The sequence below is a fragment of the Myxococcus guangdongensis genome (assembly GCF_024198255.1).
GTDB classification, from domain to species: domain Bacteria; phylum Myxococcota; class Myxococcia; order Myxococcales; family Myxococcaceae; genus Myxococcus; species Myxococcus guangdongensis.
In genome coordinates this window covers 1-226,749 of sequence record NZ_JAJVKW010000017.1, presented here as the reverse complement: position 1 = coordinate 226,749, position 226,749 = coordinate 1, and the positions used below count along the sequence as shown (strand labels likewise).

The following is a 226,749-nucleotide window of genomic DNA, read 5'->3' as shown; positions in this document are numbered from 1 at the left end:
CACGGAAGTTAAGCCCTCCAGAGCCGATGGTACTCCGCGGGAAACCGCGTGGGAGAGTAGGTCGCTGCCGGATTCTTTTTGAGAAGCCCTCGTCGCCTCGTGCGACGGGGGCTTTTCTTTTTTCCGCACTCCGCACTGCCTCGCGGACTTCACCGCGAGCCGAGGACCTCCGCAAGGCGGTTGAAGTCCTCCTCGTGTGCTTTCGCCACGAACCCGCGGACCTTGGGCGAACCTCGCGTTGAGCGCCTCTTGCCGCAACTCCACCCGCGGCCTCTCGTTCCGCTGCTCCACCCAGTCGGAGACGGAGTCTCGGCGTGCACGAAGAGCTCGGCAGCGCCTGGCTCATGGGCCTGCGTGTCCTCGTGGTTCGGCTGGGGCCGTCCTTCGCGGGAAGCCTCCACGCCACTGCTTGTCCCTGACCGGTGCCCCAAGAGCATCGCTGGAGCCGTTCGTCGTGGACAGAGCCGGGCGGGGCGGCGCGTTCTGGCCACGAGTTCGCGCCTGGCGCTGGGTGGGATCCAAGGGGCCGATGTGGGGCGTCGGCCGGAGATCATCCAGGTCCTGTCCGACAGACGACGCCGCGCCCGGTCTCCATGCAGCCTCCGAGCGGCCTCTGAACCCCTCAACCTTCTGAATTCCTTCGGCTTTTGGGGCTGCCGAGGTGTTTGACTCGGTATCTGTGCAGAACTAGAGTCCACTCCTCCGCCCGGTCTGCGCTCCGCCTGCCGCGGTGCTCACTCCGGCCTCGGACCGCTCCACGAGATGAAGAAGCCGACCCTTTTTGGGAAGTACCTGCTCCTCGAGCGCATCAACGTCGGCGGTATGGCCGAGGTGTTCATCGCGAAGGCCTTCGGCGTCGAGGGCTTCGAGCGCATCCTCGCCATCAAGAAGATCCTCCCCACGATGGCGGAGGACGAAGAGTTCATCACGATGTTCATCGATGAGGCGCGGATCAGCGTTCAGCTGAACCACGCCAACATCGTGCACATCCACGAGCTCGGGAAGCACGACGACACCTACTTCATCGCCATGGAGTACGTGGCGGGTCGCGACGTGCGGACCATCCTGGAGCGGTATCGCCGGCGCAAGGAGATCATGCCCACCGCCCAGGCGGTGTTCGTCGCCTCCAAGCTGTGTGACGGCCTGGACTACGCCCACCGCAAGAAGGACGCGCGGGGCCAGGACCTCCACATCATCCACCGCGACGTGTCGCCGCAGAACGTCCTCATCTCGTACGAGGGCGAGGTCAAGGTCATCGACTTCGGCATCGCCAAGGCGGCGAACCGCTCGCAGAAGACGCAGGCCGGCATCCTCAAGGGCAAGTTCGGCTACATGAGCCCGGAGCAGGTCCGGGGCATGCCCATCGACCGGCGCAGCGACATCTTCGCCGTCGGCGTGCTGCTGTACGAGATGCTCACCGGCGAGAAGCTCTTCGTCGGCGAGTCGGACTTCTCCACCCTGGAGAAGGTGCGCAACGCGGACATCCCGCTGCCGCGCGAGTTCAACCCCAACATCCCGCCGGGGCTCGAGAAGGTCGTCCTCAAGGCGCTCGCCCGCGAGCCGGAGGAGCGCTACCAGTGGGGCTCCGACCTCGCGGAGGACCTGATGCGCTTCCTCCTCGCGGGGGATGCCATCTACTCGTCGAAGCATCTGTCCTCCTACATGAAGGAGGCCTTCGCCGAGGACATGCTCCGCGAGGCGGAGAAGATGGAGCGGTTCGCGGGCATCGAGCGTCCGGATCAAATCGAGACCTCGGGCATCACCGTTCCGCCTCCCGCCCAGGTGCGCAGCACCAAGCAGCGCCCTCCGCCCGCGGTCGTGGTAACCGGCTCGCCCGCGGGGCGCGCCCCGACGGCACCGGGCCATCCGGCGCCGGGTTTCATCCCGCCTCCCTCCGCTGAGGAGCTGGAGGAGATGGGCGTCGGCGCGGGCGACAAGACGCAGATCGTCGACTCGACCCAGACCTTCATGTCGCCGGAGACGCGTGTCGCCGAGAGCAGCGTGCTCGTCGACGACAGCATCACGGGGCGGTCCGAGAACCCCACGCTCCAGGGCAGCGGCACCGCCGCGGCCTATCCGTCGCGTGAGCCCGAGCCCTCGATGCGAAAGGGCAAGAGCGGGCCCAAGGCCCAGGTCGTCATCGCCAGCGAGGACGGCGAGGCCTACTCCGGCGCGACGATGATTGGCCCGGCGCCGACCGCGCCTCCCTCTCGCTCGAGGCCGATGGAGGACGAGCCTCCCGAGGAGACGACGGGGAACATCACCGTCGCCCAGACGGGGCGTGGTGGCCGTGGCGGGCAGCGTGGCTCGCAGCAGCCCCACGACACCGGCGCCTTCGACGCGCCCCAGGACGAGGGCTACGACACCCACGACGGCTACGGCCAGCACGACGATGGTGCCTACGCCGACGACCAGCACGATCCGGATGAAGTCACCGGTTCCCAGGCGCCGGCGCCCGTGGCGAACAAGGCGGGCGGGAAGGGGAAGGCCAAGCCCGTCCAGCCCACGAAGGCCAAGCCCAAGGCGAAGGGCTCTGGCAAGGGGCAGCCGCCGCTCCTGCAGACGCTCGCGAACCTGCCCAAGCCAGTGCTCTTCGGCTCCGCGGCGGGCATCGTCATCGTGTTGATCATGCTCCTGGCGCTCATGATGAGCGGCTCGGGGGGAGAGCAGGTCATCTTCACCGTGACGCCCCAGGTGGGCGCGTCCGTCACCGTGAACAACCAGGCCGTCGAGCCCAACACCGTCCTGGCGCTTCCCGCCGGGGACTACGAGGTCATCGCCAGCGCTCCGGGACACAAGTCCGAGCGGAAGTTCGTGAAGGTGGTCGAGGGCACGCCGCTCGCCGAGTCCTTCAGCCTGGTGCCCGACGCCGCGCCGCCGGATGAGCCTCCGCCGTCCAAGCCTGTCGAAGTGGCCCAGGCCCCAACCCCTCCTCCGGACACCAAGCCAGACCCTGTCGCGGACCCAGGGCCTGTGGGCACGCCTCCGGCCCAGCCAGGGACCGACAGCCCGAGCGACGTGAAGCCGGGCACTGACACGCCGACGACGGTGAAGGTGGATCCCCCCACGACGCCCACGCCTCCCGTGGAGCCTCCGCCCGCGCCCAAGAAGCTCGCCGCGGTGTTCGAGGGCACCGAGGGCGCGGAGATCTCCGTGAACGGCAGCAAGGTGGGCCTCACGCCCGATGCGCGGATGGCCAACCTGGAGGTGGGGAAGACCTACCAGTTCACGGCGAAGCTCGCGGGCTACAAGCCCTACTCCGGCAAGTTCGTCGCCAAGGGCGACGGGGACGAGCTGACCGTTCCGTTCCAGCTCGTCAAGGACGAGCCGCCGCCCCCCAAGCCCACGGTCCAGAAGGATCCTTCTCCTCCCAGGGACCCGACTCCAAGGACTCCGACGCCGACGCCCAAGCCGCCGCCGTCGAAGGCCACGGGGACGCTGGCGTGCAGCACCAAGCCCGCAGGCGCGGAGATCTTCGTCGACGGAAAGAAGACTGGCCGACAGACGCCGGTGACGCTCGGCAGCCCCCTGGTCCTGCCGGTGGGCAAGCGAAAGATCACCTTCAAACTCAATGGCAAGACGAGCAAGCCATTCGTTGTCTCCATCGCGGAAGGCAAGATGGAGAAGCTCGTCAACGTCGCCATCGAGTGAGGAGTCGGGCAGGCTGCGCGTCGTCGAATTGTTGAATGAACCGGTGCCGGGCGCGGTATGACGCCCGGCCCGCGACGCTACACGCTGAGGGAATGCGCCATGACCACGACGCCCATCCGGGGCAAGACCGAGGCCGGTCCTGCTCAACAGCCTTTTTCCTATCCGCTCCGCCGAGAGTTCGTCGAACCCGACTGGAAGCGCATCCCCGGGTACAAGGACGTCACCCAGGCGGAGTGGGAGAGCTCCGTCTGGCAGCGCAAGAACACCGTCAAGAACCTGAAGGAGCTCAAGGCGACGCTCGGCGCGCTGCTCCCGGATGACCTGGCGGAGAGCCTGGAGCGCGACCAGCGCGAGCGCGCGACGATGTCCATCCTCGTGCCTCCGCAGATGCTCAACACGATGGACTTCCAGGACCTCTGGAAGGACCCCGTGCGGCGCTACATGCTGCCCGCCTTCGCGGACCGTCTGACGGACTGGCCCAACCACCCGAAGGCCAGCCGTGACAGCCTCCACGAGCAGGACATGTGGGTCGTCGAGGGGCTGACGCACCGCTATCCGACCAAGGTGCTCGCGGAGATGCTGCCCACGTGTCCCCAGTACTGTGGACACTGTACCCGCATGGACCTGGTGGGCAATGACGTGCCCCAGGTCAGCAAACACAAATTCTCGATAGGACCCAAAGATCGCTACGAGCAGATGCTCGAGTATCTGCGCCGCACGCCGACAGTGCGCGACGTGGTGGTGTCCGGCGGTGACATCGCGAACCTGCCCATCCAGCAGCTCGAGCCGTTCGTCAGCTCGCTGATGGACATCCCGAACATCCGGGACATCCGTCTGGCCAGCAAGGGCCTGATGGCCATTCCCCAGCACTTCCTGCAGGACTCGGTGCTGGCGGGGTTGGACCGGCTGGCGAAGAAGGCCGTGGAGCGGGGCGTGGACCTGGCGATGCACACGCACGTCAACAACGCCGCGCAGCTCACGCCCCTGGTGGGCAAGGCCGTGCGCAAGCTGCTGGACATGGGCTTCCGCGACGTGCGCAACCAGGGGGTGTTGCTGCGCGGGGTGAACGACAGCGCGCAGTCGCTGCTCGAGCTGTGTTTCACGCTGCTCGACCACGCGAAGATCCTGCCGTACTACTTCTACATGTGCGACATGATCCCCAACAGCGAGCACTGGCGGCTGTCGGTGGACCAGGCGCAGCGGCTTCAGCACGACATCATGGGCTACATGCCGGGCTTCGCCACGCCGCGCATCGTCTGTGACGTGCCCTTCGTGGGCAAGCGCTGGGTCCATCAGGTCGCCGAGTACGACCGCGAGCGAGGCATCTCGTACTGGACCAAGAACTACCGCACGGGCATCGAGGCGAACGACCCCGAGGCGCTCAACCGGAAGTACGAGTACTTCGACCCCATCGACTCGCTGCCCGAGGCGGGCCAGGCGTGGTGGCGGGAACAGACGAAGGCGGCGTGATGGATTCCCCCGCGTTGGTGGTGCCCCTGTCGCCGGAGCCTCGCTCCGAGCGGACCTCGTTGAGCGCCGAGGGGCGCCGTCGCCTGTTCCCCCAGGCCACCGACGCGGAGTGGGCCGATTGGCGTTGGCATCAGCGGCATGCGGTGCGCGGGCTGGAGCAGCTCGAGCGCTACGTGTCGCTGACCGCCGATGAGCGCGCGGGCGTCCAGGAGACGGCCTCGCTGTTCCGCATCGGCATCAGCCCGTACTACCTGTCGCTCATCGACCCGGAGCATCCGTTCTGCCCGGTGCGCATGCAGTCCATCCCCGTGCGCGCCGAGGCTCGCGTGCGTCCCGGCGAGCTGGAGGACCCGCTCGGCGAGGACAAGACGCGGCCGGAGGAGTGCATCGTCCACAAGTATCCGGACCGGGTGCTGTTCCTGGCGCTGGATACGTGCTCGGTCTACTGCCGTCACTGCACGCGCAGGCGCATCACCCAGGGCGGCGTGGCGGAGCTGTCCAAGGAGCAGATGCGGCGGGGCATCGACTACGTGCGCCGCCACCCCGAGGTGCGCGACGTCCTCATCTCCGGGGGAGATCCGTTCCTGCTCAGCGAGCAGCGGCTGGAGGAGCTGCTCGCACCGCTGAGCGAGATTCCCCACGTGGAGATGATTCGCATTGGCACCCGGGTTCCCGTGGTGCTGCCCATGCGCGTCACCGACTCCCTGGCGAGCCTGCTGCGCCGCTACGCGCCCGTCTTCGTCGTCACGCACTTCAATCATCCGAAGGAAGTGACGCCCGAAGCTCGCGAGGCCTGTGAGCGACTGGTGGACCATGGCGTGCCCGTGGAGAACCAGGCCGTGTTGATGCGGCAGCTCAACTCGGACGCGCGCATCATCAAGGAGTTGTCACACCTGCTGCTTCGCACGCGCGTGCGCCCGTACTACCTGCACCAGATGGATGTGGCGGAAGGCTGCGAGCATCTGCGCACGCCCATCGCGAAGGGACTGGAGATCATCCAGCAGCTGCGTGGCCACACCACGGGGCTCGCCGTGCCGCACCTCGCGGTGGACCTGCCGGGCGGCGGTGGCAAGGTGACGCTCCAGCCGGACTACGTCGTCGAGCGCAACGAGCGTGAGACGGTCTTCCGCAACTTCAAGGGCGAGCGCTACGCCTACCCGGAGCCCGAGGAGACCGACTGCGCTTGTCCGTACGACGAGACGTGGCGCGAGCGGGCCCAGCAGTTCGGCTACCACCGGAAGGGCTGAAGCCCGGGCATTGGCCCAGGCTCCGTGGGACGACGCTCAGTCGTCGCTCGCCTTCTTCTTCCGGACGAACTTCTTCTTCGCCTTGGACTCGGAGCTGGCGCGGCGCACGGCCTTCTTCGCGGGCTTCGCGTCGCCGTCGCCCATGACCTCCACCTGCACGGTGTCCTCGGCCGACGCGGCGGCATCGGCACCCACCGCGCCTCCACCCCCGCCCTCGGCGGTCTCCACGCCTTCGCCGTCCTCGCCTCCCGCCTCGTCCTCGACGGGGATGCCGATCTCGACCTCGGGGCCGCCGTCGCCGGACGACTCCAGCTCGACGGGGTTCTCGTTGTCGAAGCCCTTCTGGACGGTGACTTCCTTCTCCTCGCTGGCCTTCGCCGCGGCGGCCTGACGCGCGGCGGACGCCTTGGCCTGGTCCTCCAGCCGCTGGGATTCAGCCTTGGCGCGCTCGTTGCCCTCCTGGCCCATCTTCGCGGTGAAGCGCTCGTACTCCTTCGCGGTGACGCCGTGCTTCTCCATCACCCCCGCGGTGACGGCGGCCTGCTTGCGGCTGGCCTGTCCGCGCTCCTCGTTGCTCATCTCCGAGGGCTTGCGGTTGCCGAACTCCTCGTCCACCTGCTTCATCGCCGCCGCTTCGTCCCGGCGAATCTGCGCCACCTTCTCGGGAGTCATCTCGCCCCCTTCTTGCGCTCCTACACCGCTCGGAACGACGAGCAGGGCGGCGATGAGCATGGAGATGGGGCGGGACATGACGCGGCTCCTCGACGTTGGAAACGGGGGCATCTAAGCACGGCCATCCACCGGCGTGCACCGGTTGCGTTCCTGCTGGAGAACAGTGTGGCGACGGGGACGAATCCCGTGAACCCCGCTAACGGGGGCCGCCGGGCTCAGCCATTGCGGCAGCTCGTGCAGCCGTCCCGGGCGCTGGAGCACTGCTCCCGGCCCTCGGCGCAGCGCGGGGGCAGGTCGTCGCGGTCTGCGTGGCGGTCCACCAGGGCGCAGAGCTGCTCGGAGACCTCGCACGTCTGTGTCGCCGCGGCGCAGCGCTGCTCGCACGTCAGGTCGTCGCGCCCGGTCCGGACCCGCAGCTCCTCGAGCCGCGCGGCGGCGCCATCGATGGCCGCGTCGTCATCTCCCGCGACGCGGGTGTCCACGTTGCGCGCGCAGCCCGTCAGGAGAGACGTGAGGACGACGAAGGGCAGGGCGATGGAGAGGGCTCGCATGCGCATCCCTTACGCGCCGGGTCGTCCCGTCGTCCAGCACCCCCGCCTCCGAATGTCGGCCGATGACCGGCGCTTCGTGTGGGCGCTGGCTGCTGTTCGCGTGGAGGGAGGCTGTGCCTTGCGTCCCTTGCCACGAGGCACCTCGGACACTTCCCGGGGTTCGCCGGCGCTCGGAGGCTCAAGGTCGTCCTGAGTCTGGCGCGGTGGGCTGCTGTGGCGGCGTGCCGGGACGGCGAGGGGGCTCCTCGGGACGTGACAGGTACAGATAGGCCGTCAGCGCCAGGAGAGCGATGACGGCGAGCCTGCGCAGCCAGTCCTCACGACGCCGCTGGGGCGACGCCTGGTCCTCCTTCGTCGCGGCCTCGAGCCCCGTCGTCACGTCGCCACTCACCGCGCGCAGCCGGCGACACGTCTCCACCACGGGCACCAGTCCCATGGGCACCGGGGCGTCCTCGCGCTCCAGCGCCGCCGCGAGCATCCTCGCCCAGGCCGATTCCTCCTCGGCCGTCGCGGGCTCCCGGGCCTCGGGGACGACGTTCCGCGTCAGCGACACCGCCGCCCGCAGGAGCATCACCGACAGCGCCTCGTCCGTGATGCCATAGAAGCGCGCGCAGTCCCCCCGGGACACCCCTGTCACCAGTCGACGGGTGAGGACGGCCGCGGAGCGGGGCTCCATCTCTCGCAGGGCCCGGACGAAGGCCTGGGGGGGAAGTCGGGAAGGGGAGGACTCGGGAGGTGTCACGTGGGCACCATCCTCGCCCATCCTCCGGTCGTTTTCTTGAGGCACGTGGCCACCCTCCTACACTCCCAGGCCATGTTGCGACCTGTTGCACTCCTCCTGCTCCTGCTCGCCGCTCCACGCTCGTTCGCTGTGGAGACCCTGCGCATCGCCATCGAGGACACGGGGAGTGAGGTGCGCATCCGGGGACAGGGCCTCGGCTTCGGCACCGACAGCGAGGAGGCCACCTTCGTCTCCATCCCCTCGGACGTCGCCATCGTCCGACGCAAGGCGGGCAAGCTCGAGGTCAACGGCGCGCCCGTGCTCGGCGACTCGGTGCGCTTTCGCGCGGGCCTGAGCACGTCCGAGGATGCGGGGACGACTCCCGGGGAGCAGCCCATCAAGGCGGGCAACACCCAGGTGCGCGGCGACGTCGTCGTGCGCCCCCTGCGCGAGGGCCTGCAGCTCATCAACGTCATCCCCCTCGAGGACTACCTGGCCGCGGTGCTCGGCAGCGAGATGCCCGTGTCCTTCCCGCCCGAGGCCCTCAAGGCCCAGGCCGTGGCCGCTCGCACCTACGCGTTGCAGAAGAAACTGGATGCCTACAGCAACGCCTTTCATCTGGGCAGCAGCGTGCTCCACCAGGTGTACGGCGGCGTCAACCGCGAGGACCCGCGCACCCGCGTCGCCGTGGATGCCACCCGGGGGCAGGTGCTCACCTACGAGCTCGCGCCCATCGAGGCGTACTTCCACGCCTCCTGCGGCGGTCGCACCGAGTCTGGCCAGGACGCCCTCCATCGGGACTTGCCCTACCTGCAGCCCGTCGACTGCCCGTGTGGACGACTGCCCGCGAGTCGCTGGTCCGCCTCCATGTCGGACACCGAAATCAAGGCGGCGCTCAAGCGGCCCGCCCAGGGCATGAAGGTCACCGCCCGCACGTCCACCCGCCGCGTCACCCGCGTCACGATGGGAGACGGCAGCTCGGTGGACGGCGTGGAGCTCCGGCGGAGGCTCGGCTACACCCGGCTCAAGAGCCTCGATTTCGAGGTGGAGCGGACGGACCACGGCTACCAGTTCTCCGGACGCGGCTATGGCCATGGGGCCGGGCTCTGCCAGTGGGGCGCCAAGGCGCTCGCTGACAAGGGCAAGGGGTACCTGGAAATCCTTACCCACTACTATCCGGGCGCCGAGCTGCAGCAACTCTACTGAGGCCCCCGACGTCGGCGCGCTTTCCGAGGCGGCGTGGGGGCTGCTACAAGCGCCAACCCCGTGTCGTCCCGCCTCTCAGACTACGACTTCGAGCTCCCCGAGTCCCAGATTGCCCAGGCGCCGCTCGCCCAGCGCGACGCCTCGCGGCTGATGCACGTGCGCCGCTCATCGGGCGACGTCAGCCACCGCCAGTTCTCCGATGTGCTGGAGCTGCTCGGCCCTGGAGACCTGCTCGTCCTCAATGACGCCCGCGTCATCCCCGCGCGCCTGCTGGGCCAGAAGGCCGGCTCCGGAGGTCGCGTGGAGCTGCTGGTGGTGCGTCCGGCCGCCTCCACGCTCACCTCGGCCGCGCTCGGTGGTGCCCCCGAGTCCCTCGATTGGCTCTGCCTGGGCCAGGCCTCCAAGGGGCTCAAGCCCGGCCAGCGCCTCACGTTCGCCAGCGGCCTGGAGGCCGAGGTGCTCGAGGTCCTGGGAGGAGGGGAGTACCGCGTGCGCTTCCACGCGCCGCCAGGTGCCTCGCTGGCCTCGCTGCTCGACGCCGCTGGCCGCCTGCCGCTGCCGCCCTACATCACCCGCGAGCCCGATGCCGCGGATGCCGAGCGCTACCAGACGGTGTACGCCAAGGCCTCCGGCGCCGTGGCCGCGCCCACCGCCGGCCTCCACTTCACCCAGGACACCCTGGCCGCGCTCGAGGCCCGGGGCGTGCGCCGCGCCCTGGTGACGCTGGACGTGGGGCCGGGCACCTTCCTCCCCGTGCGTGAGGAGGAGCTGGACAAGCACCACATGCACCCCGAGCGCTACACCGTACCCGAGTCCACCGCGCGCGAGGTGAACGCGGCGAAGGCGGAAGGTCGGCGCGTGGTGGCCGTGGGGACCACCGTGGTGCGCACGTTGGAGTCCGCCACGGACGCTGCGACGGGACAGCTGCGCGAGGGCCCCGGCGAGACGACGCTCTTCATCCGCCCGGGCTTCACCTTCCGCCAGGTGGACGCGCTCTTGACGAACTTCCACCTGCCGCGCTCCACGTTGGTGGTGCTCGTCAGCGCCTTGTTGGGCCGGGAACGCACGCTCGCCGCGTATTCAGAGGCGGTGCGCGCGGGATATCGATTCTTCAGCTACGGCGACGCCATGCTGGTGTCGGAGTGAGTGTCATGGGTGAGCAGCACGAGCAGGACGCGGGCACGCCGCGCGAGGCGACGCGGGAGAAGGGCGACACGCGGGTGGCGCCGGGCATGGTGAAGTTCGAGCTGCTCCACGAGGACGCCTCCGGCACCAAGGCCCGCCGTGGACGGCTCGACACGCCCCACGGCCCCATCGAGACGCCCATCTTCATGCCTGTGGGCACCGTGGGCAGCGTCAAGGGCGTGGGCCCGGATGACCTGCTCGCCATCGACGCGCAGATCATCCTCGGCAACACGTACCACCTGATGCTGCGCCCCGGTGAGGCGCTGGTGGGCGAGATGGGCGGCCTGCACCAGTTCGTCTCGTGGAACCGGCCCATGCTCACCGACAGCGGCGGCTTCCAGGTCTTCAGCCTGTCGGAGAAGCGCAAAATCACCGAGGAGGGCGCCGCCTTCCAGTCCCACCTCGACGGCGCGCGGCACTTCCTCACGCCCGAGCGCTCCATCGACATCCAGGAGACGCTGGGCGCGGACGTCATCATGGCGTTCGACGAGTGCCCTCCCTCCACCGCCGAGCGCTCGTATCTGGAGAAGTCCCTGGCGCGCACCACCCGCTGGCTGCACCGGTGCGAGAAGGCGTGGACCCGGGGGCGCTCGTCGCTCTTCGGCATCGTCCAGGGCGGCCTGCACGAGGACTTGCGCAAGCGCCACGCCGAGGAGGTGTGCGCGGTGGACCTGCCCGGCTACGCGCTGGGCGGCTACTCGGTGGGCGAGGCCCCCGAGGCCATGCACGCGGGCGTGGCCTACTCGGCGCCGCTGCTCCCCCGGGACAAGCCCCGCTACCTCATGGGCGTGGGCACCCCCGTGGACCTGGTGACGTGCGTGGAGCACGGGGTGGACATGTTCGATTGCGTGCTCCCGACGCGTTGCGCACGCAACGGCCTGCTCTTCACCTCGGAGGGCAAGCTCACCATCCGGAACGCGGCGTTCGCCAAGGACCCCCGGCCGGTGGACCCTGAGTGCTCGTGCTACACCTGCCGCAACTTCAGCAGGGCCTACCTGCGGCACCTGTTCGCGGCGGGGGAGATCCTGGCCATGCGCCTGAACACCCTCCACAACCTCCATTACTTCCTGGGGTTGATGGCCCAGGTGCGCCGGGCCATCGCGGAGGACCGCTACGCCGCCTTCGCCCGGGACTTCCGTGAGAGGGCACGGGCCCAGGAGGTCGAGCGGACCCGTGGCCGCTGAGCGGGCGGTTGGGATGTCGGGGTTCCCGCGTTCACTTGCTCACATGGGGACCCCTTGCTAAGAGGGCCCCCTTTCAGGATGGGTTCCTCGAATTAGCGTGGGGGGTCCCCCATCCCAAGCCTTCCACAACCGACGAGGCAGTCTGTGGCTGAGAGCTTTTTGATGCTGGCGCAGGCCGGGGGCGGGACGAGCCCGCTGAACACCCTGGCCCTACTCGTGGGCTTGGTCGCGATCATGTACTTCGTGATGATCCGCCCACAGCAGAAGCAGATGAAGGAGCACCGCAACCTGCTCACTTCGCTCAAGAAGGGCGATGAGGTCGTCACCGCGGGCGGCATGCTCGGGAAGATCCACCAGGTGGACGAGCGGACCGTGACGGTGGAGGTCGCGAGCGGGGTTCGCGTCCGCATCCTGAAGACGTCCATCAGTGCCAAGGGCACGGTGGCCGAGGGCGCGCAGGCGGGGGCGCCGACCGAAGAGAAGAAGAAGGAGGAGAAGTAAAAATGGACCGCGGCTGGTGGTGGAAGTTTGGACTGATTGTCGCGGTGACGCTGGGGACCTTCTGGTTCCTGATTCCGACGTATTACACGCTGGTGGTCATGGATCGTGACCAGCGCAACAACCTGGCGCTTCTCGAGGAGAAGCTGCCGGCGTGGGCGCCTCCCGCGAAGTACCGGCTCAACCTGGGCCTGGACCTTCAGGGCGGCATCCACATGGTGATGCGCGTGGACACGAAGACGGCGCTCCAGAAGCGGACCGAGCGCCGAGGCCAGCAGATCGCCACGTACGTCGCCGACAAGAAGCTCGGCGAGGTCACGGCGGATACGGATCCGGAGAAGCTCCAGCTCACCTTGACGGCGAAGGACCCGGCGACGATGGACGCCATCGAGAAGGACGTCCTGGCGACCTTCGGGGACTTCAAGCGGGTCAACCGCAACGGCGCGACGCTCGTGCTGTCGCCCGACGACACGCAGGTGAATCGCTTCCGTGAGGAAGCGGTGGACCAGGCGATGCTCGTCATCCGCCGCCGCATCGACAAGTGGGGCGTGGCCGAAGTGGACGTGCGCAAGCTCGGCACCGACTCCATCCAGATTTCGCTGCCCGGTCGCAGCAACCCGGAGCAGGCCAAGGAGCTGGTGGGCACCACCGCGCAGCTCGAGTTCCGGATGGTGGACGACACCAACCCCCAGTTCTTCGCGCAGATGCTCCAGACGACGCCGCCCCCTGCGGGCAGCGACATCACCGTGACGGACGAGGGTGGCTTCGCCCAGCTGCAGAGCGCCTCGCGCGAGGCGCTGCTCGAGTACACGAAGGACAAGGTTCCGGAGAACCGCCAGGTCGTCACCGAGTGCATCGCGAACCCGATGAAGAAGAACGAGTGCTCCTCGTACCGCACGTACCTCCTGGACAAGAACGTCCCGCTCACGGGTGAGAGCCTGGCGGGCGCGGACGCGTCCGTGAACCAGATGAACGAGCCGGAGGTGAACATCGCGTTCGACCCGGCCGGCGCGCGCGAGTTCGAGAAGCTGACCGAGGCGGGCGTGGGCCGCCGGATGGCCATCGTGCTGGACGACAACGTCCACACCGCGCCGAACATCAACGAGAAGATCGGCGGCGGCCGCGCGCGCATCACCATGGGTCGCATGGGTGCTCGCACCCGCGACGAGTGGCTGGGCGAGGCGCAGACGCTGGCGCTGGTGCTCAAGGCGGGCGCGCTGCCCGCGCCGGTGACGGTGGGCGAGATTCGTCAGGTGGGCGCGAGCCTGGGTGACGAGCTCATCAAGAAGGGCGGCCTGGCCGTGCTGGTGGGCCTGGGCCTGGTGGTGCTCTTCATGGCGCTGTACTACCGCAAGTCGGGGCTCATCGCGGACGTGGCCCTGCTCCTCAACGGCCTGCTCATCCTGGCGGGGTTGGCGTTCTTCAACGCGACACTGACACTGCCAGGCATCGCGGGGTTCGTGCTGACGCTGGGCGTCGCGGTGGACGCCAACGTGCTCATCAACGAGCGCATCCGCGAGGAGCTCGCCCACGGGAAGACGGCGAAGGCGGCGGTGGACCAGGGGTACGATCGTGCCTTCTGGACCATCTTCGACGCGCACGTGACGGCGCTCATCGCCGGCTTCATCCTGTTCTTCACGGGAACGGGACCGGTGCGAGGCTTCGCCACCACGATGATCATCGGGCTTCTGGCCTCGCTGTTCACGTCCATCATGGTCACGCGCGTGCTGATGACCTACTTCGTCCACGGCCGTAATGCGCAGTCGGTGTCCGTCTGACCGGCGGGAGCCCGGGAAACTGCCATGCAGATCCTCAAGAACAAGACCAACATCGACTTCATCGGCAAGCGCAAGCCGGCGGTCTTCATCTCCACCATCGTCAACCTGGCCATCCTGGTGGGCATCGCGACGGTGGGGTTCAACTACGGCGTGGACTTCGCGGGCGGCACGGTGGTCGAGCTGAAGTTCGACCACCCCATCTCCGCGGCCGAGGTGCGTGAGCGCGCGCAGAAGGGTGATCTGCACGACGTGAGCGTGCAGAACATCGGCAGCGCGACCGAGAACGCGTTCCTCCTGCGCATGGGCGGCGTCACGCAGCTCAACGAGGAGAACGCGGAGAAGGTCAAGGCGGCCATCGAGAGCCTGGGCAGCGTGAAGAACGTCTACGCGGACCTGGCCAACGGCATCGTCAACTTCCGCTCCTCGGCGCCGCTGACGGCGGAGGCCATCAAGGCGGCGGTGGAGAAGTCCGGCACCGGCGTGCAGGAGGTCCGCGTCCTGGGCGAGAACCAGGGCGGCACGGGCGTCGACTACCAGGTCGTCGCCAGCGGCATGGCGGACAAGGTGTTCGGCGCGCTGAGCGCCGGCCTGGAGAAGCCCGACTTCGAGCAGCGCCGCGTGGACTACGTCGGTCCGCAGGTGGGCAAGCAGCTGCGCAACCGCGGCGTCATGGCGCTGCTGTACTCCATGGTGGCCATCCTCATCTACGTGGCGTTCCGGTTCGACTTCAAGTTCGGCCCCGGCGCGCTGCTGGCCATGCTCCACGACGTCATCATGGTGGCGGGCTACTACCTGGTGAGCCGCCGCGAGTTCAACCTCACGGCCATCGCCGCGCTGCTGACCATCGTCGGCTACTCGGTGAACGACACCATCGTCATCTACGACCGCATCCGCGAGGACATGGCCAAGTTCAAGGGCAAGCCTTTCGCGGAGGTCATCAACATCGCCATCAACGACACCCTGGGCCGCACCATCCTCACCTCCGGCACCACGGCGCTGTCGCTCATCGGTCTGCTCATCTTCGGCGTGGGCGAAATCTTCGACTTCGCCATGGCCATGCTGGTGGGCATCCTGGTGGGGACCTACTCGTCCGTGTACATCGCCAGCCCGCTGACCATCTGGCTGGATGAGCGCGCCGCGGCGAAGGAAGCCCGCGTCACCGCGCCGGCCTGAAGCACGAAGGCCGGGTGAGCCCCTTCGGGGGCACGTGACACGAAAGAGGGCCCTGTGCTTCCGGAGGTTCGGAAGTCAGGGCCCTCGGTGTTTCTGGCGGGACGTGCGCTAGAAGCGCGCGCCCAGCGTCACGGAGGCGTCGAAGAGGCCGCCGTCGGTGTCCTCCACCGCGCCGTTGGCGAAGCCCGCGTCGTCAATCAGCAGGCGGTAGGTGGCCCGGACACCGGCGGTGAGCGCGCCGCTGTTGAACTCCAGGCCCGCGGCGAGCGGCACCTCCTCCATGGTGTCGTTGTCGTAGAAGCCGCCGCCGGTGCCGCGCACGTCCACGTACGTCAGGCCGAAGCCCGCGCCGACGAAGGGCCGCACCGAGGTGAGCATGGGCGGCGAGAGCTTCACGAGCGCGCTGCCACCCTGGCGGACGATGGACGGGCCATCATCCAGGATGCGCACGTCGTTGATGCCGTTCTGGGAGCCCTCGTAGCCGAGCTCGAACCCGAGGAACGTGGTGGGCTGCACGTTGAGTGTCAGACCCCATGACGGACCGGTGCTCGTCAGATCTCCCAGGTTGCCCGTGTAGTCACCCAGGCCGCCTTTCAGGAACACGTTGACGTCTCCGCGCTTGCCCGCTTTGCGCTCCTGCGCGGAGGCCGTCCCCGCAGCGAGAATCGCGAGCGCGAGCGCTCCAACCTGGATACCCCTTGAAAACATGCGTCCTCCCTATCAGGTGGTGTGCACTCAAGCTGTGCACCGGGTGCACGCCGCGCTCCCCACTGGCAGGCAGCGGAGCAAGCGCATGCCTGAACGCGTGATCAGGAAGGGAAATGTCGTGCCCCAGGTTGGACTTTCCTCGTCAGACGTCTGAGGTACTGTCTCGCGTGTCAAGATTTCGTCCCGGCCACGGAGGAGTTGCGTGCGCCGAGGAGGGGAGCTCGCGAGTGCGGTGGTTGCTTCCAGACGTGGTCGAGGAGGAGGTCGGGTCGCTGGCTGGGGAGCTGTCGCTCCATCCGCTCGCGGCGAGGGTGCTCCTGCATCGGGGATACCGGACGCCGGAGTCGGCCTCGGCATTCCTGTCAGACAGGTTGGCGGACCTGCCGGACCCCTTCCGGATGAAGGGCATGGCGGCGGGCGTGGAGCGGCTGGTGCGCGCGCTGCACAAGCGCGAGAAGGTGACGCTGTACGGTGACTACGACGTGGACGGGGTGTGCTCCACGTCGCTGCTGTTCCTGTTCCTGCGCGAGCTGGGCATGTCGCAGCTCGCCACGTACATCCCCCACCGGCTGGACGAGGGCTATGGCCTGAACCTGGGCGCGGTGGAGCGCATCGCCGGGGATGGGACGCGGGTGCTGGTGACGCTGGACTGCGGAATCACGTCCGTGGCCGAAATCACCCGCGCGAAGGAGCTGGGGCTGGACGTGGTGGTGGTGGACCACCACACGGTGCCGCCCACGCTGCCCCCCGCGGTGGCGGTGCTCAACCCGCACCAGCCCGGCTGTGAGTACCCGACCAAGGCGCTGTGCGCGGCGGGCGTGGCCTTCAACTTCTGCATGGGGCTGCGCAAGCGGCTGCGCGACGACGGCTACTTCGCCACGCGCAAGGAGCCCAACCTCAAGGCGCTGATGGACCTGGTGGCGCTGGCCACGGTGGCGGACGTGGTGCCGCTCACCGGCGCCAACCGCATCCTCGTCACGCATGGGCTGCAGGAGCTCACCGCCGCGCGTCGTCCCGGTGTGCGCGCGCTGAAGGAGGTGGCGGGGATGGACCCGGACACCCCCATCACCGCGGGCCAGGTGGGTTTCCGACTGGGGCCCCGCATCAACGCCGCGGGTCGGTTGCATGACGCGTCGCTGGGCCTGCAACTGCTCTGCTCGGAGTCACTGGAGTCGGCGCGCGCGCTGGCGTCGGTGCTGGACCGGGCCAACGCGGAGCGCCAGGGCATCGAGAGCACCATCCTGACGCAGGCGCTGGCGCAGGCGGAGGAGCGCAGGGACGCGCGCGGCTTCGTCCTCTACGACGAGGGCTGGCACCCGGGCGTCATCGGCATCGTCGCCTCGCGCGTGGTGGAGCGCTACCACCGGCCCACCGTCATGGTGGGCGTGAAGGATGGGGTGGGGAAGGGCTCGGCGCGCAGCATCGAGGCGTTCCACCTCTTCGACGCGCTCAGCGGCTGCTCGGAGCTGCTCACCAAGTTCGGCGGCCACAAGCACGCCGCGGGCCTCACCATCGACGCGGACAAGCTGCCCGCGCTGCGCGAGGCCTTCGAGAAGATTGCCCTCCAGCGCCTGTCCCCCGAGGACCTCATCCCCCGCTGCCGCGTGGACGCGGTGGTGAGCCCCCGGGAGCTGGACGCCACGGCGGTGGAGGCGCTCCAGCGGTTGGGGCCCTTCGGTCAGGGCAACCCGGAGCCGGTGCTGGTGCTGCGCCACCAGGTGGCCCGTCCTCGCGTGCTGCCGGCCAAGTCCGCGGGCAGCCACGGGCATCTCAAGCTCGCCCTGATGGACGCGCCGGAGCTGGACGCCATCGGCTTCGGCATGGCGGACCGCGTGCGGCTGGTGGAGGGGCCGGTGGACCTGGCCTTCCAGGCCGGCTTCGACACCTTCCGGGGCCAGCGCAAGCTGTCACTGCGCCTCAAGGACGTGCGCGTCGCCGCGTAGTCCTGGGGCCGTAGGGCGGGCCCGCGCACCTGACGCGCGGGCCTGCCGGCGTCACCTCAGGCGAGTCCCCAGCGCACCCGGCCGGGCGTCATCAGCGCGCCCACGCGAGCCAGCTCGTTGAGACGGAAGCGCTCCGCCTGACGCTCGAAGGTGTGGCGACACCGCTCCGAGCAGAAGAAGTACCGGCGCTTCTTGTACTCCGAGGAGGGCTGGCCCTCCGGTGTCTCCAGTTGCTTGCCGCACACCGGATCCCAGTGCTTGCCCTGGCCCTGCGTCTGTCCCTGCACGCCTGTCATGCCTCGCCTCCCCGCGCCGCCCTGAGGGCCTCACGCCCACACCCGACGGTGGACACAAGCAGGGCATATGCCAACCCCCAACTCCCCGGAATGCCGAGGGACGGGGGAACGCACGGAGGCTTGGAGGTGGAAAAACTTCCACTCGGCCGCGCCCGCGGTGGAGCGAGCGCGGCCGGGAAGTGTTCTTTAGAAGGCGACGCCGGCGCTGCCGCCCAGGAAGAAGTCGTTGAGGTAGCCCCGGCGGAAGCCCAGGGCCTCCACGCGGAAGGACAGCCTCATGTTGCTGTCTCCGAACACGCGGGGACGGCCGCGCAGGCCCACGCCGTACTGGAAGACGGGCTTGATTCCGCTCACGTTCGTCTTGGCGCTGTCGATGTCGACGAAGGTGGACTGGTAGCCGATGCCGCCGCCCACCTGGCCGAAGACGCCGAAGTCCGACTTGCCGAACTTCAGCTCGTAGGCGGGGGCGATGGTGAAGTAGTGCTGGCTGAAGCCGGCCTTCAGGAAGTCGGTACCGTCGGTCTGTCGGGCGAACGTCCAGCGCAGGTCGGCCCAGAGGGCCTCGCGCAAGGGCTCGATGTCGAGGATGCGGCCGTACTCCCACGTGGCGCGGATGCCCATGCCGAACAGGGGCTCGGCGAAGCGGCCGCGTGAGGAGTCGAGCAGCAGGGCGCCGGCGATGAGCTCCGCGGCGAAGCCCTTGTTCGGGTCGTCGGTGCCGGCGAGCCGCTTGAAGTCGCCCTCTTCACCCTCCTGCTCGGCGATGTCGCGGAACTCCTGGACCTGGTCCGCGTTGCGGCGGCGGCGCTCGTAGGCCTCCTCCTCGTCGAGCTGCTCCTGGGTGGGGCCCGGCTCGTCCTCCGGGTAGGCGTAGGGGTCATCGTCGGTCTGCGCGTGGGCGGCGGGCGCGACGAGCAGGCCGCCCAACAGGCAGCGCTTCAGCCAGGTCTTCACGGTGGCGGTCTTCATCAGTCGTCGCTCAGGCGGGGGCAGGTGGTTCCGCCAGCGGCGCTGGGCGGGCAGAGGTTGGGGTTGGTGGTGCCCACGAGCAGATCCCGGGGAATCTGCAGGTGGTCCATCAGCTCGTTGCAGACGGCCTCCTTCAGGCGCAGGTCCGTGACGTGGGTGATGATGGCGCCGGCGGCCACCGCGAGCGTGAAGTTGGTCTGGTTGGAGAGGTACTGGCGGGTGAGCTGGAGCAGGCCGGGCGTGGCCAGCGACTCGTCGTTGTAGGCGGTGACGATGGAGCGCAGCAGGATGTCCATCTGCCCGGTGGACTGGCCGGCCTGGTACAGGGCGCTCGCGAAGATGGTGCCCACCCGGTACTCGTTGCCGCTGAACTGGTCCAGGCTGGCGCCGCGCAGGGAGTCGCGCAGGTTCTGGTCGATGCAGCGGTCCGCCTTGGCCAGGTCCCGGTCCTCGGGGATGCGGCCGAAGTCCGGGCCGTGGAAGGACGTGGTGAGGAAGCGCGTGTTGCAGCCGTTCTTGGAGCGGCAGGTGGCGCCGTAGGCGTGCAGGTCCGCCAGGCCCTCGTCGAAGGACTTGAGGATGTTGGCGCCGGGGCTCGGGCCGCCGGCGCTGGACCAGACGGAGAGCGCCTCCGGGAAGGGGTTGCCGCCGTAGGCCTTCAGGTTGAAGACGCGGTGCGCGTACTCGTGGGTGATGACGCCCGCGTTGATGGCGAGCGGCGCGCGCTGCAGCTTGTCGAACGGCAGCACGAGGAAGGACTCCATCGCGGAGAAGTAGAGCGCGTTGTCCTTGAGCGGATCATTGTCCACCGAGGTGATGACGAACTCGGGGAAGTAGTACGTCGCGACGGGCTTCTTGAAGTCCGCCACGGGGATGTTGGTGACCTCGCGGAAGTAATCGAACGAGCGCTCGAGGTTGTAATACGTCGTCACCATGTTCCAGGTGTGGAAGTCCGCTGGCCACAGCACGTCGTCCTGGGTGATGTAGCTGGCGGTGACGTCGCGGCCCTCGCCCTTGAGCAGGGCGTTGGCGAAGGCCTCGGGCGTGGTGGCGCGGTTGAGGTCCGGGTCGTTGGCGTCGAAGACGATGCGTGCGCCGCCGCGCAGGTCGGCCACGCTGCCGCTGAGGCCGACGATGTCGGAGACCGTCTTGAGCTCGACCTCCTCGGGGATGTACTGCCCGTTGCTGGAGAGCACCAGGGCGCGAATCTTGATGGGCGCGCTGGGGTCGGGCGCACAGCCGGCGGCCAGGCCGAGCACGGCGGTGGTGGCGATGACTGTTCGGAGCATGGGGCCGTTTTACTCCGGTCCGGGCGGAACGTGTATTCCCCTCCAGGCGTCCGCGGCGCGTGAGGGAGACGCGGGGTGTGGGCGCGCGTCCGGACAGGGCAGGGGGCCGAGCATCCCGGGCCTGGGGACGAGGACGTGGGGCCCGTGGGGTTCTGGAGGCATGGCGGCGACAGGCGGGCGCGGCGGGAGGCCCTCCGGGGCCGGTCAGGAACCCACGTCAGGCGGCGACCGTCTGGGAGCTGTCAGGCCGGCGCGGACTCCTTGACGCGTCGTTTCCACGCTCTTTATGGTGCCGCGCCTTTTCCCTCTACGCACAGCGCAGGCGGTCTTTATGGCAGTCCCGTTCATCTCCGAGGTCAAGCGTACCCACACCTGCGGCCAGCTCACGGCGCGCAATGTCGGCGAGGAGGTCGTCCTCTTCGGCTGGGTGCACAATCGACGCGACCATGGTGGCGCGGTCTTCATCGACCTGAGGGATCGCGACGGCTTGACGCAGGTGGTGTTCGAGCCGGACCACGCGGAGGCGCACGGCCTCGCGGGCAGCCTGCGGCTGGAGTACTGCATCGGCGTGCGCGGCAAGGTGGTGTCGCGCGGCAAGAACGTGAACCCGAAGATGAAGACGGGTGAAATCGAGGTCCAGGCGAGCGACCTCACCATCTTCAACCGCTCGGAGCCGACGCCGTTCCCGATTGAGGACGCCATCGACACGTCGGAGGAGAAGCGGCTGGCGCACCGCTATCTGGACCTGCGCCGCGCGCCGCTGCAGAAGTCGCTGCGCACGCGCTCGCAGATGAACGCGCTGACGCGCTCGTACATGGTGGAGCAGGGCTTCCTGGAGCTGGAGACGCCGTTCATGGGCAAGTACACGCCCGGCGGCGCGCGCAACTTCCTGGTGCCCAGCCGGATGAACGCGGGCAAGTTCTACGCGCTGGCGGAGAGCCCGCAGCTCTACAAGCAGCTCTTCATGGTGGCGGGCTTCGACCGGTACTTCCAGATCGTGAAGTGCTTCCGTGACGAGGACCTGCGCGTGGACCGGCAGCCGGAGTTCACGCAGATCGACGTGGAGATGAGCTTCGTCAGCCAGGACGACATCTTCACCATCATCGAGGGGCTCATCAAGAAGCTGTGGGGCGACGTGCTGGGCATCGACGTGCCCACGCCGTTCATGCGCATGGACTTCTACGAGTCCATGGCGAAGTACGGCAACGACAAGCCAGACCTGCGCTTCGGGTTGGAGCACACGGTGCTGACGGACCTGATTCGCGAGCACGGCGAGGCGGGCGGCGTGCCGATGATGTTCGAGGCGGTGCAGAACAAGGGCATCGTCAAGGCGATGGTCATCCCCGCGGACAAGGCGATGAGCCGCGCGGAGAGCGACAAGTTGGAGGAGTTCGCCAAGCAGGCGGGCGCCAAGGGCCTGGCGCGCGCGAAGGTGGGCGAGGGGGGCGAGTGGACGCAGTCGCCCCTGTCCAAGACGATTACGCCGGCGCTGCGCGCGGCCATCAACCAGGCGGTGGGCGCGAAGACGGGCGACCTGCTCCTGTTCCAGTTCGGCAAGGAGGCGCTGGTCCACACCGTGATGGCGAACCTGCGCGTGCACGTCGCCAAGAAGCTGGGGCTGATTCCGGAGTACGGCAGCGGCGGCCAGTGGAAGTTCCTGTGGGTGGTGAACCCGCCGCTGTTCGAGCACGACGAGGAGTCGAACACGTGGGTGGCGGCGCACCACGCCTTCACGCGGCCGCACGACGGTGACGTACAGTACCTGCTCACGGACCCGGGTCGGGTGAAGTGCCACCGCTACGACGTGGTGCTCAACGGCTTCGAGATTGGCGGCGGCTCCATCCGTCTGCATGACCCGAAGGTGCAGGCGGAGGTCTTCAAGGCGCTGGGCATCGGCGACGAGGAGGCGCAGGCGAAGTTCGGCTTCCTGCTGGACGCGCTCAAGTACGGCGCGCCGCCGCACGGTGGCATCGCGCTGGGCATGGACCGGCTCGCCTTCCTGCTCACCGGCTCCGAGTCGCTGCGCGACGTGATTCCGTTCCCGAAGACGAAGACGGGCACGGACCTGATGACGGGCGCGCCGGGCGACGTGGACGACAAGCAGCTGCGCGAGCTGCATGTCCGTCCGGTGCCGCCGCCGCAGAAGTAGTCGTCAGACGATGGAGGCGAGGGGTTCTGGTCCTCCCTCCAACGTGTCTTTCAGGCGCTGGAGGCCCTTCTCCAGCGCGGCGCGGGTGCGCGGTGCTCCCAGGCACACGCGCACCGCCGCCGGCGCGGTGGCGGGTCCCACGCTGAAGACCTCCGCGGGTGTCACGGAGACGCCGCGCCGCCGGGCCTGGGACGTGAATGGCTCCGCTCGGAAGCCGCCGGGCAGCTCGAGCCACAGGTGGTAGGTGACGTGGTTTGCGGGTGTTTTCCGCAGCCTGTCTCCGAGGACTTCCTTCGCCAGCTCCAGTCGCTCACGGGCCTCGCGTCGACGGCGGGTGACGAGCTCGTCCGCGGTGCCATCGCGTATCCAGCGCGCGGCGATGTCGGCCGTGAGCGCCGGTGTCATGCGTGAGGCGAGCGCTGCCTCTTCCGCGAGGCGCTCCGTGCCAGGGCCCTCGGGCGCCGCGAGGTAGCCGATGCGCAGCCCCGGGGCGAGCAGCTTGGAGACGCCCGCGATGAACCAGCCGGACTCGGGCAACAGTGCGCAGAGCGGTGGTGGGCGCTTGTCGAGGAGCAGTCCGTAGGCGTCGTCCTCGATGACGGAGAGCTCGTGCTTGCGGGCCACGGTGGCGATGCGGCGGCGGCGCTCCTCGGACATGATGGCGCCGGTGGGGTTCTGGAGATTGGGCAGACAGAAGAGGACCTTCGCGCCGCCTCGGCACGCGGCCTCCAGGGCTTCGGGCAGGAGCCCCTGCGCATCCATGGCCACGCCCTGCAAGCGCAGGTGGAGCCGGCTTGCGAGCACCTTGAGCCCTGGGTAGGTGAGGGCCTCGCAGAGCACCGTGTCGCCCGGGCGCGTGAGGACGTTGAGGGCCACCTCCATCGCGTGCTGGCCACCGGAGCACACCATGATGCGCGCGGGGGACACGTCGAGGCCAAAGCGGGACATCCACTCGGCGCCGGCCTCGCGGTGCGCGAGGTGGCCCAGGTGCGGGGCGTACTCGAGCAGCTCCGCGACACGGGGCGAGCGTTGCAATCCCTCCAGTGTCTTCAGGAACGCTGCGCCGGCCGCGTCGCCGGGTGGCGTGGCGGGCCAGTTGAGGCCGAGCTCCACCAGGCCGTCATCCCCTTCGTTGGGTGTGGGGGAGGGCAGGTGGCGGGGTGTGTCGCGGTGGCGGACGAAGGTGCCTCGGCCCACTTCACCGCCGATGAGGCCTCGCCGCTCCGCCTCGGAGTAGGCGCGGGTCACCGTGCCCACGGTCACGCCGACCTTCTCAGCGAGCTCCCGATGAGTAGGCAGGCGTGTTCCCGGCGCGAGGCGGCCCTCCTCGATGTCCGCGCCGAGCGCATCCGCGATGACCCGGTACAGCGGACCCTCCCGGTCGCGGAGGCTGGGCGTCCAGATTGTCATGGTGACAATTCATACGGTTGACGGGCGGCTTCGCGCAATGCATCGATTGTGTCGATTTTCGAAGTCGATTGTTTCGGTACAATCCACGGCCACCGAGCGAGGTGGCCAGCGGAGGAGCACACCATGCAGGTGAGCATTGTCGATGCCTTCACGCGGACGCCGGGAGCCGGCAACCGCGCGGGAGTGGTCCTGGATGCGGCGGGGCTGGGAGTGGACGCGATGCAGCGCATCGCCGCGGCGGTGGGGGCGTCGGAGACGGCCTTCGTGCTGACGGGGCCAGGGGCGGAGGGGGTGAAGCTGCGGTACTTCACGCCCACGGATGAGATTGAGTTCTGCGGGCATGCCACGGTGGCGACGTTCCACCTGCTGACCGAGCGAGCGCTGTTGCCGCGCTCGGGGACGACGCGGCTGGAGTGCGGAGCGGGCGTGCTCGACGTGGAACTCGAGGCCACGGAGGTGAGTGGGAGCCGGGCGTGGATTCAGACGCCCAAGCGTCCCTGGGCGGAGTCGCCGGTGTCGTTGGCACAGGCGCTGGCGCTCGTGGGCGGGACGGTGGACATGGTCGACACGTCGCTGCCGGTGCTCCGCAACGGACATCGACTGATGGTGCCAATGCGTCGACGGGAGGACGTGTGGGCGCTGGCCCCGCGCTCGGGCCCACTGGCCGAACTGCTCCGTCCCCATGGGATGACGGGTGTGTATGTCTTCACTCGCGACACGCGTGAGGCGGGGAGTGTGGCGCACTCGCGTTACTTCGCGCCGGGAGTCGGCATCGCGGAGGACCCGGTAACAGGGGCGGCGGGTGGGCCGCTCGGGATGTATCTGGCGATGCACGGCGTGCTGGAGCTGCCGGCCGCGGGAGGCACGGTCCGGGCCCGTATCGAGCAGGGAGATGCCATTGGCAAGCCCGGCCGCATCGAGGTCGAGGTCACCGGACGCGCGGGGCAGCCCGAGCAGGTGCGCATCGGTGGTGTCGCCGTGACGGTGCTCGAAGGCTCTTTGCGCATTTGATGTGGAAAGCGGAGGTGGGGTGGAGAACCCCTGGCGCGATGTTTATCTTTGAAGACACCGCTGTCTTCGGGAGCGCCCACCCCATGTCCCTTCTCGAATCGCCACGAGGTCGTCGTTCGTTCATGTTCAAGGCGAGCAAGGTGAAGGTGCTGGCGACGCGGGACTGTTTCGCACCCCATCGGCGGAACGGACTCCATCGCTACTATCTCGACTACATCCTCATGCCGACCATCGCTGGGCAGGAGCGTGTCCTGATGGCTTGTGGCTGCAACCCGTCGACAGCGACGCGGTTCGCCTCGGACAAGACGGTGTCGAAGTTGGTCAATGTCGCCCGGCAGTGGGGATTCACCCGGCTGCTCATGGCCAACGTCTTCTCCTATTGCGACAAGAATCCCGCCATGCTTCGAGGGCCAGGGCTCGTTCTGTGGGATCGCCACACGGACCGGTTCCTGAAGGCCATGGCCGCCAACGCGGATGCGTTCTTATGCTGCTGGGGCAAGCCCGCCGTGAGCCTCGACAAGGCTCGCTGCCAGGCTGTCGAGGCGATGCTCCGCGCCACCGGCAAGCCCGTCTTCTGTCTTGGCTACGTGAAGGGAACGACGATTCCCAAGCACCCTCGCTGCCTCAAGTATCCCGCCGTGCGAGTGCCTTGGCCGTAGCTGGGGGCAGTCCTGCCGATGCGATGAGAGAGGGGCGGGACATCGCACGGCCTTTGTATGGTGCGGCCTGTCCGTGAGCCCCACCCTGGTCCGTCCTCGGCGCATGCGATTCCTTGCCTACAGCTATGTGGGGTCCCGGGAGATACGGCAGCGCTCGCTCGGGACTCCTGGGACACCCGTGACGTCTTTGTCGGAGCTCTGCTCCTGGCTCTCCGTCCACCCCGAAGCCTTCGATGAAGGAGCGACCTACGTCGTCGACCTGCGCGGACGCCTGCGCCTGGCTCCGCGCCGCTCCGAACACGTCGCATGCGCGGATGGCGAGGAGGTGCTCGCGGCTGGAGAGATTCGTTTTCGGCTGAACGGAGGGCCGCCTGCTGTCGCCGAGGTCTCGAACCTGTCCACCGGTTACTGCCCGGATGTCACGTGCTGGGCCGCGGTGGCCCGGTCCCTGGCGCTCCTGGGGCTCCACTCGCCCTCGGGCTTCTCCGTGGCGATGGCCTTCCGGCGCTGCCTTGCGTGCGGTGAAGTCACCCTGGTGAAGGAGGGGTGGTTCGTCTGCGCCTTCTGCGACGCGGACCTGCCCTCCGACTGGAATGTGTCATCCGCCCGGGAGGTGGGCGTCGCCGAGGGGTGACGGCCTGGTCGTGCCTCAAACGGCCGGGGCCTGTGCGCTGCGTCAGCGGGGGGCGGGGTCGCGGGGACCTGGATGCCCCGGGGCGGGGTGCCGCGAAGTGGAGGTTGGCGCAACAACCGCGTAAACAGGGGCGTTACAGGGAGGGGTAGGTGCCGATGAAGACGTTCCTCGTGGTCAACCCGCGCAGCGCGAATGGTCAGACGGGAAAGCGCTGGGTGGAGATTGCCGCGCAGGTGGGAAGGGTGCTCGGCGACTTCGGGCATGGCTTCACCCAGGGCGGGATGGACGCCGCGCGCATCACCCGCGAGGCCCTCGACCAGGGCTACGAGTGCATCGTCGCCGTGGGCGGTGACGGCACGCTCAACGAAGTGACGAACGGCTTCTTCCGTGATGGCAAGGCCATCAACCCGAACGCCGCCCTCGGTCTCATCCCCCGTGGCACTGGCGGCGACTTCCGTCGCACCTTCGGCTGGGGCCTGGACCTCGAGTCCTCCCTGGAGCGCCTGCGCACCGACACCACGGAGCCGTTCGACGTGGGCCGGCTCGACTTCATCGACAACGACGGCAAGCCCGCGACGCGCTACTTCGCGAACATCGCCTCGTTCGGCGTCAGCGCGGTGGTGGCCCGCGAAGTGAACAGCGGCAGCAAGGCGCTCGGCGGCAACTTCAGCTTCGTCTGGGGCACGCTGAAGGGGCTGGTGAAGTACACCGAGCGCAAGGTGAAGGTGTCCACGGACGGCGGGCCCGCGGAGACGCTCGATGTCACCGCCGTGGCCGTGGCCAATGGCCGCTACTTCGGCAGCGGCATGTTCGTCGCGCCCGATGCCATCACCCACGATGGCGCCTTCGACATCACCATCTGGTCCGGCTACGGCCTGAGCGACTTCCTGCTCAAGTCGAAGGGCGTCTACAACGGCTCCCACGTCACCTGGAAGGGCACGCGTCGGCTGCGCTGCCAGTCGGTGCACGCCGAGCCCGTCGACGAGCAGGAGGTGTTCCTCGACGTCGATGGAGAGACGCCGGGCCGCCTGCCCGCGACGTTCACGCTCCTGCCCGCCGCCATCCGCATCAAGGTGTAGCCGGCGCCGTGGCGACGGTGGTGGCGCGGGCCTTGGGCGCGAACTTCTTCTGGTAGTATCGCTCCCACAGCTTGAGCCCGGTGACTCCCACCACCGTGGGCCCCAGGAACACCGCGAGCTGCATGCCGTCGATGCCCAGGTGACGGGCGTTGACCACGAGCACCGCCGTCAGCGTCGCGATGCCCGAGCCCACCATGGCGCCCATGTGTTGGAACCACCAGTGCATGCGCGTCTGGGGCGGGCGCAGCCAGTACCGCAGCGACGATGCCCCCAGGATGATTCCCACGAGCGAGAAGCCCCAGAGCAGCGGCATGCTCACCGCGAGCCCCCACGCCGCGGTGAACAGTCCGAGCCCGAGCGTCAGCGCCGACATCCCGAGGTCATAGGGATTGCGATTCGCTGTCGTCCTCGCGCGGGTGCGGAGCACGCGCACGCCCATGGACGCGGACGTGCCGCTCAGGACGCTGATGTAGATGAAGAACAGGGCCGCGGAGCGCACTTCTGGTCCCTGCAGGAACCGCCAGCCCGAGAGGAGGAAGCCCGTGATGGACACGACGGCCATCGCCGCCACGTAGACCCAGCCCACGCGTTTGTGGAGCGAGCCGCCCTTGCGAGCCACCAAGGGCAGCCACAGCGCGGCGAAGCCGATGACGCCGGCGGCGATGTGGAGCGTGCGAGCCAGGACATAGAAAGACATGCGGGCCTCCCGTGTGCTGCGAGACGAGGCCAAGGTACGGGAGCGCTCCGGGGCCCACATCTGCGGGAAGTCACACGGGCGCCCTGTGACTTCCGGCACATGTCCCCCCGGAAAGGGAGGCCCTATGCTGCCCCTCCATGGCTTCGAAGCACCACACGCGCAAGTCGGCATCGGTCCATCGGTTGTTGCTCGTGGCCGGGCTGCTCACGTGGGCCGTGGTCGGCTCCTCCTACTGCGAGGAGATTCTCCGGCGCCCCTCGGTGCTCGCCTCGCCGCGAGTGCTGACGTGGTTCCTCGGGTTCCTCGCGTTCGGCGTGGGGTACTGGCGAAGTGCTCGCTCTCGGGGGCAAGGCGGCCCGGTGCTGATGGCCGTGCAGACCGTGGCGGCGCTCGTCGTCATCGCCACGGGAGGTACGGGCGTGGAGGGCGCGTTGCTCGCCATCATCGCGGGACAGGCTCCCGAGATGATGTCCCAGCGGCGCGCGACGGTCTGGGTCCTCGTGCAGTCGGTGGCGATGCTGGGCGTCTTCCTCGTCATCTACCCGTTGGAGCGCGCGCTGCTCCAGACGCTCATCTTCGTCGGGTTCCAGGGATTCACGCTGGGCTCGGCTGTCGTCATGGTCCGCGAGGCGAAGGCCCGCGCCGAGCTGGCCCGGCTCAACGTGGAGCTCCAAGCCACGCAGGTGCTGCTCGCCGCGCGGGAGCGGGAAGGGGAACGACTGCGCATCGCGCGTGAGCTTCATGATTCTTTGGGGCATCACCTCACCGCGCTGTCGCTGAACCTGGAGGCCGCCGTGCACACGGTGAAGGACCCGGCCGCGGCCGAGCATCTGCGCCGTGCCCGAGAGGCCTCACGCACGTTGCTCTCGGAGGTGCGCCAGTCGGTGTCCGCGTTGAGGGAGTCGCCCGAGCCGTTGCTTGCAACGCTTCGAGAACTCGCGCGAAGCACTCCGGGGCTCACCGTGCATCTGGATGTGCCGGAGTCACTGGCGCTCGATTCACCGGAGGCGACGCACTCGCTCATCCGTTGTGTCCAGGAGGTCCTCACGAACACGCTGCGGCATGCTCGAGCGACGCAGCTCTGGGTGCGCATCGCGCCGGAAGCGGGCGGGGGTGTCCGCGTCACCACGCGGGATGACGGGCACGGCGCTCGTGCTCCAACGCCGGGCGCGGGGCTGACCGGGATGCGTGAGCGCTTCACCCGACTGGGAGGGCACGTGGAGTGGCGCGCAGAAGAGGGGCAGGGATGGGAGCTGAATGCCTGGCTGCCGGCGGTGCGCGGTGCGGAGCTCTCATGAGTCCCTTCCTCCCGAGTCGCGCGCATCCGATGAAGAGCCGTGACAGCGTCATGGGGAGGAAGAGCGAAGATGCAGCTGCAGCCTTGGTTGCCCGAGGCGCGCGGTGCGGAGCTGTCAGGAGTCCCGTCATCTTTCGGTGCGCGCATCCGAGCGGGAGTCGTGACTGCGTCGAGCGGAGGACGCGCGGATGATTCGTCTGGTCCTGGTGGATGACCATGCGCTGGTACGTCAGGGGCTGCGCAGCCTGCTGGAGCTCACGCCGGACCTCCGCGTCGTGGGCGAGGCGGTGGACGGCGAGGACGCGCTGGCCAAGGTCGCCGAGCTGAACCCGGACGTGGTGTTGATGGACGTGCGCATGCCGCGCATGACGGGACTCGAAGCCCTCAGGCGCCTGCGCCAGGAGCCGGTGAACCGCCGCGTGGTGCTGCTCACCACCTTCGATGAGGACGCCGCCATCGTCGAGGCACTGCGCGCGGGCGTGCAGGGCTTCCTCCTCAAGGACGTCTCGCTCGAGGAACTCGCGGACGCCATCCGCCGCGTCCACGCTGGTGAGACGCTGCTGCCTCCTGGCGTCGCGGAGCGCGTCGCGCGCGGACTCGTGGACCTGGGTCGGGACTTCCCCCACGCAGAGCTGCCCGAGGGACTCACTCGCCGCGAGGTCGAGGTGCTGCGCCTCATCGCCCGGGGACTGAGCAACCGCGAGATTGCCCAGGCGCTCGGAACGGCGGAGGGGACCGTCAAGAACCAGACCTCCAGCATCCTGTCGAAGCTGGGCGTGCGAGACAGGACGCGCGCGGTGCTCAGAGCCATGGAGCTCGGCTGCCTGTAGGACGGACATCCCCCTTGGGGAGTCCCCCTGTTCTGAGGCAACCTCCTGAATCCCGTGGAGTCCGGCGTTATGTGCGCTGGGCGTGCGGCCCGCCGTCACGGGTCCACGGGACGCAGGACGTAGGAGACGCCGATGGCCCCTCAGCGTGGACCTTCCCAGCTCGACCTCTTCACCGGCGCGCCCGCCGAGGCACCCTCGCGCGCGCGGAGTCGGAGCCAGCCGGTGGAGCCCGCGCCGGTGCAGGAGTCGCTCGCGTCCCTCGGCCAGCAGCTCCCCACCGGCGTCTTCCTGGGCACCTCGTCGTGGACCTTCCCCGGCTGGTCCGGCCTCGTCTACGACCATGAGGCCTCCGCGTCCCAGCTCGCGCGCGAAGGCCTGTCCGCGTACGCGCGCCACCCCGTACTGCGCACCGTGGGCATCGACCGGACCTTCTACGGGCCCATCTCCTCCGAGGCCTTCGCCGAGTACGCCGAGCAGGTGCCCGCCGACTTCCGCTTCCTCGTGAAGGCGCACGAGGTCTGCACCCTGGCCCGATTCCCCGTGCACGAGCGCTACGGCGCGCACCGCGGACAGCTCAACGAGCGCTTCCTCCACGCCGCCTACGCCGAGGAGCATGTGGTGCGTCCCTTCGTCGAGGGCCTGGGCGACAAGGGCGGCCCGCTCGTCTTCCAATTCCCACCCCAGGACCCACAGGGCCTCGGTGGCACCGCGCGCTTCGTGGAGCGACTCCACGCGTTCCTCTCCGCGCTCCCCAAGGGCCCGCTCTACGCGGTGGAGGTCCGCAACGAGGAGCTGATGACGGAGGGCTTCGCGCAGGCCCTGGCGGACGTGGGCGCCTGTCCCGTGCTCGCGGTCTGGGCCCACATGCCCTCCTTGGGCATCCAGGCCAGGCGCACCCGAGCGCTCGACGCCCGCGCGCTGGTGGTGCGGTGGATGCTGCCTCCGAACCTCGGCTACGAGGAGGCTCGCGCCCGCTACGCGCCCTTCAACCGGCTGGTGGATGAGGACGTCCCCACCCGCGACTTGCTCGCGCGCGCGTGTCTGGCGGCCCTGCGTCGCGAGCGTTCCGTCTTCGTCACCATCAACAACAAGGCCGAGGGAAGTGCGCCACTGTCCGCCATCAAACTGGCGGAACGTATCGTCACGGGGACGGCCAAGGAGGGGGACCAGCGAAGCGTCGCTTCATGAACGGGGCTTGCCACCGAGCACGCCTCTTGCTTACCTCATGGGGCATGAAGTCCGTCCTGCTCGCCGCACTGATGGTCCAGATGACGACAGCCGGTGGCGCTGGCGCGCGGGAGAAGCGCGCGGACGCACACCGCAGCGTGGCCGAGGACGAGGACGTTTCCAGACACCTCTCGGCCCTGAAGAACGAGCTGACCTCCGTATCCGAGCAGTTCAACGCCGCTCGCGAGAGGCGGCGGCTGGAAGCCCAGCAGAAGAAGCGCGAGTCAGGAGAGTGGACGAATGAGCCCGCGTCGCCTGCCCCCGCTGCCAGCAAACGAGCCCTCGCTCCCACCGGAGGGGCCGGAACCCCCGCCCCCTGATGACGAGGTCGTCGAGCTGCCCATCGACGGCACCCTCGACCTGCATTTCTTTCAGCCTCGCGAGGTGAAGCCCCTCGTCATCGAGTACCTCTGGGCCTGCCGCCAGAAGGGGCTGCTCGATGTGCGCATCATCCACGGCAAGGGCACCGGCGCGCTGCGTCGCACGGTGCACACCCTGCTACCGACGCTGGAGGAGGTGGAGTCGTTCCGCCCCGCCTCCGAGTTCGACGGGGGCTGGGGCGCGACGTGGGTGCGGCTCAAGCCGCCAGAGGCTCAGGACAGCCAGAAGTAGGCGGAGGCGATGAGCGCGCGCTTCTCCGCCACCTTCGCCTTCTGGGCGAGCTCGGCGAGCTGACGGTCCTTGGAGGCATAGCGCTTCTCCTCCTCGTTGCGCAGCGAGGACAGCTTGCGGCGGTACTCGCGCTCCATCCGATCCGAGTTCGCCCGGGCCTTGGCGCGCTCCGCGACGTCCTCCACCGTGGTGACCTGCTTGCGCGCGTCGATCCACTGCTGGCGCGCGGCCTCCACGCCTTCGCGGGACTCCATGAGGCAGTCCTCGACGTAGCGGTCCGCGCGCTCCTTGGCCTTGTCCAGCTCCAGCGCGTTGCGGCGCTCGGCGGCGCGGACGATCTCGTCCTTCGCGGCCACCAGCGCCTGCTCCTGCATCAGCTGCACGGACACGGGTGCGGGCTGGCGGCGCTTCTCGTCCTTGGCGGACAGCTTCACGAAGTGCGCGCCGTCCTGGAGGGGCAGGGCGCGGAAGTTGCCCTCGCGGTCCTTCACCAGCACCAGGTGGACCAGCTTCTCCTCGGGCTTGAGGCCCGTCGTCTCGAACTTGTACGCGAACCACCAGCCCTCGCTGCCAGCCAGCCGCGCCAGCCGCGACGGGAGCCCCGAGGCGTCGAGCTGCAGGTAGCTGACGGCGTCCTGCTTGCGCTCCTTGACGGCGTAGGCGGCCTTGGCGATCTCCAGCCGGCCCGAGGTGCGGCTGCCGAGCACGGAGCTGGTGAGCGCGCGCGCCTCCTGCTGCCGCTTCGCGAGGGCCTCCTTGGTCTGCTCGCCCTGGCCCCGCAGGCGGCGGCGGACGTCTCCGTCGAAGCGCTCCAGCACCACCGAGCGCATCTCCGTCATGCGCTTGCTGATGCGCGACTCCATCTCCGTGCGCAGCTTGTCGAAGGCGGCGTTGATGTCCTCCACCTTCCGGCAGCCCTGGTAGATGTCGAGGATGCGGCGCTCGAAGTCCACGCCGCTCTCCAGCGCGCCCAGGATTTCATCCGAGGCGCCGAAGACGCCGTCGAAGAGGTTCAGCTTCTTCTCCAACAGCTCGAACAGGCGCGCGTCCGCCGCGTTCATGCGGTTGAGGAAGTTGATGACCAGCACGTCCCGCTGCTGCCCGTACCGGTGGCAGCGGCCGATGCGCTGCTCCACCCGCTGCGGGTTCCAGGGCAGGTCGTAGTTCACCACCAGGTTGCAGAATTGGAGGTTGAGACCCTCCGCGCCGGCCTCGGTGCAGATGAGGATCTGCGACTTGTTGCGGAAGTCATCCACCAGCGCGCGCCGCTCTTCGGGCGTGCCGGCCATGTCCCCGGACAACAGCGAAATCTTGCCCCGGTAGCCGTTGTCCGACAGCAGATTGAAGAGGTACTGCTGCGTGCGCTTGGACTCGGTGAAGATGAGCGCCTTCTCCGGCCAGCTGTGCGCGCGCATCACCGCGAAGGTGCGATCCAGTCCCCGTTTGAGGGCCTCGCCCTTGGCGTTGACCTTGATGGAGTCCGCCAGGTCCGCGTACTGCCGCAGCTCCCAGACCTCCTGCTCCAGCACGCGGACGTTGGGCGCCTTGGCCGGATCATCCGACCACTCCTCGCCCTCCTCCACGAACTGCTTGGCCTCCTCCGGCTCGAACATCGCCAGGGCCTGCTGCCCCAGCTTCGCCGCGTGCAGGCGCTTCTCCAGGTTGTCCGACAGCCGCCGCAGCGTGGGCGCGATGGCGTACGTGGAGGACGCCAGGAGCTTGCGGTAGCACAGCGTCAGCAACGTCTTCTTGCCGGGTTCGATCGCCGCGGCCTCCGAGCGCTGCAGGTACTCGCTGACCTTCTCGTAGAGGTCGTGCTCCTCGGGCGAGGGCGTGAAGTCTTCCACGATGGAGCGGCGATTCGTGTAGCGGACGTACTCGCGCACCTGCCGGCGCAGCGTGCGCTGGACCACGGGGGCCAGCCGCTCCTTGAGCTCGCCCGCGGCGGCCTCGGACATGCCGCCGCCCTCGTCCACGCGGTAGCGGCTGCGGAAGGCGTGCTCGGGGCCGAGGATCTGCTCGTCCAGCAGCGACATCAGCCCGAACAGCTCCATCAGGTCGTTCTGGAGCGGGGTGGCGGTGAGCAGCAGCTTGGGCTTGCCCGCCAGGGACGCCTTGAGCGCCTGGCCCATCTTGTTGTTGGCGCGGTGGGCGTTGCGCAGGCGGTGGGCCTCGTCGATGACGATGAGGTCCCACTGGATTTCCGACGTCAGGTGCGCCTTGTTGGCCGCGAACGGGTGCGAGCAGATGACGGGGAAGGGCTGGTCGAAGCAGTTGCCGGTGGCCCGCACGGTGCGGCCGTCCACCAGCACACTGTCCAGGTCGAACTTCTCGCGCAGCTCGCTGTTCCACTGCGCGCGCAGCGTGGCCGGCGCGAGGATGAGGATGCGCGTCTTCCCCTCGGCCATCAGCTGGGCGATGACGAGCCCCGCCTCAATCGTCTTCCCCAGGCCCACTTCGTCGCCCAGCATGCAGCCGCCGCGCGACAGCGAGTCGAGCGCGAACATGGCGCCCTCGACCTGATGCGGGTTGAGGTCCACCTTCGCTTCGGACAACGCGCCCGCCAGGCGCTGCTGCGTGTCACCACTGCGCGCCAGCAGCTCCTCGGCCAGCAGACGCTCGTGGAAGTGGGTCAGCGACTGGACCGGCTCGGTGGTCCCCGCCCCGGCGGCGATGGCCGCCGCATCCGCCTCGACTTCCAACCTCAATCCCCTCGCGACCTCCGCCAAGACCGTCTCCATCCGTGCTGTTCCAGGGGGCCCGCCGACAGGGCGGGCGAGAGAGACGCGCCATTTTGTTGACGAAGGCCCTCATGTAAAGGGGGTCGTGTCCGAGGCCGAAAAATCGGCCTCCGCGCGATTGGCATGCTTCTTCGCGAGCGACGCGCGCGCGCACCGTATGTGCACGCCACACGAACTTTCCGCTGGACATATTCGCGAGGCCTACAACAGCCCGCGCGACTTGACGTCCAGGTACACGTTGAGCGCGGCGGCGCCGAAGCCCTGGGCTGGCGCGCGCACCACCAACGCCCCCGCGTCGCGCAGGGTGGTGGCGGTGCGGCGGAACTCGGATTCCAGCCGCGTGGCGGCCTGTCGCGCGTATGCGTCCTGGGCCTCGTCGGGCACGCGCGTGGCCGCGTCGCGCACGTCCTCGTCCAGCAGTGAGGCCACCACGGGCAGGTGCCGTGGACGCAAGGCGAGCGTGCGGGTGAGCAGGCCCGCGGAGGCGTCCGGGTCCACCAAATCCGTGAAGAGCACCACCAGCGTGCGGCGCGTCTGTCGGGCGAAGGCGAAGTCGTAGGCCCGGCCGTAGTCGCTCTCCTCGAGCGCGGCCTCGGCGCGGTAGAGCGACTCGGTGATGAGGCGCAGGTGCTCGTGGCCCTTGCGCGGGGGCAGGTACGTGAGCACGTCGCTGGCGAAGGACATCACGCCCACCACGTCCCCCGCGTCCAGGCCCACGCGCGCCAGCCGCAGCGCCGCGTCCACCGCGTGGTCCAGCTTGCGCCGGCCGCGAACCTTGCCGGCCATGTGTCGGCCGCAGTCGAGCAGCAGCAACATGGGCTGGTGACGCTCGGGTTGCCACGTGCGCACCAGGGTGTTGGCGTGCCGGGCGGAGGCCTTCCAGTCGATGTGCCGGTAGTCGTCGCCGGGGCGGTACTCGCGCAGCGACTCGAACTCGCGTCCCTCCGCGGCGCGGCGGCGCAGGGTGCGCTCGGAGGGGGCGTCCGAGGCGCGCGCCAGGCTCAGCGCCTCGCGTGAGAGCGCGGTGAGGTCCGGATAGATTTTCACCGCCTGCTCCGCGGGCACGCGGACCTGCCGCGCGCACAGGCCTAGCGGGCCGGGCAGCCGCACGTGCACATCACCGAAGCGCGCGTCTCCACGCGAGGGCGGGGTGACGAAGTACGTCATCCTCGGCACGGGCTCGCCGGGGGCGCCTCGGGGCGGCAGCACGACGGACTGGCGGTGGTCGTGGCTCGTGACGACGAGGGGCGGCTCATCGCGCACCTCCACGCGCAGGGGCGAGGTGCCCGTGTCGTGGCGCTCGAGGACCAGGTGCACGGGGTTGCGCGTGCCGGAGGAGAGGATGGGCTCCACGACGCGCGTGACGGTGACGTCGCCGTCGCGAGGCGCGCGCAGGAAGTCCACGATGCACAGCGCGAGCACCGCCACGTCGACGGCCAGCGCGAGCCAGCCGAACGTGGGGCTGGCCACCGAGAGGGCGGCGGGGACGAGCGCCACGGCGAGCAGCGCCACGGCGAGGCCCGTGGGGACCGGGCGGCCCAGGCTCACCGGGGGACCCGGACCCGCTCGAGTGTCTGCTTCAGCACGTCGTCGGAGGTGAGTCCCTCCACCTCGGCCTCGGCCTTGAGCAGCAGGCGGTGGTTGAGGACGCTGCCGGCCACGCCCTTGACGTCATCGGGGGTGACGAAGTCATTGCCCATCAGCGCCGCGCGGGCCTTGGACGCGGCGAGCAGCGCCTGCGCCGCGCGGGGGCTCGCGCCCAGGCGCACGCGGGGATTGGCGCGCGTGTCGCGCACCACGGCGACCACGTACTGGAGGATGGAGTCGTCGCAGGTGACGCGGGCCGCGCGGGCCTGCAGCTCCAGGAGGGTGGGCGCGTCCAGCACGCGCTCGACGGAGGGCACGCGTCCTTCACGCTGGTGGAAGGCGCGCAGCATGGTCGTCTCCGCGTCCGAGTCCGGGTAGCCCACGCGCACGCGCATGAGGAAGCGGTCCAGCTGTGCCTCGGGCAGGGGATAGGTGCCCTCGAGCTCCAGCGGGTTCTGCGTGGCGACGACGAAGAAGTGCGGCGGCAGCGGGTGGGTGACGCCGTCGATGGTGACCTGGCGCTCCTCCATGGCCTCCAGGAGCGCGGCCTGGGCCTTGGGCGGCGTGCGGTTGATTTCGTCCGCCACCAGCACCTCCGTGAAGATGGGGCCCTTCACCAGGCGGAAGGCGTTGTCCTGCGGCTGGAAGACGTTGGTGCCCAGGATGTCCGCGGGCATCAGGTCCGGGGTGAACTGGATGCGCGTGAAGAGCAGTCCCAGCGCGCCCGCCATGCTGCGCGCGGTGAGCGTCTTGGCCACGCCGGGCACACCCTCCAGCAGCACGTGGCCGCGCGCCAGGAAGGCCGTCACCAGGTCCGCGAGCACGCGGGGCTGACCGAAGACGGTGCCGGCGAGCGCGGCGGTGAGGCGGGACAGGGGCGTGGCGTCGGACATGGTGCGCGAGACGGTAGAACGGCCGCGCGCGGCACGGCACCACTTTCGTGGTGGGCGGGCCGCGCGGGCGGAAGGGGCGTCAGTCCTGGCGGCCCTTGAGGCCCAGGAACGCGCCGATGAGCGCGCCCACCGAGCCCAGGATGCCGATGAAGACGCCGAAGCTGGGGGACGAGTTCATCATCTCCGAGTTGCCCACCGGGCTGGGCACCAGCGCCGTGTCCGAGGACACCTTGATGAACACGATGCACCAGATGAGGCACAGGAACGTGGTCAAGAGCTGCGCCATCCACGGCACCACGGGGTTGAGCTTGGGGAAGGTGGCGCGCACTCGCACGCCGATGGCCCCCATCGTCAGCAGCGCGAGCAGGAAGGCGCCGAAGCCCAGGCTCATCAAGCCCAGCGCGTCACCGTCCGCCGCCGTCTCCTTCCACGGCACGAAGCACGACAGGACGACGAGCCCCGCGCTGTAGAAGGCAATCTTGTCGCCGGCGCTCATCGCGCCCAGCAGGTCCCTCGCGTCCTGGATGAGCTCGTCCGGGTCGGCGATGGCGCTGTTGTTCTCGTCGTCGTCGTCGCGCGCGGCGCCGCGGGCCCACGGGTCGGGCCCGGTGGCGGCGGGGGCCGGCGCGGGAGCGGGGGCCGGGGCACGACGCGGGGCCGTGCCGCCCGAGCGCGCGGGGGCGGGGCGGCTGGCTCGCTGCGAGGCGCTCCGGGCGATGTCGTCCACGCTGCGCACGTTGGTGTCGTCCCCACCGGCGGCGGCGGCGGGAGCGGGCCGGGCGCCGGACTTCGCGGGGCGGGGGCGCGCGGGGGCGGGCTTCCGCGCGGGAGGTGGACGGGGGGCTTCGCCGACGCCCGTGTCCTCATCGTTCTCCGCGGGGGGCTCGGCGGAGAGGAACGAGCCGTCGATGATGTAATCGCAGACGGGACAGATGGATGAGTTGGCGGCTACCTTCGAGCCGCAGCCAGGGCAGTTCAGGACCGGCGCTCCTGCTGAGAGATGCGAAGGCGCATCTTCCGGGGCCGGGGCGGACGTGTCAAACGGCACGCGGCCTAACCCCTGGATTTTCGCGGGGAATTGGCCTAGGCCCCAGCCCATGCGCCGCATGAGCCCCGTCCGACTTCCCCACGTCTGCCTGGCCCTCGTCGTCCTGCTCTCCGGTTGTCACCGCGGTGTCCGCGACTCTGATGAGGCGCCCCCGGACCCGGAGGTGATGGCGCGCATCCGGGATTGGGAGGACCGCCGCTCGCTCGGTGACGGGCAGCTCGCGGCGTTGGCCCACGATGCGCCGGACGCGCGAATCCGCGCGCGGGCCTATCGCGCGCTGGCGCGCATCCAGGACCTGGCCACGCTGGACGTGGTGGCGCGGGGGCTGAAGGATTCGGAGCCGCGCGTGCGCGGTGAGGCCGCCTTCGCGGTGGGCGAGCTGGCGTTGGCGTGGGAGGCGCCGACGGACGCCGAGCGCGCGCGCCTGGTGGCGCCGCTGCTCGCGGCCGAGGCGGTGGAGCAGGACGTGGACGCGCGCGACGCGCAGCTCGACTCCCTGGGCCGTGTGGGCACCCAGGACGCGCTGGCGCGGCTCGTCGAGCGCCTGCAGGGCAAGGAGGTCGCGACGGCGGGCAGGGCCGCGCTGGTGCTCGGCGTGGCGGCACGTCGGGGCGGCGCGGCGGTGGTGAAGGATGTCCCGCTCGCCCCCGCGCGGGCGTTGCTCGCGGCCGGGATGCCGGTGGAGGCGCGTTACGGCGCGGCCTATCTGCTCGCCACCGCGAAGCGCGCGGAGGAACTGCCGACGCTGCGCCGCTGCCTCGAGGACGAGGACGCGGACGTGCGCGGCCTGTGCGCGAAGGCCTTCGGCGACGTGGGGGGGCCGGAGGACGCGGTGGTGCTGGGGCGACTGCTGGATGACTCGGTGCCGCGCGTGGCGGCGGAGGCGACGCGCTCACTGGCGAAGCTCGCGGCCACGTGCGGCGGGCCCTGCCTGCCGCTGGACGTGCTGGAGGGACTGACGCCTCGGGCCAAGCGCGTGGCGCGAGGCATGGAGACGCCCGTGCCCACGAGCGCGACGCCTCGGGTGGAGACGCTGGCGCGCTCGGCGGATGGACACCCGTTGCTGGCGCTGGCGCAGCAGGGCCTGCCCGACTTCGGGGCGCCGGTGCTGGTGGCGCTGCGGCTCGCGCTGGCGGACGCGGAGCGGGGCGCGGCGTCGGACATCGCGCGCGCGGACCTGGGCTGGCTCGACTGTCGGCTGGCGGCGGCGTTGGACCGGCAGCGCGGCGTGGTGGCGGACGTGCGCACGTGCGGCTTCGACAAGGTGCCCGAGGACCGCCGGCTGGCCCTGGGCCTGCGCGAGGTGGCGCTCTCCTCGAAGAAGACGCCCGCGGACTTCGCGGTGGGTTACCTGCGCCACCCGGCCGCGCGCGTGCGGCTCACGGCGATGGAAGTCCTCGCCGAGCGTCCCGTGCCCCGGGCCGCGACGGCGGTGAGCGCGCTCCTCCAGGACGAGGACCTGGTGGTCGCCGGCGCCGCGGCCGCGACGCTGGGACTGCTCAAGCCCCCCGCGATGCCGCCGGAACTGGAGGCGCTGGCGGAGCGGGTGCCTTCACAGCCGGACCTCGCGGACCCGGTGGCCGGCGCGCTCGTGGCCCTGCAGGGGCCGGCCGCCGAACCCCGGTTCCGACAGTGGCTGTCGCTCCCTCACGCCAACGTGCGCCGCGTGGCCGCCGAGTCGCTGACGAAGCTCACCGGCCAGCCCGTGCGCTCCGAGCGCGTGGAGCTCCCCGCCTACGCCTTCCGCCCGGAGCCCGCGCCCAAGGGAGCGGGGCTGGTGCTGCGCACGGACAAGGGCGACATCACGGTGCGGCTCGACGCGGACGAGGCACCCCTCACGGCGGGCAACCTGTACGCGCTCGCGCGCAAGGGCTACTTCAACGGCGTCACCTTCCACCGCGTGGTGCCGGACTTCGTCGCGCAGGGCGGAGACCCGCGCGGGGACGGGGAGGGCGGGCCAGGGCACTCCATCCGCTGCGAGATGACCCGCCGGCCGTACACGCGCGGCACGCTGGGCATGGCCCTGTCCGGCAAGGACACGGGCGGCAGCCAGTTCTTCTTCACGCACGCGCCCCAGCCGCACCTGGACGGCCGCTACACGGCCTTCGGCGAGGTGGCCTCGGGGCTGGACGTGGTGGACGCGCTGCTCGAGGGCGACGTCATCCGCGAGGTCAGCCCGGTGACGCTGTCGCCCTGACGGCGGTGGTTCAGGCGCCGCTCGCGCGGGCGAGCGGTGCGGGGACACCCAGCGGGTGGCTGCGCCAGCGCAGGTTCTCCTCCTCCTCGAGCTGCTCCACCTGGTGGCGGATGCGCTGCCACTCCGTCTCGGGGATGCGCAGGAACGCATCCGCCAGGTTCGGGTCGAACTGGGTGCCCGAGCACCGGCGAATCTCGTCCCGCGCCACGCTCATGGGCCGCCCCTTGCGGTAGGGCCGGTCCGAGGTGATGGCGTCCACCGTGTCAGCGAGGCAGAAGATGCGCGCGCCGATGCTGATCTCCTCGCGGGACAGCCCCTGGGGATAGCCCTTGCCGTCCCAGCGCTCCTGGTGCTGCAGGACGATGAGCGCCGCCTCGTGCAGGTAGGGCATCTTCGCCATCATCCGGTAGCCGAACTCCGGGTGCTTGCGCATCTCCACCCATTCGTCCGGCGTCAGCGGCCCGGGCTTGAGCAGGATGGAGTCGCGCACGCCAATCTTGCCGATGTCGTGCAGGAGCGCTCCCTGCTCCACCACGTCCAGCGCGGCGCCCACCAGGCCCACCTCCTCCGCCAGCCGCCGCGAGTACAGCGCCACCCGACGCGAGTGCCACTGCGTCTCCGTGTCGCGGTAGTCCAGCGCGCTGATGAGCCCATCGAGCAGCCCCGTGGTGCGCTCCACCACCCGACGCTCCAGGTCCTGGTTGATGGCCACCAGCTCCGCGTTCTTCTCCGCCACCTCGCGCGTCAGCCGCTCGTTGGCCTCCACCAGCCGGTAGTGCTCCACGGCCTGCCGCACGCTGCTCGTCAGCTCGCTGAGCGACCACGGCTTGCCGAGCAGCCGGAACACCTCGCCGCGGTTGACCGCCTCGGAGGCGATTCGGAAGTCCGCCGCCGCCGTGAGCATCAGCCGCACCGCCTTGGGGTTCTTCTCCCTCAGCGCGCCCAACAGCTCGATGCCGTTGAGGTACGGCATCATGAAGTCCGTCAGCACCACGCAGAAGCCCACCTCGCGGGCGGCGAGCGCGGGGTCACTGTGCGTGACGACGTCATAGCCTTCCGTCTGGAGGATCCGGGAGAGCGCGGCGAGGATGAGCACGTCGTCATCCACCACGAGGATGCGGTCCATGTTGGAGGGTCTCCGGGGGATTTTGGGCCTGTCTTTCTTTATACAGCCTTGTCGCGCACCCAAACAGGGCCCCCCCGACGGTTTTGCGCGCGCAAGCCCCGGAAATCCTTGAAGGTTCTCGCATTGCGCAAGATGCGCGGAACCAAGTGATGCTTGCCTGCCCGCCAAGGTGTGATTTATGGTGCGCGGCAAGGCTGCGTTTCAACGCTAACCCCTTGGAATCCTGGAGCAATCTCCGATGGCTAGAGCCCCAGCAGGGCCGGTGCCGGTGGTCGTGATGGGGCTGGGATTCATCGGGCAGGAGATTGCCAAGGCATCCCTGTCCAGCCCGGAAGTGGAATTGATTGGGGCCGTGGATACCCATCCCTCCCTGGTCGGTCGCCCCTTGGGTGACGTGCTGGGAGGTCCGGCGCCGCGCGTGAAGGTGGTGGACTCGCTGGAGAAGGCGGTGGGCCGGCGCAAGGGCGTGGTGCTGCTGCACGCCACGGGCTCACGGCTGCCGCAGGTGATGGAGCAGCTGCTCGCGGCCATCAAGCTGGGCCTGCCCGTGGTCAGCACGTGCGAGGAGCTGGCCTTCCCCTATCTCAACTACCCGGAGCTGGCGGACAAGCTGGACGAGGCCGCGCAGCGCGCCGAGGTGGCGGTGCTGGGCGCGGGCGTCAACCCGGGCTTCATCATGGACCGGCTGGTGGCCACGGCCGGGCAGGTGTGTGGGCCCGTGCGGCGCGCCACCGTCACCCGGGTGGTGGACGCGCGCACCCGCCGTGAAGCGCTGCAGCGCAAGGTGGGCGCGGGGTTGAGCGAGGAGGAGTTCTTCGAGTTGGTGGATGGTGAGCAACTCGGCCACGTGGGGCTGGTGGAGTCGGCGGCACTCGCGGCATTGGGGCTGGGGTTGGATTGTGATGACTACGAGGAAGAGGTAGCCCCCGTCTTCGCCGAGGAGGACATCTCGGGCGGAGCGTTCGCGGTGAAGAAGGGACGGGTGGCGGGCATGTTCCAGTCGGTGGTGGGTTTGGAGGACGGGCAGGAGCGGGTGCGGCTGGAGCTGACCATCGCCGTGGGGGCAGAGGACCCGAAGGACCGCATCGAAATCGATGCGGACCCTCGATTGGTGCTGGAAATCCCGGGGGGAGTGGCGGGCGACCGGGCCACCGCGAACGCGCTGGTGAATGCCGCGCCACGCTTGACGGCCGCCGAAGCTGGGCTCCTCACGGTGCTCGAGCTTCCGGCCGGACGCTAGTCAGGAGAGGGATAATGCTGGACAAGAATGCGATCGGCCGTGCCTCGCCGCCGACGCTGAACGAAGTGGAGAAGGGGGCCATCCGCCGCTTCGCGGAGGCCATCGGCGACTACAACCCCATCTACTACGACGAGGAGTACTCTCGGGCCTCCGGTTACCCCACCATCATCGCGCCGCCCACCTTCCCCGCGTCCTTCCATTCGGCCGCGGACCTGAGGGAGCTGCTCGGGGTGGGCATCAAGAGCCTGCTCCACGCGGAGCAGGGCTTCGAGTACGAGCGCCCCATCTTCGCCGGAGACCGCATCTACGTCTCCACGCGCGTGGCGGACGTCTCCGAGCGTCAGGGCCCGTCGGGGAAGATGGACATCGCGGTCATCGAGGACGAAGGCCGCGACGAGGAAGGCAACCTGGTGTTCCGAGCCCGCCGGACGCTCGTGGTCCGCGCCACCAAGGAGACCCCGTGATGCCCGCGCGCAAGCTCTACTTCGAGTCCATCCGCGTCGGGGACGAGCTGCCGGCCCTGGCCAAGGCCCCCGTCGACCGCGTCCAGCTGTCCCGGTACGCGGGCGCCTCGGGGGACTACAACCCGGTCCACGTCGATGAGATCTACGCCAAGAGCGTGGGCATGCCGAGCGTCTACGCCCCCGGCATGCTCGTCATGGGCATGCTCGGCCAGCTCATCAGCGACTGGGCCCGCGGCGGCCAGATGCGCCGCTACAACGTGCGCTTCAACAAGATGGTCTGGCCGGGCGACACCGTCGTCTGCAAGGGCCGGGTGAGCAACCGCCACGGCACCGGCGGCCGCTACTACGTCGAAATCGACCTGTGGGCGGAGAACCAGCGCGGTGAGCTGGTGATGAAGGGCGGCGCGCACATCCAGCTCTTCTATTCGCTCGAGGACGAGAACCGTCAGCGCTCGGGTCAGAGCCCCATCGTCATCGAGGTGCCCCGCGAGAGCCTCGCGGCCCCCGTGCCCACCCCCAGCAGCGCCGGCGGGGTGAGCGAGGCGTCGGTCGCCTCCGAGGACGAGGAGGATGACGACGAGGACTCGGACGAGCGTCCGGCCGGTGCCTCCTCCAAGAAGACGGCCCCCCGGGAGAAGCCCGCCGCCAAGACGGCGACACTCCCCTCGGCCAAGAAGGTCAAGAAGTAGCGCTTTGCAGACCTGCGGTGAGGGGCAGACGGGTTGCCCCTCAACGCAGGGTGTCATTCAGGGTTGACTCAAAAATCAGTCGCCGCCACACTTCCTGTGTCTCAATTTCGCGCCGCTGACCCGAGGCCCTCCCTGGAGGGTGGGCAGCGAGCCGTCACGCAGGAGTGGCCATGTCCGCCGGCATCAACACCTACAAGACCGACCTCCGAGAGATCTTCTTCACGTTGTTCGAGCAGTTCGGCTTCGGCCAGGTGGCTGGTCAGGCGCCGTACGACGCCTGGGGCCCGGACGAGGCCAAGGCGGTGCTGACGGAGACGTACCGCTTCGCGCGCGAGGTGCTCGGGCCCCTCAACTCGGTGGGTGATCGCGAGGGCTGTCGGGTGGAGAACGGCTCGGTCTTCACGCCCACGGGCTTCAAGGACGCGTGGAAGAAACTCTACGAGCAGGGCTTCAAGACGGTGGCGGTCAGCCCCGAGCACGGCGGCCAGGGCGCGCCGATGATGCTGCAGGTGACGGTGGAGGAGCTGCTATCGGGCGCCAACACGGCCTTCAACATGTACCCGGGTCTGTCCTTCGGCGCGGCCGAGGTCATCGCGGAGTGCGGCACGAAGGAGCAGCAGCACCTGTTCGTGGAGCGCATGCTCAACGGCACGTGGGGCGGCACCATGTGCCTGACCGAGCCGCACGCCGGCTCCGACGTGGGCGCGGCCAAGTCCACCGCGCGCCGCAACGGTGACGGGACGTACAACATCAAGGGGACGAAGATCTTCATCTCCGGCGGCGACCACGACATGGCGGAGAACGTCATCCACCTGGTCCTCGCGCGCATCGACGGCGCGGCGCCCGGCACCAAGGGCCTGTCGCTGTTCATCGTCCCCAAGCTGCGCATCGGCAAGGACGGCAGCTCCGGCGCGTCCAACGACGTGTCGGTGGGCTCCATCGAGCACAAGATGGGCATCAACGGCTCGGCCACCTGTGTGCTGAACTTCGGTGAGAGCGACGGCTGTCTGGGCGAGCTCGTCGGCACCGTCGAGCACGTCGGCATGAGCCAGATGTTCAAGATGATGAACGGCGCGCGCATCGCCGTGGGCATCCAAGGCGTCGCGCTGGCGAGCGCCGCCTACTACAACGCGGTGGACTACGCGAAGGACCGCAAGCAGGGCTCCCACTTCACCAAGTGGAAGGACCCCACCGCGGCGCGCGCGGCCATCATCGAGCACCCGGACGTCCGCCGCATGCTGCTGGACATCAAGTCCCACGTGGAGGGCATCCGCGCGCTGGTCATCAAGCTGGCGCACCACCTGGACAAGGCGCGGCAGCTGGCGGGCAAGGACGACGAGGCGGCCACCTACCACAAGGGCCAGGTGGAGCTGCTCACCCCGCTGGTGAAGTCCTACGGCTCCGACCAGTCCTACCGCCTGTGCTCGCAGGCCATCCAGGTGTACGGCGGCGCCGGCTACATCCAGGACTACCCGGTGGAGCAGTACACGCGTGACTCGAAGATCTTCTCCATCTACGAGGGCACCAACCACATCCAGGCCATGGACCTGGTGGGCCGCAAGCTGGGTCAGGCCGGCGGCGCGCACTTCCAGCAGTTCATGGGCGACGTGGGCGCCTTCGTCGAGGCCAACCGCGAGCACGCCGTGTACGGCGAGGCCGTGAAGATCCTCGCGAGCGCCCAGGAGGCGCTGATGTCCAGCGCGATGACGGTGTTCGGCTGGTCGCAGGACGGCGGCAAGTTCCCGCTGATTCCCCTGTCCGCCAACCGCTTCCTCAACATGATGTCCGAGGTCGCCGTGGGCTGGCTGCTGCTGGACGCGGCGCTCATCGCGGAGAAGGCCAAGGCGGAGCTGTCCGCGGACCACCCGGACCGCGCCTTCTACGACGGCAAGAAGTACAGCGCGCTGTTCTACGCGCGCAACGTGCTGCCCAACGTCGAGCAGGCCGCGCGCCTCATCGCCCTCGAGGACACGTCCCCGATGGAGATCACCGACGCGGCCTTCGCGTCCGTCTGAGCGGCAGGCTCGCTCCTGAAGTCGAGGCGCCCCAGGTGAATGGGGCGCCCACCTGAAACACTCGAGGCCACCCTGGGGAGCCCAAGCTTCCCGAGGTGGCCTCGATGATTTTCAGCGGTGTGCCGTGGAACGGGGCGTCAGTCGCCCTCGCGCACGCCGATGGCGAGCTGTCCCAGGCCGGCCTTCTTCGCCAGCTCCATCACCTGGACGACGGTGCCGTGGGGCACGCCCTCGTCGGCCTGGACGATGACGACGGTGTCCGGGTCCTTCTGCTTGGCCTCGTCGAAGGACTTCTGCAGCTCCTCCTGGGTCACGACGTTGCCGGCCAGCACGAAGCGGCCGTCGGCGAGCACCGCCACCGACAGGTCCGTCGTCTTCGCGGTGACGTCCGCCGCGCCGCCCTTGGGCAGGTTCACCTTGAGGCCCGCCTTCGCGCCGCCTCCCGGGCCCTGCTGGACGATGACCGAGCTGGTCACCATGAAGATGATGAGCAGCACGAGGAAGATGTCGGTGAGCGGGGTGATGTTGATCTCCGCGAAGACGCCTTCATCGCCGTCGTCGGACCCCGGTGTCTTGCCCATGGCCATGGTGCGTTCCTTCCGGGCTTCAGGCCGGCTGCGAGTCGGCGCGGGGAGTGGCCGGGGCGTCGGGGCGGGGCGAGGGCTCCGGAGGAGGTCCCCCCGCGGCGCGCTCCTTGAGCAGCTCCGCGAACTCGTCGCCCATCAGCCGCAGCTCCACCAGCACGCGCGACAGCCGGGCTTGGAAGTAGTTGTAGAAGACCATGGCCTGCACGGCGACGAGGATGCCGACGGCGGTCGCCACGAGCGCTTCGGAGATGCCGGTCATCACCGCCGCGCTGCCGCCGGTGCCGCCCGCCTCCACGTCCAGGCCCAGGTCCTTGAACGAGCGCATGATGCCCGCCACGGTGCCGAACAGGCCCACGAAGGGGGTAATCGAGCCGATGGTGGCGAGGATCCACAGGTTGCGCCGCAGCTTGAGGCCCACCTGCGCGCGCTCGCGCTCCACGGCGGCCTCCACGCCCGCGCCGCCCGTGCCCCGGCTGCGCTCCCAGCGGTCGAAGCCCGCGAGGAAGATGTCGGCGGCCACGGAGTCGGAGCGCTCGGCGGCGGTGCGGGCCGCGGCCACGTCGCCGCGAAGCAGGTGCTTGCTGACCGCCTCGCCCAGCAGGCGCGAGCGCTCGCTCACCCCCCAGAGGGCGATGATGCGCTCCACGGCCACGACGAGCGCGGCGACGGAGGCCAACAGCAGCAGGGCCAGGGTGACTCCGCCCAGGCGGAGGTAATGCAGGATGTCGTTCAGGCTCATTGGTGGGTGACCCGGCAGGGCGCCATGGCCCAGACTAGGACATATGAACCGCGCAGCCGCCGCAATCTTCCTGGGAGTGCTCTGTTCGGGTTGCCCCAAGCGCATCGAGTTCGGCCCCGAGGGCCAGCTCACCGACGCGGATGTCGTCTACCAACGTGTCCGGGCGAACCAGGAGAACGTCGTGACCCTCGAGGGGGACGCGAAGCTGCGCGTCGAGTCCCCCCAGCAGAGCGGCACCATCGGCATGTTCCTCGCCGTCACCCGGCCGGCCCTCCTGCACCTGGAGACGTTCGACTTCTTCAACCGGCCCCTCGCCTCCCTGGTGGGGGACGGCTCGCGCTTCGGCCTGTATCAGGCCCAGACACATACCTGGTACCAGGGGCCGGCGAGTCCGCAGAACGTCTCGCGCTTCCTCCCCGTGGTCCTCCCGGGCGAGGAGCTGGTGGCCATCCTGCTGGGCCAGGTGCCCCTCATCCCGCCCGAGCGCAAGACGCTGGAGCTGGACGCGAAGGAGGGCGTCTATGTGCTCACGCTCCATCAAGGGGCGGCCACCCAGGTGCTACAGGTTCACCCCAAGTACTTGCGCGTGGTGCGCAGCCAGGTGCGGGGCGTGCCGGGGTACGACCTGGCGTTCGACGATTTCCTGGAGCGCGGCGGGCTCATCTTCCCGGGCAAGGTGGAGCTGGACGCGAAGCAGGCCCAGACGAAGCTCCAGGTGCGCTACCAGCAGATCAAGCTCAACGCCCGGCCGGACCTGACGCTCTACGAGCTGACCCCGCCGGAGGGGGCCAAGGTCGTCGAGGTGGATGACTCCGGGCGTGAGCAGTCCCTCGGTCCCCCCGAGTCGCCGGTACCCCCGGCGCCGGGTTCCTGACCGGCCAGGCACGGAAGAAGGAGCGCGACGGCTGGACTCGGGTAGAGTGGCCCCCACGACATGGCACAGATCAAGCTTGGAGAATTGCTGATCAAGGCGAATGTGCTCCAGGAGAGCCAGCTCAAGGCCGCGCTCGCCGAACAGGCGAAGTGGGGCGGCAAGCTCGGCGAAATCCTGGTGCGGATGAGCCTCGTCTCCGAGGACATCCTGGTGCGGGCGCTGTCCAAGCAGCTCGGGATGCCGGCCGTCAACCTGGACGCGGTGCAGGTGGTCGCGCCGCACGTGAAGGCGAAGATTCCGGCGCAGACGGCGCGCGACTTCTCGGTGCTGCCGCTGCAGCTGCGCGACGAGGGCAAGACGCTGGTGGTGGCGATGTCGGATCCGCTCAACGTGCGGATGCTCGACGAGCTGCGCGCCGTGACGAAGTGCCGCATCATCCCCAACGTCGCCGGCCGCACCTCCATCGCCCGGGCGTTTGCTCGCATGTACGAGCAGAACATGGAGCTGGAGGACGCGGACACCAACTTCAAGGTGGTGGACGCCCAGGGCCGCACGGTGGTGAAGAACCTCAAGGACATCGACCCGGCGGCGGCCGCTGTCGCCACGGCTCCGGCGCCCAAGCCCGCCCCCGCCGCGCGCCCGCCGCCTCCCGTGGCGGAGGCCCCTCGCGCGGCGTCGGGCGGTGGAACCCCGGCGGACCTCCTGCGCAGCGTGGAAGAGGTGCAGCGCAAGGAAGTGGCGGCCCTGAAGGCCATGGTGGAGCTGCTCATCGAGAAGAACGTCTTCTCCCGCGATGAGTACCTCGCGAAGGTCAAGCGGTAGCTCTGCCTTATGCGCAAGAAGATTGGCGAGCTGCTCGTCGAGTCAGGCGTGGTGACGGCGGAGCAGGTGAGGGTGGCGCTCGGGCAGAAGGGTGCTCCGGGGAACATGCGGCTGGGCGAGGTGCTGGTGGCGCAGGGAGCGTGCGCGCCCCTCCACGTCGCCCGGGCCCTGGCCGTGCAGCACGGGCTGCCCTTCATCGAGCTGCCGGATGAGATTGCGCCAGCGGTGTCGTCGCTGGTGTCGTTGGACTTCCAGGCCGAGCACCGGGTGCTCCTCTTCCGGATGGAGGTGGAGGGCCGCAGCGAGCGCGTCCACGTCGCCGTGGAGGACCCGGGGGATTTGACGTTGGTGGATGAGCTGCGCTTCCAGCTCCGCAAGCAGGTGCGGGTCTTCGTCGTCGCGTCGGACGACCTGGACACCGCGCTGGCTCGGGCGCGGGGAGAGCCGCTGGACATCGTCGAGGCGGAGCCGCTGTACGAGGAGGAGGGCGCAGGTCCTCTTCCCGTGGCCGCGGGAACGCCACTGGAGTGGGAGATGCCGGAGACGCCGAAGCCCCCCGCAGCGAGACCGCCCCCCGCCGCCCCCGCGGCCCGTCGTCCTGGGACGCCGCCGCCTCCGCCCGCCGAGGCCCTTGGCGGCCCGGGAGGTGATTCGCTGGATGACCTGCTCGGCGTGAAGCCGCCTCCGCCGCCCCGGCCTCCGCCGCCTCCCGTGCTCGAGGTGGAGGACGGCAAGCCGCGCGTCCCGGTGGTGATGTTCGGTGGCGCGGCGAAGGGCTCGCAGCCCGCGCTGGCGCTCACGCCCACGCCGGACTTCTCCGACGACGACCTGGCCATCCTGGATGACCTGGAGCGCATGTCGCGGGGCGACGAGGCGGTGCTGGACACGGAGAAGGTGAAGCCCGCGCGCATGGTGGCCAGCCTCATCCGCCTGCTCATCCGCAAGGGGCTCATCCAGGAGGTGGAGTTCCTGGAGGAGCTGGCGAAGAAGTGACCTCCGTCGCGTCGCCCTCGGCGGAGGGGCCCCTGCTGGATGTCCGGGGGCTCACCGTGGAGCTGTCGCGGGAGGACGGTCCGGTGCGCGCGGTGGACGGGGTGTCCTTCGCGCTGCCTCCTGGCGGCACGCTGGGCGTGGTGGGGGAGAGCGGCTGTGGCAAGAGCCTCACCGCGCTGTCCGTGCTGCGACTCGCGCCCCAGCCGCCCGTGCGGGTGGCGGGCGGCGAGGTGCTCTTCGAGGGACGCGACCTGCTGACGCTCCCCGAGGAGGAGCTGCGGCGCGTGCGTGGACGCCACGTGGCCATGGTGTTCCAGGAGCCGATGACGTCGCTCAACCCCGTCTTCACGGTGGGCGAGCAGATTTCGGAGGGCGTGAGGCTGCACCTGGGCGCCTCGCGCTCCCAGGCACGCGAGCGCGCGGTGGAGATGCTGCGGCAGGTGGGCATCCCCGCGCCCGGCGAGCGCGTGGACGCGTGGCCCCATCAGCTCTCCGGAGGCATGCGGCAGCGGGTGATGATTGCGATGGCGCTGGCGTGCGACCCGTCGCTGCTCATCGCGGACGAGCCCACCACCGCGCTGGACGTCACCATCCAGGCCCAGATTCTCGACCTGCTCAAGCGCCTGCAGGCCGAGCGCGGCATGGCGGTCATGCTCATCACCCACGACCTGGGCGTCGTCGCCGAGAGCTGTGACACGGTGGTGGTGATGTACGCGGGGAAGGTGGTGGAGCACGCGCCCGTGCGCGAGCTGTTCGCCCGTCCGGCGCATCCGTACACCGCGGGGCTGTTGCGCTCGCTGCCCGCGCTGGGCGGAGAAGTCGACGCAAGCGCTCGCGGCCCCAAGCGGCGGCTGAGGGCCATCCCCGGCATGGTGCCCGCGCTCGGACGACTTCCCACCGGCTGCGCCTTCCGCGAGCGGTGTGAGCGGGCCACCGAGGAGTGCTCGCGCGTGGCGCCGGTGCTCGAGCTCAAGCGGGGCTCGCAGCGCGCCGCCTGTCATCATCCGGTGCCCGCGCCATGAGCCCCGTCGAGCCGCTGCTCCAGGCGAGGGACGTCCAGGTGCATTTCCCCGTGCGCTCGGGGATGTTCCAGCGTGTGCGCGGCGCGGTGAAGGCGGTGGACGGCATCAGCCTGGACGTCTTCCGGGGCGAGACGCTGGGCCTGGTGGGGGAGAGTGGTTGCGGGAAGAGCACGTTGGGGCGAGCGCTCTTGCGACTGGTGGAGCCCACGGCGGGCTCCATCCGCTTCGATGGGCAGGAACTCACCGGCCTGTCCCAGCGGAAGCTCAGGCCGCTGCGCCGGCGGATGCAGCTCGTCTTCCAGGACCCGTACGCCTCGCTCAACCCGCGCATGACGGTGCGCGAGCTCTTGGGAGAGCCCTTCGACATCCACGGCCTGGCGCGCGGTCCGGGAGAGAAGGAGCGCGAAGTCCTCGCGCTGCTCGACGCGATGGGCCTGCCCCGCGAAGCGCTGGGGCGGCTTCCCCACGAGTTCTCCGGAGGGCAGCGACAGCGGCTGGGCATTGCCCGGGCCATCGCGCTGCGTCCAGACCTGGTGGTGGCCGACGAGCCCATCAGCGCGCTGGACGTCTCCATCCAGGCGCAAATCGTGAATCTGTTGGTGGACCTCCAGCGTGAGCGCGGGCTCACCTATGTGTTCATCGCGCACGACCTGAACATCGTCGAGCACGTGTCCACGCGCGTGGCGGTGATGTACCTGGGGCGCATCGTCGAGCTGGCCCCTTCGGACGTGTTGTATCGCCGACCGCGCCACCCCTACACGCAGGCGCTGCTCGCCGCGGTGCCGGTGCCGGACCCGTCGCGGACCCGGACGCGTCTGCTGGTCCCAGGGGAGCCGCCGTCACCGCTCGCGCCGCCCCCCGGCTGCACGTTCCATCCGCGATGTCCCCACGCCATCGAGCGGTGTCGACGCGAGTCGCCTCCCTTGTATCCGCTGGACTCGGGGCACTTCGCCGCGTGTTTCCTGGCGGAGGACGAGTCGCGGCGGGCTTCTCCCACTCCCCCCTCCGGAGGTAGCGACGGTGTTCTGGCTCAGTCACCATCACCCGGATGAGTACAACCGCACGTACCTCTTCGGCGGGTTGAGGCTCTGCGCCCGCTGCCTGGGGACCTACCCGGTGATGCTGGCCGCGCTGGTGGCGCTGTTCGTCGTGCGCGCCCCGCTCGGCTGGGACTGGGATGTGCCCGTCGTGCTGCTGCTCACGTTGCCCGCGTTGGTGGACTGGGCGGTGGGGCGCTTCCGGCCCGCGGCGGGCTCCAACGCGGTGCGCACCTCGACGGGCATCCTGCTGGGGCTGGCGCTCGCCCGCTCGCTGCACGTCCACCTCCAGCGGCCCCTGCCTGGCGTACTGCTGGCCCAGGCGGCGCTGGTGACAGGGGTCGCGCTCCCTGTCATTCTGGCCACTTACCGGAGACCACGACCGGATTAGACCCTCGCGCGCTGTCGTCCGTTATGACGGCACGGGTTGAGGGTGGGCCGGAAGTGAGCGTGGCTCCACGAGCGATGGGGGAGAGTTGGGACCGGAGACCTCAGACGAGCGCCTGATGCTCGCCTTCCAGGCGGGGGACGCTCGTGCGTTCGAGGCGTTGGTGCGAAGGCATCGGACACCGGTGTTCAACTTCATCCTGCGCTTCGTCGGGCAACGCGCGCGGGCGGAGGACGTGCTGCAGGAGACGTGGCTGAAGGTCGTACGCAGCGCCGGCGAGTATCAGGCGAAGGCCCGGTTCACCACCTGGGTCTACACCATCGCGAGGAACCTCTGTGTGGACAGCGCGCGCAAAGAAAGCTACCGCCAGGCCGCGTCCCTGGAGTCGCCAGTGAATGGTGCTGACGGCGAGGACGGGCGGGCGCTCGCGGATGCGCTGCCGGACGGTGGCGCCAGTCCCGAGCGTGGCGCGCACAACGCGCGGCTGCGGCCCCTGTTGGAGCGGGCCCTGGCGGCGCTGCCGGAAGAACAGCGCGAGGTGTTCATCCTGCGTGAGTACAGCGGCATCCCGTTCAAGGACATCGCCGACGTGACGGGCGTCTCGGAGAACACGGTGAAGAGCCGGATGCGCTACGCGCTGGACGGCTTGCGTCGCCGGTTGGCCGAGCTGGGCGTGGATGGCGACCTCGTCGAGGATGGAAGGACGGTGGTGGGATGAAGCCGCAGAACCTCCATGCTCACGAGGACCGGCTCCTCGACTTCGCCTATGGCGAGCTCTCCACGTCAGAAGCCCAGGTAGTGGAGTCGCACTTGCAGGGCTGTGCGCGCTGCACCCAGGCGCTGGACGACATCCGTGGCGTGCGCGTCACCATGTCGCAGCTCTCCGAGGAGCCGGCGCCGGACGCGGGCCTGGAGTCCCTGCTGGCCTACGCGCAGCAGTCCGCGCGCCGGGCCGCGGCCGGCCCCGAGCCCAAGCCCTCCCGCTGGCGCCGCTGGATGTTGCCCGTCGTGGGGCTCGCCTCGGTGGGCGCGCTGGGCATCGTCTCGTTCATGGCCGTCTCGCCCGACCTGACCCGCCCCAACCTGGCGCAGGTGGAGGCCCGGGTGGTGAAGGCGGAGCCGTCCTCGGTGGACGCCCCTCCGCCGCCGACCGCGGGCATGGCCCCGGCTCCGGCCGCGGCGGCGTACGCGGAATCGGCACAGTCCGCCGAGGCGGAGCGCGAGCAGGCGGATGCCCGGCTCATGCAGGAGACCCGGGAGCGCAACGCGTTCGGCGAACGGCAGAACCAGATGGCCCGCCGCGCGGAAGGATGGGACCAGGACGGCAGTGGAGGCGGAGTCGGCTCGGTGAGCCCCCGCGAGGCGTCCAGGTCCAAGTCGAAGGGCGCGCCCTCGCTGCCTGCGGCTTCGATTCCGGTGATGCCGAAGGCCGCGCCGAAGGACCTGGAGAAGCGCTCCGCTCAGAGCGACGAGCTGTCCCCCGTGATGGAGGCATCGCAAGGGAAGGTGGCTCGCCGGGAGTCGCTGCGGCTCGGGGGCTCGAGCTCGGCGAAGAAGGAGGCCAGCGCGGCCATGGACGACGCGTTGCCAGCGGGCGCCGCGTGGGAGGAGGCAGAGGGCGCCCCGGCGATGGAGTCCGCCGCGGAGCCGCTGCCCCAGGCCGTCGTCGCCCAGCCTCCGCCGGCACCGCCCAAGGACGATGCCAGCATCGAACGTTCGCTCGCCTCGAGGTCGGCGCCGGCGCCGGCGAAGTCGCAGGAGGCGCCCCTGGTGATGCGGCCCACGAGTCCCAAGGCGCCTGCGGCGGCCCCCGAGGCCGCGAAGGAGGACAAGGCCCAGCGTCCCTCCGTCCGCGAGCTGTCGCTCAAGGCCGAAGCCGCGTTCCGGGATGGCGACCGGGCCCGGGAGGCGGGTCTTTTGAACCTCGCCTTGAACGCAGGCGCCTCCGGGACGGAGCGTACGGGTTTGCTCAACCGGCTGTGCGATGCCGAGCTCGCGCTGGGACGCCGACGTGAGGGGTTGGCCGCGTGTCGACAGGTGATCCAGGAATCTCCGGGCTCCAGCGCCGCACAGGCGGCCCGGCGGCGCCTGAGTCGCGAGGCTGACTCGGTTGAAACACCTTCCGAGCCTTCCCAACCCACGCCGTAAGCCCGCGCGATTTTTCAATAAATGGGAGGCTGAAACCGTCCTGCGGTGTCCATTTGACCGATGCGTCCCGAGGGCGCTGATCGAGATAATGGCGCCATGGGAATGGAACAGGAAGAGCGGCCGCGAAAGGCGGCGGGCCGCCAATCCGGGCAGGCGGCGGTCGAAGCGGCGATGATCATGCCGCTCGCGGTCTTCATGACGCTGGGCATCATCCAGCTGACGCTGATTCAGCACGCGAAGCTGATGACCGAGTACGCCGCGTACCAGGCCGCGCGCGCCGGCATCGTGTGGAACGGCAACAACGAGCGCATGCATGACGCGGCCATCGTCGCGCTGCTGCCGACGTTGGGGCGCACCGACGACATCGGCAACCTGGCGAAGACCTTCGCCATCCATCAAATCTACGACTCCGCGATGCGCACGCTGAACTTCGGCGGCGGCGTGGTTCCTCGCACGGTGAACGGCTCGAACCTGTTCGGCCTCATCCGCGTGGACACCATCAACCCGGCGTACTTCACGCCCATCGACACCATCTGGAAGCTGCGCAGCGGCTACAACTGGCAGGAGCTGGACTTCGACGGCGCGGACAGCTTCCCGGAGGTCCCGTCGCTGGAGAACAACATCCGCAAGTTCTTCAACCTGCCGGAGCCGGACAACTCCGAGCTCGTCTACCGGAAGGCCACGCGGCTCACCATCCGCCTGCGCTACTTCTACGAGATGAAGGTCCCGTTCGCGAACTGGATCATCTTCACGTCCTGGTACGCGTCCAACGCCCAGGTGGCCCTGCGTGGCGCCATCGACCGCGCGACGCTCGCGCCCCGGGCCAACATGATGTCCGACGGCGGCAACCTCACGCCGCTGGCCGCCCTGGCCAAGGGCATCGACCACGAGCAGGGCTACAACTCGCTGTACCCCGCCGAGATGTGGGTGCTCTGGGGCCTGGCCACCGGCAGCATCCCGTTCGTCTCCAGCCTCGTCGGCAAGCGCTACTTCATTCCGCTGTCGGCCACCTACACCATGCGCATGCAGTCCAACTTCCACCGGAAGTGGATCATGCACCTCAACCCCGACTGGGGCCTGTAAGAGGACGCACGCACCATGTTCACTCGAATCCTCCGACAGAGCTTCCAGCGCCAGGAGGGCCAGGCCCTCATCCTGGCCGCCTTGATGGTGTTGGTGATGTCCATCGCCGTGCTGACCACGGTGAACATCGGCCACACCGTGCACGAGCGCGTGCGCCTGCAGAACACCGCGGACGCCGCCGCCTACTCGATGGCCGCCATGGAGGCGCGCGCGTTCAACTTCTACGCGTACGCCAACCGCACGCAGGTGTCGCACTACGTGTCGGCCATGATGTGGCACTCGCTCATCTCGGTCATCTACTCGGCCGAGGCGTTCTTCACGGACCTGTTCGGGTTCATGAAGACGCTCAACCCGTGCGCGGGCAAACGCAAGAAGCTGTGGATCGTCTTGTGTCCCATCATCGAAGTGATTCCGTACGTGGGACAGGTCATCAAGGCCGTGAACAAGATCATGACCTTGTACAAGACGGTCTTCCTGCAGCCGTTCCAGCGCATCCTCAAGGCCGCCAACCCCGACAAGTGGTTGGGCAAGTTCTTGATTCCAGCGCATCGGGTGCTCAATGGCGCCATGTACTTCATGTCCCAGGCGGTGATGATGTCCGCGTCGACACACGTGACGCAGACCACGCAGGGCGTGCTGGACGCGAACGACACCAAGCTCAACTCGCTGGCCAGCCAACTGGCGACGGGCATCTATAGCCAGTGCCTCTTCAGCCAGGCGCACAACTCGCACGCGGGCGGCAAGCCCCTGAACCCGGGCACGTGGAAGAACCCGTTCGGCGCGCTGGACGTGACGAAGTACAAGGCCAACGACGACATCGCCCGCGCCAAGCGCTCCATGGGTGGCATCACCAACGCCACGCGCTATGCGTGTGACCACGAGGGCGGCATCTGCCCCGAGCGCTTCACCACCTCGCGCGAGCTGGGCGACATCCTCCCGCTGCCGGACGCGCTCGGCTTCCTGCGCGACATGCTCAACAACGGCGTGAACGCTCCGGGCCTGATGGAGTTCAAGAAGATGGGGCAGACGCGCATGCTGTCCGCGACGTTCCCCACCGCGAAGACCATCATGGATTCGCGCAACTACATCCGCGACTGGAACGACAACCTGAGCCCGTGGGGCATGACGGCCCAGGGCGACAACATGGGCGCGGACGACCTGTACTGGCTCAAGCTGGGCCCCGCGGAGATCGACGTGGGCGTGGGCAAGGCGGACAACCCGCTGTCCTGCAACAACAAGGACCCGTACACGCGCTGCTTCGGCGACAACCGCAAGGGCCTCAACGACAAGGGCGGCATCAAGCTGCCGTACCGCCACACCATGAAGCCCAGCGTGTGGGCGCTCAACGACAAGGACACCGGCAGCGTGAAGGGCGGCGTCCACTGGCGCATCCACTACCCCCAGAACAGCGAGGGGTGGCGCAACCACCGCGCGCCCAGCGGCGCCGAGCGCGAGGTGGGCATCCACCGCGAGAAGGTCTGCGTCCTCCAGCTCGTGGTCTGCTGGTTCAAGGTGGACGTGTACACGGCGAACGTGCGCCCGGCCCAGGACGGCAACCACCCGTGGGGTGGCGTGACGCCGTTCATGCACTTCGAGCCCGGCCAGTACTCGGGTAGCACCTGCAACCCGATGGCGAACGCTGCGAACAACGCCCTTGCCGAGCGCAAGCTCGACTTCAACCAGCCGTCGGCCTGGGTGGCGCTGAACAAGTCGCCCGAGGACGTGGTGAACAAGGACAACGCGGACGGCACGGGCTCCAACGCGCCCGCGCTCCTCAACGACGAGGGCAAGGTGAAGTTCTCCTTCACCGCGGACTCGGAGGGGCTGGAGATGCTCAACAACCGCAAGAAGTTCCTCAGCCTCACCGAGGGCCTCAACGTCATCTCCCGCGGTCAGAGCTACTACCACCGCCCGGGCAACTGGACCGAGCAGCCCAACTTCTTCAACCCGTACTGGCGTCCGCGCCTGGCGTCCGTGTACCAGGGGCGCAACCAGCTCCCGGTCGTCGGCAGCATGCTGGACGCGCTGCCCGGCGCGCTCCAGGGCTTCGCCCCGAAGGTCATGACGCACTGAGGACCGCGATGAGAGCCCCCATGTCCCGCAAGAGTTTCCGGCGCGGTGCCGCCACGGTCGAGTTCGCGCTCTCCGTGCCGCTCCTCGTCATGATTCTGATGTTCAGCATGTACCTGACCGAGTTGGTCCGGGCGAAGCTGAAGCTCCAGGAGATGGCGCGCTACGCCGTCTGGGAGATGACCAGCTACGCCCTGTCCGACTTCGCCAAGGGCAACCACGACAACGCCTTTGAGGACGCACGTCAGGAGGCGCACACGGAGCTGGTCGAGCGCTTCAAGGACATGGACTCGGTCGAGCCCAACGCTCCGGTGGGCACGTTCATCGCGCGTTACGGCAGCGTGGAAGGCACCATCACCAACAAGGAGATTCCCTTCCTCGAGTCCGGGATGCTGGGTGGTCCCGGCAGCACGGGTGAGGGCGGCGGCCTGGCGAGCGGAGTGATTGGCATGCTCAACTCGGGCGCCGGCTCGGTGCTCAACATGTGGGGCTTCAACAACAAGGGATGGGTCGAGTCCGAAGTCACGATGAACTTCGACAACGTCATCATCCCGCGCCGCTACCTGGACGAGTCGGGGCAGGGTGGCTTCTTCAAGACGGACACGTTCGGCGGGAAGGACCTGGCGAGCATCCCCCTTCGCTCGCGCTACTCCATGTACGCCAACGGCTGGAACATGCCGGACGGCGGCGATGCGGTGGTGCGAGACCGGCGAGCGGGCAACCACCGCTCGGGCAGCGACCCGCACGGCATGCACGTGCAGGTGGGGCGCATGAAGTTCCTGGGCCTGACTCAGGCGCTGGATGGCAGCGTCGGCAGCGTGCTCAGCTTCCTGGGGAGCTTCCTGCCGAACTTCTTCGGCACCTATGTCGTCGCCCGCAACTACGGTATCGATCCCCAGCAGAAGGGGAACTGCAACGGCCTGACGGGGTACGACAGCGGGGCGAGCAGTGGTCTGCACGCGATGCGCGACCTGCTGGACAACGACCGGCCGGACTGCTTCGACACGGCGCCGTTCCGCGATGAGATGACGTACGGGGACAGCAACTACATCAAGCTGTTCCTGGCCCGGGGCCCGCACTTCATGGGCTGCAAGAGGGCCATGGCCGACGACCCGTCGGACCCGGACGCCAACCAAGAGGCGACGAAGAAGGATGAGCAGGACAACAAGATTCGCTGCGAGTAGGGCCGCGGCCCTCGGGCTGATGCTCGGCTGTGCGCTGGGGGCCTTCGGGCCGGCGCGCGCGGCCGAGCAGCAGGTGCCCGTGTATCCGGGCACCGTCCACACCCGCATCGGCAACGACCTGGTCATCGGCGGGGAGTACTACCGCCTGGCCTACTTCACGACGACCGACCCGATGAAGAAGGTGGTGGCGTACTTCGCGCAGAAGTGGCGCGACGAGGGCTACCCCACGGTGGTGGAGGGCGACCTGGAGGATGAAGCCGTCGTCTCCGCGCTCTTCACGCGCGAGGGCCTGCAGCGCGGGGTGGTCCTGCGCACGCACGCGGGCAAGACGGTGGGCTTCACGGCGCTGCGCGATTTGTGGTCGCGCCCGCCGAAGACGCCTCCGCAGGGCCTGGTGAAGCTGGAGGGCACGCTCTACAGCCAGGACCTGGCGACGCGGGATGACCCGGGCGGCTCGCAGAACCGCACGTCGCTGGTGACGGGCGACCTCAACGACGTGCAGCGCCGCGTGGACGCGGAGCTGGGGCGTCAGGGCTTCTCGCCGGTGCGCAGCACGGTGACGAAGCTGGGCGGCGGCACGCAGGTGACGATGGAGCACGCGCGCAAGGGCGAGCAGGTGATGACGACCATCTCCGAGGTGGACGAGGGCATGTCGACCGTCCTCCAGACGTGGGTGGGCTCGGACCGTCCGGACGCGGTGCCCAACGACGACGCGGTCCGCAAGAGCCGCGAGTCCTACGAGCAGGAGCAGAAGGCCAAGGCGAAGGGGGCGGGCAAATGAGGGCGACCTGGGCCGTCCTGGCGGTGGTGTTGATGGCGGCGTCGGCGCGCGCGGAGGAGAGCCCCGCGGCGCGCGAGGTGATGAACCACCTGACGCGCGGCGCGCGGAACACCCGCGTGGGTGACTGGGTGACGTACCGCTTCGACGGTGGCGCGGGTGGCCAGCGCGTCTACTACTGGCGCATGGCGGTGGTGGGGGAGGAGAAGGACAAGCAGGGCCGGGACGCGGTGTGGGTGGAGATGGAGGCGGGAACGCATCCGGCCATGAAGTCGCCCCTCATGCAGATGCGCATGCTGGTGGCGCGCGAGGGCGAGCAGATTCAGTACGACGCCATCTCCCGGCTCTACGTGGGTGGCCCCACGGACCGTCCCCAGGAGTACTCGCAGGAGGCCCTGGACCACGTCATGAAGAAGATGGGCCAGGAAGCCAAGGACGACAAGCTGCCGCACCCGGACGAGGACAAGGAGCCGCTGCCCGCGGGGCTCAAGCCCGTGCTACGCTCCACCAAGGAGAGCCGGGTGATGACGCTGGCGGGAACGGTGTCGGCCGTGCAGATCGAACTGGTCGTGAAGAAGACCGTCGTCAAGCGGATGTGGATTTCCCGTGAGATTCCGTTGATGCAACTGGCGAAGATGGAGATTCCGGGCATCGCCCATTCGATGGAGGTGGCGGAGTACGGTATCGACGCCAAGCCGCGAATGGTGCTGCCGCCTCCCTCCGCCCCCAAGGTCCGCCTGGAGTACGCGGACCGTGTGTTCCCCAACCTGCCCGACATGGACGCGCCGCAGGACGCGGCCCCGGAGGAAGCCTCCCCATGAGCACGATTCCCAAGACGCAGCGCCGGCGCGCCTCTCAGCGCGGCCAGGCCATGGTCGAATACTCCATCCTCAACTGGGTCCTGGTCGTCGCGCTCATCATCGGCGGGTCGGTCAAGGTCCGGTGGACGGATGACGTGCAGTCGAACGTCATCGACCTGTTCATGCGCTCGTACCAGATCTACTACGACTCGTTTTACTTCGTGCTGAACCTGCCGTTCCCGTGACGGACCGGAGCACGGTGGGGGCGCCGTCCCCCCTGGGACTGAGGCTGGTGCATGCCGCCGCCTTCCTCGCGATGGCGGGGGGCGTGCTGTACGTCTCTGCCTCGGAGTGGCGGCACGTCGTCGGCGTCCTCGGACACTCCTTCCATGTGGGGCCGCTGCCACGTTGGACGCTGCTGGCGGGCTCGGTGGTGGCGGTGCTCGCGGCGCTGCGCCTGGTCTGGGCCTTGGTGCGCGGACAGTCCGCGCCGCTCTGGGCTTCGGGCGCGGTGCTGGTGGCCGTGGTGGGCGCGGTGGCGGCGGGTGATGGACGGCCCCTGCGCGAGGCGCGCGCCGAGGAGACCGCCAACCTGTCCATCCTCCGCGTGGCGCGCCGGGTCCATCTGACGATGGTGCAGGAACTCCAGGCGCACGGAGAGGTCCCCACGGAGCGCCGCGATTGGGACACGGCGCTCGAGGTGGCGGGGCCGGTGAATGACCGGGTCCGCACGCGCGGGTTGAGCGCGGTGCCCATGCGGTTGGAGTGGCTGGACTCCGACGACTCACGTCCCGAGGCGCTCGTTCCCGGGGCGCTCTGGGTGAACGTCACGCCCGACGGAGTGGGCTTCAGCGTGCGGATGGTCGGTCTGCGGGAAGGCGAGCCCGCGATGCTTCAGGATGAACGGGGGCGGGAATTGATTCTGCGCGGCCTCTACAATCCGGACCTCCCTCCCATGCAGCAGCCCGCGGCGTCGCCCCTCGAATCGCCGCATCCTTCGCACACTGCTGGACACTGACGCGTTCCTTGCACGCCGGTGTTGCCGAGGACCCGGGACTCAGCGAGTCTCGGGATACCTCATGACGCAGTGGCTCGTGGCCGGAGGAGTCGCCTGCGCACAACGACGAGGACAAGGAGCGCGACATGGCGCATGCGGCCTGGAAGTGGATGGTCGTCGCGGTGGGTGTCGGGGTAGGGGTGCTGGCTTGCAGTGATGACGACGAGGGCGGCGGCGGTGGAGGAGGGGATGGCGGCCCCATCACCTTCGACGCGGGAGTGAACCGGGTGCGGCCCGGCTTCGGCGAGGACCCGGGCCAGCCCGTGGGCAAGACGTTCGTCTTCCCGCCGGGTGTGGAGCTCGCGGGGGTGCCGTATGGCGCCAGCGACGCCACGAAGGACTGCGGCAACGGCGTGGCGCCCATCGGAACGGGGCCTGCGGTGCTGGTCTGCGTGCCGCTGCGCAACACCACGGGGGGGCCCGTTCAGCTGACGTTCGAGCCGGGGCTGGTGGTGCTCAACACTGCGCCCAGCCGCATCCAGAACGGCATGCTCATCGACCGTGAGCCCATCACGGTTCCTCCCACGGGCATGGGCCCTGGAGGCGTCGACGCAGGCTCGGATGGCGGCAGCGAGGAAGAGGTCTTCCTGCTCCCACTCCACATGTACTGCCTCAACGAGGCACGTGGCCCCTCCGAGCAGGGTGGCACCTTCGAACTGGGCCCGGTGTCCTCGGATCCAGACATCCAGGAGCTCCTCCGGCTCATCGAGAACAAGCGCATCGAGAACGAGGACGATGCCGACGTCGTCCAGGACGCGCTTTACAGCATCACCGAATACAATGGGTTGACCGACGACGACCGCAAGGCCATCGCGGCGCTGAAGAACCGCTGACGCAACCCAGCGATTCGACAGGGTTGGCGCGGGATTCTGTGCTGTCGCGGGAGGTGGTTTTGACACCTGCTGTATCGCACGGCTAACATCCCGCGCCGTCGGCGCCGATGTGCGCCATTCTGGATTTTAACACCCCTCGAACGCCTTCGCCGCCGAACGGCGCCCCCCCGTTTTGGAGGTTCCTGAACCATGCTGAAGGGCAAGACTCCGCTCGTCGTCGCGCTCGTGCTCGGCCTTCTGGCCGGCGTCATCGCGTACTCCGCCATCAAGAAGAAGGAGGCGGATGTCCGCCGCGGTTGGAACCTGGTGCCAGTCGTCGTGGCGGCTCAGGATGTCCCCGAGGGTACGGTCATCACCTTCGAGATGATCTCCCAGCGCTCGGTCCCCGAGCAGTTCGTCACGTCGTCGGTGGTCCGTCCGGACTCCGCGTCGTACGTGGTGAACCAGAAGGTGCTGGTGGCCCTGCAGGCGGGTGACCCGCTGCTGTGGAGCCAGTTCGAGACGACCAAGGCCGCCGAGCGCCTGTCCTCGAAGGTGCAGAAGAAGATGCGCGCGATGACCATCGAAGCGAAGAACACCACCTCCGTCGGTGGCTGGATTCGCCCGAACGACCACGTGGACATCATCGGCACGTTCCGCGACCCGCAGACGGACGAGAACGTCGGCGTGACGCTGCTGCAGAACATCATCGTGGTGGCCACCGGCAAGATCACCGGCACCACCAACGTGAACCTCATCCCAGAAGGCCAGCGCGACTACAACAACGTGTCGCTGATGGTGCTGCCGGAAGAGGCGGAGATCCTCGTGCTCGCGGCGGAGCTCGGCGCGCTGACGCTGTCCCTGCGCAACGAGGACGACGTGGACCTCATCGAGGAGCGTGGCCGCGCGACCATCAGCACGCTGCTGTCGGGTGAGCGCACCCGCGTGCTGGAGGCCAAGCGCCGGGAGATCATCCAGATCATCAAGGGCAGTGGCGACAAGGCCGCCGCCGCGGGCGCCCAGTAGTCGGCGCCACGGCGCCCTCGACCTCAGGGAAGCACGCCCATGCTCGCAGGCATCGTCCTCCTCCTCGTCACCGGCTCGGTCTTCTTCTTCAGCCTGGTGATCTTCAGCGTCCTCTCGAAGGCGTACGAGCAGTACCAGGAGCGCTACGTCGCCAAGTCGATGAACGACTTGAGCGACATGTTCCTGTTCATCGATGCGCGGCAGATGTTGGTCCTCAACATCGCCAGCATGTGCTTGCTGGGCATCCTGTCGTACATCATCTTCAACCCCATCCTGGCGGTCATCGCCACGGTCTTCGGCTTCTTCCTGCCGATGATCATGGTCAAGCACTACCGCAAGCGGCGCATCAAGAAGTTCAACGTCCAGTTGGTGGACGCGCTGCAGGCGATGGCGAATGCGTTCAAGGCCGGCCTCACCTTCCCGCAGGCCATCGAGCACGTGGCGCGCGAGGCGATGCCTCCGCTGTCGCAGGAGTTCGGCCTGTTCGTGAAGGAAGTGAAGCTGGGCGTGCCGTTGGAGGAGGCGCTCATCAACATGGGCCGCCGGGTGGGCAGCGATGACCTGGAGCTGGTGGTGGTGTCCACCAACATCGCGCGCCAGCTGGGCGGCAACATGGCGGAGATGTTCGAGACCATCTCCATGGTGATTCGCGAGCGCTTCCGCCTGGAAGGCAAGATCGACGCGCTCACCTCGCAGGGCAAGCTGCAGGGGTGGATCGTCGCCGCCATGCCGGGAGTGCTCGGCATGGTGCTCAACTACATGCGGCCGGACCTGATGGAGCCCATGATGAACCACTACTTCGGGTGGATCCTCGTGGTGTTGATCGCCATCATGGAAGTGATGGGCATCCTCATCATCCGGCGCATCGTCAACATCGACATTTGAGGGGTGCCCGGTGGATATCCTGACGCAAGTGTTGGTCGGAAGCTCGGCGCTGCTCTTCGCAGGCGCGGTGGGTTTCCTCGGAATCGGTCTGTACCAGGTGCTCTTCGAGCGCTTCCTGTCGGAGGTGCGCGACGAGTCCCAGGGTGGCATGAAGGGCTTCGGCTCGGTGGCCATCCGCCGGCTGGGCGCCATGAACCGCCGGTTCATCTGGCCCAGCTACGAGGCGAAGGCGCGCCGCAACCTCATCAAGGCCGGTGAGCCCCAGGGCTACAAGCCCGAGGACATCATGGCGCTGCAGGAAGTCAGCGCCGTCGTCGGCCTGCTGATGGGCTTGTTCATGCTCAACGGCCTGGGCCAGAACCTGGTCTGGTCGCTGCTGTTCCTGCTCTTCGGCATGTACTACCCGATTCTGTGGCTGAACGATCAGGTGAAGAAGCGCCACCTGCTCATCAGCCGCGCGCTGCCCTATAACCTGGACCTCCTGACGCTGTCCGTGGAGGCCGGTCTGGACTTCACCGCCGCGCTGGCGAAGGTGGTGGAGAAGGGCAAGGCGGGTCCGCTGCGCGAGGAGCTTCAGCTGGTGCTCAAGCAGCTGAAGATGGGCAAGACGCGCGAAGAGGGCCTCAAGAGCATGATCATGCGCGTGGATCTGCCGTCGCTGACGACGTTCGTCACGGCGCTCATCCAGGCGGACAAGATGGGTACGAGCCTGGGCAAGGTGCTGCGCATCCAGTCCACGCAGATGCGCATCGACCGCACGCAGCGCGCGGAGAAGCTGGCCGGCGAGGCGCCGGTGAAGATGCTCTTCCCGCTCATCGCCTGCATCTTCCCGACCGTGTTCATGGTCCTCTTCGGACCCATCGTGTTCCAGTTCTTCTTCGGTGAGCTCGCGTAGGGGGAAGTCCTCTGCCGATTCTCCTCTCCATCACGAAGGGGCTCCAGGAAGGACGTGAGCTCGTCTTCGAGCAGGCCGAGGTCAAGATCGGCCGCACCTCGGAGAACGACGTGGTGTTGCATGACCACGGCGTCTCCCGACAGCACGCTCGCATCGTCCTCCGTGATGGGCAGTACTTCGCGGAGGACATCGGCAGCTCCAACGGCACGGCGCTCAACGGCAACCTGCTGAAGGGCGAGCAGCTGCTCCGCGACGGGGACCGCCTCGGCGTGGGCCCGGTGGAGTTCACGTTCCTGTGGGTTCCCCCGGATGGGGACGTGGATGCCACCCGCCCCATCCGCCGCGTGGCCCCGCAGCCTTCGGTGGTGCTGGAGCGGCCCGACCAGGAGTACCTGCCCACCGGCGAGCTGCCCGCCGTCGCTCCCGTGGCGCCGGCATCGTCGAACCCGCCCAGCGGGAAGCGTCCGCTCGTCGCGCCCGTGGCGCCGCTCCCCATCATTCCGTCCCTCGCGTCCCTGTCCGAGTCGGCGCCGCCCTCGACGAAGCGCCCCTCCGTGCCGCCGGTGCCCCAGGTGTTGGTGCCCCCACCGGCGCTGCCGCAGGAGGACCGCACCGCGCTGGACCTGGCGCCGGTGGTGGTGGTGCCGGTCCTGACCTCTCGGCCCCTGCCGCCCCCCGTGCTGCCGCTGGAGGATCACACCGAGGTCCTTCCTCCCGCCGGCGCCCACCTCGCCGGCCTGCCCCCGGCGCTCCCCGTGGAGGAGCGCACCGAGGTGCTGCTGAGCGTCTCGCCCGCCCTCATCGGCCTGCCCCTGTCGCCCCCCGTGGAAGAGCGCACCGATGTCCTGCTGACCCTCTCGCCCGCCCTCATCGGCCTGCCCCTGTCGCCTCCCGTGGAGGAGCGCACCGACGTGCTCCTGGCCACGGTGTCGCCTCCCATCGCCACCGCGATGCCGCCGGGATTGCTGGAGGAGTCCATCCCGGAGGAGCGCACGGAGCTGGCGCTGCCCACGCTCGCGGCGGTGGGTCTCCTGGACGGGCCCGTCGACGAGGACTCCACCCGTCCCATCGTCCGGCTCCCGAAGCCCGCCGGCGCGCTCGCCCCCGGGGTGGAGGATGCGCCGACGCTCGCGCCCCCACCAGTCGCCAAGGCCTCGCCCGCCCCTGGGGCCTCCGCCGCGGACCGTGCGCGTGAGCGACGCGAGCTGGCCCGGAGCCGGGGAGGGCAGTTGCTGCTCGGGTGGCGCGGGTTGTCACTGCCCCGCAAGCTGCTGACGGGCGCGGTGCTGCTCCTGGTGCTGGGGGGCGTGTCGGCCGGGCTCGCCGCCGTGTTCCTGCCCGGAGGGGCCGGTCTGGGGGGCTCTCGCGTGGAGCCCACGAGCCTGGGCCTGGAGGCCGTGGCGGACTCGTTCGGGCTGGGGGAGGGTGTGCGTTGGGCGCACCCGGACCAGAAGTCCTTCGAGTTCCAGTTCGTCGCGCCCACCCGCGCGGTGGCCCTGCTGCACTACCAGGCCAGCAGCGTGTCCAAGGAAGAGGTCGCCCTGGTGCTCAACGGGGTGAACCTGGGCTGGGTGCCACCGGATACCACCACCACCGCCGAGCGGGAGCTGGAGCACATCCTCCCCGCCAGCGCCCTCAAGCGCGGCGTCGTCAACACCTTCGCCTTCGACAACGTCCGCAACCCCCCGGGCAACGAGACGTGGCGGGTGTGGAACCTGCGGCTGGAAATCATCCCCGTGCCGGAGCTGCCGCCGGAGCAGCTTTTGGAGCAGGCGCGCGAATATGCCTCGACGGGCCGGCGTTTCTTCGACTCGAAGGGGGTGGGTGCGGAGAACCTGTTCCGGGCCTGGCAGCAGTTCCGCTTCGCTTGGATTACCCTGGAGGCACTGGACACGCGGCCGGAGCTGTACGAGGACGTCCGCTATCAGCTTTCCCAGGTCTCCTCCGAGCTGGACCACCAATGTGCCCAGCTCATGCTGGAATTCCAACGCAGTGTGCAGTTCCGCAGCGCGAAGAAGGCCCGGGCGGCTTTGCAGGAAGTCAGCAGGCGCTTCCCTACGACAGAGCATCGCTGCCACAATCTGGCCAAGGAAAAGGCGTTCGAGCACGAGCTGTAGCTCTCGTGCTCTTTCTCAGGAAGTCGGTGATTGGTCATGTCGAACGGTTCCCCTCCTGCTCGTCGCAGGCCTCCTTCCGGGACGCCCTCGGGCGGGACCGGAGCTCGCCCCGCCACCCGCAGGTCGTCTCCGGCCGCTGCTCGGCCCGCGCCCGTGGCGGCGTCTCCCCGGCTCATCTGCATCGCGGGACCCAAGTCGGGTGAGGAGTTCTCCCTGGAGGACGGCGAGTACGTCATCGGCCGCGCCACGGACAACCCCATCTGCATCCCGGACACCTCCGTGTCGCGCAAGCACGTCATGGTGCGCAAGTCGGGTGGTGGCTGGACGGTGAGTGATTTGGGGTCCGGCAACGGAACGCTCGTCAACGGCGAGGCCATCGGCGACGAGACGCCCCTGGCCACCGGGGACATCATCACCCTGGGCGACACGGAGCTGCGCTTCGAGGACGTGGCCAACTCCACCATGATGGTGGCCGCGCCGCCGTCGCGCAGCCGTCCCTCGGGCGCGGCGGGTCGTGGCGGAGCACCCGCGCGTCCGCCTCCGCGCGTGGAGGGAGGCCGGGTGCGCAGCGCGCGCTCATCGGCCATGGCGCCTCCGGACCCGGAGGTCCAGGCCAAGAAGAAGAAGATGATGCTCATCGGCGGCGGCGTGGTGGTGCTGCTGCTCGGTGGCCTCGTGGTCGCACGCGTCCAGGTGACGAAGCAGAACGAGGAGTTGCTCGCGCAGAAGGGCCAGCAGGAGGCCGTCCGCAAGGAGCTGAGCACCGTCTTCCAGGACGCGAAGAACCTGGTGCGCGAGGGCAAGTGGGTGGAGGCCAAGGCCAAGCTCGAGGAGCTGGCGGCCGCGGCGCCCGACTACCCCGGCGTGAAGGACTACCTCGACCACGCCCAGCGCGAGATTCCCATCCAGGAGCGGCTGACCGAGGCGCGCGCCGCCATCATCAAGAACGAGCTGGGAAACGCCGCCGCCGCGCTCTCGAAGGCGGGCGAGAGCCAGTTCCTCTACGAGCAGGTGAACGCCACCAAGCGCGAGCTGAAGGACCTGTCCGACAAGCGCTCGGTCGAGGCGCGCAAGGCGCTGGACACCAACCAGCTGGACCAGGCCAAGTTCATCACCGACGACGTGCTCAAGGCGTACCCGGAGCACCGCGACGCCAAGCTCATCAACGAGCAGGCGGTGCAGGCCATCGCCGTGCGTGACGCGCCCAAACCCGTCATCGTCGGACCCGCGCCCAAGCCGTGGGAGCCCGCGGTGCAGCGCTTCGTCGACGGCGACATGTCCGGCGCGGTGGCCATCCTCAACGCCTGCATGACGAAGGCGCCGCAGTGCAAGAAGCTGCTCGCGCAGATGTCGGAGTTCAGCAACCTGTACAAGCGGCTGGAGGACCTGGACGCCAAGGGGCTGACGAAGCTGATGTCGCTGGACAAGGACATCACCGACGGGCGCACGAGCAAGATGGCGCGCAACGCCGGCACCCGCGCGGCGACCATCTTCTACAAGAGCGCCACGGGCGCGAAGGCCGCCGGACAGTGGGCTCGCGCCATGGAGTACGCGCGCCGCGCGCTGCAGGCGGACCCGGGCCACGCGGGCGCGTCCAACATCATCAGCGAGCTGAAGGCGAAGGCGAAGGAGCTGTACTTCCTGGCCTACGCCATGAAGGACGGCAACCCCGAGGACGCGCTGCCGAAGTTCAAGGACGTGGTGGCGATGACGCCCCCGGACGACGAGTACCACGACAAGGCGAAGACCTGGGTCGAGAAGCTCTCGCGATGAAGAAACGCAAGGGCGCGGGCGGCGAGTCTCCGCCGCCCGCTGTGTCGGGATTCCAGGGGGACTTGTTCGGGACGCTCGCGCCGTTGGAGCCCACCGCCGTCGCCGTGCCCAAGGTGGTGGCGCTGCCTCGCAAGGCGCCACCGCCTCCGCCCCCGGTGGATGCCGACGGCACGGGGCTGTTGGGCCCGATGGAGGGCGCACCCGCGGCGCCTCCGAAGCCCGAGCGCTCGGTGCTCTCCGTGGGCGAGCTCACGCGGCAGCTCAAGCAGACGATCGAGTCACGCTTCGCGCGCGTCATCGTGCGTGGCGAGGTGACGGGCTTTCGCGGGGCGAACGCACGCGGGCACTGGTACTTCTCGCTGAAGGACACCGTCGCCTCCATCGACGCGAAGGTCTGGGCGTCGATGGCGGGGCGGATGCGCTTCGCGCTGCGCGACGGCATGGAGGTGCTGGCCGAGGGCAGCGTCGACCTGTATGAGCCGCAGGGCCGCTACAGCCTCATCGTCACGCGACTGGAGCCCGTGGGCGAGGGCGCGCTGGCGCTGGCCTTCGAGCAGCTCAAGGCTCGGCTCGCGGCGGAGGGGCTCATCGGCGACCGCCGCGTGCGCGCGCCCCGGCCCTTGCCCTTCCTTCCCCGGCGCATCGGCGTGGTGACGAGCCGCACGGGCGCGGCGCTGCAGGACTTCCTGCGCGTGCTCCACTCGCGCAACCCGCGGCTGAGCGTGCTGCTCGCGGACGCGCGCGTGCAGGGCGAGGGCTCGGCGCCCGAGGTCGCGCGGGCGATTGCGCGGCTGGGCCGCTCCGACGTGGACGTCATCGTGGTGACGCGCGGCGGAGGCTCCGTGGAGGACCTCTGGACGTTCAACGAGGAGGAGGTGGCGCGCGCCATCTTCGCCTCGCCCGTGCCGGTGGTGTCCGCCATCGGCCACGAGATCGACTTCACCATCTCCGACTTCGTGGCCGACTGGCGCGCGGCCACGCCCAGCGCGGCGGCGGAGCGGCTGGCGCCGGTGCTGGCGGACCTGGAGCTGTCGCTCGCGACGCAGGCCGGGCGGCTGCGACGGGCCACGGAGCGCCGGGTGCTCGAGCTTCGCGAGCGTCAGGGACAGCTCGCCTCGCGCCTGGAGGACCCTCGTCGGGCGCTCAACCACCAGCGGCTGCACCTGTCCGAGCAGGTGGAGGCGATGATGCGGGTGCTGCGGCCCGCGGTGCGCGAGCGGCGTGACTCGCTGCGCGCGCTGACGGAGCGACTGCAGCGCGCGCGTCCGCAGGCCCGGCTGGGCGAGCAGCGCGCGCACCTGTTGAAGCTGGCCATGCGACTGGCGGAGGCGGCGCGCGCGGGTGTGGCGACGCGGCAGGCCTCGCTGGCCTCGGCGCGGCTGGGGCTGGAGCGGGCCTCGCCCGTGGCGCTCGTCGCGAAGGAGCGTGCCCGTCTGGCCGCGCACCAGGCACGGCTGCGAGCGCTGCAGCAGGGGACGCTGGCGGATGCGCAGCGGCGTTTCCAGCGTCTGGAGGGACGACTGGACGCGATGAGTCCGTTGAAGGTGATGTCGCGCGGATATTCGGTGGTGTTCCGTCAGCGCGACGGCGGCGTGGTGCGCTCCGCCGCGGATGTCGAGGTGGGGGAGAGGCTGGGCATCAAGCTCGCGGCGAATGGCGCGAGGACACTCGGCGGATGTGAAGAAGTCGAAGCCACCGTGACATCGGTAAAAGGGCCGGTGGACTGCTAACGGGCCACCCTCTAGAGTCCCGCGCCCCGAACGGGGAGGTGGAAGGCTGTGGCGAAGGCGGACAAGGCGTCCAAGGCGGACAAGGCAGGTGAGGCCGAGGTTCCCGGTCAGTACGGGGACGTCGTGACCCGTCTCGAGGAGACGGTGGGCCGGCTGGAGAGCGGCAACCTGTCGCTGGAGGATTCGCTCAAGGCGTTCGAGGAAGGCATCCGGCTCGTACGCCGGGGTGAGAAGCTGCTCACCGAGGCGGAGCAGCGCATCGAGCAACTCCTCCAGGACGAGGACGGCAACGACGTGGTGGCTCCGCTGTCGGTGGCGGCCCGACCTCCGGCGCAGGCGGCGGCCCCCCGGGCGCCGGCACCACGACCTCCACCCGAGGATGACGTCCCGTTCTAGGTCGTGCGGGACGCGCGCTCGGGCATGTCGAAGCCGAAGATCACCATCGTCGACGATGACCGCGACACGCGGGAGTTGCTCGCGACGGCCCTGGAGGACGAGGGCTTCGAGGTGACGCTGGCGGCCAACGGGCTGCGGCTCATCGCGTCGCTGCAGCTGCACCGCCCGCAAGCCATCCTCCTGGACGTGAACATGTCCTGGATCGACGGCTTCGAGCTGTGCAAGGCGGTGAAGAAGAACGAGCACTTCCGGGACATCCCCATCATCTTCATCAGCGGGCGTGGGGACTCGGAGGACAAGAAGCGGGGGCGCGAGGTCGGCGCCGCGGACTATTTCGTCAAGCCGCTGGATACGGACAAACTCGTCCGACGCATTCGCGAGCTGGTGGCCCCGGCCGCGCCCTAGCGCTTCTCCAGCAGAGGAGTACCGATTCATGGCTCAGTTCGACCTGGATGCCTTCCTGCGGACCCAGCAGGCGCGGGTGGAGTCGCTGTTGCTCGAGCGCGCGGACCGGCTCTCCGCCTCAGGGGCTCCTCCCCGCCTGGTGGAGTCCATGCGCTACTCGCTGCTCGCGGGGGGCAAGCGGCTGCGGCCCGTGCTCTGCCTCACGTTCGCGGACACGGTGGCGCGTGCCTCGCTCATGTCGGCGCTGGCGGCGGACGCGGCGTGCGCGCTGGAGTTCGTCCACACGTATTCGCTGGTGCACGACGACCTGCCGGCCATGGATGACGATGACTTCCGTCGCGGCCGGCCGACGAACCACAAGGTCTACGGCGAGGCGATGGCCATCCTCGCGGGCGACAGCCTGCTGACGGATGCCTTCGGACTGCTCGCGGATGGGCCGGAGCCCGTGCGGGGCGCGCTGTGCCGTGAGCTGGCGGTGGCGTCCGGTGCCGCGGGCATGGTGGGCGGTCAGGTGCTGGACACCGCGGAGGACCGACCCGCGAACCTGGACTACCTGGTGCGGATGCACCGGCTCAAGACGGGCGCGCTCATCCGCGCGGCGTGCCGCATGGGGGTGCTCGCGGGCGGAGGTGACGCGGAGGCGCTCGTGCGTGCGCAGATGTACGGCGACGCGGTGGGCCTCGCGTTCCAGATCGCCGATGACGTGCTGGACGTGACGTCGACGCAGGAGCAGTTGGGCAAGCCCGCGGGCGCGGACGCCGATGCGGGACGCTTCACCTTCCCGGCCGTGGTGGGGCTGGAGGAGTCGCGCCGTCTGGCCGACGAGCAGGTGCGGCTGGCGGTGGAGGCGGTGCGCCCGCTCGAGGGCGAGGATGGCCCCCTGGCGGCGCTCGCGCGGTACGTGGTGGAGCGGAAGTTTTGACGGCGGAGGTCCTGACCCGCATCGCCTCGCCGACGGACCTGCGAGCGCTTCCCGAAGCCGAGCTGCCCCAGCTGTGCACGGAGCTTCGGGAGGAGATCATCTCCATCTGTGGCCGCGTCGGTGGCCACCTGGGCGCGTCGCTGGGCGCGGTGGAGCTCATCGTCGCGCTGCACCGGGTCTTCCACTCGCCCACGGACGCGATTCTGTTCGACGTGGGGCACCAGACGTACGCGCACAAGCTGCTCACCGGGCGCCGGGAGCAGATGCACACGCTGCGGCAGGCCGGCGGCGTGGCGCCCTTCCTGGACCCGCGCGAGAGCCCTCATGACGCGCTCCTGGCGGGACACTCCTGCACCGCGGTGTCGGCGGCGCTGGGGGTGCTCGAGGGGCGGAGGATGATGGGGCACCGAGGCCACGTGGTGGCGGTGCTCGGGGATGGTGGGCTCACCGGCGGTTTGACGTTCGAGGGGCTCAACAACGCGGGAGGCAGTCACCTGCCGCTCGTCGTGGTGCTCAACGACAACCAGATGTCCATCAGCGCGAACGTGGGGGCGATTCCCTCGCTCCTGCGCACGCGCGGCGCGCGAGACTTCTTCCAGGGGCTGGGCTTCACGTACCTGGGGCCCGTGGATGGACATGACCTGGGCGCGTTGACCCAGGCGCTGCGCGAGGCGCGCGCGTCCATGCGGCCCGTGGTGGTGCACGCGCTGACGCTCAAGGGGAAGGGTTTCCCTCCGGCCGAAGCGGATGCCCAGACACGTGGGCACGCGATGGGGCCCTACGAGTGGCGCGACGGCAAGCTGGTGCGCTCTCGGGGAGGCCATCGCACGTACAGCGAGGCCCTGGCCTCGGCGCTGGAGGACGCGATGGAGCGTGACTCCCGCGTCGTCGCGGTGACACCCGCGATGTTGGAGGGCTCGGCGCTCAACGCGCTCAAGGCCCGCTTCCCGGACCGCGTGCACGACGTGGGCATCGCCGAGCAGCACGCGGTGACGTTCTGCGCGGGGCTCGCGGCCGCGGGCGCGCGTCCCGTGTGCTGCATCTACTCCACGTTCCTCCAGCGCGCGTACGACCAGATCATCCACGACGTGTGTCTGCCGGGTCTGCCCGTCGTCTTCGCGGTGGACCGCGCGGGGCTCGTCGGCGCGGACGGGGCCACGCACCAGGGCACCTACGACGTGTCCTCGCTGCGCCCGCTGCCGGGGCTCCGGCTGTGGTCCCCCGTGGTGGGGGAGGACTTCGCGCCCATGCTGGAGACCGCGCTGTCCTCGCCGCTGCCCTCCGTCATCCGCTTCCCCCGCGGCACGCTGCCGGCGCTGCCTCCCGAGGTGCACGTGGGCGAATCGCCGGTCCAGGGCGCCCGGTGGCTCGTGCGCGCGAAGCAGCCGGAGCTGACCTTGGTGACGCTGGGGCCGTTGGCGCTGGCAGCGCTCGAGGCGGCGCGACATGAGCCGCGATGGAACGTGCTCGACGCGCGGGAGCTGTCGCCGCTGGACGAGGGCGCGCTCCTGGAGGCCGCGAGTCAGGGCCCGCTGGTGGTGGCGGAGGAGGGCACGGTGCGCGGTGGGTTGGGGAGCGCGGTGTTGGAGCTGCTCGCCGAGAGAGGCGTGTCCCAGCGTGTGCGGCTCGTGGGCATGCCGGATGTGTTCGTTCCCCATGGAGATGCGCGGGTGCAGCGCGCGGAGCTGGGGCTGGACGCGGAGGGCTTGCGGCGCGCGGGCCGGGCGCTCCTGGAGGGGACATGACGATGAAGCCTCGCAAGGAGCGAGTGGACGTGCTGGTGGTGGAGCGCGGGCTCGCGGAGTCGCGCACCAAGGCCCAGGCGCTCATCCTCGCGGGCCAGGTCGTCGTGGATGACCAGCGCGTGGACAAGCCCGGCTCCCTCATCCCCGTGGAGGCGGAGCTGCGCCTCAAGGGCGAGGTGCTGCCGTACGTGTCGCGCGGCGGGCTCAAGCTCAAGGGCGCCATCGACCACTTCGGCCTCGACGTGCGTGGGAAGGTCGGCGCGGACATCGGCGCGAGCACGGGCGGCTTCACCGACTGCCTGCTCCAGCACGGCGCGGTGCGGGTGCACGCCATCGACGTGGGCTACGGCCAGCTCCACGAGAAGCTCCGCAAGGACCCGCGCGTTCGCTCACGTGAGCGCGTCAACGCGCGCTACCTGACGGAGGAGGACCTGCCCGAGAAGGTGGGCGTCGTCGTCATCGACGTCAGCTTCATCTCGCTCACCCAGGTGCTCCCCTCGGTGCTGCCCTTCCTGGAGCCGGGCGGCGTCCTGGCCGCGCTGGTGAAGCCTCAGTTCGAGGTGGGCCCGGACCGCGTCGGCAAGGGAGGCGTGGTGCGCGACCCCGCAGCGCGGCAGGACGCCATCGACACGGTGACGGCCTTCGTGCGCGAGCAGGGGCTCACCGTGCGGGGAGTCATGGACTCACCCGTGCCCGGTCCCGCGGGCAACGTGGAGGCGCTGCTCGTCGCCGAGCGGCCTTGAGTCGGACCGAAGGGAAGGGCGGCTCGGACGGCTCGCCCTTCCCGGTGGCCAGCGATTACGGCCGGGCGCTGCGGTACTGCGACGTCGTCTGCAGCTCGAGCAGCTTCTGGTTGGTGCGCATCCAGAGCCGGTTGTTCTCGTCGAAGGCCGCGCCCATGGACACGGAGACCTGGTAGCGGAAGAGCTCACGGCCCTCGGCCGCGCTCCCCAGCGTCTGGTCCACGCCCACCAACTCCACCGGCAGCGTGGCCGTCGAACCCTGGGCCGCGGGGCCGTTCAGGAAGAACAGGTCCGAGGTCGGGTTCGCGGGCAGCAGGTACTTCACGTGGAGCGCGCCGTTGGCGTCCACCGAGCGGCCCTCGCGGTTGCGGACGACCCCGGTGGTGCCATCCAGCAGCCACACGCGCTGCGTGGTCGCCGCGGCGACGCGGCTTCCATTTGCGTACGTGGCGATCTGCTTCACCGACCCGGTGAGCACACCCGTGACCCACTTCGACGCGCTGCCCTGGCACCCCCGCACGTTCGCGACGCAGGCGATGACCTGGGACTTGTCCTCCGGGAGCGCGAAGCCGAGGTAGAGGAGGCTCCCGTCCGAGCTGAAGGTGCCCACCGGGAGCGGCGTGGAGGTGGTCGGTGAGAGGATCTCCCGGATGATGATGGGCTCGCCGCCCTCGAGGTTGCCGTTGCTCGCGTCCAGCTCCTCGACGATGACGTTGGCGCGGTTCTCGCTCGTGGCGACGTGGCTCGCGACGAGCACGCGGCCATCGCTGCGCACCAGGAGGGGACCGATGGGACCACCGATGGCGATCTGCCGCGTGTACTTCCACTTCGTGACGCCGATGCCCAGGCCGTCCTGCGTGTCATGGCTGATGCGGTAGATGGGGCCGGGGACGGAGCGGATCAACGCATCGCCGTCAGTGTTGACGGTCAGGTCCTCGACCGCGAGGTCCACCGGGGTGCGCGAGGTGATCTTGAAGTCGCGGTCGATGGCGAACGCGCCGTATCCGGGGGTGTAGACCCAGCGCTTGCCCGTCGTCGCGTGGCGGGGCGTGATGACCGTGGACGCGTTGCAGAGGGTGGGCACCTGCAGGGTTCCGGCGGCGCCACCCGAGGCGTTGTGCCGGTACATGGTCTCGATGCCGCCCGGGGTCGTCTTGAGGCAGCTGAGGAAGGTCGCCGTGGAGCCCGAGCCGTCGACGGCGAGCGGGAAGGCGTAGACCTGGAGGCCCTGCGGATCATCCGAGGCGCGGGACACGGGGAAGAACGTGGCCGGCTGGGGCAGGGACGTGTTCTTCCGGCCGTCGTCGCAGACCACCTCCGCGGTGAGCGACAGGCTGGCGGCGAGCCCCACCAGGGGGTTGGAGTACGGGATGTCCGACGCCAGCAGCTCGAAGTTGGTGGTGCCACCGCCCGAGGGGAACGCCTTGAGGAAGGTGGTCCGGTCGTAGATGTTGAGCGTGTTGACCTTCTCGCAGCCGGAGATGGTCGCGATGAGCTTGAGGCTGAGGCCCGCGACGGTGCCCTCGGGGACGGTCAGGGCCACCTGCGGAGGATCCGGCGTGGGCGGCGGCGGGTCGTCGCCACAGCTGATGGTCAGACCGGAGACGAATACGAGGGCGGTGCGCCATGCACGCCGAGTCACGGGAGGGTGGAGCATGGCACCGCACTCTACCTCGCTCGCACCATTCCCGGCATCCTCCCCCCATCCGCAAAACCGCCGGGCCCCCGAGCCCTCGAAGATTGCGACCCTCCCGGGCCCCGTGACGTGATAGCCCGGCGATTCCCGTGGGTGGGGACCTCGCGTCTCCCACCTCTCCAGGGCGAACGGGAACGGGTGGGAGCTCGCGATGACGGGTGGTTGGCTGCTCGAAGGGACGGAGTCCGGCCGGACGAGCGGCGCCAGGTCAGGGCGGGCGTGGGAAGGATTCGCGCCATGCGATGTTGGCGCGCGCCCGTTGGGCCCCCGGAGTGGGGGACATGGGGTGGAAGTGCTCCAGGGAGCCGGGTGTGGGAAGCCACGATGGGCGTGGCGCCCGGGCATCTCCACTCACAGTCCTGGTCGCCACCGGATGTGCGCCGCTCTGGCCCACGGACGTGAACGGCGGCAAGATTCGGAAACCGAACCATGAACCCTTCCGCATTCAACGGGTTTTTGCAGCCTCCCCAGTGGCGCCCGAGCAGGGCCGCCGCGGCGCGAGGTTCACTGTGAGAGTCGAGATGCAGGCGGATCAGCGGGGACGCGTGCTGGTGGTGGCCGGGAAGGAGTCCGGCGACGCCTTGATGGAGCGGCTGACCGCCAGCGGCTATCACTGCGCGGCGGCCGAGAAGGACTCCGGGCTGGCGGAGCTGGCGGACTCGCTGCAACCCGAGGTCGTGCTGCTGTCGGTGACGGCCAAGCGGGCCGCGGAGCTGCTGGAGTCCCTGCGTCGGGTGGAGCGGCTCCAGCGGTTGCCGGTGGTGGTGGACCTGGGCAAGTCGCGCTCGGCGGAGGCCTTCAAGCGCCTGGCGGTGGATGACTGGATTCGCGGCGCGGACGAGGTGGTACCCCGGCTGGAGGCCGCGCTCAGGGCGGGCCGGCTGAAGGATCGCGAGGAGCGCGTCCGGCTGCGGATGGGGATGCTGCTGGAGATCACCCAGGCGGCGACGAGCTCGCTGGAGCTGGAGGAGATCCTCCGCATCGCGGTGGACAAGGTGGGGCGCGTCACCGGGACGGACCGCTGCTCGGTGGTGCTGGTGGAGGGCAGCCACGCGCGCACGGGCAAGGTGGTGGCGACGCAGGAGGACCCCAGCCTGGTGCAGCTCGACATCGAGGTGGCGCGCTATCCGGAGCTGCGCCGCGCGCTGGAGACGCGCGAGCCGGTGCTCATCGAGGAGGCGCAGCGGGATCCGCTCATGGCGGAGGTGCGCACGTCCCTCGTGCCCCTGGGCGTGAAGTCCATCCTGGTGCAGCCGCTCATCTGCCAGGACGACCTGTTGGGCGCGCTGTTCCTGCGCGTGTCGCGCATGGACGCGTCCTTCGGCCGCGACGAGCAGGAGTTCACCCAGGCCGTGGCCGGCGTGCTGGCCAACTCCATCCGCAACGCGCGGCTGCACACCGCGGTGAAGAAGAAGCGCGAGGACCTGGAGCTGGCGTACGTCGAGCGCTACCACGAGCTGCTCGAGGCGAACCGCCGTCTCAAGGAGCTCAACCGCCTGAAGGATGAGATCATCGCGGTGGTGAGCCATGACCTGCGCGCGCCGCTCCAGGTGCTGCTGGGCCATGGCCGCCTGCTGCTGGAAGGGCCGCTGGAGTCGCAGCAGAAGCAGTCCGCGGAGGCGATGATCCGCCAGGGCAAGAAGATCCTCGGCCTGGTCGAGTCGCTGCTGGAGAAGGGCAAGGGCGAGGCGGCGCGGCTGTCCATCGAGCCGCGCGTGCTGGACGTGGCGCAGCTGTGCCGCGACGCCGTCAACGAGCTGGAGATCCTGGCGGCTGAGCGGGGCGTGGCCCTGCGCGCGGACTGCCCCGACAGCCTGATGCTCATCGGCGACGAGGTGAAGCTGCACGAGGTGCTGCAGAACCTCATCACCAACGCCATCCACCACGCGCGCGACGCGGGCGAGGTCGTCGTGTCCACGCGGCGGCTGGGCCGTCCGGACGGTGACGCGGCGAAGGTGTGTGTGCAGGACGACGGCGTGGGCATCCCCCAGGACGAGCTGCACCTGGTGTTCGACCGGTATCGTCACGGAGGCAAGGGGACGGGGCTGGGGCTCGCCATCTGCAAGGAGTTCGTGGAACTGCACGGCGGCGAAATCTGGGCGGAGAGCCCGCCGGAGCACGGGTGCCTCTTCGTCTTCACGCTGCCGCTCGCGCAGGAGGCGCCGCGCAATCCTCGGCCCGTGGTCGCCGCGTCGTCGGTGTCGGAGCAGCCGCGCGTGCTGGTGGTGGAGGACGAGCCCGAAATCGCCGCGGTGCTTTCGGAGGTCCTGCGCTCGAAGTACCGCGTGGAGGTGGCGCGCGACGGAGCGGAGGGCCTGGCCCGGGCGCGCGCGCAGCGGCCGGACCTGGTGGTCATGGACGTGTTCCTGCCCAAGCTGGACGGCCTGGACGCGGCCATGGCGCTCAAGTCGTCGTCCGACACGGCGCACATCCCGGTCATCCTGCTGTCCGCGCACCAGGGTGTCGCGGAGAAGGTCCGCTCGCTCAACCTGGGCGCGGTGGACTACATGAGCAAGCCGTTCAACGCGGTGGAACTCCTCAACCGCACGGACCGCGCGCTCAAGCTGCGCCAGGGTGAGCGCGAGCAGCAGGAGCGAGACCGCTCCCAGCCCTCGCTCCAGCGCCGCACCGGCAGCGACCCCGCAACGGGGCTGCATGACCGCCGCGGATTGCTGCTCCGCCTGGAGCAGGAGCTGGCCCGCAGCCGCCGCTACCACCGGGCCCTGAGCCTGGCGGTGCTGCGGCCCGACCGGCCCGTCGAGCCCGTCCCGAACAACATCGCGGACGTGATGCGCAAGCGGGTGCGCCACCCGGATGCCATCTCCCACCTGGGCGCCGGTGTCTTCGTCGTCGTCCTGCCCGAGTGCAACGCGGAGGCCGCTCGCGCCGTCATCAGCCGTTTGATGCCGGACGTGGAGAAGGCGACCGACACCGAGTACCGCTCGGCGGTGGCGGACGTGAGCCAGGACAGCGACCCGGTGGAGAAGCTGCTCGAGAAGCTGGGGGCGCCGCCTCCCGAGGAGGCCTGAGACCCTGCAAGGCGGCTGGGGCCGCGCTAGACTTCCATCTCGCGTGAGCCCCTCTCGCCTCCTCGTCGCCGTCCTGCTCGTCGCCTTGTCCGGGCCCCAGGCCCTGGCGGCGGCGCCCACGTCACGGCGTCCCCGCGTCGACCGGGAGGCCATGCGCGAGGCGATGGACGCGGCGGCCACGGACGAGGGGGCCTTCTCCTCGTCCGCCAGCTACACCCAGTACCTGCGGGCCCGGTTGCTCCACCACGCCGGAGACCACCGGGGCGCGGTGGATGCGCTGCGGCTGGCGCTGGCCACGGATGACGGCCACCCGCTGCTGCTCACCCGCCTGGCGGAGGAGTACGCCCGGCTGGGAGACCTGGACAAGGCGGAGCGGGAGCTGCGCCGCGCGGTGGAGCGCTCCTCGGCGTACTACCCCGCGCACGTGCTCCTGGGCCGCGTGCTCATGGAGTCGGGCCGCTTCACCCGCGCGCGCCTGCACCTGCGCCGCGCCATGGCCCTCAAGCCGCGCGACCCCGAGGCGTACCTGGTCCTCGCGCAGCTCTACCTGGAGTCCGGTACCCCCGGGGAGGCGGTGAAGGTGGTGGAGTCCCTGGCCCGTGCGTTGCCGGGCGAGGCCTCCGGCTACCGGAAGCTGGGGCTGGCCCTGGCCGAGCGCGGCGACACCGCCCGCGCGGAGCGGCTGCTCTCCGAGGCGGCCACGAGGGACCCGGGCGACGTGGAGGTGCTGGGCACGTTGGCGAAGCTGTACGAGGAGACGGGCCGCCCCGGGCGCGCCGAGGAGACGCTGGCCAAGGCGCTGGAGCGCGAGCCAGACAGTCAGGAGGTGCTCCTGGCGGCGGGGCGCTCCGCGCTGAAGGCGGGCTCGCCGGTGCGGGCGCGGGCGTACTTCGACCGGCTCCTGTCGCTGTCGGGTGAGCCCGAGACGGCGGTGCGGGTGGCCTTCAGCTACCTGTCCGAGCGTGAGCCGGACGCCGCCGTGCAGGTGCTGGAGTCCGCCCGGAGCGCGAGTGACGGCGAGCCCCGGCTGGCCTACTACGCGGGCCTGGTGCACGAGCGACTGCGGCGCTTCCCCGAGGCGGCGGAGGCCTTCGCTTCCGTGCCGGAGGGCTCGGACATCTACCCCGACGCCCGGGTGCGCCAGGCGAAGTGCCTGTCGCTGTCGGGACAGCACCCGCGCGCGCTGACACTCCTGCGCGCGGCGCTCCAGGACGCGCCCGACGACCTGGAGGTCCGCGCGCAGTACGCCCGGGCGCTGGAGCGGGGAGGCACGCCCGCGCGCGCCGAGTCCGTGCTGAAGGAAGGGCTGTCGCGGCAGCAGTCCGCGGCGCTCTACGACGCGCTGGCCGCCACGCTGCAGCGGCAGGGGCGGGGAGAAGAGGCGCTGACGCTGCTGCGAGAGGCTTTGGCTCGCATGCCGAAGGACCCGGCCCTCCAGTACGTGATGGGCGCGGCCTTCGAGCGTCAGGGCGACATGGTGGGCGCGCAGGCGCGCATGCGCGCGGTGCTGGAGGTGGAGCCGGACCACGCCCCCGCGCTCAACTTCCTGGGCTACCTGCTGGCGCAGAGCGGACGTCACCTGGACGAGGCCGAGCGGATGGTGCTGCGCGCGCTGGAGCTGCGGCCCGACAACGGCGCGTTCCTGGACTCGCTGGGGTGGGTCTACTTCCGGCGCGGGGACTACCCTCGCGCGGTGGAGGTGCTGGAGCGGGCCTCCACGCTGGCGCCGGACGAGCCCGTCATCCTCGAGCACCTGGGGGACGCCTATCAGCGCGCCGCCCGGGGCCCGGAGGCGGCGGGGGCCTGGCGCCGGGCGCTGGAGGTGTTGTCGCTGGACCCCGAGTCCGCCGAGCCCCCGGGCCAGCGCGAGGCCCTGGAGCGCAAGCTCAAGGCGCTATCCACGGGTGCGGCGGGCCGCTAAGTTGCTGGGCCTATGGCTCGCCATGACGAGGGCTACTTCACCGGCCGGGACGGAACGCGGCTCTTCTGGAGGACGCACCTGCCGGACGCGGAGCCGCGAGCGCACGTCGCGGTGGTGCACGGCTACGGAGACCACTTCGGCCGCTACCAGTACGTGACGGACGCGCTGCTGGCGGACGGCTTCGCGGTGCACGGCTTCGACTACCGCGGCCACGGGCGCGCGGAGGGACGCCGCGCCTACGCGGAGAAGTGGCCTCACTACGTGGACGACCTGGAGGTGTTCTGGGAGCGCGTGCGCGCGGCGGCCGGCGGCGCGAAGACGTTCGCCCTGGCCCACAGCCACGGCGGGTTGATGGCCGCGCACTGGGTGGGGGCCCGCAAGGTGGAGGGGCTCTCCGGGCTGGTGCTGTCGGGCCCGTACTTCAAGCTGGCAATCACCCCGCCCGCCGTGAAGGTGATGGCCGCGAAGGCGGCGGGAGCGCTGGTGCCGTGGCTGGGCATCGCCTCCGGGCTCAAGGTGGAGGACCTGACCCGGGACACGGAGGTCCAGCGCGCCACCCGGGAGGACCCGCTCTACCTGTCCATCGCCACGCCGCGCTGGTTCATCGAGTCCACCAAGGCGCAGGCCGAGGCGATGCTGCTCGCCCCGAAGATTCAAGTCCCGCTGTTCGTGCTGTGCGGCGCGGAGGACGGGGTGGCGGCGCCCGCGGCGGCGCGGGTGTTCTTCGAGACGGCGGGCTCGGCGGACAAGAAGTTCAAGGAGTACCCCGGCATGAAGCACGAGCCGCTCAACGAGGTGGGGCGCGCCGAGGTGTTCCGGGATATCTCCGGCTGGATCTCCGCGCATCTCTGACATAATCAAGGCGCTCGGCTCCTCGGGAGGAGCGGGCTCTGGGTGAGGTCACCGCATGGCAACGGGTGAAACGGGCATCATCGGCAAGGGCATCGTCATCAAGGGGAACCTCACGGGTGGTGGGGACCTTGTCATCGAGGGGCGGGTGGAGGGGCAGATTGCCCTGAAGAACCACCTCACCATCGAGAGCACCGGGAAGGTGCAGGCGGACATCCGGGCCGAGGAGTTGACCATCAACGGCGAGGCGAGCGGCAACATCGACGCCTCGACCCGCGTGGCCATCAACGCCTCGGCGAAGGTGGCTGGCGACATCAAGGCGCCGCGCGTCGTCATCGAGGATGGCGCCGTGTTCAACGGCTCCATCGAGATGGACGTCCGGCTGCCGGACGACATCTGAAGCACACGCCGCGGGCGGACGCGGCACACACCTTTCGAGAGGGCGGACAACACTCATGGCGAATACGGTCATTGGTTCGAGCATCGTCATCGACGGAGAGATTTCCGGAGACGAGGACCTGGTCATCCAGGGCACCGTGAAGGGGAAGATCTCCCTCAAGGAGAGCCTCTACGTGGAGGGCAGCGGCGTCGTCGAGGCGGACATCGAGACGCAGAACGTGGAGATCGCCGGCCGGGTGACGGGCAACATCGTCGCCAGCGACAAGGTCGAGCTGAAGACCGACTGCCGCGTGGTGGGCGACATCAAGGCGCCGCGCATCCTCATCGCCGATGGTGCCTCCTTCAAGGGCAACGTCGACATGGACATGAAGGAGCGCTGATTCGTGGCCACCCCGAAGGAGTTGAGCGGTAGTAACGCCGTCAACAACACCGTGGTGGGGCCTTCCATCCTCATCAGCGGCCGGTTGACGGGCGACGAGGACCTCACCGTCCGGGGCCGCGTGGAGGGGGAGCTGACGCTCAGCCGCACCCTCATCGTGGAGCCTTCGGGTGTGGTGAAGGCGAACGTGGCGGTGAGGAACGCCATCGTCAGCGGCGTGGTGGTGGGCAACATCAACGCGACGGAGAGCGTGGAGCTGACCCGCGAGGGCCGCATGGTGGGCGACATCCACGCCCCGCGCGTCATCATCGTGGACGGCGCCAGCTTCCGCGGCCGCGTGGACATGGGTGACGTGGAGCCCGGCCGCCTGCCTTCGGAGCGCCCCGTGGTGGCCCGCCCCACCCAGGTGACGCGGCCGTCGACGGCGACCCCCGTGCGCACCACGACGACGCCCGCCCGCCCGCCGACGCCTCCCGCGCGTCCGCCGGCGCCTCCGGCCCGTCCCACGACGCCCGCCCCGGCGCCCACGACGGTGGCCCGCCCCTCGAGCAAGCCTCTGCCGCCGCCTCCGCCCCCCCGGGCCGAGCCGCGTCCGACGCCGCCGCCCGTGGAGCAGACGACTTCTGCCGAGCCGCCAACGCCCTTCTCGGTGGGTGCTGGCGCCAAGAAGAAGGTCGTGGTGAAGAAGAAGACCCGCTAGAGCACACAGCCCGCGCCGCCGGAGTCGGTGGCGCGGGAGTGGGCAGACCAGGGGTGCCACCATGGACGCCGAGCACAGGGTTGACGGAGAGGATGGGATGCCGGGTTCTCCGGAGGGTGGCTCGTCGTCCGCGCCCGAGGCGATGTCGGCGCGGGGTGATGGCGCGAGCCAGGACGGCGCGCCGTCAGAGTCGTCGCGTATAGAGGGAGCCGTCGGGGAGTCCGCCCCGGTCGACTCCTCCGCGCCGGACGCGGGTGCGTCGGCGCCGGAAGGCGGTTCACCGGAGTCCCAGGCAATCGCCGCCGAAGGCGCGCCCAGCACGGGCGAGCCCGAGCGGAGCATGGAGTCGTCGGTGGGTTCGTCGGAAGAGTCCCAGGAGAAGTCCCCGTCGGAGTCCACGCCGGAGGCCTCGAGCCGCGAGGCCGCGTCGCCGTCGTCGGAGGCTGCGCCCTTCGAGGAAGTGACGCGCCAGGAGCCCGTGGAGGCGTCGCCCTCCGAGGCGGCTCGCGGCCCGGAGTCCGCGGAGGCGCCGTCCTCCGAGGGAGCTCAAGCCTCCGCCGAGGCGTCCGGCGCGGAAGAGGAGCCGGACGAGGAGTCGTCCGAGCTGCTCGCCGCGCCCGAGGAGCGACTCGCGGGGCGGGTGGTGACGGTGTTGATGCCGCTGGAGCGCCTGGAGGAGGAGGCGGCCTACCGGCTGCGGCCCGAGGGTGACGTGTCCGGGCTGGCCACGGACATCGCGCGGCTGGGGCAGCTGTTCCCGGTGGACGTGCGTCCCCGAGGCAACGAGCGCTATCAGCTGGTGTGCGGGTTCCGTCGCGTGGCGGCGCTGCGCTTCCTCAAGCGCGACGCGGTGCAGGCGCGCGTGCACACGGACCTGTCGGATGAGGACGCGCTCCTCATGTCGCTGGCGGAGGCCATCCACGCCACGCCGGTGGAGCCCGAGGTCCTCGAGGCCAAGCGCGACCAGCTGGAGTCCGAGGGTCGGCTGAGCGCGGCCGTGGCGGACATGCTCGCCAAGGCGCTCGCCACGGACGAGTCCCTGGCGCCCGAGGGTGTCGAGGAGGAGATCGACGCCGACGAGCTGGCCGCGGACGTGTCGCAGCGGTTGGGCGCCATCAACCAGGACCTCTCGCTGCTGGCGGACGTGTTCGCGTCGCTGGACGAGTCGCGCCGGGCGGAGTTGCTGATGCAGTTGCGGTACTCGTCGGAGCTGGTGGCGTACCTGGAGGGGCTGTCGTGATGGTGGATGCTCTCGCCCGTGACAGGGCCCGCCTGTTGGAGTTGCTCACGCAGCGCTCCTTCGAGCGCCGCCGCGTCGTGCTCTCGTCCGGCAAGGAGTCCGACTTCTACATCGACTGCAAGCGCACGGCGCTGCTCGCCGAGGGGCACTTCCTCATCGGTCGGCTGTTCCTGGACGCCATCCGCCGCGAGGCGCCGGAGGCGGTGGGCGTGGGCGGGCTGACGCTCGGCGCGGATCCACTCGCGTCGGCGGTGAGTCTCACGGGCTACCTCTCCAGCTATCCGCTCTCCGCCTTCATCGTCCGCAAGGAGCCCAAGGGCCACGGCACCGGCCAGTGGATCGAAGGCCTGAGCGGGCTGGGCACGGGCGCGAAGGTGGCCATCGTCGAGGACGTGGTGACGACGGGTGGCTCCACGCTGAAGGCCATCGAGCGGGCCCAGGCCGAGGGGCTCACGGTGCTCGGGGCGTTCGCCCTGGTCGACCGGTTGGAGGGAGGGCGCGAGGCGGTGGAGGCCGCGGGCCACCGTCTCACCACGCTGTTCACCCGCAAGGACTTCATCCCTTGAAGAAGCTGCTCGCGACGGGAGCGCTGCTGGGCGCGCTGGCCGGCTGTTCCCCCCTGCCTCCCATCGCCGTGGGTGAGCAGGCCCCCACCCTGAAGGACGAGAACGCGGAGTCGCGGTACCGCAAGCTGCTCGCGAAGTACACGAGCAACCAGGAGATCTACGACGGCTTCGACACGCGCCTGTTCGCGGGTGCGACGCTGCAGACGTGGACCTTCCGCGAGGCGCGCGTGAAGCGTCAGGCGGCCTTCCAGGTGCTGCCCGAGGCGAAGGTGGCGGAGTTGCTCGCCGAGGAGCGCGCCGAGGCGTCGCAGGTGCACGAGTTCTTCCTCGGCGTGCACGTCAACGACTACCGCTACCTCGACTTCGACTTCCGCCGCTCCATCTGGCGCATGGCGCTGGTGACGCCCGCGGGTGAGGTGACGCCGGTGCGCATCCGCCGCCTGGGTCGCGCGGACATGGAGATGCGCGCCTACTACCCGTACACCAACGTCTTCTGGGTGGGGTACGAGGTGCAGTTCCCCACGGTGATGAGCAGCGGCCAGCCCGTGATTCCCCCGGGCACCGAGCACGTCACGTTCCGGCTGGCCTCGTCGCTGGGGCAGGCGGAGATGAAGGTCTCCGCGCAGTAACGTAACGGCTCGCGCCTCAGGTCTGCTCGGGGCGCTTGAGCCACTTCTCGGTGACGGTGAGCGTGGGGCCGGCCTGGAGCCGCTCCAACAGCGCGGCCGGCGAGGCATTCACCGCGAAGGGCAGGGCCTGGGACTCGGGGACGAAGCCCTCGGCGGCCAGGTGCCTGGACAGCGCCACCAGCGGCTGGAAGAAGCCGAGCGTGTCGAGCAGGCCCATGGGCTTCTGGTGCAGCCCCAACTGCGCCCACGTCACGATTTCGAAGAGCTCGTCCAGGGTGCCGAAGCCGCCGGGCAGGGCGACGAAGGCGTCCGCGCGCGTGGCCATGAGGGCCTTGCGCGCGTGCATGGAGTCCACGCGGATGAGCTCGGTGAGGCCCAGGTGGGCAATCTCCCGCGCGCCCATGAAGTGCGGCAGCACGCCCACCACCTGGCCTCCCGCGGCGAGGGTGGCGGCGGCCACGGTGCCCATCAGTCCCACGCTCGCGCCCCCGTAGACGAGCGTCATCCCCCGTCGGCCCAGCTCCGTGCCCAGCTCGCGCGCGGCCTCGGTGTACTCGGGGCGGGTGCCGGGCCTGGAGCCGCAGAAGACGCAGATGTTGCGCACGGACATGTCAGAAGGCTCCGCGCCGCTCGGGGTGCGCCGCATAGAGGGCCACCAGGGCCGACAGGAAGAGGATGATGGGCAGCGCGAGCGCGTACACCTGTCGGCCCTGCCGAAGCGCGATGCCGCACGGAAGGCCGAAGAGGAAGCCGCCCAGGTGGCCCGACCAGCTCACGAAGGGCAACAGGCTCAGCACCGCCACCTGCACCAGCCAGATGCCCAGCTCCCGTCGCCCCTGCCGCGTGGCGATGGGCAGCATGGCGCCCGCCCAGCCGAGAATCATCCCGGACGCGCCCACCATGGGCGTGTCGAAGTTGAACAGCAGCGAGAACACGGATGCGCCCAGCGCGGTGACGAGCGACAGGCCGAAGAAGCGCAGCGAGCCGATGCCGCGCTCCAGCGTGAACCCCAGCGTCACCACCACGGACATGTTGAAGACGAGGTGGAGGATGCCGCCGTGCTCCAGCGCGCACGCGAGCAGCCGCCAGTACTGGCCCTCCTGCACCGCGGGGCCGTACAGCGCGCCCAGCGGGAGCTGCCGCGCGGTGAAGGACGGCAGCTGTCCGGCTTCCTCCAGGAGGAAGACCGACACGCACAGGCCGATGATGGCGTAGCAGACCCACGGGCGAGGCTGCGGTGCCTGGGGCGGGGGAGGCGTGCCGAACGGATGGCCTCCGCCGCGCGAGTCAGGTCCGCCACCTGGCGCGTCGAGGATGTGTCGCGGTCCGGAGGACATGTCCCTCACAACTCCCGGGAAAGGGTGGTGTCGCGCAGCCAGTGGTGGTCATCGGGATGCGGATAGTCGAGGGTGAAGTGCAGTCCCCGACTCTCCTTGCGACGACTGGCGCAGTCGACGATGAGCAGGGCCACATCGGCGATGTTGCGCAGCTCGATGACGTCCCGGGTCACCTCGAAGCGCCAGTAGTAATCACGAATCTCCTCGCGCAACAGCTCCAGCCGGCGGCGCGCGCGCATCAGCCGCTTGTCCGTCCGGACGATGCCCACGTAGTTCCACATGAGCCGGCGGATCTCGTCCCAGTTGTGGCTGACGACGACGCTCTCGTCGGACTCCACCGCGCTGCCAGGGTCCCACTCCGGCGGGTCCTCGCGCGGGGTGGGCAGCGACGCCAGCTCCTCCGCCGCGACCTTCACGGCGCGCTGTCCGAAGACGAGCCCCTCCAAGAGCGAGTTGGACGCGAGCCGGTTGGCGCCGTGCAGTCCCGTGCAGGACACCTCACCGATGGCGTACAGGCCCGGCACCGACGTGCGCCCGTGCAGGTCCGTCACCACGCCGCCGCACTGGTAGTGGGCCGCGGGGACGACGGGGATGGGCTGTACGGCCATGTCGATGTTGAACGCCTTGCAGGTGGCGTAGATGTTGGGGAAGCGCTCGGTGAGGAACGCCCGGCCCATGTGCGTCATGTCCAGGTAGACACACTCGTCGCCAGTGCGCTTCATCTCCGCGTCGATGGCGCGCGCCACCACGTCGCGCGGGGCGAGCGCGCCCAGCGGGTGATAGCGCTCCATGAACGTCTGCCCGCCCTTGAGTCGCAGCTTGCCGCCCTCGCCGCGCAGGGCCTCGCTGATGAGGAAGCTCTTGGCCTCCGGGTGGAAGAGGCAGGTGGGGTGGAACTGGTAGAACTCCATGTTCGCCACCTGCGCGCCCGCGCGGTACGCCATGGCGACCCCGTCCCCCGTGGCCACGTCCGGGTTGGACGTGTACAGGTACACCTTGCCCGCGCCGCCGGTGGCCAGCACCGTCACCTTCGCGAGGAAGCGCTCGATGCCGCCGTTCTCTAGGAGCGCGTACGCGCCCAGACACCGGCTGCTGCCAGGCCTGGGCAGACGTCGGTCCAGGATGAGGTCGATGGCGGCCGTGTTGGTGAAGAAGGTGATGTTGGGCGTCTCGTCGCACTTCGCGAGCAGCGCGCGCTGCACCTCGCGCCCGGTGATGTCACCCGAGTGGATGATGCGCCGCGCGGAGTGGCCGCCCTCGCGCGTCAGGTCGAACTCGCCGGAGGTCTGCCGGTTGAACTCCGCGCCCAGCGTGACGAGCTCCCGCACGCGCTCGGGGCCCTCGCGCACCGTCACCTCCACCGCGTCCCGGTGGCACAGGCCCGCGCCCGCGACGAGGGTGTCCTCGATGTGGGCGTCGAAGGAGTCGGTGGGGGCCAGCACGCTGGCGATGCCACCCTGGGCGTAGGCCGTGTTGCTCTCGCCTCGCTCGCGCTTGGTCAGCACCGCCACGGTGCCATGCCGGGCCGCCTGGAGGGCGAAGGAGAGGCCCGCCACGCCGCCTCCCAGGACGAGAAAGTCGAACCGATGGGGCATGGCCAACAGCCTTAACGGCTGTAAGTGCTGGAAACAAGGCGTTTTCTTGAGGACTTTCCTGCGTGTGTCTAAGGTTCGAGGGCCGATATGCGAGCCATTCCCGCGCTCATGCTCTGTGCCGTGCTGGGCCTCCCGTCATGGGCGGGGGCGTCCGAGTCCATCTACCGGTACGTGGAGAAGGACGGGACCATCGTCTACACGAACGTGCCGCCGACGGGCTCCAAGGGTGCGAAGAAGATGAAGGGCGCGTTCACCCCGCCGCCGGCGAAGAGCCGTCCGGTCGTGGGACGCTCGCGCACGCCGCCGGACCTGGACCCGCACATCGCCGCGGCGGCGGTGCGCTACCGCATCCCGACGGCGCTCGTGCGCGCCATCATGCACGCGGAGAGCAACTTCAATAAGAACGCGCTGAGCCACAAGGGCGCGAGCGGATTGATGCAGTTGATGCCGGGCACCGCGTCGGACATGTACGTGAAGGACATCTTCGACGAGCGCGACAACATCGAGGGCGGGGTGCGCTATCTGCGCGTGCTCGCCAACATGTTCGACGGCGACATGGTGAAGATGATTGCCGCGTACAACGCGGGCCCGGACGCGGTGAAGCGCTACGGCGGCAAGGTGCCCCCGTACGAAGAGACGCAGGGGTACGTGCGCAAGGTGCTCCAGCTCTACTACCACTACAAGGAGCGCGAGCGACCCGCCGAGAGCGGACCCCGCGAGCTCACATCCCAGAATGACGACGCGCGTGAAGGGGCGGCCGGAGACGAGCCCCGCTGACGACGAGTTCCTCCAGCAGCTCCAGCGTGGTGGAGAGCTGCTGGCGGCCAACAAGGTCATCGAGGCCAGGAGCTTCCTGGAGCGTGCCCACCAGCTCCAGCCTCGCAACGAGAAGGCGCAGAACCTGCTGGGGCTGTGCTTCTTCAAGCTCGGCATGTTCGACAGGGCGGCCGAGCTCTACGAGATGCTCGTGCGCGACAACCCGGTGGACCCGACGCTGCGGGTCAACCTGGGGTTGGTGTACCTGAAGACGAACGCGCTGCAGCGCGCGGTGCGCGAGTTCGAGACGGCCACGGACCTGTCGCCCGAGCACCAGAAGGCGCAGAACTACCTGGGCCTGGCGCTCGCGCAGATGGGCGAGTACGGACGCGCGCGCGAGCACTTCCTGCTCGCGGGCAGCGACGCGATGGCGGAGAAGATGTCCCGCGCCATCGCCGGGGAGAACTTCGCCCGCGCCACGCCCGCGCCTGTGCCGCCTCCCGCCGCGCGCGTGGAGAGCCCGGCTCCCGTGCGGGCGCAGCCTCCGGAGCCGGAGGAAGAGGAGATCCGCTTCGCCGAGGACGAGGGGCCCAGTGCGCTGGGCGATGGTGAGTCGGAGTCCGCTGCCTCCGAGGCGCAGGCCCGCGAGGAGACGGGGCGTGCGGGTGCGTCGGGTTCATCCTCCACGGGGCGCGCTCCAGGTGCGTCGGGAGCCTTCGCAACGGGCGGCGGGCAGGGTGTGTCGGGCTCATCCGTGGCGGGTGGCTCGCAGGGTGCGTCGCTGACATCCGCGGCGACTGGCGCCCTCGGAGTGTCCGCAACGGGTGCGGTGGGCGCGCCCGGAGTGGCCTCCATGGCGGGCTCCGTCACGACCGTGGGGGCGTCCGGCGCGACGGGCGCGCATGCCGAGTCTCCCCAGGCGGGCTCGGGTACGTCCCCCGCGCCGGTTTCATCCGCGCCGGCGGGCACGGTCCCCGCCGGGGACGAGTCCTCCGCCGCGACCTCCTCGGTGCCGCTGTCGCGGCTCCAGCTCACCAAGGTCGCCGCGCGGCCCAGCCCGGCGCGCGAGACGGCCGCCTCCGCGCCGCTCCTCACGGTGCTCGCGCCCTCGCTGGCCCTGGACTCGGAGCGGGGGAGTGGACCCTTCGCACTCGGTGAGGGCCGCTTCCGCATCGCGGTGGACACGGAGCTGCTCACCCGGCTGGACGGCCTGGTGGCGCTCGAGGGGCAGCTCGCGTTCCAGCCCGAGATGAAGCGCTTCCGCGGGCGGGCGACGGACAAGCCCTTCGGTGAAGGCGCCTCGCGCATGGTTCGCGCCCGGGGACGGGGCCTGCTCCACCTGGAGCCCTCCGAGCGCCGCACGTTCCTGGCGGTGGACCTGGGCGAGGACTCCGCCTACTTCCGCGACGAGAACGTCTTCGCCTTCGAGGAGCCGGTGATGTTCGAGAACGGCCGGGTGCCGTCGGACATCGCGCCGGACCTGGACCTGGTCCACCTGCGCGGTCAGGGACAGGTGCTGCTGAGCCTCCCCGGGCCGCTGCGCTCGGTGGCGGTGCGCCCGGAGGCGCCGGTGACGGTGCCGCTGACACACCTGGTCGGATGGCAGGGCAACCTGACACCTCGCGTGGTGCCGCTGCTCAAGTCCACCTCCGGCGAGTCGCTGCGCACGGCGGTGGAGCTGGGGGGCGAAGGTTTTGCCCTCATCGCCCTCGGGGTCCGCTAGAAGGTGCGCCATGGCCACCGACCGAGCGATTCGCAAACAGCGCAAGCGGGAGGAGCGGGCGCGCCGGCGCGCCGAGCGCAAGCCGAGCGTGCTGGTGCAGGAGTTCTGGAACCTGCCCAACATGCTGACGCTGGGGCGCATCTTCCTCATCCCCCCGTTCGTCTGGCTCATGTACGACGGAGACCCGCTCAGCTCCCTGTTCGCGGGCCTCGTCTTCGCCGTCGCCGCCATCACCGACGTCATCGACGGCTACCTGGCGCGCAAGTGGAACCTCATCACCGTGGTCGGCAAGTTCATGGACCCCCTGGCCGACAAGCTCATCGCCATGGCGGCCCTGGTGATGATGGTGCGGCTCGGACGCATCGCGGCGTGGGTGGTCATCGTCCTGCTCGCCCGCGAGCTCATCGTCAGCGGCCTGCGCACCATCGCCGCCAGCGAGGGCATGGTCATCGCCGCCGGCCAGGAGGGGAAGTGGAAGACGTCCCTTCAGCTCGTGGGCATCATCTCCCTGTGCGTCCACTACGTGCACCCGCTGACGCTCGGCTCGTTCAGCACGCCCGTGGACTACAACCTCGTGGGCAAGGTGCTCGTCTACCTGTCCGGCGCGTTCTCCGTGTGGAGCGCGGTCGTCTACTTCCGGGCCTTCCTCGCCATGCTCGCGAAGCGAGGAGACGAGGCGCCGATCGCGAAAAGTGTTTGACGCCGTTGGGAGGCCTCTGTATACCCCACCTCACTTCGGGCGCGGCGCTGACGCGACGCGGCTGAAGCGGTGCCTGATGCGGGAATAGCTCAGCGGTAGAGCATCGCCTTGCCAAGGCGAGGGTCGAGGGTTCAAATCCCTTTTCCCGCTCCAAAAGAAGGCCCCTTGGGAAACCAGGGGGCCTTTTGTTTTCACCTGGAGAAGGTGCGGGCGCCGGAAGGTTGAGACGTCGCGGTACGTGATGCGGGAATAGCTCAGCGGTAGAGCATCGCCTTGCCAAGGCGAGGGTCGAGGGTTCAAATCCCTTTTCCCGCTCCAGAACGAAGGCTCCCAGGGAAACCCGGGAGCCTTTTTGTTTTCTCACGCAATGACTCGCATCGCATGCGTGGTTGCCCCGCGGGGTGGGGCGGTCGAGCATGCGGCAGGGCCGGCCGCACGGAGGGGAGACGACCTCCGAGAGTGGGTCCGAGGGAATGGTGCGGGGTGTATGGCTTGCCTCGCGCGCACTCGGGCCCTGCTATATGAAGGGCCCCCTCATGATTCGCCTCGTCCGAGAACTGTACCAATACCGAGGCCTGCTCCTCAGCCTCGTCCAGCGTGAGCTCAAGGCCCGCTACCGCGGCTCGTTCCTGGGCTTCCTCTGGACGTTCCTGAACCCCACGCTGCACATGATGGTGTACGCGCTGCTCTTCACCATGGTGATGCGGCAGAACATCCCCAACTACCCGTACTTCATGTTCGTGGGGCTGCTGCCGTGGATCTGGTTCACCTCGTCGCTGACGGCGGGCGCCAGCGCCATCAGTGACCGGCGCGACCTGATGACGAAGGTGCGCTTCCCGGCCCAGGTGCTGCCCACCACGGTGGTGATGACGAACCTGAGCAACTACGTGCTGTCGCTCCCGCTGATGGTGACGCTGGGGCTCATCTACGGGCAGTACCCCACCTGGCACGTCATCGCGTACCCGCTGGTGGTGCTCATCCAGCTCATCTTCACGTTGGCGCTCACGTACATCGTCGCGGCCATCAACGTGTCGTTCCGGGACCTGCAGCACATCGTCGGCAACGTGCTGACCATGTGGTTCTTCCTCACGCCGGTGCTGTACCAGGCGAGCACCATCCACGACGGAGGCCTGCGCACGACCATCCTGATGGCCAACCCCATGGCCAGCTTGATGCTGTCGTACCAGGCCATCTTCTACGAGCACCGCCTGCCGGATGCGGGCCCGCTGGCCGCGCTGGCCGTCGTGTCGGTGGTGTTGCTGTGGGGCGCGTCCGTCCTCTTCGAATCCCGCCGCGAGGACTTCGCGGAATCCATCTGAGCCGTCGCCATGCAGGAACCCCTCGACGCCATAGTGCTGCGCGATGTCGTGAAGAGCTTCCGGAAGAGGACCATCCGGGGCGAGTACACGACCTTCAAGTCCGAGCTGCTGCGCTGGTTGCGCGGCAAGAACAAGCCGAAGGACGGTGGGCTCATCACCGCGCTGCGCGGCATCAACCTGCGCATCCCCCGCGGCAAGACGGTGGCCATCATCGGCCGCAACGGCTCCGGCAAGAGCACGCTGCTCAAGCTCATCACCGGCATCTACACGCCCACCTCGGGCGTGATGGAGATCAACGGCCGCATCTCCGCGCTGCTGGACCTGGGCGCGGGCTTCCATCCGGACTTCTCCGGCCGGGAGAACATCCTCATCAACGGCATCATCCTCGGCATGACGCGCGCGGAAGTGCGCGAGCGGATGGATGACATCATCGCCTTCAGCGAGCTGGGCGAGTTCATCGACGAGCCGGTGCGCACGTACTCCAGCGGCATGTACATGCGCCTGGCGTTCGCGGTGGCCACGCACGTGGACCCGGACATCCTCATCGTCGACGAGATCCTCGCGGTGGGCGACGAGCACTTCAGCAAGAAGAGCCTCGCGAAGATGACGGAGTTCAAGAAGCGCGGGAAGACCATCGTCCTGGTGACGCACGACCTGGGCACCGTGGAGAAGTGGTGCGACGAGGTCGCGTGGATCGACGGTGGCTACATCCGCCGCGTGGGTCGCCCCTCGGACGTCGTCGCCGAGTACAAGCAGGCCATCGCCCTGGCGGAGGCGCAGTCGGCCACCTTCACGCCGCCCGCGCTGACGGAGGACGGTGGCGCGCTGCCGCAGGTCAACGCACCCGTCGAGGACGGTCCCGTGCGCCTCTCCGGCCTGCGGCTGATGTCGCCGGGCGGCGCGGAGATGTCGCGGCTGTCCCCCGAGGTGGCGGTGGAGGTCTGCGTGGACTTCTCCGTCCAGGGCCCGTGCGCGGACCTGGAGTTCGAGGTGTCGCTCCAGTCCCCGGAGGGCCGCGCGCTCTACGAGACGAGCACGCGCGTGGAGTCCGTGCCGCTGCCGAAGGAGCTGCCGTCCTCCGGGCGGATGCGCTTCGTCCTGGAGCGGCTGGGCCTGCTGGCGGGCACGTACGTGTGTGTGGTGTCGGCTCGCACGGCGCAAGGCGTGTCCCGCGAGCGCTGCACCTTCGAGGTGAACTCCTCGGTGGCCGAGCGAGGGGTGTTCCGTCCCGCCCACCACTGGGTGGTGGAGCCCGCCGCGGTGCAGATCGCGCCCGCGCTCGCGGGGGGGGGCCGTCCCTAGTTTCATTCGGGTTGGCGGCAGTCGCGAGGGGGCGTATCCGTGCGGCCGGCACGCGAACGAGAGAGGCGGTACGGCGGTGAAGACAGTGCTGGAGAAGCTCGCCGGTGATTCACAGGCGCCCGACGCGGCGCCGGGCGCCGGGGAGCTGGCGCGGATGGTGGCCGTGGTGCGCTCGCTGTTGGAGGCGCGCCGCCCGTGTCTGCCCGAGTCCTGCGAGGACGTGACGGCGCTGGAGGGCGCGCTGCGGCTGCTCACCGAGCAGCTCCACCGGGCGCGGCCGGACGGGGCGCACGCGCTGTCCCCGCTGCAGGAGGCCTCGCGGCTGGCGGTGCCCCACGAGTTCGCGGTGCCGGACTCGCACCGCGCCACGCTGGGCCGCGTGGTGACGGCGACGAAGCGCGCCTTCATCGAGGGCCTGCACCCGTTCCATGTCGAGTCGCTGCGTCCCCAGGCCGACTTCAACAAGGCCGTGGTGCGCGTGCTGGAGTACCTCACGGTGCACCGCGCGCTGGGCCTGCGCGAGGACGTGTCGGCCTGGGCCCGCGCGCAGCTGGAGCCCAAGGCGGACCCGACGCGCTGGCGGGTGGCGCGCTCCCACCGGGGCGGCGCGCTGGGCTCGGTGGTGGAGGCCGCCAAGCGCTCGTACCTGTCCGCCGCGGGGCCCGTGCTGGAGGGGCTCCTCAAGGGACAGTCCGCCTGGAACACGGCCATGGTGGAGGCCGTCGTCGCGGCGGCCAGTCCCACGCCGCCCGACGAGGCCACGGGGGCCCGGTGGGTGGCGGGGCTCGTCGAGCACAATGATCCACTGAGGCCCGAGGCCCTGCCGCGCCCGTTGCGCGCGGGGGCCCCGCTGTGGACGGAGCTGTTGCGTCGGCAGACGCGCTTCAACGAGCAGGCGGTGCTGGCGCTGGCGGGCGTGCTGGGCACGCGCACTCCGGCGCCCCGTCCTCCGGAGCTGGGCGACTACGAGGGCTGGTGCGCGGGCCGGGAGCCGGCGGACCTCGAGGCCGCGCGCGAGGCGCTCGGCTCGCTGTCCTCGCGGACCCGGGTGACGCTCGTCACGCCGGTCTACAACACGCCCGAGGCCTTCTTCCGCGAGTGCGCGGACAGCGTGCGGGCCCAGCTCTACACGGAATGGGAGTGGGTGCTCGTCGACGACGCCAGCACCGCGCCGCACGTCGCGGGGATGCTGCGCGAGGCGGCGGCCGGGGACGCGCGCATCCGCGTGGTGACGCTGGCGCAGAACGGCGGCATCGCGCGGGCGACGAACGCGGGCCTGGCGGTGGCGACGGGCGACTGGGTGGGCTTCCTGGACCACGACGACACGCTGGCGCCGCACGCGCTGGCGCGGATGGTGCTCGCGGCCGAGGCGGAGCCGTCGCTCGATGTCCTCTACAGCGACGAGGACCGACTGGACTCCGCGGGCCGACGCACGGCGCCGTTCTTCAAGCCGGACTGGTCTCCGGACCTGCTGCGCTCGGTGAACTACGTCTGCCACTTCCTCTTCGCCCGGCGGCGGTTGATTGAAGCGGTGGGCGGCGTGCGCGAGGGCTTCGACGGCTCGCAGGACTTCGACCTGATGCTGCGGCTGAGCGAGGCGGCGCGTGGCATCGGCCATGTGCCCCAGGTGCTGTACCACTGGCGCGCCAACCCGGCGTCCTTCTCCAGTCAGGCGGCGGGGCTGGCCAAGGCGACGGACGCGGGCGAGCGCGCGCTGCGAGAACACCTGGAGCGCAAGGGCGAGTCGGCCGAGGTGTCCAGCCCCGCGCCCACGCAGTACCGGGTGCGCTATCCGGTGAAGGGCACGCCGAAGGTGTCCATCATCGTCCCGTTCAAGGACCGGCCCGACCTGCTGGAGCTCCTGGTTCCGGGGCTGCTGTCGCGCACCACGTATCCTCACTTCGAGGTGCTGCTGGTCTCCAACAACAGCACGAAGCCGGAGACCTTCGCGCTGCTGGAGCGGCTGACGGACCCTCGGCTGGTGAAGCTCACCTGGGACTTCCCCTTCAACTACCCGGCCATCAACAACTGGGCGGCGAAGCAGGCCACGGGCGAGCTGCTGCTCTTCCTCAACAACGACATGGAGGTGGTGGACCCGGGCTGGCTCACGGAGCTGGTGTCGCAGGCGCAGCGGCCCGAGGTGGGCGCGGTGGGCTGCAAGCTGCTCTTCCCCGAGGGCACCGTGCAGCACGCGGGCGCGGTGGTGGGCATCACCGGCATGGCGGGGCACCCGTTCTGGCGGCTGCCGGACGGCCCCATCTCCACGCCCTTCGGCCACACCGAGTGGACGCGCAACTGGCTGTCCGTCACCAGCGCGTGCGTCATCTTCCGGCGCGACGTCTTCGAGGGCCTGGGCGGCTTCGACGAGCGCTTCCAGGTCTGTGGCAGCGACGTGGACATCGGCCTGCGGCTGAACCAGCGCGGCCTTCGCGTGGTGTACACGCCGCACGCGCGCCTCATCCACCACGAGTCCGCCAGCCGCCGCGCGGACGCCGTGCCGGAGTCCGACTACTGGTGGTCCTACGTCTCCTATCGGCCCTGGCTGGGGGAGCGGGGTGACCCCTTCTACAACCCGAACCTCTCGCTGCTCGGCACGGACTGCTCGCTCCGGCGCCACCCGGAGACGGGCGAGACGCTGGCCCTGCGCACGCTGACGCACGACGTGCCCAGCGCGCAGGACCCGGCCATGGAGGCCCGGGCCCGGGCCCAGCGCCATCTGGTGGAGCACCTGGGGGAGCTGGACTTCACGCCCGAGCAGGCGGCGGCGTCACGTGACTCGGCGAGAGCGGCCCTCACGGCGCTGCGCGCGCGCGGGAAGGTGCGCACGGCCACGTGGTTCATCCCCGCGTTCGGCCACGTCTACGCGGGCATCCACACGCTGTTCCGCTTCGCGGACCTGATGCACCGGCGTCACGGCGTGCGGAGCGACTTCGTCGTCTACGACAAGCCGGGCGCGAGCCCCGGTGACTTCGAGGCGAGGGCGGCCAGTGTGTTCCCCGGCGCGGCCGGGGCCTTCCGCGTGCTGGCGGGAGCGTCCGCGCTGGCGGAGCTGCCCGAGTGCGACCTGGCCATCGCCACGTATTGGACGTCCGCGTATCAGGTGCTGCGCCATCCTCGCGCCGCGGTGCGCGCGTACTTCGTGCAGGACTACGAGCCGATGTTCTTCGCGGCCGGTACCCAGTCCGCGCTCGCGGAGCAGACCTATCAGCTGGGGCTGCAGGGCATCTTCAACACGCCGGGCCTGCGCGACACGGTGAAGGCGCTGCACGGCATGGATGGTTTCGCCTTCGAGCCCGCCGTGGACGCGGCGCTCTTCCATGACCGGCGTCCGGCGCGGAAGGGGCCGGTGCGGGTGTTCTTCTACGGACGGCCCGGCAACGAGCGCAACGGCTTCGAGCTGGGGCTCGCGGCGCTGGCGCGGCTCAAGCGGGAGCTGGGGCCGGCGGTGGACATCATCACCGCGGGCGCCGAGTGGCATCCGGAGTCGTACGGCGTCCGGGGCCTGGTGACGAACCTGGGCGTGTTGCCCGCGGAGCGCACGGCGGCGCTCTACCGGGAATGCGACGTGGGTCTGTGCTTCATGTTCACCCGCCATCCTTCCTACCTGCCCCTGGAGATGATGGCGTGCGGCGTGACGGTGGTGACCAATGACAATCCCGCGAACCACTGGTTGCTGGAAGACGGGGAGAACTGTCTGCTGTCCGCGCCGACGGTGAGCTGCGTGCTCGCGCGGCTGCGCGCGGCCGTGACGGATGCCTCGCTGCGCGCGCGAATCGGTGCGCGCGCGGCCCAGCGCGTGCGCCGCACCAGTTGGGAGGAACAGGTGGACCTGCTGCTTGAATATCTGCTGGCACCAGACGTCGGGAGCGCGCGCGCCGCCGTCAAGTGAGGCACTCGCACGGCCCGCCCGCTCGGACGTGGGCCAGGCGGGCGTCGGATGCGTCGGGTAAGACGGGTGCCCGTGCGACTGAGCGCACCTTGTGGCTTTTACCCTTCACTGCCAGCACGTCCCTTGCCTGAGCGCCGCCAGTCATGGGAATGGTTGCAGGACTTACCGAACTTCGCTGGATACGGACCCCTGGTCCATGTAGGCGGCGTCAATTCTCAACGGCCTATGTACAAAGACATCAAGAGCGAGCGCCCTGGTGGGGACTCGACCCAAATGAGCAAGGGGCTTCCATTGTGGACGCCGGCCGCCGGCCGCGCGCAGTGGGAGGCGGGGAGCGCCGACGCACAGGGCGCCAGGATTTACGGTCAGCAGGAACGGGTGCTGAGCACGCTCATCCGCGCCGAGCAGAAGCGCCTGGACCGTGCACTCTCCGTGCTGGAGCTCGGCTGTGGCTTCGGTCGTCACGCCGCCTACGTCACCCGGCTCTCGCACGTCCAGTACCACGGGTATGACGCCTCCGAATCCATGACGGAGCCGCTGCGCCGCGAGGCGCCGCACCTGGCGAAGGAGCGCATCTTCTTCGGCGAGGACCCGCTCACCGCGGTGGGCGAGCGCCGCTTCGACGTGGTCTTCAGTGTCGCCACGTTGCTGCACACGCCGGGGGACCGCATCTCCAGCCTGCTGGAACGGCTGGGCCGACTGCTGCTGCCCGATGGCGTGCTGGTGCTGGTGGAGAACCCGCTGGTGCCCACGAGCGTGTGGGACGCCTCGCAGCACCCGGGCGGCTGGCTCCACGCCTTCGCGGATCTGCTGCCGCAGGGGTGGGACCTGCACCACGGACCCGGCCTGGTGGACGGCCAGGACGTGTACCTCCTCAAACGTCACGGTGACGAGGGCCGCCGCTATTTCCAGCTCACGGGGCCGGAGTCTCCGCGGGACGAGTCGCGACCGGTGACGCTGGAGGCGCTGCGCGAGCGCGCCATGCCCCAGTTCCTGGCGTGGGCGGAGCGGGCCAGCAAGTCCCTGTCGGGCGCCGCGGCCACCAGCGCCGAGGCGAAGGTGGAGGAGCTCACCGAGCGCCTGGCGAAGGAGACCGAGCGCTTCGAGCGCCGGCAGCGGCTCCAGGCGCTGTCCGATGACCTGGCGCGACTGCGGACCTCGCGCGTCGCGTTCCCGGACGCGCCCCCCGCGTACACGCCTCCCGCGGGCATCCCGGGCTTCCTCCACAACGCGCCGCTCGACACGCGTTGGGCCGCCGTCATGCCCCGGTTCGGGAAGCTGATGCATGTCTTCCACCAGGAATGGCATGGCATCCGCGCCGCCGCCGGCTACATGCCGGGGCAGAAGCTGGCCATCGCCTGCGAGCGCACGCTGGATGAGCGGGAGCTGCGCGCGGCCCTGGAGCTCGTCCAGCGCAGCGGCTGCAACACGGTCATCGTCCACTCGTACTCGCCCAACGCCCGTGACTTCATGGTGCTGCTGCGCCGGACGATGGGCTCGTCGGTGCGCATCCTCTCGCTGTGGCATGGCTCGTCGGCGCAGTTCCACTACGCGCTGGAGCTCGACTACTTCGCGCAGCTCGTGGAGCTGAAGCGGCGGGGCGTCATCGACGAGGTGGCCACCGTCAAGCCGGGCATGCACCTGCTGTCCCCGGACATCTTCCCCAAGACGGTCATCAACCTGCCGCCGCGCGTGTCGGACGCCGAGCGCACCTCGCCGACGCGGCGGATGACGCGCGCGGCGCTCATCCCCACGCCCAACGACTGGCGCAAGAACTTCTTCACCAACCTCTTCGCCTGCCAGGCCTCCACGCGCATCGACGACGTCTACGTCACCGCGAGCTACAAGCTGCCCGAGGCGCTCAAGGCCCGCCGCCGCATCCACCACGTCGCGCGCCCCAGCCGCACGGAGCTGTTCGAGCTGGTGCGCCGGTGCGACATCGTCCTGAACGCCTCGCTGTCGGAGTGCCAGCCCATGACGGCGCTGGAGGCGCTCTCGCTGGGCATCCCGTGTGTCCATGGCACGCTGAGCATGGGGGCGCTGGATGCGCATCCCTATCAGCGACTCTCGCAGATCGCCGGTGTGGACTCCGTGGAGGCCGTCACCGCGGCCATCGAGCAGGTGGTGTCGCTGCGCGAGCGCGCGCCCGAGGAGCTGGCGGGGATGATGACGGACTACGAGCGCGCCCTGACGGCGGAGGCGGTCGAGGTCCTGGGGGAGTTCGTTCAGTCATGAGCCCGCGTCGTGTCTGTCTCGTCACCGACGAGCTCTATCCCTTCACCGCGGGCGGCATCGGACGGGTCCTCCACAACCTGATCGAGGACTCGCTCCAGCGCGACGCGGACATCGAGCTGCACCTGCTCTTCCCGTCGAACTCGACGTTGAACCCTCGTGAGGTGGAGCAGCACTTCCAGGACCGGGTGAGCGCGCACCGCGCCGCGCCCCGCGATGACTGGGAGACGAGCTTCGACGAGGGCGGCGTCTATCCGCCTCCGGGGGCCTTCACCGACACCCAATGTCATGCCCAGTCGATGGAGCTGCTGCTCGAGCTGCGCCGGCTGGAGTCCGAGGGCCTCGACTTCGAGGTCATCGAGTTCCCGGACTACCGGGGCTGGGCCTTCTGCGCCATCCAGGAGAAGCTGCTCGGCTGCGGCCTCGTGGGCGCGCGGATGGTGGTGCGGCTGCACTCGACGGCCGGGATGCTGGCGCCCTTCGAGCGTCAGCTGCCGGGGCGCGAGCACCTGGGGCAGTACGAGCTGGAGCGCAAGGCGCTGCTGGACGCGGACCTCATCGTCGCGCACATCCCCGGCGTCGCCGAGCTCAACTGTTCGCACTACGGCTTCGCTCAGGGCTGGCTGGACAAGGTCATCCGGGAGTTTCCGCCCGTCGCGCCGAAGCGGGAGCTGGTGCCGCTGCGAGGCGAGGGCGAGCCGGACCTGCTGTTCGTGACCAAGGTGCAGAGTATCAAGCGCGCGGACGTCTTCGTGCGCGGAGCCGGCGCCTTCATGCGCCGCTGCCCCGAGTACCGCGGCAAGGCGGTGCTGGCCTGCCACGTCGCGAGCGCCGCGTACCTGGCCCAGGTCCAGGCGATGATTCCGGAGGACCTGCGTCCGCGCTTCGTCTTCACCGGCCCCAGCAAGGACCGGGACGCGCTGATGGGGCAGGGCATCGTCGTCATCCCGTCCGCCTACGAGTCCCTCAACCTCACCGCGTACGAGGCCGCCAGCGCGGGCGCCACGCTGGTGCTCAACGCGGCGTGCGTGGCCTTCGCCCCGGGGAGTCCCTTCGTGGACGGCCTCAACTGCCACACCTTCGACGGCTCGGTGGAGGGGCTGGTGGATGCGATGGAGCGCGCGTGGCGCTCCGGTGTGCTCCATCCGGTGGCGTGGACGGCGGACGCGCCGTATTGGGAGCGGCCCCAGCCGGAGCCCGCGTGGACCGAGAGGCTCCCGGACGAGCGGCGGCCTCGCGTCAGCGTGCTCATCACCAACCACAACCTGGGGCGCTTCCTCCCGGAGACGCTCGAGAGCATCGCGGACAGCGACTACCCGGAGATCGAAGTCATCATCGTGGATGACGCCTCCACGGGGGCGTTCGACCACGAGGTGCTGGCTCACATCGAGGAGTCCATCCTCGCGGGCGACAGCGGGGTGAAGCTCATCCGCAACCCCGTCAATCGAGGGTTGCCGGCCTCGCGCAACGTCGGCCTGCGCGCCGCGACGGGTGACTACATCCTGCCGTTGGATGCGGATGACTGCATCAGCCCCACCTTCATCCGAATCGCCGTGGAGGCGCTCGAGCGTCACCGCGAGTTCGACGTGGTGGTGCCGTCCACCGGCTACTTCGACACCGACGAGGCGCGGGCCCAGCGTCGCTTCATCGACTACGCGCTCTTCATCGGAGACTGCCCATCCCTTGGCATGGTCGCCAACCGGTTGGCGTGCGCCACGTCGCTGATGCGGCGCTCGCTGTTCGAGCGGCTCCGCTACAACGAGCAGCTGACGAGCTACGAGGACTGGGACCTCTACCTGCGGCTGGCCCACTCGGGCAGCCGGTTCCTGGTCAGCAACGCGTTGCACTTCCACTACCGGCGGCGCAAGGGCTCGATGATTACCGGGGTCAACCGGCAGCGGCATCTGGAGCTCCTGTATCAGCTCCACCAGGGTCTCCCCCGGCCACTTCCCGCGGGTACGCAGCTGGCCATGTTCCTGTTGCTGGCCCAGCCTGAGCACGCGCTGCACGCGACGGCCGCGGAGGTGGTGTCGGCGTCGGCGGCGAGCGAGGCGCCGCTGCGCTACGACGTGGTGGACAAGGTCAACCGGGCGTTGAAGCGCGTGCCCGTGGTGCACCGGATGCTCAAGGTCGCCGCGGCCGGACTGACGCCGGAGGGCGAGGAGGTCCGGCCCATCCGGTACTCCCTGGTGGACCTGCTCAACCGCACCCTCAAGCGGATGCCCGCGGTGCATCCCCGCATGAAGCAGGTGGTTCGCACCACCAGCCAGTGGGGGCTCAGCCGTCGCTGACGGGCGGCGCCCGGAGCGGACACTTCACCGTGTCCTCCGGGCGCCCTGAAGGGGCCTCAGCGCCGACCGCGCAGCCGGTCCACGAGCTGCTGACGCAGCGGACGCGAGGTGTCCTCTGTTCCCACCACCCGCGTCGCCACGCCTCGCAGCGCATGGTGGACGACGTCGAAACGCTTGAGCGTTGCGTTGACGCGGTCGACGACCTTGTCCAGCAGGGGGCGTGGCGTGGCGTCCGCGAGCCGGGTGTGCAGCAGCGCCTCCTGCTTGTGGGCCTCGCCTTGGAGGATGCGCAGCGAGCGCTCGGGGTGGAGCGCGAGCTTGGGGTGCTTCTGGTACAGGTAGGCCATCAGCCGGTAACGGTCTCCGACGAGGGACGTGCGCGTCATCGAGTCAGGTCGCAGCCGGTACTGGAACAGGGGCTCCGGGATGACGGAGCCCCCGAGCCCGTTCTCCGCGAGCGAGCAGAAGACGTCCCAGTCCTCGTAGCCCGTGAGCCACTCGTCGTACCCGCCCACGTCCTCGACGTCCCGACGCCGCATCAGCGCCGTGCAGGTGGACGCCACGTTGGCGACCCAGAGCGCGTCACGCTCCATGCCCCAGGGAGCCCAGCCGCCCGTCACCTGCGTGGCGTCATCGACGAAGTAGGTCACCAGCGAGGTGACGTAGCCGAGCCCAGGGGTTGCCTCCATCACGGTGACGGCCTTCTCCAGGAAGGTCGGCGCGATGAGGTCGTCGGGGTCCAACGGGAGGAGGTAGTGCCCTCGGGCCACCTTCAGGCCCGCGTTGCGCGCGGAGCTCAGGCCGCCGTTCTGCTTGCGGAGGATGCGCAGGTCTGGCGCCTGGACCCTGTCGAGCAGCTCGATGCTCTCCTCCTCCGTGGAGCCATCATCCACGAGGACAATCTCGTAGTCGGTGAAGGTCTGCGCGCGGATGGAGCGCAGCGTCTCCGGCAGGTAGCGCCCCATGTTGTAGTAGGGCACGAGGATGGACACGCGAGGCGTGTCGGACTTGTCCCGCGCGGGCTTCGGGAGGATGCGGTGGCGCGCGTGCGCCACGCCCTCCACCGCCGCTTCCACCTGCCGCACGACGGTCGCGGGGGCGCAGACCTCGGCGATACGCAGTGGGGCCTCGTGGTGCGCGGTCTCCTTCAGGGCGGGCGTGGTGAGCGCCTTCTCCAACGTGGCCGCCAGGTGCTCCACGTCACCCGAGCGGAAGAGCAATCCGCTGCGGCCATCCTCGATGAGCTCGGCCATGCCGCCCGCGTCGCTGCCGACGACGAGCGCGCCGGAGGCCATGGCCTCGAGACAGACGTTGGGGAAGTTCTCCCAGAGGGAGGGGAAGCAGCACACGGTGGCCTCGGCGAGCGCGGCGGCGACCTCCGGACGCGAGCGTGGGGGCTCGAAGCGGATGCGGTCCTTCCAGGCGGGCGCCACGCGGCGCTCCAGCCAGGCGCGCACGGAGCGCCCGAAGGGGCCCGTCTGGGTGTCGCCTCCGATGAGCTGGAGCTCCGCGTCCACGCCGCGCTCGAAGAGCGACTGCATCGCCTCGATGAGGAGGTGGACACCCTTTCGAAACTCCAGGCGTCCGAAGTACAGGACGCGCTGGCGGCCCGTGGGGGGGCGCGGCGGCAGGCGTGGAAAGTCCTGGGCGGTGAAGGGGTGGGGGACCACGACGCCCCGGGTCTCCAGCTTCAGCCGCGTGCTCACCCTGTCGAGCAGCGAGCGCGTGGGAGACAGCAAGAGGTCCGCCTCGCGGATGCACGTGTCCTCGAGGTACTCCTGCTGCGCCGCATCCATGTCCAGGGTGGTGACGCGGTTGAGTTGCTGCACGTCGAAGGTCGGCGTGTGCAGCCGCACGGCGAGCACGGCGGAGGCGAAGTGGTCCAGCGTGCGCCGGGCTCGCAGGGCGAAGTAGCCCTCACCCTCGTACTCGGGGAACTCGATGAAGTCGAAGGCGTGGCGCTCGTGCAACGCACGCAGGGCCAGGTACACCTTCATCGAATGCCGGAGCGGCGGGAAGGGGAAGGCTCCCGCGAAGCCGGGGGCCAGGTCCTGGGCGACGGTGTGCACGTGGACGCCAGGCAGCAGCGTCGCGGCGCGCTCCAGTCCCGCGTGGGGCGCGGTGAGCACATGTATCTCGTGGCCCGCCTCCGCGAAGGCGCGGCACATCAGCGACGCGTAGGAGCCGATTCCACCGCCGAAGAAGGGAGCGAGCTCTCGGGAGACCAGGCAGATGCGCAAGGGGACCTCGGAAGGAAGGGGCTACCGCCGCCCCGGACGACGACCGCGCTTCGCTCCGCCGGGGAGCGTCGGAGGGTCGAGGGGGGCGCCGGATGTTCGCGGCTCGGAGGTCATGACGCTGGCCGCCGTGGAGGGCCGTGAAGGTGCTGCATCGCCACCTGGCGTCGCGCCCCGCTCATCGCGAGCGGCCTCCTCGATGCGCGCGAGTCTCCGCTCGACGTCCTGCCTCCAGGTGGCCTGGGTGCGTGCGTGCTCGCGCTGCACGTCGTGAATCGTCGCCAGCGCATCGAGGATGGACTCGTTGAACTCCACCTGCTTGCGCAGCGCCTCGTTGATGAACGGCTGGAAGACGAGCCGGAAGGCGCGCTTCGCCAGCACCAGCGCCGGCCCCGTCAATCCGCCCCGGTGCGACGTCACCGGCCCCGCGTAGCGGCTGTCCATCTTCCCGCGCGCCTCGGTGAGCAGCGCGGGCCAGGGCGTGGTGGTCGCGGGTCTCGCGGACGCCTCCAGCACCTGACGAAGCGACTCCCGCGCCTCGGCCGAGGGCTCCGGAAGTCTCTGCGTCTCCCTCGCCACCGACTCGGCGGAGGGCGCTCGGGTCAACAAGTCCTCAGCGCGCATTCGAACCACCTCGGGCAGAAGAAAGGGCCTCCACCAGCGCCGCCACGGTCCGCTCCGGATGCGAAGGCTCCATGGCCACCAGCCGCGCCCCCAGATGCCGGCGCGCGGGTTCCAACACCGTCGACGCATCATGAGCGCCGCAAGCCCTGGCGCCCACGTGCGGCAGGAGCGCCTGTGCCACCAACGTCTCCACACCCAACAGCACCACCGGCGCCGAGGACACGCGCACCGCGGTCTCCAGTGACGAAGACCCAGGCAGCACACCCGCGCCCGGGCTCACCGGTTGGTCCGGCGTGAAGTGCCACACGGACACGCCCTCGACATCCTCGGGGCCCAGCGTCATGGACGCCGCCTGTCCCCGGGGCCGCAACGCCAGCACCCGCGCTCCCGGCAACCGCTCCACCAGTCGCCGCGCCAGTCGGGAGGACGCATCGTCGGGGCGCACGGTGAACGCGGGACACACCACCTCGACAGCGGGCGTCTCCCCTGTCAGCGCCGGCTCGCTCGGGCGCGCCGTGAGCAGGTCTCCGAACGCCTGGCGCACCTGCTCGGCCACCTTCTCCTGCGAGAGCGAAGCCAGTCGTGCGCGCTGTCCCTCGAGCACCTCCGCGCGCAGGGTGGGGTTCCGGTCCAACACGGCAAGCAGCTGCGCCACCTCGGCCGGCGCATCCGTCAGCGTGGTCAGCCCCGCGCCGCCCATCGTCTCGGGGACGGCCGCCGCCCCATACGCCACCACGGGCACGTCGCGGTACATCGCCTCCAGCAGCGGCACGCCGAAGCCCTCGTGCCGGCTCATCGACAGATACGCCGACGCGGTCCTGAAGCACGCGGAGAGCTGCGCCGGACTCACGCGCCCGAGGAACAGCACCCGCTCCGCGCCGAGCACCTCCTTGAGCCCGTGCAGATACGCGCCATGGGCCCCGTCCCGATGCAGATACCCCGCGACGACCAACCGGCTCCTCGGCTGGTACAGCCGCTGGTACGCGGTGAAGACGCGCAGCACGTCGTCCACCTTCTTGCTCGGCACCGCGCGTCCCACGAAGAGGACGTTCGCGCACCCATCCCCCAGCTCCGCGAGCAGCGCCGGGTCCGGGGCCGTGTCGAACGCGCTCCAGTCGATGGCGAAGGGCAGCGTCGCCACCGAGCCATGGCCCGCGGCCACCAGCTCCTCCGCGCTGAAGCGTGAGTAGCCGAACGCCCGCTCGACATGAGGCCGCAGCTCCAACAGCTCATCCCGCGCCGCATCACACGCGGCGGCGACCTTCCGCTCGAACCCCTCGAACAGCCGGGCGGGCGTCACGTTGTGGTACACGAGCACCTTGCGACCAGGCGCCCGGGCGATGAGCGGCACCAGCCGCGACTGGAAGCTGTGGTGCACCAGCAGGATGGAGTCCGGGCGAGCGTCTTTCGCGTACTCGCGCGCGTGGCGGACCTGGTCCTTGCAGGCGTCGTCCCAGTCCTCGGCGTAGAGGTCCGACGTGTGGCCCCAGCGACGCAGCAGGTCCTGGAGGTAGCGCACCTGGTTGCCCACCGCGTCGCCCCAGGCGAGCCGGGGCAGGAGCTGGTGGACCGCCGGGAGTCCCGTCGTCGGGGGGCTGCGTCTGGATTCACTCACGCGAAGGCTCCCTTAGCCCCGCGAGGGGGAGCACACAAGCCCGAGGCCCCTGGCGCCTTGACCGTCAAGAACCTCTCCGATACGCAGGCACCCTCTCTGAGCACTCGAGGCCCGCGGCACATGAACGTAATGGTGACAGGAGGGTGTGGCTTCATCGGCTCCAACCTCGTGCGGTACCTGCGACGCGAGCGACCCGACTGGACGGTGCTCAATCTCGACCAGCTCACGTACGCGGGCAACCTGGAGAACCTCTCCGACCTGGAGGGCGACCCCCGCCACGTCTTCGTCCGCGGTGACATCGGCAATCGCGAGCTGGTGGAGCACCTGATGGCCGTGCACGCCATCGACGCCGTGCTGCACCTGGCGGCCGAGAGCCACGTGGACCGCTCCATCCTCGGCCCCGAGGTCTTCGTCACCACCAACGTGCTGGGCACCCAGCGGCTGCTCGAGGCCAGCCGCGCGCGCGGCATCCAGCGCTTCGTCATGGTGTCCACCGACGAGGTCTACGGCTCGCTGGGCCCCACGGGCGCCTTCACCGAGTCCTCGCCGCTCAACCCCTCCAGCCCCTACTCGGCCAGCAAGACGAGCTCGGACCTGGTGGCGCTCGCGTACCACCACACGTTCAAGATGGACGTGGTGGTGACGCGCTGCTCGAACAACTACGGCCGCTACCAGTTCCCCGAGAAGCTCATCCCGCTCATGGTGGTCAACGCGCTGCACGACAAGCCCCTGCCGGTGTACGGCGACGGCGCCAACGTGCGCGACTGGCTCCACGTGGAGGACCACTGCCGGGCGCTGCTGCTCGCGCTGGAGAAGGGCCGCGCGGGCGAGGTCTACAACATCGGCGGCGGCGCGGAGCGGCGCAACATCGACATCGTGAAGGCCATCCTCGGCCTCGTGGGCAAGCCCGAGTCGCTCATCCAGTACGTCAAGGACCGGCCGGGACATGACCGGAGATACGCCATCGACCCGTCGAAGATTCGCGCGGAGCTGGGCTGGACGCCCGCGCACACCTTCGAGGAGGGGCTGGCCCAGACGGTGCGCTGGTACGTGGACCACCCGGCGTGGTGGGGCCGGGTGATGAGCGGCGCGTATCGCCAGTACTTCGAGACGCAGTACCAGCACCGCCTCCAGGGGAGGGCGTGACATGCGCGTGCTCGTCACGGGCTCGAATGGACTGGTGGGCAGCCGCGCCTGTCTGCAGTTGGAGCAGCGCGGCCACACCGTGGTGGGCCTGGGGCGAGGTCCCCGGCGCACCGGTGGCGCGTATGGCTACGCGACGGTGGACCTGACGCGCGAGGCGGACGTGGCCTCGGCGCTCGAGGCCGCGGCGCCCGAGGTCATCATCCACTGCGCCTCCATGACGGAGGTGGACGCGTGCGAGAAGGACCCGGAGGCCGCCTACGCGGGCAACGTGCGCGCCACCGAGTTCGTCGCCCGGGGCGCTCGCAAGGCCGGGGCGCACCTGGTGCACGTGTCCACCGACTACGTCTTCGACGGCGAGGCGGGCCCGTACGACGAGGACGCCGTGCCCAACCCGCGCGGCGTCTACGCGGTGACCAAGCACATGGGTGAGCAGGCGGCGCGGGTGCTCGCGCCCGGCTGTGCCATCGCCCGCACGGCGGTGGTGTACGGCTGGCCCCCGGTGGAGGGGCGGCTCAACTTCGGCGCGTGGCTGGTGACGAATCTGGAGAAGGGCCAGCCCGCGAAGCTCTTCGAGGACCAGGTGGTCTCGCCCAGCCTCGCGGACAACGTGGCGGCCATGCTGGTGGAGCTGGGCGAGCGCAAGCTCGGCGGCGTCTGGAACACCTGCGGCGCCGCCGTGGTGGACCGGGTGGCCTACGGCCGGGCGCTGTGCGAGGTGTTCGGGTTCGACGCGAAGCTCATCGTCCCGACGCGCATGGCGGAGCTGAAGCTGCCCAGCCCCCGCCCGCTGAAGAGCGGGCTGAAGACGGACAAGGTCCGCACCGGGCTCGAGGCGAAGCCGCTGGAGCTGGCCGAGTCGCTCGCGCGCTTCCACGCCACGTGGAAGGCCGCGCGGGGGCACTGACGTGGAGAGGTGGACATGAAGGGCATCATCCTCGCCGGCGGCTCGGGCACCCGGCTGTATCCGCTGACCCGCGTGGTCAGCAAGCAGCTGCTCCCGGTGCACGACAAGCCGATGATCTACTACCCGCTCAGCACGCTGATGCTGGCGGGCATCCGCGACGTGCTCATCATCTCCACGCCGCAGGACCTGCCGCGCTTCCGGGAGCTGCTGGGTGACGGCTCGCAGTGGGGCATGCGCTTCGAGTACGCCGAGCAGCCCCGACCCGAGGGCCTGGCGCAGGCGTTCATCATCGGCCGCGACTTCGTGGGCAAGGACCCGGTGTCGCTCATCCTGGGCGACAACATCTTCTACGGCCACGGGCTCAGCAACCTGGTGCGCGAGGCCGCGCGCCGCACGTCCTCCGGCGCCACAGTGTTCGGCTACTACGTGAAGGACCCGCAGCGCTACGGCGTCGTCGAACTGGACGCGAAGAACCGCGCGGTGAGCCTGGAGGAAAAGCCGGCGAAGCCCAAGTCCAGCTACGCCGTCACCGGGCTGTACTTCTACGACAACCAGGTGCTCGACATCGCCGCCGCGCTCAAGCCGAGCCCGCGTGGCGAGCTGGAGATCACCGACGTCAACATCGAGTACCTGCGCCGAGGGCAGCTCGACGTGGAGCTGATGGGGCGCGGCTATGCGTGGCTCGACACGGGGACGCACAGCTCGCTGATGGAGGCCTCCAACTTCATCGAGGTCATCGAGCGGCGGCAGGGCCTCAAGGTGTCGTGCCCCGAGGAGATTGCGTACCGGATGGGCTACATCGACGCGCAGCAGCTCATGGCGCTGGCCGAGCCGATGCGGAAGAACGAGTACGGCGAGTACCTGATGGCCGTCGCGGAGAACCGGGGGGCGGTGTCGTGAAGGTCCTCCCCCAGGAGATTCCAGAGCTGCTGTTGCTCGAGCCCAAGGTCTTCGGTGACGACCGGGGCTTCTTCATGGAGCTGTTCCACGCGAAGCGCTACGCGGACGCCGGCATCCCCGGGCCCTTCGTGCAGGACAACTACTCGCGCTCGGGGAAGGGCACCCTTCGCGGGCTGCACTTCCAGGAGCCGCAGGGGCAGGGGAAGCTGGTGCAGGTGCTCGCGGGCGCCGTGTACGACGTGGCCGTGGACGTGCGGCGCGGCTCGCCGACGTTCGGCCGGTGGGTGGGCGTGGAGCTGTCCGCGGAGAACCGCCGGCAGCTCTGGATTCCGCCGGGCTTCGCGCACGGCTTCTGCGTGACGAGTACCACCGCGGACTTCCATTACAAGTGCACCACGCAGTACGCGCCCGAGGTCGAGCGCTGCATCGCGTGGGATGACCCGGACCTCGCCATCCCCTGGCCGGTGACGGAGCCGCTCATGTCTCCGAAGGACCTGCGCGCCCCCCGGCTCAAGGACGCGCAGGTGCTGCCGTCGCTGTAATCGTCGCCTGGGCGGGCGACGGGCCCGCTCACATCGCTCCGCCGGCGCGCAGGTTGATGCCGTACTCGAGGTAGGCCTTGAGGCACGACATCATGTGCATCCAGCCGCCACAGTTGCCGTAGGACGCCTGGATGTCCGCCTTCGAGTCCTTCCAGCCCGACTCGCGAATCTGGACCATCGTGTTGCCGGCGTCGATGGACGAGAAGCGCATCTCCACCCGGATCTGATAGCCGCCGGGGCCCGCCTCCCACTCGAAGACGAGCCGGGCGTCCTTCTCCACCTCGCGGACGATGACGTCGTGCTCGCCCGGCACCTCCGCGAAGCGCCACTTCACCGTGGTGCCCGCCACCAGCGGACCGCTCGCCGCCTGGACGAAGTAGCCGCTGAGCTTGCGCGGGTCCACCACCGCGTCGAACACCTCCGCCACCGGCTTCTGGACCTTCAGCTGCACCTGGAACCTGGGCTCCATCTCGTTGCTCCTCCCGCTGGGGTTCGGCCGGACAATATGTTATAGAATTATAACATGTCGAGGGCGGAGCGGGATGACCTCATCTTCAAGGCGCTGGCGGACTCGCGGAGGCGGGCGATGCTGGACTTGTTGAAGGAGGCGCCGCGGACGACGGGGGACCTGTGCGAGCGGTTCGAGGGCTCGCTGGACCGGTGCACGGTGATGCAGCACCTGAAGGTGCTGGAGCGCGCGGGGCTGGTCATCGCGGTGAAGGAAGGGCGCACGCGTTGGAACTACCTCGACGTCACGCCCTTCCAGGAGATCCACGAGCGGTGGATCTCCCCCTATGCACGGGAGGCCGTGGGCCTCCTGTCGAAGCTGAAGCGGGGCGTGGAAGACGACTGACGCCCCGCTGGGACAGCGGCTACAGGCTCTTGAGGAACTCCACCAAATCACCGCGCTGCGTGGCGTCCTGCACGTAGACGGGGTGGGGCGCCTTGTCGCCGCGCGCGGGGTCCATCAGCGAGTCCAGCCCGACCACCTCGCTGTCGTGGAGGAAGCGGTCCTTGCGCCCCAGGTCCAACAGCAGGGGCATGGCGGAGCCGCGAGGCTCACCGCGGCGGCTGGCGTCCACGACGACCGTCTTGTCGTCGAAGATGGTGGTGGGGTCGTCCTGGATGGGCGCGAAGGCGATGGGCCGGATGCCGGGCTCCGCGGGACGCTCGGCGAGCACCGTCGGGTTGTAGCCCGGGTAGATGCTCTTCATCGGCACGATGAAGGACGGGACGCGCTTGCTCTGGTCCACGTTGTGGCAGTTGGTGCAGCGCGCGGTGAACTGCTCGCGTCCGCGCGCGGCCCGGGTGGCGTCGAAGGCGACGGGCGCGGGCGCCTGGAGGCTGTCGGTGTACGCGTTGAGGTCCCTCAGCGCGGTCTCGTCCACGCGCAAGCCCACGGGCGCGGCCTCGGTGCCGGCCTGGTCGGCGGGGACGAGGGTCGCGGTGATGTAGGGGAAGCCCTCGCCCACCACGCCGCCCTTGCCCGCCACCTGGGTCTCCTTGAGGATGGCCAGGTAGTCGTCGGCCAGCTCGGCGCCGGCGGCCTTTCCACCCAGGGCCTGGAGGAAGGTGCGCCCGTTGGGGGTCACGAGGCTCGTGGGGTCCAGCAGCACGGTGTAGACGATGTTGTCGAAGTTCTCGAGCCGCGCGATGTCACCGGGCGTGCCCCAGGGCGCCGCCAGGTCCGTGCGGAAGAAGGGCGCGATGTGCTGCTGCGCGCCCGTGCCGTCTGGCGCGTCGTCGAACGTGCCCAGAGGGTAGTAGGCCGGGTTGCTCACGAGGGCATCGACCTCCGCCTCCGTGGACTTCTCCGTGAGCCCCTTCTCCGAGGGCGCTCGGCCGATGGACTTGTCCCCGTTGGCGGTCAGCTTCACCTGGAGGAGCGGGTAGAGCGCGCGCGTGTTGGCGGCCAACGCGAAGATGCCGCCCACGTTGAGGTTGTGGGGCGTGGGGCCGTCAATCTGCTTGCCGATGGAGCCGCCGCCCAGGTTGTTCGGCGACTTCACCACCGAGCCATCCGTAATCGCGTGGCACAGCGCGCAGGAGACGCCCACCTTGTCACCGCTGGCGACGTCCAGCTTGCCGTCCGCGTTGGTGTCCTTGACCACGACGCCAATCACCGCATTGGCGTTGATGAGCGCGAGGGTGGTGGCTGGGGCATTGAGCAGCGGGCCGTTGGTGCCCTGCGTGGCCAACTCGTTCGCGACGGCCGTTTTCGTGGCGTCGTCCAGCGCGTCCACGTTGACGCTGAGGCCCGCTTGCAGCGCCTGCACCGGGGTGAGTCGCGCGGCGACGATTCCCGCGGGCAGGCGCGCCGCGTCCGTCCAGAAGCCCTCGTTGCCGAAGGTCTCGAAGCGGAACACCTGCTCGCCGCGAGTGCTGTCACCGCCCGTCAATCGCGGCAGGTCCGGCCCCTGGTCCGCGGGGCCGTCCTTCGTCTGGTTCTGGTTGGTGCTCGGACCGCTGTCCTTGCTCTTCGAACAAGCTCCCTGCGCCATGGCCAGGCTGGTGGCAAGAAACACCCAGCCGACCTTCCCACGATTCCTCTTCATCCTTGTCCCCCAATGCTGATGCGCTTCAAAGCGCTCAGCTATTGAGGCACCTCGGGCCAGGGTGGCACGTGCATTCGGCGTGGGACTCGAGGCCTGTCGCTTCAGCGACACCAGAGTTGATCGCCTGTGCTCAATCGGGAGCGCGAGCGTCGTGCGCCATGCTTCCGGGTGCGGGGCAATCAGCGCGCGACGCTGTCACGGGCCAGCGTGCACTCCTCGCAGCCCGAGTCTGGCCCGCAGAGGAAGACGAGCGGGTCCACGGCGAGCTGCTCCAGCGCGACGGCGACGATGTCCCGCGCGTCCGCCAGTCGCGCGTCGGCGTGGCCCACCTTGCCTTCACGCTGGAGTCCTCGGGGACGGAGCCAGGTGTCGGCGCGACGGAAGCCGGTGCAGCAGTGGTCGGTCTCGGCGATATCCACCGTGCGGACGGCGCCGTCGACCTCGACGACGCAGGGATGGGAGATGGAGTAGGGCACCTCCGCGAGCGCCTCCGCGAGGTGCAGCGTGGTGTCCTCGCTGTGTGTCACGCCGAGCAGGAGGACCTGGCCTCCGAGGGCATGCACCTGGCCCACGGGACTGTCGGGGCCGTGTGGCGGAGAGAGCGGCTGAGGACGGCAGATTCGCACCGCGTGGGGACCGGCCGCGGCGAACGAGCCGCCTGGATGGGTGCTGCGGACCACGCCCGGTTGGCGCCAGAACAGCTCCGCGGTGATGCCCATGTCCGTGGTGGGCGTGGAGCGCGGGTCGAAGACGGACTCGCCATCCGTCATCGTCGGCATCACCAACGTCCCACGAGGACCTACGGCCGCGCGCAGGGCGGCCACCAGTCCGAGGGGCCCGCCTTCGACGGGACGCACGGCCCGGAACGACGTGTGGACCAGGAGCACGCCCGCCTCGCGAACGCCGAGCGCGCGAAGCTGCTCCACCATCTGTTGCTGGCTGACCTCGTTGGACATCGGGTTCGAAATCCTAACCGGGCTTCATCGCGAGCGCCGTCGGAACGTGTTCGATGAGGAAGTCTCGCATCGCCACGACGCGGGGCGCGAGGGGGCGCTCGGGGAGGGTGACGAGGGAGAGTGGGGTGCTGGGGAAGGTGAGGTCCGACAGCACCCGAACGAGTGTTCCCTGCGCCACGTCGCGCGCGGCGAGGAACGTGGGCAGCAGCGCCACGCCGCCCGCGTTCCGGGCCAGCTCCAGCAGGGCGCCGAAGTCCTCGCACTCGACTGCTGCAGGGGGCGAGTCCTTCTTCGCGGCGAAGCTCTTGCGCCCCGGTTGGGTCGAGGGCCACAGGCCGTCATGTCGGGCCAGCTCGCTCACCGACTTCATGCTCCCGCGTGACGCGAGGTAGCGGGGCGAGGCGAAGAAGCCCGCCTCCAGGGTGCCCAGCTTGCGCGCCTTGAACGGCCCGGGGCGCAGCGTGCCCACTCGCAGGGCCAGGTCCGAGCGCGTCGCCGCGAGCGCCACCACGGAGGACTCCAGGACGAGCCGCACCCGGACCAACGGGTAGCGCGCGCGGAAGGCCGCCACCAGGGGCGCCACCACGGTGCGGCCCAGGTCTGGCGTCGTCGTCACCGTCACCAGTCCCGAGGGTGTCACGGGCTGGTCCTCGAGCGAGGCCGTGGCGGATTCGAGCGCGGCGAGGGGCTCGGCGATGCGCGCGAGGAGTTGCTCCCCGGCGAGGGTCAGTGCCACGGCGCGCGTGGTCCGGGTGAGGAGTACGACGCCCAGCTCCGCCTCGAGCGCGCGGACCACCCGGCTCACGTGTCCCTTGTCCACGCCGAGCCGCTTCGCGGCCTGGGTGTAGCCGCGCGTCTGCGACACCGCGAGGAAGACCGTCAGATGGTTGAGGTTCATCGTTGCGGATTCTACAACAATGGGTTGCGTTTCATCGGATTGTTGAGGAGGCGGGATGGACGCATGGTGGGGCTCGCGCATGTCGCGCCATCGAGCCCGAAGAGGTTGTTCCCATGAAGCGTTGGGTCCTCGTCCCGTGGTTGTTGTTCACCTTCGCCTGCGCCAGCACCGTGCCGGGCGCGTTGCCCTTGCGAGCGGAGAAGGGGCCGGAGCCGGAGGTCACCTTGTTGTGGGTGGGAGAGGCGCAGGCGGAGCGCTTCGAGGAGGGGGCGTGGAAGCGGGTTCCGGCGTTCGACTACGAGTTCACCGTCGAGCAGCGCCGCTTCGCTGGCCACTGGGAGTCGGTGAAGCACCTGCGGCGGCGGCACCCGGACTACGACGGGAGCGCGGGCCCGCGAGAGCAGACGATGTTCTTCCGGGTCGACCTGGGGGCGGTGGAGCCGTCCGGGCGTGTGGCCCTGAAGCTGGCCTCGACGTTGGGGCCGGGCGAGGGGACGACCGACCGCGCGTTCCGGGAGGCGAAGCTGGTGTTCCATCTGGAGCTGAGCTCCTTCGCGCCCTTCGACACCTACCGCATCCAGCAGCATTACGAGTACGCGCAGGGGCAGCTGAAGGAGACGGTGTCACTGGACAAGGGGGAGCGGCCCTGGGTGCGCAACCACGAGCGGGCCGGGCTCTTCGCCCCCCACCGCTTCGAGTCGCCGCCCACGACGCGGTGACGAGGGGCCGTCCAAGCCCTCCTGCGTTTCCCGTGCAAGGACACGCGCCCTGCGTTAACGCAGGGGCTCCGGGGATGGCGCCGCCCGGGACGGGACGGGCCCGTCCCTCGTTGCGCGTGCGCGCCCTGAGGTCCTCCGATGATTCCCTTCTCCGTTCTAGACCTCTCCCCCATCCGCCAGGGCAGTGACGCGGCGGACGCCCTTCGCTCCACGCTGGACCTGGCCCGGCACGTGGAACGCTGGGGCTACCAGCGCTTCTGGCTGGCCGAGCACCACAACATGACCGGCATCGCCAGCGCGGCCACCGCCGTCGTCATCGGCCATGTCGCGCAGGGCACCTCGAGCATCCGCGTGGGCGCCGGCGGCATCATGCTGCCCAACCACTCGCCCCTGGTCATCGCCGAGCAGTTCGGCACCCTCGAAACCCTGTACCCCGGCCGCATCGACCTGGGCCTGGGCCGCGCCCCGGGCACCGACCAGCGCACCGCCGCCGCCCTGCGCCGCAGCCGCGTGGACACCTCCGACGCCTTCCCCCAGGACGTCGCCGAGCTCCAGGCCTACTTCCAGGACGCCGAACCCCAACAGGCCGTGCGCGCCGTGCCGGGCATGGGCCTCAAGGTGCCCCTGTGGATCCTCGGCTCCAGCCTCTTCGGCGCGCAGCTCGCCGCCGTCATGGGCCTGCCCTACGCGTTCGCCTCGCACTTCGCGCCCCAGCAGCTGTTGTCCGCCCTGCGCGTGTACCGAGCCAACTTCCGCCCCTCCGCGGTGCTCGACAAGCCCCACGCCATGGTCGGCCTCAACGTCTTCGCGGCCGACACGGAGCCGGAGGCACAGAAGCTGTTCACGTCGCTCCTCCAGGCCTTCATCAACCTGCGTCGCGGACGCCCGGGCCAGCTGCCTCCGCCCGTGGACAGCATGGATGGACGCATCACCGAGTATGAGCTGGCGGAGGTGGAGTCCATGCTGGCCTGCTCCATTGTCGGCAATCCGCAGCAGGTGGAGGAGGGGCTGCGCTCCTTCATCGCGGAGGTCCAACCCGACGAGCTGATGGTCACCGCCCAGATTTTCGACCACACCGCACGGCTGCGCTCCTACGAGCTGCTCGCTCAAGCCCGCACCCGCCTCTCCCTCGAATCGGGGACCGAAGCCTCCGCGGGATGAAGGGAATCCTCCGATACAGGTGCCATCCGGTTCCTGTTGCGGAGCCTTCTCCGGAATTCCGAGAACCCTCATGATGCGGGCGCTTCACTTCCGACAAGGAGCTCCCCACATGAAGGCTCTTCGTTTCGTCACCATGCTGAGTGCCTGCTTCTCCCTGTCCCTCCTGGCCTGCGGCGGCCAGGAGCCCGCGTCCACCGCGCCGCCCGCCGAGAGCACCGAGAGCGTGGAACAGGGCGTGGGATTTCCACCGTCGTGCCCGGCGGGTGACAGCGTGATCTACTGGCTCGAGGACGTGACGTTCTGCAAGGCGAAGTGCGGGACGACCAACAAGCCGGGACAGCAGGCCACCCAGTACGCGGCCTGTCAGTCCAACATCGCCGGCACCAAGAAGCTCATCAACACCAACCACTGCACCCCGGGCTGCAACCCGGCCGGGTAGTCCTCGACGCACGTGGACGCAGCCCCCTGGCTCCGTCCGCGCTCCTCATCCAGGGTTCGAGCACGCCCTCCGGTCCTCCCATGGGAGCCCGGAGGAGCGCTCCCCTGGATGCCTGCCCCCAACGCGAGGTCCTCCCTGGGGGAGCGGGCGAGGAGGCTGTCCATCCGGGCAGGGGCGCCACCGAGGGCGCGCATGGCCAATATCCCCAGGGACTTCATGGGATGAGGAATGCGCGATGGTCTTGCCGGGCAAGGGCATGGGGTGGCTGGAGTTCTTCAAGCTCCTGAAGGACGAATGGAAACGCGATGACGTGGGGGACGTCGCCGGTGCGTTGACGTTCCGCGCCATCCTCGCGCTGTTCCCGTTCCTCCTGTTCCTGGTGTCCCTGGCGGGCGTCATCATCGACCCCAACCAGGCGCAGGTGCTCATCCACGAGCTGGGCAAGGTGGCGCCCAAGGAAGTCACCTCCATCCTGAGCCAGCGCATCGAATCGCTCGCCAGCAGCAACCCCGTGGGCCTGCTGACGGTGGGCGGCGTGGGCGCCATCTGGGCGGCGTCCGGTGGCATCGTCGCGTTGATCAACGCGCTCAACACCGCCTACGGCGTCGAGGAGACGCGGCCGGTGTGGAAGCTGCGGCTCATCGCGGTCTCCACCACGCTGATTGCCGCGGTGGTCGCCATCGTCGCGGCCCTGGCGGCCGTGGCCACGCCCGCGCTGGCCAGCAAGCTGCCCGGTCCCGCGTCCACGGTGGCGCTGTGGCTGCGCCTGCCCGTGGCGGGCCTGCTGATGATGTTCCTGTGGGCGGTGCTCTATTACTTCCTGCCCAACGCGAAGCAGAAGTTCCGGTTCATCACCCCGGGCTCCGTGGTGGGCGTGCTCATCTGGGTGGGCGCGTCCTGGGCCTTCTCGAAGTACGTGGCCAACTTCGGCAAGTACGACGTGAACTACGGCGCCATCGGCGGCGTCATCGTGCTCCTGCTGTGGATGTGGCTGTCCTCGCAGGTGGTGCTGCTGGGCGCCGAAATCAACGCCATCCTCGAGCAGCGCTCTCCGGAGGGGAAGGCGCCGGGCCAGCACGTGCCGGGGCAGGGCAAGGCCCTGACGGCCACCAAGACGGAGCTGGAGGAGGGCGGCGTGGGCCTGCCCGGCTCGCGTGACTTCCGACCCCAGGTGGACCCGACCACGGGCCAGCCGGTCGCGAACGCGCCTCCGAGGCTCGGGCAGACGCCCCTGGCCGCCGCCGCCAAGTGGGCCGCGGGCCTGGGCCTGGGCGTCTTCTTCCTGCGCAAGACGTCTCGCTGAGGCCCGTCCGGAAGCAGGCGTCTCCCTCGGGGGCGGGGATTGCCGGGTTGCACGCCGCCAGGGCGGGCGATAGGTAACCTGGAGGTGTCCGAATCCCAGCCCGGAGGGTGAGTGAACAGCCGATTCACCATGGCGGCGCACATCGTCGCGATGCTCGCGAAGTGCTCGGCGAAAGCGGAGGGTCCGCTCACGTCCGAGGTCATGGCGCGCAGCATCCAGACGAACCCCGTCGTGGTGCGGCGGCTGCTGGGCGACCTGGCGCGCTCGGGGCTCATCGAGACGAAGCGCGGCGCCCGGGGCGGCGTGACGCTGGCCCGCAAGCCGGAGGCCATCACCCTGCGCGACATCTACGAGTCCGTGGAGGAGGGCGAGCTGTTCGGCCGCCACCCCGTGGGGCCCGCGCCGGACTGCACCATCGGCCCGTGCGTGGCCGAGTACCTGGAGGGCGTCTTCGGCCGCGCGGAGGCCGCGCTGAAGAAGAGCCTGGAGGGCACCACCGTCGCGCAGATGTCCGAGGACCTGGAGGCCCGCTTCCGCGCGCTCAATCCCTCCTTCGAGAAGTCCGGCTGAACCTCAGTGCGGCAGGGCGCCCAGGTCCATGTGGATGACCTCCCAGTGATGGCCATCCGGGTCGAAGAAGCTCCAGCCGTACATGAAGCCGTGGTCCTGGGGCTCCCCCGCCGTTGAACCGCCGGACGCCACCGCGGTCCTCACCATCCGGTCCACGTCCTCACGGCTGGAGGCCGACAGCGCGAAGATGCCCTCGGCGGTGGTGCGCGTGTCGCACAGGGCCTTCTTGCTGAAGTCCTGGAAGCGCGCCTCGGTGAGCAGCATCACGAAGGCCTCGTCGCTGATGACCATGCACGTCGCGTGGTCATCACAGAAGCGCGGGTCGAACGCGAAGCCCAGCTTCGTGAAGAACGCGTTCGTGCGCTTCAAGTCCTTCACGGGCAGGTTGACGAAGAGCTTGCGGGAGCCGGCCATGGCCATGGGTGCCTCCACCTCGGGTGGGTTGCATGGCATGGACAGCCGAGGGGGCCCGGAATCATCGGTGCCCCCGAGAAAAAGACGCCTGGGCCCTCAGCGCGCGGGCAGGAAGGGGGGCAGCCCGAAGCGGGGGAAGAGCGTCTTCACGTCGAGGAAGTAGTTGAGCCCGACGATGCGCTCCCCCTCGATTTCGAGCACGTTGAGCGCCCACGGGGTGAGCGTCCCGTCCGGACCGCCCGGCTTGTACTGGCCGAACGCGGGGGCACCGTTGGCCGACACGGGCACCAGCCGTGAGCCCCGGCACGCCGCGCCCCGTCCCTCCATCCACAGGGCCACCTGCTGGGGCCCGTGGACCCAGAGCGACAGCGGAGGCATGGACATGTTGACCTCCTGGTGGAGCAGGGCGGTGAGCGCGGTCATGTCGTAGCGCTCGAACGCGTCCACGTACCGGTCCACCAGCGTGGCCTGCTTCTCCGACAGCGGCTGCTTGGGCGCGCTCACGTCCTTCGTGGCCAGCGTGGCGCGGGCCCGCTGCAGGGCGCTGTTGACGGCGGGCACCGTCAGCTCCAGCGCGTCGGCGACCTCGGCGGCGGACCAGTCCAGCACGTCCGTGAGCAGCAGCGCCGCGCGCTGACGGGGCGGCAGGTGCTGGAGCGCGGCGACGAAGGCGAGCCGGATGCTCTGGCGCATCATCACCAGCTCCACGGGCGTGGCGTGGCTCGGCACCACGAGCGCGTCTGGCACGGGCTCCAGCCACTCCTCCCCGGGCCGCTCGCCCAGGGGCGCGTCCAGCGGCCCCGGCGGCCCCAGCTCCATGGGACGCACGCGGTGGGTGCGCTCCTGGAGCACGTCGATGCAGCGGTGGGTGGCGATGCGGTACAGCCACGTGCGCGCGCTGGAGCGTCCCTCGAAGTGCTCCAGGTGGCGCAGCGCGCGCACGAAGGTCTCCTGGACGGCGTCCTCGGCCTCGGCGACGGAGCCGAGCATCCGATAGCAGTGTCCGGTGAGCGCGGTGCGGTGCTCCTCCATCGCGAGGAGCGCGGCCTGCGGTGCGGGGGAAGGGCCTTCAGCCATGGCCGGGCCTCTATCAAGCCTCCGCGCGGCAGGCCAGGCGCCGGGGCGTACGGTGGCCCCGGCGCGTGACCCTGAAGCGGTGCGTCAGCGGCGCTGGGCCGCGACGTCCGCGTGCTTCTCGCGGAACTCCGAGTAGGGGCCGTTGAAGTCGAGCACCTCCCGGCCGGCCTCGAGCGACCAGATGCGCGTGGCCACCTCGGAGATGAGCTCCTGGTCGTGCGTCACGACGATGACGGTGCCCTCGTACTTCTGCAGGCCCTCGGCGAGCGCGGAGATGGACTCCAGGTCCAGGTGGTTGGTGGGCTCGTCGAGCACCAGGACGTTGTCCTGCATGATCATCAGCTTGGAGAGCAACAGGCGCACCGTCTCACCACCGGAGAGGGTGTCCGTGTTCTTCATGCGCTCCTCACCGGAGAAGAGCATGCGGCCCAGCACGCCGGAGATCTCCTCGTTGGTGAGCTTGTCGTGCAAGTCACGCAGCCAGCCGAAGCAGGTGGTGCCCTTGCGCACGACGCCGTGGTGGTCCTGCGGCAGGTAGCCGACGGTGGCCTGGTGGCCCCAGCCGATCTTCCCCGTGTCCGGCTCCAGCTGGCCGGCGAGCATGCGCACCAGGGTGGACTTGCCCACGCCGTTGCGGCCGATGACGCAGACGCGCTCGCCCTTGCACACCAGCGCGTTGAAGGGACGGATGACGGTCTGGCCGTCGAAGGACTTGCTGATGCCCTCCGCCATGAGCGTCTGCTTGCCGCTGACGACCTTCTGGTCGAAGCGGATGAACGGACGCGCGATGTTGGAGCGCTTCAGGTCCTCCGTCTTCAGCTTGTCGATCTGCTTGATGCGGCTCTGCACCTGCGAGGCGCGGGTGCCGGCGTGGAAGCGCGCGACGAAGTCCTGCAGCTGGGCGATCTTCTTCTTCTTCTCCGCCGTCTCCGACTCCACGCGCGTGCGCAGCTGGGACTTCTGGCGCACCATGTCGTCGTAGCCACCCGTGTACTGGATGATGGCCTCGTAATCGATGTCCGCGATGTGCGTGCAGATGGAGTTGAGGAAGTGCCGGTCGTGGCTGATGGTGATGAGCACGCCCTCGTACTCGTGCAGGAAGTTCTCCAGCCAGCGGATGGAGTCGATATCGAGGTTGTTCGTGGGCTCGTCGAGCAGCAGCCCCTCGGGCTTGCCGAACAGCGCCTGGGCGAGCAGCACGCGCAGCTTCAGGCCGCCCGTCAGCTGGCGCATCGCGCCCTCGTGGAACGACTCCTCGATGCCCAGGCCCGCCAGCAGCGTGGCCGCGTCGCTCTCCGCCGAGTAGCCATCCTCCTCGGCGATGACGCCCTCCAGCTCACCCAGCCGGTTGCCGTCCTCGTCGGTGATGTCGGACTTGGCCAGCAGCTGGTTCTTCTCCGACATGGCCTCCCACAGGGGCTTGTTGCCCATGAGGACGACATCGAGGACGCGGTTCTCCTCGTAGCGGAAGTGGTCCTGGCGCAGGATGCCCAGCTTGCGCGGGCGGATGACGTTGCCCATGTCCGCTTCCTCGTCTCCGGCGAGGATCTTCATGAACGTGGACTTGCCCGCCCCGTTGGGACCGGTCAGGCCGTAGCGACGGCCCGGGGAGAAGGTCACGTTGACCTCCTCGAACAGCTTCTTGGGCCCGTAGGCCTTGGAGACGTTGATGACGTTGAACATGGCGGCGGCGTTGTAGCGGAATTGACGCGCAGCGGCCAAGGAAGCGTGGAATCGCCTCCGGACCGTCTCGCGGTGACCTGAGGAAACGCCCGCCAGGTGACGAAAAATGCCCTGGAATGGCGGGGCCTTGGGGCCCTGTCCGGCCGGCAGGTGGGGGGACGGGCGACAGGGATGGACTGTGGGGCGGGATTGGCGGGTATAAGCCCCCGCCCATGGCCGTCCGTTTCGAGCTCGTCACCACCGACCCCACCGGCGCCCGCGCCGGCATCCTCCACACCCGGCGCGGCAGCTTCCTCACGCCCATGTTCATGCCGGTGGCCACCCATGCCGCCTTCCGGCACCTGGCCATGGAAGAGGTGAAGGAGACCGGGGCCAGCATCCTCCTGGCCAACACCTACCACCTGATGCTCCGGCCCGGCGCCGAGGTCTTCAAGCGCTTCGGTGGCATCCATCCCTTCATGCAGTGGGATGGCGGCGTGCTGACGGACTCGGGTGGGTTTCAAATCTTCTCCCTGCCGGAGGACCGGCTCATCACGGAGAAGGGCGCGCACTTCCGGAGCTTCTACGACAACAGCCGGCAGCTCTTGAGCCCCGAGTCCAGCATCGCGATGCAGCAGGCCATCAACTCCGAAATCATGATGGTGCTGGACGTGTGCATCGACTCGCGCACGGACGAGGCGGGCACGCGCGAGGCGATGGAGCGCACCCACCGGTGGGCGGTGCGCAGCCTCGCGGCGAAGAACCAGGTGGACACCGGACAGGCGATGTTCGGCATCGTCCAGGGCGGCGTGTTCCCGCACCTGCGCGACGAGAGCGCGGCCTTCCTGACGCAGCTGCCGTTCGACGGGTTCGCCATCGGCGGGCTGGCGGTGGGCGAGACGAAGGCGGAGCGCGAGACGATGACGTTGCGCACCACCGCGTCGCTGCCCGCGGACAAGCCGCGTTACCTGATGGGCGTGGGCACGCCGACGGACCTCATCGAGGCGGTGCTGCGCGGCGTGGACATGTTCGACTGCATCATCCCCACGAAGATGGCGCAGCAGGGCTACGCGTACACGTTCCAGGGCCTGGTGCGCATCACCCGCACGGTGTACCGGCTGGCCGACGAGCCGCTGGACGCCGAGTGTGATTGCTACGTGTGCAAGCGCTACACGCGCGGGTACCTGCACCACCTGATGCGCGGCAAGCACCACCTGGGCTCGCGCTTCCTGTCGGTGCACAACGTGCGGCACTACCAGAAGCTGATGGGGCGCATCCGCGCGGGCATCCTCTCCGGCACCTATGACCAGGTGGCGCGCGAGCTGAAGGCGGCCATCGCCACGCCGAAGGACTTGAAGGAAGAGGCCTCTTCGGGACAGGTGACGCTCAAGGAGGTCGGGTGAGCGACGCGGGCAACCCGCGCGACGGGGACTTCGAGCTCGTCACGCTGCGCAACGGCTCGCGCGCGGTGCGGCACCTGGGGCATGGCGAGGTGATGCACCCGTCGGTGGGCCCGTGGAAGGAAGCGCTGGGCCTGTATGTGGAGCAGCCGAGGCTGGCGGAGCGGTTGTCCCAGCCGGGGCCCCCGCTGGTCATCCACGACGTGGGGCTGGGGGCGGCGACGAACGCGGTGGCGGCGCTGACGTGCGCGCGGGAGCTGGGCGCGGCGCGACGGCGGGCGCTGGAGGTGGTGAGCTTCGAGGTGGACCTGGCGCCCCTGCGGCTGGCGCTGGCGGACGCGGCGGGGTTCCCGTTCCTGCAGCCGTTCCGTGAGGCGGTCGAGACGCTGATGCGGGAGGGGGTCTGGGCGGAGGAGGGGCTTGTCTGGCGGCTGCACCTGGGGGACGCGGTGCCGTTCCTGGACGGGGCGCTGCCGGTGGCGGACCTGGTGTATTTCGATCCGTTCTCCCCCGCGTCGAACCCGGACATGTGGACGGAGGGCGTGCTCGCGCGGGTGCGTCGGCACTGCCGCGAGGATGGCGAGGGCGCGCTGTTGCTCACGTACAGCGCGGCGACGCCCACGCGCGTGACGCTGCTGCTCGCGGGGTTCTTCGTGGGTGCGGGCTCGTCCACGGGGACGAAGGGCGAGACGACGGTGGCCTCCACGCGGCGCGAATCGCTGGTGGCGCCGCTGGGGCAGCGGTGGGTGGAGCGGTGGACGCGCTCCTCGTCGCGGGCTCCGCATGGTGGAAGCCTGACGCCCGAGGTCGAGGCGCGCGTGCTGGCGCATTCGCAGTGGCGTTGAGCGGGTTCTTTCGGGGCCCCAGGTGCGCGCGGGCCCCCTGGGACGAGGGTGCAATGGGTGGCGGGAGGCATTGGCGTTAGGAGTCACGCTTCCGCGAGCAGTGCTTTCGCGGGGTGGGAGCGCCCTCATGTCTGCCTTGCGTGCTCGACGGGTGTCGTTGTCCTCTCTCGTCGCGGTGCTCTTCCTGTATGCGGGGCCCGCGAGCGCTGAGCCCGTCACCCTCAACTGCCCGGGCACCATGGCGGTGAACGACTCGCCCGGCATGACGAACGCTCCGCGCTTCATGACCATCACCGGGACGGGCACGTTCGGCCCGTGTGTGGGATTGCCGCTCAGCATCCTGTCCGCGGACTATTCCGGCGTGGCGCATGGGACGACGAGCTGTCTGACCAGTTCGACGATGGCGAACCTGACGCTGACGTGGAACGACGGCACGGTGAGCACGCTCTCCCTGACGCAGACAATCAACACCCGGCCGACGGGACAGGTGGTGTCCGTCTATGCGGGCACGGTGTCCGCGGGCCGGTTCCAGGGCGCCACCGCGACGGCGACGCTGGTGCTCACCCAGACGGACATCCTGGGGTGCTTCACGGAGGAGGGCGTCACCGCGACGACGGGCCCGGCGGTCTTCACCATCGTCGGCCTGCTCTGAGTCGGGCCGAACTCGCATCCTCGGGGCGGTCCGCGCTTGGAGGAGGGGTCTCAGTGTGGGGCCTGAGCCTCGGAGTCCTCTCCTGTCTTCGAGCTGGAGGGCGCCTGCTCTCGCGGTGGGCGGGTGTCGTCGAAACGCGTGGGCGCTCCTCGTGTCGTCGCGTCCTGTCGTTGCTCCTCTCGAATCTCCCGGCCGAGGAAGTAGTTGAGCGCTGTCCGGAGGGCAGCCACCGCCGCGACCTGGCCAATCTGCTCCCACGTGGGCGCGACGGCCGTTCGCAGCAGGTCCGCGCCGAGCTGGAACTCCAGCCCCAGCGCGAGGAATCGGCCGAGGGTGAGCCGGATGCGGGTGAAGGACTGGTCGTGCTTGCGTTGGACGGTCGCCAGGACGAAGCGCACGAAGCCAATGGCGGCGCCCGTGAAGATGACGAGGGCGGCGGCGGCCTCGACCAGGCGCACCAACAGCGTCACGGCGCCGTGCAACCAGGCTTCGCTGATCAGGTCTTCCATGGTCCGCGTCCCCCTGTGGTGGAAGATGGACATCGCGACGGGCCGTGAACGAGAGGTGCGCTTCGGTCCGTCGCACGCGCGAGGGGCGGGGAGCGACCCATCGAGGGAGATGTCGCCTGCCTGTGCCGGGATGGGCGCCGCGTTCGGCTGTCGTCGAGGCAGACAACCGGGGCGGTTCGGGGTATCCGGGAGGGGCGATGAGCGAGGCCCTTCAACTGGACGACTGGGGCGGCACCGGCCCCGTGCTGCACCTGGCGCACGCCAACGGATTTCCTCCCGGCACGTATCGCCAGCTCATCGAGCGGCTGAAGCCGCGCTTCCGCGTCGTCACGGTGCGCTCGCGATGCCTCGTCCCCGGCTCGGACCCGCTGTCCATGCGGGACTGGAACGACATGGCGGATGACCTCATCGGAGCGCTCCGCGCCGCGAAGCTGGAGGGCATCGTCGGGGTGGGGCACAGCATGGGCGGCGTGGCGACACTGCTCGCCTCCGTGAAGGACCCGAGCCTCTTCCGCGCCGTCGTCACCCTGGACCCGGTGCTGTTCTCCGGGATGCGCAAGCTGGTGCTGGACGTGCTGACGCTGCTCGGACAGCGAAGCCGCGTGCCTCCCGCGAGCCTGGCGCGTCGCCGCCGTGCGCACTGGCCCACGCGGGAGCTGGCCTTCACCGTCTATCGCAAGAAGCCGCTGTTCGCGGCGTTCGACGAGGCGTGCTTCCAGGACTACGTGACGTACGGACTCACGGAGGCGCCCGAGGGCGGCTTCCGGCTGACCATCCCCCGCGAGTGGGAGGCACGCGTCTTCGAGACGACGCCGAAGGGGATGTGGAACTCGCTGCGCTCCATCTCCGTGCCCACGCTCATCGTTCGTGGGGCGCGCACGCGCACGTTGGCTGCCTCCGCTTTCGCCAAGGCCCGGCGGGTCATCCCAGGCGTTCGACTGGAGGAGGCTCCGGGTGGGCACCTGTTCCCGCTGGAGGACCCGGCGGACTGTGCCCGGCGCATCCTCGCGTTCCTGGACACACTCGAGGCGCCTGGCGAGCCGCTGCGTCAGGCGCGCTAGGGGGCCGTTTCGTCGGCCACGGGCGTCGGGAGCGCCTCCGGCGACTCCGAGGGCTGCTGGGCTTCGAGCTGGAGGAGCGCCTCGAAGGCCGCGGCCTTGGGGCTGGTCGTGGTGCTCTTCACGATGTGCCGCCAGGCGCCGCCCGGCGGACGGTGCGCGTAGCCACCCCAGAGCAGCTTGCCCTGCAGCCCGAGGAAGACCTCGTCCTTCTCGAAGCGCTGGTCCGCGGTCCGCTGCATCAATTCGAGCAGCTTCACGCGGTCCGGGTTGCCCACCTTCTTGAGATGCGTGGAGCGCGCGGTGATGACCCGGATGCCCTGGTCCTTCACGGACGCCGATGCGGCGGTGACGGACATCGACGTGTGGCCCGCGTCCTCGAACACCGACTGGAGCTCCTCCTGGGCGGCGAGGTCCTCGGCCTGGGCGTGGAAGCGTTGGTCGAAGCCGTGGCGTTCTTCCTGGACCTCGGTCTCGCTCGACGAGGTGCCCGCGACGACGGAAGTCACCGCGCCGACCACGGGGAATCCCACGCAGCAGAAGAGCAGGGCGCCGAGGGGGAAAAGACCGCCCATGCGGTGCAGCACGGGCCTGGTCGGCACGGCGCCGATGGACTGCTCCGGCACCTCCGAGTGCAGGTTGCAGCGGGAGCAGGCGAGGACGTACTTCGTCCGCACGGAGAAGAGCGGGAACCAGAAGACGTGGATGACGTTGTAGTGCCGCTGGAGTCGGTGGGTCGTCTCCCGCTGGCAGTCCCGGCAGAGGGCAGGACGCTCCCCGAGCTCCTGCTGCTTCGGCGCGTTTCCGTAGATGATGAACATGCCTGACTCCGCTCGGGGTGGAGTCCGTCCCATACCGCGACGTTGATACAAGCGTCCACCGTGACACTCTGTCTCGGAGGATGCTTGCTGCCGTGACAGCCTGTTCGGGCGCGAGGACCCGGGCCGCGTGGTGATTCCACGGCGCTCCCTCTGAAGTCCCGGGCGCGGAGGCTCCTGGCCTCGTGCTTGCTCAGTCCCTGCTCATCCCTGGAGGGGAGGAGGTAGGGCCCGATGAGACATTGGCTCGAGCGGCATTCGTGGTGGTTGCATGGGGCATTCATCCTCGCGGTCGCGTTCCTGCTGTCGCGCATCGTCCACGTCTTCACCGAGTTCCAACTCAGTGCACCGGTCCCTGGAGGAGAGGCGTCGAGCACGCGCCCCATCCGGATTGCCCAAGGCACCGCACGCACACCGCTGAGTGAGGACAGGCTGTCGAGGTTGCTGGGCGTGGCCCTGCGCACGGACGACGTCCCCGAGGAGGAGGAAGGCCCGCCCCGCAGTGCACGGCGTGCGCGGTTGGTGGGGACGTTGACGTCTCGCGAGGCGCATTGGTCGCTCGCGTCGGTCGAGGACCTGGACAGTCAGCGCGTGCGCAGCCTCCGCGTGGGCGATGTGCTCCAGGACTCGGAGGTCGTCGCCATCGAGCGTGGGCGCGTCATCGTCACGGTCCAGGGACGACGCGAGGTCATCGACCGGGGAGGTCCCTCCGGCGCCGTTTCACCGATGCCGAGGCCGACCGCGGACACGGACATCCGTCGCGTGGGGGAGCACACCTACGAAGTCCCAGGCCGGTATCTCGACCTCGAGCGCATGACGGGCGGATCGACGCTCTCGGACGCGCGGATGGTGCCGGCGTTCAAGGATGGGAAGGCGCAAGGCTTCAAGGTCCTCTCCCTCCGGAAGGGCTCGCTCTACGAGAAGCTCGGCCTCCAGAACGGGGACGTCCTCCAGCGCATCAACGGCATGCCGCTCGACTCGCTGGAGAAGGCCATGGAGACGTACATGCTGCTCAAGAGCCAGCGGCGCCTGGAGGTCGAAATCGAACGGGGCGGGGTGACGGTGCGCAAGGTCTACGACGTCCAACCGTGAATGTCAGGAGGAAGGGCGGGTAGCGTCCCCCCTCGCGCCATGACCATTCGCCCCTTCCAACCCGCTGATACCGATGCGCTGGTCGACATCTGGGCCCGCGCCGTCCGCGAGACGCACGACTTCCTGAGCATCGCGGACTTCGAGGACATCCACCGCAAGCTCGGCCCCGTCTATCTCCCCGCCGTCGAGGTGCACGTCGCCTGTGAGGACACTCGGCCCGTGGCCTTCATCGGTATGAGCGGACACCACGTGGAGATGCTGTTCGTGGACCCCTCGGCGATGGGCGGCGGACTGGGGCGACGGCTGCTCGCCCACGTGGCCAGTCGCGGACCGCTCACCGTCGACGTCAACGAGCAGAACCCCCGCGCCGTGGGCTTCTATCTCCACTGCGGCTTCGTCCAGACGGGCCGCAGCCCCACCGACGGCGAGGGCCGGCCCTATCCGCTCCTCCACCTGGCCATGCCCCGTCCCGTGACATCGTAACGACTGGAATTTCAGACAGGCTGGAGCTTGCTCCGAGGTCCGTCTAACCTCGGGAGTCACCCGCGCTGCCTGGAGTGATTCCATGTCCGAGTCCAAGCCCCGCCTCAAGCGTCCCGTCGAGAACGTCCGCGCCGAGCTGCTCGCGGACCCCGACACCCAGCGCATCGCGAAGTCCGTGGGCATGGAGCTGGCCGCCTATGTCGAGCTCGTCCTCGACTATGCCCAGCACCCGGAGAAGGAGCCCGTCCTCCAGGTCGTCCCCGACGAAATCCTCAAGCAATCCGGCTATGAGCCGGCCAGCATCGAGGAGGTCGGCGAGTTCTTCCTCGGCGCCGCCCGGGGTGAGCTCGGCCTGGGTCCCCCGCCGGCCTACTACAGCGGCTTCGAGTCCAAGCCCGCCCCGAGCGCGGGCAAGCCCGCCCTCCGCGGCGACGAAGGCCAGGCCCAGGCCCAGGTGGAGGTCGACGAGGAGACCCGCAAGGCCCTCCTCAAGCACGTCCCCCGAGGGCCTGATCGCCTCTGAACCTACCTTGGAGGCAACTTCCGCAGGACTCCTCCGATAATCGGGTATCCATTTTTTACCGAGGAAATCCCATGTCTGTCGGCGGCTCCAGTGGCGCGGGTGGTAGCAACGGCACGAACGGTGCGAACAGCGCCAGCAACGCCGCGAGCAAGGCGGCGGACGCGGCCAGCAAGGCGGCCAACAGCATCAGCAACGCGCTGGGCGGCCTGGGCAAGGCGCTCGGTGGGCTGTCGAAGGGCCTGAGCGGCCTGGGCGGACTGGCGCAGGGCCTCAGCGGCCTGGCCAAGGGCCTCAGCGACGTGGTGGGCAAGGTCTCCGAGGCGCTCAGCTCCGTCTCGGGCCTGCTGGACAAGGCGCTCGGCGCCATCACCGGCCCCCTCAAGGACATCGTCGGCAAGGCGCTCGACAACCTCCCGTTCGGCCTGGGCCAGCTGGCCAAGCCCTTCGCGGACAAGTTCATCGACAACGGCCTGTCCATGGTGGCCGGCGGCCCCCTGGCCGGCGTCAGCAGCCTGTTCAACGGCGCCTCCAACGTGGGCAAGCTCGCGGACACCGTGGACACGGTCCGCTCGGCGGCCACCGCGGTGGGCGACATCGCCCAGGGCAAGTTCAACGCCCAGCAGCTCGCCGCCTTCGCCCAGTCGAAGATGCTGCGCGGCCTGGACTGACGTCCGGCTGCACACAGCACCGAGGTTTCGAGGACGTCCGCCCAGGCACCCGGTGCCCGTGGCGGACGTCGTCGTTTCCAGCCCGGCCCGTCACGCCCACGTCACGCCAGGGCGCCTTCGTCAGTTCAGGTAGCCACCGGAGACCAGGAACTCCGCGCGGCGGTTCTTCTCCAGCTCGGAGGCGGAGAGCGGCCGCTCCTCGCCGTAGGACAGGGTGGACAGCCGGGACGGCTCCACGCCCAGCCGGCGCAGGTAGTCGCGCACCACCGAGGCCCGACGCTGGCCGAGCGCCAGGTTGTACTCCGTGGTCCCCAGCTCGCACGTGTGGCCGGTGATGCTCACCTTCGCCTGCGGCCGCTGGCGCAGCGCGTCCGCCAGCTGCGTCAGCGTGTCCCGGAACTCCGGGCGCAGCGTCGTCGAGTCGAGCTCGAAGTAGACGGGCTCCAGGCGGATGGGGAGCAGGTCCGTGTCGGAATTCTGGGTCATCGCTGAGGGACGCTCCGGCTCCGGACGCGTGGCCACCGGAGCATGAGGGGGCTGGGAGTCGGTGGAGACCGTGGAGAGGGGTTGCTTCGCGGCACAACCCACCAGACCAAGGACGACGACGAGAAGCGAGAGGAAGGGGCGCATGTCCTCGTGCTGAGCACGCGCCGTGCCGGGGGGGCGTCACTCGGGACGTCCCCGGCAACGCTCAGCCGGTGTTGCGAAACGCCAAGCCGCCCATGGCTATTTGCCCTCCGAACGCTCGCGCCGGTGAATCGTGGAGACGTCGATTCCGAGCAGCTCCGCCGCCCGTGTCTTGTTCCCGCCACAGCGCGCGACGGCCCAAGAGATGTACTCGCTCTCCAGTTTGCGCAAGGGGATGACCTCGCGTTGGGCCTCCAGGAGCGGGTGTGGCTCCGGCCCCCCATCCGCCAGGTGCGGCCGCAGCTGCTCCAGGTCCACCACGTCCCGGGTCCCCAGCACCACCAGCCGCTCCACCAGGTTCTCCAGCTCGCGCACGTTGCCCGGCCAGCGCAGCGAGCACAGCGCCGCGAGGGACTCCTGGGCGAAGCGCTGCACGGGCGAGCGCGGGTTCCTCACCCGGGCCTGCTCCAGGAAGTGCTCCGCCAGGGCGGGGATGTCCTCGGGCCTGTCCCTCAGCGACGGAGCCCGCAGCGTCACCACGTTGAGCCGGTAGAACAGGTCCGCGCGGAAGCGGCCCTCCTTCACCCGGGCCTCCAGGTCCTGGTGCGTCGCGGCCACCACCCGCACGTCCACGGTGCGCGAGCCATCCGCGCCCACCGCCCGCACCTCGCCCTCCGCCAGCACGCGCAGCAGCCGCGCCTGGAGCTCCGGCGCCATGTCCCCGATTTCATCCAGGAACAGCGTCCCGCCGTCCGCCTCCACGAAGAGCCCCCGACGCGCGCTCGTCGCGCCGGAGAAGGCGCCCTTCACGTGGCCGAAGAGCTCGCTCTCCAGCAGGGCGTGGGGCAGGGCGGTGCAGTTGACGGCGACGAAGGGGCCCGCGCGGCGGGTGCCCTCGAAGTGCAGCGCGCGCGCCACCAGCTCCTTGCCACTGCCGCTCTCGCCCCGCACCAGCACCGGCGCGCTGGACCAGGCCACGCGCTCCACCAGCGCGTACAGGGCCCGCATCGCGCCGCTGCGGCCCACCATGGCGCCCAGCCGGCCCCGGTCCTCCGCCTGCTGCTTGAGCGTGCGGTGCTCGGCGCGCATGCGCCGCTCCTCCAGCGCCCGGCCCACGTACAGCCGCACCTCGTCCAGGCGGAAGGGCTTGGCGAAGTAGTGCCACGCGCCGCGCTTCATCGCCTCCACGGCGCTCTCCACGCCGCCGAAGGCCGTCATCATCAGCACGGGCAGGTCCGGGTCCAGCTTGCGCGCGGCCTCCAGCACGTCGAAGCCGTCCACGTCCTTCATGCGCAAGTCGCAGATGACCGCGTCGTACACGGCGGCGCGCAGCTGGGCGATGGCCTCCGCGCCTCCGGACGCCACGTCCACCGTGTAGCCGGCGTCCGCCAGCGGCTCCTGCAGCATCTGTCCCATCTCGACGTGGTCATCGACGACGAGGACCCGGGCTCTAACCGACATGTTGCTCCTCTCGCGCGGGGGCCGCGGCGGGCCACTGCAGCATCACTCGCGTGCCTTGACCGGGCGCGCTGTCCAGCTCGATGCGGCCACCGTGGTTGCGCACGATGTGCGCCACCATGGTGAGTCCCAGGCCCGTGCCCAGGCCGCGCTTCTTGGTGGTGAAGAATGGGTCGAAGACCTGGTGCAGGTGCCGGGGGGCGATGCCGCACCCGTCGTCCTCGATGGTGATGCACACGCGCCCCCACGCGCCGGACGCGTCCGCCTCGCCCGGCGTCGCCGTCAGCCGCACCTGGCCTCCGGGCTCGCACGCGTCGCACGCGTTGAGCAGCAGGTTCACCAGGACCTGCTGGAGCTGGTCCGCGTCCGCCGCCAGCGAGGGCAGGGGCTGGGACACCTCCAGCCGCAGGTCCACGTGGCGCCGCTCCGCCTCCACGCGCAGCAGCTCCTGCACGCTCCGCACGAGCGGCGCCAGGCTCACCGCGCGCGACTCGGCGGGCTGCAGCCGGGAGAAGTCCAGCAGCTGGCGGATGGTGCGGCTGACGCGGTCGATCTGCTCGACGATGGCGCCCACGCCCGGGCCCTGCGGGTGCTCCGGGCCCAGCTTGTCCTGCACGTACTCGGCCCGGCCGCGGATGATGCCCAGGGGCGTGCCAATCTCGTGCGCGATTCCCGCCGCGAGCACGCCCACGGTGGCGAGTTTCTCCGCGCGCAGGAGCTGTCCCTCCAGCGCGCGCAGGTTGCTCAAGTCCTCCAGCACCAGCAGCGTCCGCACGTCGGGCTGGTGCGGCTCCAGCGGCACCGCGTGGACGTTGTACTGGCCCTCCGCTTCGAACAGGCGCAGCGGCTCGGCGTGCAGGCTGCGCACGCGGTTGTCCTGGCCCGCGGCGTTGACCAGCTCCTCCAGCCGCTGGATGACGGGCGCGTGGGCCTGGGGGAACGCCGCCGCGAGCGTGGAGCCCACCACGTCCTTCGGCATCCGCGAGCTGAGCGCCTGGTTGGCGGAGGTGATGCGGCCCGACGTGGACAGGGCGAGTACGCCCGTGGGGATGTGGTCGAGGATCTTCTGCGTCTTGTCGTGCAGGTGGGCCAGGCGGCTGGCGTGCCGCAGGCTCTCCTGGAGCGCCACCGCGCGGCTCCGCGCCAGCACCACGTACACGCCGAAGGCGATGAGGAACGACGAGAACAGGAAGGCCGCGAACGACAGCCGCAGCACCAGGCTCCGCTCGTGCGAGCGCAGCCCGCGCGTGGAGGACAGCGACGCCAGGGGCCACAGCGCGCCGTTCTTCATGCTCACCGGCGCGAAGCTGGCCACCACCTCCGCGTCGCCCAGCCCCAGCGTCGCCGCCTCCGCGCGGTCGATGACCAGCGAGCCCGCCTCGCCCTCGCGCATGCGCTCGCGCAGGAGCGCCAGCCCCGGCGTGTCCTTCGCCTCCGTGCCGAGCCGCTGGTAGCGGGCCGCGAGCATCGGCGCGCTCAGGGCGGTGGGCGTGCCGTGCGCGCCCAGCAACAAGAGATGGGTGTCGCTCTCCGCGGTGAGCAGCTTGAGCGGCGCGAAGAGGGGCTCGGCGTCCACCAGCACCACCACCGCGCCACCACCGCCCGGCGAGTCCTCCGGCAACGCCGTGGCGAAGGCCCTCAGCCACCCGGACACGTCTCCGCTCAACGGCGGCGAGGACGCGATGTGGCCCTCGGGCCCCTCCAGCGCGCTCTTCGCGGTGAGGCCCAGCGCCTGGGCGGGGTATTGCCGGGCGATGGACTCACCGGTGCGCCGGTCCAACAGGCGCAGGCGCTCGTCGCCCTCGGGGCCGAAGACGACGATGGCCTTGTACTGGCCCACCGCCTCCAGGAGCGCGCGCAGCTCCCGGCGGTGCTCCTCGGGCGAGCCGGGCTGGGAGAGCAGCTCGGCGGTGAAGCGCAGGTCCTCACCCACGTCCTCCAGCGCCTCGGACACCCCGCGAGCGGCCTCGCGCAGCTGCGCCTGCCGCTCCCGGGCGAACTGGTCCACCAGCGCCTGCCTGTCCCGCTGGATGAAATACACGGCTCCGCCGATGACGCCGGTGAGCGCCGTGCACAACAACAGGACGGGCAGCAGGGAGAAGCGCATGGGGGCAGATAGCAACATCCCGCGCCGAGGAGGGGGATGTTGCCCGCCAGGCCGCCCTTGCTCCGGGGGCCCGGGCGTCATGTCGGTGCCCGGCTCGGGCGGCAACGGAGGACTCAGGGCCTCGAGGCCTGCTGGTTGAGCTTCTGCGACACCTCGCGGACCTTGCCCTGGATGAGGCGCAGGTTCGCGGGGCCCATCCGCAGCAGGTGCTTCTGCGCGGGCGTGAGCGCCTCCAGCGCCGGGTCCGCGTACACGTACAGCGCGCCCTTGGCCATCACCTCCACGTCGCTGTCGAGCACCGGCACCGCGAGCACCTGCTCGAAGGCGCGCTGGAGCGTGGACTCGAACGAGCTGCCCGGCGGAGCGCTCTCCTGGTGGATGCGCTCGGCCAAACGGCGCACCTCGCGGTACGTGTCCACCAGCAGCGTCGAGTCCAGGCTGCCCACCACCCGGCCCACCGCGTCATAGCGGGCGTACGTCCGCTTCGCGATGTGCGTGCGGCCCTCGTGGGTGCGGACCTGGAAGTCACCGGAGGGGGCCAGGAACCCCACCACCGCCCGGGGGCTCTCGCCGCTGGCCATGTTCGACACCACGGCGACGAAGCGGCGCAGCAGGTCCGCCTCGCGCAGCCACACGCCGAACTCGCGCTGGGACGAGGCGCCCGCGAGCCGCGAGCGCAGGAGCGCGTCGATCTCCGCGGCGGGAGGCAGCGGCGTGTCCGGGCCCCGGTCCAACGCCCTGGGCGCCTGGGCGACGGGCAGCGGGGCGGCGGGCGCATCCGGTGCTCGATGCAGGAGGCCGTGCCATACCCCGGCTCCCGCGAGCACCGCCGCCACCAGAATCACCAGGCCCCAACCCCAGAGCGCGCCACGCTCGAGCTTCCCCACCACATCACCGCCATTGCCGTCCATGAGTCCTCCACTTCGGGACTCAGCGATTGCAGCGCGGATGCCAGCGAGGGGACGTGGGGGAGGGCGGCGAGGCCTCACTCGGGAGCGCGCGCTCCCGGGGCCATCGACGCGCCCGCTCGCAAGCTGCACGAGCATGGCGTTCCGCGCGCCACCCTGGCGGATTGCGACAGGGGGGCCCGCGGGACTCGGGGTGCGTCAGGCGCGAGGACGCGACGCGCCCGCCGAACCATCCTCGGGAGGAGGCATGGCCGCCTCCGCCGTCACCTCCGCCCAGCGGATGTGGAACGTGGACGCCGTGCCGTCGAACTCCTCCGGCAGCACCACCACGCGGAAGCCACCACACAGCTCCACCGCCCGGGCCAGCAGCCCCGCGGAGAACGTGGGCAGGTCCGCCAGCACGTCGTTCATCCGCAGCTCCACGAAAGTGGGACTGCGCTCGACGATTTCGACCACACTGAAGTTGTTGCCGGCGCGAAAGCCCATCCCCGCCCGCAGCAGCATCCTCCGGGGGCCGGCGAGCCGCACGACGCCCAGCAGCGCGCGACCGAAGAAGGTCCCGAAGTAGGCGTCCATGAAGCGCTCGCCCAGCGAGTAGTAGGCGGCCTCGGCGGGAACGCCGCCGTAGACGTGGCCCGCGGCGATGCGAAGGAACTCCTTCCATTGCTCCAACGTGTAGGTCCGCTCCAGCTTCTGCTCGAGGTCCAGCCCCGCACGACGCAGGTGCTCGCGGCACGCGGGCGTCAGCCGGTTCTCGAGAGCGCGAAGGAAGATCGCTTCCACGGTTTGCGTGAAAATCAGCTTCTCGGAAGAAGTCATAGGGTCGCACCCTACACCGGTCGGCCCGTCGCATGCTCGCCCACAGGTGAATCGGCGTTCAGTGTCCCTGTCGGCGAGCGACAGCCCGACTGCTCGCCGAGAAAAAGTCTCGGAGTGTCGGGGGGTTAGCGGTTGCTACGCGGTGCGGCGGCGGCGCGGACCATCATCCCCCGGAGCCACCGGTGGGCCGGGTCGCCGTCGAAACGCTCGTGCCAGACCTGGAGGACGTCGAACGGGGCGAGCTCCACGGGGGGAGGGAGGATGCGGAGGTTGCCTGGCTCGACGAGCAGCTCGGCGAGCCGGCGAGGGGCGGTGAGCACGTGGTTGGTGCGCGTCACCGCCAGCGCCGCGGTGAGGAAGTACGGCAGCCGCAGGCCGATGCGTCGCGTGCGACCCAGCTTCTCCAACGCGATGTCCACCGCTCCCACGCCCTCGCCCCGCGGGCTCATCAACACGTGCGGCAGCCGCAGGAATGTTTCCAGGTCCAACCGTTGCTTCACCACGGAGTTGTCGCGGCGCACGACGCACACGAAGTGCTCGGTGAAGAGCTTCTGCTGGCGCAGGACGGGGGAGGGCTCTGGGTAGGCGCCCACCACCAGGTCCAGCTCGCCGCTCTCCAGCTGGGATTCGATTTGGGGGATGACGAGGGGGCGCACCACCAGGTCCACCTGGGGGGCCTCGGTGTCCATCAGCTCCAGGAGGGAGGGGAGCAGGGCGGAGGCGAAGTAGTCCGTCGTGGCGAGGACGAAGCGCCGCGAGGAGGCCTTCGGGTCGAAGACGGACTCGTTGCGCAGGGCGCGTTGGACCTCGAGCAGGCCCCGGTGCAGGGGCGTGGCGAGCTGCTCGGCGCGAGGGGTGCGCACCATGCCGCCGCGTCCCCGGATGAGCAGCGCGTCCCCGAGCAGCTCGCGCAGCTGGCGCAGCGCGTGGCTCATGGCGGACTGGGTGATTCCCACGCGGGTCGCGGCGCGGGTGACGTTGCCTTCGGTCAGCAGCGCGTCGAGCGCCACCGCGAGGTTGAGGTTGATGTTCGCCAGGTCCAGGTCGGGGTTCGCGGGCGGGCTCGGCGCGCGGGGGCGTGGGGCACGGGGCCGTCTGGGGGCGCGGGCCTTGCGGCGGGCGGTATGCATGGCGCTCATGGGCATATGAGTAACATGTGGTCGCCTCATGGTGTGGCCGGGCGCATCTTTCGCCCATCTCGAAGTGACTGGAGTCGCCCATGAGCATCGTCATCAACACCCCGAACGGAAACATTGGCCGTCCCCTCGCGCACGCGCTGCTGGATGCGGGCAAGCAGCTCACGCTCATCAGCCGGGACGCGCGCAAGGTGGAGGACCTGGTCAAGCGCGGCGCGAAGGTGGTGGAGGGCTCCACGGACGACGCGGCGGTGCTGGACAAGGCCCTCGCGGGAGCGAGCGCCCTCTTCTGGCTGACGCCCCCGGCGACGCGGCCGGACTTCATCGAGTGGGCCGAGGCGACGGCGCGGCTGGCGGCGGGCAAGGCGAAGCAGCACGGCGTGAAGCGGGTGGTGGTGCTGTCGAGCATCGGCGCGCAGACGGGCCGGGGCACCGGCCCGGTGGGCGCGCTCCTGGCGGTGGAGGAGGCGTTCAAGGCCGCCGTCGCGGACGTCACCATCCTGCGTCCGGGCTACTTCATGGAGAACCTGCTGCAGTCGCTGCCGACGCTGGCGAGCGCGAGCACGCTGTTCGTGCCCATCCCCATGGCGCGCGCGCTGCCCATGGTGGCGGTGGCGGACATCGCGCGCAAGGCGGCGGACGTGCTGCTGGACGCGGGCTGGAAGGGCTCGCGCATCCTCGGCGTGCACGGCCCCGCGCACCTGTCGTACGTGGACGTGGCGCGCATCCTCACGGAGGTGTCCGGCAAGCCGGTGAGCGCCGTGCAGATCTCCATCGACGACTTCCGCAAGGCGATGACGGGGTACGGCCTGCCGGACTTCCTGGTGGGGCTGCTGGCGGAGATGTACCAGGCGGTGGGCGAGGGGCGCATGGACCCCGCGGAGCCGCGCAGCGCGGAGACCACCACGGCCACGACGCTGGCGCAGTGGGCGAAGACGGTGCTCGTGCCGGCTGTGGAGCAGGCTCGCGCGGCGGCGGCGTAGTGCTGAGCGGCGCGAGGGAGGAGCACCGTCGGGGTGCTCCTCTTGGTCTCCCGCAATCATCGCGTTGGGAGACTTGCTGGACTGGATGTGATTGCCACGCTCCTTGAACGTCGCAGGCAGCGGGGCGCCACCAGCAACCTGGAAGTGTCTCAATCCTTGTTTTGTCGGCGGCGCTCTGACGGATTTCAGTGCGGCGGCGTGGAGAGATGGAGTAGCCCGGACAGGGATGAAATAGGGTTCGACCTCCACCCTCTCGTCGGAGTCGTTCGTGGCAGGCCACTGGACCGATACCTTCTCGTTCACCTCTTCCACGGTCCGATACAAGGACCTCGCCTACGTCGCCATGACGGGAGACGAGCTGTCACGGATGAGGGTGGCCAAGACGTATTTCTGTGAGTGGGATGCGGGGGCGTGGGGGGATGGTGGGGCGGTCGACTGGCCGCTGGCGGGCCTCGCCGTGGCGCAGGTGCCGAGGCAGCAGATGTGCGCGGTGGGCTGGAACGGCGGCGTGAGGATGATGGGGAGTGGTGATCGGCACGACGAGCAGATCGGCGGCTCGGTCGCGGCCATCGAGCAGCGAGGCCCCTTGAAGGGCGTGCGGACCATCGGCCAGCGCGTCTATGTCGTCGGGATGGGTCGACAGGTCTACCGCCGTGACGGTGACGACGCCTGGGTGTCGATGGACGAGGGCGCTCGCCCGGAGCCGGGCTCCACAGGAGTGGTGGGCTTCGAGGCGGTGGACGGCTTCTCCGAGGAGGACCTCTACGCGGCGGGCTGGAACGGAGAAATCTGGCGGTGCGACGGTGTGCGATGGCAGCGGTGTCCGAGCCCCACCGAGCACGTGCTCACCGCCCTGTGCTGCGCGGAGGATGGGAAGGTGTACGCAGCCGGGCGCCGGGGACTGTTGCTGCGCGGCCGGAACGACACGTGGGAGGTCGTCGCGCAGCGCATCCTCGAGGACATCTGGGACCTGATGTGGTTCCAGGGCCAGCTCTATGTGGCGACGATGGGGGAGCTCTACGTCCTGAAGGGAGACGCCCTGGTGCCCGTGGACTTCGGCGCGGAGAATCCCAAGACCTTCTATCGCCTGAGCGTGGGGGACGGGGTCCTCTGGAGCACCGGCGCGAAGGACATCCTCGCGTTCGACGGAGCGACCTGGACCCGCATCGACGGCTGAAGTGCAGGGACACTGGCAAAGGCTGCCATCTTCGTTGCGATGAAGGTGGTGGCGTGGCTGCGGAAGCATCTGTCGCCTGTGCGGAAGCCTCACGCCGGGTGGAAGTGTAGACACACTGCACCTGTCTTGGACCGCTGGCCCGTGCCTGCTCACGGCGCGAGGGGTCCTCCCTTCCACCCAAGGTTCTCCATGCGTTCATTGCGCCGTGTCACGGGCCTGTTGCTCGTGTCGCTTGTCATTGGCTGTGGTCAGGAAGCGCTCCCCGAAAACGAAGCCGAGACGCTCTCCTCGCGGGTCGACCCGGCCACCCGCGGCGGGTGGACCCTCCAGAATGCGTGCGGCAACGCGGGCACCCCGCCTCAAATCTTCAGCAATACGCTGATGAGTCCCCCGGCCCTCGGCATGGGCGGCAGCGCCCCCGCGAACTGGAATCCAGAGAGTGGCCGCATCCGCCGCGGAGGCATCGAATACGTCTCTGCCAATGGTCTCCGCTTCGACCTCATCACTGACAGGTGCACGTACATCAAGGAGGTCAAGGTCGGCTCGCGCGTCGTGACGCCGGACTTTACGGAGGGCTATTGGTATTCCGCCACGGACGCCTCGAGCCAACCCGCTGACACCAGTCGTTATGGTTACAACTTGTGGATCTTCTTCCCCTATCTGGGAGACGGCTCCACGAATCAGGTCACCATCACCGTGGGGCGCACCTTCGGCAGCGGCGTCGCGACGTACAGCTTCCCGATGGTGCAGGTCGATACCGTCGAGGCGAGCTACGCCTCCGCGCCCATGGGCTTCTCTCGGGCCGAGCTGTGGAACATGTTCGGCAAGGCGCTCTACGAGAAGTTCAATCGCGAGACGAACTCGACCGTCATCACGTCGACGGACGGCTCCATGCGCCGCATCTACGCCTACGACCCGAGCAGCCTCCAGCTCTCCGTCACCTCGAATGGCGTGGGCTTCTCGTTCAAGTTCAAGACGGACATCAACAACTGGTGTGATCCGACGATTCGCGCCTATGGCACGTTCAAGCTGAAGGCGGACTTCACGGGCATCTCGGTGCAGTGGGTGACGCCGCCCCAGGCGAGCCTCGATTGGCCGGCCCTCTGCAGCGCGGTGCAGGTCATTCCCATCCTTGGCCTCATCCCGAACCTCATCTACGACATCGTCGAGAGCGAGGCGGCGGGCAGCATGAGCTCCACCATCGAGGACTCCATCATCGATTCGCTGCCGGAGACGGGCTCCGTGCAGCTGTTCCTCGATGGCTCGACGACGCGCACCAACGAGCTGCTCGTCAACCTCAAGCTGCCGGCGCCCTCCATCAAGATCAACGTTCCGTACGACGCGTTCGACATGACCCGGAGCGCGACGCTCTTCCCCTCGGGCGAGAACCTGACGCTGCTCGCGAGCGGCCTGGGCGTGAATGACTACATCGCCGGTGTGACGCCCCAGACGACGCTCTACTCGGGGCCCAGTGGTGTTCCGCGCCATGGCTCCACCACGTGGCCGAATCCGCAGACGTTGAGCCGTGCGTCCAACCCCGTCTGGAATGCCCAGCCCATCGCCCGCTTGCTGGCGCGCACGTCGCCGACGGTCTTGTCCACGTCGACGTACCACTACACGCCGGGTTGCACGTTCAAGGTGAACAACATGTTCGGCAGCGCGTCGGTGCGCTTCGGTGTGAATGACACGGTCACGGATGCGCAGCGCCTTCGCGGCATCTTCGGCGCCGCCCCGGGCTACTCGCTGCGGGTCGTCTTCCTGAACGACTTCAGCACCACGACCGCGAATGCCGCCTCCCGCTGCGGTGGCATGACGTCCGGCCCCGTCGTGGCTTCGGATGTGGGCGTCCTGGCGAATCCGTAGTCTCCCGGACCTCCAGCTCCCCGGGTGACGCAGTGGGAGGATTCTCCCACTGCGTCGACTCCGTCGCTCTGCCCAACTGCGCTCCGTGGTCAGTGCGGGCGGCGCTGCCGGGCCCGGTAGAGGTCGTGGAAGAAGGTCAAGATACGGCGTAGCGCAGGTGGAAAGGGCGTCCTTCGGCCCTATGCTCCTGGTTTCCCACGGGAGCCCCTGTGATTCTCTTGAAGACCGTCGCTGTCCTCGCGCTGCTTTCGTCCACCCCGGCCTCCAAGCCCGCGAGCAACTCCGGCTGCATGACCACCAACATCGAGACCGCGCTCCGCCACCTCTTCGAGCGCTATCCTGATGGCGGGCCCCTCAACATCGGTCGCGACTCCGGCGACCCGCTCGCCCCGGACTTCGTCGCGAAGTCGCTGAAGGTCCGCGATGTGCCGAACGGCTACGCGACCTTCGAGAGCCCGGACCTCATCGCGAGCTTCGAGGCCGCCCTCTTCAAGAACCCGACGGGGTATCACCTGGTCATCGTGGCCTCGGGTGGGTCGGTGAATGACTTCACCGTGTTCCGTTGCACCCAGGAGGGTCTGACTGCAGACCCCGCGGCCTTGAAGATTTCCACCGAGGAAGCCATTCAACTGTACGCGGACGCGGGGCTGCTCTCCGCCGACGGAAAGAAGGGGGCTGAAAGGAAGACGCTCGAGGACTGGGCGGGGACCATCGTCACCCTGGCGCTGCCACGAAAGGGTAGGAGCATCGTCATCAAGGCGGATGTCGAAGAGCCGCCCAGCCTCTACGGAAAGAAGCTCGGAACGGTCGACTACGTGGATGGCAGATTCGTCGTCCGTTCGCTCAAGAGCAAAGCCTCTCGTTGAGACTGGCCGCCCGGTACGAGACCACCTGCGAGGTGGCCCCCGGTCTCCTGCGGACCTGATCGTCTCGCCCTGAGTGACGCCTCCACGAGCGGCATCGTCCGGTTGTCCGGGCCTTGCCGCTCGCGGATGTTGGAGTCAGCGCGGCTGCCACTTCTGGGTGGCGGCGCCGATGCATTCCCAGATTTGCAGGCGCGCGCCGTTGCCACCGCTCGAGCTCTCCACCGTCACGCACTTCTGGGTCAGCCGATTGACCAGCTCGCCAGCGTCGCTGAAGTAGAACTTCTGCGCGTCCGTGCCGTTGCAGTCCCAGAGCTGAAGGGGCGTGCCGCTCGTCGGGGAGCTCCAGGTGACATCCATGCACTTGCCGAAGGCGCGCAACGAGCCATCGGCGAGGAAGCTCCACTTCTGCGCGTCCGTGCTGTTGCAGGCCCAGAGCTGGAGCGGCGTCCCATTGGCCGTGCTGGAGTAGGCCACGTCGATGCAGCTGCCCTGGAGTCCGACGATTTCACTCGCGCCCTGGGTGGTGAGCGACAGGCCGTAGGCGGAGAGAATCTCGTTCACCGGCTGGAAGAGCACGTAGCCGCTGGCGGCAGCGCAGTTGCCCGTGCCGCCCGAGACCACGCCCTGCGCCTGGTTGCCCCAGAGCACCGGGCCCCCCGAGTCGCCGGGCTCCACGCACATCCAGCTGTACGTGAGCCCGTACACGTGGCCTTCGGCGTAGTTGGCGGTGACGTTCTTCGCAATGATGGTCCCGCAGTGCCACCCGCTACTGGAGCCCGAGCGACAGACGGACGCATTGAGGCCCGCCTCGGCGGAGCCGGCGACAGGGACGTTGGCCCACGCGTAGTTGTAGACCCACGGTCGTGGAATCCAGTCCCAGCTCACCTGCACCCAGCCGTAGTCATTGCTCGGGAAGGACGAGCCGCGCACGATGCCTTGAATCACGCCGTTGTTGCCCAGGGTGAAGGAGTTCACCGCGCCGCAGTGGCCCGCGGTGACAAAGCCTCCGTCCACGGCGAAGCCGATGGTGCAGCGAGCGCTCACGCTGTTGATGTAATAGGCATCACCGCCGCGCACGTCATACCGGGGCCGGAACCGCTCGCGGGAGATGACGACCCGCACAGCGCCGTCCCTCACTCCACTCTCCGCGATGAAGCGCTCGGCGTTCACCACCGCCGTGTCCTGGGCGAGCACCACGACGCTGTTGGTGGGGAGGTCCACGTACCAACCATGGATGTCCTTGCTGACCACGTCCGCGCCCCGGTCCAGCGACTCCTTCAGCGCGTCCAACTCCCGCTCCGTGCGCCTCACCCAACGAGGCTCCGCGCCCGCCCGACGCACGGCCTGCTCGCCCGCGGCGGTGGTGACGCCGACGATGAGCCGGTCTGCCGTCTCGCTCAGCCACGCGCCACCGAAGGAGTCACCCAGCTCACCGCGAAGCGTCCGCTCCGTACGCGCGGCGATGGCCTCGTTCTCCAGCCGCTCACGCGCCTGCTCGGTGGTCAGCCCCAGGTCCCGCTGCATCGCGGTGAGCACTTCGGTGGAGACCTCCTCGACCTTCGCGAGCGCGGAGGTGGAAAGGACCAGGGTGGTGAACAACCCTGCCGCGGTCCAGAGCACATGCTGTCTTCGGTTCATGAGGCATCCTTTGAGAATGTCACCGGCGCACACGGGCTTGGTGGCCTGCGTCGCCTCCAGGCGGCCGCTCGACAATGACCACCGAGGACGAATGGAGGGGCCATCGGATGCGAGTTGGACGCCCGTCGTCAATCAACCCAGACATTCACAGACATTCTCGGCACTTGGGCCTGATGAAGACCGAAGTCCAGAACACCACATCTTGGGTATGGAAACACCCATCCCCGTTGGCCTGGGCAGGCGTGTGCCCAAGGGGCTCAAGCGGCCTGTCCACACTGAGTTGCCGCGGCTTCCATCATCCCCGGCAATGATGATGGCAACTTGAGCCCCTGGGAGAGACCTCGAACCCTGCCGCGTCCTTGCTGGGAGTCGCCAGTATCGTCATCACAGGTGAGCACCATGGATGTGTCACCTTGCCTGCGAATCTCGCTCACCGTGTCGTAGTCGGTGGTCCCCACTTCGCTTGTGGCCGCCGCGCGACGCTTACCGGTTGGGGCGCCTGGCCGCGTTACTGGTACCGGCCTTCCGGTAGACTCGTGGGCGCGAGTGGTAGTTGGTTCCGGAGCGACACTTCCTGCACCATGACTGAGGGCCGCTCCCGTCTTTCTTCAAGCGGTTGCCTCGCGCCGGAACGACGCAGCGAGCGGGGCCCGGCATGCAGAGCGACCAGCCCAGCTGCGCTCCCGCGGTCAGGCCAGCGAGGCATTGAGCCCCTCGAGGAACCCATGCATGTCCACCCTCCGCATTCCCTCGTGTCAAGGCCCGTCGACGGAATGGACGACGTGGAGGACGCACGTCGTGCCGTCCGGGAGCAGAACCCTCACGTACTTGTCGATGGTGTAGAGAATCTTTCTGCAGGCGACCTCGAGCCTCACCTGGGTAGAGCCCGATTCCATGCCTGTGTCCATTCTGGTGCGTCGATGGAGGAGATGCAAAAGGCAGGCATGAGTGTCTGACTGACTCATGGTCGAGAGAGACCCCCTTGGCTTCCAGTGGGTGCTCTTTTGATTTGCGATGATGTGTTTGGGCGTGGCCTCATTCAATCACATCCGTGGCTTGCCGCCGGATTCGGTGGTGTCAGCGATGAATCGCTGCCTGTCATGGGTGGAGGAGTGGGGCGATCCGCACCTCAGGCCGAGCCACGCTTCACCCATGTCGAGGATTCTCATGGCGCCCCAGCCCACTGAGGGCCGCGCCGACCTGTCCTTACGGATGTGGTCAGGTCGTATTGGAGCGAATCGGTGAACCGCACGGCCCACGCTCCCGAGGTCGCGTGAAGGGGAGGGCTGCTGACGGACCTCGGCGAAAGGAGGTGTCCGGCTGTTCTCGGCGCTTCACACTTCTTCATCCGAGCGTCATCTCTGTTCATGCGCGAGACGGTGCGGAGGGGGAGAATGTCCTCTCGTTACGACGTCGTGCGTGGAGAGCGAGTCATGGCTTCGGGGCAGGGAATCATCGGCGGATTGTTGGGGCGGTTGTTCTTCCGGGAGGCGACGGTGGAGCGCGTCCGCGAGGTGTCGCCGCACTTCCGCTGGGTGGAGTGGGCGGGGGCGGGTCTGCGGGACATCTCCTGGAGCCCAGGTGACAAGGTGCAGGTCTACCTCCCGGGCGAGGGCATGCGGACGTACACACCGCTGGGTTGGGACGCGGCGTTGGGGGCCACGCGCTTCCTCGTCTATCTGCACGGTGACGGCCCTGGCGCGGCGTGGGGACGCGCCCTCAAGCCCGGGGACCGCTGCCAGTTCTTCGGGCCACGAGGCTCCATCGACCTGAAGTCCCTGCGCGGCCCCGTGGTGCTCTTCGGCGACGAGACGTCCTTCGCCGTGGCGTACACGCTGCGCAACCTGCGAGCGAGCACGGCCGACGTCGAATACGTGTTCGAGGTCTCCGCGTGCGCCGAGTCGGAGTCCGTGCTCACGGAGCTGGGGCTCACCGGAGCCACGTTGGTGGAGCGGCAGGCGGCCGACGCGCACGCGAAGGAGGTGGCGTCGCGGGTGCGCGCGGCGCTGGAGCGCAGACCTGGCGCACAGCTCGTCCTGACCGGCCGCGCCCGCTCCATCCAAGCCCTGCGCGCCACGCTGCGCGACAGCGGCGCACCCCACGCAGGCCAGAAGGTGAAGGCCTACTGGGCCGACGGCAAACGCGGCCTCGACTGAGGCACACACGGGGCTCCCTTCTCGCCGGGACGGATGACGAGTGCCACACGCTTTTCACGCAAGAGCCTTGCGTGTGGCCCCGCGTCGCGTGAGACACGGGACCCATGGACCCGCGCGCCCCAGGCTCCCGGAAGTCGGACCCTTCCTACGACGTGCTGCACCAGCAGCAGCGCACACGTCAGCCCCTGGACGTCCTCTTCAAACCCCGCAGCGTCGCGGTGGTGGGCGCCAGCGAGCGTCCGGGGAGCGTGGGGCGCACCGTCCTCTGGAACCTCATCAGCAACCCCTTCGGCGGCACCGTCTATCCCATCAACCCCAAGCGCCCCAATGTGCTCGGCATCCGCGCCTGGCCGTCCCTGCGGGCCCTGCCGGAGCCGGTGGACCTGGCCGTCGTCGTCACGCCCGCGGCCGCCGTGCCCGACGTCATCCGTGAGTGCGCGGAGGTGGGCGTTCAGGGCGCCATCATCATCTCCGCGGGCTTCAAGGAGACAGGGCCCGAGGGCGCGGCCCTGGAGCAGGAGGTGCTCCAGATTGCGCGGGCCGCCGGCATCCGCATCATCGGCCCCAACTGCCTGGGCGTGATGCGCCCACCCACGGGCTTCAACGCCACCTTCGCGGGCTCCATGGCCCGCCCTGGCAACGTGGCCTTCATCAGCCAGAGCGGCGCGCTCCTGACGGCCATCCTCGACTGGAGCCTGCGCGAGTCGGTGGGCTTCAGCGCCTTCGTCTCCGTGGGCTCCATGCTGGATGTGGGCTGGGGCGACCTCATCGACTACCTCGCCGATGACCCGATGACGCGCTCCATCCTCATCTACATGGAGTCCATCGGCGACGCGCGAGCCTTCCTCTCGGCCGCGCGTGAGGTGGCGCTCACCAAGCCCATCATCGTCATCAAGGCGGGGCGCACGGCGCAGGCCGCGCAGGCCGCCGCTTCCCACACCGGCACGCTGACGGGCAGCGACGAGGTGCTCACCGCCGCGTTCCGTCGCTCCGGCGTGCTGCGCGTGGAGTCCATCTCCGACCTCTTCTACATGGCGGAGACACTCGCCCGGCAGCCCAGGCCGTCGGGCCGTCGTCTCACGGTGCTCACCAACGCGGGAGGTCCCGGAGTCCTCGCAACCGATGCGCTCGTGGCTGGCGGAGGCGAGCTGGCGGTGCTCGGAGACGACACGCGCGCGGCCCTGAACACCTTCCTCCCGCCCCAGTGGAGCCACGCCAATCCCGTGGACGTGCTGGGAGACGCGGACCCGGAGCGCTACGCGCGGGCGCTCGAGGTGGCGGGCAAGGACCCGAACAGCGACGGGCTGCTGGTCATCCTCACGCCGCAGGACATGACCGAGCCCACGCAGACGGCGGACCGGCTCAAGCCCTACGCGAAGCTCGGGCACAAGCCGGTGCTGGCGAGCTGGATGGGCGGCTCCGAGGTCGCCGCCGGTGAGCGCATCCTCAACGACGCGGGCATCCCCACCTTCGGCTATCCCGACACGGCCGCGCGCATCTTCAATTACATGTGGCGCTACGCGTACAACCTCGCGGGCCTGTATGAGACGCCCACGCTCACCGAGGAGGCCACCGGGCGTCGGGACGTGGCGCGCGGCCTCGTGGACGCGGCGAGGGCACAAGGTCGCACGCTGCTGACGGAGTTCGAGTCCAAGCAGCTGCTCGCCGCCTACGGCATCCCCACGGTGGAGACACGGCTCGCCACGACCGAGGACGGCGCGGTGGCCGAGGCCCAGTCCCTGGGCTTCCCCGTGGTGCTCAAGCTCCACTCCTTCACGGTGACGCACAAGACGGACGTCGGAGGCGTGCGGCTGGACCTCCCGGACGTGGACGCCGTGCGCGCGGCGTTCCGGGGCATCCGTGAGCGACTGGTGGAGCTGGGGCAGGGGGATGCGTTCGCGGGCGTCACGGTTCAGCCGATGGTGCGCCTCGGAGGCTACGAGCTCATCGTGGGCAGCAGCCTGGACCCGCAGTTCGGCCCGGTGCTGCTGTTCGGCGCGGGTGGGACGCTGGTGGAGGTGTTCAAGGACCGGGGGCTGGGCTTCCCGCCGCTCAACACCACGCTCGCGCGGAGGATGATGGAGCAGACGCGCATCCTCCAGGCGCTCAAGGGCGTGCGAGGGGCGAAGCCCGTGGACCTGCCCGAACTGGAGCGGCTGCTCGTGCGCTTCGGCCAGCTCGTGGTGGAGCAGCGCTGGGTGAAGGAGGTGGACATCAATCCACTGCTCGCCTCTCCCGAGCGCCTGCTCGCGCTGGACGCGCGGGTGGTGTTGCATCCCCCGTCCGTGACGGAAGCCGAGCTGCCCCGGCTGGTCATCGAGCCATACCCGCAGCAGTACGTGGCGCCCTTCCGGATGAAGAGCGGCGAGGAGCTGATGCTGCGTCCCATCCGCCCCGAGGACGAGCCGGCGATGGCGCGCTTCCACAAGACGCTCTCCGAGCAGACGGTGTTCCTGCGCTACGCGGGGCTGATGCAGCTGAGCACGCGCGTGGCGCACGAGCGCCTGGCGCGCATCTGCTTCAACGACTACGCGCGCGAGCTGGCGCTGGTGGCCGAGCGCAAGGGCGGAGAGCTGTTGGGGGTGGGCCGCCTGACGCGCCTGCGAGGCACGGAGGACGCGGAGTACGCCATCCTCATCAGCGACGAGGTGCAGCACCAGGGCCTGGGGACGGAGATGCTGCGCCGGCTGGTGGAGGTGGGGCGCGCGTGGGGCATGCGGCGCATCGTCGCGGACATCCTGGCGGGCAACCGGGCCATGCAGAACGTCAGCAAGCAGCTGGGGTTCTCCATCCTGCCGCACGAGGAGCTGGCCCCGGACATGGTCAAAGCGGTGAAGGTGCTCTGACCCGCATCCGGGGCCGGTGACGCTCCGGGTTCAGCGGGCCTCGAGGTCCAGCTCGAGGTCGAAGGCCACGTCGCTCGACTCCGCGTTGGCCTGCTTCACCATCACCGCGATGATGTTCTCCCCCTCGACGAAGACGGAGCCGTCGAAGCTGAGGGTGCTCGAGACCGCGTCCTTCACCACGCCGCTGGCGAAGGCGCCGTGCTCCATCCCGTTGTCCATGTAGCGCGAGAAGACGAGCCGCCCGTTCACCCAGACGGCCACGCCGTCATCATGGAGGACCTGGAGGTGCGCGGTGCGGATGGCCTCGTCCAGGGTGAGCTTCTTGCGGAAGTACACGCTCGGCTGCACGGGGTTCGTCTTGGTGAGCACCGTGTGCTCGTCCCCGTCGCCATAGCCGAGCCGCGCGGGACCCTGCCGCCACGCGCTGTCGTTGAAGCCCAGCGACGTCCACTGCGCGCCAGGGCTCACGTTGCGGTCGTCGAGCTTCCAGTACTCCCCGAAGGCGATGGCCTTGAACCGGGGCGTGGCGGTGATGGTGAACGGCAGGTCCGTCTTGTCCTCGATGTCCGGCCGCGCGGCGTCCTTGATGCGCAGCACGCCCTGCGCCGTCTCCATGCGCGGCACCTTCCAGTCATAGAACCCGATGTTCGGCACGCCCGCCGCCACGGCGCTCCAACTGGCGCCGTTGTCCTGGGAGAACTGCACGTCGACGGTGTCGACGCCCGCGCCGTGCGTCATCCACTGCACCGTCTGCAACTGGCCCGGGCGCAGCGTCTCACCCCCGTTGGGGCTCTCCAGGAAGAGGGCGTCGTGCTGCATGCCGTCCGTCGTCACCTTCAGCTCCAGGTCGAACGACAAGTCACTGGAGGTGGCGTTCGCCTGCTTCACCATGACGGCCAGCGTGTTCTCACCCATCTCGAAGCGCATGCCGGGGATGGTGGTCTGGCTCAGGTGGTTGTCGGGGCTGGCGCCCTGGGCGTAGGCCGCGTGCGCGGGGTTGGGAATCAGGCTGTTGAACACCTGGGTGCCGTTGAGGAACACCGCCACGCCGTCATCGTGAATCACCTTGAGCGTGGCCTGCTCCACCATGCCGTGGAGGGTGAACTTCTTGCGGAAGTACACCGTCGGCTGCGCGGGCGTCGTCTTCGTCAGCACCGTGCGCTCGTCCGCCTCGCCATAGCCGAGCTGGGCCAGGCCCTTCTTCCATGCGCTGTCGTTGAACGTCGCGGCCTTCCACGTCGGGCCCGGGTCGACGTTGCGGTCGTCGTACTTCCACTCGGCGCCGAAGGCCACGGCGGTGAAGCCCGTGTTCGGCGGCGGGTCCGTGGGCGGCGGCGTGGTGCCATCCCCGCCGATGCGGATGATCTTCGCGACGGACGGCACCTTGCGCCCGTTGAGCAGGAACAGCATGTAGTGCCCCGGCGGCGCCACGTTGGCGTTGGCAGGCGCGACGATGTTGAGCCCACCGCCGCTCGCGGTGAAGCGCAGCTTCATGAAGCGCTGGTTCTCGTCGAACGCGTGCGTGACGGAGCCCAGGCGCACCCAGGACGCCATGGTGATGTTGGCCGCGTCCGGCGTGTTGACGCGGAAGGTCTCCCCATAGCTGATGGCCGCGGGCGCGGAGGCGATGGTGGGCCGCGGGCCCTTGAACAAGTAGGGCGGCGAGTAGACCTGCATCGTCTTCACGTTGCGGCTGCCGGCGGACAACAGCCGCCCGTCCGGCAGGAGCACGGTGGTGGAGTGGTAGCCGCGATAGGTCCCCAGCGGGGCGAGCAGCGACCAGGTCTCCGTGACGGGGTCCCACAGCTCCGTCTCCAGCCGGGGGTAGTTGGGGTTGTCCGTGCCGGGGCCACCGTGGCCGCCGGTGACGAGCACCGTCCCGTCCGGGAGCATGGTGCTGTTGTGCTGGCGGCGCACGTAGCGCATGGGGGCGATGGGGCGCCACGCGGGCTTGGTGGCGTTGAGGTCCAGCACCTCCACGTTGTTGGTGGGCGGGTTGTCGCCGCCGGTGATGAGCACCTTGCCCTCGTCGTACATCACCGCGCTGCCGTAGTTGCGGCTGGCGGTGTAGGTCGTACGCGGCCCGGTGGTCCACGCGCCCACGCCGTCCGTGTCCAGGTAGCGCGCGGGCCTCCAGTAGCCGGCCATGAGCGTCTTGCCCGAGGGCATGACGAACATCCACGGGTAGTACATCAGCTCCAGGCTCGCGCCGGTGAGCGTCCTCCAGGAGCCCTTTGAGGTCTGCCACACCTGGGGAATCAGGTTCTTGGTGCGGTCCTCCTTGGCGCCGCCAATCACCAGCATGTCGCCGTTGGGCAGGGTGGTGACGGTGGGGTACCAGCGGCCCGCGTTCATGTTGGGCAGCCGCGTCCAGGTGAGCTTGAAGGGGTCGAAGATGGAGGCGTACGGAAGGCCCGAGTCATCCATGATGTGGCCGCCGGCGACGAAGAGCCGCCCGTCCGCCATGAAGGCGTGGCCAGAACAGAAGATGTTGAAGCCCGCCTTGGGCAGGGCGGTGAGCGCGTCGGTGGCGGGGTCCCAGAGATAGGGATTGTCGCCGTCCGCGAACTCGGAGAAGAACATCACCTTCCCGGTGGGCAGCACGTGGGTGTGGACGGCGGAGTAGGGCCACTTCTTGACGGGCGTCCATTGGCCGACGACGGCCGGGTCCGTGGACTGGGCCTGGGCGACCGCGACCGAAACCCAGACGGAAAGCAAGGCGAGACGCCATCGATGGAACATCATGCAGCCCCTTTGTGGGTCGAAAGGTCGCGCAACGGTAGGCATGCGACCGGGCGGCCACATCGTTCCGGCGTGCGTGGCCAATGACGCGCGGTGGACCGTGCCATGGGCCCGGCGTCGAGACTCGTACGGGGGGCGCCCCGGGATTTCACAGCGGACGGGAGGCGGGGGCTGCTCTAGAGTCCGGCGGTGATGGCCACCCCTGAATCCCAAGCGCCGCTCGCAGCCCTGCTCCCGAAGAAGGGAGAGCCCGCGCTCGACCCGGACAGCATCCTGGACCGTTTCGTCGGCTATGTCGCGGCGAACGGGCTCAGCCTCTACCCCGCCCAGGAGGAAGCCATCCTGGAGCTGCTCGCGGGCAAGCACCTGTTCCTCAAGACGCCCACCGGCTCCGGCAAGTCGCTGGTCGCCACCGCCCTCCACTTCAAGGCCATGGCCGAGGGCAAGGTCTCCTTCTACACGTGCCCCATCAAGGCGCTGGTGAACGAGAAGTTCTTCGCGCTCTGTGACGCCTTCGGCGCGGAGAACGTGGGCATGCTCACCGGCGACGCGAGCATCAACCGCGACGCGCCCATCATCTGCTGCACCGCCGAAATCCTCTCCAACCTCGCGCTGCGCGACGCGGGGGCGAAGGTGGACTACGTCGTCATGGACGAGTTCCACTACTACTCGGACCGCGACCGCGGCGTGGCCTGGCAGATTCCGCTCATCGCGCTGCCGCAGGTGACGTTCCTGCTGATGTCGGCGACGCTGGGCCCCACGCACATCATCGAGGAGAGCCTGCAGCGGCTCACCGGCCGCGAGGTCGCCACGGTGAGGAGCGCGCAGCGCCCGGTGCCGCTGGACTTCGACTACCGCGAGTCCGCGCTGCACGAGACGATTGAGGACCTCATCGCGCGCAAGAAGTACCCCATCTACCTGGTGAACTTCACGCAGCGCGCCGCCGCCGAGCAGGCGCAGAACCTCATGAGCGTGGACTTCTCCACCAAGGAGGAGAAGGAGGCCATCCGCCTGGCGCTGATGGAGGCGCCCTTCGACACGCCCTACGGCAAGGACTTCCAGCGCTTCCTGCGCCACGGCATCGGCATGCACCACGCGGGGCTGCTGCCGAAGTACCGCCTCCTGGTGGAGAAGCTGGCGCAGGGCGGGCACCTGAAGGTCATCAGCGGCACGGACACGCTGGGCGTGGGCGTGAACATCCCCATCCGCACGGTGCTCTTCACGCAGCTGTTCAAGTTCAACGGCGAGAAGCTGGCGACCCTGAGCGTGCGCGACTTCCAGCAGATCGCCGGGCGCGCGGGCCGCAAGGGCTTCGACAACGAGGGCAGCGTCGTCGCGCAGGCGCCCGAGTACATCGTCGAGAACGTCAAGCAGGCGGCGAAGGAGGCGGCGGGCAAGAAGAAGGCGCCCAAGCAGAAGCCTCCGCAGAAGAACTTCGTGCAGTACGACAAGAACACCTTCGAGCGGCTGCAGACGGGCATGCCGGAGCCGCTGGAGTCACGCTTCGCGGTGTCGCACGGAATGATCCTCAACCTGCTCCAGAGCGACCACGTCCGCGGCACGGGGGGCTACCACCGGCTGGTGCAGCTCATCCAGCGGTGCCACGACTCGGACTTCCTGAAGCGCAGGCACCTGAAGGAGGCGGCGCGGGACTTCCGCACGCTGCGCGGCGCGGGAATCGTGGAGGTGCTGCGCGGGGAGGGCGGCTCGGGGGCCACGGTGAAGGTGGCGCAGGAGCTCCAGCACGACTTCAGCCTCAACCACACGTTGTCGCTGTACCTGCTGGAGACGCTGGAGTTGTTGGACCCGACCACGGAGACGTACGCGCTGGACGTGGTGACGCTGGTGGAGTCCATCCTGGAGAACCCGGAGGTGGTGCTCTACGCGCAGCTGCACCAGCTCAAGGGCGAGAAGATTCAAGAGATGAAGGCGCAGGGCGTCGAGTACGACGACCGCATGGAGCAGTTGGAGAAGCTGGAGTGGCCCAAGCCGAACCGGGACTTCATCTACGGCACGTTCAACGCCTTCGCGCGCAAGCACCCGTGGGTGGGCGAGGAGAACATCCGTCCCAAGGCGGTGGTGCGGGACATGTTCGAGCGCTTCATGTCCTTCCACGACTACGTGCGTGAGTACGGGCTGCAGCGCAGCGAGGGCGTGCTGCTGCGCTACGTCAGCGACGTGTACAAGACGCTGGCGCAGACGGTGCCGGAGCGCTTCCGCACGGAGGAGGTGGAGGACATCATCGACCACCTGCGCGCGACGATTCGTCAGGTGGACTCGAGCCTGGTGGACGAGTGGGAGCGCATGCGCAACCCGGACGCCGTGGTCGAGGCGAAGCCGGCGGTGGAGCTCAAGCCGAAGGAGCTCACCGAGGACCCGCGCGCCTTCGCGGCCCGCGTGCGCGAGGAGCTGCACCGGCTGCTGCGCGCGCTGGGACAGAAGCGCTACACGGACGCGCTGACGCTCTTGGACAACCCGCTGGGCGAGTGGACGGCGCCGAAGCTGGAGCAGGCGATGGTGCCGTACCACGAGGAGCACAAGGTGGTGGTGCTCACGCCCCAGGCTCGCAAGCCGGCCAACACGTTCCTGAAGGAGACGGGCCCCCGGCTCTGGGAGGTGCAGCAGCGCATCATGGACCCCGAGGGACATGGGGACTGGATGCTCGACTGCGAGATTGACTTGCGCGACCGGCGCCTGGACGAGGGAGCCATCCTCATCCTGCGGCGCATCGGTCCGTAGGCGTCAGCCCTGGGAGCCGGGCTTCACGGGCTCGGCCTGGGCGTGCTCGGTGGGGACGGGGGTGACCTCGCCGTCACCGAGCACGGACTCCTCGACGTCGAAGTCGCCCTTGCCGTCGGGGATGAGGACCATCTTCCAGTCGAAGGTGGAGAGGATGATGCGGTCGGCGTCGCACTGGACTTCGACCGTGGTGTCCTCGACGGTCCACGAGCCGACCCAGACCGTCGTCTTGTCGACGCACTCGGTGTCGCCGCACTCCTCGGTGGAGGCGACCCAGAGGCGGCCCTCGGGCGCGGAGGCGCAGGCGACGGGCTCGACGTGGCGCAGGCGCGGCGGGGCCATCTCATCGGGGGCGCCGGCGAAGAGCTCCTCGGGGGACGGTGGGGTGAGGCTCGGCTGCGGCGCGGTCATGTCTGGCTGCCTGGTGGGCTCAGCGAGCGTCGTCGACCGCGCGAGCGCCCCGGACGCGGCCAGCGAGCCGCACATCACCGCCACCTTCCACCACCCTGTCGTCCGCATGACGTTTCACTCCTGTGCGGCGCCGTCGGCCGCGTCGTGTGCACAGGGGTTGTGCAAGGCGCGGACCGGGCTCGAGTGCGGGTCGTGGGACACAGGGGCGCGTGGTTGGTGGGGCGCTCCTCATGGGGTTCTCGTTCTCAAGCGCCGGGCGCGCAGGAAGTCGACGAGCGCGCGCAGCTTGAGGGGGAGCTGGGTCCGACTCGGGTAGTAGAGGAAGAGGCCGGGGAAGGGGGGACAGTGGTTGGAGAGCACCCGGACGAGGCGCTTGTCGGCCAGTTCCCGCTCGATGGTGTGCTCCATGACGTACGCGAGCCCCACGCCATCGAGCGCTCCACGAACCATCAGCGCGTTGTCGTTGACGACGAGCCGGCCCTTCACGGCGACGGTGAGGTCTCGCCCCTTGTCGCTGAACTCCCAGCGGTACACGGCGCCACTCCTGAGGTGACGGTAGTTGATGCAGTCGTGCGCGTGCAGGTCTCTGGGATGCTTCGGCCGTCCGCGTGCGCTCAGATACGCGGGTGAGCCGACCACCGTCATCCGCAGGTCGTTGGTGAGCCGCAGGGCCACGACGTCCTTGTCGAGCGTCTCGCCGAGTCGGATGCCCGCGTCGAACCCGTGCTCCACGATGTGGGTGATTCCGTCGTCGACGACGATGTCGAGCTCGAGCTCCGGATTGGCGGCGAGGAAGTCTCCCAGGATGGAATCGAGCACCGTCGCGATGGCCAACCGAGGCACATTCAGTCGCAACGTGCCGGAGGGTCGTCCGCGCACCGCGTCGAGTGACTCGAAGGCGGCGCGGATGCTCGCCATCGCGGGCCTGAGCTGCGCGAGGAAACGCTCGCCTGCCTCTGTCAGACCCACGCTCCTCGTCGTGCGCTGGAGCAGTCGAACGCCCACCCGCTCCTCGAGCGCCCGGATGCTCTGGCTGAGCGCCGACGGCGTCACGCTCAACTGGGCCGCCGCGGCCGTGAAGCTGCGCTTGTCCGCCACCGCCGCCAGCGCGTTCAGCCCCGAGTAGTCGTCTCGCATGGCCATCTTTTAGCGAAACTTAAAAACCCATCGCAATTCCACCGCTAATCACGAGGACCCCGGACTCCTATTTTCCAACGCGTCAACGAACTCGAAGTCGAAGGAGTCCACCATGAGCACTCAAGGTTCTTCAGCGTCCACCCACCACAAGGTCTGGTTCATCACGGGAGCGTCCTCGGGACTGGGGCGCGCGCTCGTCGAGGAGGTGCTGCGGCGTGGCGACAGCGTGGTCGCCGCCGCGCGACAACCGCAGGTCCTCGCGGAGCTGGCCTCGTCGGCGCCAGGACGTCTGCGCCTCGTCGAGCTGGACGTGACGCAGCCCGAGAAGGTGCGCGACGCCCTGACGACCGCCATCTCCCGCTTCGGGCACATCGACGTGCTGGTCAACAACGCGGGCTTCAGCATCCTCGGCGCCATCGAGGAGACGAGCGACCAGGACCTGCGGGCGACGATGGAGTTGATGTTCTTCGCCGCCGTCACCACCACGCGCGAGGTGCTGCCTCACATGCGAGCGCGGGGCTCGGGCACCATCGTGCAGGTCTCGAGTGTCGCGGGGCTCTCCTCCGCGCCGGGCTTCGGTGCGTACTGCGCCGCGAAGCACGCGCTGGAAGGGATGTCCGAGAGCCTCGCGCAGGAGGTGAAGCCGCTGGGGATTCGCGTGCTGGTGGTGGAGCCGGGCACGTTCCGCACCTCGCTGTTCGGCGCTTCGTTCCGGCACATGCCCGCGATGGACGCCTATGAGGGAACGGTGGGGCAGTTGCGCACGTGGGTGCGCCAGACGGATGGCAAACAGGGCGGGGACCCCGTGAAGGCCGCGCAGGTCATGGCGGACGTCATCGCGCGGCCGAGCGCGGAACTTCCGTTGCGGCTGCCGTTGGGCGGCGACGCGGTCGAACAGATTCGATCCAAGCTGTCCCTCGTCGCCACCGATATCGACCGGATGGAGGTCCTCGCCTGCTCGACAGCCTTCGATGCGAAGCCTTAGTCGATGGGTGCCCGGTCAGCTCCGAGTCGTTCGAGCCGTCGGCGCGCTCAACCCGCGTCGAACCCAACGAGGAACTGGACCCATGGGCTACCGCATCGAGCAACCGTCGGAGCTGTTCGAATCCGTTCGCTACAACACCAAGACCACCCCCGACCTTCGGGCGGCGATGCAGAAGAAGGTCAAGGAGCTGGTGGCGCGCATCGAGGACCGAGAAGGCCGGATGCGTCGCATCCGCGCGGAGTACCAGATCGACGCCGAGCGTCTGGCCACGCTGGTCATGCAGTTCCAGAACACGAAGTCCGACTTCGTCTCCTATCAGAACCAGGCCGGTACTCCGAGTGATGCCATCGTGCCCGCGGGCGTCATCGCCAACCTCATCAAGGAGGGGGAGATGATCGACTCGGAGCGAGGGCAGATTCGCAAGCTGGAGTTGGTGCTTCGCAACCTTCCGGACTCGGAGCTGTACAACCACCCCGAGACGGGTGAGGTCCTGAGTCGGCAGCCGCTGCACCAGCTGACCGATGACGAACTCGAGTACCTTGGGTTCTGAGGTGGACGAGAAACGACGGGCCCGCGGACATTGCCCGCGCGGCCCGTGGCTGAAGGCGTTACCTTGCAGGGCATATGGCCCGTGTCCGTGCCGTGGATCAGCCCCTGCGTCGTGATGTCCGCCTGCTCGGGCGACTGCTGGGAGAGGTGCTCGTCGAACAGGAAGGCCAGGACCTGTTCGACCTGGAAGAAGAGGTCCGTCGGCTCGCCATCCAGCGAAGACGCGGACCCGTGGCGGGAAGACGCGCCTCCGCGGCCGAGCTCGCGGAGAGACTCAAACGTCTCCCGCTGGAGCGCACCGAGCCCGTGCTCCGCGCCTTCTCGGTGTACTTCCAGCTCGTCAACCTCGCGGAACAACACCACCGCATCCGCCGCGCCCGCGCGTACTCCAGCGCCGAGTCCACGACGCCCCAGCGTGGCTCGCTGGAGGCGACGATGCTGTCGCTCAAGGACGCGGGCATCTCCGCCACGCGCGTCCGCGAGGCGCTGCGCCAGATGCACGTGACGCTCACGCTCACCGCGCATCCCACGCAGGCCGTGCGCCGCACGCTGCTCGAGAAGCTCTACCGGATGGCCAGCCTGCTCGAGGAGCGAGACCGGTGCGAGCTGACGCCCCGCGAGAGTGCCGCCAACGTGGAGTCCCTCCGCGAGGAGATCACCACGGTGTGGCAGACCGACGAGCTCCGTCGCGAGCGGCCCACCGTGGGCGACGAGGTGAAGAACGCCCTCTGGTATGTCGAGGAGGTCATCGCCGAGCAAATCTCCGAGCTGCCCGAGCTGCTCGACTGGGCCTTCGAGCGCGCCTACGGAGAGCCCCTCGGCCAGGTGGACACGCCGGTGCGCGTCCACTCGTGGGTCGGCGGGGACATGGATGGCAACCCGCTCGTCACGCCAGAAGTCTTCGCGGACACGCTGCGCGCCCACCGTGCACGAGGGCTGCGCCTGTTGACCCAAGGCCTGGAGCGCCTGGGCGGAATGCTCTCGCAGTCGGAGCGCCACGCGAAGCCGTCGGCGGAGCTCGTCGCCTCCCTGGAGCGTGACGCGAAGGAGCTCCCCGAGGCCGAGCAGCGCCTGGGGCCGCGCACCATCGGCGAGCCCTGGCGTCGCAAGCTGCGCTTCATGGAGGAGCGGCTGAACCAGGCCCTTCGCCACGTGCTGGCCCAGCGCACCGGTGACGCGGGCCCCATGCCGGCGAGCGCCTATCGCACGCCCGAGTCCCTGCTCGCCGACCTGGACCTGTTGTCCCGCTCACTCGAGGAGGCCAAGGCCGCGAAGTCCGGCCTGCGTCAGGTGCGCCGCATGCGCGAGCGTGTCCTCGCGCTGGGCCTGTCCCTGGCCGAGCTGGAGGCGCGCGTGCCCGCGGAGGACGCGGTGAGCGCGGCGGCCTCGTTGGACGCGGCAGGCCCCGCTCCGTCCGAGGGCGGCAAGCGTCTGCTCGCGGTGCTGGCGAAGCTGCGCGAGGCGCAGGCCGAGGCCGGTGAGCCCGCCTGTCGCACGCTCATCCTCAGCATGGCCAGCACGGCCGAGGATGTCCTCGCGGCCTTCAAGTGCCTCAAGCTCACCGGCCTGTGGGACGAGAAGCGCGGCTGCGCCACCGTGGACGTCGTCCCGCTCTTCGAGCAGCTCGGCGCGCTCGACGGTGGACCCGACGTGCTGCGCACGCTCTTCGCCAACGCCGAGTACCGCAAGCACGTCGACGCGCGCGGCTTCCAGGAGGTGATGGTCGGCTACAGCGACTCGGGCAAGGAGGTGGGACTGCTGGCCGCCAGCGCCGCGCTCTATCGCGCCCAGGTCGCGCTCACCGAGGCGGCCGCCCAAGCAGGTGTCCCCCTGCGTCTGTTCCATGGTCGCGGCGAGTCCGTGGCCCGCGGTGGTGGCCCCGCCCAGGAGGCCATCCTCGCGCTGCCTCCCGGCGCCGTGGCCGGTGGCTACAAGGCGACGGAGCAGGGTGAAGCCCTGGACCACAAGTACGCGCGGCCGGAGCTGGCGCGCCGCACGCTGGAGCTCATCCTGGGCGGCGTGCTGCCCCACCTGCTCGACGCGCAGCCTCGGCCGACCCCGGAGGACGAGAAGACCTTCCGCGCCACGTTCGACACGCTGGCCGAGACGGGGCGCAAGGCCTACCGCGCGCTCGTGTGGGAGGACCCTCGCTTCCTCGAGTTCTTCACCACGGCGACGCCCGTGGAGGAGATCTCCGCGCTGCCCATCGGCTCGCGGCCCAGCAAGCGCAGGGCCGGAGGGCTCGAGTCGCTGCGCGCCATTCCGTGGGTGTTCGCCTGGACACAGAACCGGGCCATCGTGCCGGGCTGGTACGGCGTGGGCTCCGCGCTGGAGGCTCTCTCGAAGGAGCCAGGTGGGCCCGCGCTGCTCAAGCGCATGTACCGCCAGTGGCCCTTCTTCAAGGCCGTCATCGACAACGTCACCATGGTGCTGGCCAAGTCGGACATGGCCATCGCCGGGCGCTACGCGGCGCTCGCCCCCGCGTCCACGAAGGCCCTGTGGCGGCGAATCCAGCAGGAGCACCGGCGCACGCGGCGCCAGGTGAAGCGGCTGACGGGGGAGGGGAAGCTGCTCGACAACAACCCCCAGCTCCAGCGCGCCATCGCCCTGCGCAACCCGTACGTGGACCCGATGTCCTTCCTCCAGGTGGAGCTGTTGCGCCGCAAGCGTGAGAGCGACTGCGACTGCGACAGGCCGCTCCTGCTCTCGCTCAACGGCATCGCGGCCGGCATGCGCAACACCGGTTAGAGTCCGCGCCATGCCCGTCTCTGTCTGCGAAGGCGACCTGCTGGACCAGCCGGTGGAGGCCATCGTCAATGCCTGGAACCGGAACATCATCCCCTGGTGGCTGCTGTTGCCGCAGGGGGTGTCCGGCGCCATCAAGCGACGGGGTGGCGCAGGCCCTTTCCGCGAGGTGGCGAGGGCGGGCCCCATGCCCCTGGGCTCGGCGGTGGTGACCTCCGCCGGGCGGCTGCCCTTCAAGGCCATCATCCACGTTGCGGGCATCGACATGCTCTGGCGAGCCTCCCCGCGCTCCATCCAGGACTCGGTCCGCAACGCCTTGGAGAAGGCCCGTGAGCAGGGCCTTCGCTCCGTGGCCTTCCCCATCATCGGCGCGGGCTCCGGCAGCTTCGACGAGACGCGCGCGCTCGGGCTGATGCGACAGGTGCTGGACGTGGAGGCGGGGGACCTCGACGTGCGCGTGGTGCGCTTCCGGCCCTGACGACGTAACCTTCAGCGCCCCAACGCAAGACGTCTTCAACGGCTTTCGAGACGAGGTCGGGATGGCCAAGGACGCATTCACGGTGGAGGACATCAACCCGCAGCACGGCTTCGCGCTCTTGCGCCCGGACTCGGGAGAAGGGCCGTTCCATGCCCCCCTCTACCCAGAGCCCGAGTCCGACGCGCCTCCCTTCCAGCTCCGCAAGGGAGACCGGGTGACGGGCCAGCGCCGCGGGCAGTCCGTGACGGAGGTCGCGTGGGTGACGCGCGTGGAGCCTCCTTACGAGCTGGTGGAGCGCATGGGGGAGCTGCTCGCGAAGCTGGAGATGTGGGAGCTGAAGGTCCCCGCGACCGCGCTGGAGCTCGCCGAGCACCACTGGCGCCAGAGCCGCGAGGATCCGCTGCGCCGCGAGCTGACCTCGCAGCTGCCCACCTTCTTCGACTGGGAGCTGTCCCACCCGTACCGGGACGGCGCGCTGCTGGAGCGACTGGAGGCGGCCCTGCAGCCCTATCTGCCGGGCTTCGCGGTGCGGCCCCTCCAGGGGCGCGAGGCCTTCGTCGTGGACCCCGGCGGACACGAGGTCGAAGCGGGGCAGGGCGACTGGGACGCGCCCGCCACCACCTTCGAGCCGCTGCTCCAGCGGGTGAACGCCGTGCTGGAGCACGCGGGCGCGCCCGTGCGCTGGGTGCCCACGGGCAACGACTGGGTGCTGGCTCCGCCGGGCCTGGCGGAGCTGCTCGTCCTCAACAGCGTGCTCGGACCGCGCTGAGGCCCGAGCACGGGGCTACAGCCCGCCCTGCTCGCGCAGCGTGCGCACCACCTCGGCCGCCATCACCCGGTGGCCCTCGGTGCTCGGGTGGATGCCGTCGATGCCCAGCCCGGCGAGGTAGAGGTGCACGTTGCTCGTCTGCCGCATCACCGACTCCAGGTCGATGACGTCCGTGCTCGTGCCGCCGCCGCGCAGCCACGCGTTGAAGCCCAGCCGCTGCGACTTCACGTAGTCATAGGCGCCGTAGTTCGTCTTCTCCTTCGGCAACAGCGTGCTCACCCACACGCGACAGAAGGGCTCCAGCCGCTGCACCAACAGGAGCATCCGCGTCTCCATCTGCTCCTCCGCGCCCGCGTCGCCCAGGTCGTTCGTGCCCAGCAGCACCAGGCAGTCGGTGACGCCCTTCACCGCGAGCACCTCGTCGGACAACAGCCTCAGCGCGTCGTAGAAGCCCTGGCCGCTGACGCCCGCGTTGACCACGGGCACACCCAGCTGCGCCTCCACCAGCGCCGGCCACGCGTTGCGCGTGTCGTTGCGCAAGTCGACGTAGCCCTCGGTGATGCTGTCACCCAGCGCGATGAAGGCGCGGCCCGTGGGGCCCTCGACGGCCACGGTGGCCACGCCCACGGAGCGCTCGAAGGGCTCTCCGCCGATGGCGCCCGTCGCCAGCGCATGCGTGCCCGCTCGCGCGAAGCTGCCGGGGAAGGCGTTGATGGCGCTGGCGGCCAGCGCCCCGCGCACCTCGAAGGTGATGGCCACGTCCTCGCGGAAGCCCACGGGGAACACCACCGGGTCCGACGTCACCAGCGCGCGCGCGCCGACGTTGAAGCCCGGCTTGCCCTCGAAGCTCAAGGCCACCGGCGCGGACACCAGCGAGCCATCCACGCCCGCCTTCGCCACCGTGGCGCGCTGGAGCGTGAGGTTGCCGTCGCCCGCGCGGAACGTCACCTGGAGCCGCTCTCCGGCGCGCGCCACCGGCACGCGCAGGCGGAACGTGGTGACACCGCCCACGTAATGGGACCAGCGCAGCGCCTGGTGGAACCCCGGCTGGAAGCCGATGCTCGGTAAGGGCGGCTGCTGCGCGGGCGGCGGCGGCGAGCTCACGTGCCCGTCGTCGTTGAGCACCAATGGCGGCGCCACATCCACGGAGGCGTCAGGCGCGTTCGTGGACTCACCCTGCTCTTGAGAAGGCTCTTCCGGCAACGGGTCCTCGGCGGTGCTGGGAGAGCACGCCAACTGCGCGCCACCCACGCACGCGAGGACACCGAGCCACGTCCGCCACATTCGCATCGTCGCTCCCTCCCGACGACGCACGATGTACACCGCTCATTCCCGCGACGACCACCGAACATGCGCGCAAGTCCCGAGGCTCGCGGCGCACGCCCCCTTGGTCTCCGGGCGAGATGGAGACACCTCTTTCCCTGTCACGCGAACCCGCCGGCCTTGCACGAGTCCGAGGCTCACCCACGTGGCGACAGAAGTTGCCCCACGTGGGTCTCCGGCTTCATGGGATGCAGGCTCCCACACCAGGATTGTCATTCAGTGGACGGCATGTCCCGGTGGTGCATGCGGGCGAGCTGGAGGGCTTGCACAGGGGCCGGCAGTTGAGCCCTTGCCCCGTGTTCACACAGGCGCTCCCCGGCGCGCACTGGTTGCTGAAGTCGCACGCCTCACCCGTCGCGCGAGTCCCACTGCCCGCGCACACCGGGCCCGTCGACGACGGGTAGCAGCTCAACGGCGCCGTGCAGCCCTGCGCGAACGGGTCACACGGCTGCGAGCGCGGTCCGCACAACAGCGGCAGCTCCGACGTGCCAGCCAGCCGCAGCACCGTGTTGCACTCGCCCGCGTTCGCGCACTGGCTGCTGGTGTGGCACAGCCTCCGGCAGAAGAAGCCCACGCCGCCGTCGCCCTGTCGCTCGTCCTTGCAGAACAGGCCCGCCGCGCACGTGTCGAACTCCGGCCCGCCGTCCGTGGGGGACAGCGTGCAACGCCCGCCCTCGGTGACGGTGCCCGCCTCCACGCAGCGCCGCTCCGTCACCGTGCCCGTGCTCACGTACGTGCAGCGCTGCCCCTGCGCGCAGTTCTGCAGCACCACGTCACACGCCGCCGCGAAACACCGGCTGCCCGTCTTGCCTCCCGACAGGTCCGCGAAGTGACAGCTCTGGCCAGTTCCGCAGCCTTCCTGTCTTGCGACGTTGCACGCGAAGTCGGGACTCACGCCGCCATCGCCCGCGCCGCCTCCTCCGTCCGGGTCTCCGGGCACCCCGGAGTCGCCCGCGCCGGGGCCTGGCTGTTTGTCGTCGTCATCACACCCAGGCGTGACGAGCGCCAGGAAGAGGGTCCCCGTCAACACCGCGAGCCACGCACGCATCCCGAACTCCCGAATCGAACTGTGTGAGGACTTACCTGATGGCGCCCATTCGTGGGGGCCCTCTTGAATCGAGCCTGGAAAGCAGCGGACACTTGCTGGATGACCGATGCCCAAGGGGTGGCTCGGCGCGTCAGTATCCCGTCGGTCCTCGGGAAGGCATTAGGTCGCCAGCGGCGGACGGCTGGGGGTAGCGGGTGCACATGACTAGCAAGGCGGCGGAAGCAGAGATGTCATCGGGAGATCCAGCCGCGTACGCGAACCGGCGCACGGACGAGCGCGTCGCCGCCAAGTTCGCGGTTCGTTTCACCCAGGCGGAGGACGCGGCCAGGGCGCTGCGCGTCTTCTCCATCAACGTGTCCGCGGGCGGCCTGTGCCTGCGCACGCGCAAGGCCTACGACGTGGGCGCCCAGGTGCGGCTGTCCATGGACATCGCGGGCGAGCAGTTCGACCTCACCGGCGTCATCGCGTGGGTGCGTGACGAGCAGGAGGCCATCGGCGTGCGCTTCACGGACGTCAGTGACGACGACCGCGTCCGGCTGCACAACGTGGTGGAGCGCATCAAGCGCTGACGTCACCGTGGCCCTCGGCCCCGGAGAGAACCGGGGCGCGAGGGATGGGCCGGACGTCAGCGGCCCTTCTCCGTCTCCAGGTGGCGGAACACGCCCGCGTCGACCTCGGAGAAGCCGCACGCCGTATAGAAGCTGCGCACCTCCGGCGTGGTGGTGATGGGCGAGACGAGCTGGAGCTGGCGCGCGCTGAGCACCTTGCAACGCTCCAGAATCTGCTTGATGAGCGCGCGGCCCACGCCCCGGCGGCGCCACGACTCCGTCACCACCAGCTCGTCGATGGTGCCCACGCGCCCGCGCAGCCGCAGCTGGGGCCGGTGGGAGAAGGAGAGCATGCCCACGGGTTTGTCCTGCGGGTCGCCGGCCACGAAGATTTCAATCTCCGGATGGCTCACCACCCAGTGGACCGTCTGCTGGTCGGTTCCCTGGGGGTAGCCCAGCTCGCGAAGCAACAAGGCCATGGCCTCGGCGTCGCCGCGACGGGCTCGGCGGATGCGGAAGGCGGGGGCTTCTGCGCCCGCGGGGCTGACGGTCCGGACGATTGGCTGTGACAAGGCAGTTGGCAGTCTAACGAAAGGGCCGCCGCTCCTCCAAAGAGGAACGGCGGCCCGGGACTTTTCCGTGGGCGGACGGCCCACACGGGGGCACTGGGTACGACGCCTAGGGCTGCTCGCCGGCGAGCGAGCGCAACGCGTCGGTGATGTCGTTCTGCTGGGGCACGGAGGCCATCTCCAGCGTGTCGGCCAGGCCGATGCCGGGGATGAACTTGCCCGCCAGCAGGCGGGGCGGCGCGAGCAGCGAGTAGAAGAGCTCTTCCACCGTGCGTCGCACCAGGTGCTCGCCGAAGTTGGTGACCTCGGTGTCCTCGTTGACGAAGAGCACGCGGCCCGTCTTCTGGACGGAGGCCTTGATCATCTCCCAGTCGTAGGGCCACAGCGAGCGCAGGTCGATGACCTCCACGCTGATGCCCTCGTCGGCGAGCAGCGCGGCGGCGCGGGCACACAAGGGCAGGGTGCGGCCGTAGCTGACCACGGTGAGCTGCGAGCCCTCGCGCACCAGTTTGCCCTTGCCGATGGGGATGGCGAACGCCTCCAGCCCCTCCGGCCACGCGGGCTTCCACTGGCTGCGGTCGCCCAGGGGCGCGTCGATGGCCTTGGACAGCGCGCGGTCATCGTCCGGCTCGCCGGGGATGCGCTCCTCGCCCTTGACGCGGAGCAGCGCCTTGGGCTCCAGGAACATGACCGGGTTCTGCTCCTTGCACGCGGAGATGAGCAGGCCGTACGCGTCCAGCGGCGTGGAGGGCATCACCACCTTCCACCCGGCGATGTGGGTCATCGTCGCGTCGAAGGAGTGCGAGTGGTAGATGGACCCGCGGATGCCGCTGCCCACCGGCGTGCGCACCACCATGGGCAGGTTCCAGTCACCGTTGCTGGACCAGCAGGTGTTGCCCGCCAGCTTCAGCAGGTCGATGGTGTTGTAGACGTAGTCGCAGAACTGGATTTCGGCGACGGGGCGGCCGCCGCCCATCGCGATGCCCATGGCCGCGCCGATGATGCCGCGCTCGTCCAGGGGGGAGTTCCACGTCGTCTTCAGGCCCTGCGTGCAGGTGAAGACGCCGCCCAGCGGGGCGCCGACGTCCTCGCCGAAGATGTCCGTCACACCGAGGTTCTCCTCGGCGTAGTGGAGGGCCATGCGAATGGCCTGTGCCATGTTGGCCATGGGTTACTTGTCCTCCGCGAAGATGTGCTTCCAGATGGTCTCGGGGGCCGGCAGCGGCTCGTCCCGGGCGATGCGGGCGGCGGCGGCCATGTCCTCGGTGTAGCGGTTGCGCAGCTCGTCCATCTGCTGGCGCGTCAGCACGCCGTCCTGCTCCAGGCGCGCCTCGAAGTTCTTCAGGCAGTCCTCCTCTTCGGACACGTAGTTCGCGCCGGACGCGGACGAGTGCCCGTACAGGCGCGACACGTTCGCCTCCAGGAGGAAGGGCTTGCGCTCCTTGCGCACGTACTCCATGGCCTCCTTCAGCTCCTGGTAGGCCTCCACGGGGTCATTGCCGTTGATGGTCTTCGAGCGGATGTTGAACGCCTTGCCACGCTCGCTCACGCGGGGCTCGCCGTGCTGACCTTCGGCCGACGTGGAGATGCCCCACTTGTTGTTGGTGACGATGATGAGGATGGGCAGCGGGTTGGCGGGGCGGCTGCTCCACACCAGGCAGGAGGCGAAATCACCCTCGGCCGTGCCGGCGTCGCCGCCGGTGACGATGGTGATGCCCTCGCCGCCCACGCGCTTCTGCACCATGGCGGTGCCCGGAGCGATGGAGTACTGCACCTCGATGGGCGAGCTGACGGGGGCCACGTTGTACTTGCGCAGCGAGAAGTGGCCCGCGAAGTTGCGGCCGCCGGAGTACGGGTCCGACGCCGTGTTCTTCATCTGCCGCAGGGCGCCGATGGGCTCCTCGCCCAGCGCCAGCAGGGTGCCGGACTGACGGTAGTGGGCGTGGAGGTAGTCGTACTCGGGGCCCTGGCCCTTCTTCATCAGCAGGCCGAGCGGGACGTTGAACGCCTCCTCGCCGGGACCGCCAATCCAGAAGTACCCATGGCCCTGCTTGTACATCTGGATGAGGCGCTCCTCGAGGACGCGCGTTTTGACCATGAGGTCGTGGATGCGGACCAGCAGCTCCTTGTCCAGCTGGAGCGGCGCGGACGATTCTTTGATGAGTCGGGGTCGAGACACGCGCGGGCTTCCTCTATCTGGAGGGGACGCCCCTATAACCCGGATGCGCCCCCATTTCTCAAGCGAGAGATGCCACGTCGGCTTCCCACCACCCGGCCGGGCCCGGTGGCGCGGCGCGGCAATCAGCCTCGCTCATCCGACTTAGGAGCCCGGACACGTCGCAGGGCCGTGACGCGGTCCGTTAGCGCGGTGTTGCCCAGGGCGTGGGCCCGCGCGTCGACGGCGGCCAGCGTGTCCTCGGAGAGCAGGGGGGACTGAGGGCCCGTGAGCAGCGCCTCCAGCTCCGGGGTGCGTCCGGTCTCCAACAAGGCGAGGACCAGCGCATGGGCCGCTCGCGACGAGGGCTCTCGGGTGAAGGACTCCTGGAGGGGCCGCACCGCGAGGTCCGCCATGCCGCTGTCGAGCAGGAGCTGGCCCACGCTGCCCACGTCGTGGGGGACGTCCTCGTCGCTCGTCGCCCATCGCGAGGAGGACCGCGCGCGCTCGAGGCCCGGCTCGGTGGTGGAAGGTGTCTCGGCGATGGCGGGCTTGTGGCCCAGCAGCGCGTCGAGCGGGATGGCGCCCTCGGTCGAGCCTTCGCGCGCGAGGGGACGGCGCGGTGGGGTGATGGGCTTCAGGCGTGCCTCGCGCTGACGCTGGAGCAGCCTCCGTCCGTTGGTGAACCCCAGCATCAGGGCGAGCACGCCCATCCAGACAGTTCGCGTGACGACGGCGCCCACCACCAACGCCACGGCGGTGAGGACGCCAAGGACCTGCGGGCTCCGCTCGTATCGATAGCCCGCGCGGTGGCGCACGAGCGAGGCGACGAAGTCACCGCCATCCAGGGGACGCACGGGCAACAGGTTGAAGAGCCCCCAGCCCGCGTTCGCCCACAGGAGTTGTTGGAGCAGCGCCGCGCCCAGGCCTGGTTGCTCTCCGGGCGAGACGGGGCTCGATGCCGCCCACGCCAGCCCGCCCACCAGGAGACTCGCCGCGGGGCCCGCGAGGCTCACCCACGCGGACTGACGGTGTGTGAGCCGGTCCGAGCCCCGGGTGGTGCCGCCCAGCTCATGGAGGGTGATGCTCGCCGGGGAGCCGAAGCGGCGCAGGGCCCAGGCATGGGCCAATTCATGGAGGAGCACGGACACGAAGACCACCGGCAGCCACATCGCCAGACGACCGGGCTCCGCTGCGAAATCCCAGCCCGTCGCCAGCGCGGTGAGGAAGAAGAGCGGCTGGAGATGAACGGGCGTTCGCGCCACGTGGAAGAGCGGCTTCATGCTCCGCGAGCCTAACCGGGCCCGTGCGTGGACGCCGGGTGAAGGGCCGCGCTCCGACACTCACCTGACGTGAAGTGTCCTCGCGGAACAGGATGCGGGCCACACCCGTCAAGGCACGTCGCGCCGCACGGCGACCCAGACGTGCCGTGGGGGGCAGGACCTCGCGAAGCAGGAGAAGTGCGCTAGAGTCGAGACTCTTTCCCGCTCCCGCCGCGCCTCGGGCGTGGCCCTTCCGGGTGTGTCCTTGTCCAGCACGAACACGCGTCTGAACCCCGCGCCGGAGTCCGGTACGTCCCCCGGCACGTCTCCGGGTGAAGCCTCACCACCGGCCGAGAGGACAGGCACCCGGGAGCTCACGGGCTCTCGCGAATCCACCGCCACGCGCCTCACCTCCAACGTGGGCCTGCCCCACGCCGAGCAGACGGGCACGCTCATCGCGCCGCTGGAGGCGGGCGAGCTGCCCAACGTCGCCGCCATCCGCGGGCCCCGGCTGGACCAGATTCTGCTGCTCACCACCACCGCGCTCGTCGTGGTCATCGTCGGCCTGCTGGCGGCGCTGTCGGTGGCGTCCACCCAGTCCCAGTTCGAGGAGACCGCGCGCCGCTCCACCGAGCGCATCCAGGAGCAGGCCCGCGAGCTGGGGCGCACGGTGGGCCAGACGCTGGCGCTCACCTCCGTCACCAACCTGCGCGACAACAACTACGCCTTCCTGGAGGGCGTGGCCGGCTCCATCGTCACCACCAACCCCAACATCCTCCGCGTCCAGATTCTCGACCCGGAGGGCGTGGTGATGGCGGACAGCGAGCCGAAGGCCGCGGGCGCCGCCGAGTCCGATGCGCCCACCGGCCGCGTCGCCGAGCAGCGCCTGGTGCAGGCCTTCTACCGCGACCAGCCGGTGTACGAGATTCAAGAGCCCATCGACTACGGCTCCAGCAGCGGCAAGGGGCTGGTGGTCATCAGCTACTCGCTGCGCGCGCTGCAAGAGCAGTTGGAGGAGCTGGAGCGGGACAAGCGCGCCACGGTGCGCGCGAACACGGTGCGCATGCTGGGCCTGGGTCTGGGCTTCGTGGTGCTCGCGGGCGTGGTGGCCGCGTTCCAGAGCCGCCGCATCACCCGTCCGTTGGGCATGCTCACCCACAAGGTGATGCAGCTGGCCGCCGGTGACCTGGGCGCGCGCACGCAGGCGGCGCGGGGCGCGGGGCGCGAGGTGCGCACGCTGGGCGTGGTGTTCAACCACATGGCCGAGCGCATCAAGGTGCTGCTCGACGACGTGCGCGCCAAGGCGCAGCTGGAGCGAGAGGTGTCGCTGGCGCGCACCGTCCAGGAGACGCTGCTGCCCGGCCGCGACGCGGTGCAGGTGGGCGGGCTGCGCATCGCCGGCCTCGTCGTCACGGCGGACGCGTGCGGCGGCGACTGGTGGTTCCGCGCCGCGCTGGATGAACAGCGCGTGGTCATCGGCATCGGTGACGTGACGGGCCACGGCCTGTCCACGTCGCTGGTCGCCACCAGCGCCACCAGCGGCTTCGCGTCCGCGATGACGCTGCGCGAGCCCTCGGAGGTCAACGCGCGGATGCTCATCACCGCGCTCAACGTGACGCTGGCCAACGTGGGCCGGGGCGAGCACCAGATGTCCAGCGCGCTGGCCGTCATCGACGTGTCCACCGGCGTCATCGACTACGCGGCCGGAGCCCACCCCAGCCCCCTCGTCTTCAACCGCCACAGCGGCCAGGTGGCCTCGCTGCCCGCGCGCGGTCCGCTGCTGGGCGCGTCCGTGACGTCGCAGTTCACCTCGCGCGACGGCCAGCTTCGCCCCGGCGACATCGTCGTCTGGTACACCGATGGCCTCACCGAGGCGCGCGACGGCGGAGGGCGCATGTACGGCACCCAGCGCCTGGCCGCCGCGGTGCAAGCCAATGCCCACCTGTCCGCGGAGGCGCTGCGTGAAGCGCTGCTCGCGGACGCCCGTGCCCACAGCGCGGGCCAGCCGCAGCGCGACGACATCACCGTCGTCGTCGCCGAGTTCAGCCCCGCCTGACCCCTGGACGACTCCCGCATGCGCCGCACACCCCACACCCCCAAGCGACGTCTCGTCCCCGCGCTCGCGCTCCTGGCCTCGCTGGCCAGTCCTCCTGCCCTGGCGCAGTACCGCGCGCCACCCATGTCCGAGTCACAGCGGCTGGTGAAGGAGGGCGAGCAGGCCCAGGTCTCCGCCAGCGCCGCGAGCGCCTCCGGTGACAAGAAGGAGGCCGAGGAGAAGTACAGGAAGGCCCTGGGCCTCTTCGAGAAGGCCCTGGCCGCCGAGCCCACCTCCATCACCGCCGCCGCGGGCGTGGGCTCCGCCGCCAACGCGCTCCAGGACTGGGCGCGCACCGTGGAGCGCGTGCAGCCCGTGCAGAAGGCGAACCCGGCCGAGCTGACGCTCGCGTATCCGCTGGGCGTGGCCCTCTTCAAGCTGCGCCGCTTCCCGGAGGCGGTGCCGATGTTGGAGCAGGTGGCCCAGGCCGACCAGGCCGAGCACCTCATCGTCCACTACTACCTGGCCAGCTACTACCTCTACGCCCAGCAGGGCGACGCGGCGGTGACGCGGCTGCAGCGCTACCTGACGCTGCGCCCCGCGAAGCTGTCCGGCAACGACTTCCAGATTCACGAGCTGCTCGGCCGCGCGCATGTGCTGCGTCGGGACGCCGTGGCCGCGCGCGCGTCCTTCACCCAGGCCCAGGCCGGACGGCCCGAGTCGCCCACCGTGCAGCTGGGGCTCGCGAGCGTGCTGGAGCTGGAGGGCAAGGTGGCCGAGGCGCGCACGCTGCTGGAGGGCGTGGCCACGCGCTTCCCGCAGGTCGCGGAGCCGAGGGAGAAGCTCGCGCGGCTGTACCTGTCCGGTGGCGATCTGACGCGCGCCGAGTCGGAGGCGGTGGCGGTGGTGAAGCTGGGCGCGACGCCCGCGGCCTACCTGCTGCTCGGTGACGTGCGCCTCGCGCGCAAGCAGGCCCCGGCCGCCGAGGAGGCCTACCGCAAGGTGCTGGAGCTGCAGCCGGGCCTGGTGCTGGGACAGATGGCCGTGGGCAAGGCGCTGCAGGCGCAGGGCCGTCACGAGGAGGCCATCCAGTTCCTGGAGGCCGCGGTGCGCTCGGGCGCGAGCAGCCTGGACCTGTGGGCCTCGCTCGGCTCGGTCAACCGTCGCGCGGGCCGCTTCCAGCGCGCGGTGGAGGTGCACCGCCGCGTGGTGGAGATGGCGCCCCGTCAGGCCCTGGGCTGGATGCTCCTGGGCGCGGACCACTTCGCCACCGGCCAGTGGGACCAGGCCATCGAGGACTACGGCAACGCGCTGCAGGTGGAGCCCCAGCACGCGGGCGCGAAGCAGTGGCTGGCGCGCGCGCTGGCCCATCGCGCACGAGATCGCAGCGGTGGAGGCCGGGCCGACGACGCGGTGCGGGATTTGCGCCGCGCGTTCGACCTGGACCGCAGCGCGGTCATGGCCCGTCGGCTGACGGCGGCGCTCCTGGAGACGCGCACGTACGCGGACGCGCGCAAGGTGATGGAGCAGGGGGCCACGCTGCCCGGCGCGACGTGGCGAGATCAGCTCCTGTTGGGCTACGCGCGGCTGGGCGCGGGTGACGCGCAGGCGGCGCTCGAGGCGTTCACCTTCGCCGGCAAGCAGACGCAGGAGCCGGACCAGCAGGCCGAGGCGTCCGTGGGCGCCGCGCTGGCGGAGGTGGAGTTGGGTCAGGTGGACGCCGCCGTGCAGCGGCTCACCGAGGTGGGCCCGTCGCGCGACGCCGCGAGCGTGGCCCAGGCCAACCTGCCGCGCGTGCTGGTGCGTCGCGCGCTGGCCCGGCTGGAGGCGGGGGACGCGGAGGCCGCCGACCGCGACCTCGACGCGGTGGAGAAGCTGGGCACCGGCAAGCGCGGAGACCTGGCCAGGCTGGCCCTCCTCGCCCGGGGCCTCACGCGCGCGGAGGCCGGCCGTCACGCCGAGGCCGCCGCCGCGCTGAAGAAGGCGCTCACCCCCGCGCAGCCCTGGGCCTGGCCCAACACACGCGCGCTGGCGGACACCTTCGCGCTCTACAAGAAGGGGCAGGTGGCGGCGGCTCGCAAGCAGCTCACCGCCGCGGCCAAGAAGCCCATGCCGGGGCAGCCCCAGTGGATTGCCTCCATGACGGGCGCGCTCCACCGGCGAGAGGCCTCGCTGGCCTATGCCTCCGGCAACATGAAGCTCGCCGAGAAGGCCCTCAAGGCCGCGCTCGCCACCGAGCCCGAGGACGCGCTCGTCCAGCACAACCTGGCCTGCGTCGACTGGCGCAAGGGCAAGACGTCCGACGCGCTGACCACCTGGCGCCGCCTGGAGTCGTCCGTGTCCGTGGCGTCGCTCAACCTGGGCATCGACGCCCAGGAGCGCCGCCACGAGCCCGCCGAGGCCGTGGACGCCTGGCGCCGCTACCTCGCCTCCGGCACCGGGCCTCGCATGGCCCAGGTGCGTGAGTGGAAGGACCGACTGCAGAGCCTGCATGGCCTCGCCGAGCCCGCGGGCAGCGCCCCGGCTGGCGGCGCCGCCGTGGTGGAGGAGACCCCATGAAGACGCCTCGTTTCCCGTGGGCCATCCTCGCGCTGGCCCTGTGCATCGCCGCTCCCGCCGTCGCCGCGCCCCCCAAGAAGGCCACCGTGGGCGTCTTCCTCGCCACCACCTTGAGTGACGGCCAGGAGCGCTTCCAGTACGCGGAGGCCCTGGCCGCCAAGCTCACCGAGGTGATGGACCGCCCCGTGGCCGCCAAGAGCTTCGGCCGCTACGAGGACTTCGCGCGCGCCATGGCCGACGGCCTGGTCGACTTCGCCGTGGTGGAGGGCTGGGCCGCCGTGCAGTTGGGCACGCGCGCCACGCCCCTGGCCTGGGCCGCGCGCCCGGGAGAGTCCCAGCAGCGCTGGGCCATCGTCTCCACCCACAAGGGCGCGGTGAAGGACCTCGCCGGCAAGCGCCTGGCCCTGGTGAAGGGCGCCGGCCCCGCGGACCCCAAGTTCGTCACCCACGCGGTGCTCGGCGGGGACTTGGACGCGCAGCGGCATTTCAAGCTGTCGCCCGTGCCCAACGTGGAGTCCGCGCTGAAGATGCTCGAGGCCAAGGGCGCCGAGGCCGCGCTGGTCCCCATGTCCCACGTGCCCAAGGACAAGGATTTGCGCGTGCTCTTCCGCAGCGCCCGGCTCCCCGGCGCCGTCCTGGTGGACCTGCGCAACCACAAGGAGGCCCTGGAGCAGGCCCTGTCCACCGTGGGCGCGGTGGCTCCGTTCGAGCCCTTCGCGCGCATCCAGGGCAAGGACTTCGAGGACTTCCGACGTCTCGTCACCCAGGGCCCTCCGCGCCGCCAGCCCGTCTTCGCCGACGTGGCGGACACACGCGTGGACGCCGAAGTCTTCGTCCGCGCCGAGGCGCTGGGGCCCTCGCTGCCGTCCTTCACCAGCGACCTCGCCGTCTCCGCCGAGCAGCCCGACGACTGATTTCAGGCAACCTTGGACGCTACAGCCCGAAACACTCTTGAGTTTCCAGGGAATGAGAATCACCGGCTTGGCCCGGCAGGTTCTCTGGGGTAGCTTGTTTTTCGACGGCGCGAGCGTGCAGGTGAGCGAATTCGTCCAACAGACCGATTGCCCTGGCGCCGCGCCCGCCAACCGGGGCGTACAGGACCGCGGGGGCTCCTCCCATCCGCGGATGAGAGAACGATGCACTCGATTGTGTGTGGTGATCCGCTGCCAGGCGCGGTGCGTGCTCACGTGAAGCGCCGGGGCCTTCGCGCCTTCTTCACGGTGTCAGCCGTCCTCTGCGCGCTGGCCGTGGCCCACCCGGCGGTGGCCCAGGCGCAAGAGACCAACGCGGCCTCCGAGTCGCAGCCCAAGGTGAAGCGCAAGAAGCGCGTGGCGAACGGGACGAAGCCCGCGGCCACGACGACGAAGACGCCCGCCACCAAGCCCCCGCGCGCGGCGGTGAAGAAGCCGCCCAAGACGCGCAAGCCTCCTCGCGGCACGGAGGCCACGGACTCGGACATCCCCGTGCTGGGCGGTGGCCTGGAGGACGACCCTTCCACCGCGACGGAGTCCGTGACGGCCGAGCCCCCCGTGCCCGTCACCCCCGCGCCCACGGTGGAGTCGCATCCCCCCGCGCCGCTGCCCGCCGCCCCCGTGGCGAGCCCTGGCGCCCAGCCCGGCCCCAGCATCGCGGATCCGCTCATCTCGTCGCCCGCCTCCACCCCGGGCCACGGCGCCGTGCTGCCCGCGACGAAGAGCCCGCCCGCCGCGCCCGTCGCCACCGACAACGTCCCCATCAGCGCGCCCTTCGCCGAGCCCACCCTGGACCGGGCCATGCCGCCCCCGTCGGGCCTGGCCGGGTTGGATCCGCTGGGCGGCGCGGACCCGCTGGAGGAGTCCGTCAACCGCGTGCTCAGCGAGGCGGTGGTGACCACGGCCGGCAAGCGCAACCAGCGCATCGCGGACGTGCCGCTGACGGTGTCGTGGATTCCGGCCGAGGAGCTCGAGGGCACCGGCCAGTTCACGCTGTGCGAGGCCATCCAGTACTTCCCCGGCATGGAGTGCCGCCGGGGCTCCATGCGCAAGGCGGCGGTGAGCGCGCGCGGCCTGGGCTCCAACTACCTGTCCAACCGCCTCCTGCTCCTGAAGGACGGCCGGCCGCTGACGGACCCGTGGACGGGCCAGTTCTACGCGGACGAGACGACGCCCCTGGTCAACCTCAAGCAGGTGGAGGTCATCCGGGGCCCGGGCTCGTCGCTGTACGGCTCCAACGCCTTCAGCGGCGTCATCAACATCATCGAGCGGCAGCCCGCGGACCTCATCGCCCCGGGTCGCAACGTGGGCGCGGAGGCGCGCGTGCTCGCGGGCCAGGACCAGACGTGGCGGCTGCACGGCAACGTGGCCGGCCGCGGCGGGCCGGTGGAGGCGCTGCTCGGCTACTACGGCTTCGGCTCGGACGGGGCCCAGCTCTTCAATGACCCCACCACGGGCCTGGTGGACACCAACCAGGACTCGATGGTGCACCAGGTCAACGGCAAGGTGCGCGTGGGGCCGCTGGCGCTGGACGCAGACTTCACGGACGCGACCATCGGCCGCCCGGGTGGCTCGCACACCCAGATTTCGACGGTGGGCAACTGCGGCCGCTGCCACTACACGCCGAATGACGAGGAGTCCGTCCAGAACCTCAACGCCTCCGCCCAGGTGGACCAGCAGGTGACGGACAGCCTGCGCCTGTTCGGTCAGGTGTACGGCTTCTTCAAGCGCCGCGACGTGGTGCTGGAGAACGCCTTCGGTGGCGACCCCACGCGCGCGCTGGGCAAGCGTCGGCGGCTGGGCGGCGAGGCGCGCGCGCTGTACTCGGCGGGCCCGGTGTCCGTGACGTTCGGAGGCGACGTGAAGTTCGACCAGGTCAACGTGCCCAACGTGCTGCCCGAGCTCACGATGGACGACACGAAGCAGACCATCATCGGTGGCTTCGTGGACGCGGAGTACCGCCCGCTGGAGCGCGTGGTGGTGAGCGCGGGCGCCCGCTATGACCGCTACCAGATTCCGGAGCGCGTCTGGCGCGAGCGCACGGACCAGATTTCGCCGCGCGCCAGCATCGTCTTCCACGCGGTGCCGGAGCTGCTCACGCTGCGCACCAACTACGGCCGCGCCTTCCGCGCGCCCACGCTGGCGGAGCTGGCCATCAACCAGCAGATGTACGCCTCCACGCTGGTGGGCAACGCGGGCCTGCGGGCGGAGACGCTCGACACCTTCGAGGCCTCGGTGGACTTCTGGCCCTTCGACCGGCGGGTGCGCCTGACGGGGACGGGCTTCTACAACGTGGCCAAGAACTTCATCAATCAGCAGCTGGTGTTCGGCTCGGTGTCGCAGTTCCGGAACATGGGTGACGCGCGCATCGCCGGCGCGGAGCTGGAGGCGGCCGCGCAGATTCCGGCCATCAACTCGTCCTTCGACGTGGCCTACCAGTTCCTCGACGCCAAGAGCGTGCCCTTCGACGACGGGCCCCGCACGCCGCTGGACTACGCGCCCACCCACCGCATCTACGCGCGCGGCCGCACCAACATCGGCAAGGTGGCCTTCGTGGAGCTGTACGCCCTCTTCGTGGGCTCGCGCTTCGACCCGGGCTTCCAGGTGGACGAGGCCACGGGCCTGCCCAGCTCCCGCGTGGAGCTGCCCAGCTACCTCACCGCCAGCGCGCGGGTGGGCTTCAACGTCTACGACGGCATCTCCGTGTCGTTCCTGGGCTCCAACCTCTTCAACGCAGCCTACGAGGAGTCCCACGGCTTCCCCGTGGCGCCCCAATCCTTCTTCAGTGAAGTCAAGGTACGCTACTAGGCACCTCGTTTGAGTACCGCACCCCACCTGGAGGCCAGTGGCCTCCTGCTGATTGCAGATGCTTCCCTGCCCGCGGCCGCGCTCGAGCAGGTGGTGCCTGTGCTGACGCAGGGTGGGGTGGGGGCCTCCGCGGTGACGTCCCCGGCGACGGTCTCGCGCGGCCTCCTGCTGTTCGACGGAGTCCTCAAGCCCGAGCACGCGCAGTGGCTGCGGCGCGAGCCTCCGGCGCTGCTGCTCGCCACGCGCGAGCGCGACGGCGGCCCGTCCCTGTGGGAAGCGCTCCTGGTGGGCGCGGTCCTCAAGGCGTCCGGAACGCTGCTGCCCGAGCGCGCGGAGGTGACGCGCCGTCCGCTGCGCCGCGTGACGGACATCCACGAGGCGGCCACGGCGGCGGCGACGGCGGTGGGCGCGGCCGAGGGCAGCCGGGTGGCCGCGGGGCTGGTGGCGGACGTGGTGCATGAAATCGCCGCCAACGCGCTGTTGGATGCGCCGGTGGACGCGAAGGGCGAGCCTCGCTACGCGCACCGTCGCACCGAGGTGCGCGAGGTGGCGCCGGAGGACGCCTGCGAGCTGGGGTTCGCGGTGGAGGATGGCCGGATGTGGATGGAGGTGGCGGACCGCTTCGGCGGGCTGCGGCCGGGGTCGTTCGCCCGGGCGTTGGACGGGTGGGGCCAGAAGGTGAAGGTGGATGCGTCCGGGGGCGGAGCGGGCCTCGGGTTGCGCCGCATCCTCGAGCATTGCGACACGGTGGCCGCGCGGGTGTGCGTGGGCCGCGAGTCTCGCGTCGTGTGCGTGGTGGACCTGGGAGACGCGCGCCGCCGCGCGGCCCAGCCCAAGTCACTGCTTTTCTGTTCGCATGAGGTCAGGGCCGGTGGATAGCCAGGGTTCCAACGCCATCATCAGCCGGCTCCGTGTGGGTACCATCACCCACGTCCGGATCGCCGGCGTCATCGACGAGACCTTCCCCCTGTCGTCGACCAGCCCGGAGCTCAGCGGGCTCCTGGTCGTCGACCTGGGGAGGGTGGAGCGCATCAGCTCCTTCGGCGTGCGCCGGTGGATTGAGTTCGCCGCCAAGCTGCCGCCGGGCGCGCTGGGGCTCTACGTCGTCCACGCTCCGCCCGTCGTGGTGGACCAGCTCAACATGGTGGAGGGCTTCGCGGGCGTCGCGCGCGTGCTCTCCCTGCTGGCGCCGTACACGTGCCGCACCTGCAACGAAGACCGGATGCGGGTGGTGAACCTGGTCGACGAGGCGCAGGTCATCGCCGAGGAGCGCGCGCCCGAGCACACCTGCCCCGTCTGCTCCAACCCGCTGGAGTTCGCGGACCTGCCGAGCGAGTTCTTCGACTACGCGCGCCGCCAGCAGTTCGGCACCGTGGACCCGGTGGTGATGCGCTACCTGCGCGCGAGCATGCCGAAGGAGCAGCCGGACCTTCCGCAGCACCTCAAGATCGTCCAGGACGACATCACCTTCATCTCGCTGGCGAGCACGCTCAAGGGCGACCTCAACGTGCGCAGGCTCGCCTCGGGCCTGGAGGGGCGCGTCGCGTTCGACTTCAGCCACGTGAGCAAGGTGGAGCCGGAGGCGCTGCCCAAGCTGGAGCAGGTGCTGGACACCGCCGCCCAGGGCGCGCAGGTGGTGCTCTGCCGGCTGCCTCCGCCGGCGCTGGCCGTGCTGGCGCGCTCGTCGAAGCTGCTGCCCGCGAAGCTCGCCACGCTGTGGCTGCCGTGTGAGTGCCGCAGCTGCGGTCAGGTGAGCCACCAGCGCATCCAGGCCAACGCGTACCTGGCGCAGCTGCGCACACAGCAGACGGGCCTGTCCAACGAGTGCCCCATCTGCGGCGGCGCCGCGCAGGTGCCGCACATGCCCCAGCTGCAGGGGTTCCTGGCGCGGATGCAGCTGACGGACCGGCCGCTCGAGGACATCGAGGTGCTGGAGCCGCGCGCGCTCAGTCAGTACCTGTTCGGGTCCACCAACATCGACCCGCAGGCGAACAAGGGCTCGCCCACCGACATCAACAACTCGTTGGGCAGCACCAAGCTGAACGTCATCCGCCGGCTGGGGCAGGGCGGCATGGCGGAGGTCTTCCTCGCCAAGCAGGTGGGCGTGAAGGGCTTCGAGAAGTTCGTGGTGATGAAGAAGATTCTGCCGCAGTTCGCGCAGAACCCCGAGTTCGTGGACATGCTCTTCGCGGAGGCGCGCGCCAACGCGCGGCTGACGCATCCCAACGTCGTGCAGACCTTCGACGTGGGCGTGTCCGACGGGGTGGCGTACATCCTGATGGAGTACGTGCGCGGGCCGGACCTGAAGCGGCTGGTGAACGAGCTGCGCCGCAAGGGGCTGGCGCTGCCCCTGGAGCACGCGCTGCGAATCGTGGCGGAGGTGGCCGCGGGGCTGCACTACGCGCACGCGTACGTGGACCCGGCGGGCGTCCCGCACCCGGTGGTGCACCGCGACGTCAGTCCGCACAACGTGCTCATCTCGCTGGACGGCGCCATCAAGCTCAGCGACTTCGGCATCGCCAAGGTGGCGGGCGAGGAGCACACGCAGGCGGGCGTGCTGAAGGGGAAGATTTCGTACATCTCTCCCGAGGCCGCGTCCGGGCGCACGCTGGATGCGCGCAACGACGTGTTCGCGTTGGGCGTGGTGCTCTTCGAGCTGCTCACCGGACAGCTGCCGTTCCGCAGGGACCATGACGCGGCCACGCTCAACGCCATCGTGCGCGAGCCGGCGCCGGTGCCCTCGCAGCTGCGGCCCAACATCCCGCAGGACGTCTCCGACCTCATCCTCCGCGCGCTGGTGAAGGACCCGGCGCGCCGCACGGCCTCCGCCGCGGCGATGCGCGAGGAGATCGAAGCGGTGATGGCGCACCACCGCCTCAACTCGTCTCCGGCGGCGGTGGCGCAGTTCTTCAAGGACACGCTCGGCGACCGGCTGGTGGAGTACGCGCCGTCCTCCGCGACCGGCACGGGCAGCCATCCGCGCCCGGTTCCCTCCGGGAGCGGCACGGGCAGCGGCGACATGGCCGCGCCGGTGGACGGCAAGACGCCGAGGCCGGGGACGGGCAGCGGCCCGAAGCCGACGGCCTCCACCAGCGGGAGCATCCCCCGCGTGCCGGGGACGGGCAGCGGCAACGTGTCCGCGCCTCCGGTGCCCGGGACTCCGCCGCGTCCGTCTCCCGTGGCCGCGCCGCCTCCGCGTCCCGCGCCTGTCGCCGCGCGTCCCGCGACGCCGCCCCCCGTGGCGCCCGCGCGTCCTCCTCCGCCTCCCGCCGCGACCGAGCTGCCGATGCTCCCGGACCTGGATGCGGGGGACAGGACCGAGGTGGTGGTGCTCCAGCCCGGGGCGAATCCTCCGGCGGCGCCTCCGCGTCCCGTCGCGCCCGCGCCCAGGCCCTCGCAGCCGGGGCACACCGCGGTGCCCGCGCCGCAGCGTCCCTCGTCCGCGGCGATTCCCGCGGCGAACGTGGCGCCCAGGCCCGCTCCGGCGCCCCGTCCGTCCTCGACGGCGCACCCGGTTCCCGTCGCTCCTCCCCGCGCCGAGCCCGAGGTCGATGCGACCGCGCCCTCGAATGCCTCCACGTGGAAGTGGGCGGCCATCGGCGGCGGCGCGCTGCTGGTCATCGCGGTGGTGGCGCTGGTGATGCTGCGCGGCTCCGGCTCGGTGTTCGTGAACCTGTCCGAGGGTGAGCACGTGTTCGTCGGCGGTGTGCGGGTGGAGCCCGGCACGAAGACGCTCGCGGTGCCGCCCACCGGCTCGCTGCTCATCTCCACGGCGGTGAACGGCAAGCTGCGCCGGTTCGGCACGACGACGCAGCGCGAGGACATCGACGTGCGCACGCTGGCGGACGCCACGCCGCAGTCCGGGACGCGCGGGGCGCTGAGCGTGGCGACCAGCTCGCCGGGCTGTGAGGTGAAGGTGGATGGCGCCGTGCTGCCCAACCGCACGCCGGTGACGAAGTCCTCCATCGAGGCCGGCAGGGAGCTGGAGGTGGTGGTGAACTGCGCGGGGAGCGAGAGCATGCGGTGGGTGCTCGCGGTGCCTGGGCAGGAGATTGTGGTGACGGCTCGCTAAAGTCGCAGTGGCTGGCCTCGGGATGGGACGCCTCTTGTGGGGCGTCCCTCGAGGTTGAAGGGCATGTGATCCATGAAGGGCTGGACCCTCTTCCCCCACCTCGTCGTTCGCGCGACAGGCTTCCCGTTCGACTGGCTGGAGCGGCTGGGGTGTCCGGAGTCGGCGCGCTGGGCGCGCGTGCTCGAGGCGGAGCGACGCGCGTTGGATGCGCTGCGTGCCCAGGGCCCGCGTGTGCACCGCCCTCCCCGGGAGCTGCTCTCCGCGCTCAAGGCGGGCCGTCCCATCGACACCGAGGGCCTGGAGGCCCCCGAGCGCTTCGCCGAGTGGAACACCCGCGCCCGTGCGGCCCAGGACGCGGAGGCCGCCCTCGCGTCGGCGCTGGAGCGTGAGCTGCCAGCGGTGGAGACGCAGATGGAGGCGCTGTGCCGGGAGCCGCGCTTCCTGGAGGCCGTGGCCAGCTCCAGTCCCCCCGTGGCCAGGGACCTGCTCGCGAAGCGCGAGGGCTCGCGGCTGCGCCGGCAGGTGGCGAGCTACCTCCAGCGACTGTGCGCGAAGAACGAGACGATGGGCTTCTTCGGTCCCATCAACTACGGCCGCGTCGATGCACAGGTGCCCACGGGCGTGACGCTGCGCTGGTCCGGACCCGAGACGCTGGTGGGACGCAACGCCTTCGCGGCGTCGTGGTTGGTGCAGGGGCTGGTGCGCGCGATTGCCTTCGACCCGGACATCGCCTCGTGGCTGGTGCCGCGTCGCAAGGCCTTCGCGGAGATGCCCGCGCGCAAGGCGGGGCCGACGCCGGAGAGCGCGGAGGAGCTGCTGCCGCGCATCGTGGAGCTGGCGGATGGAACGCGCACGTTGGCGGCGCTCGCGTCCTCGCTCGGCGTGGCGCCCGGCATGGCGCGCGAGGCGCTGCGGCTCGGCTGTGACAAGGCCTTGCTCACGCATCAGCTCGAGGTTCCGTCCGCGGTGCACCACCCGGTGGATGACCTGGCCCAGCGGGTCGCCGCGTTGCCGGGCGCGGGCGCGCGTCGTCACGTCGAGGGGCTGAGCACGCTGCTGGAGTTGATGGGGCGCTACGGGGCGGCGGATGCGAGCGGGAAGATGTCGCTCCAGGACGCCTTCGCGCGGAAGGCGAAGGAGCTGTGGGGCGTGGCGCCGCCGACGGAGCGAGGCCCCGCGTCCGAGTCCCACAACTTCTACCAGGACCGTCTCCCGCTGCGGGAGGAGTGCGGCGGAGACCTGCGGCTGGAGGTCGGCGGTGAGCGCGCGCGGGAGCTGGGCGCGCGACTGGAGCCGGCGCTGGCGTGGATGGCGGAGGCGGCGTGGCGCACGCGTGACGCGGCCCGTGAGGCGGTGGCTCGCAAGGTGGGCTCGCGCACGGTGCCCTTCTGGAAGGTCGCAGCGGCCTCCGCGGACCTGCCGGTGCCGCTGGACACGTCGGTGGCGGAGTTGCTGGCGAAGTCCGTTCCCGACGCGGCCTCGCGGTCCGTCGAGCTGGGCGCGGTGGAGCGCCCCTCGTGGGATGCGGCGCGGACCCTGCCGCTCGTCACCTCGGTGGACCTATTGGTGGGCGCCACGGACGTGGAGGCGTGGGGCCGGGGCGACTACACGCTGGTGATGGGAGACATCCACGACACGGCGCTCGTGTGGGGCTGGGCGCTCCAGTTCCATCCGTCGCGAGCGAAGGTGGAGAGCGAGATGGTGCGCGCGCTCGGGGCGCTGTCCCGCTCCGTGCCTCTGGTGACGGTGTTGCCGTCGCGGCGCACGGGCTTGCTGCCCTCCGAGTTCCCGGGGCCGGTGGTGGAGCTGGGCGGTGTGAGCTCGCATGCCTCCGCGTGGCGCATCCCGCTGGATGACCTGTTCGTCGAGAGCGATGGCAAGAGCGCGCGGCTGGTGTCGAAGCGGCTGGGCTCCGAGGTCTGCCTCTACAACGGCGAGCTGGAGAGCGCGGTGCACACGGCGTTCTCGCTGCCGCGCATCCGGCCGTTGAAGGTGCCCCTGGGGGAGCACACGCCCCGGGTGACGCTCGGCGGAGTGGTGGTGCAGCGCGAGCAGTGGAGGCTGGATGCGGCGGCGTGTGAGGCGCTGCTGGCGTGCAAGGACGACCGCGCGAGGCTGCGTGTCGCGGTGGGCCTGTGGGATGCGCGAGGACTTCCCCCATGTGTCTTCGCGAAGTTCAAGGGTGAGCGCAAACCGGTGCTGGTGGACGTGCGCAGTCCGCCGCTGCTGCGCGTGTTCCTCAACCTGCTGGAGCAGAAGGAGGAGGTCCTGCTCTCGGAGATGTTGCCCGGGCCGGAGCAGCTCTGGCTGCGTGGACCGATGGGTCGCCACACGGTGGAGCTGCGCTGCACGCTGATGTCGGGCGCTCCCACCGTCTCGCGGGAGGAGGAGCGATGAAGTGGTTGGTGTTGCCTCCACATCGGGACGTGACGCTCGTGCCCGACGTCCCCGAGGGGTGGCACCTGCTGGACCTGGCGAGGGACTTCACCCGCCGGGTCTTCTCCTCCGAGTCCGTGGAGGCGGAGTGTCTGTCGCGCGAGTCATCCCTCCCATCATCCCAGACGATGCGCGAGCTGCTCCTGTTGCGAGTCGCGCAGGGCCTGCGTGAACGAAGTCCCCTGTCGGAGCTTCGCGCGTTGGGGGCGGTGCTGACGGCCATCTCCGGTGCCCCCCAGGGTGTGCACCTTCGGCTCGATGACGTGGAGCTGGAGTCCGGGACGACGGAGCGGAGCGCGGACGTCCAGCGCGTGTCGGGGATGCCCTCGCCGTACTCGGAGGACGTGGCGGCCGTGCTCGCGCGGCTCGAGGATGCGCAGTGCGTTCGCCTGTGGCTGGAGCGAGACCTCCAACTCCCGGCCGCTGCGTCGCTCGCGCAGGCGTGTCCGCCCCATGTGGCCTTGGAGGTCGCCGGGCCCTTTGCCTCGACGCATCACAAGGTGCTGGCGCGGATGCCCGCGTTCCGGCGCGCCACGTTCCCGGAGCAGGTCCCCGCGTTGCGCTGGCGTGTGCGCCCGCTGTCCGGTGCCCCGAGCGCCGAGGACCTCGTGTGGATCTCCGATGGGCTCGGGCTGGAGGTCCTGGCTCCGTACCCGTGGGGCGATGACCCGGACTGGGCGGTGATGGATGCCGACGGCGCGAAGCCGGAGTCCGGACCTCGTGACGGCTGGCTCGGACGGTGCGCGCTGTCCGACGTGCGTGCGTACACAGGGGGCGCGCGGTGGGCGGGGCATGTCTCGCTCGGCTCGCTCCTGGCGGCGGACGTGCTCGTGGAGAGCGGCTGCCACACGGCGGTGGTGGGGTTCTGTGGCATCGAGAACGGCAGGGTGGTCGACCCTGACCACTGCTTCATCCCCGTGGAGCTCCTGGTCCAGGGATACGCACGACTGAAGGCCGCGGGCGTGCGCGTCGTCGCGGAGTGGTGGGTCGGTGCTCCAGGCGTGGACGAGGCGTCGCTGGAGGCCACGCTGGCCGCGCTGGAGGGCCCGCGCTTCTTCGACCATCTGGCCGGTGTGCGTCCATTCCACGCGTCGGTGGAGCGCATCGCGAGGGTCCGTGACCTCGAGCGCTGGTGGGGGAATCCCGGTGACGCTCCGGCGGACCGCGACTTGTCCCGCAGTCGCCCCATCGAGAGACCGGGCACGATTGACGGGGCGCGCCGACCCGCGGTCCTCGCGTCGCTGGCGAGCCGGCTGATGACGCGGGCCCCGCTCAGTCCGGGCCGTGTCGCCGCGGGCTTCCTGCTCGCGCCTCCAGTGCTCGATGGCGCCACGCACATCCGCCTGGACGCGGACTGCGCGGTGGTGTGCCTGCCCGCGACGCTCGAAGGGACACCGAAGCCCTCGTGGTACGCGGCGAACCTGCGCACGGGTGGGGTGGTCGCGATGGACGCACGCCTGGCGCCGGCGCTGGCCCGGTTGACCGAGCCCACCGACGTGACGAGCGCGTTGCCCCAGGTTCCGGAAGCGCAGCGGGCGAAGCTGGTGGAGATGTTGGTGACGAAGTCCATCCTGGAGAGGACGCGCGGATGAGCGGACGCTGGACCTTGGGCGAGGTGTTCGTGCTCCGCCACGCCGGTTTCCCTTTCGACTGGCTGGAGTCGCTCGGGTTCTCCGCCGCGCTGGTGGATGACGCGAACCGATGGCTCGCGGAGGAGCAGTCACTCCTGGAGGCGCTGAGCGCGGAACGCAGCCCGGTCAAGGCGCCTGTCCTCCGCGCGTTGCTCGAGAACGACACGGCCCCCCGTTGGGCTCCCGCGGGCTCGGAGCGCTTCGCCGTGCTGGAGCGTCTTCGCTCCGGATACAAGGCCCTCCAGGAGCGTCATGCACAGGAGCGCTCGGCGCTGCGCTCGAAGCTGCGCGAACGTGCGGCGGAGCCCTCCATCCAGGAGGCGGTGTTCCTCTCCAGCCCCGCGATGTTCGACAACGTCTGGGCGCGCTACCTGCGCGATGGTGCGCGCAAGGACACGTCTGACGGGCGCCGGGTGGAGAGGCAGGTCTACACGTACCTCCAGCGCTTCTGCGCCAAGAACGAGACCACGAGCTTCTTCGGCCCCATCTCCTACGGCGAGCGCACGGAGGAAGACGGCTTCGACGTGCGCACGGTGGCGAGCGGTGACACGCGCCGACGCACGTTCTTCTCCTTCTGGGCGGTGACGGAGCTGGCGCGCGCGGTGGGCCGTGAGCGCACGCTGCGACCCCATCTCCCGCTGCGGCTCAACCCGCTCTTCACGGTGTCCCCCGGCCGTGCCGCCTGCGAGGTGCTGAAGCTGGAGGTGCCTCTGTCCGAGAGCGCCGAGCGCCTCCTGTCCGTGCTCCGGGAGCATCCGACCCCCGCCGCCGCCGCGAAGGTGTTGGGCCTCGCGGTGGAGGACGCCGAGCGCGCCGCGCTGCCCCTGGTGAAGGGCGCGCTGCTGCTCTGGGGACTGCCGTTCCGACCCAATGACTTCACGACCTTCGAGAGCGTGCGGGATGCCGTCGCCGCGCTGCCAGCGCTGGAGGCACGCTCACGTTGGTTGTCCCGCCTGGACACGCTGTCGGGACTGAAGGCCGAGTTCGAGACCGCGGACCTGAGCCGCCGCAAGGTGCTGCTCCTCGAACTGGAGGCGCGCTTCACGGAGGCCACCGGCAAGCCCGCGCGGCGAGGAGACGGTCAGGTGTACGCGGACCGGCTCATCCTCTACGAGGAGGCCAGCTCTCCGTTCCGTCTGCGCTTCGGCCGCCGCTTCACCGAGGAGCTCGAGTCCTCGCTGACCGGTCCGCTCGAGTTGTCGGCCGCCTATGGCGAGCGTGTCCAGCAGGGCTTCCGTGAGCAGGTGCGCGAGGCGCTCGGCACGGACGAGCGCCCGGTGGACCTGCTCGACTACGCGGTGCGATTGCGCCCGGACCAGGTGACGGGCAGCCGCTTCTCGCCGGTGCCCCCGGTGTTGCTGGACGAGTCACCGGAGCGCGCCCGCACGTTGCCCGTGGACTTCCTCGGCACGTCCACGCCGGGAGGCCGCTACGCGCTGCCGGATGTCTGCCTCGCGGCGAAGCCTGACGGCGCGGGCTTCGAGGTGATGCTCGCGCGAGTGCATCACCACCTCCTCCTGCGGAGCTGGCTGAGCGCGTTCTTCCCGTCGAAGGAGCGCTACTCCGCCGTGGCCTCGCGCTGGTTGGACTCGGACCCCTCCGCGCGAGGACTCGTGGGCCTGTCCATCCGCCGCCGCAACAAGGGCTTCTACGTGTTCCCGGGCCGGCGGCTCGTCTACTCGGTGTCGGACGTGCTGGACGTCGAGGACGGCGCGCTCACACCGAGCGACGTGAAGGTCCTGCCCACGTCCCAGGGCCCGGTGCTCGTGGACGGGAAGGGTGAGCGGCTGCACCTGTACCTGCCGCTGGACGACTTCTCGTCGTACCCGCCCTTCGCCGCGCTGGCGCATCCCCAGGTGCTCCATGCGCCGCTGCGCACGCGGGGACAGCACCTGCCCCGGCTGAGCATCGGCGGCGCGGTGTACCAGCGCGAGCGCTGGGAATTGTCCTCCGAGCACCTCGCGCGCCCCTCGGGCTTCGAGCTGTTCCTCGCCGCGCAGCGTGAGCGACACCTGCGCGGCTGGCCTCGGTTCGTCTTCATGCGCAGCACGAAGGAGCGCAAGCCCTACCTCATCGACACCGCGAGCCCCTTCGCGTTGGACCTGCTCTCGCACCTGGCCCGCGAGGCCGAGCGTCTCTCCGTGGAGGAGATGTACCCGGCACCCGAGCAGCTCTGGCTCCGCGACGAGCGGGGCCGCTACACCTGTGAGCTGCGAATGCAGTTCACCCGCTGGAGCGAAGGCGCCTCGCCACTTTGACATCCGAGCCGCGTCCGCGAACACAATGCGCCCGAGGTTCGGCGCACCACCCTGGAGAGGTCATGGCTGGAGAGAACACCGTCGTTCCGGAGACCCGGAAGCTCAAGCGCCCCGTGGAGGAGATTCGCGCGGAGCTGCTCGCGGACACCGACGTGAAGGAGCAGGCGCGGATGCTCCAGATTCCGGTGGAGGCCTACGTCGAGAAGATCCTCGACTACGCCCAGCACCCCCAGAAGCAGATGCCGCTGGAAATCACCCTCGACCACGAGCTCAAGGCCAAGGACCCCAAGGCCGCCACCGTCGAGGAGATTCAGGGCCACCTCGACAAGCTCATCAGCGGCGAGGTCATCATCAGCCGCGCCCAGCAGCGCGACGGCTTCAGCGCCGACAAGGGCGATGAGCGCTACAAGGCCGCGCTGGCCTCGGACGCGGTCCTCACCGGTGCCCCCGAGTCCCGGGGCGCGCCGACCCCACCGAGCGGCCCGAAGAAGGGCTGAGTCGCAACCTCTCGGAATCATTGGGGCTGACAGGGCTCTCCGGGATTTGTTCCGGATCCACGGAACTTTGTGGGCCCCCGTCCGATAACTCCACTGTCAGGCTTACTTTCGGCGGACGCTGCGCGACGCCGGCACGCGAGAGGCAATCATGGGGCTCTTCAAGAACGTTCTCGGCAAGGCGCTGGACATCCTCAAGCCGGCGCTCACGGCCATCAACCCGGCCCTGGGCATCGCGGCGGGCTTCGTCAGCGGGCTGATGAAGGGCGAGAACCCGCTCCAGGCCGGCCTGGGCGCGGCCATGGACCTCTTCCCCGGCGCGAGCGTCGCGAAGAACCTCCTCAACAAGTTCCCGGGCAGCAACTTCCTCGAGGGCATGGGCGGCAACAGCCTCGTGAGCGGCCTGCTCGACAAGCTCAAGGGCAAGAACCAGGTCACCGACCTGCTGTCGGACGTGGTGAAGGCGAACGAGAAGCAGGGCCTGTCGGAGCAGAGCCTGCGCAACGCGGCGGAGCTGTTCGCCAAGCGCATGGCCGAGACCGCGGTCGCCTGATTCGGCTTCATCGCAGGGCCTTCCCCCGGGCGCCGTCCCCTCGCTGCAGGGGCGGCGCCCTTCGTGTATTCAGGGAGCGACATCTCGCTGCACACCAGTGGGTCTGACGGATGGGTTTCAGCTCGGAGGTCCTGATTCTCGGCGCGGGCGTGGTGGGGCTGTCGGCCGCGAGGCGGCTGGCGGCGCTCGGCGCGCGCGTGACGGTGTTGGACGCGGTGGACCCGGGAGGCCGAGGCTCTCGCGCGGCGGCGGGCGTGGCGATTCCCTCCGTGCGCCTCTACGACGACGCAGACATGCTGGCCTTCGCGCGCGCGGGCAGGGATGCGCTGGCGGCCGAGCTGGACGCGCTCCCCGAAGGCGCGCTGCTCCGCCGCGGACAGGGCATCCTCCGCATCGCCGCGGATGCGAAGGGCCGTGACGCGCTCGCGCAGCGGGCGTCGAAGCATCCGGAGGAGCTGGGCACGTGGGTGGACGCCGCGCGTCTGGTGGAGCTGGAGCCCGCGCTGGAAGGGACGCCGCTGCTGGGCGCCTTCGAGACGGCGCGGGGCCACATGGTGGACACGGAGGGCTACGTCAACGCGCTGCTGGGCGCGGCGTCCCATGCGGGTGTGCGGCTGCGGCTCGGTGAGGCCGCGCGTGCGGTGGAGGAGACCTCCGACGCCGTGGTGGTGCGCACGGACCGCGAGACGCTTCGCGCGGACCAGCTCTTCGTGAGCGCGGGGCCCTGGTCCTCGACGTTCCCGGGGTTGCCTCCGCTGTCACTCAAGCCGGTTCGAGGGCAGATGATGGTGGTGCACCAGCCGGGGCTCTCCTTGTCGCGCGTCGTGTCCGGGCCGACGTACCTGGCGCCGTGGCGTGCGGGGGAGCTGGTGGTGGGGGCCACGGAGGAGGACGTGGGCTTCGTGGAGAACGTGACGCCCACGGGCCTTCTGCACCTGAGCGCCACGGTGGCGAAGCTGGCGCCGCGTCTGCGCGAGGCTCGCTTCGTGCGCGCGTGGGCCGGGCTGCGCGCGGTGACGCCGGATGGCCGTCCGTACCTGGGGCGCTACCCGGGCACGCGGCGCACGTTCGTGGCCACGGGGTTGGGTGGGCAGGGGATTCTCACCGGCGCCCATGCGGCGGCGCTGGTGGTGGAACAAGTGGCGTCGGGGCGCGAGGGACTCGCGGCGCCGTTCTCTCCGGCTCGGGCCTTCGGGTCGAGCGAGGGACGCGGCTGACATCTTTGCTGGGAAACACCGTCTCTGGGCCGGAAAGCAGTGGCAGTCGAGGGGATCCGACATGAGTGACGAAGTGTCTCGAGGAAAGGCGTACCTGCGCGTCCCGTTGTTGTTGGTGACGGCCGTGTTGTCCATGGGCAGCGGCATGGGCAATCCGGGGTGCAGCAGCGGGGATGACGACGTCGACGTCATCGCGCCCGAGGCGTGTGAATCCGGCTGCGCCATCAGCGGCGCCTATGTGTTCCGCTTCCAGGACACCACGCCGTTGAGCGCCGACTGCGGCCAGGTGGGCGTGGTGTTGCCGGAGGGCGAGCGGGTCGTCGTGGTGCAGAACGGCCGCGAGGTGGACATCAAGGGGACGCTGGGCGAGGTCGCGCTCACCGGCTCGCACTACGCGGTGGGCGACACCCGGCAACTGGCGCTGCGGGCGGTGGTGGAACTCCGTCGACGCGAGGGCCCTCCCACGGAGTTGCTCTACCTCATCGAGGGTGAGTTCGCGGAGCCTCCCGCGAGCCTCGACGCGCCGGCCGCCTTCTCGGGGCTGTTCCATGCCAACCACGTGGAGACCGTGGAAGGCGACCCCGAGTGCCGCGTGCTGCGTCGCTTCACGGCGACGCGCCAGTGACGCGTCGGTGTCTCAGTAGAGGCTGACCGAGTCGAACGGCCGGTTCAGCTTCGTGCGAGGGCGGGGCAGCAGCGCGTGCACCGCCTTCGCATCCGACTTCGTGAGGGCGTCCACCAGGGCCTGGGTCTCCTTGGGCCAGGTGGTGCTGGCCCGAGCGCAGCGCAGGGCCTCGGACCAGTCCTCGCGTCCCGCCGCGAGGGACAGGCCCGCGAGGCTCTCCGCCGCCTTCAAGGGCTCGCCAATCTCGCGGGCGTGCTGCTCGGCGCGAGCGAACCACTCCACCGCCAGGTCCATCCGTCCATCGTCGAGGAACAGGCGGCCCAGCTCCGCCGCGATGACCTGACGGTGGAACGAGTCGCGCAGGGCCTCCGCGCTGGCATAGGCCAGCTGGAAGTGCTCCACGGCCTCGTCGCGCTGGCCCGCGGCGAACTCCAGGCCGGCCAGTCGGTAGCGGTGGTGCTTGGAGAAGTTGACGCCCCAGCGCTCGCTGATGCCCTCGAAGCGCCGCCACGTGCTGATGGCGTCCGCGAACTGCCGCGCGGACTCCTGGAGGTAGCTGGCGTTGGAGATGAGGTTGATTTTCAGATGGGTGGCGCTGGCGTCGTGCAGGTCGCCCACGCAGCGCATGGCGAGCTTCTCCTCGACCAGCGCCTTGTCCAGCTTGCGCTCCTGAAACCAGGTCAGCGCGCACACGTTGCGCAGCCAGCCCTCCTGCAGCGCGCGGTCCGGCGCGGTGCTTCGCGCCAGCTCCGCGAGCCCCGCTTCGACCTCCGCGCGGGCATTGGGGAGCTGACCGAAGCGCTTGGTCAGCGTCAGCGCGCGGAACATGTGCAGCCGCGCGCGCAGCTCGGGAGGCAGCCGGCACTCGAGCCCGCGGCCGAACGCGGCCATGGCGTCGTCGTGCGAGCCGGTGAAGACGTGCACCACGCCCATGCACCGGTGGAGCAACGCCTTCAGCTCGTCCTCGTCGCCCAGGCTCGCGCGGTCGATTTCGATGGCCGGCGTGGTGAGGCCCGAGTCGAGCGCCTCCCAGGCCTGGACCACGCGCCCGGGGAAGTGGGGCTCGGGCGCGGACTCGAGCAGCGCCAGGCCGTGCTCGGCGGCCAGCAGCGCGCCCTCGTAGTTCGTGGTGAAGAAGCAGCTGCGGACGGCGAGGATGGCCGCGGCCACGCGAGCCTCGCGGGACTCCGACTCATCCACGACGAGCCGCAGGTAGCGGCCCTCCAGGTCCACTGTCGGCTCCATCGCTCGCGAGGACACGGGGCCAGGACCGGAGGCGTGGGGGACGCGCATGCGGTCGCACAGCGCGTCGAGATAGGCCTGTCGTCGGGACTCGAAGGCGGCGGCGCCATGGGGGCGTCGCATCCGCCAGCCGGTGAGCAGCAGGGTGCCATCCAGGCCGTCCAGCCGGGCCCACTCGGCGGCGCGCATGACGGCGCGCAGGCTGACCAGGTCACACTCGCCCGCGCCATGCAGCACGAGGGGGCGGCCGCTGGCGCGCAGCGTCTCCACGATGGTCCGCGCGGCCACGGTGAGAATCCAGAACGCCTGCTCGGATTCACGGTGGAGGCGGCGCTCGGAGGGGGACAGCGCCAGGTCCTCGAGCGCGGGGACTCCCTGCGTCGTGCCCGGGAACAGCCGGTTCCACTCGGAGGGGTGTGCGGCGGCGATGGCGCGGTGGACGTCGGGAGCCGCGTCCTCACAGGCCTTGAGGACCTTGCGCAGTCCACCGAAGGCGGTGGGGAGCGCCACGCCGACGTCGACTTCGATGGCGCGGGAGGGGAGGGCGGAGGGGACTCCCTGTTCCACGGACACTGCGAAGGCAAGACCGGGTCGGGCGCTCACGCTGAAGGGGCCTCGAGAGGGGACGAATGCGGACGACTCGAGGTGTACTTTCACATTCTCTAAGCACCCGAGCAATCCGGGGTCCCCGTTATTCACCGGGAGAGGCCCCGCCGGGAGCCTCTCGCTCGGGGAAACGGATGTATCGCGCGGCGCGCCATGTCTCGGGGTGAGACAGGCTTGGGGCGGTGTCTACCGTCGCCAGTTGACGACGGTGGAGGTGGCGAGCCCCAGGACCAGGGCCCAGAAGGCGGCGCCGACGCCGAACAGGGAGACATTGGACAGGGCGACCAGGAAGGTGACGACAGCGCCTTCGCGGTGGCGCGCGTCGCTCATGGCCGTGGACAGGCTGTTGGCGATGGTGCCGAACAGGGCCATGCCGGCGATGGCGAGGATGAGCTCGCGAGGGAAGGCGGTGAAGAGGGTGACGAAGGTCGCTCCGGCCAGCCCCGCCAGCAGGTAGAGGACGCCGGAGACGACGCCGCCGGCATAGCGCTTGGAGGGGTCCTCGTGGGCTTCCTTGCCGGTGCAGATGGCGGCGGTGATGGCGGCGAGGTTGAGCGCGAAGCAGCCGAAGGGGGCGAGCACCATCGTCGCGAGCCCCGTGGTGGTGATGATGGGGGAGATGGGCGTGGTGTAGCCGGACGCGCGCAGCACGGCGACGCCGGGGACGTTCTGGGACGCCATCGTCACGACGAAGAGCGGCACGCCGACGCCGAGCAGCGCGTGCCACGAGAAGGTCGGCGCGGTGAAGACGGGCGTGGCCCAGGCGAAGTGGAGCTCGGAGAAGCGCATCAGTCCCGAGGCCCAGGCCACGCAGGAGCCGAGCGCCAGGACGACGAGGATGGCGTAGCGGGGCCACAGACGCTTGCCGAGCACATAGGCGCCCAGCATGACGGCGACGAGCACGAGCCGTGTCTTCATGGACACGAAGACGTCCAAGCCGAAGCGGGCGAGGATTCCGGCGAGCATCGCGGCGGTGAGCGGGAGCGAGATGTGGCCGAGGGCGCGCTCGAACCAGCCGGTGACGCCGAAGAGGGTGATGAGCGCGCCGCAGAAGAGGAACACGCCGATGGCGTCGGACATCGGCAGGCCGACGAGGCTGGTGGCGAGCAGCGCCGCGCCGGGGGTGGACCACCCGGTGAGGACGGGGGCGCGGTAGCGCAGGGACAGGCCGATGGTCGTCACGGCGACGCCCAGACCGAGGGCGCCCATCCAGGAGCTCATCTGGGCGGGCGTCGCGCCCGCGGCCTCCGCGGCCTGGAAGATGAGGGCGCCCGTGCTGGAGAAGGCCACGAGCACCGTGACGAAGCCCGCGGAGAGCGTGGAGCCCGTGAAGGCGGGCGTGGTTTCGCCGGTCAGCAGGTGACTGGCTTCAGCGGAGTCCGTGATGGCGGGGTGTTTCATCCACGCGCCACGCTAGGTCCGGGCAGGCGGTACAGAACAGGGGGCGCGGAAGCCAGTACAGCTCGTTGCTTGGCTGTGTATGGGAATGGGCCCCGATGGAGTTTGATATGGATGGGTCGAAGGACCTGGGGACTGTCCTGAAGCCAACCGTCGCCAGGGGAGATGGGGAAAGGCTTTCCCTGGCCGCCCCCTTGCTGGCCGCTCGTCCAGTGGAGCACCCCCGACCCAATCCACATCACGGTGACGCCACACCGCCCCCACTGGTTATTCCCGAGCTCCGTCATTACCTGCACTCACAGTCAAGCTGGATGAAGGGTAGGGCAAACGTGAAGGCAGGAAACAGAGGGCAGTGGTTCTGGGGTGTCGGGCTTCTCATTGGCTGGGCGGGGCTCTCCTTTCCAGCCCTGGCGGCGGAGGGGGGGAACGTCCCGGCTTCGAGCCTGGCGGGGTGCGAGGTGGTCCCGGTCATCCCACCGGAAGCGCTCGCGGACTGGAAGTACGCGTCGGAGGCGACGTCGACTTACGGCTCGTGTAATTCTGTGGCGGCGGATGGTGCGGGCAACCTCATCATGACCCAGATGCCGGAGAATCTCAGGTCGATGGGGTTCACGGTGTTCCGTCCCGACGGAAGTCGCTTGTGGGACGGAGCCGTCTACGGTGTGAATACAATGCAGTTGACCAGTCAGTCTCGAGGCTTCCTGGGGCGCAGCTACCACCCCTTGGAGGACATCTCGTGGCTGACGTTCCTCGACAACGTCAATCAGCAGGTCGCCGTTCATTCAGAGCAGGTGACTGAAACGATGATGTGGCGCGCTGAGAATCCAGTGGGGGGGCTGCATGAGCTGCGTGCTGACAAGATCCTCCGGGCCTACAGCGACGTGGGGCAGCTTCGCTGGAGCACACCCCTGGCTCAGGTGCTGAGCGGTTACCCGACCGCAGTGGGGGTGAACACCGAGGGGCGCACCCTGGTGGTGTCTCTGACGCAGGCGGCCTCGGGGGCGACCACCATGGAGGGCGTCTGGGTGGACAGCTCGGGTCAGCCGGGGACTCCGTTCACGACCGTCATGCCTCAGAACCCGCCCATCTATGCGTTTTATTCACTGGTTCCCCTGGTGCAGGGGGGCTTGCTGCTGGGCATGGGGGGCTACTCCGACACGTCGTGGATCGCCTCCATCGGTTCCCTGCAGACTTCACTGGGGCCCGTGCCGGGCTGGCTTGCCGATTGGGAGGTGAGCCGGTTCGAACTGCTCCCGGGGAACAGGGGTTACATCCGGTGGGGTGTGGCGAACGAAGCCCCCTCGGGTTGCCAGCTCGAGGCGCGGCTCACGGCGCCCTCTGGCGAGTCCTGTGGCACGGTGCGCCTGCCGAGCATGGGGACGGGGGATTCCTGCGGCACGGTCAGCATGGGCCGTGACGGGACCGTCGTCGAGAACCTGCCTTCCATCTACGTCAGTGAAAGCAGCAGGCCGTATTCCATCTGCCGCGCCAGGTGGTGGCCCGCCTTGTTCCACTGAATCGGGCGGTCACGCTTCCTCGTCGGGACCCCGGAGAGACCAACCCAGAGGTGGTGGCGACGCGCGAAGTGCAGCCCGGGCCTGTTTGACCCGCTCGAGATGTGTTTCTGGCGTGTAGGCCGTCCAGGTCCCGAGCGCCATGGCCACCTCGACACGGTTGGCCTCATCGGCGCAATGGCACATCCCGGGCGCCTGGACTTGAACGACGCGTCAGGTCCGACGCCAGGGATTAGCGAAAGGACTCGAACGCCTCACCCACGGGCTCGTGAGGACGCGGTGGCCCAGGAGCGCGGTGAGCGTGGGGAACAGCACCTCCTCTGATGCCCAGATGCGCGAGCGCCGCAGGATGTCCCGCAGCTGTTCGTCCCGCTCCCGCAGCGCGACCAGGTCCCGCGCCGCGTCGAGCAGCCCCGGCGGGTTCCCACCGTTGTAGAGCAGGATGAGCGAGTCCGGGTCCAGGTGGTGGAGGTTGCGCACCAGGTCCAGGACGCAGTCGGGCCGCTCGTGGACCAGGCACGCGAAGATGTTCCGCATCGAGCCCCCTGCCGCGCGACGCGGCGCCGCACCGCCCATCACCTGACCCGCGGTCGCTGACGCCCGCGTCGCTCACTACTCGACGTGTCCTCCCTCAGGTCCGTGCGAATCCGGTGAGGGCGCGCGTGTGTGCTGTTGACGTCCGAGCGGGAGGCGGCCCGCCTCTCTGGACAGGTCCGCGCCCGCATCGTCCGTTACAGCTTACGAGTAGGGTCGTCGCCGAGGGGGGGCACGATGCTCGAGCTGCCCGGCTTGCAAGACGCTCGGAGAATCTACCGGGGCCACCGGTATGACGTGCTCCGTGCCTGGACCCCCGACGGCGGTGCTCGGGTGCTCAAGGTCGTCCGCGAAGGTCCGCTCGCGGAGAGCAGCGCTGGCATGCTGCGCCACGAGCACGTGATGCTGCGCGAGCTGTCCGCCGTCGACGGGGTGGTCAACGTCATCGCCCTCGAAGAGGTGTCGGGCCACCTGGCCCTCGTCCTCGAGGACGCCGGTCCCCAGGACTTGCGAGACCTGCTGCGACGGGGGCCGCTCGAGGTGGACGTCTTCCTGGAACTGGCCCTCGATGTGGCCACCACCCTCGGCGCCCTGCATCGGCGGCATGTCATCCACCGCGACCTCAACCCCGCCAACCTCGTCGTGGCGTCCAGCGGTCGCCGCCTGGTGATGATTGACTTCGACCTGGCCACCAGCGTGCAAGGCCTCGTGCGCAGCGCCGGTGTCCCGGGCGGCTTCGAGGGCACGCTGCGCTACATCGCTCCCGAGCAGACCGGCAGGATGGGCCGGCGCGTGGACCACCGCGCGGACCTGTATGCATTGGGCGCGACCTTCTACGAGATGCTCACGGGCGAGGCGCCCTTTCTCTCGGCCGACGCCGCGCAGCTCGTGCATGCGCTCCTGGCGCAGCCTCCCACTCCTCCCGTCGACAGGAACCCGGCGCTCCCGGGCCTCCTCTCCGATGTGGTGCTCCGCCTGCTCGCGAAGTCCCCCGAGGAGCGCTACCAGAGCGCCGAGGCCCTCGTCGCCGACCTGCGGGAAATCCAGCGGCGCTGGCGCGGTCCCGGAACGCCCATCTCCTTCGAGCTGGGCCGCCACGACCTCGCGCGCGAGCTGGGCCTGCCCGACAAGCTCTACGGCCGGGCGCGTGAACAAGCCCTCTTGGAGGCGGCCCTCGAGCGCGCACGAGCGGGCTCTCGCGAGTGGGTGCTGCTCGCTGGCGCCTCGGGGAGTGGAAAGTCGTCCCTGGCCAACGTCCTGCGGGAGCGCGTGGGCGCGGGACAATTCCTCACGGGCAGGTCTCCCGAGCTGCGAGGACAGACCCCCTATGCGTCGCTGATGGAGGCCGTGCGCGGGCTCGTGGTGAGTGTCCTCGAGCTGCCGCCCGAAGGCGTGGAGGCGTGGCGACTGCGGCTGCGGAAGTCTCTCGGGACACAGGGGCGCATGCTCACCGAGCTCGTCCCCGAGCTGGAGCGACTCATCGGTGAACAGCCCCCCGTCGTCGCGCTGGGCCCGCGCGAAGCCGGCAGTCGCTTCCTGTTGATGCTCCAGTCCTTCCTGCGAGACCTGGCCACGGCCGAGCACCCGCTGGTGCTCTTCCTCGACGACCTCCAGTGGGCGGACGCCGCCACGCTGGAGCTGCTCTCGCGATTGTCGACGGACTCGGAGCTGCACCATCTGCTGGTGCTCGGCGCCTGGCGCCCAGGCGAATGGGGCGCGACGCATCCCCTGGAGCGCTGGCGGACCGCGCTCTCCGCCGTGGGGGGCTCGCCGCTCCTGCTGGAGCTGGGGCCCTTGGACCTGCCCGCGTTGACGACGCTGTGCGCGGACGCGCTGAAGGGTGACGCCAAGGACGTCGAGCCGCTCGCCAGGCTCGTCCTGGAGAAGACCGCCGGCAATCCCTTCTCCGTGGGCCACTTCCTGCGGCACCTGCACCGCACCGGGCTGCTCACGTACGACCTGGAGTCGGGGACGTGGCACTGGGAGCTGGAGCGAATCGCGCAGGCCGAGGTCACCGACAACGTCGTGGAGCTGATGCTCGACGCCATCCGTCGACTGCCGGCGTCGACGCAGCGACTGCTGACGGTGGCCGCGTGCATGCGAGGGCAGGTGGACCTGTGGTTGCTGGCGCGCGTGGTGGAGGCACCCCTGGAGGACACGGCGGGAGCGCTCTGGAGCGCCCTTCGCGCGGGGCTCCTCGTGCCGGAGGGGCGTGGCCCGCGCTTCTCGTCCCAACAGCCGGCCGGCCTCATGACAGTGCATCAGGCCACGTATCGCTTCGCGCATGACCGTGTGAGGCACGCGGCGTACTCGCTCCTGTCGGAGGCCGAGCGGGCCGCCGTGCATCGCGCCATCGCCCGTCAGCTCTGGGCCGACGCACGGGGCGCGGAGAGCGAGCCTCGCGTATGCGAGGTGGTGGACCACTACCACCTGGGCGGCGACGTGGTGCGCGACTCGAACGAACGCACGTGGCTCGCCGAGCTCAACCTGCGCGCGGGACGCAAGGTGCGGGATTCCTCCGCCTTCGAGGCCGCGCTGGCGTACTTGATGCGCGCTCGCGCCCTGCTGCCCGAGGACGCCTGGGTGACTCGGACCGAGCAGATGCTCCAGCTCCACCGGGACGCGGCCGAGTGCGCGCAGCTCACCGGAGACCGTCTGTTGTCCGAGCGCCTCATCGACACGGCGATGGCGCACGCGCGCACGCCGCTGGAGAAGGTGGACCTCTACGTCCTGCGGATGAACGCGAGCATCTTCGCGAGGGACCACGAGTCCGCGCTCCGACACGCACGCGAGGGGCTCCGCTTGTTCGGCGTGGAGCTGCCGGAGGGCGATGCGACCGAGGCCTTCCGCGCGGAGCTGCCCCAGGTGGAGGCCCTGTGGAAGAGCCGCTCCGAGGAGGAGCTCCTGTCCGCGCCGCGCATGGACGCGGAGGCGGAGCTGGGCTGCATGCGCCTCTTGATGAACGCCGGCATCGCGGCCTGGTTCTCGGACCCGCCGATGTTCTCGTTCATCTACACGCGCATGGTGGGCCTCACGCTGCGCCACGGCAACTGCGTGTACTCCGCCTTCGCGTACGTGTGCTTCGGCCTCGTCTTCGGCGAGTCCCGGGGCGACTACGCCGCCGGCCACCCCTTCAGCCACCTGGGCATGGAGCTGAGCCGCCGCTTCGACGAGCCACGTGAGGAGTGCCGCGTGCTCGCCGCGTTCCTCTTCTACATGCGCCACTGGCGTGAGCCCCTGCGCTCCTCCATCCCGTTGCTGCGCCGGGGCATCTCCGCGGGGCTCGAGAGCGGTGAGCCGCAGTACGTCGCCTATCTGCTGGCCAGCCTCAGCTTCACGCGCTTGCGGATGGGCGCGGAGCTGGACCGCGTCCACGCGGAGAGCGAGTCGGCGGTCGCGTTCGACCAGAAGAGCGGACAGCGCGCCATGGCGGACATCCAGCTCGCGCTGCGTCAGGCCGTGCGCTGTCTCCAAGGGCGGACCCGCGAGCGCGCGGGGTACGACGACGCGACGTTCGACACGCGTGCGTTCCTCGAGAAGGCGCAGGGGGATCCGACCATCCTCGGTCAGTTCTTCATCCTCCGCCTCCAGACGTCCTATCTGCTCGGAGACCTGTCGGGCGCGCGGGAGATGCTCCGCGCCGCCGAGCCCCACCTGCGCTTCATGCCGTCGCTCTTCACCGTCACCGAGTACGCCTTCTTCGGCGCGCTGGTGCACGCGGCGGGGAGCGGCGCCCAGGCCTCGCTCGAGGAGCGTCGGGCCCTCGTCGAGGGAGCGTGGAACCAGTTCCATCACTGGGCGGCGAAGGGGCCGGAGAACTTCCGCCACCGCTACTTGTTGCTCAGCGCCGAGCGTGCCCGATTGGATGGCCGCTTCACCGACGCCGCGGAGCTCTTCGACGAGGCCATCGACCGCGCGCGGGAGGAGGGGCATCCCCACGACGAGGCGCTGGCGAACGTGCTCGCGGGGCGGCTGTACAGCGCGCTGGGCCGCAAGCGCGTGGCCTCGCTCTACCTGCGCGCGGCGCGGGAGGGCTTCGCCCGCTGGGGCGCGAAGGCCGTGGTGTCCGCGCTCCAGGAGGAGTTCCCCGACCTCCAGGTGCAGGAGTCCGGCCTGTGGGACCAGACGGTCACCCCCACGGGGGATGACTTCCGGGGCGCGTCGCTCGACCTGCTCAGCATCCTCAAGGCGGCGCAATCGCTGTCGGGCGAGGTCGCCCTGGAGCGGCTGCTCGAGAAGTTGATGGCGGTGTGCCTGGAGGTGGCGGGCGCGCAGCGCGGCGCGTTGGTGTTGGAGGAGCAGGGCGCGCTCGTGCTCACGGCCGTGGGCGGAGTGGGGGAGCCGCTCGCGCGGCCTCAGCTTCCCCTCGTGGGCTCGATGCTGGTGCCCGAGACGCTCCTGGCGCACGCCTTCCGCACCGGGGACGCGGTGGTGCTCGGAGACGCCGTGCACCAGGGCCACTTCGTGTCGGATGCGTACGTGGCGCGGCAGCGCGTGAAGTCCGCCCTGGTGGTGCCCATCCGCCGCCACGCGCGCACCATGGGCGTCCTGTATCTGGAGAACAACCTGGCCACCCACGCCTTCACCCCGGACCGGGTGCGCGTGCTCCAGCTGTTGTCGTCGCAGATGGCCATCTCGCTGGAGAACAGCCTCCTGTTCGAGGAGCGAAGGCGCGCGGAGGAGGCCGTGCGCTTCCTCGCCGAGAGCAGCGTGGTGCTGGCCGAGGCGCTGGACTTCGAGGCGACCCTGTCTCGACTCGCGCGCCTGTGCGTGTCCTCACTCGCCACCCTCTGCGCCATCGACGTGGTGGAGCCCTCGGGCGCCATCCGCCGGCTCTCCACCGCGCACGCCGACCCGGGGCACGAGCGCGTCGCCCGAGACCTGCAGTCGTTCTACACACCCGACTGGGACTCGTCCCAGCCGGCCATCGCCGTGCTGAGGAGCCGCGAGCCCTTGCTCATCCCCGTCGTCACCGAGGAGGTCCTGGAGCGGCTGTGCCGGGATGAGGCTCACATCACGCTCGTCCGCGCGCTGAAGGCCCGCTCCTTCCTCGCGGTGCCGCTCATCGCCCGGGGACGGATGCTGGGCGTCATCTCGCTGGTGTCCTCGGTGCCGGGCAAACGCTACGGACCCTCGGACGTGGAGCTCGCGCAGGACCTGGCGCGCCGCGCGGCCATCGCCCTGGACAACGCGCGGCTGTACCACGAGTCCCAGGACGCCATCCGCCTGCGCGACGAGTTCCTCTCCATCGCCGCGCACGAGCTCTACACCCCCATCACCGCGCTCCAGCTCTCCGTGCAGGGACTCGCCCGGAGCGAGGTGCCCACGCGCGACGCCGTCCAGCGCGTCTCCAAGACGACCCAGGCCCAGACGCGGCGACTGGCGCACCTGGTCGACGAGCTGCTCGACGTCTCCCGAATCCAGACGGGCCGCCTCCACCTGACGCTGGAGGAGGTGGACCTGGCCTCCGTGGTGCGCGACGTGGCGGAGGGCATGCGCGACGCCATCCAGCGCTCCCAATCACGCATCTGCCTGGACCTGGCGTCCGGCTGCATCGGCCGGTGGGACCGCGTCCGCCTGGAGCAGGTGGTGACGAATCTCTTGTCCAACGCCCTCAAGTTCGGCAGCGGCAGCCCCATCGAGGTGCGATTGGCGCACGCTCAGGGACACGTCCAGCTGGACGTCATCGACCAGGGCATCGGCATCCCCGCCGAGCGATTGCCTCACATCTTCGGCCGCTTCGAGCGCGCCGTGTCGTCACGCGAATACGGGGGCCTGGGCCTGGGCCTGTTCATCGTCCGCGAAATCGTCGTGGCGCTCGGCGGACAGGTCCGCGCACAGAGCATCCAGGGCGAGGGCGCCCGCTTCACCGTCGAGCTGCCGAGCGAGGGGCCCGCGGACCTCCGCGCCAGCAATCCCTGACGCCCTCAGTCGTGCGTGCCGATGTGCTGGTCGCCGTGCCGCTCGCAGACCCAGTGGAACGCGCATGAGCACGCCACCGCGCGGGCGCTGGAGCAGCACCGCCCACCGAAGTGCTCGGGCAGGGGGAGGTCGTCGTCCTCGGGCGGGTCCGGCAACAACCGGGGCGCGCCGCGTCCCGACTCCGCGGGGAACTCGTCGCAGCACCCTCGTGTCATGCATCGCGGGCACAGGGACAACTCACAGTTGGCGCACCAGTCGAAGATTTCACCGGAGCCACCACGTCGCTCACATCCACCACAGGTGTCGAACAAGGCCACCTCCAGGCTTGACGTGAAGCAGGGTAGGGCGGGGGTCTGACAGGCCATGGCTCCGGGGGCAGGTCCCAGCCCTGGGCGCGCCGCGTCCTGCAAGTGTCATTTCGGGCTCTGTCGGAGGGTGGATCCTTCCATCGGTGAACGGCGGACGCGGACTCTGTGACGCACTGAACGGTTGCGCCGGATGCGTGGGACGCACATGGAAGAAGCTGGAGGTCGGGCCGGTCACATCCGCGGGAAGGAGCAAACCAGTCATGAGAAAGGACAGGCGGATCATCGGCGTGTTCGGTTCGGGGCGGCAGGAACACCTGGAGCGTGTCATTCCGTTGGCGCGGTGGATCGCCGAGGCGGGGTTCGACCTGCTCACCGGCGCGGGCAGCGGCGTCATGCGCGCGGCGGCGGACGCGTTCGTCCAGGTGGTGGGACGGCGGGGCATCTCCATCGGCATCGTCCCCGGCACGGTGAAGGACGGCGAATACGTCCCGCGCCAGGGCTACCCCAACCCGGGCGTGGAGCTGGCCATCTACACCCACCTGCCCCTGAGCGGAGAGCAGGGTACGGATCCACTCAGCCGCAACCACATCAACGTCCTGACCCCCCACGCGCTCGTGGCCCTGCCCGGAGGCGCCGGCACCGCCGCCGAGGCCGTGCTGTGCGCCCGCTACGGCAAGCCCATCATCCTCTTCGGCCCCCACGACGCCTTCCGCCGCTTCCCCTCCGGCCTGGAGCGCACCGACTCCCTGGAGCGCGTGGCCGAATTCCTCCGCGCCGCAGTCCTCGAGCCCGCTCGCTCTCCTGCCCCCTGAGCTTGGAAACCCAGGAATCCTCGTGCGCTTCGAGGGTGCTCGAAGCCGGGTGAAAACCGACTAGGATGGGGAGCCGGGGGCACTGTCGCTCCACGCAGAAGACTCGGTTTGCGCGTCGTTCCTCGTGCGTCGACATGATCAGTGCCGAATACCCACTCGCAAGCTGGTTCCTGGCCGTCTCGACGACGTTCTTCCTGTTGGTGTTCGCCCTGCCGCTCCTCCTGATGCCGCTGCGTTGGTCGCGTTGGTTCGGCTGGGCGCCGATGCAGGGGAACACGGACCTGACGGTGTACTTCGGCCGGTGCCTGGGGGGCGTGGCGCTGGCCATCATCCTCACGGTGGTGCGCTACATCCCGGACCCGCGCAGCCAGCCGGCGCTCTTCGAGCTCATCGGTTGGGTGTGCGCGGCCATGGTGGTGGTGCACGCGTGGGGCGCGTTGAGGAAGGCGCAGCCGTTGTCGGAGACGCTCGAGACGTTCCTCTACGCCGGCGTGGGCGTGGCGGCGATGTGGATTCGCTTCAGGACGTTGGGCTGAGGGCGCCAGCATGTCGTCGGCCGACATCGACCTGGTCCTCTCCTCGCTCCGGCCCTACATCCCCGGCGCGCTGATTCGCAGGCTGGAGGACACGGAGGCGCACGCGCTGCCGCCGGTGGAGTCCGTGCGCGGCGCCATCCTGGTGCTGGACATCGCGGGCTTCACGCCCATCGTCGTGCGCCTCAGTGGTGAAGGGCCGCGCGGCATCGACGCGCTCCAGCGCCTCTTGCGCGGCTACTACACGGAGATGATCGACGTCGTGAAGGCGCACGGCGGCGACATCTACCAGTTCGCCGGCGACTCCATCCTCGCGTGCTTCGAGCCCGCGGCCGACGAGGGCGACGCGGAGGCGGTGGCGCGCGCGGCCCGGTGCGCGCTGGACGTGCAGCGAAGGCTCGCGCCCTTCTCGCGGCTGGAGCTGTTGGGGCAGCGCTTCGGCGTGTCGTCGCGCATCGGCATCGGCGTGGGCGAGTCGCACCGCATCGTCCTGGGGACGACGGGCATGTGGATGCACCCGGCGCTCGTCGGCCGCCCGCTGGAGCAGGCGGTGGCCGCGGAGAAGCGGGCCCGGGTGGGCGAGGTGCTGCTGAGCCCCGAGGCCTGGGCGCTCCTGCCGGACCTGGCGCGCGTGGGGGAGGAGTGCGACGGCGCCTATCGCCTGGAGCCCTCGGTGCCGCTGGAGGCCCGGCCCCCGCCGGTGTTCGCCGCGCCGGGGGGCGAGGAGCTGGTGGGCCGCTGCGCGCTGCTCCTGCACCCGGTGCTCTTCACGCGCATCACCACCGCGCACCAGGAGATGGGCGGCGACTTCCGCGAGCTCACCTGCTTCTTCCTGCGCTTCAAGACGGACCACGGCCCGTCCGAGGTGGAGGCCTTCACCCGCGAGCTGAACGCCTTCTACGAGTACGTCCAGCGCGAGAGCGCGCACCACGGCGGCGTGCTCCTGATGACGGACTTCACGGACAAGGGCAATGTGCTCTACGTCCTGTTCGGCGCGCCCACCGCCCAGCAGAACAAGGAGGTGCTGGCCAGCCGCCTCGCGTGCAAGCTGGTGCGCGAGCGCGAGTCCTATCCCTACGTGCGCGAGCTGCAGATTGGCATCGCCACGGGGCACGCGTACTTCGGCGACATGGGCTCGCCCTGGCGCAAGGGTTACTCGGCGCTGGGCGAGGTGGTGAACCTGGCCGCGCGGCTGATGACGTACGCGGACGGGGTGGGCATCCACATCGACGCGCAGACGGAGCGCAAGCTGCAGCAGGGCGGCTTCGCCACGGAGTTCGTCGAGGACGCCACGCTCAAGGGCGTCACCCGCGCGGTGCCCGTCTTCCGGCTCAAGGGCGAGGTGCGCCGCAGCCTCTTCGTGAAGGGCCGGGGCGGCATCGTCGGCCGGCGGCGTGAGCTGGGGCAGCTGCAGACCGCGGTGGAGGAGTCCCTCCACGGCGAGGGGCGGCTGTGCGTGGTGTCCGGCGAGGCGGGCATCGGCAAGTCGCGCCTGGGCGCACGGGTGGTGGAGGAGGCTGAGTCGCGCGGCGCGCGCAGCCTGTACGGCATCTGCTACTCGTACGAGATGTTCACGCCCTTCTTCCCGTGGAAGGAGGTGCTGGTGCAGCTGTTCGCCCTGCACGAGGGCGATGACGTGGACGCGCAGCTGCTCCGGGTGCGTCAGGGGCTCGACAGCCTGGAGGACGTGGGGCCGGAGTGGACGCCGGTGATGGCGCGAATCCTCGGCCTGAGCGTGGAGGAGGACGCGACCACCTCGGGACTGGACGCGCGCCACAAGAACCAGAAGGTCTTCCACATCATCTTCCAGCTCCTGGAGAAGCACGCGCGCAAGACGCCGCTCCTGCTCTTCTTCGAGGACCTGCACTGGGCCGACAACATCTCCGTCGACCTCATCGAGTACGTGGCCGCGCGGCTCGGGCCCCTGCGCCTGACGCTGCTCGTGACGATGCGGCCCGGAGAGCAGCTGCGCGCCGTGGAGCATCTGCCGTACCTGCGCAAGCTCGACGTCTCCAGCCTGGACGACGAGGACACGCGGGCGCTCTTGCGCGTGCACCTGCGCATGGAGCCGCCGGACACCGCGCTGGAGGACCTGCTGCTCTCCAAGGTGCAGGGCAACCCGTTCTTCGCGGAGTCCATCGTCCAGGGCCTGGTGGAGGGGGGCTATCTGGGCCCGGTGTCGCCGGGCGCGGCGCGGCGCGAGCTCAAGCGGAGCCTGCAGACGCTGGTGCTGCCGGACTCCATCCAGGACGTGGTGCTCGGCCGCATCGACCTGCTCAGCGAGACGGAGAAGCTGGTGGTGAAGGTGGCGTCCGTCATCGGCCGCATCTTCACGCTCGACGCCGTGGCGGCGCTGGCCCCGGGCTCGGTGCCGCGTCAGCGCATCCGCGAGGCCATCGACACGCTGACGCACCTGGGGCTCATCCTCCTGGAGGTGGAGGAGCCCTTCACGTGCATCTTCAAGCACATCGTCATCCGCGACGCCGCGTACAACACGCTGATGGTGTCCTCGCGCGAGGATTTGCACCGGCGCCTGGCGCTGTTCCTGGAGGCGCGCGCGGGGGAGAACACCGCGCCTTCCGCGGGCATCCTGGCCTTCCACTTCCTCGCCGGGAACGACGAGGTGAAGGGCCTGGAGTACACGCTGATGGCGGCGCGGGGCGCGCGCTCGCAGTACGCCAACGACGACGCCGTCCACCACTACAACAAGGCCATCGAAATCCTCGCCCTCACCCAGGCGCTGGACCCGGACGAGGTGCTGCTCAAGACGCGCCGGGTGATGCAGGAGCTGGCGGAGACGCTGCTGCAGGCGGGCAACTACGCGGGCGCCATCCACATGTTCGAGCAGTGTCTGGCGGACGAGGACCAGGACCCTCGCCGCGCGGAGCTGCACCTGGGCCTGGGCCGCGCCCACCAGGAGAAGGGCGAGTCCAAGCGCGCCATCCAGGAGCTCGAGCGCGCCATGGACCTGATGGGGCGCCCCATGCCGCGCACCCTGTTCTCGCTGGCGCTGCGCACGCTGCTGGCCTTCGGGCTGCACCTGCTCTACGGCCTGTTCCCCTTCCTCGCGCGGCCGTTGGGGCCTCGGCTGCCCGTGTACCTCAAGCAGCTGTCCACGCTCGTCTCGCTCATCAAGATCTACTACTTCAAGGACCTCGCGAAGCTCACGTGGGCGACCATGGTGGCCACCATCATGGCGGAGCGCTCGAAGGGGGAGCGGGGCTTGAGCCTCGCGAGCAGCTACTACGGCTCGCTGTTGTTCGGCTCGGGCTTCCTCGGCCTGTCGAGGCGCTGGTGTCAGCGGGCGCTGAGCTACGCGCGGCAGGCAAGGGACCCTTCGGCGGAGGGCATCGCCCTGTCGCGCCTGGCGACGTTGTCCATCTTCAGCAACAAGCAGGCGGAGGCCACGCAGTACGCCGAGCAGTCCATGGCGCTCTTGCGCCAGGTGCGCGACATGTGGGAGGTGCAGACGGGGCTGATGATGCTGGGCTCCAGCCAGTTCCTCGCCTCGCGCTTCGAGGGCGCCGAGGCCGCGTACGTCGAGATGGGGAAGATGGGCGAGGAGCTGCACGCGCTCATGCACCAGGGGTGGGCGCACTCGTGGGTGCCCATGTGCCGCTACCTGCGCGGCGAGGGCGACGTGGGCGAGCTGTGCGCGGAGCTGGAGCAGGGGCTGCGCATCAGCATCGAGGTGCAGGACCTGGCCAACCAGTGCGCCAGCCTCAACCACCTGGTCAACGTGACGGTGCGCGAGCACCAGGTGGAGGAGGCGGGGCTGATGGCGGTGCGCGCGGACGAGGCGCTGTGGCGCTACCACGTGCTGGTGCCGTTCCTCCAGATTGGCCTCGTGGACGCGGCGGAGGGCGCGCTGTTCGCGCTGGAGCAGGGCGCGCAGGCGGTGCCGCGCGAGACGCTGTGGGCCATCGTCCGCCGCTGCCTGTTCAAGGCGCGGCTGCTCGGGTGGCGCTATCCGTACATGAAGGGCCCGGCCTTGCGCGTGTCGGCGCGCGCGCTGGCGCTGAAGAAGGGCGGCGCCGCGGCCGAGTCGATGTTCCTGCGCGCCATCAAGATTCTCGAGGACACGCCGAACCGGTGGGAGACGGGCGTGGCGTACCACGACGCGGCGGTGGCGCTGCCGCACCGTCGCGCCGAGTTCCTGGCCCGGGCGCGCGCCATCTTCGAGTCCATCGACGCGAAGGCGGAGCTGCGCCGGTTGGACCGGCTGGAGGTGGAGCTGGGGTTGGTGCCCGTGGTGGAGGCGTTACCTCCGGCGGGTGAGCGTCAGGTGAGCTGCTGAGGCTTCAGGCCCAGCGCCGCCATCTGTCGTGTGTCCCAGTCCTCCAGCGCGTCGAGCCCCGCGATGTAGCGGCGGGCGGGGTTCTTCAGCGGGTTGCGGATGCTGAGGATTTCCGGCCCGGAGAAGGTGATGACCTGCTTGTAGCGGGGCAGGTTGCTCAAGGTCAGCTTGGACCAGTAGTGCCGCGCGAGGTTGGGCAGGCTGCCCAGCTGGCCGCAGAGCCGGTGGAAGTGCTCGATGACCTCGGAGGGGTGCAGGTTCTTCGGCCGGTGGCACAGGGTGTAGCCGTCGTAGTCGCGGCTGAGGGTGCCCGGCAGCAGGCGGTTCTCCGCCTGGAGCTCGCGGAAGAAGGGCGTCTCCGGATAGGGGCAGACGATGCCGAGGAAGGTGACGGAGAAGTAGCCCAGGTCCGAGAGGTACATGGGCAGCTTCTCCAGGTACTCGTTGGTGTCTCCGTCCGAGCCGACGATGAGGCCGAAGGACAGGAGGATTCCGGAGGAGAAGACGCGGCGGATGACGGCGTCCACTTCGGAGAGCGTGTTCTGCCCCTTGTTCATCGCCTTGATGGACTCGGGGTTGAGCGACTCCAGGCCGGTGTAGACGTAGCGGCAGCCCGCCTTCGCCATCAGCTTCACCAGCGATTCGTCCTTGAGGACGTTGAAGGTGAGCGCGCAGCCCCAGGTCTTCTTCAGGGGGATGAGCGCCTCGCACAGCTCGCGCAGGTACTTGGGGGAGCCGCCCAGGTTGTTGTCCAGGAAGATGAAGGCGTCCTTCATCAGCCCCAGGTAGTTGGGGTTCCAGCGCATGCGCGTCTGGATTTCGTCGACGACCTGGGCGACGGGGCGGTAGCGGTAGCGCTCGTGGCCGGTGAGGACGCAGAAGTTGCAGCGGAACGGGCAGCCTCGCGACGCCTCGATGCCGGGCAGGCGGACCTTGTTGTGCTCGAAGTCGATGAGCTCGTAGCGGTACGGGCGGATGGCGGTGGGGCCGGAGGAGGGCAGGGCGTAGCGCTTCTGGAGCCGGCCCTGCTCGAAGTCCGCGATGAGCGCGGGGACGTTGGACTCGGGCTCGCCGGTGATGACGGCGTCGAAGTGCGCCTGCGCGTCGTCGGGGAAGTGGTTGGCGTGCCGGCCTCCCGCGACGGTGGTCATCCCGCGTTGGCGGAAGAGCGTGGAGAGCACCTTGGTGTGCTCGTAGTAGGAGTGCAGGTACGAGAAGAAGACCAGGTCCCAGTGACGGTCCAGGGGGAGGTCCATCTCCTTCTCGTTGAAGATCTCCACCTGGGCATGCTCGGGGCACAGGCCGGCGATGAGCTCCGGCACGGCCGACTGCATGATGGAGGGTTCCTTGATGCGCAGACGGGTGGGATGCGTGTACGTGGAGATGACGGCGATCCGCATGCGGGGCTGAGGCTCCTGGAAGAAGCGGACGCGCGTGAGGAGCCGCCAGCCGGCGGTCGGGTCTCCCCCTCACGAGACCGTGTTTCCAGAATCCCTCTGGGAAGGCGGCTTGGCAAAATGCCAGCGGAAGTATCGTCACTCGCCACGGGTGTCCGTCGTGACAACCATCAGCACGTGCCGGCAGGCCTTGGAATAGGCAAGTTCACGGAGGTGGATCCGCGTCTCGGGAGCTTGGTCGAAATGGGGGCGCACCACGTCCGCCGATTGCCGGAAAGCGCTCATGGGTCCCCCTCAAATGCCCACGGCCGCGGCGCCATCGGGCTCCCAGCTCCCCGCGCATCGGGGTGCGGCGTCGACGATGCGCAGGCCGAAAGGAAGAGGAGGCGTGCGACGCCAGCGCGCAACCGCATGATTCCAACCCATCCAGGGGGCTGCTCGGCACAGCGCATGGAATCGGAGGATGCCCGGACGCGCACTGATGACGAGCCCCTCTTCCGCGTGCAGCGCAAGACGTGCTGTGTGCGCCACTGTGATCCGCTGGGATGGCGTGAGGGGCGTTCTTGAGCGTCACGAGAGCAAGTCGCCGGGGTGTCCGAGTGGACGGGCCTTGCTTGGCTTTACGGTCGCTCTTACCGCGGGACTCGCGGCAGTGGGCACGCGGCACGTCTCTCGGAGAGACACGAGCTGCTTCGCGGTTCCGGTTGCCCGGAGATTGCTACCTTAGGACCGTTAGTAGGGCTTGGTTGCGTGTCGGACCCGTACGGCCAGACACCCCGGCGACGAAGATTCTCACCGCCTGTGCTCGTGGTGACGCGCGGTGGACGCTGCCTCGGCGACGAGCCTGACAGCTCCCTTGATTTGCGTAGGATGGCTGTGTCGGTCGTGACCCGCTCACCCGACATCCCCCTCGATTCGCATCAACGAGCTCCCCCATGCCCGTGACCTCCTGGAACATCGACCCCGCGCATTCCTCCGTGCTCTTCATCGCCCGCCACATGGTGGTGGCGCGCGTGCACGGCCGCTTCGAGCGCGTCTCCGGCTCGCTGCGCGTGGACCCCGAGCAGCCCACGCGGGGCGAGGTCGAGGTCTCCGCGGACACGGCCAGCATCTACACCGGCACGCCGGAGCGCGACGCGCACCTGCGCTCGCCGGACTTCCTCGACGCGGAGGCCGCGCCCAAGCTCACCTTCCGCAGCACCCACGTGGAGCCCACCGGCGGCGCGGGCTTCCGCCTGTCCGGCGAGCTGTCCATCCGCAACGTCACCCAGCCCGTCGTCTTCGAGGCGCGCCACACCGCGACGTCGAAGGACCCGTGGGGCAGCACGCGCCTCATCTACACGGCGCGCGCCACCCTCAACCGCTCCGATTACGGCATCCGCTGGAACAAGACGCTCGACAACGGCGGGTGGCTCGTCGGCGAGAAGGTCGACATCGAGCTCGACATCCAGGCCATCCCCGCCGCGAGCTGAGCGTCAGGGCCCGGGCATGAAGTCGGCCTTCACGGCCGCGTGGTCCGAGCCGCCGTAACCGCTGCCCTCCCGGACCGCGCGGAACGAGCCCGGCACGTACGTGCCGGCCGCGTTGTTGGCCACGAACAGGTGGTCGATGGCCTGCTTGCGACCGGAGTAGTTGTACGTCCACGTCTGGTCGTCCGGCCGGTCCTTCGCCACGCGCTTGAGCATCCCGTCCTGCTCCAGCGCGTCGATGGGCGCCGAGCCCGGCGTGTCGTTGAGGTCCCCGCCCATCACCACCAGCGCCCGGGGCGCGCGCGCCGCCGCCTGCGTGACGATGTCCCGGGCGGCGTTGGCCTCCGCGTAGCGGCGGCCCGGGTCGTCATTCGACTTCGCCTTGAAGTGCGCCGCGAAGACGATGACCTCCTTGCCGTTCACGTCCAGGTGCACCTCCAGGAACTCGCGCGCGAAGCGCGTGGACGAGCCATCCGGCCGCGTCAGCGCGCGGTGCCGGTGCGTCACGACCGAGGTGATGGGGAACGCGGACAGCACGCCCACGTCCACGCTGGCCGGCTCGTGAATCTCGCCCAGCACCGCGTGCGGGAACTCCGGCAGCCGCGCCTGGAGCGCGTCCAGCCCCACCTGCGTCTCCACCTCCGCCAGCAGCACCACGTCCGCGTCCAGCAGGGTGATGGCGCTGGAGAGCCGGGCCACCTGCGCGTCGAACTCGTCGCGCGTGGGCAGCTCCTCGTACTCCGAGCCCCCGCACCGCCCCGAGTCGCAGACGGTGTCGAACAGACGATGGACGTTGTACGCCGCGATGCGCACGCTGCCCTCGGGGCGGATGGCCTCCCCGTCGCCGTTGCCGCACGGTCCCGAGGGACACTCGGCGCCCGGGAGGTCCGGAGGCGGGCGTCCATCGCAGCCGAGCAGTCCGACGAACAACCCCCACACCAGCCGCGAGCGGAGGAGGGAAGGACCCAACGCCCCGACGAACGCCAGGGGCCGTGCACCACGAGTGGACAGGTGAGGCATGCGGCCGTGCACACTATCACCGCATGCCCGCGCGGACGCTGTCCGTGCACGATTGCACTCGTGACGCGAGCTGCTAGTTTGCCGCGTCACGCGAGGTGTGGGACGGCTTTCGCGAGGCGTTCCAGGAACCCGCGTGCCTGCCCGGTCCCCGGGTGGGCGGGCTCACAGGGCAGCACGCGCCACGAAGCGGCACGGGGTGGAACCGGACCTCTGTCGTGCGGAGTGGAGCGCGAGACGTCAGGTTGTGGAAGTGGAAGGAGGCGCGGACATGGTCTGGGAAATCCTCATCGGCGCGGCGGTGATGACGCTCGTCACGGTGCTCTTCACGGGGCCGGGGATGTGGAGCTCCACCTGGGGCTGGAAGGACAACAAGCAGAAGGGCAAGGAGCCCTCCAAGCCGGACGTGTAGGCGACCGCCCGCGTCAGGGCCCGCTGCCCCGCATGCCCAGGCGCTGACGGACCGAATCCACCCGCGCGTCCAGCTCGGCGCGCTGCGCCTCGTCGAGCATCGCGCGGCCCTGACCCACGCCGCCCTGGTGGATGAAGGTGCCCCGCGCGAGCGCCGCGGCCCGGGGGCCCAGGTTGTCGAAGCGCTGGGTGTGCTGCTTCATGTAGGCGATGCCGCAGTGCTCCAGGATGTCGCCCATCCGGGACTCGTCGATGGGCAGCCCGCAGAAGGCGGCCACGCGCCGCACGCCTCCCTCCAGGTCCTGGACCAGGTCCTCGTAGCGCACGTGGAGCACGTTGGTGTCCTCGCGGCGCGGCCACCAGGACTCCAGATGCGTGAGCCACGGGTCATCCAGGTCCATCACCACGCGGAAGAAGCGGTTGAAGTCGAGCGGCGTGTCCTCCACCAGGTAGTGGTGGTGGAAGAGCGACTTGAGCGAGTCGGCCGCGTTGCGCGTGACGTACAGGATGCGGCTGTCCCGGGGCGGCTTGAGCTGGTGGTGGGGCAGGTGCGTCTTGATGATGCGCGGCGACGGCAGCCCGTCCAGCAGCGCCTCCGCCTTCGCGTCGCGGACGAGCTGCTCTAGGAAGGGCGAGACCTGGTTGATGTGCTCGAACTCACCGCGCCCCTGCGTGACGAGCTGGTGGACGATCATCTGCATCCACGTCGTTCCCGCCTTCGGGCTGGTGACGATGTAGATGTCGCCCGGCCTGGGCTTGAGCCACGTGTGGCGAAGGCGCACCCAGCGCAGCCGCTCGGCGGCCCCGGCGAGCACCCCGGACAGTCGGCTCAGCCCGATGATGCTCTGACGCAGCAGGAAGCGAAGCCACGGACGGCGGGGGCGCGCGGATGGGGCGAGGGCCGACATGGGGCGGCCACTATGCCCAATCGCGGCGACACAACCAATGCAGGAAACGCGTGGAAATCTGGAGTCGGCGCGTTTCAGACGAAGGGCTATTCGCAGACACCCGGACAGTCCGCGCCGCCCGCGCCGGGAGTGCAGGAGTCGGTGGGGTCGTCGACGCAGCGCGCATCCTCGCCGGAGGCCACGCAGCCTCCCAGGAAGCCGCCGCAGCACTCGACGTAGCCCGTGGGGATGTCGCAGCTGGACGCGTAGGACGTGCAGTCGCCCGTCGAGGAGCGCGCGAAGACGGTGCGCTCGACGCAGGGTTCCCGCTTCACGGCGTCCGAACCACATGCGCCCCACAGCAGCGCGCCCAGCAGCCATCCTGACGTCGCGAGCCTGTTCATGGTCGCCATCCTGACAGCCTGGCGCGCGTGGCGTGGGGTGAATCCGTGGCGTCTGTCATCGCCCCGACGGCACGCGGGCAACCAACCAGGCAGGACACGCGCGCGCCTCAATCCAGCCATCCCGTGACGTCACCCGGGCATGTCAGAGGTGGGGTGTATGGATGATGCGTCATGGACTTCACGACGCTCGAGACCTTGCGTCTGAAACACCCCGGCTGGCGGTTGCTCGTCGCGGACCACGCGCCGCTCATCGTCGGCTTCCTGCATCGGGTGTTCGTCGCATCCAACGCACGCGCCATCGCCCAGCGGGAGCTGGTGCTGCGGCTGGAGGACCACCTGCACGCCCTGCGCGAGCAGCGGGGCGCGGCCGCGTTCCCGCGTGGCGCCAGCGCCTATCTCGATGAGTGGGCGGCCGACGGCACCGGCTGGCTGCGCAAGTTCTATCCACCGGAGATGGACGAGCCACACTTCGATTTGACGCCCGCGGCGGAGCGCGCCATCCGGTGGCTGGTCCAGCTCACCGAGCAGCCCTTCGTGGGGACCGAGTCGCGACTGCTCACCGTCTTCCACCTGCTCCAGGAGATGACCGAGGGCACCGAGCTGGACCCGAAGGCGCGGCTCGCGGAGCTGGAGCGGCGCAAGGCGGACCTCGAGGAGGAGATGGCCCGCGTGCGCGAAGGCCACCTGGAGCTGATGGATGAGTCCGCGCTCAAGGACCGCTTCCAGCAGATGTCCGATACCGCGCGCGGTCTGATGTCCGACTTCCGCGCGCTGGAGGACGGCTTCCACGCGTTGGACCGGCGGGTGCGCGAGCGCATCGCCACGTGGGAGGGGACCCGCGGCGAGCTGTTGGAGACGGTGCTGGGGGAGCGCGACGCCATCAACGGCTCGGACCAGGGGCGCAGCTTCCGCGCGTTCTGGGACTTCCTCATGTCGCCCGAGCGCAAGGAGGCGCTCACCCGGAACCTGGAGCGCGTGCTGTCGCATCCGGCGATTCAATCCCTCCAGCCGGACGCGCGTCTGCCGCGCATCCACTTCGACTGGCTGGAGGCCGGTGAGCACACCCAGCGCACCGTGGCGCGACTGTCCGGACAGCTGCGCCGCTTCCTGGATGACCGCGTGTGGTTGGAGAACCGCCGCATCCTCCAGGTGCTGCGCGGAATCGAACGCAGCGCGCTGGCGGTGCGCTCGCGTCCTCCGGGCGAGGGCTTCATGTCGGTGGAGGAGCTGGCGCCCACGCTGGAGCTCCCCCTGGAGCGGCCCTTGTATGGGCCTCCCGCCCGGGCGCGGATGGCGGACGAGGAGGTGAAGGAGGCGACCGACGACGTGCCGTCCGAGGCGCTGTTCAACCTCGCGTTCATCGACAAGGCGCGGCTGCGGCTCAACGTGCGTGAGGCGCTGCAGGCGCGCGAGCAGGTCTCCCTCGCGGAGCTGGTGCGCGAGCATCCACTCCAGCACGGGCTGGCCGAGCTCGTCACGTACCTGAGCCTCGCGTCGGAGGACCGGAAGGCCTCGGTCGACGACGCGCGCACGCAGGAACTCTTCTGGACCGATGCGAGCGGCGCCGCCCGCCGCGCCACCCTTCCCCTGGTGCTCTTCCTCCGATGATGACCCACGCGATTCGTACCGCGGATGCCGCTGACACCCTGTCCCTCGTGCTCGTCTCGCTCCTGAAGGGCGCGGTGTATCGCGAGGAGCACGCGGGGGTGTGGCAGGCCCTGCTCCAGCTCCAACCGAAGGTGCGCGAGCAGCTGGCCGTGCTGGGCCTGAAGCTCGTGCTCGACGAGCCGGAGGGCTACGCGTTCCTGCGCCAGCGCTCGGAGTCGGAGGGTGGCGTGGAGCTGCCCCGGCTCGTGGCGCGAAGGCAGCTGGGCTACGGCCTGAGCCTGCTGCTCGCGCTGTTGCGCAAGAAGCTGGCGGACGTGGACGCGGCGGCGGGGGGCACGCGGCTGGTGCTGCGGCGGCACGAGGTGCACGAGCTGGTGCGGCTGTTCCTGCCGGAGGGCACCAACGAGGTGCGCTGGGCGGAGCGGGTGAATCAGGACCTGGAGCGCGCGGTGGGCATGGGCTTCGTGCGCCGGCTGGGCGAGGAGGAGGACACCTTCGAGGTGCGCCGCATCCTCAAGGCGTTCATCGACGCGCAGTGGTTGGAGGACTTCGAACGGCGGCTCGAGGCGTACCGCGTCCGGCTCGTCGAGGAACAAGGAGGCACGGAATGAGCACGGTGCGACCCCTCACCCAGGCGGACCTGCTGGACATCGGCGCGCCCAACGAGCGCGCGGGGTTCCGGCTCCACCGGTTCGAGGTCTACAACTGGGGCACCTTCCACCAGCATGTCTGGCATCTGGACCTGCATGGGGAGAGTGGACTGCTGACGGGCGACATCGGCTCGGGCAAGTCGACGCTGGTGGACGGGCTGGTGACGCTCTTCGTCCCGCCGCAGAAGCTGGCCTACAACAAGGCGGCGGGCGCGGAGGCGAAGGAGCGCAACCTGCGCTCGTACGTGCGCGGCCAATACAAGTCCGAGCGCGGCGACGCGGGGCAGGTCGCGCGGCCCGTCTACCTGCGTGACGCGCCGACGTACTCGGTGCTGCTGGCGCACTTCCACAACGAGGGCTACGGGCAGGACGTCACGCTCGTGCAGGTGATGTGGATGCGGGAGCCGGAGGGACAGCCGGTGCGGCTCTACGTCGTGGCGGATGGGAAGCTCTCCATCGCCGAGCACTTCTCGCGCTGCGGCTCGGACCTGAACGCGCTGAAGAAGCGCCTCAAGTCGCTCGCCCGCGAGGTGCACGAGACCTTCCCGCCGTATCAGGCCGCGTTCCGGCGGCGCTTCGGGCTGGAGAACGAGCAGGCGCTGGACCTGTTCCTCCAGACGGTGTCGATGAAGTCGGTGGGCAACCTCACGGACTTCGTGCGCCACCACATGCTGCCGCCCTTCGACGTGGAGACGCGGCTGTCGGCGCTCATCGGCCACTTCGACGACTTGCACCGCGCGCACGAGGCCGTGCTCCAGGCGAAGCGGCGGGTGAGCCGCCTGGAGCCGCTGGTGGCGGACCACGAGCGTCATGCGGTCCTTTCGCGGGAGCTCGAAGCGCTCCGGCTGTGCCGGGAGGCGCTCCGGCCCTGGTTCTCCGAGCAGAAGGCGCGGCTGTTCGAGGAGCGGCTCACCCGCGTGCGCGACGAGCGCGAGAAGCTGCGCGTGGAGGCGGAGCAGCTTCGCGAGCAGCGTGAGCGGCAGGGTACGGAGCGCGATGGCCTTCGTCAGGCCATCTCCGCCAACGGTGGAGACCGGCTGGAGACGGAGAAGGCGGAGCTGACGCAGCGGCGGCGCGAGCGGGACGAGCGCGCGCTGAAGTCGGACCGCTACGCGCGGATGGCCCAGTCGGTGGGCTTGCCCGCCGCCACGGACCTGGACCTCTTCCTGTCCAACACGCGCGCCATCCAGCTCCAACGCGAGGTGGCGGCGAGCGAGCTGGCCGAGGTGCAGGAGGTACGCACCGAGCTGGGCATCGAGCTGCGCGACTTGAAGAAGTCGCACGAGGCCGTGGCCGTCGAACTCGAGTCGCTGCGCCGTCAGCGCTCGAACATCCCCGCGCGCTTCCTGCATCTGCGCGCCCGGCTGTGCGCGGACCTGGGGCTGCCCGAGGAGGCGCTGCCGTTCGCCGGTGAGCTGCTGCGCGTGCGCGACGAGGCGCGGGATTGGACAGGCGCCATCGAGCGCGTGCTGTACTCGCTGGGCACCTCGTTGCTGGTGGCGGACGCGGACTACCCCCGGGTGAGCCAGTGGGTGGAGCGCACCCACTTGAACGAGCGGCTGGTCTACTACCGCGTCCGCGAGGATGGGCTCGCGAGGCCCCTGGAGCCTCGCCCCGATTCCCTCCCGGGCAAGCTGCTCATCAAGCCCGGCTCGCACATGGGCGGGTGGCTCTCGGCCCAGCTCGCGCGGCAGTTCGACTACACGTGCTGCGACACGCCGGAGCAGTTCCATCGCGCGCGTCAGGCCCTGTCCCGCTCGGGGCAGGTGAAGACGGGCGGGGAGCGTCACCTGAAGGACGACCGGCGGCGCATCGATGACCGCTCCCAGTGGGTGCTCGGCTGGACGAACGACTCCAAGCGGCAGTCTCTGGAGTCGGAGGGCAAGGGCCTGGAGACGCGGCTCCAGGCGGCCTCGGCGAAGTGGGAGGCGCAGGAGCAGCGTCACGCGCGGCTGTGTCAGCAGGCCGAGCAGCTGGGACAGCTCGCGGTGTTCGACAACTTCCGGGAGCTGGACTGGCGCTCGGTGGCCAGCGACATCCAGCGCCGGGAGGCCCGGCTGGGCGAGCTGGAGGGCGAGTCCGACGTGCTCCGGGGCTTCGAGCGTCAGCTCGCCGCCATCGAGACGGAGCTGGCGGCGACGGACACCGCGCTGAAGGCGGTCGAGAAGCGCCAGGGCCGGCAGGAGGAGAAGGAGGAGGCGGCGCGGCGGACGCTGGCGACGTGTCAGCGCACGGCGAGCGAGACGCCCGAGTCGGTCCGGGCCTGCTTCCCGCGCGTGGCGGAGCTCTGTGCGGAAGGGCAGGGCGAGCTGCTGCTCGAGGCGGAGGCGTGCGACGAGCGCGAGCGTCAGGTGCGGGAGCGGCTCCAGTCGCGCATCGACGGCGACGCGCGCAAGCTGGAGCGGGTGCGCGACGCGCTGCTGTCCGCGATGCAGGCCTACCGCGCGGAGTTCCCGGTGGAGACCCAGGAGCTGGGCGCGAGCCTGGAGGCGGCCAGGGAGTACGTGACGCTGCTCGAGTCGCTGCGCGCGGACGACCTGCCCCGCTTCGAGGAGCGCTTCAAGCGCCTGCTCAACGAGAACACCATCCGCGAGGTGGCCAACTTCCAGGCGCAGCTCCACCGGGAGCGGCACGGCATCCGCGAGCGGGTGGACACCATCAACCGCTCGCTGCGGGCCATCGACTACAACCCGGACCGCTACATCGTCCTGGAGTTGTCCCCCACCCAGGACGCGGACATCCGCGAGTTCCAGCAGGACCTGCGCGCCTGCATCGAGGGCACGCTCGTCGGCGCGGAGGAGGACGCCTACTCCGAGCAGAAGTTCCTGGACGTCAAACGCATCATCGAGCGCTTCCGGGGCCGCGAGGGCTTCGCGGACGCGGACGCGAAGTGGACCCAGCGCGTGACGGACGTGCGCAACTGGTTCAGCTTCTCCGCCTCCGAGCGCTGGCGCGCGGACGACCAGGAGCACGAGCACTACGCGGACTCGGGCGGCAAGTCGGGCGGACAGAAGGAGAAGCTCGCGTACACGGTGCTGGCCGCGAGCCTCGCCTACCAGTTCGGCCTGCAGTGGGGCGAGACGCGCTCGCGCTCGTTCCGCTTCGTGGTCATCGACGAGGCCTTCGGCCGGGGCTCGGACGAGTCCGCGGCGTACGGCCTGGAGCTGTTCCGCCGGTTGGACCTGCAGCTGCTCATCGTGACGCCGCTGCAGAAGATTCGCGTCATCGAACCGTACGTGGCCAGCGTGGGCTACGTGCACAACGAGGAGGGGCGTCGCTCCCGCGTGCGCAACCTCTCCATCGAGCAGTACCACGCGGAGCGCGAGGCCCGGAGCGCCTGAGGCGGACGCTCGGGGCCCTGGCTCCTTGACGCACTGGGGACCCTTCGCTACGAAGGCGCGATGACTACAATCGTCGGTGTCGTAGGCCGTGAGATAATCGACAGTCGCGGCAATCCCACTGTCGAAGTCGACGTCATCCTGGAGAACGGCATCCGCGGTCGCGCCGCGGTTCCCTCCGGCGCCTCCGTCGGTACGCACGAGGCCGTGGAGCTGCGGGATGGCGACAAGAGCCGCTACCTCGGCAAGGGCGTGCAGAAGGCCGTCGCGGCGGTGAACAACGAGCTGTTCAAGGCGGTCCGCGGGCTCAACGCGGAGTCGCAGCTCGAAATCGACGAGACGATGATTGCCCTCGACGGCACGCCCAACAAGGGCAAGCTGGGCGCGAACGCCATCCTCGGCGTGTCGCTGGCCGTGGCCAAGGCCGCCGCCGCCGCGCGCGGGCTGCCGCTCTACCGCTACGTGGGCGGCATCTCCGCGAACCTGTTGCCCGTGCCGATGATGAACATCATCAACGGCGGCGCGCACGCGGACAACGCCATCGACTTCCAGGAGTTCATGATCATGCCCGTCGGCGCGAAGTCGCTCGCCGAGGCGGTGCGCATGGGCGCCGAGGTCTTCCACACGCTGAAGAAGGGCCTGTCGGAAGCGGGCCACGGCACCAACGTCGGTGACGAGGGCGGCTTCGCCCCCAACCTGACGTCCGCCGAGGCCGCGCTGGACTTCATCATGAAGTCCATCGAGAAGGCCGGCTACAAGCCGAACGAGGACATCGCCCTGGCGCTCGACTGCGCCGCCAGCGAGTTCTACAAGAACGGCGTCTACGACTACGAGGGCGAGGGCAAGAAGCGCTCCGTGGAAGAGCACGTGAAGTACCTGGAGAGCCTGGTGGCGAAGTACCCCATCATCTCCATCGAGGACGGCCTGGCCGAGGACGACATGGCCGGCTGGAAGCTGCTCACGGACCGCATCGGCTCGAAGGTGCAGATTGTCGGCGACGACCTGTTCGTCACCAACGTCAAGCGCCTGTCGGACGGCATCAAGAACGGCATCGCCAACTCCATCCTGGTGAAGGTCAACCAGATTGGGACGTTGTCGGAGGTCATGGCCGCGGTGGAGATGGCGCACAAGGCGGGCTACACGGCCGTCATGTCGCACCGCTCCGGAGAGACGGAGGACGCGACCATCGCGGACCTGGCCGTCGCCACCAACTGCGGGCAGATCAAGACCGGCTCGCTGTCGCGCGCGGACCGCACCGCCAAGTACAACCAGCTCATCCGCATCGAGCAGGAGCTGGGCAAGCAGGCCCGCTACGGCGGCCGCTCCGTGCTGCGCGTTCGCGGCTGAGCACGACGCCAGGGGCCGCGGGGCTTGAACCCTCGCGGCCCTCCTGGTCTGCGCATCACGCGGCGAGCCCCAGGTTTCGCCGCACCGCCGGCTGCCTCACCTTCCAGATGAGGCTGTCGACGATGTAGTGGTGGAAGTTGAGCGTCTGCACGATGAGCAGGCTGGCCGCTGGAATCCACGAGAGTCCGCGCAGGATGAACGTGTAGAGCAGCGCGGACAGCGCCACGCACACCACCAGGTACTGGAGCATCCGCCGGCTCTGGCTCAGCGTGGACAGGAAGCGGTGCTCGGGGCTGACCTGCTCCTTGAAGCGCCGGTTGTGGAACAGCCAGACGATGAGGATGTACTGGGCGTTGTGCCAGACATTGAGGCCCAGCCAGCCCGTCTCCAGGCTCGGGATGACGAAGTAGCCCAGGGCGAACATGCCCGCGTGCGTGGCCAGGTAGAGCGTCTGGGCGGGGCTGCCCGCGCCCGAGCGCAGCACCCGCGCCTGCAGCACCACCCACGCCACGAAGGCCACCAGCGCGCACGCCGCCGCGGCCCACGCTGCCTCCCAGGGCACCGGCAGCATCCGCACCTCCAGCTTGAGGAAGGTGGTGGAGCCCTGCGCGGAGCGGTACAGCAGGCCCGCGAGCGGCAGCAGGTAGAGCATCCACGCGGTGGCGGGGTTGTCCGCCGCGGGCCGCTTCGAGGCGCGGTCCAGGATTCGGCTGACGCCGTAGCTCTGCCGCAGGTAGTGCCAGCCCTGCCAGTAGAAGTAGACCGACATCAGCGGCCAGACGCCCCCCGCCTGGTACACGGCGAACGTCGCCGCGAAGACGAGCCCCGGCAGCACCCACAGGTGGAAGCGGTGCTGGCGCCGGCTCTCCGCGTCGAAGCCCAGCCGCGTGAAGGTCGACACCACGTGGTGGTAGCCGAGCAGCCACACGTCCACCATCAACAGCACGGGGAACAGGGACGGCCGGGCCAGCGCCGCCAGTGAGAAGGCGAGCCCCAGGCCCGCCGTACCAAGGATGAAGAAGAGGTCGAACCTGGGATTGCGAACCCAACCCCAGGACAGCGTCGCGGTGTCCGTTCGTGTGCTCACGGCTCGAGATGATAGGGCTTGTCCTTAGTTCGTGTAAAACGTGCAATGTCGGCAAGTGTGGTCATGGGCAATCAGGGGTGATTATTCTTCTGGGTGCGTAAAGAGATGTCAGAATGTTTTGATTGTCTTCACAGGTGACACGGGTTGATGCAGAGTGCGCGCATCTCCAGGCTGAGGGAGCGCCCGTGAAGACACTCCTCGTCACCCAGGCGGACTTGCGCAGGCTCGTGCACGAAGTGGGAATCGATGTCCTGATGGACCGGGTCATCGAGTCGGTGGAGACGGCTTTCCGAACGTTCGACCTCGCTCGCACGGAGCTTCGGCAGCGCGAGGGTTTCACGCTGCGCAACACCCGGACGGGCGTGCTCGAGTGGATGCCGGTCATGCGGCAGGGCGAATCCATCACCATCAAAGTTGTCGGCTACAACCCGATGAATCCCAGACGGTACGGGGTTCCCACCATCATCGCGACGAACAGTGTCTATGACTGCGCGACGGGCCACCTGACGGCGCTGGTGGACGGAGTGCTGGCGACGGCGCTGCGCACGGGGGCCGCGTCCGCCATCGCCAGCCGGCACCTGGCGCATCCGGAGAGTCGGGTGGTGGGGCTGGTGGGCGCCGGCGCCCAGGCGGTGACGCAGTTGCATGCGCTGTCGCGGTTGTTTTCCATTGAGAGGGTGCTTGTCTTTGACGTGGACCCGGTGGCGCAGCGCTCGTTCGCGGGGCGGGCGGGGTTCCTGGGATTGGATGTCCGGGCCGTGCCGTTGGAGATGGTGGAGGCGGAGGCGGACATCGTGTGCACGGTGACGTCGGTGGGCGTGGGGGAGGGGCCGGTGTTGGAGGACGGGCGGTTCAAGCCGTGGGTGCACGTCAACGCGGTGGGCTCGGACCTGCCGGGGAAGTTGGAGCTGCCTCGCTCGCTGCTGGAGCGCAGCCTGGTGTGTCCGGACTTCCTGCCGCAGGCGCTGGTGGAAGGGGAGTGCCAGCAGCTGCGGCCCGAGCAGATTGGTCCGGGCATCATCGAGGTGGTCCAGCATCCCGAGCGGTTCGGGGAGTGGCGGGAGCGGTCCACGGTGTTCGACTCCACGGGGTTCTCGTTGGAGGACGAGGCGGTGACGGGCGTGCTCATCGCGCTGGCGCGACGTCATGGGTTGGGATTGGACGTGGAGCTGGAGTGCCTGGCGGGTGACGCGATGAATCCGTACGACCTGCTCCTGCCGGAGCATCCGGGACAGTCGGGGCAGGGCGCGCCGGAGGGACCTCGGCCCACGATTCGAGTGGCGTGATGATGCGGAGCGAGCCGTCCATCGCCACGAAGCCGGAGCGGACGATCCGTCGGCCTCCGCTGACGCACCAGCCGCATGACGGCGTGGCGGAGCAGTCCTTCGCGCAGCAGCGGTTGTGGTTCCTCTCGCAGCTCGACGCGGGAGGAACGTCCTACAACGCGCCCTTCGCGGTACGTCTCACGGGCCGACTGGACGTGGGCGCGCTGGAGGGCGCGTTGCAGGATGTGGTGCGCAGGCACGAGTCCCTGCGGACGACCTTCGGGGAGGTGGATGGGAAGCCGGTGCAGCGGATCCACGAGGACGTGGAGCTGTGGCTGGAGGTGGAGGAGGTGGCGGCCGCGGACGTGTTGCCGAAGGTCGAGGAGGAGGCCCAGCGTCCGTTCGACCTGGAGCGAGGACCGCTGCTGAGGGCGAAGGTGTTGAAGCTGGGGGAAGAAGAGCACGTGCTGGTGTGGGTGGTGCATCACATCGTGTTCGACGGCTGGTCGGTGAGGTTGCTGGAGAAGGAGCTGGGGGAGGGGTATGGGGCGAGGGTGCGAGGGGTGGCGGTGGAGCACGCGCCGTTGGAGGTGCGGTACGCCGACTTCGCGAGGTGGCAGCGGGAGTGGCTGAAGGGGGAGGTGCTGGAGAACCAACTGGAGTGGTGGAAGGAGCAGCTGGCGGGAGCGTCGCCGGTGTTGGAGCTGCCCACCGACAGACCTCGTCCCGCCGTGCAGACCTATCCGGGGGCCTTGAAGTGGATGCCGCCCCTGCCGGCCCTGGAAGAGAAGCTGCGTGAGCTGAGCCGGAAGGAAGGGGTGACGCTGTACATGACGCTGCTGGCGGCCTTCCAGGTCCTGCTGGCGCGTCACAGCGGGCAGCGCGACATCGTGGTGGGCTCTCCCTTCGCGGGGCGCGGGCTGCGCGAGCTGGAGGGCGTGGTCGGGTTCTTCGCCAACATGCTGGCCCTGCGGGCCCAGGTCGAGGACGTCCCATTCCAGGCGCTGCTGCGGCAGGTCCGCAAGACGTGCCTGGAGGCCTTCGCCCGTCAGGACGTCCCACTCGAGCAGCTGGTGGAGGCGCTGCATCTGGAGCGAGACCCGAGTCGCTCGCCGCTCTTCCAGGTGGCCTTCGTGCTCCAGGGGGAGCCGTCCGCGGCGCTCCGTCTTCCCGGGCTCGTCGCGACGGACGTCCCGCTGGAGCCGGGCGTGTCGAAGTTCGACCTCACGCTGTTCGCGCGGGAGACGAGTCGCGGCCTGGTGACGTACTGGGAATACAACACGGACCTCTTCGACGAGGAGGCGGTGACGCGACTGGCCGAGCGTTACGTCGCGTTGCTCGAGGCGGTGGTGGCGAGTCCCTCGTCGAGTGTCTCCGAGCTTCCGCTCGTGAGCGCCGCTGAGCGTGGGTTGCTCCTGGCGGACTGGAACGCGACGCGGACGGAGTATCCGCGTGACGCGAGCATCTGCGCGCTGTTCGAGTCACAGGTGGCGCGGACGCCGGAGGTCCTCGCGGTGGAGTTCGAGGGTGAGCGCCTGACGTACGCGGCGCTGAACCGGCGCGCCAATCAGCTCGCGCACCACCTGCGTCGACTGGGCGTCGAGCCCGGGAGCCGGGTGGGGCTCTTCGCGCGACGCTCGCTGGAGATGGTGGTGGCGACGCTCGGCATCCTCAAGGCCGGCGCCGCGTACGTCCCGTTGGACCCGTCGTATCCGGACGAGCGACTGGCCTTCATGTGCGAGGACTCGGAGCTCGCGGCCCTGCTGGCGCCGGACGCGGCCTATCCGTGGCTTGCCTCCGGTTCGGTGAAGCGGGTTGCGTTGGAGCCCTCGGGGGCGGCGTTCGCTCACGAGCCTGAGGTCGACCTGGCGTTGCCCGTGCCGCCGGAGTCGCTCGCCTACGTCATGTACACCTCCGGTTCGACGGGGCGGCCGAAGGGCGTCTGTATTCCGCACCGGGCGGTGGTGAGGTTGGTGAAGGGCGCCCGCTTCGCGGAGCTGGGGCCAAACGAGGTCTTCCTCCAGCTCGCGCCCATCTCCTTCGACGCCGCGACGCTGGAGCTGTGGGGGCCGCTGCTCAATGGCGGGAGGCTCGTGGTCTTCTCCCCGAGGACACCCTCGGTGGAGGAACTGGAGGAGGGGCTGACGCGGCATGGCGTCACCACGCTGTGGCTCACCTCCGCGCTGTTCGAGCAGGTGATGGCCACGCGTCCCGAGGCCCTGTCCGGAGTGCGTCAGCTCCTCACGGGTGGCGACGTGGTGTCACCGGCCGCCGTTCGCGCGCGTCTGGCGCGGGGTGGAACGGTCATCAACGGGTATGGGCCCACGGAGAACACCACGTTCACCACGTGCCATTCGTTGACCGCGGGCGCGAGGGTGGACGGCTCCGTGCCGATTGGTCGACCCATCTCCAACACGCAGGTCCATGTGTTGGATGCGGCGATGTCGCTCGTGCCCGTGGGCGTCTGGGGCGAGCTGTACACGGGCGGCGATGGACTGGCGTGGGGATACCTCCGTCGACCGGAGCTGACCGCCGAGCGGTTCGTCCCGAATCCCTTCAGTGCGGAGCCAGGAGTGCGGCTGTATCGCACGGGAGACCGGGCGCGGTGGCGGCGGGACGGGACACTCGAGTTCGCGGGGCGGCTGGACGGCCAGGTGAAGCTGCGCGGCTTCCGCATCGAGTCGGGCGAGGTGGAGTCCGTGCTCGCGAGCCATCCGGACGTGCGCGAGGTGGCGGTGGTGGCGCGCGAGGATGGACCAGGAGGCCGGTGGCTCGTCGCGTACTGCGTCCCCTCGGAGGGCGCGCTCCCGAAGTCCCAGGAGCTGCGCGCGTGGGTGCGTGCGCGGCTGCCCGAGTACATGGTGCCCTCGGCCATCGTGATGCTGCCGGGGCTTCCGCTCACGCCGAACGGGAAGCTCGACCGGAGGGCGCTGCCTTCGCCCGCGGGAGATTCCTCACGGCGTGAGTACGTGGCGCCGCGGACGGCCATGGAGCAGGTGGTGGCCGATGTCCTGACCCCGCTGCTGGGCCTGACGCGGATGGGCGTGGAGGACGATTTCTTCGAGCTGGGCGGGCACTCGTTGCTGGCCACGCGGGCCATGTCGAGGCTGCGCGAAGTGGTGGGACGCGAGCTGCCTGTGCGCGTCTTGTTCGAGTCTTCGACGGTGGCGCGGCTCGCGGCGCGATTGGAGGAGGACCACGAAGCCCAGCGCAGCCCGCTGACGCATCAGCCGCACGGTGGCGTGGTGCCGCAGTCCTTCGCGCAGCAGCGCCTGTGGCTCACTTCACAGCTCGACACGGGAGGCATCTCCTACAACGTCCCGTTTGCTCGACGGCTCACGGGCCGACTGGATGTGAGGGCGCTGGAGGAAGCATTCCGTGACGTGGTGCGAAGGCACGAGTCACTGAGGACGACGTTCGGCGAGGTGGATGGGACGCCGGTGCAGCGAATCCACGAGGACGTGGAGCTGTCGCTGACGGTGGAACAGGTCGCCGCAGCGG

General features: G+C 69.7%; 183 protein-coding genes, 2 tRNA genes and 1 rRNA gene. 128 read left to right on the top strand and 58 right to left on the bottom strand.

Annotated elements, in window-relative coordinates; translation table 11 throughout:
- The 4 genes from rrf to LXT21_RS38230 form a co-directional block, all read left to right on the top strand.
- Positions 1 to 73, top strand: a 5S ribosomal RNA gene (rrf, locus tag LXT21_RS38245); the annotation flags it as partial.
- A gap of 689 nt (positions 74 to 762) precedes the next feature.
- Positions 763 to 3,651: a serine/threonine-protein kinase gene (locus LXT21_RS38240; protein WP_254043169.1), complete on the top strand. Its 2,889-nt coding sequence runs from the start codon at positions 763 to 765 to the stop codon at positions 3,649 to 3,651.
- Between the two features lie 99 nt (positions 3,652 to 3,750).
- Positions 3,751 to 5,121 (top strand): KamA family radical SAM protein, encoded by a 1,371-nt coding sequence (locus LXT21_RS38235; protein ID WP_254043168.1) that lies wholly within the window; start codon positions 3,751 to 3,753, stop codon positions 5,119 to 5,121.
- A complete protein-coding gene (locus tag LXT21_RS38230; RefSeq protein ID WP_254043177.1) occupies positions 5,121 to 6,368 on the top strand; it encodes a KamA family radical SAM protein in 1,248 nt (415 codons plus the stop codon). The genes LXT21_RS38235 and LXT21_RS38230 overlap by 1 nt, the downstream gene beginning before the upstream one ends.
- A 36-nt stretch (positions 6,369 to 6,404) precedes the next feature.
- Here the strand turns inward: LXT21_RS38230 and LXT21_RS38225 are convergent, their stop codons facing one another.
- From LXT21_RS38225 to LXT21_RS38215, 3 genes are all read right to left on the bottom strand, one after another.
- Complete coding sequence (locus tag LXT21_RS38225; RefSeq protein ID WP_254043167.1) at positions 6,405 to 7,118, bottom strand: hypothetical protein; 714 nt, start codon at positions 7,116 to 7,118, stop codon at positions 6,405 to 6,407.
- 137 nt (positions 7,119 to 7,255) lie between these two features.
- Entirely contained in the window at positions 7,256 to 7,591 is a 336-nt protein-coding gene (locus LXT21_RS38220) for a hypothetical protein (protein ID WP_254043166.1), read from the bottom strand.
- Between the two features lie 178 nt (positions 7,592 to 7,769).
- On the bottom strand, positions 7,770 to 8,378 hold the full coding sequence (locus LXT21_RS38215; protein WP_254043165.1) for a hypothetical protein: 609 nt from the start codon (positions 8,376 to 8,378) through the stop codon (positions 7,770 to 7,772).
- A gap of 27 nt (positions 8,379 to 8,405) precedes the next feature.
- Here LXT21_RS38215 and LXT21_RS38210 point away from each other — a divergent pair, with 27 nt between their 5' ends.
- The 6 genes from LXT21_RS38210 (at position 8,406) to secF (ending at position 15,336) form a co-directional block, all read left to right on the top strand.
- Positions 8,406 to 9,518 carry a SpoIID/LytB domain-containing protein gene (locus LXT21_RS38210; RefSeq protein WP_254043164.1) on the top strand — a complete coding sequence of 371 codons (1,113 nt, stop codon included), beginning with the start codon at positions 8,406 to 8,408 and terminating at the stop codon, positions 9,516 to 9,518.
- Between the two features lie 60 nt (positions 9,519 to 9,578).
- Positions 9,579 to 10,664 carry a tRNA preQ1(34) S-adenosylmethionine ribosyltransferase-isomerase QueA gene (gene queA / locus LXT21_RS38205; protein WP_254043163.1) on the top strand — a complete coding sequence of 362 codons (1,086 nt, stop codon included), beginning with the start codon at positions 9,579 to 9,581 and terminating at the stop codon, positions 10,662 to 10,664.
- A gap of 86 nt (positions 10,665 to 10,750) precedes the next feature.
- Positions 10,751 to 11,887, top strand: a complete 1,137-nt coding sequence (gene tgt / locus LXT21_RS38200; RefSeq protein WP_254043176.1) for a tRNA guanosine(34) transglycosylase Tgt — start codon at positions 10,751 to 10,753, stop codon at positions 11,885 to 11,887.
- Between the two features lie 144 nt (positions 11,888 to 12,031).
- Positions 12,032 to 12,388 (top strand): preprotein translocase subunit YajC, encoded by a 357-nt coding sequence (gene yajC, locus LXT21_RS38195; protein WP_254043162.1) that lies wholly within the window; start codon positions 12,032 to 12,034, stop codon positions 12,386 to 12,388.
- A gap of 2 nt (positions 12,389 to 12,390) precedes the next feature.
- The gene (secD, locus tag LXT21_RS38190) at positions 12,391 to 14,163 is read left to right on the top strand and encodes a protein translocase subunit SecD (protein ID WP_254043161.1); all 1,773 of its coding nucleotides are present in this window, start codon (positions 12,391 to 12,393) and stop codon (positions 14,161 to 14,163) included.
- A 24-nt stretch (positions 14,164 to 14,187) separates the two neighbouring features.
- Entirely contained in the window at positions 14,188 to 15,336 is a 1,149-nt protein-coding gene (secF, locus tag LXT21_RS38185) for a protein translocase subunit SecF (protein WP_254043160.1), read from the top strand.
- Positions 15,337 to 15,444: 108 nt separating this feature from the next.
- On the opposite strand, the gene LXT21_RS38180 is transcribed toward secF, so the two are convergent.
- On the bottom strand, positions 15,445 to 16,044 hold the full coding sequence (locus tag LXT21_RS38180) for an outer membrane beta-barrel protein (RefSeq protein WP_254043159.1): 600 nt from the start codon (positions 16,042 to 16,044) through the stop codon (positions 15,445 to 15,447).
- 227 nt (positions 16,045 to 16,271) lie between these two features.
- On the opposite strand from LXT21_RS38180, the gene recJ reads away from it, so the two are divergent.
- Positions 16,272 to 17,987: a single-stranded-DNA-specific exonuclease RecJ gene (recJ, locus tag LXT21_RS38175; protein ID WP_254043158.1), complete on the top strand. Its 1,716-nt coding sequence runs from the start codon at positions 16,272 to 16,274 to the stop codon at positions 17,985 to 17,987.
- 56 nt (positions 17,988 to 18,043) lie between these two features.
- Here the strand turns inward: recJ and LXT21_RS38170 are convergent, their stop codons facing one another.
- The 3 genes from LXT21_RS38170 to LXT21_RS38160 form a co-directional block, all read right to left on the bottom strand.
- The gene (locus tag LXT21_RS38170) at positions 18,044 to 18,283 is read right to left on the bottom strand and encodes a YHS domain-containing protein (RefSeq protein ID WP_046714783.1); all 240 of its coding nucleotides are present in this window, start codon (positions 18,281 to 18,283) and stop codon (positions 18,044 to 18,046) included.
- A gap of 186 nt (positions 18,284 to 18,469) precedes the next feature.
- Entirely contained in the window at positions 18,470 to 19,252 is a 783-nt protein-coding gene (locus tag LXT21_RS38165) for a hypothetical protein (protein WP_254043157.1), read from the bottom strand.
- Positions 19,252 to 20,541: a hypothetical protein gene (locus LXT21_RS38160; protein ID WP_254043156.1), complete on the bottom strand. Its 1,290-nt coding sequence runs from the start codon at positions 20,539 to 20,541 to the stop codon at positions 19,252 to 19,254. Before LXT21_RS38160 ends, LXT21_RS38165 begins: the two co-directional genes overlap by 1 nt.
- Before the next feature lie 331 nt (positions 20,542 to 20,872).
- On the opposite strand from LXT21_RS38160, the gene aspS reads away from it, so the two are divergent.
- The gene (gene aspS, locus LXT21_RS38155) at positions 20,873 to 22,690 is read left to right on the top strand and encodes an aspartate--tRNA ligase (RefSeq protein ID WP_254043155.1); all 1,818 of its coding nucleotides are present in this window, start codon (positions 20,873 to 20,875) and stop codon (positions 22,688 to 22,690) included.
- A gap of 3 nt (positions 22,691 to 22,693) precedes the next feature.
- Here the strand turns inward: aspS and LXT21_RS38150 are convergent, their stop codons facing one another.
- A complete protein-coding gene (locus LXT21_RS38150) occupies positions 22,694 to 24,100 on the bottom strand; it encodes an aminotransferase-like domain-containing protein (RefSeq protein WP_254043154.1) in 1,407 nt (468 codons plus the stop codon).
- A 123-nt stretch (positions 24,101 to 24,223) separates the two neighbouring features.
- On the opposite strand from LXT21_RS38150, the gene LXT21_RS38145 reads away from it, so the two are divergent.
- The 4 genes from LXT21_RS38145 (at position 24,224) to LXT21_RS38130 (ending at position 27,483) form a co-directional block, all read left to right on the top strand.
- Entirely contained in the window at positions 24,224 to 25,111 is an 888-nt protein-coding gene (locus tag LXT21_RS38145) for a PhzF family phenazine biosynthesis protein (protein WP_254043153.1), read from the top strand.
- An 83-nt stretch (positions 25,112 to 25,194) separates the two neighbouring features.
- Complete coding sequence (locus LXT21_RS38140) at positions 25,195 to 25,770, top strand: DUF1643 domain-containing protein (protein ID WP_254043152.1); 576 nt, start codon at positions 25,195 to 25,197, stop codon at positions 25,768 to 25,770.
- A 178-nt stretch (positions 25,771 to 25,948) separates the two neighbouring features.
- Positions 25,949 to 26,404 carry a hypothetical protein gene (locus tag LXT21_RS38135; protein ID WP_254043151.1) on the top strand — a complete coding sequence of 152 codons (456 nt, stop codon included), beginning with the start codon at positions 25,949 to 25,951 and terminating at the stop codon, positions 26,402 to 26,404.
- A gap of 155 nt (positions 26,405 to 26,559) precedes the next feature.
- Entirely contained in the window at positions 26,560 to 27,483 is a 924-nt protein-coding gene (locus LXT21_RS38130) for a diacylglycerol/lipid kinase family protein (RefSeq protein ID WP_254043150.1), read from the top strand.
- Here LXT21_RS38130 and LXT21_RS38125 read toward each other — a convergent pair.
- Entirely contained in the window at positions 27,473 to 28,180 is a 708-nt protein-coding gene (locus LXT21_RS38125) for a DUF2306 domain-containing protein (protein ID WP_254043149.1), read from the bottom strand. The genes LXT21_RS38130 and LXT21_RS38125 overlap by 11 nt on opposite strands.
- A gap of 137 nt (positions 28,181 to 28,317) precedes the next feature.
- On the opposite strand from LXT21_RS38125, the gene LXT21_RS38120 reads away from it, so the two are divergent.
- The 4 genes from LXT21_RS38120 (at position 28,318) to LXT21_RS38105 (ending at position 32,146) form a co-directional block, all read left to right on the top strand.
- Entirely contained in the window at positions 28,318 to 29,478 is a 1,161-nt protein-coding gene (locus tag LXT21_RS38120; protein WP_254043148.1) for a sensor histidine kinase, read from the top strand.
- 187 nt (positions 29,479 to 29,665) lie between these two features.
- Positions 29,666 to 30,307: a response regulator gene (locus tag LXT21_RS38115; RefSeq protein WP_254043147.1), complete on the top strand. Its 642-nt coding sequence runs from the start codon at positions 29,666 to 29,668 to the stop codon at positions 30,305 to 30,307.
- A 132-nt stretch (positions 30,308 to 30,439) separates the two neighbouring features.
- Complete coding sequence (locus LXT21_RS38110) at positions 30,440 to 31,495, top strand: DUF72 domain-containing protein (protein ID WP_254043146.1); 1,056 nt, start codon at positions 30,440 to 30,442, stop codon at positions 31,493 to 31,495.
- A 279-nt stretch (positions 31,496 to 31,774) separates the two neighbouring features.
- Complete coding sequence (locus LXT21_RS38105) at positions 31,775 to 32,146, top strand: Smr/MutS family protein (protein ID WP_254043145.1); 372 nt, start codon at positions 31,775 to 31,777, stop codon at positions 32,144 to 32,146.
- Here LXT21_RS38105 and LXT21_RS38100 read toward each other — a convergent pair.
- The 4 genes from LXT21_RS38100 to LXT21_RS38085 all read right to left on the bottom strand — a co-directional run bounded on the left by LXT21_RS38100 (position 32,128) and on the right by LXT21_RS38085 (position 38,415).
- Positions 32,128 to 34,887, bottom strand: a complete 2,760-nt coding sequence (locus LXT21_RS38100; protein ID WP_254043144.1) for an SNF2-related protein — start codon at positions 34,885 to 34,887, stop codon at positions 32,128 to 32,130. The two genes, LXT21_RS38105 and LXT21_RS38100, sit on opposite strands and share 19 nt — an antisense overlap.
- Positions 34,888 to 35,088: 201 nt before the next feature.
- Positions 35,089 to 36,435, bottom strand: coding sequence for a DUF58 domain-containing protein (locus tag LXT21_RS38095; RefSeq protein WP_254043143.1), 1,347 nt, complete (start codon positions 36,433 to 36,435; stop codon positions 35,089 to 35,091).
- On the bottom strand, positions 36,432 to 37,367 hold the full coding sequence (locus LXT21_RS38090; protein WP_254043142.1) for an AAA family ATPase: 936 nt from the start codon (positions 37,365 to 37,367) through the stop codon (positions 36,432 to 36,434). The genes LXT21_RS38095 and LXT21_RS38090 overlap by 4 nt, the downstream gene beginning before the upstream one ends.
- 79 nt (positions 37,368 to 37,446) lie before the next feature.
- On the bottom strand, positions 37,447 to 38,415 hold the full coding sequence (locus tag LXT21_RS38085) for a zinc ribbon domain-containing protein (RefSeq protein ID WP_254043141.1): 969 nt from the start codon (positions 38,413 to 38,415) through the stop codon (positions 37,447 to 37,449).
- A 49-nt stretch (positions 38,416 to 38,464) separates the two neighbouring features.
- Here LXT21_RS38085 and LXT21_RS38080 point away from each other — a divergent pair, with 49 nt between their 5' ends.
- Positions 38,465 to 40,612, top strand: coding sequence for a peptidylprolyl isomerase (locus LXT21_RS38080; RefSeq protein WP_254043140.1), 2,148 nt, complete (start codon positions 38,465 to 38,467; stop codon positions 40,610 to 40,612).
- A gap of 10 nt (positions 40,613 to 40,622) precedes the next feature.
- Here LXT21_RS38080 and LXT21_RS38075 read toward each other — a convergent pair whose 3' ends face one another.
- Positions 40,623 to 41,738: an HD domain-containing phosphohydrolase gene (locus tag LXT21_RS38075; RefSeq protein ID WP_254043139.1), complete on the bottom strand. Its 1,116-nt coding sequence runs from the start codon at positions 41,736 to 41,738 to the stop codon at positions 40,623 to 40,625.
- 238 nt (positions 41,739 to 41,976) lie between these two features.
- Here LXT21_RS38075 and LXT21_RS38070 point away from each other — a divergent pair, with 238 nt between their 5' ends.
- The 4 genes from LXT21_RS38070 (at position 41,977) to LXT21_RS38055 (ending at position 46,146) form a co-directional block, all read left to right on the top strand.
- Positions 41,977 to 42,978: an NAD(P)H-dependent amine dehydrogenase family protein gene (locus LXT21_RS38070; RefSeq protein WP_254043138.1), complete on the top strand. Its 1,002-nt coding sequence runs from the start codon at positions 41,977 to 41,979 to the stop codon at positions 42,976 to 42,978.
- A gap of 14 nt (positions 42,979 to 42,992) precedes the next feature.
- Positions 42,993 to 43,442 (top strand): MaoC family dehydratase N-terminal domain-containing protein, encoded by a 450-nt coding sequence (locus tag LXT21_RS38065; protein ID WP_046714763.1) that lies wholly within the window; start codon positions 42,993 to 42,995, stop codon positions 43,440 to 43,442.
- On the top strand, positions 43,442 to 44,131 hold the full coding sequence (locus LXT21_RS38060) for a MaoC family dehydratase (RefSeq protein ID WP_254043137.1): 690 nt from the start codon (positions 43,442 to 43,444) through the stop codon (positions 44,129 to 44,131). The genes LXT21_RS38065 and LXT21_RS38060 overlap by 1 nt, the downstream gene beginning before the upstream one ends.
- 170 nt (positions 44,132 to 44,301) lie before the next feature.
- Entirely contained in the window at positions 44,302 to 46,146 is a 1,845-nt protein-coding gene (locus tag LXT21_RS38055; protein ID WP_254043136.1) for an acyl-CoA dehydrogenase, read from the top strand.
- A 137-nt stretch (positions 46,147 to 46,283) separates the two neighbouring features.
- Here LXT21_RS38055 and LXT21_RS38050 read toward each other — a convergent pair whose 3' ends face one another.
- Positions 46,284 to 46,733, bottom strand: coding sequence for an ExbD/TolR family protein (locus LXT21_RS38050; protein ID WP_254043135.1), 450 nt, complete (start codon positions 46,731 to 46,733; stop codon positions 46,284 to 46,286).
- Positions 46,734 to 46,752: 19 nt separating this feature from the next.
- Positions 46,753 to 47,472, bottom strand: a complete 720-nt coding sequence (locus LXT21_RS38045; protein WP_254043134.1) for a MotA/TolQ/ExbB proton channel family protein — start codon at positions 47,470 to 47,472, stop codon at positions 46,753 to 46,755.
- A 43-nt stretch (positions 47,473 to 47,515) separates the two neighbouring features.
- Here LXT21_RS38045 and LXT21_RS38040 point away from each other — a divergent pair, with 43 nt between their 5' ends.
- The 27 genes from LXT21_RS38040 (at position 47,516) to LXT21_RS37910 (ending at position 75,177) form a co-directional block, all read left to right on the top strand.
- Positions 47,516 to 48,346 (top strand): DUF4292 domain-containing protein, encoded by an 831-nt coding sequence (locus LXT21_RS38040; protein ID WP_254043133.1) that lies wholly within the window; start codon positions 47,516 to 47,518, stop codon positions 48,344 to 48,346.
- Between the two features lie 60 nt (positions 48,347 to 48,406).
- On the top strand, positions 48,407 to 49,168 hold the full coding sequence (locus LXT21_RS38035; RefSeq protein ID WP_254043132.1) for a GspE/PulE/PilB domain-containing protein: 762 nt from the start codon (positions 48,407 to 48,409) through the stop codon (positions 49,166 to 49,168).
- Positions 49,169 to 49,177: 9 nt separating this feature from the next.
- Complete coding sequence (locus LXT21_RS38030; RefSeq protein ID WP_254043131.1) at positions 49,178 to 50,161, top strand: GspE/PulE/PilB domain-containing protein; 984 nt, start codon at positions 49,178 to 49,180, stop codon at positions 50,159 to 50,161.
- Positions 50,158 to 51,183 (top strand): ABC transporter ATP-binding protein, encoded by a 1,026-nt coding sequence (locus LXT21_RS38025; protein ID WP_254043130.1) that lies wholly within the window; start codon positions 50,158 to 50,160, stop codon positions 51,181 to 51,183. Before LXT21_RS38030 ends, LXT21_RS38025 begins: the two co-directional genes overlap by 4 nt.
- A complete protein-coding gene (locus tag LXT21_RS38020; RefSeq protein ID WP_323395527.1) occupies positions 51,180 to 52,235 on the top strand; it encodes an ABC transporter ATP-binding protein in 1,056 nt (351 codons plus the stop codon). Before LXT21_RS38025 ends, LXT21_RS38020 begins: the two co-directional genes overlap by 4 nt.
- Complete coding sequence (locus tag LXT21_RS38015) at positions 52,204 to 52,611, top strand: DUF2085 domain-containing protein (RefSeq protein WP_254043129.1); 408 nt, start codon at positions 52,204 to 52,206, stop codon at positions 52,609 to 52,611. The genes LXT21_RS38020 and LXT21_RS38015 overlap by 32 nt, the downstream gene beginning before the upstream one ends.
- A gap of 85 nt (positions 52,612 to 52,696) precedes the next feature.
- The gene (locus LXT21_RS38010) at positions 52,697 to 53,326 is read left to right on the top strand and encodes an RNA polymerase sigma factor (protein ID WP_223751681.1); all 630 of its coding nucleotides are present in this window, start codon (positions 52,697 to 52,699) and stop codon (positions 53,324 to 53,326) included.
- A complete protein-coding gene (locus LXT21_RS38005) occupies positions 53,323 to 54,756 on the top strand; it encodes a zf-HC2 domain-containing protein (RefSeq protein ID WP_254043127.1) in 1,434 nt (477 codons plus the stop codon). The genes LXT21_RS38010 and LXT21_RS38005 overlap by 4 nt, the downstream gene beginning before the upstream one ends.
- 96 nt (positions 54,757 to 54,852) lie before the next feature.
- Positions 54,853 to 55,839 carry a TadE/TadG family type IV pilus assembly protein gene (locus tag LXT21_RS38000; RefSeq protein ID WP_254043126.1) on the top strand — a complete coding sequence of 329 codons (987 nt, stop codon included), beginning with the start codon at positions 54,853 to 54,855 and terminating at the stop codon, positions 55,837 to 55,839.
- A 15-nt stretch (positions 55,840 to 55,854) separates the two neighbouring features.
- Entirely contained in the window at positions 55,855 to 57,912 is a 2,058-nt protein-coding gene (locus LXT21_RS37995) for a TadE/TadG family type IV pilus assembly protein (RefSeq protein WP_254043125.1), read from the top strand.
- Positions 57,913 to 57,932: 20 nt separating this feature from the next.
- Entirely contained in the window at positions 57,933 to 59,093 is a 1,161-nt protein-coding gene (locus LXT21_RS37990) for a TadE/TadG family type IV pilus assembly protein (RefSeq protein ID WP_254043124.1), read from the top strand.
- A 19-nt stretch (positions 59,094 to 59,112) separates the two neighbouring features.
- On the top strand, positions 59,113 to 59,874 hold the full coding sequence (locus tag LXT21_RS37985) for a hypothetical protein (RefSeq protein WP_254043123.1): 762 nt from the start codon (positions 59,113 to 59,115) through the stop codon (positions 59,872 to 59,874).
- Complete coding sequence (locus LXT21_RS37980; protein ID WP_254043122.1) at positions 59,871 to 60,692, top strand: hypothetical protein; 822 nt, start codon at positions 59,871 to 59,873, stop codon at positions 60,690 to 60,692. The genes LXT21_RS37985 and LXT21_RS37980 overlap by 4 nt, the downstream gene beginning before the upstream one ends.
- Complete coding sequence (locus tag LXT21_RS37975; protein ID WP_254043121.1) at positions 60,689 to 60,916, top strand: hypothetical protein; 228 nt, start codon at positions 60,689 to 60,691, stop codon at positions 60,914 to 60,916. The genes LXT21_RS37980 and LXT21_RS37975 overlap by 4 nt, the downstream gene beginning before the upstream one ends.
- Positions 60,913 to 61,689, top strand: coding sequence for a hypothetical protein (locus LXT21_RS37970; protein ID WP_254043120.1), 777 nt, complete (start codon positions 60,913 to 60,915; stop codon positions 61,687 to 61,689). The genes LXT21_RS37975 and LXT21_RS37970 overlap by 4 nt, the downstream gene beginning before the upstream one ends.
- A 125-nt stretch (positions 61,690 to 61,814) precedes the next feature.
- Entirely contained in the window at positions 61,815 to 62,561 is a 747-nt protein-coding gene (locus tag LXT21_RS37965; RefSeq protein ID WP_254043119.1) for a hypothetical protein, read from the top strand.
- 189 nt (positions 62,562 to 62,750) lie between these two features.
- Positions 62,751 to 63,566, top strand: a complete 816-nt coding sequence (gene cpaB, locus LXT21_RS37960) for a Flp pilus assembly protein CpaB (RefSeq protein ID WP_046714742.1) — start codon at positions 62,751 to 62,753, stop codon at positions 63,564 to 63,566.
- 39 nt (positions 63,567 to 63,605) lie between these two features.
- A complete protein-coding gene (locus LXT21_RS37955; protein ID WP_046714741.1) occupies positions 63,606 to 64,451 on the top strand; it encodes a type II secretion system F family protein in 846 nt (281 codons plus the stop codon).
- A 28-nt stretch (positions 64,452 to 64,479) separates the two neighbouring features.
- The gene (locus LXT21_RS37950; protein WP_254043118.1) at positions 64,480 to 65,346 is read left to right on the top strand and encodes a type II secretion system F family protein; all 867 of its coding nucleotides are present in this window, start codon (positions 64,480 to 64,482) and stop codon (positions 65,344 to 65,346) included.
- 11 nt (positions 65,347 to 65,357) lie between these two features.
- On the top strand, positions 65,358 to 67,463 hold the full coding sequence (locus LXT21_RS37945; protein WP_256572336.1) for an FHA domain-containing protein: 2,106 nt from the start codon (positions 65,358 to 65,360) through the stop codon (positions 67,461 to 67,463).
- Positions 67,464 to 67,499: 36 nt separating this feature from the next.
- Positions 67,500 to 69,236: an FHA domain-containing protein gene (locus tag LXT21_RS37940; RefSeq protein WP_254043117.1), complete on the top strand. Its 1,737-nt coding sequence runs from the start codon at positions 67,500 to 67,502 to the stop codon at positions 69,234 to 69,236.
- Complete coding sequence (xseA, locus tag LXT21_RS37935) at positions 69,233 to 70,966, top strand: exodeoxyribonuclease VII large subunit (RefSeq protein WP_254043116.1); 1,734 nt, start codon at positions 69,233 to 69,235, stop codon at positions 70,964 to 70,966. Before LXT21_RS37940 ends, xseA begins: the two co-directional genes overlap by 4 nt.
- A 48-nt stretch (positions 70,967 to 71,014) precedes the next feature.
- The gene (gene xseB / locus LXT21_RS37930) at positions 71,015 to 71,362 is read left to right on the top strand and encodes an exodeoxyribonuclease VII small subunit (protein WP_254043115.1); all 348 of its coding nucleotides are present in this window, start codon (positions 71,015 to 71,017) and stop codon (positions 71,360 to 71,362) included.
- Positions 71,363 to 71,386: 24 nt separating this feature from the next.
- On the top strand, positions 71,387 to 71,767 hold the full coding sequence (locus LXT21_RS37925) for a response regulator (RefSeq protein WP_254043114.1): 381 nt from the start codon (positions 71,387 to 71,389) through the stop codon (positions 71,765 to 71,767).
- A 28-nt stretch (positions 71,768 to 71,795) separates the two neighbouring features.
- Positions 71,796 to 72,689, top strand: a complete 894-nt coding sequence (locus tag LXT21_RS37920) for a polyprenyl synthetase family protein (RefSeq protein ID WP_254043113.1) — start codon at positions 71,796 to 71,798, stop codon at positions 72,687 to 72,689.
- Positions 72,686 to 74,434, top strand: coding sequence for a 1-deoxy-D-xylulose-5-phosphate synthase (locus tag LXT21_RS37915; protein WP_254043112.1), 1,749 nt, complete (start codon positions 72,686 to 72,688; stop codon positions 74,432 to 74,434). The genes LXT21_RS37920 and LXT21_RS37915 overlap by 4 nt, the downstream gene beginning before the upstream one ends.
- Positions 74,435 to 74,436: 2 nt before the next feature.
- Positions 74,437 to 75,177 (top strand): TlyA family RNA methyltransferase, encoded by a 741-nt coding sequence (locus tag LXT21_RS37910; RefSeq protein WP_074955495.1) that lies wholly within the window; start codon positions 74,437 to 74,439, stop codon positions 75,175 to 75,177.
- Positions 75,178 to 75,232: 55 nt separating this feature from the next.
- Here LXT21_RS37910 and LXT21_RS37905 read toward each other — a convergent pair whose 3' ends face one another.
- Positions 75,233 to 76,834 carry a hypothetical protein gene (locus tag LXT21_RS37905; protein WP_254043111.1) on the bottom strand — a complete coding sequence of 534 codons (1,602 nt, stop codon included), beginning with the start codon at positions 76,832 to 76,834 and terminating at the stop codon, positions 75,233 to 75,235.
- 560 nt (positions 76,835 to 77,394) lie between these two features.
- Here LXT21_RS37905 and LXT21_RS37900 point away from each other — a divergent pair.
- The 9 genes from LXT21_RS37900 (at position 77,395) to LXT21_RS37855 (ending at position 86,585) form a co-directional block, all read left to right on the top strand.
- Entirely contained in the window at positions 77,395 to 79,902 is a 2,508-nt protein-coding gene (locus tag LXT21_RS37900) for an ATP-binding protein (RefSeq protein ID WP_254043110.1), read from the top strand.
- A 43-nt stretch (positions 79,903 to 79,945) separates the two neighbouring features.
- Positions 79,946 to 81,823 (top strand): tetratricopeptide repeat protein, encoded by a 1,878-nt coding sequence (locus LXT21_RS37895; protein WP_323395522.1) that lies wholly within the window; start codon positions 79,946 to 79,948, stop codon positions 81,821 to 81,823.
- A 12-nt stretch (positions 81,824 to 81,835) separates the two neighbouring features.
- A complete protein-coding gene (locus tag LXT21_RS37885) occupies positions 81,836 to 82,675 on the top strand; it encodes an alpha/beta hydrolase (protein ID WP_254043109.1) in 840 nt (279 codons plus the stop codon).
- 55 nt (positions 82,676 to 82,730) lie between these two features.
- Entirely contained in the window at positions 82,731 to 83,072 is a 342-nt protein-coding gene (gene bacN, locus LXT21_RS37880) for a bactofilin BacN (RefSeq protein WP_046714731.1), read from the top strand.
- A gap of 55 nt (positions 83,073 to 83,127) precedes the next feature.
- A complete protein-coding gene (locus LXT21_RS37875) occupies positions 83,128 to 83,451 on the top strand; it encodes a bactofilin family protein (protein ID WP_002636698.1) in 324 nt (107 codons plus the stop codon).
- 3 nt (positions 83,452 to 83,454) lie between these two features.
- The gene (gene bacP / locus LXT21_RS37870; protein ID WP_254043108.1) at positions 83,455 to 84,150 is read left to right on the top strand and encodes a bactofilin BacP; all 696 of its coding nucleotides are present in this window, start codon (positions 83,455 to 83,457) and stop codon (positions 84,148 to 84,150) included.
- Between the two features lie 97 nt (positions 84,151 to 84,247).
- Entirely contained in the window at positions 84,248 to 85,390 is a 1,143-nt protein-coding gene (locus tag LXT21_RS37865) for a ParB/RepB/Spo0J family partition protein (RefSeq protein WP_254043107.1), read from the top strand.
- On the top strand, positions 85,390 to 85,956 hold the full coding sequence (gene pyrE, locus LXT21_RS37860) for an orotate phosphoribosyltransferase (protein WP_074955483.1): 567 nt from the start codon (positions 85,390 to 85,392) through the stop codon (positions 85,954 to 85,956). The genes LXT21_RS37865 and pyrE overlap by 1 nt, the downstream gene beginning before the upstream one ends.
- Complete coding sequence (locus LXT21_RS37855; protein ID WP_254043106.1) at positions 85,953 to 86,585, top strand: hypothetical protein; 633 nt, start codon at positions 85,953 to 85,955, stop codon at positions 86,583 to 86,585. Before pyrE ends, LXT21_RS37855 begins: the two co-directional genes overlap by 4 nt.
- Before the next feature lie 16 nt (positions 86,586 to 86,601).
- Here the strand turns inward: LXT21_RS37855 and LXT21_RS37850 are convergent, their stop codons facing one another.
- From LXT21_RS37850 to nadB, 3 genes are read right to left on the bottom strand one after another with little or no spacing between them, the layout of a single operon-like run.
- The gene (locus tag LXT21_RS37850) at positions 86,602 to 87,195 is read right to left on the bottom strand and encodes an LOG family protein (protein WP_254043105.1); all 594 of its coding nucleotides are present in this window, start codon (positions 87,193 to 87,195) and stop codon (positions 86,602 to 86,604) included.
- A 1-nt stretch (position 87,196) separates the two neighbouring features.
- On the bottom strand, positions 87,197 to 87,922 hold the full coding sequence (locus LXT21_RS37845) for a rhomboid family intramembrane serine protease (RefSeq protein WP_254043104.1): 726 nt from the start codon (positions 87,920 to 87,922) through the stop codon (positions 87,197 to 87,199).
- 5 nt (positions 87,923 to 87,927) lie between these two features.
- A complete protein-coding gene (gene nadB / locus LXT21_RS37840) occupies positions 87,928 to 89,517 on the bottom strand; it encodes an L-aspartate oxidase (protein ID WP_254043103.1) in 1,590 nt (529 codons plus the stop codon).
- A gap of 87 nt (positions 89,518 to 89,604) precedes the next feature.
- Between nadB and LXT21_RS37835 the strand changes: the two genes are divergently transcribed.
- The 10 genes from LXT21_RS37835 to LXT21_RS37790 all read left to right on the top strand — a co-directional run bounded on the left by LXT21_RS37835 (position 89,605) and on the right by LXT21_RS37790 (position 103,729).
- Positions 89,605 to 90,294 (top strand): lytic transglycosylase domain-containing protein, encoded by a 690-nt coding sequence (locus LXT21_RS37835; RefSeq protein WP_254043102.1) that lies wholly within the window; start codon positions 89,605 to 89,607, stop codon positions 90,292 to 90,294.
- The gene (locus tag LXT21_RS37830) at positions 90,251 to 91,996 is read left to right on the top strand and encodes a tetratricopeptide repeat protein (protein ID WP_254043101.1); all 1,746 of its coding nucleotides are present in this window, start codon (positions 90,251 to 90,253) and stop codon (positions 91,994 to 91,996) included. Before LXT21_RS37835 ends, LXT21_RS37830 begins: the two co-directional genes overlap by 44 nt.
- A 10-nt stretch (positions 91,997 to 92,006) precedes the next feature.
- Complete coding sequence (gene pgsA / locus LXT21_RS37825; protein ID WP_141324607.1) at positions 92,007 to 92,696, top strand: CDP-diacylglycerol--glycerol-3-phosphate 3-phosphatidyltransferase; 690 nt, start codon at positions 92,007 to 92,009, stop codon at positions 92,694 to 92,696.
- 78 nt (positions 92,697 to 92,774) lie between these two features.
- Positions 92,775 to 92,849: transfer RNA gene (locus LXT21_RS37820), tRNA-Gly, on the top strand.
- Between the two features lie 90 nt (positions 92,850 to 92,939).
- A tRNA-Gly gene (locus tag LXT21_RS37815) sits at positions 92,940 to 93,014 on the top strand.
- A 218-nt stretch (positions 93,015 to 93,232) separates the two neighbouring features.
- Complete coding sequence (locus tag LXT21_RS37810; protein ID WP_254043100.1) at positions 93,233 to 94,015, top strand: ABC transporter permease; 783 nt, start codon at positions 93,233 to 93,235, stop codon at positions 94,013 to 94,015.
- Positions 94,016 to 94,024: 9 nt separating this feature from the next.
- The gene (locus tag LXT21_RS37805; RefSeq protein WP_254043099.1) at positions 94,025 to 95,317 is read left to right on the top strand and encodes an ABC transporter ATP-binding protein; all 1,293 of its coding nucleotides are present in this window, start codon (positions 94,025 to 94,027) and stop codon (positions 95,315 to 95,317) included.
- A gap of 76 nt (positions 95,318 to 95,393) precedes the next feature.
- Positions 95,394 to 99,206: a rhamnosyltransferase WsaF family glycosyltransferase gene (locus tag LXT21_RS37800; protein WP_323395516.1), complete on the top strand. Its 3,813-nt coding sequence runs from the start codon at positions 95,394 to 95,396 to the stop codon at positions 99,204 to 99,206.
- A gap of 273 nt (positions 99,207 to 99,479) precedes the next feature.
- Entirely contained in the window at positions 99,480 to 101,441 is a 1,962-nt protein-coding gene (locus LXT21_RS37795) for a methyltransferase (protein ID WP_254043098.1), read from the top strand.
- The gene (locus tag LXT21_RS37790) at positions 101,438 to 103,729 is read left to right on the top strand and encodes a glycosyltransferase (protein ID WP_254043097.1); all 2,292 of its coding nucleotides are present in this window, start codon (positions 101,438 to 101,440) and stop codon (positions 103,727 to 103,729) included. The genes LXT21_RS37795 and LXT21_RS37790 overlap by 4 nt, the downstream gene beginning before the upstream one ends.
- A 56-nt stretch (positions 103,730 to 103,785) precedes the next feature.
- Here LXT21_RS37790 and LXT21_RS37785 read toward each other — a convergent pair whose 3' ends face one another.
- The 3 genes from LXT21_RS37785 to LXT21_RS37775 are packed head-to-tail and all read right to left on the bottom strand — an operon-like array spanning position 103,786 to position 108,205.
- On the bottom strand, positions 103,786 to 105,969 hold the full coding sequence (locus tag LXT21_RS37785; RefSeq protein WP_254043096.1) for a glycosyltransferase: 2,184 nt from the start codon (positions 105,967 to 105,969) through the stop codon (positions 103,786 to 103,788).
- Positions 105,970 to 105,990: 21 nt separating this feature from the next.
- Positions 105,991 to 106,590 (bottom strand): hypothetical protein, encoded by a 600-nt coding sequence (locus tag LXT21_RS37780; RefSeq protein ID WP_254043095.1) that lies wholly within the window; start codon positions 106,588 to 106,590, stop codon positions 105,991 to 105,993.
- Positions 106,580 to 108,205, bottom strand: coding sequence for a glycosyltransferase (locus LXT21_RS37775; protein ID WP_254043094.1), 1,626 nt, complete (start codon positions 108,203 to 108,205; stop codon positions 106,580 to 106,582). The genes LXT21_RS37780 and LXT21_RS37775 overlap by 11 nt, the downstream gene beginning before the upstream one ends.
- A gap of 120 nt (positions 108,206 to 108,325) precedes the next feature.
- On the opposite strand from LXT21_RS37775, the gene rfbB reads away from it, so the two are divergent.
- From rfbB to rfbC, 4 genes are read left to right on the top strand one after another with little or no spacing between them, the layout of a single operon-like run.
- On the top strand, positions 108,326 to 109,351 hold the full coding sequence (rfbB, locus tag LXT21_RS37770; RefSeq protein WP_254043093.1) for a dTDP-glucose 4,6-dehydratase: 1,026 nt from the start codon (positions 108,326 to 108,328) through the stop codon (positions 109,349 to 109,351).
- A gap of 1 nt (position 109,352) precedes the next feature.
- The gene (locus LXT21_RS37765; RefSeq protein WP_254043092.1) at positions 109,353 to 110,255 is read left to right on the top strand and encodes an SDR family oxidoreductase; all 903 of its coding nucleotides are present in this window, start codon (positions 109,353 to 109,355) and stop codon (positions 110,253 to 110,255) included.
- Positions 110,256 to 110,270: 15 nt separating this feature from the next.
- On the top strand, positions 110,271 to 111,155 hold the full coding sequence (rfbA, locus tag LXT21_RS37760; protein WP_254043091.1) for a glucose-1-phosphate thymidylyltransferase RfbA: 885 nt from the start codon (positions 110,271 to 110,273) through the stop codon (positions 111,153 to 111,155).
- Complete coding sequence (rfbC, locus tag LXT21_RS37755; protein ID WP_254043090.1) at positions 111,152 to 111,697, top strand: dTDP-4-dehydrorhamnose 3,5-epimerase; 546 nt, start codon at positions 111,152 to 111,154, stop codon at positions 111,695 to 111,697. Before rfbA ends, rfbC begins: the two co-directional genes overlap by 4 nt.
- A 28-nt stretch (positions 111,698 to 111,725) precedes the next feature.
- Here the strand turns inward: rfbC and LXT21_RS37750 are convergent, their stop codons facing one another.
- The gene (locus LXT21_RS37750) at positions 111,726 to 112,166 is read right to left on the bottom strand and encodes an SRPBCC domain-containing protein (RefSeq protein WP_254043089.1); all 441 of its coding nucleotides are present in this window, start codon (positions 112,164 to 112,166) and stop codon (positions 111,726 to 111,728) included.
- Positions 112,167 to 112,220: 54 nt separating this feature from the next.
- Here LXT21_RS37750 and LXT21_RS37745 point away from each other — a divergent pair, with 54 nt between their 5' ends.
- The gene (locus tag LXT21_RS37745) at positions 112,221 to 112,550 is read left to right on the top strand and encodes an ArsR/SmtB family transcription factor (RefSeq protein WP_254043088.1); all 330 of its coding nucleotides are present in this window, start codon (positions 112,221 to 112,223) and stop codon (positions 112,548 to 112,550) included.
- A gap of 19 nt (positions 112,551 to 112,569) precedes the next feature.
- Here the strand turns inward: LXT21_RS37745 and LXT21_RS37740 are convergent, their stop codons facing one another.
- The 3 genes from LXT21_RS37740 to LXT21_RS37730 all read right to left on the bottom strand — a co-directional run bounded on the left by LXT21_RS37740 (position 112,570) and on the right by LXT21_RS37730 (position 116,106).
- On the bottom strand, positions 112,570 to 114,252 hold the full coding sequence (locus LXT21_RS37740) for a hypothetical protein (RefSeq protein ID WP_254043087.1): 1,683 nt from the start codon (positions 114,250 to 114,252) through the stop codon (positions 112,570 to 112,572).
- 179 nt (positions 114,253 to 114,431) lie between these two features.
- Positions 114,432 to 115,208: an AAC(3) family N-acetyltransferase gene (locus LXT21_RS37735; RefSeq protein WP_254043086.1), complete on the bottom strand. Its 777-nt coding sequence runs from the start codon at positions 115,206 to 115,208 to the stop codon at positions 114,432 to 114,434.
- 13 nt (positions 115,209 to 115,221) lie between these two features.
- Complete coding sequence (locus tag LXT21_RS37730; protein WP_254043085.1) at positions 115,222 to 116,106, bottom strand: LysR family transcriptional regulator; 885 nt, start codon at positions 116,104 to 116,106, stop codon at positions 115,222 to 115,224.
- A 113-nt stretch (positions 116,107 to 116,219) separates the two neighbouring features.
- Here LXT21_RS37730 and LXT21_RS37725 point away from each other — a divergent pair, with 113 nt between their 5' ends.
- From LXT21_RS37725 to LXT21_RS37705, 5 genes are all read left to right on the top strand, one after another.
- Positions 116,220 to 116,825 (top strand): hypothetical protein, encoded by a 606-nt coding sequence (locus LXT21_RS37725; RefSeq protein WP_254043084.1) that lies wholly within the window; start codon positions 116,220 to 116,222, stop codon positions 116,823 to 116,825.
- A 138-nt stretch (positions 116,826 to 116,963) separates the two neighbouring features.
- Positions 116,964 to 117,986, top strand: a complete 1,023-nt coding sequence (locus LXT21_RS37720; protein ID WP_254043083.1) for an LLM class flavin-dependent oxidoreductase — start codon at positions 116,964 to 116,966, stop codon at positions 117,984 to 117,986.
- 109 nt (positions 117,987 to 118,095) lie between these two features.
- A complete protein-coding gene (locus tag LXT21_RS37715) occupies positions 118,096 to 118,425 on the top strand; it encodes a hypothetical protein (RefSeq protein WP_254043082.1) in 330 nt (109 codons plus the stop codon).
- A gap of 235 nt (positions 118,426 to 118,660) precedes the next feature.
- Complete coding sequence (locus tag LXT21_RS37710; RefSeq protein WP_254043081.1) at positions 118,661 to 119,728, top strand: YihY/virulence factor BrkB family protein; 1,068 nt, start codon at positions 118,661 to 118,663, stop codon at positions 119,726 to 119,728.
- 111 nt (positions 119,729 to 119,839) lie between these two features.
- Positions 119,840 to 120,298 (top strand): RrF2 family transcriptional regulator, encoded by a 459-nt coding sequence (locus LXT21_RS37705; protein ID WP_254043080.1) that lies wholly within the window; start codon positions 119,840 to 119,842, stop codon positions 120,296 to 120,298.
- A gap of 3 nt (positions 120,299 to 120,301) precedes the next feature.
- Here the strand turns inward: LXT21_RS37705 and LXT21_RS37700 are convergent, their stop codons facing one another.
- The 3 genes from LXT21_RS37700 to LXT21_RS37690 all read right to left on the bottom strand — a co-directional run bounded on the left by LXT21_RS37700 (position 120,302) and on the right by LXT21_RS37690 (position 123,472).
- Positions 120,302 to 120,718, bottom strand: a complete 417-nt coding sequence (locus LXT21_RS37700; RefSeq protein WP_254043079.1) for a VOC family protein — start codon at positions 120,716 to 120,718, stop codon at positions 120,302 to 120,304.
- 90 nt (positions 120,719 to 120,808) lie between these two features.
- Positions 120,809 to 121,789: a sigma-70 family RNA polymerase sigma factor gene (locus LXT21_RS37695; RefSeq protein WP_254043078.1), complete on the bottom strand. Its 981-nt coding sequence runs from the start codon at positions 121,787 to 121,789 to the stop codon at positions 120,809 to 120,811.
- 84 nt (positions 121,790 to 121,873) lie between these two features.
- Positions 121,874 to 123,472 carry an ABC-F family ATP-binding cassette domain-containing protein gene (locus tag LXT21_RS37690; protein ID WP_254043171.1) on the bottom strand — a complete coding sequence of 533 codons (1,599 nt, stop codon included), beginning with the start codon at positions 123,470 to 123,472 and terminating at the stop codon, positions 121,874 to 121,876.
- Between the two features lie 212 nt (positions 123,473 to 123,684).
- On the opposite strand from LXT21_RS37690, the gene tgt (LXT21_RS37685) reads away from it, so the two are divergent.
- The 3 genes from tgt (LXT21_RS37685) to LXT21_RS37675 all read left to right on the top strand — a co-directional run bounded on the left by tgt (LXT21_RS37685) (position 123,685) and on the right by LXT21_RS37675 (position 126,348).
- Positions 123,685 to 124,854 carry a tRNA guanosine(34) transglycosylase Tgt gene (gene tgt / locus LXT21_RS37685; protein ID WP_254043077.1) on the top strand — a complete coding sequence of 390 codons (1,170 nt, stop codon included), beginning with the start codon at positions 123,685 to 123,687 and terminating at the stop codon, positions 124,852 to 124,854.
- Complete coding sequence (locus LXT21_RS37680) at positions 124,851 to 125,696, top strand: MnmC family methyltransferase (protein WP_254043076.1); 846 nt, start codon at positions 124,851 to 124,853, stop codon at positions 125,694 to 125,696. The genes tgt (LXT21_RS37685) and LXT21_RS37680 overlap by 4 nt, the downstream gene beginning before the upstream one ends.
- A 127-nt stretch (positions 125,697 to 125,823) precedes the next feature.
- Positions 125,824 to 126,348 (top strand): hypothetical protein, encoded by a 525-nt coding sequence (locus LXT21_RS37675; RefSeq protein WP_254043075.1) that lies wholly within the window; start codon positions 125,824 to 125,826, stop codon positions 126,346 to 126,348.
- A 50-nt stretch (positions 126,349 to 126,398) separates the two neighbouring features.
- On the opposite strand, the gene LXT21_RS37670 is transcribed toward LXT21_RS37675, so the two are convergent.
- Positions 126,399 to 126,857 carry a DUF1622 domain-containing protein gene (locus LXT21_RS37670; protein ID WP_254043074.1) on the bottom strand — a complete coding sequence of 153 codons (459 nt, stop codon included), beginning with the start codon at positions 126,855 to 126,857 and terminating at the stop codon, positions 126,399 to 126,401.
- 197 nt (positions 126,858 to 127,054) lie between these two features.
- Between LXT21_RS37670 and LXT21_RS37665 the strand changes: the two genes are divergently transcribed.
- A complete protein-coding gene (locus tag LXT21_RS37665; RefSeq protein WP_254043073.1) occupies positions 127,055 to 127,918 on the top strand; it encodes an alpha/beta fold hydrolase in 864 nt (287 codons plus the stop codon).
- Here LXT21_RS37665 and LXT21_RS37660 read toward each other — a convergent pair.
- Positions 127,915 to 128,736 (bottom strand): zinc-ribbon domain-containing protein, encoded by an 822-nt coding sequence (locus LXT21_RS37660; protein ID WP_254043072.1) that lies wholly within the window; start codon positions 128,734 to 128,736, stop codon positions 127,915 to 127,917. The genes LXT21_RS37665 and LXT21_RS37660 overlap by 4 nt on opposite strands.
- Positions 128,737 to 128,967: 231 nt before the next feature.
- On the opposite strand from LXT21_RS37660, the gene gspC reads away from it, so the two are divergent.
- From gspC to LXT21_RS37640, 4 genes are all read left to right on the top strand, one after another.
- Positions 128,968 to 129,825 carry a type II secretion system protein GspC gene (gene gspC / locus LXT21_RS37655; RefSeq protein WP_254043071.1) on the top strand — a complete coding sequence of 286 codons (858 nt, stop codon included), beginning with the start codon at positions 128,968 to 128,970 and terminating at the stop codon, positions 129,823 to 129,825.
- Positions 129,826 to 129,864: 39 nt separating this feature from the next.
- Positions 129,865 to 130,308 carry an acetyltransferase gene (locus LXT21_RS37650; protein ID WP_254043070.1) on the top strand — a complete coding sequence of 148 codons (444 nt, stop codon included), beginning with the start codon at positions 129,865 to 129,867 and terminating at the stop codon, positions 130,306 to 130,308.
- A gap of 82 nt (positions 130,309 to 130,390) precedes the next feature.
- A complete protein-coding gene (locus tag LXT21_RS37645; protein WP_254043069.1) occupies positions 130,391 to 130,831 on the top strand; it encodes a hypothetical protein in 441 nt (146 codons plus the stop codon).
- Positions 130,832 to 130,902: 71 nt separating this feature from the next.
- Positions 130,903 to 131,499: a hypothetical protein gene (locus LXT21_RS37640; RefSeq protein WP_254043068.1), complete on the top strand. Its 597-nt coding sequence runs from the start codon at positions 130,903 to 130,905 to the stop codon at positions 131,497 to 131,499.
- 120 nt (positions 131,500 to 131,619) lie between these two features.
- On the opposite strand, the gene LXT21_RS37635 is transcribed toward LXT21_RS37640, so the two are convergent.
- The 6 genes from LXT21_RS37635 to LXT21_RS37610 all read right to left on the bottom strand — a co-directional run bounded on the left by LXT21_RS37635 (position 131,620) and on the right by LXT21_RS37610 (position 138,557).
- Positions 131,620 to 131,985, bottom strand: coding sequence for an OmpA family protein (locus LXT21_RS37635; protein ID WP_254043067.1), 366 nt, complete (start codon positions 131,983 to 131,985; stop codon positions 131,620 to 131,622).
- A gap of 240 nt (positions 131,986 to 132,225) precedes the next feature.
- Positions 132,226 to 133,587, bottom strand: a complete 1,362-nt coding sequence (locus LXT21_RS37630) for a sigma-54-dependent transcriptional regulator (RefSeq protein WP_254043066.1) — start codon at positions 133,585 to 133,587, stop codon at positions 132,226 to 132,228.
- On the bottom strand, positions 133,577 to 135,691 hold the full coding sequence (locus LXT21_RS37625; protein WP_254043065.1) for a two-component system sensor histidine kinase NtrB: 2,115 nt from the start codon (positions 135,689 to 135,691) through the stop codon (positions 133,577 to 133,579). The genes LXT21_RS37630 and LXT21_RS37625 overlap by 11 nt, the downstream gene beginning before the upstream one ends.
- Before the next feature lie 113 nt (positions 135,692 to 135,804).
- Positions 135,805 to 136,602: a DUF3014 domain-containing protein gene (locus tag LXT21_RS37620; protein WP_254043064.1), complete on the bottom strand. Its 798-nt coding sequence runs from the start codon at positions 136,600 to 136,602 to the stop codon at positions 135,805 to 135,807.
- A 195-nt stretch (positions 136,603 to 136,797) separates the two neighbouring features.
- Positions 136,798 to 137,418: a DUF2378 family protein gene (locus tag LXT21_RS37615; RefSeq protein WP_254043063.1), complete on the bottom strand. Its 621-nt coding sequence runs from the start codon at positions 137,416 to 137,418 to the stop codon at positions 136,798 to 136,800.
- Positions 137,419 to 137,543: 125 nt separating this feature from the next.
- Entirely contained in the window at positions 137,544 to 138,557 is a 1,014-nt protein-coding gene (locus tag LXT21_RS37610) for a LysR family transcriptional regulator (RefSeq protein ID WP_254043062.1), read from the bottom strand.
- An 80-nt stretch (positions 138,558 to 138,637) separates the two neighbouring features.
- On the opposite strand from LXT21_RS37610, the gene LXT21_RS37605 reads away from it, so the two are divergent.
- The 4 genes from LXT21_RS37605 to LXT21_RS37590 all read left to right on the top strand — a co-directional run bounded on the left by LXT21_RS37605 (position 138,638) and on the right by LXT21_RS37590 (position 143,443).
- The gene (locus LXT21_RS37605; protein ID WP_254043061.1) at positions 138,638 to 139,537 is read left to right on the top strand and encodes an NmrA family NAD(P)-binding protein; all 900 of its coding nucleotides are present in this window, start codon (positions 138,638 to 138,640) and stop codon (positions 139,535 to 139,537) included.
- Positions 139,538 to 139,805: 268 nt separating this feature from the next.
- Entirely contained in the window at positions 139,806 to 140,714 is a 909-nt protein-coding gene (locus LXT21_RS37600) for a hypothetical protein (RefSeq protein WP_254043060.1), read from the top strand.
- Between the two features lie 189 nt (positions 140,715 to 140,903).
- A complete protein-coding gene (locus LXT21_RS37595; RefSeq protein WP_254043059.1) occupies positions 140,904 to 142,577 on the top strand; it encodes a hypothetical protein in 1,674 nt (557 codons plus the stop codon).
- Positions 142,578 to 142,867: 290 nt separating this feature from the next.
- Positions 142,868 to 143,443: a hypothetical protein gene (locus LXT21_RS37590; protein WP_254043058.1), complete on the top strand. Its 576-nt coding sequence runs from the start codon at positions 142,868 to 142,870 to the stop codon at positions 143,441 to 143,443.
- Between the two features lie 135 nt (positions 143,444 to 143,578).
- On the opposite strand, the gene LXT21_RS37585 is transcribed toward LXT21_RS37590, so the two are convergent.
- Entirely contained in the window at positions 143,579 to 145,081 is a 1,503-nt protein-coding gene (locus LXT21_RS37585; RefSeq protein WP_254043057.1) for a ricin-type beta-trefoil lectin domain protein, read from the bottom strand.
- Between the two features lie 755 nt (positions 145,082 to 145,836).
- A complete protein-coding gene (locus LXT21_RS37580) occupies positions 145,837 to 145,977 on the bottom strand; it encodes a hypothetical protein (protein WP_254043056.1) in 141 nt (46 codons plus the stop codon).
- A gap of 537 nt (positions 145,978 to 146,514) precedes the next feature.
- Here LXT21_RS37580 and LXT21_RS37575 point away from each other — a divergent pair.
- Both LXT21_RS37575 and LXT21_RS37570 read left to right on the top strand, forming a co-directional pair.
- The gene (locus tag LXT21_RS37575) at positions 146,515 to 147,237 is read left to right on the top strand and encodes a siderophore-interacting protein (RefSeq protein ID WP_254043055.1); all 723 of its coding nucleotides are present in this window, start codon (positions 146,515 to 146,517) and stop codon (positions 147,235 to 147,237) included.
- A 104-nt stretch (positions 147,238 to 147,341) separates the two neighbouring features.
- Positions 147,342 to 150,083: a bifunctional acetate--CoA ligase family protein/GNAT family N-acetyltransferase gene (locus LXT21_RS37570; RefSeq protein WP_254043054.1), complete on the top strand. Its 2,742-nt coding sequence runs from the start codon at positions 147,342 to 147,344 to the stop codon at positions 150,081 to 150,083.
- 30 nt (positions 150,084 to 150,113) lie between these two features.
- Here LXT21_RS37570 and LXT21_RS37565 read toward each other — a convergent pair whose 3' ends face one another.
- Positions 150,114 to 152,801 carry a galactose oxidase-like domain-containing protein gene (locus LXT21_RS37565; RefSeq protein ID WP_254043053.1) on the bottom strand — a complete coding sequence of 896 codons (2,688 nt, stop codon included), beginning with the start codon at positions 152,799 to 152,801 and terminating at the stop codon, positions 150,114 to 150,116.
- 216 nt (positions 152,802 to 153,017) lie between these two features.
- Here LXT21_RS37565 and LXT21_RS37560 point away from each other — a divergent pair, with 216 nt between their 5' ends.
- The gene (locus LXT21_RS37560) at positions 153,018 to 155,564 is read left to right on the top strand and encodes a DEAD/DEAH box helicase (protein ID WP_254043052.1); all 2,547 of its coding nucleotides are present in this window, start codon (positions 153,018 to 153,020) and stop codon (positions 155,562 to 155,564) included.
- 3 nt (positions 155,565 to 155,567) lie between these two features.
- On the opposite strand, the gene LXT21_RS37555 is transcribed toward LXT21_RS37560, so the two are convergent.
- Positions 155,568 to 156,083 (bottom strand): hypothetical protein, encoded by a 516-nt coding sequence (locus tag LXT21_RS37555; protein WP_254043051.1) that lies wholly within the window; start codon positions 156,081 to 156,083, stop codon positions 155,568 to 155,570.
- Positions 156,084 to 156,203: 120 nt separating this feature from the next.
- On the bottom strand, positions 156,204 to 157,112 hold the full coding sequence (locus LXT21_RS37550; protein WP_254043050.1) for a LysR substrate-binding domain-containing protein: 909 nt from the start codon (positions 157,110 to 157,112) through the stop codon (positions 156,204 to 156,206).
- A 112-nt stretch (positions 157,113 to 157,224) separates the two neighbouring features.
- Between LXT21_RS37550 and LXT21_RS37545 the strand changes: the two genes are divergently transcribed.
- The 5 genes from LXT21_RS37545 (at position 157,225) to LXT21_RS37525 (ending at position 162,638) form a co-directional block, all read left to right on the top strand.
- On the top strand, positions 157,225 to 158,097 hold the full coding sequence (locus LXT21_RS37545) for an SDR family NAD(P)-dependent oxidoreductase (protein WP_254043049.1): 873 nt from the start codon (positions 157,225 to 157,227) through the stop codon (positions 158,095 to 158,097).
- 82 nt (positions 158,098 to 158,179) lie between these two features.
- A complete protein-coding gene (locus LXT21_RS37540; protein WP_254043048.1) occupies positions 158,180 to 158,647 on the top strand; it encodes a hypothetical protein in 468 nt (155 codons plus the stop codon).
- A 74-nt stretch (positions 158,648 to 158,721) separates the two neighbouring features.
- Entirely contained in the window at positions 158,722 to 161,394 is a 2,673-nt protein-coding gene (locus tag LXT21_RS37535; protein ID WP_254043047.1) for a phosphoenolpyruvate carboxylase, read from the top strand.
- A 10-nt stretch (positions 161,395 to 161,404) separates the two neighbouring features.
- Entirely contained in the window at positions 161,405 to 161,869 is a 465-nt protein-coding gene (locus LXT21_RS37530) for a macro domain-containing protein (RefSeq protein WP_254043046.1), read from the top strand.
- 61 nt (positions 161,870 to 161,930) lie between these two features.
- On the top strand, positions 161,931 to 162,638 hold the full coding sequence (locus LXT21_RS37525) for a hypothetical protein (protein WP_254043045.1): 708 nt from the start codon (positions 161,931 to 161,933) through the stop codon (positions 162,636 to 162,638).
- 15 nt (positions 162,639 to 162,653) lie between these two features.
- On the opposite strand, the gene LXT21_RS37520 is transcribed toward LXT21_RS37525, so the two are convergent.
- Together LXT21_RS37520 and LXT21_RS37515 are read right to left on the bottom strand one after the other, a co-directional pair.
- On the bottom strand, positions 162,654 to 163,928 hold the full coding sequence (locus LXT21_RS37520; protein ID WP_254043044.1) for an SGNH/GDSL hydrolase family protein: 1,275 nt from the start codon (positions 163,926 to 163,928) through the stop codon (positions 162,654 to 162,656).
- A gap of 214 nt (positions 163,929 to 164,142) precedes the next feature.
- Positions 164,143 to 165,009 (bottom strand): hypothetical protein, encoded by an 867-nt coding sequence (locus LXT21_RS37515; RefSeq protein WP_254043043.1) that lies wholly within the window; start codon positions 165,007 to 165,009, stop codon positions 164,143 to 164,145.
- Positions 165,010 to 165,209: 200 nt separating this feature from the next.
- Between LXT21_RS37515 and LXT21_RS37510 the strand changes: the two genes are divergently transcribed.
- Positions 165,210 to 165,578 (top strand): TIGR02266 family protein, encoded by a 369-nt coding sequence (locus LXT21_RS37510; RefSeq protein ID WP_223751622.1) that lies wholly within the window; start codon positions 165,210 to 165,212, stop codon positions 165,576 to 165,578.
- A 56-nt stretch (positions 165,579 to 165,634) separates the two neighbouring features.
- Here the strand turns inward: LXT21_RS37510 and LXT21_RS37505 are convergent, their stop codons facing one another.
- From LXT21_RS37505 to LXT21_RS37490, 4 genes are all read right to left on the bottom strand, one after another.
- A complete protein-coding gene (locus LXT21_RS37505; protein WP_223785344.1) occupies positions 165,635 to 166,036 on the bottom strand; it encodes a GNAT family N-acetyltransferase in 402 nt (133 codons plus the stop codon).
- Positions 166,037 to 166,235: 199 nt separating this feature from the next.
- Positions 166,236 to 167,294: an alpha-ketoacid dehydrogenase subunit beta gene (locus LXT21_RS37500; RefSeq protein ID WP_074955349.1), complete on the bottom strand. Its 1,059-nt coding sequence runs from the start codon at positions 167,292 to 167,294 to the stop codon at positions 166,236 to 166,238.
- A 3-nt stretch (positions 167,295 to 167,297) separates the two neighbouring features.
- On the bottom strand, positions 167,298 to 168,305 hold the full coding sequence (locus tag LXT21_RS37495; protein ID WP_254043042.1) for a thiamine pyrophosphate-dependent dehydrogenase E1 component subunit alpha: 1,008 nt from the start codon (positions 168,303 to 168,305) through the stop codon (positions 167,298 to 167,300).
- Between the two features lie 122 nt (positions 168,306 to 168,427).
- The gene (locus LXT21_RS37490; RefSeq protein ID WP_254043041.1) at positions 168,428 to 169,564 is read right to left on the bottom strand and encodes a metalloprotease; all 1,137 of its coding nucleotides are present in this window, start codon (positions 169,562 to 169,564) and stop codon (positions 168,428 to 168,430) included.
- Between the two features lie 244 nt (positions 169,565 to 169,808).
- Here LXT21_RS37490 and LXT21_RS37485 point away from each other — a divergent pair, with 244 nt between their 5' ends.
- The 13 genes from LXT21_RS37485 to LXT21_RS37425 all read left to right on the top strand — a co-directional run bounded on the left by LXT21_RS37485 (position 169,809) and on the right by LXT21_RS37425 (position 191,202).
- On the top strand, positions 169,809 to 171,599 hold the full coding sequence (locus LXT21_RS37485) for a PP2C family protein-serine/threonine phosphatase (protein WP_254043040.1): 1,791 nt from the start codon (positions 169,809 to 169,811) through the stop codon (positions 171,597 to 171,599).
- Between the two features lie 18 nt (positions 171,600 to 171,617).
- Complete coding sequence (locus LXT21_RS37480) at positions 171,618 to 174,137, top strand: tetratricopeptide repeat protein (protein ID WP_254043039.1); 2,520 nt, start codon at positions 171,618 to 171,620, stop codon at positions 174,135 to 174,137.
- Positions 174,134 to 175,051 (top strand): PhnD/SsuA/transferrin family substrate-binding protein, encoded by a 918-nt coding sequence (locus tag LXT21_RS37475; RefSeq protein ID WP_254043038.1) that lies wholly within the window; start codon positions 174,134 to 174,136, stop codon positions 175,049 to 175,051. The genes LXT21_RS37480 and LXT21_RS37475 overlap by 4 nt, the downstream gene beginning before the upstream one ends.
- Positions 175,052 to 175,273: 222 nt before the next feature.
- Complete coding sequence (locus tag LXT21_RS37470) at positions 175,274 to 177,916, top strand: TonB-dependent receptor plug domain-containing protein (protein ID WP_254043037.1); 2,643 nt, start codon at positions 175,274 to 175,276, stop codon at positions 177,914 to 177,916.
- Positions 177,917 to 177,925: 9 nt separating this feature from the next.
- Positions 177,926 to 178,795 (top strand): hypothetical protein, encoded by an 870-nt coding sequence (locus LXT21_RS37465; RefSeq protein ID WP_254043036.1) that lies wholly within the window; start codon positions 177,926 to 177,928, stop codon positions 178,793 to 178,795.
- Positions 178,788 to 181,988: a serine/threonine-protein kinase gene (locus tag LXT21_RS37460; RefSeq protein WP_254043035.1), complete on the top strand. Its 3,201-nt coding sequence runs from the start codon at positions 178,788 to 178,790 to the stop codon at positions 181,986 to 181,988. Before LXT21_RS37465 ends, LXT21_RS37460 begins: the two co-directional genes overlap by 8 nt.
- A gap of 72 nt (positions 181,989 to 182,060) precedes the next feature.
- Complete coding sequence (locus tag LXT21_RS37455; protein WP_254043034.1) at positions 182,061 to 184,385, top strand: lantibiotic dehydratase; 2,325 nt, start codon at positions 182,061 to 182,063, stop codon at positions 184,383 to 184,385.
- On the top strand, positions 184,382 to 186,016 hold the full coding sequence (locus LXT21_RS37450) for a hypothetical protein (protein WP_254043033.1): 1,635 nt from the start codon (positions 184,382 to 184,384) through the stop codon (positions 186,014 to 186,016). The genes LXT21_RS37455 and LXT21_RS37450 overlap by 4 nt, the downstream gene beginning before the upstream one ends.
- Positions 186,013 to 188,313, top strand: coding sequence for a lantibiotic dehydratase (locus LXT21_RS37445; protein ID WP_254043032.1), 2,301 nt, complete (start codon positions 186,013 to 186,015; stop codon positions 188,311 to 188,313). The genes LXT21_RS37450 and LXT21_RS37445 overlap by 4 nt, the downstream gene beginning before the upstream one ends.
- A gap of 62 nt (positions 188,314 to 188,375) precedes the next feature.
- Positions 188,376 to 188,810, top strand: a complete 435-nt coding sequence (locus LXT21_RS37440) for a hypothetical protein (protein WP_254043031.1) — start codon at positions 188,376 to 188,378, stop codon at positions 188,808 to 188,810.
- 148 nt (positions 188,811 to 188,958) lie between these two features.
- Complete coding sequence (locus LXT21_RS37435) at positions 188,959 to 189,360, top strand: hypothetical protein (RefSeq protein ID WP_254043030.1); 402 nt, start codon at positions 188,959 to 188,961, stop codon at positions 189,358 to 189,360.
- 110 nt (positions 189,361 to 189,470) lie between these two features.
- Complete coding sequence (locus tag LXT21_RS37430; RefSeq protein ID WP_254043029.1) at positions 189,471 to 190,577, top strand: NAD(P)/FAD-dependent oxidoreductase; 1,107 nt, start codon at positions 189,471 to 189,473, stop codon at positions 190,575 to 190,577.
- 61 nt (positions 190,578 to 190,638) lie between these two features.
- On the top strand, positions 190,639 to 191,202 hold the full coding sequence (locus LXT21_RS37425) for a hypothetical protein (RefSeq protein ID WP_254043028.1): 564 nt from the start codon (positions 190,639 to 190,641) through the stop codon (positions 191,200 to 191,202).
- Positions 191,203 to 191,214: 12 nt separating this feature from the next.
- On the opposite strand, the gene LXT21_RS37420 is transcribed toward LXT21_RS37425, so the two are convergent.
- Both LXT21_RS37420 and LXT21_RS37415 read right to left on the bottom strand, forming a co-directional pair.
- Complete coding sequence (locus LXT21_RS37420; protein WP_254043027.1) at positions 191,215 to 193,047, bottom strand: tetratricopeptide repeat protein; 1,833 nt, start codon at positions 193,045 to 193,047, stop codon at positions 191,215 to 191,217.
- 189 nt (positions 193,048 to 193,236) lie between these two features.
- The gene (locus tag LXT21_RS37415; RefSeq protein ID WP_254043026.1) at positions 193,237 to 194,451 is read right to left on the bottom strand and encodes a benzoate/H(+) symporter BenE family transporter; all 1,215 of its coding nucleotides are present in this window, start codon (positions 194,449 to 194,451) and stop codon (positions 193,237 to 193,239) included.
- A 326-nt stretch (positions 194,452 to 194,777) separates the two neighbouring features.
- On the opposite strand from LXT21_RS37415, the gene LXT21_RS37410 reads away from it, so the two are divergent.
- Complete coding sequence (locus LXT21_RS37410) at positions 194,778 to 195,965, top strand: hypothetical protein (protein ID WP_254043025.1); 1,188 nt, start codon at positions 194,778 to 194,780, stop codon at positions 195,963 to 195,965.
- A gap of 210 nt (positions 195,966 to 196,175) precedes the next feature.
- On the opposite strand, the gene LXT21_RS37405 is transcribed toward LXT21_RS37410, so the two are convergent.
- Entirely contained in the window at positions 196,176 to 196,499 is a 324-nt protein-coding gene (locus tag LXT21_RS37405) for a hypothetical protein (protein ID WP_254043024.1), read from the bottom strand.
- 234 nt (positions 196,500 to 196,733) lie between these two features.
- Here LXT21_RS37405 and LXT21_RS37400 point away from each other — a divergent pair, with 234 nt between their 5' ends.
- Positions 196,734 to 202,418: an ATP-binding sensor histidine kinase gene (locus LXT21_RS37400; RefSeq protein WP_254043023.1), complete on the top strand. Its 5,685-nt coding sequence runs from the start codon at positions 196,734 to 196,736 to the stop codon at positions 202,416 to 202,418.
- A 5-nt stretch (positions 202,419 to 202,423) separates the two neighbouring features.
- On the opposite strand, the gene LXT21_RS37395 is transcribed toward LXT21_RS37400, so the two are convergent.
- The gene (locus LXT21_RS37395; protein WP_254043170.1) at positions 202,424 to 202,735 is read right to left on the bottom strand and encodes a hypothetical protein; all 312 of its coding nucleotides are present in this window, start codon (positions 202,733 to 202,735) and stop codon (positions 202,424 to 202,426) included.
- A 251-nt stretch (positions 202,736 to 202,986) separates the two neighbouring features.
- On the opposite strand from LXT21_RS37395, the gene LXT21_RS37390 reads away from it, so the two are divergent.
- From LXT21_RS37390 to LXT21_RS37380, 3 genes are all read left to right on the top strand, one after another.
- Entirely contained in the window at positions 202,987 to 203,538 is a 552-nt protein-coding gene (locus LXT21_RS37390) for an SLOG cluster 4 domain-containing protein (RefSeq protein WP_254043022.1), read from the top strand.
- A 134-nt stretch (positions 203,539 to 203,672) separates the two neighbouring features.
- Complete coding sequence (locus tag LXT21_RS37385; RefSeq protein WP_254043021.1) at positions 203,673 to 204,074, top strand: hypothetical protein; 402 nt, start codon at positions 203,673 to 203,675, stop codon at positions 204,072 to 204,074.
- 10 nt (positions 204,075 to 204,084) lie between these two features.
- Positions 204,085 to 208,368 carry an AAA family ATPase gene (locus LXT21_RS37380; protein ID WP_254043020.1) on the top strand — a complete coding sequence of 1,428 codons (4,284 nt, stop codon included), beginning with the start codon at positions 204,085 to 204,087 and terminating at the stop codon, positions 208,366 to 208,368.
- Here the strand turns inward: LXT21_RS37380 and LXT21_RS37375 are convergent.
- Complete coding sequence (locus LXT21_RS37375; RefSeq protein ID WP_254043019.1) at positions 208,353 to 209,768, bottom strand: B12-binding domain-containing radical SAM protein; 1,416 nt, start codon at positions 209,766 to 209,768, stop codon at positions 208,353 to 208,355. The two genes, LXT21_RS37380 and LXT21_RS37375, sit on opposite strands and share 16 nt — an antisense overlap.
- Positions 209,769 to 210,700: 932 nt before the next feature.
- Here LXT21_RS37375 and LXT21_RS37370 point away from each other — a divergent pair.
- Positions 210,701 to 211,237 carry a YceI family protein gene (locus tag LXT21_RS37370; RefSeq protein ID WP_254043018.1) on the top strand — a complete coding sequence of 179 codons (537 nt, stop codon included), beginning with the start codon at positions 210,701 to 210,703 and terminating at the stop codon, positions 211,235 to 211,237.
- 3 nt (positions 211,238 to 211,240) lie between these two features.
- Here LXT21_RS37370 and LXT21_RS37365 read toward each other — a convergent pair whose 3' ends face one another.
- The gene (locus LXT21_RS37365; protein WP_254043017.1) at positions 211,241 to 212,203 is read right to left on the bottom strand and encodes an endonuclease/exonuclease/phosphatase family protein; all 963 of its coding nucleotides are present in this window, start codon (positions 212,201 to 212,203) and stop codon (positions 211,241 to 211,243) included.
- 319 nt (positions 212,204 to 212,522) lie between these two features.
- On the opposite strand from LXT21_RS37365, the gene LXT21_RS37360 reads away from it, so the two are divergent.
- A complete protein-coding gene (locus LXT21_RS37360) occupies positions 212,523 to 212,663 on the top strand; it encodes a hypothetical protein (RefSeq protein ID WP_254043016.1) in 141 nt (46 codons plus the stop codon).
- 13 nt (positions 212,664 to 212,676) lie between these two features.
- Here the strand turns inward: LXT21_RS37360 and LXT21_RS37355 are convergent, their stop codons facing one another.
- Together LXT21_RS37355 and LXT21_RS37350 are read right to left on the bottom strand one after the other, a co-directional pair.
- Entirely contained in the window at positions 212,677 to 213,570 is an 894-nt protein-coding gene (locus LXT21_RS37355) for a sulfotransferase domain-containing protein (RefSeq protein WP_254043015.1), read from the bottom strand.
- 86 nt (positions 213,571 to 213,656) lie between these two features.
- Positions 213,657 to 213,953, bottom strand: coding sequence for a hypothetical protein (locus LXT21_RS37350; protein WP_254043014.1), 297 nt, complete (start codon positions 213,951 to 213,953; stop codon positions 213,657 to 213,659).
- A 171-nt stretch (positions 213,954 to 214,124) separates the two neighbouring features.
- Between LXT21_RS37350 and LXT21_RS37345 the strand changes: the two genes are divergently transcribed.
- The 4 genes from LXT21_RS37345 to eno are packed head-to-tail and all read left to right on the top strand — an operon-like array spanning position 214,125 to position 220,896.
- Positions 214,125 to 215,561 (top strand): DUF3375 domain-containing protein, encoded by a 1,437-nt coding sequence (locus tag LXT21_RS37345; protein ID WP_254043013.1) that lies wholly within the window; start codon positions 214,125 to 214,127, stop codon positions 215,559 to 215,561.
- Positions 215,558 to 216,172, top strand: a complete 615-nt coding sequence (locus LXT21_RS37340; RefSeq protein ID WP_254043012.1) for a DUF4194 domain-containing protein — start codon at positions 215,558 to 215,560, stop codon at positions 216,170 to 216,172. The genes LXT21_RS37345 and LXT21_RS37340 overlap by 4 nt, the downstream gene beginning before the upstream one ends.
- Complete coding sequence (locus LXT21_RS37335) at positions 216,169 to 219,552, top strand: ATP-binding protein (protein ID WP_254043011.1); 3,384 nt, start codon at positions 216,169 to 216,171, stop codon at positions 219,550 to 219,552. The genes LXT21_RS37340 and LXT21_RS37335 overlap by 4 nt, the downstream gene beginning before the upstream one ends.
- Before the next feature lie 60 nt (positions 219,553 to 219,612).
- Positions 219,613 to 220,896 (top strand): phosphopyruvate hydratase, encoded by a 1,284-nt coding sequence (eno, locus tag LXT21_RS37330; protein WP_254043010.1) that lies wholly within the window; start codon positions 219,613 to 219,615, stop codon positions 220,894 to 220,896.
- Between the two features lie 55 nt (positions 220,897 to 220,951).
- On the opposite strand, the gene LXT21_RS37325 is transcribed toward eno, so the two are convergent.
- Positions 220,952 to 221,983 carry a hypothetical protein gene (locus LXT21_RS37325; RefSeq protein WP_254043009.1) on the bottom strand — a complete coding sequence of 344 codons (1,032 nt, stop codon included), beginning with the start codon at positions 221,981 to 221,983 and terminating at the stop codon, positions 220,952 to 220,954.
- Between the two features lie 185 nt (positions 221,984 to 222,168).
- Between LXT21_RS37325 and LXT21_RS37320 the strand changes: the two genes are divergently transcribed.
- Both LXT21_RS37320 and LXT21_RS37315 read left to right on the top strand, forming a co-directional pair.
- Positions 222,169 to 223,269 (top strand): ornithine cyclodeaminase family protein, encoded by a 1,101-nt coding sequence (locus LXT21_RS37320; protein WP_254043008.1) that lies wholly within the window; start codon positions 222,169 to 222,171, stop codon positions 223,267 to 223,269.
- The coding region (locus tag LXT21_RS37315) for an amino acid adenylation domain-containing protein (protein WP_254043007.1) at positions 223,269 to 226,749 on the top strand (3,481 nt) is incomplete at its 3' end. The genes LXT21_RS37320 and LXT21_RS37315, both read left to right, overlap by 1 nt.

What these genes read in the sequence shown, in the direction of transcription:
- LXT21_RS37670 (WP_254043074.1), bottom strand. Translation starts at nt 126,857, where the DNA reads ATGGAAGACCTGATCAGCGAAGCCTGGTTGCACGGCGCCGTGACGCTG.
- secF (WP_254043160.1), top strand. Translation starts at nt 14,188, where the DNA reads ATGCAGATCCTCAAGAACAAGACCAACATCGACTTCATCGGCAAGCGC.
- LXT21_RS37645 (WP_254043069.1), top strand. Translation starts at nt 130,391, where the DNA reads ATGTCCGAGTCCAAGCCCCGCCTCAAGCGTCCCGTCGAGAACGTCCGC.
- LXT21_RS37920 (WP_254043113.1), top strand. Translation starts at nt 71,796, where the DNA reads ATGGCTCAGTTCGACCTGGATGCCTTCCTGCGGACCCAGCAGGCGCGG.
- LXT21_RS37635 (WP_254043067.1), bottom strand. Translation starts at nt 131,985, where the DNA reads ATGACCCAGAATTCCGACACGGACCTGCTCCCCATCCGCCTGGAGCCC.
- LXT21_RS37735 (WP_254043086.1), bottom strand. Translation starts at nt 115,208, where the DNA reads ATGTCCAACGAGGTCAGCCAGCAACAGATGGTGGAGCAGCTTCGCGCG.
- LXT21_RS38225 (WP_254043167.1), bottom strand. Translation starts at nt 7,118, where the DNA reads ATGTCCCGCCCCATCTCCATGCTCATCGCCGCCCTGCTCGTCGTTCCG.
- LXT21_RS37480 (WP_254043039.1), top strand. Translation starts at nt 171,618, where the DNA reads ATGCGCCGCACACCCCACACCCCCAAGCGACGTCTCGTCCCCGCGCTC.
- LXT21_RS37345 (WP_254043013.1), top strand. Translation starts at nt 214,125, where the DNA reads ATGGACTTCACGACGCTCGAGACCTTGCGTCTGAAACACCCCGGCTGG.
- LXT21_RS37965 (WP_254043119.1), top strand. Translation starts at nt 61,815, where the DNA reads ATGGCGCATGCGGCCTGGAAGTGGATGGTCGTCGCGGTGGGTGTCGGG.
- LXT21_RS37350 (WP_254043014.1), bottom strand. Translation starts at nt 213,953, where the DNA reads ATGAACAGGCTCGCGACGTCAGGATGGCTGCTGGGCGCGCTGCTGTGG.
- LXT21_RS37700 (WP_254043079.1), bottom strand. Translation starts at nt 120,718, where the DNA reads ATGGCCATGGCCGGCTCCCGCAAGCTCTTCGTCAACCTGCCCGTGAAG.
- LXT21_RS38230 (WP_254043177.1), top strand. Translation starts at nt 5,121, where the DNA reads ATGGATTCCCCCGCGTTGGTGGTGCCCCTGTCGCCGGAGCCTCGCTCC.
- LXT21_RS37795 (WP_254043098.1), top strand. Translation starts at nt 99,480, where the DNA reads ATGAGCAAGGGGCTTCCATTGTGGACGCCGGCCGCCGGCCGCGCGCAG.
- LXT21_RS37725 (WP_254043084.1), top strand. Translation starts at nt 116,220, where the DNA reads ATGAAGCGTTGGGTCCTCGTCCCGTGGTTGTTGTTCACCTTCGCCTGC.
- LXT21_RS37940 (WP_254043117.1), top strand. Translation starts at nt 67,500, where the DNA reads ATGTCGAACGGTTCCCCTCCTGCTCGTCGCAGGCCTCCTTCCGGGACG.
- pyrE (WP_074955483.1), top strand. Translation starts at nt 85,390, where the DNA reads ATGGTGGATGCTCTCGCCCGTGACAGGGCCCGCCTGTTGGAGTTGCTC.
- LXT21_RS38220 (WP_254043166.1), bottom strand. Translation starts at nt 7,591, where the DNA reads ATGCGAGCCCTCTCCATCGCCCTGCCCTTCGTCGTCCTCACGTCTCTC.
- LXT21_RS37510 (WP_223751622.1), top strand. Translation starts at nt 165,210, where the DNA reads ATGACTAGCAAGGCGGCGGAAGCAGAGATGTCATCGGGAGATCCAGCC.
- LXT21_RS38100 (WP_254043144.1), bottom strand. Translation starts at nt 34,887, where the DNA reads ATGGAGACGGTCTTGGCGGAGGTCGCGAGGGGATTGAGGTTGGAAGTC.
- rfbA (WP_254043091.1), top strand. Translation starts at nt 110,271, where the DNA reads ATGAAGGGCATCATCCTCGCCGGCGGCTCGGGCACCCGGCTGTATCCG.
- secD (WP_254043161.1), top strand. Translation starts at nt 12,391, where the DNA reads ATGGACCGCGGCTGGTGGTGGAAGTTTGGACTGATTGTCGCGGTGACG.
- bacN (WP_046714731.1), top strand. Translation starts at nt 82,731, where the DNA reads ATGGCAACGGGTGAAACGGGCATCATCGGCAAGGGCATCGTCATCAAG.
- LXT21_RS37990 (WP_254043124.1), top strand. Translation starts at nt 57,933, where the DNA reads ATGTCCCGCAAGAGTTTCCGGCGCGGTGCCGCCACGGTCGAGTTCGCG.
- tgt (WP_254043176.1), top strand. Translation starts at nt 10,751, where the DNA reads ATGGTGAAGTTCGAGCTGCTCCACGAGGACGCCTCCGGCACCAAGGCC.
- LXT21_RS37660 (WP_254043072.1), bottom strand. Translation starts at nt 128,736, where the DNA reads ATGTTCATCATCTACGGAAACGCGCCGAAGCAGCAGGAGCTCGGGGAG.
- pgsA (WP_141324607.1), top strand. Translation starts at nt 92,007, where the DNA reads ATGGCCACCGACCGAGCGATTCGCAAACAGCGCAAGCGGGAGGAGCGG.
- LXT21_RS37385 (WP_254043021.1), top strand. Translation starts at nt 203,673, where the DNA reads ATGATCAGTGCCGAATACCCACTCGCAAGCTGGTTCCTGGCCGTCTCG.
- LXT21_RS37380 (WP_254043020.1), top strand. Translation starts at nt 204,085, where the DNA reads ATGTCGTCGGCCGACATCGACCTGGTCCTCTCCTCGCTCCGGCCCTAC.
- LXT21_RS37415 (WP_254043026.1), bottom strand. Translation starts at nt 194,451, where the DNA reads ATGAAACACCCCGCCATCACGGACTCCGCTGAAGCCAGTCACCTGCTG.
- LXT21_RS37335 (WP_254043011.1), top strand. Translation starts at nt 216,169, where the DNA reads ATGAGCACGGTGCGACCCCTCACCCAGGCGGACCTGCTGGACATCGGC.
- LXT21_RS37605 (WP_254043061.1), top strand. Translation starts at nt 138,638, where the DNA reads ATGAGCATCGTCATCAACACCCCGAACGGAAACATTGGCCGTCCCCTC.
- LXT21_RS37455 (WP_254043034.1), top strand. Translation starts at nt 182,061, where the DNA reads ATGAAGGGCTGGACCCTCTTCCCCCACCTCGTCGTTCGCGCGACAGGC.
- LXT21_RS37925 (WP_254043114.1), top strand. Translation starts at nt 71,387, where the DNA reads ATGTCGAAGCCGAAGATCACCATCGTCGACGATGACCGCGACACGCGG.
- LXT21_RS38090 (WP_254043142.1), bottom strand. Translation starts at nt 37,367, where the DNA reads ATGTCCGACGCCACGCCCCTGTCCCGCCTCACCGCCGCGCTCGCCGGC.
- LXT21_RS37610 (WP_254043062.1), bottom strand. Translation starts at nt 138,557, where the DNA reads ATGAGCGCCATGCATACCGCCCGCCGCAAGGCCCGCGCCCCCAGACGG.
- LXT21_RS37520 (WP_254043044.1), bottom strand. Translation starts at nt 163,928, where the DNA reads ATGCGAATGTGGCGGACGTGGCTCGGTGTCCTCGCGTGCGTGGGTGGC.
- LXT21_RS37530 (WP_254043046.1), top strand. Translation starts at nt 161,405, where the DNA reads ATGCCCGTCTCTGTCTGCGAAGGCGACCTGCTGGACCAGCCGGTGGAG.
- LXT21_RS38105 (WP_254043145.1), top strand. Translation starts at nt 31,775, where the DNA reads ATGAGCCCGCGTCGCCTGCCCCCGCTGCCAGCAAACGAGCCCTCGCTC.
- LXT21_RS37905 (WP_254043111.1), bottom strand. Translation starts at nt 76,834, where the DNA reads ATGCTCCACCCTCCCGTGACTCGGCGTGCATGGCGCACCGCCCTCGTA.
- LXT21_RS38040 (WP_254043133.1), top strand. Translation starts at nt 47,516, where the DNA reads ATGAACCGCGCAGCCGCCGCAATCTTCCTGGGAGTGCTCTGTTCGGGT.
- LXT21_RS38110 (WP_254043146.1), top strand. Translation starts at nt 30,440, where the DNA reads ATGGCCCCTCAGCGTGGACCTTCCCAGCTCGACCTCTTCACCGGCGCG.
- LXT21_RS38165 (WP_254043157.1), bottom strand. Translation starts at nt 19,252, where the DNA reads ATGAAGACCGCCACCGTGAAGACCTGGCTGAAGCGCTGCCTGTTGGGC.
- aspS (WP_254043155.1), top strand. Translation starts at nt 20,873, where the DNA reads ATGGCAGTCCCGTTCATCTCCGAGGTCAAGCGTACCCACACCTGCGGC.
- LXT21_RS37440 (WP_254043031.1), top strand. Translation starts at nt 188,376, where the DNA reads ATGGCTGGAGAGAACACCGTCGTTCCGGAGACCCGGAAGCTCAAGCGC.
- LXT21_RS38210 (WP_254043164.1), top strand. Translation starts at nt 8,406, where the DNA reads ATGTTGCGACCTGTTGCACTCCTCCTGCTCCTGCTCGCCGCTCCACGC.
- LXT21_RS38120 (WP_254043148.1), top strand. Translation starts at nt 28,318, where the DNA reads ATGGCTTCGAAGCACCACACGCGCAAGTCGGCATCGGTCCATCGGTTG.
- LXT21_RS37780 (WP_254043095.1), bottom strand. Translation starts at nt 106,590, where the DNA reads ATGCGCGCTGAGGACTTGTTGACCCGAGCGCCCTCCGCCGAGTCGGTG.
- LXT21_RS38240 (WP_254043169.1), top strand. Translation starts at nt 763, where the DNA reads ATGAAGAAGCCGACCCTTTTTGGGAAGTACCTGCTCCTCGAGCGCATC.
- cpaB (WP_046714742.1), top strand. Translation starts at nt 62,751, where the DNA reads ATGCTGAAGGGCAAGACTCCGCTCGTCGTCGCGCTCGTGCTCGGCCTT.
- LXT21_RS37850 (WP_254043105.1), bottom strand. Translation starts at nt 87,195, where the DNA reads ATGTCCGTGCGCAACATCTGCGTCTTCTGCGGCTCCAGGCCCGGCACC.
- LXT21_RS38115 (WP_254043147.1), top strand. Translation starts at nt 29,666, where the DNA reads ATGATTCGTCTGGTCCTGGTGGATGACCATGCGCTGGTACGTCAGGGG.
- LXT21_RS37555 (WP_254043051.1), bottom strand. Translation starts at nt 156,083, where the DNA reads ATGCGGACGACAGGGTGGTGGAAGGTGGCGGTGATGTGCGGCTCGCTG.
- LXT21_RS38065 (WP_046714763.1), top strand. Translation starts at nt 42,993, where the DNA reads ATGCTGGACAAGAATGCGATCGGCCGTGCCTCGCCGCCGACGCTGAAC.
- LXT21_RS37525 (WP_254043045.1), top strand. Translation starts at nt 161,931, where the DNA reads ATGGCCAAGGACGCATTCACGGTGGAGGACATCAACCCGCAGCACGGC.
- LXT21_RS37675 (WP_254043075.1), top strand. Translation starts at nt 125,824, where the DNA reads ATGTCTGCCTTGCGTGCTCGACGGGTGTCGTTGTCCTCTCTCGTCGCG.
- LXT21_RS38125 (WP_254043149.1), bottom strand. Translation starts at nt 28,180, where the DNA reads ATGTCTTTCTATGTCCTGGCTCGCACGCTCCACATCGCCGCCGGCGTC.
- LXT21_RS37375 (WP_254043019.1), bottom strand. Translation starts at nt 209,768, where the DNA reads ATGCGGATCGCCGTCATCTCCACGTACACGCATCCCACCCGTCTGCGC.
- LXT21_RS38050 (WP_254043135.1), bottom strand. Translation starts at nt 46,733, where the DNA reads ATGGCCATGGGCAAGACACCGGGGTCCGACGACGGCGATGAAGGCGTC.
- rfbB (WP_254043093.1), top strand. Translation starts at nt 108,326, where the DNA reads ATGAACGTAATGGTGACAGGAGGGTGTGGCTTCATCGGCTCCAACCTC.
- LXT21_RS37835 (WP_254043102.1), top strand. Translation starts at nt 89,605, where the DNA reads ATGCGAGCCATTCCCGCGCTCATGCTCTGTGCCGTGCTGGGCCTCCCG.
- LXT21_RS37570 (WP_254043054.1), top strand. Translation starts at nt 147,342, where the DNA reads ATGGACCCGCGCGCCCCAGGCTCCCGGAAGTCGGACCCTTCCTACGAC.
- LXT21_RS37500 (WP_074955349.1), bottom strand. Translation starts at nt 167,294, where the DNA reads ATGGCCAACATGGCACAGGCCATTCGCATGGCCCTCCACTACGCCGAG.
- LXT21_RS37575 (WP_254043055.1), top strand. Translation starts at nt 146,515, where the DNA reads ATGGCTTCGGGGCAGGGAATCATCGGCGGATTGTTGGGGCGGTTGTTC.
- LXT21_RS37695 (WP_254043078.1), bottom strand. Translation starts at nt 121,789, where the DNA reads ATGGCTGAAGGCCCTTCCCCCGCACCGCAGGCCGCGCTCCTCGCGATG.
- LXT21_RS37615 (WP_254043063.1), bottom strand. Translation starts at nt 137,418, where the DNA reads ATGACTTCTTCCGAGAAGCTGATTTTCACGCAAACCGTGGAAGCGATC.
- LXT21_RS37885 (WP_254043109.1), top strand. Translation starts at nt 81,836, where the DNA reads ATGGCTCGCCATGACGAGGGCTACTTCACCGGCCGGGACGGAACGCGG.
- LXT21_RS37985 (WP_254043123.1), top strand. Translation starts at nt 59,113, where the DNA reads ATGCTCGGCTGTGCGCTGGGGGCCTTCGGGCCGGCGCGCGCGGCCGAG.
- LXT21_RS37430 (WP_254043029.1), top strand. Translation starts at nt 189,471, where the DNA reads ATGGGTTTCAGCTCGGAGGTCCTGATTCTCGGCGCGGGCGTGGTGGGG.
- LXT21_RS38080 (WP_254043140.1), top strand. Translation starts at nt 38,465, where the DNA reads ATGCGCCGCATGAGCCCCGTCCGACTTCCCCACGTCTGCCTGGCCCTC.
- LXT21_RS37955 (WP_046714741.1), top strand. Translation starts at nt 63,606, where the DNA reads ATGCTCGCAGGCATCGTCCTCCTCCTCGTCACCGGCTCGGTCTTCTTC.
- LXT21_RS37370 (WP_254043018.1), top strand. Translation starts at nt 210,701, where the DNA reads ATGCCCGTGACCTCCTGGAACATCGACCCCGCGCATTCCTCCGTGCTC.
- LXT21_RS38180 (WP_254043159.1), bottom strand. Translation starts at nt 16,044, where the DNA reads ATGTTTTCAAGGGGTATCCAGGTTGGAGCGCTCGCGCTCGCGATTCTC.
- LXT21_RS37640 (WP_254043068.1), top strand. Translation starts at nt 130,903, where the DNA reads ATGTCTGTCGGCGGCTCCAGTGGCGCGGGTGGTAGCAACGGCACGAAC.
- LXT21_RS37580 (WP_254043056.1), bottom strand. Translation starts at nt 145,977, where the DNA reads ATGGAATCGGGCTCTACCCAGGTGAGGCTCGAGGTCGCCTGCAGAAAG.
- xseA (WP_254043116.1), top strand. Translation starts at nt 69,233, where the DNA reads ATGAAGAAACGCAAGGGCGCGGGCGGCGAGTCTCCGCCGCCCGCTGTG.
- nadB (WP_254043103.1), bottom strand. Translation starts at nt 89,517, where the DNA reads ATGCCCCATCGGTTCGACTTTCTCGTCCTGGGAGGCGGCGTGGCGGGC.
- gspC (WP_254043071.1), top strand. Translation starts at nt 128,968, where the DNA reads ATGAGACATTGGCTCGAGCGGCATTCGTGGTGGTTGCATGGGGCATTC.
- LXT21_RS38160 (WP_254043156.1), bottom strand. Translation starts at nt 20,541, where the DNA reads ATGCTCCGAACAGTCATCGCCACCACCGCCGTGCTCGGCCTGGCCGCC.
- LXT21_RS38235 (WP_254043168.1), top strand. Translation starts at nt 3,751, where the DNA reads ATGACCACGACGCCCATCCGGGGCAAGACCGAGGCCGGTCCTGCTCAA.
- LXT21_RS37545 (WP_254043049.1), top strand. Translation starts at nt 157,225, where the DNA reads ATGAGCACTCAAGGTTCTTCAGCGTCCACCCACCACAAGGTCTGGTTC.
- LXT21_RS37405 (WP_254043024.1), bottom strand. Translation starts at nt 196,499, where the DNA reads ATGCGGAACATCTTCGCGTGCCTGGTCCACGAGCGGCCCGACTGCGTC.
- LXT21_RS38035 (WP_254043132.1), top strand. Translation starts at nt 48,407, where the DNA reads ATGGCACAGATCAAGCTTGGAGAATTGCTGATCAAGGCGAATGTGCTC.
- LXT21_RS37805 (WP_254043099.1), top strand. Translation starts at nt 94,025, where the DNA reads ATGCAGGAACCCCTCGACGCCATAGTGCTGCGCGATGTCGTGAAGAGC.
- LXT21_RS38030 (WP_254043131.1), top strand. Translation starts at nt 49,178, where the DNA reads ATGCGCAAGAAGATTGGCGAGCTGCTCGTCGAGTCAGGCGTGGTGACG.
- LXT21_RS37900 (WP_254043110.1), top strand. Translation starts at nt 77,395, where the DNA reads ATGCAGGCGGATCAGCGGGGACGCGTGCTGGTGGTGGCCGGGAAGGAG.
- LXT21_RS37400 (WP_254043023.1), top strand. Translation starts at nt 196,734, where the DNA reads ATGCTCGAGCTGCCCGGCTTGCAAGACGCTCGGAGAATCTACCGGGGC.
- LXT21_RS38075 (WP_254043139.1), bottom strand. Translation starts at nt 41,738, where the DNA reads ATGGACCGCATCCTCGTGGTGGATGACGACGTGCTCATCCTCGCCGCG.
- LXT21_RS37630 (WP_254043066.1), bottom strand. Translation starts at nt 133,587, where the DNA reads ATGTCGGTTAGAGCCCGGGTCCTCGTCGTCGATGACCACGTCGAGATG.
- LXT21_RS37390 (WP_254043022.1), top strand. Translation starts at nt 202,987, where the DNA reads ATGAGAAAGGACAGGCGGATCATCGGCGTGTTCGGTTCGGGGCGGCAG.
- LXT21_RS37550 (WP_254043050.1), bottom strand. Translation starts at nt 157,112, where the DNA reads ATGCGAGACGACTACTCGGGGCTGAACGCGCTGGCGGCGGTGGCGGAC.
- LXT21_RS37425 (WP_254043028.1), top strand. Translation starts at nt 190,639, where the DNA reads ATGAGTGACGAAGTGTCTCGAGGAAAGGCGTACCTGCGCGTCCCGTTG.
- LXT21_RS37975 (WP_254043121.1), top strand. Translation starts at nt 60,689, where the DNA reads ATGAGCACGATTCCCAAGACGCAGCGCCGGCGCGCCTCTCAGCGCGGC.
- LXT21_RS37830 (WP_254043101.1), top strand. Translation starts at nt 90,251, where the DNA reads ATGACGACGCGCGTGAAGGGGCGGCCGGAGACGAGCCCCGCTGACGAC.
- LXT21_RS37470 (WP_254043037.1), top strand. Translation starts at nt 175,274, where the DNA reads ATGCACTCGATTGTGTGTGGTGATCCGCTGCCAGGCGCGGTGCGTGCT.
- LXT21_RS37980 (WP_254043122.1), top strand. Translation starts at nt 59,871, where the DNA reads ATGAGGGCGACCTGGGCCGTCCTGGCGGTGGTGTTGATGGCGGCGTCG.
- LXT21_RS37445 (WP_254043032.1), top strand. Translation starts at nt 186,013, where the DNA reads ATGAGCGGACGCTGGACCTTGGGCGAGGTGTTCGTGCTCCGCCACGCC.
- LXT21_RS38020 (WP_323395527.1), top strand. Translation starts at nt 51,180, where the DNA reads ATGAGCCCCGTCGAGCCGCTGCTCCAGGCGAGGGACGTCCAGGTGCAT.
- LXT21_RS37715 (WP_254043082.1), top strand. Translation starts at nt 118,096, where the DNA reads ATGAAGGCTCTTCGTTTCGTCACCATGCTGAGTGCCTGCTTCTCCCTG.
- LXT21_RS37690 (WP_254043171.1), bottom strand. Translation starts at nt 123,472, where the DNA reads ATGTTCAACGTCATCAACGTCTCCAAGGCCTACGGGCCCAAGAAGCTG.
- LXT21_RS37720 (WP_254043083.1), top strand. Translation starts at nt 116,964, where the DNA reads ATGATTCCCTTCTCCGTTCTAGACCTCTCCCCCATCCGCCAGGGCAGT.
- LXT21_RS37875 (WP_002636698.1), top strand. Translation starts at nt 83,128, where the DNA reads ATGGCGAATACGGTCATTGGTTCGAGCATCGTCATCGACGGAGAGATT.
- LXT21_RS38045 (WP_254043134.1), bottom strand. Translation starts at nt 47,472, where the DNA reads ATGAGCCTGAACGACATCCTGCATTACCTCCGCCTGGGCGGAGTCACC.
- LXT21_RS37995 (WP_254043125.1), top strand. Translation starts at nt 55,855, where the DNA reads ATGTTCACTCGAATCCTCCGACAGAGCTTCCAGCGCCAGGAGGGCCAG.
- LXT21_RS37790 (WP_254043097.1), top strand. Translation starts at nt 101,438, where the DNA reads ATGAGCCCGCGTCGTGTCTGTCTCGTCACCGACGAGCTCTATCCCTTC.
- LXT21_RS37360 (WP_254043016.1), top strand. Translation starts at nt 212,523, where the DNA reads ATGGTCTGGGAAATCCTCATCGGCGCGGCGGTGATGACGCTCGTCACG.
- LXT21_RS38145 (WP_254043153.1), top strand. Translation starts at nt 24,224, where the DNA reads ATGCAGGTGAGCATTGTCGATGCCTTCACGCGGACGCCGGGAGCCGGC.
- LXT21_RS38005 (WP_254043127.1), top strand. Translation starts at nt 53,323, where the DNA reads ATGAAGCCGCAGAACCTCCATGCTCACGAGGACCGGCTCCTCGACTTC.
- LXT21_RS37450 (WP_254043033.1), top strand. Translation starts at nt 184,382, where the DNA reads ATGAAGTGGTTGGTGTTGCCTCCACATCGGGACGTGACGCTCGTGCCC.
- LXT21_RS37515 (WP_254043043.1), bottom strand. Translation starts at nt 165,009, where the DNA reads ATGCGTGCGTGGCTCGCGGTGTTGACGGGGACCCTCTTCCTGGCGCTC.
- LXT21_RS37475 (WP_254043038.1), top strand. Translation starts at nt 174,134, where the DNA reads ATGAAGACGCCTCGTTTCCCGTGGGCCATCCTCGCGCTGGCCCTGTGC.
- LXT21_RS37810 (WP_254043100.1), top strand. Translation starts at nt 93,233, where the DNA reads ATGATTCGCCTCGTCCGAGAACTGTACCAATACCGAGGCCTGCTCCTC.
- LXT21_RS37865 (WP_254043107.1), top strand. Translation starts at nt 84,248, where the DNA reads ATGCCGGGTTCTCCGGAGGGTGGCTCGTCGTCCGCGCCCGAGGCGATG.
- LXT21_RS37910 (WP_074955495.1), top strand. Translation starts at nt 74,437, where the DNA reads ATGAAGCCTCGCAAGGAGCGAGTGGACGTGCTGGTGGTGGAGCGCGGG.
- LXT21_RS37625 (WP_254043065.1), bottom strand. Translation starts at nt 135,691, where the DNA reads ATGCGCTTCTCCCTGCTGCCCGTCCTGTTGTTGTGCACGGCGCTCACC.
- LXT21_RS37560 (WP_254043052.1), top strand. Translation starts at nt 153,018, where the DNA reads ATGGCCACCCCTGAATCCCAAGCGCCGCTCGCAGCCCTGCTCCCGAAG.
- LXT21_RS37750 (WP_254043089.1), bottom strand. Translation starts at nt 112,166, where the DNA reads ATGGAGCCCAGGTTCCAGGTGCAGCTGAAGGTCCAGAAGCCGGTGGCG.
- LXT21_RS38140 (WP_254043152.1), top strand. Translation starts at nt 25,195, where the DNA reads ATGTCCCTTCTCGAATCGCCACGAGGTCGTCGTTCGTTCATGTTCAAG.
- tgt (WP_254043077.1), top strand. Translation starts at nt 123,685, where the DNA reads ATGGCCGTCCGTTTCGAGCTCGTCACCACCGACCCCACCGGCGCCCGC.
- LXT21_RS37585 (WP_254043057.1), bottom strand. Translation starts at nt 145,081, where the DNA reads ATGAACCGAAGACAGCATGTGCTCTGGACCGCGGCAGGGTTGTTCACC.
- LXT21_RS37595 (WP_254043059.1), top strand. Translation starts at nt 140,904, where the DNA reads ATGCGTTCATTGCGCCGTGTCACGGGCCTGTTGCTCGTGTCGCTTGTC.
- LXT21_RS38150 (WP_254043154.1), bottom strand. Translation starts at nt 24,100, where the DNA reads ATGACAATCTGGACGCCCAGCCTCCGCGACCGGGAGGGTCCGCTGTAC.
- LXT21_RS37435 (WP_254043030.1), top strand. Translation starts at nt 188,959, where the DNA reads ATGGGGCTCTTCAAGAACGTTCTCGGCAAGGCGCTGGACATCCTCAAG.
- LXT21_RS37355 (WP_254043015.1), bottom strand. Translation starts at nt 213,570, where the DNA reads ATGTCGGCCCTCGCCCCATCCGCGCGCCCCCGCCGTCCGTGGCTTCGC.
- LXT21_RS38170 (WP_046714783.1), bottom strand. Translation starts at nt 18,283, where the DNA reads ATGACAGGCGTGCAGGGACAGACGCAGGGCCAGGGCAAGCACTGGGAT.
- LXT21_RS37740 (WP_254043087.1), bottom strand. Translation starts at nt 114,252, where the DNA reads ATGAAGAGGAATCGTGGGAAGGTCGGCTGGGTGTTTCTTGCCACCAGC.
- LXT21_RS37590 (WP_254043058.1), top strand. Translation starts at nt 142,868, where the DNA reads ATGACCACCAACATCGAGACCGCGCTCCGCCACCTCTTCGAGCGCTAT.
- LXT21_RS37340 (WP_254043012.1), top strand. Translation starts at nt 215,558, where the DNA reads ATGATGACCCACGCGATTCGTACCGCGGATGCCGCTGACACCCTGTCC.
- LXT21_RS38130 (WP_254043150.1), top strand. Translation starts at nt 26,560, where the DNA reads ATGAAGACGTTCCTCGTGGTCAACCCGCGCAGCGCGAATGGTCAGACG.
- LXT21_RS37845 (WP_254043104.1), bottom strand. Translation starts at nt 87,922, where the DNA reads ATGTCCTCCGGACCGCGACACATCCTCGACGCGCCAGGTGGCGGACCT.
- LXT21_RS37765 (WP_254043092.1), top strand. Translation starts at nt 109,353, where the DNA reads ATGCGCGTGCTCGTCACGGGCTCGAATGGACTGGTGGGCAGCCGCGCC.
- LXT21_RS37745 (WP_254043088.1), top strand. Translation starts at nt 112,221, where the DNA reads ATGTCGAGGGCGGAGCGGGATGACCTCATCTTCAAGGCGCTGGCGGAC.
- LXT21_RS37665 (WP_254043073.1), top strand. Translation starts at nt 127,055, where the DNA reads ATGAGCGAGGCCCTTCAACTGGACGACTGGGGCGGCACCGGCCCCGTG.
- LXT21_RS37710 (WP_254043081.1), top strand. Translation starts at nt 118,661, where the DNA reads ATGGTCTTGCCGGGCAAGGGCATGGGGTGGCTGGAGTTCTTCAAGCTC.
- LXT21_RS37490 (WP_254043041.1), bottom strand. Translation starts at nt 169,564, where the DNA reads ATGAAGCCGCTCTTCCACGTGGCGCGAACGCCCGTTCATCTCCAGCCG.
- LXT21_RS38000 (WP_254043126.1), top strand. Translation starts at nt 54,853, where the DNA reads ATGGGAATGGAACAGGAAGAGCGGCCGCGAAAGGCGGCGGGCCGCCAA.
- LXT21_RS37730 (WP_254043085.1), bottom strand. Translation starts at nt 116,106, where the DNA reads ATGAACCTCAACCATCTGACGGTCTTCCTCGCGGTGTCGCAGACGCGC.
- LXT21_RS37535 (WP_254043047.1), top strand. Translation starts at nt 158,722, where the DNA reads ATGGCCCGTGTCCGTGCCGTGGATCAGCCCCTGCGTCGTGATGTCCGC.
- LXT21_RS38060 (WP_254043137.1), top strand. Translation starts at nt 43,442, where the DNA reads ATGCCCGCGCGCAAGCTCTACTTCGAGTCCATCCGCGTCGGGGACGAG.
- LXT21_RS37650 (WP_254043070.1), top strand. Translation starts at nt 129,865, where the DNA reads ATGACCATTCGCCCCTTCCAACCCGCTGATACCGATGCGCTGGTCGAC.
- LXT21_RS38055 (WP_254043136.1), top strand. Translation starts at nt 44,302, where the DNA reads ATGTCCGCCGGCATCAACACCTACAAGACCGACCTCCGAGAGATCTTC.
- LXT21_RS37505 (WP_223785344.1), bottom strand. Translation starts at nt 166,036, where the DNA reads ATGGCCTTGTTGCTTCGCGAGCTGGGCTACCCCCAGGGAACCGACCAG.
- eno (WP_254043010.1), top strand. Translation starts at nt 219,613, where the DNA reads ATGACTACAATCGTCGGTGTCGTAGGCCGTGAGATAATCGACAGTCGC.
- LXT21_RS37540 (WP_254043048.1), top strand. Translation starts at nt 158,180, where the DNA reads ATGGGCTACCGCATCGAGCAACCGTCGGAGCTGTTCGAATCCGTTCGC.
- LXT21_RS38070 (WP_254043138.1), top strand. Translation starts at nt 41,977, where the DNA reads ATGGCTAGAGCCCCAGCAGGGCCGGTGCCGGTGGTCGTGATGGGGCTG.
- LXT21_RS37620 (WP_254043064.1), bottom strand. Translation starts at nt 136,602, where the DNA reads ATGGACGGCAATGGCGGTGATGTGGTGGGGAAGCTCGAGCGTGGCGCG.